This window comes from Hamadaea sp. NPDC050747, assembly GCF_040654195.1.
Taxonomy (GTDB): domain Bacteria; phylum Actinomycetota; class Actinomycetes; order Mycobacteriales; family Micromonosporaceae; genus Hamadaea.
In genome coordinates this window covers 367,120-579,757 of record NZ_JBFAHM010000005.1, presented here as the reverse complement: position 1 = coordinate 579,757, position 212,638 = coordinate 367,120, and the positions used below count along the sequence as shown (strand labels likewise).

Sequence of the window (212,638 nt, the reverse complement as noted above, 5' to 3'; positions counted from 1 at the left end):
GCCGGCCCCCCCCGCCCCCCCGCGGCCTCGCCGCCGCGCCCGCTGCGCTGCTTTTGTTTTTGGGCCGGCCCGCCCCCCGCCCGCCCCCCCCCACAAACCTGATCCGCAGGTAAAAGCTAGAGTCGGCGGCGTGGACGACCTCCTGACCCGCGCCCGCGCCCTCGACGCCGCCGACCCGCTGGCCGAGTACCGCGGACGCTTCTTCCTGCCCGACGCCGAGCCCGACCTGATCTACCTCGACGGCAACTCCCTCGGCCGCCCGCCGCTGGCCACCCGGGAGCGGCTGCGCAAGCTGCTCGACGAGGAGTGGGGCACCGATCTGGTCCGTGGCTGGGACCGCTGGATCACCTTGGCCCGCGACGCCGGTGACGTGCTGGCGACAGGCGTACTCGGGGTGGACCCGGGCGAGGTGCTGCTGTGCGACACGGCCAGCGTCAACCTCTACAAGCTGGCCGTCGCCGCCTGCGACGCCCGGCCCGGCCGATCGGTGATCATCACCGACGACGACAACTTCCCCTCCGACCAGTACGTCCTGCAAGGCGTGGCGGCGGCCCGCGGCATGCGGCTGGAGGTCATCAAGACCGATCTCGACCTCGGCGTCACCGCCGACCAGGTACGCGCGGCGATCGCCGCCTGCGCCGCCGACGACGTCGCGGTGATCAGTCTGCAGCATGTGGCGTACCGCTCGGGAGCGATCGCGGACATGGTGGCGATCACACGGGCCGCGCACGACGCGGGCGCGATCATGCTCTGGGACCTGTGCCACGCGGCCGGCGCGGTGCCGACGCCGCTGCGCGAGTCGGGCGCGGACCTGGCGATCGGCTGCACCTACAAGCATCTGAACGGCGGACCGGGCGCGCCCGGCTTCCTCTACGTGCGGCGCGACCTGCAGGAGTCGCTGCGCCAGCCGATTTGGGGCTGGTTCGGGCAGGCCAACCAGTTCGACATGGGCTTCGACTACGATCCGGTGCCCACTGTGGAGCGTTTCCTGATCAGCTCCACCCCGGTGATGGGCGGGTACGCCGCCTGGGAAGGCGCGAAGCTCACCGCCGAGGCGGGCGTCGACCGGATCGCGGCCAAGGGCGCCCAGCTCGGCCAGTACGCGATCGAGCTGTTCGACGCCTGGCTGGCGCCGTTGGGCCTGCGGTTGGCGAGTCCCCGCGATCCGGCTCGGCGAGGGGCGCACGTCACTCTGCACCACGAGGCGGCGTGGCAGATCTGCCAGGCCTGGAAGGACGCGGGCGTCATCCCCGACTTCCGTACGCCCGACCGGCTCCGGATCGGTTTCGCTCCGCTCTACACGACCTTCGCCGAGGTGCACGAGGCCTTCGCCCGGCTGCGGACGATCGTCTCCGCCTCCGCCCACCTCTCCTTCCCGCTCACCCGCTCCCGCATCACCTGACGCCTCATTCCATGATCATCGCGTCAGCCATGCTGAATAAACGGGCGAATTGCCCGGCGAAGCAGCGTGGCTGGCGCAATGATCACGCCCCGGCGGGAGAGCTGGCGCAATGATCACGCCCCGAGGGCTAGAGGGGCGTGACGGGACGCCACGTGATCGGGCTGGAGAGGATCATCGCAGTGGAGGGCCGCCCGTAGCCGGCGAGCCGGTCGATGAAGCGTTCGAGGTCAGCCATCGACGCCACGGAGACCTTGAGCGCGCAGCAGGCGTCGCCGCTGACCCGGTGCATTTGGAGGACTTCGGGCCAGTCGGCGACGGCCGGTTCCCGGAGCAGGCAGGTCGGCCCGTAGCAGTGCATCCGGATGAGCGCGGTGGCCTGTCTTCCGGCCTTGGCGAGGTCGACGTGCGCGTGGTAGCCGGTGATCACTCCGGTCTCCTGCAGGCGGCGTACGCGTTCGGCGACGGCGGGCGCGGAGAGGTTCACGCGCCGGGACAGTTCGTTGAACGAGAGCCGGGCGTCTCGTTGCAGTTCGTCCAGAATATGCCAGTCCACCGGGTCCACTTAACGATCGTAAACCGCCATCGGCCGAATCCCTGCCGACAACAAGATCAAAAGGCCGTAACGAGCGGCGACGGCCCTTCAAAGACCGCACCGAGGAGCGGTTTGATGGGGTCATGGTCTACGGCAGACGAGGTAGCGGCCCGAAGGTGCAGTTCGAGGGGACGACCCCCTACGCGGACTACACCCACATCGAGACGCTGCTGTCGCTGCAGACCCCGCGGACGCAGAGCCCCGCCGAGTACTCGTTCATCGTCGCCACCCAGGTGATGGAGCTGCTGTTCACGCTGCTCCGCCACGAGTGGGAGACCGCGCGGACGCAGCTCGACGCCGACGACGTCCGCGCGGCGACCAGGACGTTGCGCCGCTCGACCAGCGCGCAGGACGTGCTCGTCAGCTCGTGGCAGCTTCTCGCCACGCTGACGCCGAACGAGTTCGGGGCGTTCCGGGACGCGTTCGGCGAGGCGTCCGGTTTCCAGTCCTACGGCTACCGGCACCTGGAGTTCCTGCTGGGCAATAAGCGACCCGGGATGATCTGCCCGCACGCGGAGATGCCGTCGGTCGTCGCCGACCTGGAGAAGCAGCTGGCCGAGCCGAGCCTCGACGACGCCGCGAAGGCCGTCCTCGCCCGGCGCGGCACGACCTGGCTGGACGTCTACAGTGGATCGGAACAGCCGGACCTCTACGAGCTCGGCGAGGTGCTGATGGAGATCGCCGAGCGCTTCATCCGCTGGCGGCAGTTGCATCTCACCGCGGTCTGGCGCGTCATGGGCGACAAGCCCGGCAGCGGCGGCTCGGCCGGCGCGAGCTGGCTCGCCAAGACCGTCCACGACCGGCCGTTTCCCGAGCTCTGGGCCGTTCGCAACGAGCTGTGACCCAGACGTGGAACGCTCGTCCGGGCGATCACGGGGGAAACCGTCCGGACGAGCGTTGTCGGAGACTTTAACGCGTTTGTTGCAGCGGCGCCAGACCCTGTTTCAGACGCTCCACTTCCCCGACTTCGAGGTGAGCACGGTGAGGGCGTCGTCGGCCAGCCCGCCGTGATCGGCGGCGGTCAGGTTGTAGACCCCGCAAACCCCTACGCAGCAAGCGTTCTCCAGCTGCTCGCGGGCCATCTTGCGGTCGCGATGCCCGAGGAACGCCTGGTGCGTCAGCGCCACGGCGTCCGCGCCGAATCCGGCCGCCGGGTTCGCGGGCCCGTTCGGCGCGAACGCCTCGGCGAACCGCCGGACCGTGGCCAGGTTCGGCACGCTGTCCGGTGCCGAGTCCGCGACCGGCAGCCATGGACTCACCGCTTGTACGCCGTCAGCAGCGTCCCCCGCCGTCGAGTGGAACGAGGGGTGCACGCCTTCCGGTGTGAGCACGATCGGGCCGGTCCAGCCGCCGGCGCGCGCGTCCCGGACGGCCGCCCCGCTCTGGGGCGGCAGTGCGCTGATCACCAGCACGTCCGGCTTGGCCGCGACGAGCTTGCCGACGGCGTCCTTCAGGTCCGTCGCGTCGACGGGGACGGGCTCGAATCCGGCGATGCTCAGGCCCTGGTTGGCCGCCTCGGTCTGGACGAGGTCGACGATCGGCGGGGACGCGAGCTTGTCCGTGGCGAGGTGCCCGAGCTTGCTCGCCCCGGCCTTCTTCGCCGCCCCCAACGCCGTACGCAGAACCTGCGCCGCGGACGGTGCGGACTGGAAGGCGTACGGGCCGGTCGGGACAATGCCCGTCACCGGGGCGATCACCGGTACGCAGCCGAGCGTGCACTGCCCGGCGGCGGCCTCGGTCAGCCAAGGCGCGGTCGCGGCGATGACGGCGTGCACCCCTTCGTCCAGCAACGCTGAAGCCGCCGTGGCGGCCGACTTCTCGTCCGCGCCCGCCTCGCGGACGAGAAGTTCGATCTCGGGGGCCGAACCGTGCCCGCCGGCGGCGTTGACCTGGTCGGCCCGCGTACGCACGCCGAGCAGCTGCCGTTGGGCGTACGCGGCCAGCGGCCCGGTCTGATGCGTGAGGACGCCCAGCCGCACCGGTCCCTGCATGCCCGACTCCGTACGCGGACGGGCGGCCGCGGCCGGATGCCCGGCCCACAGGAACGGCGCGGCCACGAGCGCGAGCCCACCCCCGAGAGCGGCTCGCCGGGACACCTTCGTCATGCCCGATCACCTCGAATGAATTGTCCGGATTGATCCGTTGTGCCGATGGTTGGTGATCGGCCCACTCCAGGTCAACCCCACATCACCCGCCGGTGATCAGACTTGCGGCGGCGGCGGTGGGCGTACGCCGGTCAACCGGGCGAAGACGACGATGTTGTCGGAGTACGAGTGGGTCTTCGCGTTGTAGCGTCCGCCGCAGGTGATCAGCCGGAGTTCGGGCGTCGAGCCACCGGCGTACACGCGGTCGGCGGGGAAGGCCGCCTTCGGGAAGGACTCCATCATCTCGATGGTGAACACGGCGGTCGTCCGGTCCTCGCGTTCGACTTCGACCTCGTCGCCCGGACGCAGGCGGGTCAGGTAGTAGAAGACGCCGACGCTCTTCTTGGTGTCCACGTGGCCGATGATCACCGCCGCGCCGGCCTCGCCCGGCGTCGGACCGAGCTTGTACCAGGAGGCGTGGTTGGCCCGCTCGTAGGACGGGGTGGCGATGGCCCCGTCCGGACGGAGTCCGATCTGCTCGATCCAGGCTCGCAGCCCGATCTTCGGAATGATGATCTTCCGGGGAACGGACCGCGTCAGCGCGCCCGGCCCGGTCGGCGGCTGGGCCAGCCCACCGGACGGGAGTGCGAGGACCTGAGCGGGCAGCGGCGGGGGCGTACCCGGCTTGTGGGCGGCGGTGGCGAGCTGGCCGATCCCCCAGCCGCCGGCCGCCATCAGCGCCAGGCAGGCCAGCCACCAGCCGACTCGGAACATCGTGCCGCGGCGGTCGGCTCGATGACGCGTACGCGTCGGCGGCACGGCGGGTCGGGGGCCGGGCCGAGGCCCGGTCCCCCGATCACGAGAACCGCTAGGCCAGATCACGGCGCTGGCGGGCCAGCAGGAGGAACCCGATGCCGGCGACCGCGCCGAGCAGCGCACCCCCGCCGAGGAAGACGCTGCTCATGCTGACCGCGCTGCCACCGCCGCCGGTGTTGACCGAGCCGCTCGGCACCGGCGTGCCGCCGGACGACGTGGACTGACCGGGCGTCGGCGACTCGCTCCCGGTCGGCGGAGTCGACTCCGAAGGCGTCGCCGACATGCTGCCGCCGATGGGCGAGATGCTGACCGACGGGCTCGGGCTGGCGCTGGTCGGACTCGGGCTCGGGCTCGACCCGACGCTCGCGGGGCAGGTGTGGGTCAGGTTGAAGTGCGCGTTATTCGGGTCGGTCCCGGTGATGTCGGCGCTGCCGTTGACGAGCGTCCACCCGGCCGGCGTGGCGATCCAGGCCTTGCTCGTGCCGTTGTCGTCGACGATCGCCCCGCCGTCGTCCGGGATCGTCAGCGTGTGCTGCACGTTGGCGGCGTCCGTGAAGGTCAGCGTCACGGAGGTGAACTCGCCCTGGATGTTGGGCTCGGGCAGGACGAAGACCCAGATGTCCTGGCCCGGCAGCGGACCGCCGCCGAAGTCGCCGCACTGATGGGTGCCGAAGCCCGTGGCGGTCGTGGGGACGTTGCCCGGGTTGATCTCGATCGTCGCGGCCGCCGACGCCGCCTGGGCGCTGCCCAGGAGGAATATGAGGCCCGCCGCCAGGGTCGCCGCACCGCGACCCATCCATGAAATACGCACACTTACCACCCTGATTGATATGGCTTCTAAGCTTTGGAGGTTAAGGTCCGTATACGGTGGTTTCGTGTAACTGCCGCACGCCACGCCGTCGTCACTCGAACGGAGGAGTACTGTCCGTGCCGTGGTCGCCGCGTTGGAGCTGTACCTGGACCCGGTCGCGACGCAACGCGTACGAAATGTGTGGGATGCCCTGGAAACCGCCGGCGTCCCCACCCTGCGGGACCTGACCCACCGCAAGCATCGCCCGCACATCTCGCTGACCGGCGCGGAGCGGCTGGACGCGGACGCCGTCGTGGCCGCGCTGAGCGGGCTGGACGCCGCGCCGCCGCTACGGGTGAGCCTGGACTACATCGGACAGTTTCTGGGCCGGGTGCTGTGGCTCGGCCCGGTGCCCACCCCGGAGCTGCTGGGGCATCACGCCGCGGTGCACGACCGGCTGGCGGCGGCCGGGATCGAGACGTCCGAGCTGTACCGGCCGGGGCGCTGGGTTCCACACTGCACACTGTCCATGCGGGTGCCGCTGGTGAAGCTGACCGAGGCGCTGCGGTTGTGCCTGGACGTGCTGCCGATCGAGGCGACCGTCACCGGGGCGGCCGTCGCCGACCACGCGCGAGGCCTCTACACCCCGTTGTGACCCATAATGAAGGCGTGTTCACGCTGGAGGAGGCCCGTCGCCGGTACGCCGAGGTGCGGCCGCGCATCGACGAGTTGATCGCGGCCCGAGCGGATCTGGCCGAGCTGACGGCCGACCTCGCCACCGAGGGTGCGAGCCCGCTCGGCGGGCTGCCGGAGGCGAAGGCGCTGGAAGCGCGGCTGCACGCCCTGCTGGAGGAGATCGCCGAGCAGGACATCCAGGTCAAGGGCTACGCCCCGGTCCTCCTGGACTTCCCCGGCGTACGCGACGGCCGCGAAGTTCTGTGGTGCTGGCTCGAAGGCGACGACGACATCGAGTGGTATCACCGGGTGGAGTGCGGATTCCCGGGCAGACGTCCCGTCTGAGGGCCAGGATGAGGTCATGGAGACGATGACCGCCTGGGAGGTGACCCGGCCGGGGCCGATGCGTACCGGGCCGGTGCGGCTGACCGAGCGGCCCGTTCCCGAACCCGGCCCCGGTGAGCTGCTCCTGCGGGTCAGCGTCTGCGCGGTGTGCCGTACCGATCTGCACGTCGCCGAGGGGGATCTGCCGCCACACCGGTCGCCGGTGGTCCCGGGGCACGAGATCGTCGGCCAGGTCGTCGGCCTGGGACCCGACGCCCAGGGGTTCGCACTCGGGGATCGGGCCGGGGTCGCCTGGCTGCGGCATACCTGTGGCGAATGCGCGTACTGCAAGCGGGGCGCGGAGAACCTGTGCCCCGACTCCCGCTACACCGGCTGGGACGCCGACGGTGGTTACGCGCAGTACGCCGTCGTCCCCGCCGACTACGCGTACCACCTGCCGGAGAATTACCCGGACGAGGAGGTCGCGCCGTTGTTGTGCGCCGGGATCATCGGCTACCGGGCGCTGCGATTGAGCGAGGTGCCGCCGGGCGGCGTACTGGGGGTGTACGGGTTCGGCGGGTCGGCCCACCTCACCGCTCAGCTCGCCATCGCGCTGGGTGCACGCGTACACGTCATGACCCGGTCGAAGGCCGCGCAAGAACTCGCGCTCTCGCTCGGCGCGGCGTCCGCGACGGGCGCGGGCGAGCGGCCGCCGGAACGGCTGGACTCCGCGATCCTCTTCGCCCCGGTCGGGGATCTGGTCCCCGTCGCCCTGGCGGCACTCGATCGCGGCGGCACGCTAGCCGTCGCCGGCATCCATCTGTCCGACATCCCGCCGTTGCGCTACGAGCAGCACCTCTTCTACGAGCGCACGCTACGCAGCGTCACGGCGAACACCCGCGACGACGGCCGCGAGTTCCTCTCCCTCGCGGCGCGGCACCGGCTCCGCGTGCACACCATCGGGTACGCGTTGAGCCAAGCGGATCGGGCGCTGACGGATCTGGCCGAGGACCGCGTCGACGGTGTCGCGGTCCTGCACGCCTGATCGTCACCGCCCCGATCGCGCCGCTCGGTCGTCATCGGCCGGGGGCCGTCACGCCTGCGTGATCAGGCGCACTCGGAGCAGATGAGGTCGTCGCCCTTCTGCTTGGCGAGCTGGCTGCGGTGGTGCACCAGGAAGCACCGCGAGCAGCGGAACTCGTCGGCCCGCATCGGGACGACCGTGACGGTCAGCTCCTCGTCCGAGAGGTCTGCCCCCGGAAGCTCGAAGCCCTCCGCCGCCTCGGTCTCGTCGACATCCACGGACGGCGACTGGGCCGACGTGCGACGCGACTTGAGCTCCTCCAGGCTGTCCTCCTCGAGGTCGCCGAGGGGACGCCGCGGGGCGTCGTAGTCAGTCATGGTGGCCATTGCTTGTCCTCCTCCCCACATGGTCTGGGTGGCTTAACGAACAAAGTCGCCGACGGGTATGTTCCCCGATCTTGGCGTACGCGTGCTCGGTTTTCTGTGATCCCCGTCGCGCCACGCCGCACCCCGCTATTCGAACAGCGAGTGCTGCGTACCGGGCGGCTCCTCGCGATGCCGACGACGCCGACGTGCCTGGATCACTATCAGGTCGACGAAGGCGACGAGCGCCAGCGCGCCTAGCAGGATAGCCGGTACTGGGTATCCCGCCACCGCCGTCCACACCGCCAGCGGCAGCGTGAAGATCAGTCCGAAACTGGCCAGCACCAGCCGCAGGTTCAACGCGCTTCTCGCGTCGCGCGGCTCGGACATGCGCGGCCCCGTACCCCCGGCGTCGTTGCCGGAAACGAGGTCAGCCGATCTTTCCGAAGAGCCAGTCGCCGGCGGCCCCGCCCTGACCGGTGTAGTAACGACGGGCGGCGGTAATCAATTCCTCGACCGTGAGGACGCCGTCGCCGTCGGCGTCGAGGTGGTCGAAGGCCTCCCGCGCATCCGCCGGTCGAGTGCCGAACGCCTTCTGCATTGTCTGAAATTCGTCAAAGCCGAGACGGCCGTCGTCGTCCGCGTCGGCCAGCCGCAGCACGGCCTCGACGGCGGGCCGGAACCGGCGGTCGAACCCGCTGTCGGCGTCGACGAAGGCCCGGACCATCCCGACGTTCCACTCCTCTGGCGTCAGCCGCCGGTCGCCGTCGGCGTCCACCGCGACGAGTAGCGACTGCCAGAACTCCTCGAAGCCGTCGGCCAGCGCCTTCGCCTTCGGGCTCGCCGGCGTCTCCCGGAATCCGGCCACGAGCCGGGCCACGAGCGCCACGACGTCATCGTGCTCGATGTGGCCGTTGGCGTTGACGTCCAGATGCCCGAACGCGCGGTCGAGCTTGAGATCCAGCAGCGTCGTGGTCATGCTGCGAATGTACGTGTTTGGCGGCGTACCGGGGCGGGAACGCGCATCTCGTGCGGCTGGACCACAGCGCGGCGGAGTTCCTGCCCGACGACACCGGATCGCTGAGCGCCCTCCGGGCGGCGGCCGACGGCTGCCAGGGCTGCGACCTCTATCGGGCCGCCACTCAGACGGTCTTCGGCGATGGGCCGCCGGACGCCCGTGTGGTGATGATCGGCGAGCAGCCGGGCGACGTGGAAGACCGCGCCGGCGAGCCGTTCGTCGGCCCGGCGGGGCGGTTGCTCGACCGGGCCATCACCGAGGCAGGGCTGCGGCGGGACGAGATCTACGTGACGAACGCGGTCAAGCACTTCAAGTTCACGCCGCCGGAACGAGGCAAGCGGCGTATCCACAAGACGCCCAACCGGGGCGAGATCGTCGCCTGCCGGCCGTGGCTGGTCCAGGAACTGGCCCTGCTGCGGCCGAGCGTCCTGGTCGTGCTCGGCGCGTCGGCGGCCAAGGCGTTGCTGGGCGCGAAGTTCAAGGTGACCGAGTCGCGAGGTCAGCTGCTGCCCTGGCCGGACGCGGCGGACCGGCCGGAGGACTTCCCGGCCGAGCCCGCGCGCCTGGTCGCCACGATCCATCCGTCCGCCGTCCTGCGGTCCGACGATCGCGAGGCGATGTTCCGCGGCTTCGTCGAAGACCTGCGCGTCGCCGCCGAAGCTCGCTAAGGCGACTGCGTACGCTTCTTCGCGGCGTTCTTCTTGGCCGGCACCTTGGCGACGCCCGTCACGGGTCCGTCCACGGTGGCCCCGTTGACCGGCCCTGAGCCGACCGGCCCCGGACTGACCGGCCCAGAGCTGACCGGCCCAGAGCTGACCGGCCCAGAGCTGACCGGTCCCGGGCTGACCGGCCCGGCGTTGGGCGAACCGGTCTTGGGCGAGCCGCCGGTCTTGGCGCCCCCGTTGAGCGAGCCCTTCGCCGCGCCGTTGTGCCCGTTGGTGGTGACGATCGCGCTGACGGCGAGATTGCCGCCGCGGACGTTGGCGTCGGACAGGATCCGGGCCGCCTCGGCCCGTGCGCCGGCGATGATGTCCTCGCGGGCGCGCTGGTTCTCCCGCCGGCGGGCCGCCGCCACGTGCTCGCTGTCCACTTCGGCCTCGCGCCGGATCACGTCGGCGTCCTGGCGCGCCTGGGCCAGGAGCTCGTCGGCCTCGCGCCGCACAGCGGCCGCCTCTTCCTCCGCGATCCGCAGCATGTGGGTGATCCGGGCGCTGGCCGCCGCGCTGGGCGTGGCCGCCGAGACCTGGCCCTGGAGCCGCCGGATCTCGGTATGCGCCGCGGCCAGCTCCTCCTCCACCGGCGAGAGCCGTTTCACCGCGATCGACAGCACGTGGAGCTCGTCGCAGATGGCGTTCACGTAATCGTCCACTTGGGCGCGGTCGTAGCCGAACATCACCGTCCGGAACAGTCCGTCGTCCTCGTACCCGTCGCCGGGTTCGGTCTGCCGCGTCATGTTTGGAGCGTAGCCAGACGCACCGCCGCTGAACTGCGGTTTTGACGGAGACCGATGCCGAAGGTCAGCTTCACCGGCCCAGGTGGATGAGCGTCCCGCCCGATTTTCCCGTGACGCGACATGAGAACGATTCGCAATCACGTACTGTCACCATTAGCGAGCGCCGAGTGAGCGGCGACGCCATTGGAGGAGGCAGGCACGATGGGCATTCTCGACAAGGCCAAGGAAATGCTCGGCATGGACGGCGACGACGCGCAGAACGCGGCCGACGGCGCCAAGGACAAGGCGAGCGACGCCGGCAACAGCCTGACGGACAAGGCGAAGGACGCCGCCGGCGGCATGGCCGACAAGGCCAAGGCGGGAGTCGACAAGGCGGCGGACGCGGCCGACAGCGCCACCGGCGGCAAGTTCTCCGACAAGATCGACGGCGGCTCGGACGCGGTGAAGTCCGGCATCGACAAGATGGGCGGCGCCGCGTAGTCCGTCGGCGCTTCGCCCGGACGACCCGGACAACGACCTGCGCCGGATCTCGACAGTGAGATCCGGCGCAGCTGCGTTGTTCCGTTCCCGACCCGGGTTCAGGCCGTCGCGACCGTGGCCTTCGCCCGGCGACCGCGTACGGGCGACGCGGCCGGCTCGGCGTCCGGTGCATCCGGTTCCGTCTCGACCACCGGATCGGCGGTCACCTCAGCCGATTGCCCAGGCCCGGCCGGCTCAGCCGCGACCACCGGGCCGCGGAGCCGGAGCACCTCGGCCTCCAGCCGTAGTCGTTCCTCCTCCGAGACCGCCAGCGCCGTCTCGTATCCGGAGATAGCCTGGGCCACGTCGGCATGAATCTCGCGGATGAACCGGCCGACCTGGGCGGGATCGAGTCCGCGCCAGACCGTCTCGAAATCGGGTACGTTCCAGCGGCTGGCCCGCAGGTCGCCGATCGTGACTTCGTGGGACATCCCCCGCTCCCTTCCCTCAGCCCCATTGAACCAATCTGACGGGCGTTTATCCCGCAAAATGGCTGGATCAGCGGCAAAAGGGACGGGTGCGTCGCGGGATTCAGTCCTGCGGAATCTCGGCGACGATCGACCGCTCCGGCGGCGCGGCGAAATGGCAGGCCGCGGCCAGACCAGACGACTTCTCCTCCAGCGGCGGCTCGACGGTCGCGCAGACCTCCTCGGCCTTCCAGCACCTCGTCCGGAACCGGCAGCCCGACGGCGGGTTGACCGGGCTCGGCACGTCGCCGGTGAGCCGGATGCGCGCCTTCGGCGGCGTGCCGCGTACGACGCCGAGGTCCGGCACGGCGGACAGCAGCGCCTGCGTGTACGGGTGGTGCGGCGTGCCGTAGACCTCGTCGCGCCCGCCCTGCTCCGCGATGCGGCCCAGGTACATCACCGCGACCCGGTCGCAGAAGTGGCGTACCACGCCGAGGTCGTGCGCGATGAAGACGAACGCGATGCCGAACTCCTTGCGCAGATCCTCGAGCAGGTTCATCACCTGCGCCTGGATCGACACGTCGAGCGCCGACACCGGCTCGTCGGCCACGATGACCTTCGGCTGCATCGCCAGGGCCCGGGCGATGCCGATGCGCTGGCGCTGACCGCCGGAGAACTCGTGCGGATACCGGTTGTAGTGCTCCGGGTTGAGGCCGACAACCTCCAGCAACTCCTGGACCCGGCTCAGTTCCTTGCCCTTGGGCACGATGTTGTGGACGCGCAACGGCGCACCGACGATCGCGCCGACCGTGTGCCGCGGGTTCAGCGACGAGTACGGGTCCTGGAAGATGAGCTGCAGCTCCCGGCGGTACGGACGCAGCTCCTTCTCCTTGAGCCGGGCGATGTCGTGTCCCTTGTAGAGGATCTGGCCCGCGGTCGGCGTCAGCAGTCGCGTGATGAGCCGGCCGGTCGTGGACTTGCCACAGCCGGATTCACCGACCAGGCCCAGCGTCTCGCCCTCGTGCAGGGTCAGCGACACGCCGTCGACGGCGCGTACCTTCTCCTTCGCCCCGAGCAGGCCGTCGCCGCGCACGTCGAAGTGCATGACGACGTCCTTCAGCTCCAGCAGCGGCGCGCCCTTGACCGGGGCGACCGCGGCCGGCTCCGTCTGGGGTTCGACAGTCGTGGTCATCGGGTTCCCTTCACGGCAGCCGGGGCAGGATCTCGTCGGCGAAGATCAGATCCGGGTGGGCCAGGTGACAGCGCGACGCCCGGCCCGCCTGATCCGTCCGGGCCACCAGCTCGGGCAGTTCCTTCGCGCACAGGTCGTCGGGCACCCGCTCGCGGAACTCGCACCGGGGGTGGAACGAGCAGCCGGTCGGCAGGTTCAGCAGGCTGGGCGGCGAACCCGGGATGGGGTGCAGCCGCGACGACTCGCCCGACACCGCCGGAATGCTCTCCAACAGGCCCCAGGTGTAGGGGTGCAGCGGCGAGCCGAGGATGTCCTTGACCGTGCCGTGCTCCACCGCTCGGCCGCCGTACATGACCAGCACGTCGTCGGCGATCTCGGCGACCACGCCCAGGTCGTGCGTGATGAACAGGACCGCCGAGCCGAAGTCCTGCTGCAGGTCGGCGATCAGGTCCAGGATCTGCGCCTGCACCGTCACGTCCAGGGCCGTCGTCGGCTCGTCCGCGATCAGCAGCTTGGGGTCGTTGACCAGGGCCATCGCGATCATCACGCGCTGGCGCATGCCACCGGAGAACTGGTGCGGGTAGTCGTCCAGCCGCCGCGCCGGGTTGGGGATGCCCACCCGGCCCAGCATGTCCGCGGCCCGCTTCCGGGCGACGCGCTTGGAGACGTTGTTGTGCGCCTGGTACGCCTCGACGATCTGATCGCCGATCTTGAAGAACGGGTGCAGCGACGACTGCGGATCCTGGAAGATCATCGCGGACGCCTTGCCCCGGACGTGCTTGAGTTCCTCCGGCGGCAGGCCGACGATCTCCCGGCCACCGAGCCGGATCGAGCCGGTCATCCGGGTGCTCTTCGGGTCGTGCAGGCCCATGATCGCCATGCTCGACACGCTCTTGCCCGACCCGGATTCGCCCACGACGGCCAGCGTCTTGCCCAGTTCCAGCGAGTAGGTCAGGCCTTGGACCGCCCGGACGACGCCGTCGGCCGTGGGGAACGCGACGGTGAGGTCGCGGATCTCCAGATAGGGCTCGTTCTCACCGGGGCCGGGCGTGCGCTGGGCCCGCGGACCGCGGACGACCGTCTGCGGGCCACGCGGCTGCGGCGTGATGGCGGGGCCGGCGTCGGAGCCGGCCGAGATTGCGGACGCGTCGACCGCGTCGCCCCACATTTCGCTCATGCGAGCCTCACCCGGGGATCGAGGACCGTGTAAAGAAGGTCGACCAGCAAGTTCATCACGACCAGCACCACCACGCCGACGAGTACGCCGCCCATGAGCACGGGCAGGTCGTACTTCTGGAAGGCGCGCAGTGTCACCAGGCCGAGGCCGGGCAGGCCGAAGATGCTCTCGGTGAACAGCGCGCCGGTCAGCGCGAAGGCGACATCGAGCCCGAAGATCGTGGCGATCGGCGTCATCGCCGCCCGCAGACCGTGCCGGTAGATCACCCGTCGTTCGCTGATCCCCTTGGACCGCGCGGTACGCACATAGTCCTCGCTCAACGACTCGATCATCGAGGCACGCGAATATCGGGTGTACGAGGCGGAGTTCACGATGCCGAGGATGATCCAGGGCAGCAGCAGCCCGCTGAACCACTTCAACGGGTTGTCGGTCAGCGGCGTCCAGCCGGTGTCCGGGATGAAGCCCAGGTACAGCGGGATGTAGAGGGACGCGACGAGAGCCACGACGAAGTAGGGGATGGAGCCGATCGTCAGCGTGCCGCCGACCATGACGCGGTCGAGCGCGGTGCCGCGACGGCGGGCCGCGAACGTGCCCGCGGCCACCCCGATCAGCAGGTACGCGATGGCGGAGCCGAAGACGATCGAGATGGTGACCGGCAGGGCGTTGGCGAGCAGCGTCGTCACCGGCTGGCCTTGCCCGTACGAATACCCCAGGCAGGGCGCCGAGCAGTTGATGGTGATCCCGCCCGACGTGTACGTCCGGCCGACCACGAGCCCTTGGAAGTAGTCCAGCATCTGCTGCCAGACCGGCTGGTCCAGGTGGAGGCTCTTGTAGATCTCCTCGTAGCGGGCGGGTGTGCAGCGCGTGCCGCAGATGACGCCGGCGGGATCGGTGGGCGCCAGATAGAACAGCCCGAAGCTCGCCACCAGGGTCACGATGATGACCGAGATCGCGCTGGCGAGCCGCCGCAGGATGTAGAGGAGCACCGGAGCCTCCATGTGCCGTTGAGTTGGCGATTGAGCAGAGTTTCGGGCCACCCGGCCGGCGCCTCACGACACCGGCCGGGTGGATGGAGCACTTACTTGACGTACATGTTCAGGAAGAACGGCATGCCCATGGTGCCGTCGCCCTCAGCGCCGCCGATGCCGGTGCCCATGACGAAGGCGAGCTTGTCGTAGTACCGCGGGATCGCGATGTACTGGCCCATGATCTTCTGGTCCAGGTCGGCCCACTTGGCGGTCGCCTCGGCGGCCGGCAGCTTCGCGACGGCGTCGATCTCCGCGTCCAGCGCCGGGTCCTGCAGCATGCCCCAGCTCGAGCCGTCGGCGATGCTGTGCGTCTGGAACAGCACCGGGAACCAGCTGGAACCGGTCGGCCAGTCCGAGCACCAGCCGGCGGGCGACTGACCCATGTTGACCGGAGCGTCGTAGTCCGACGTCTTGCTGCGCAGCTCGGCGGTGGTGACACCGATCGGCTTGACGGTGAAGCCGGCCTTCTCCAGCGCCTCCTTGCGGATGGCGGTGGTCTGCTGCGAGATCGGCTTGGTGTTGTCGTAGTACCAGCTCAGCTCGAAGCCGACCTTGCCCGCGGCCTCCAGGAGCTTCTTCGCGCCCTCGGGGTCGCCCTTGCCCTCACCGGTCAGGTCGGCGACCGGCGGGTACTTCTTGTACCCGGCCACCGACGGAGGCATGATCGTCGTCGCCGGCTCGGCCACGTAGTCGTTGAGGCCGGCGGCCTGCCAGATCTGGTCCGACGGGTACGCCTTGGCGATCGCCTTGCGGACCTCGAGCGGGATCTTGCGGGTGTCGAGCTGCAGCACGATGGTGCAGGGGCTGTCGCCCTGGACGAGCTGGCTCTTCTTGCCGCCCTCGATGTCGGGGATCAGCGAGGCGTCGATGTTGGAGTAGTTCAGCGCGGTCGCGTCGGCACCGGCGCTCGCCAGAATCTGCTTCTGGTTCGCGACGTCCTCAGCGCCCCACTTGAAGTCCCAGCTGTCGACGTACTGGTGACGCACGGCGTCGCTGTTCGCGTCCCAGTTGGGGTTCTTCTTCAGCTTCAGCTGCGTCCCCGGCGTGTACGCGTCGAGCATGTACGGGCCGGTCGAGATCCACTTGTTCTTGTAGTTGTCCTTGGTGTCCTTGGCCTTCGGGATGGGGGTGAACATCGGGAAGGTCATGTACCAGGCGAGGTCCGCGAACGGCTTGGCCAGGTGGATGATCAGGGTGTCGGTGCCCTGGGTCTCCACGCCGGCGTAGGTGTCGCCGCTGGCCCAGGGGCCCTTGTACTTGTCGCCGTCCTTGAAGTAGGTCAGCTGGTACGTCGGGCCGTTGGCGAACAGGTCGTGCGCGAAGGACCGCTTGATCGAGTACGCCAGGTCCTCGACCTTGACCTCGCTGCCGTCCTCGTACTTGAACGAGCCCTTCATCTTGAAGGTCCAGGTCAGGCCGTCGGCCGACGGCGTACCCAGGTCGGTCAGGTCCGGAACGAGGACCGCCTTGCCGTTGCGCAGCGCGATCTGGGTCGGCGTACGCCACATGAGCTTGCCGATCTCGTTCGCGTCGACGTAGTACACGTCGGTCGGGTCGAACGTGTTCGGCGTCGACTGGGAGTAGACCGTGATGGTCCCACCCTTCTTCGCGCCCGAGACCTCGGGCGCCGGGCCCTTGGCGTCCGGGTCGACCGCGGTCTGCGCCTGGCCGATACCGCTCGTCGGGTTGGTGCCGCCCGGCCCGCTCTTCGACGGGCTACATCCCACCGCGGCGAGCGCGATGACCGCGCCGACGACGACGGTTGTTCTCAGTCGCCTCACGAGTTGTCACCTCTTATCTTCTTGTTGGCCAGACCCGGACTAGCGGCGGGTCTTGGGGTCGAACGCATCACGGACGGCGTCGCCGAGCAGGCTCAGCGCGAGGACCAGAATCGTGATGCCGAGCACGGGCACCCACAGGTAGAGCGGGTACGTGTCGTAGTAGTTCTGCGCGGAGGCGATGGTCACGCCCCAGGACGGCGTGGGGTCCATCAACCCGACGCCGAGGAAGGTGAGACCCGCTTCGGCCACGATGTAACCGGGCAGCGCGAGCGACGCGGAGACGACGATCGGCGCGATCAGGTTCGGCAGTAGCTCCCGGAACAGCACCCGGCGGGTGGGGATGCCCAGTACGCGGGCGGCGGCGATGAACTCGCGCTCGCGCAGCGACAGGACCTGGCCCCGGATGAGCCGGGCCAGGCCCGCCCAGCCGAAGAACGACAGCACCACGATGAGCGAGATGAATCTGACGCGGGCGACCTGTTCGGGAGTGGTGCCCTCGGAGCCGCCGTAGACGACCGAGATGATGACGGCCGGGAACGCGATCGCGAAGATCAGGTAGGGCAGGCTGAGGATGAAGTCGATGATCCACGAGAACACCCGGTCGACCCAGCCGCCGAAGAAGCCCGAGAGCAGGCCGATCACGACGCCGACGACGGTGGTGACGACGGTGACCAGCCCGGCTACCAGCAGCGACGGGCGGGCGCCGTAGACCCAGCGCGCGAACAGGTCGCGGCCGATCCGCGGCTCGACGCCGAACCAGTGGTCACTGCTGGCGCCCGAGTACGGGAACGTCGTGCGCTTGTCGATCAGGTCGAAGTGGTACGTGGTCGGGTCCTGGCCCTCCAGCTTCGCCAGCAGCGGCGCGAAGATGGCCAGCAGCACGAAGAACACGAAGATGCCGAAGCAGGTCATGGCGACCTTGTCCCGGCGCAGCCGCTCCAGCGCGATCCGGGTGGGCGACCTGCTCACACCCGAACCCGACTTCACCGGGGACGTGTCCCCGGTCGCGGGCTCGACGAGCGTTTCGGTCCCAGTGATCACTGGTTCCACGGAGTACCTCCAGCCGATGTGCAGCCAGCGACCACGGAATATCCCGTTGACAGCCGCGCCCCCCGCGTTCTTGCGCAAAGCTAACGCTCAGCTTCGGAGTTTTGAGTAACGGAACAATCACGAATCAGCCGAAGAATGATCTCGTGATCATCACTGAACGTTCAGCGGGCGCGACTGATCGATGACTAGGTTCACGCACCGTCTGCGCAGGACAGATGGATGCCTACAGTGGAAAGTGGCTGAATCCCGGGTCAGTTGTCACCCCCGGGACATCGTCACAAGACCGTTACACATGCCGTCCTCCCCGGTCAGCGGGCGTCAGACCGGCCGCCCACTGTCGCCACCTCCGCCGGGTGCGGTAGGTTCCCCGCAGGAACCCACTCATCGCGCCCGGAGGTGACATGCCGCGCAACACTTGGTCGCCCGATCCGTCATGCGGGGTCGCCCAAACGGTCAATGTCCTCGGCGATGGGTGGAGTGTGCTCATCCTGCGGGACATCGCGCGCGGCCACCAGCGGTTCGACGACCTCGTCGCCGAACTCGGCATCTCCCGGAAGGTCCTCACCGAACGCCTCACCGGGCTCATCGCCGACGGGGTCCTGCGGCGGGAGCCCTACCAGACCGGGCCCGTGCGGTACGCGTACGAGCTGACCGAGGCGGGTCGTGAGCTGATCGGGGTGGTCGTCGCGCTGCAGGACTGGGGCGACCGCTGGCTGCTCGGCGACGGCTCGCTGACCGCCGTCGACTCCGACGAGTCCGCCACCGCTCACCGCGTACGCGAGCTGACCGGGCAGACGACGCCGGTGGTCCAGCTGCCGAGCGCCGACGGCGGCACGGTCGACGCCCTGGCCGGACCGGCCGTGCTGTTCACCTATCCGGCGACGGGCGCCCCCACTCCCCTGCCGTCCGGATGGTCCGCGATACCCGGTGCGGTGGGCTGCACTCTCGAGAACCGGCTGTTCCTCAAGGCGTATCCCCGCTTGGCGACAGCGGGGATCGCGGTGCGGGGGGTGAGCACGCAGCGGCCGGACGAGCAGCAGGCCTTCGCCACGGCCGAGGGCATCCCCTTCAGCCTGCTGAGCGACGTGGATCTCGGGCTGGCCGCGGCCTTGCGCCTGCCCGTGTTCCGCGCGGGCGAGCGGCACCGGCTGAAGCGGCTGATCCTGGTGATCGACGAGGACCGGACGATCCGGGCGGTCCGCTACCCCGTGGTCGATATCGCCGCGGCGGTCGACTGGGCGGTGGAGACCGCGCTTACGTTGTGACCGGCCGAGTGGCGCGGACGTCGGCGGGCCGGGCAGACTGTCCGGCATGTCCGCGTTCAGCCCAGGCCAACGGATTCACGACCGGTTCACCCTGCGGGAGCTGATCGGCCGGGGCGGCATGTCGGAGGTGTGGCGGGCGACCGACGGCGTGCTCGGCCGCCCGGTCGCGGTCAAGGCGCTCGACTCGTCGCTGGCCGCCGATCCGACGTTATGGCAGGCGACGCTGCGGGAGGCCCGCGCGATCGCCCGGATCGCCCACCCGAACGTCGCCCAGGTGCACGACTACGGCGAGGTGCCCACGTCCACCGGGCACGTCCCCTACCTGGTCATGGAGTTCGTCGAGGGCGTGACACTGGCCGACCGGCTGCGGTCGGGGCCGCTGCCGCCGCCGGAGGCCGCGGCGATCGCCGCCCAGGTCGCGTCGGGGCTGGCCGAGGCGCACCGGCTCGGCGTGGTGCACCGCGACGTCAAGCCGGGCAACATCATGCTGACGGCGGCCGGGGTGAAGATCCTCGACTTCGGGATCGCCACGTTGGCCAACGGCCGGGACTCCGACGGCGGACGACTCATCGGCACGCCCACCTACACCGCGCCGGAACGACTGCGACCAGGCGCCGCGACGCCGGCCGCCGACGTCTACTCGCTCGGTGTCGTGCTCTACGAGATGCTGACCGGCCGGCCGCCGCGGGCGTACGCCGACTGGCAGGAGACGTTCGCGGCGGCTCCGGCGGAGATCCCGCCGATCGACCGGGTGCCCCCTCGGCTGGCCGCGCTCACGACGGCTTGCCTGTCCGCCGACCCGAACCGGCGGCCGACCGCGTCCGCGCTGGCTGCCGCGCTGCCCACCGCGCTCGGCAGCGGTCCCGCGCCGACGGCGTACGCCGCTGGGGTCGCCCGGCCCACCGCAGCGCCCCCGCCGACCATGGTGGCCGCGCTGCCGTCGAAGCCGCCCCAGCGGCGCTCGCGGCTGCTCCCGGCGTTCCTCCTCACCGGCGGCGCGCTGGCGGTGCTGTTGGTGATCATGCTGATCTACAGCCTCTCCGACCGGTCTGCGACGCTTCCGCCGCAGGGCACCGCCACGTCGGCGGCCCCGGCGTCCACGCCGTCGGACGAGCCGAGCCCGTCGCCGTCCAGCGCCGAGGCCAGGTCGCCCGAGGACATCCTCGACGAGATCGCCGCCGTGGTGGACTCCGCCGGACTGCCGAACAGCCGGGCGCGGGATCTGAGCCGCCGCATCGACGACATCCGCAAGAAGCTGGACGACGATCCGGACGAGGCGGCGGACAAGGTCGGCGACCTCCGGAAGAAGGTCACCGACTTCGCCGAGGACGGTCAGCTCGACGCGGCCACGGCCGAACGGCTCACCGCTCTCATCGACCAGCTGGAGAACGCCCTGTAGTCCGTGTGTCCGGAAACACCCGGCGCCTCTTGCCCCCGACCACCGCCTCCGGGTGAAGATCAAGGTCGTGTCCGCACACGCCGACCCCCTCGATCATCGTTACTCCGGCGAACACCCCGTACGCACCGTCGCGTACCTGCTGAGACAGGACCGCCGCCGACTGGCGCTCGGCATCCTCGCCTTCGCCCTCAAACACAGCCCCACCTGGCTGTTGCCGCTGGTCACCGCCAACCTCATCGACGTCGTCGTCCAGCACCGGCCGGTCGCCGAGCTGTGGCTGTCGGCCGGTCTGCTCATCGCGTCATTGAGCCTGAACTACCCGTTCCACGTCCTCTACGTCCGCTGCTGGGCGGGGACGGTACGCCGCATGGGCACCCGGTTGCGCTCCGGGTTGTGCCACCGCATGCAGCAGCTGTCCATCGGCTACTACTCCCGGATGAGCGCCGGGGCGTTGCAGAACAAGGTGATCCGCGACGTCGAGAACGTCGAGCAGATGGTGCAGCAGACCGGCGACATCGGGCTGAGCGCGGTGATGATGCTGCTCGGCGGGCTGATCGTGATCGCCTTCCGGGCGCCCGCGTTCCTGCCCGTCTTCGTGGTCATCGTCCCGTGCGCCGCGGTCCTGGCCATGAAGCTGCGCGGGCGGATGCGTACCGACAACGAACGGTTCCGCCGCGAGGTCGAGCAGTTGTCGACCCGCGTCTCCGAGATGACGACCCTCATCCCGATCACCCGCGCGCACGGCCTCGAACGGACCGCCCTCCGCCGGGTCGACGGCACGCTGTGGCGGGTCTTCGAAGCCGGCCTACGGGTCGACGTGCTCAACGGCCGCTTCGGCGCGCTCGCCTGGACGACGCTCAACGTGCTCGGCGCGGGCTGCCTCACCAGCGCGGCGCTCGCGGCGTACTCGGGCTGGATCACCCCCGGCGACGTCGTGATGCTCAGCGCGTTCTTCGGCACGCTCACCTCCGCCACCACCGGGCTCATGAGCCTCGGCCCGATCTTCGTGCGCGGCCTCGAATCGGTCCGCTCCGTCGGCGAGGTCCTCCAGGAACCCGACCTGGAGACCAACGAGGCCAAGGCGAAGGTCACCGAGGTGCGGGGCGAGGTCGCCTTCGATTCCGTCGGGTACGCGTACGCGGGCGGATCAGGCGCGGCCGTCGAGGACTTCAACCTGACGGTGGCGGCCGGGGAACGGATCGCCTTCGTCGGGGCGTCCGGCGCGGGGAAGTCGACCGTGCTCAACCTGGTCATCGGATTCCTGCGGCCGACGTCCGGCCGGATCCTGCTGGACGGCCGGGACATGCAGGAGTTGGACCTCCGGTCTTACCGGACCTTCGTCTCGGTGGTGCCCCAGGAGCCCATCCTGTTCGAGGGCACGATCCGCGACAACGTCGCCTACGGGCTGCCCGACGTCTCGCTGGAGCGCGTACGCGAAGCGCTGGCCGACGCCAACGCGCTCGACTTCATCGACGCCCTGCCCGACGGGGTCGACACCGTCGTGGGCGAACGCGGGGCGCGGCTGTCCGGCGGCCAGCGGCAGCGGCTGGCCATCGCCCGGGCACTGATCCGCGACCCCCGCATCCTGGTGCTCGACGAGGCGACCTCGGCTCTGGACACCCACTCCGAACGCCTCATCCAGCAGGCCCTGGAACGGCTGGTCCACGGGCGTACGGTATTCGTCGTCGCACACCGGCTGTCGACGATCCGCACCGCCGACCGCATCGTCGTCATGCGCGACGGCCGGATCGTCGAGACCGGTACGCACGACTCCCTCGTCGCTTCCGCCGGGGCATACGCCTCACTCCTCTGACCGGCTGCCCATGTGGGCGCTGGATCAGGGTTCCCGGTCGAATCTTGCGCCAAGATTCGACCTAGAACCCTGATCCAGCGCCCGCCGGGGGAACTCAGCTCAGAGCGAGCCGGTGGACACCGCCGTTTCGCGTACCGGCGAACAACCACTTCCCGTCGCCGCTGACCGCCAGCGACAGCACGTCGAGGTTCTGGAGCGCGTTCGACACGTTGTGCCACGTACGCCCACCGTCGGTGCTGCGCAGCACGCCACGCCCGCCCTTGAGCACCCCGTACGCCGAGTAGCTGGTCGTCGCCGCGTAATACACGCCGTTGACCTGGACGATGTCGGAGACCCACAAATCGAGCGGCCCGGCGTCGCCGGCACGGAAAGTGGCTCCGCCATCGGTGCTCGACCACAGCTGCGAACCGCCGACGACCATCCGGCGACCGTCGAACGAGATCGCGTTGACCTGTCCGTCGAGGACCTTCGTCGAGGTCACACCCCCGTCGTCGGACCGGTAGAGCCCTTCCGGCGTGCCGTACCACATGCGGTTCGGTTTGGCCGGGTCACCGGCGAGCGCCGTGGCGTACCGGTCCTGGTAGAGGTTCTTCCAGGTCTGGCCCCCGTCGGCGGTGCTCAACGTGGCGACCGCGTCGATGCGGCCCCAGCTGACCGAGACGCGGTCCGGGTCGGCCGGGTGCACGAGCAGCGCGAGCGGGATGCCGTTCTGGTGGGCCTTGGTCTCCCAGGTGACCCCGCTGTCGCCGCTGCGATCCACGTCGAAGCCGCCGAAGGCGTTGGTCCGGACCTTCCACACGACCGTCGGGTTCTGCGGCGAGACCGCCACCAACGGGACTTCCGCCCCGACGTATCCCTCGCCGTCGGCCGCACCCCACTCGGGCGTGGTCGAAGACGTGCTCGTCCGGTAGATCCCGTTGCCGGTCCCGGCGATCAGCTCCGCCCCAGCCACGGTGAGGCTGGTGACGCTGGCCGACTGGACGCCCAGCCGCCGGTATCCGTCGGGAAGGAGGGAGTACACCCCGGAGGTGTTGGTGACGACGGTCGACTGTCCCCAGTGGTCGAAGTCCCGATCGATGTCCGCGCCCGAGGGCGGTTCGATCCTCTCCCAGGTACGCCCGTGGTCGTGCCCGATCAGGCCGTCCCCGATGTACGTGATGACGTAGAGGTCGCCGCCGGACTGGCGCAGCTCGTACGGGCCGAACGACTTGGCGTACAAGGTGTTCCAGGTCTGGCCGCCGTCGTGCGAGCCCACCACGCCGGTCTGCCCGACCAGGACCGCCACCACGCCGTCGTCGGCGACCAATTGCGAGACGTACCGGGTGTTCGAGTAGACGTTGACCGCGGCGTCGACGATGCCCGGCCGTTTCCACACACCGCTCGCGGTGCCGAGGTAGAGGTCTCCGTTGCCCAGACCGATCTTCGTGACCGGCTCGGCCACCCCGGTGTCGTACGCCGTCCAGCTGTCGCCGCCGTTCCAGCTGACCTGGAGCCGGCTGTCCCCGACGAGGGCGACCAGCACCTTGGTCTGCGTGTCCGAGACCAGCTGTCCGATCCAGCCGTTGGCGGGCAGCGGCAGCGTCTCCCAGGTCTTCCCACGATCGTCCGTACGCAGAATCCGCCCGCCCGTCATGGGATCGTTGACGGGGTACCACATCCGGTCGGGGTTGGCCGCGTCGGCGACGGGTTCGAGCAAGCCGGCCGCGCCGCTGATGGGCAGCCGCGCGGACTGCTTCCAGGTGGCGCCCTGGTCCCCGGTGACCCATGGGGACGCCGTGTCCTCCGTCGCGAGGATGCCGGTGCCGGACGGGCCGGTGGCGAGGAAGCCGCCGCCGCTGTTGGGGCCGATCGGCTGCCACGCCGATCCCCGCGTGGACTCCGGCGTCACCTCGAACCCGCCCCAGCCGATCAGGCGCTGACCGGAGACCGCCGTGGCTTGCGCCGTCACGGCGTACGCCCCGTCCGCCGACTCGTCGAGGGTGGCGACGTAGCCACCGGACGCGTTCGGCTGGGTGGTCACGGTGTACGACCGGCCGCGCGGACGGTCCACCGTGATCACCGGCGGGGCGGTCAGCCCGGTCCAGGACTGCACCCACACCGTCGAGTGCCCGTCGCTGGGGTCCGGTGACGCCTGCACGACGAGCGGGTGCACCACCAGTAGGTACGGAATGGTGACTTGGCCTGCCGACGAGGTAGCCGTGACGTACCCGGCGATCTCCGTGTCGGCCGTCGGGCGCTTGGCCTTCAGCGTCACGGTCACGGTGGCGGTGCCGTTCGCCGGAACGGTGACCCGGTCCGGCTTGACGGAGACGTCGCGGCTGCTCGCGGCGAGCCGCATGGCCACCGGCTTCGGGGATTCGTTGCGGACAGTCACAGTGCGGGTTCCACCGACGGTGCCGGACGACAGGTCCGCCAGCCCGTACGAGATGGTCGACGGGGTTGCCGACAGCACGGTCCGAGCCGCCGCCGCGACGTCCAACCGGCCCGCGCCCGACGTGGTGGGTCCGGTCGACAACGGCTTCGCCGATCCGATCAGCGAGGCCGAGATCTGCGACGCGGACTCGTCCGGGTGCAGCTGACGCAGCAGCGCCGCCGCGCCCGCCACGTGCGGCGCGGCCATCGAGGTGCCGGACAGGCGGTACTGGCCCGGCCCGAACAGGCTGGTCGGGACGGTCGAGCGGATCTCATAGCCGGGCGCGACGATGTCCGGCTTCAGCCCCCATCGCAGCGACGGGCCGCGCGAGGAGAACGACGCGATCTGGTCGGTCGCGTCCTCGCTTCGGATCTGCAACGTCAGCGGTCCCTGGGCCAGCAACGCTGCCAGCTCGGGATACTGCGTCTCGTCCATGCCCAGCACGACCAGCGAATCCATCCGGTAGAGATCACCGGACTCGGTCACGCCGGGCCGCGCGGTGATCTTCCCCGTCGAGGCGGTCGCGGGTACCCCGGAGGCGGCGGCGAGCACCGGTCCCCCAGTCGCGTCCTGACCACCGAGCAGCGCCAAGGCGCCGCGCTTCTCCAGGTCCTTGGCGAGGTCGATCTGCTCCTGCCACAGGTCGTAGAAGGTATGCGCGACATAGCCGTTGAGCAGGGCGATCTTGCCGTGCAAGTCACCGGCCGCGTCGATCTCCTCCGGCGTTCCGTAACCGATGCTGACGACCGGCGCGGTCACCGGGCTCGTGGCCGGGTTCGCCGAGATCTGCCCGCGGTAGGTCTGCACCTTCGCGCCGTCGCGGTAGACCACCGGCTGGCGCAGATTGCTCACCGACGCGCCGACCGCGATCACACCGTCCGCCGCGGCGGGGCTGCCGACCGACATCGCGCCCGGTCCGTCGTTGCCGGCCGCGGCCACCACGACGATCCCGGCCGCGCTCGCGGCCGAGGCCGCCAGGCCCAGCGGGTCCAAGCCGTCCGCGTACCCGCCCAGGCTCATGTTGATCACGTCCGCGCGGTTCGGGTTCGCGGGATCGCTCGCGGCCTCGATCGCCGCGACGATGTCCTCGGTCTCGCCGAAGCCCTGGTCGTTCATCACCTTGTACGCCAAGAGCCGAGCACCGGGTGCGACACCCGTGATCCCACCGGGCTGCGCGGCCTTGCCCGCGATGATGCCCGCGACGTGCGTGCCGTGGCCGTTGTCGTCCATGGGATCGGCGTCGTCGTTCACGTAGTCGTAGCCGCCGACGACCTTGTGCCCGGGGCCGAAGCCGCCGCCGAGGTCCGGATGCGAGTAGTCCACGCCGCTGTCGATGACGGCGACGGTCACTCCGGTGCCGGTGGCCGGCGTACCGCTCGGGTCCTGCTCCTGCCACACGTCGGTGGCGCCGATGAGCGGCACGCTCACGTCGGTGTACGCGCGTACACGCAGGTTGTCGTAGACGCCGGTGACGCCGGGGACCTTGGCGAGCGTGGCCACCTCGGACGCGGGCACGGTCATCGCGACCGCGTTGACGAGGAGCGTGAACTGGTGTTCCGCCTTGGGATGCACGCCCTTGCCGCGAGCTGTGGCGAGGAAGGCGTGCTGCCGGTCGGACAGTGCCCGGCGAGCCTGGCCGACCTGGTCGGCACCGGCGCCACGGGCGTTGCGGAGCGAGCCGGCCGGGGCCGCGGTCGCGGCGGCCGCTCCGTCCAGCGTGACGATGACGCGTCGCAGCGGGTCGGGCGCGGCGGCGGAACCCGCCGGCGCGTACGCCGACAGCCCGCCGAACGCCAGGACCGCGCTCACGGCGACGGCGAGGGATCGGGGTGGGGTGGACCTCATGGGTGTTGTGCCTACCGACGAGCGGGGTGGCCGGGCAAGATCTCGCTCTGGCCCATTGCTGCCGGTGGCACACGTGGGCCAAGATCGTGCCCATGTCTGGAGAGCTGACAGCGGCCGGTGTCGACCCCTTCGACGAGGAGGTCTACCGGGCGATCCTGACCCGGCATCAGGCGTCCCCCGCCGATCTCGCGGCGGATCTGGGGCACTCGGCCGACCGGATCGCGCGCGCCCTCGACCGGTTGCGGGAGCAGGGACTCGTCGGACGGCTCGCCGGCTCCCGCCGCCGGTACGCCGCGATCGAACCGCAGGCGGCGGTGACGGCGTTGGTGCGTACGCGGGCGGCGGAGCTGGATCAGGTGCAGGCGGCGGCGACCCGGCTCTCGGCGCTGTTCGCGTCGGCCCACAGCGGACGCGGCGAGGAGATCGAGATCGCCGACGGCAGTGAGGCGCTGGGTCGCTGGTTCGTGCAGCTCCAGCAGGAGGCCCGGGAGGAGATCATCACCCTCGATCGCCCCCCGTACGCGCTGACCACCTCCAATCCGGTGGAGAAGACGGCGATGGCCCGGGGAGTGCAGTACCGGGCGATCTACGCGCCCGAGGCGTTGGAGTGGCCCGGTGTCCTGGGCGACATCCGGGAACTCGTCCGGCACGGGGAGCAGGCTCGGGTGCTGCCGGGGCTGCGGGTGAAGGTCGCCATCGCCGATCGGCGGCTCGCCCTGATGCCGTTGTCGCTCGACCTCACCCGCGTACGCGCGGCGGTGATCCGGCCGTCGACGCTGCTCGACGCCTTGGTGGACTACTGGGAGCTGGCCTGGCGGCAGGCGGTCCCGTTGGACGCCCCGGCCGACGACATCCTGGCCGAGGACGATCGCGCACTGCTGACGCTGCTGGTCAGCGGGTTGAAGGACGAGGCGATCGCCCGCCAGCTCGGCTGGTCCGTACGCACGATGCGCCGCCGGATCAGCCGCCTGCACGACCTCCTCGGTGCGGCCAACCGCTTCCAGGCCGGCGTCATCGCCGCCCGCCGCGGCTGGCTCTGATCAGTGGGCAGCGCAACGGATCCAGGTGAAAATCTGCGCTCGTAAGACTAGATTTTCTTGTTCGGATGAACTAGATTATCGGGTGTCATCGGAAGATGACATGTCGCTACAGCTGCATGGGGCTCATTTTCATGGAGGTGTCAACGATGGCCTCGATGCGACTCGATCCCTTCCGCGAACTCGACCGCTGGGCGAACGAGCTCATGGGCACGACTCGCGCTCCCCGGCTGATGCCGATGGACGCCTACCGGCTCGACGACAAGTACGTCCTGCGGTTCGATCTTCCCGGCGTCGACACGGACGCGATCGAGGTGACCGCCGAACGGAACACACTCACGGTCAAGGCCCGGCGCGGGGTGGAAAGCCCCGAGGGCGCCGAGTTCGTCGTCGACGAGCGGCCCTCCGGCACTTATGCCCGGCAGGTCGTCCTCGGTGACGGCCTGGACGTGGAGTCGGTGCAGGCGGACTGCCACAACGGCGTGCTCACCGTGACCATCCCGGTCGCCGAGAAGGCCAAGCCGCGCCGGATCGCCGTCGGCCGCGGCGGATTCGGCGACCAGAAGGTGATCGAGGGCAGCACCAGCGAGCGGACTGCCTCGACCTGATCCTGTTTCCGCTGTCGCGGCCGGTCCCGGGTTCGCCGTGCGTCCCGGACCGGCCGCCTTGCTTCCCCGGAGGAATCCCGTGATCCCAGCCGAGCCGCCGGTACCGACCGCCGCCCAGCTCGCCGGCAACCTCGACGACGGCGACTTCCCGGCGTACTCGATGAGCGCCGCCGCCGCGATGCTGGGCGTCCAGCCCGCCTTCCTGCGCGGATTGGGCGACAACGGGCTGCTCGATCCGGCTCGCTCCGACGGCGGGCATCGGCGCTACTCCCGGGCTGACCTGCAGATCGCCGCGCGCGCCCGAGAAGTCGTCGACGCCGGGATGAACCTGGCGGCCGCCTGCCGCATCGTGGAACTTGAGGCCGAACTGGCTCGTACGCGGGCCGAACTGGCCGAAGCGCGGCGCACCCTCCGCCGGCTCCGCGGCAAGACCGAGGGCTGATCGAGATCTGCCGAGACGGCGAGTGGAACAGGGCGGGCATCGCGGTGGCGGGCCCGCCCTGTCCGGCGGGGAGGAAAGGTCCCGTCTTGGGGGCACAGACGCAGCACGCCCGGAGACGGTTCCCTTCCTCCGGCGAAATCTTTAGAGGGTCAGCGTCCAGCTGTTGATGTAGCCGGTGTCGGCGCTGGCGGCGTCTTGTACGCGCAGGTTCCAGGTGCCGTTGCGTACCTCGGTGGACAGGTTGACGGTGAAGGTCTGGTCGATGTTGTCGGCCGACCCGCCGGTGCGGTTGCGCAGGGCGTACACCGAGCCGTCCGGGGCGACCAGCGAGACGACGAGGTCACCGACGTAGGTGTGCACGATGTGCACCTCGACGGTGGAGGTCGAGCTGGCGTTGCCGGTGCAGCCGGCGATGGTGATCGCGCTGTTCACCGTGGTGTTGTCGGGGATGGTGACGTCGGTGCCGTTGGTGCCGGTGCAGGCCGGCGGCGCCGATCCGCCGAGGTTGAGCGTCCAGCTATTGATGTAGCCCGTGTCGTTGCTGGCGGCGTCCTGTACGCGTAGCCGCCAGGTGCCGTTGGCGACCTCGCTGGACAGGTTGACGGTGTAGGTGGTGTCGATGTTGTCGGTCGAGCCGCCGGCCCGGTTGGACAGCGTGTAGACGGTGCCGTCCGGGGCGACGAGGGAGACGACGAGGTCACCGATGTAGGTGTGGACGATGTGCACCTCGACGGTGGAGCCCGCGCCGGCGTTGCCGGTGCAGCCGGAGATCGTGATCAGGGACTCGACCGTGGTGTTGTCCGGGATCGTCACGTCGGTCGCGTTGGTCTGCGAGCATCCGGCCGCGCCGTTGACCGTCAAGGTGAACGTCGCGCTGTGCGTCGCCGACGTCCCGGTGCCGGTCAGGGTGATCGTGTAGGTGCCGGGGGCGGCCGAGGCCGACGCCGTGATCGTGGCGGTCGAGGAGCCGCCGGTGGTCACCGTCGACGGGCTGAAGGACACGGTCACGCCGCTGGGCGTACCACTTGAGGTGAGCGAGATGGATTGCGCGGACCCGTTGGTGAGCGCGGTGCTGACGGTCGTGGTGAGCGAGCTGCCCGGGTTGACCGCGCCCGAGGCGGGCGAGGCCGCGATCGAGAAGTCGTTGCCCGCGGGCGTGCCCACCGCGTAGTTCCACAGCGCGTAGGCCGCGGCGTCGCCCGCACGGTCGAGGACCGTGTCGCTGATGTTGCTCGGGTAGGTGTCGCAGGCCCGGTGGTAGCACGGGTCGTAGGACGCCCCGGCGGTGCCGCCCCACTTGGTGGCCTGGGCCGAGGTCTTGATCGCGCTCGCGCCGGCCGCGACCCCGCTGGTCTGGATGCCCGCGCTGTTGAACGACGCGTCGTCGGACCGCCCGGCGCCCTCGGTGTTCTCCTCGGTCTGTACGCCGATCGAGTCGTAGTACGCCTTGACGGTCTGACCGATCGCGCTGGTGATGCGGTTGATGAAGTATCCGCCGTTGGTCGACGCGACCATGTCGAAGTTGAAGTAGCCCTTGATCTTGGCGCGTTCGGTGGAGTTCAGGGTGGAGACGTAGTACTCCGAGCCGTTGAGGCCCTGCTCCTCGTCGGTCCACCAGCCGAACCGGGCGTGGTTGAGCATCGCCGGGTTCTGCGCCGCGAGCGTCAGCGCGATCTCCAGGATCGTCGCCGAGCCGGAGCCGTTGTCGTTGATGCCAGGCCCGGCGCTGACGCTGTCCAGGTGGGCGCCGAGCATGTAGACGGTGTTGGCGTCACCGCCGCCGCCCGGCCAGTCGGCGATGATGTTCGGCCCGGCGCCGCTGGTGCAGCCGGACGCGCAGGTCTGCTTCACGACCGAGAACCCGGCCGCGACGAGCTTGTCGTAGACGTAGTTCACCGACGCGGTGTATCCGGCCGTGGTGGACCGCCGGGTGCCGCCGTTGTTGGTGGCGATCGTCTGGAACTGCTGGAGGTGGGCCTTGGTGTTGGCCAGGGAGATGTCGGGCGCGGCTGCTGCTACCGCGCTCGTCTGCGGGGCGGACGCCGGGGCGGTCGCCAGCGCGGGGACGGCCGGGGCGGCGAGGGTGAGCGCCGCGGCCAGGGTGAGGCAGGCGCGCATGATCTGTTTGTGAGTCAACGCCGTACTCCTCGTGACAGGTAGGTGAACCGGGGATCACCGGCTGCTGCGAGGATACGGACGACTACGATGTATGTGAATACCTCAGCTCGGAGTTGGCTCAGGGGCGACTGGGATCGCGCTTCCTTGCACGTACTCGTCCCAAGTCTTGTCGAAATCCGTCCAGCCGTTGCCGTACTGGAGTTGCCGGGAGGTGCCCTTGACGACGACGGGGTCGCCGATCCTGGTCTGCTGGAACAGCCACTTCGCGTTCGCCGCCGACATGTTGATGCACCCGTGCGACACGTTGCGCTTGCCCTGATCGGACACCGACCACGGAGCCGAGTGGATGAACTCGCCGCCCCAGGTCAGTCGCTGCGCCCAGTCGATGTCGACGCGATAGCGGTTGGCCGGATTGGGATCGGTACGCGTGTCGAACACGGTCTTCGCGAACTTCTCGATGACCACCATCGTCCCGCTGGACGACGGCATACTCGGGCGGCCGAGGCTGACGGGGATCTTCTTCAGCACCGCGCCGTTCCTCGTCACCGTCATCACCTTCGGCGACGCCTTGTCGTCCACCGTCATCACCAGCGCCGGACCGATCGAACAGTCCAGCGTCAGATCCGTACGCCCGAAGTAGCCGTCGCCGCAAGGCAGCCCGCCGACTCGCAGGTCGACGCGTACCTTGGTGCCGGACTGCCAGAACTCCTTCGGCCGCCAGTGCAGCTCGGTGTCGGTGTACCAGGTCCAGATGCCTTCCTGCGCGGGCTCCGAGGACACGATCAGCCGCCGTTGGACGGCTGCCCGCTGGTCCTTCGGAATCGCCCGGCTGAGCTGGATGATCAGCGGCATTCCGACGCCGACCACCGCGCCGTCGGCCAGGAAGCTGACGAACCGCACCTGCTTCGACGGCTTCGCCATCACGGTGAACGTGCTGCTCGCGGTGGTGGGCTTGCCGTCGTCGTCGGTGGCCGTCACCGTGGCCGTGTAGGTCTCGCCGTACTCCAGCGTCTTGGCCGGCAGCCAGCCCTTGCCGTCCGGATGCGGTGCGCCGTCGACCGCGGTCCCGTCCTTGCTCTTCAGCTCGACGGTCGTCGCCTTCGCGTCCGTGGCGGAGAACACGATCTCGGCCGAGGCCGGCACGTCCTTCGCGTCCGCGACCGGAGCGGTGATCGTCACCCGCGCCTTGCCCTCGGCCTTCCCGCCACTGCTGCCTTCACTCCCCGGCGTCTTCTTCTCATCGGTGCAGGCGGCGAGACCAGGGAGGCTCGCGCCCGCGCCTACGAGGCCCAATGCGGTCAGCGTGCGGCGGCGTGTCCAGCTCATGACTCATCTATACCCCGAAATGCGCGAGCTTGCCCTTTCGCCGTTTCCGCTGCTCCAGCCCTCGCTCCCCGCGTTCGGCGCTGGATCAGGGTTCTCGGTCGGCGCTGGATCAGGGTTCTCGGTCGGCGCTGGATCAGGGTTCTCGGTCGAATCTTGGCGCAAGATTCGACGGGGAACCCTGATCCAGCGGGCAGCGCGGTCGGTCAGCGGACGCGTACGCCGCCGCGCCACACCCCGACGACGTCGTGGATCGCTTCGGGGTCGGTCAGCGGATTCCCCGCGACGGCCAGCAGGTCCGCCTCGTAACCAGGCCGGATACGCCCGACGCGGTCGCCGATCCGGCAGAGGTCCGCCGCTTGGGAGGTCATCGAGCGCAGGGCTTCGGCCGGGGTGTAGCCGAGCAGGGTCACCATCTCGCCGACGCCGTACGGGAGGCAGTCGTGCGGCTTGGCCGGGCCGATCCCCCCGTCGCTGCTGCACACCACCGGTACGCCCGCCTCCCGGATCTGGTGGAACACACCCGACAGTTGCGGGATCAATGCCGCGATCCGGGGCGGTAGGGGGAATCCGGGCAGATGACCGAGCGTGGCCGAGACGGTGACACCGTTCGTGAGCAGCGCCTGGATGATCCCGGCGTCGGGGGACGCCCCGGTCTCCGTGGTGAACGAGCAGTGCTCCACGGAGTCGAACCCGGCCGAGGCGGCGTTGAAGATGCCGGGCGCACCGTGGGCGTGGGCCGTGATGGGCAACCCGGCTCGATGCGCCTCCTCGACGGCCGCCCGCATGGCGGCCAACCCGAACTGGGCCAGGTGCGGCTGCGTACCGGCGGTCAGTTCACCACCGGTCGCCATCACCTTGACGACGTCGACTCCTCGTTCCGCCCGCTCGCGAACAGCCCGGCGTACGCCGTCGACGCCCAGCGCCTCGCCGCCCAGGAACCAGCAGTGCCCCTTCATCGAGGTGATCGGCGGACCCGCGCTGAGAATGCGGGGCAGCCCGGGATCGCCGCGAAGGGCCAGCGTCACATAGTTGCGATCGCCGAGATCACGGACGGTCGTCACGCCGGCCTGCAGTGCCCGCTCGGCGGCCACCCGCGCTCCAGCCAGCAGTTCCGCGTCGTCCACCCGATCGAACCGCCCGACCGGATCGGTGCTCGCGTCGAAGGTCAGATGGATGTGCGCGTCCACCAGGCCGGGCACCAGGGTCGCGTCACCGAGGTCGACGACCTCCGCGTCGGCGGGCGGCTCCAGGCCGGCGGCCGCCGCCACGATCTGTCCCTGATCGACCAGTACGACCGGCTGTTCCACGAGAGCGGAGCTCTCTCCGTCGAACAGGCGGGCGGCTCGCAGCGCCAACATGGACACACGGTACCGGCCGGCCACCACCCGCCGGCCAGAGCGCCGACCGACATCGCACGCGCGTCTTATTGCAAACTGGTGGCAACAACAGGCACAGTAGCTTGATGATCCCGGGCACCGGCATCCCGACCACCGTAGAAGTCGTCCTGCTCTCCCAGCGGGACGGGCGGCTGCGCTATCGCACCGTGCACGCGGGACTACGGAGCGGCGCGTTTCCCGACGACGTCGCGCTCGGCCTGTCCGGGCTGAAACTCTGCACCCCCGGCGGCCTGCTGCACTCGACGTCCTGGCGGCATACGCCGGACGGGCTGGTCCTCACCTATGCCGCGCTGCCCGATCGGCGACCGGAGCTGGCCACGGCCGACGTGGCCGTCGACGGCATGCGCGCGGGCATCGGCCCGCTCGTGCCCAGCCCGCCGAGCATCGACGCCGACGCCGTGGCCGCCCATGCCTGCCGTCACCTGGCACTGCTGCGCACGACCGACGACTTGGCCGCCGACGCCGCCCGGTCGCAGCCCGAGATCTGGACGCTCATCGCCAAGCTGACCCCGGGCCTGGCAGGCAGCCCGCACCCCCCGAACCTGCTCTGCTGACGACTCAGCCCACCCCGTCCCGTCCCGTCTTCCGCGCTGGATCAGGGATCTGGGTCGAATCTTGGGTCAAGATTCGACCGGGATCCCTGATCCAGCGCCAGCGAGGAGGGGCCGGTTAGAGTCACCGCATGCTGCTGCCCCGACTGCGTGTGACCGAAGCGGACGGCGACTCCTGGGACGACCCGTCGGAGGAGCAGTTGGGCTTGCTGGTCGACGGCTTGAGCGCCGATCGCCGGTTCCTCGTCGTCGAGCGCCACGATCGGCCGTCCGCGTGGCAGCACTTCATCCAGGCGTACCGGGACGACGACGGGAGTTTCCGCGTCGAGTTCCGCGAAGGCGGGCCGGAGGCGCATTTCGAGGCGCGTACGCCGGATGCGGAGCAGGTCCGTCAGGTGGTCACGGCGTGGGCGTTCGACCAGCCGGGCTGGCGGGAGCGGCTGCCTTGGCAGCCGTGGCGGGAGGACTGAAGACCCCGGCCCGCAACGCGGCCACCCCGGCGGCCGCCGTACGCCGCGCGAATGCCTCGTCGATCGGTTGCCGGGTGACGAGGAGGCGGAGGAAGAAGGGCGCGCCGATGGTCTCGATGGCCGCTCGGGCGTCGGTCCCTACCGGCAGTTCGTCGCGTGCGATGGCTTTGTCCACGATCGACTGTGCCAGCCCGAAGCGCTCGAGGAAGAAGCCCCGGACCACCTGAGCCGCCCGTTCGTTCCGCGGGGCGGCGGCGGCCAGCCCGGCGATGAGGTCGCCCGGTTCACCGCTCATCCCGCGTCGGATCAGCAGGGCCAGCTCGACCAGGTCCCGGTCGAGGTCACCGGTGTCCGGGATCGGCACCGCCTCGGTGGCGTACTCGGCGAGCAGGTCGCCGAGCACCCCTTCGAGATCGGTCCAGCGCCGGTAGATCGAGGTCTTGTTCACGCCGGCGACGGCGGCGATCCGATCGACGGTCAGCTCGGCGTACCCCTCGGTCAGCAGCTCTCTGGTCGCGGCCAGGACCGCGCCACGGACCCGCGCGCTCCGCCCGCCCGGCCGCCGCACTGTCTCCGTCATGACCCAAGCTTATCGCACCGACTGTTGCTTTAATGTCCGAGCGGTGGCAGACTCAAATGCAACGGGAGTTGCTATTAGGGGAGGAACTCATGGAGACCACGGTCTGCGTCGTCGGCGGCGGCCCCGCCGGACTGGTGCTCGGCCTGCTGCTCGCCCGCCAGGGCGTCGACGTCACCGTCCTGGAGAAGCACGCGGACTTCCTGCGGGACTTCCGCGGCGACACCGTCCACTCGTCGACCCTGACCCTGCTCGACGAGGTCGGCCTCGGCCAGCAGATCGACGAGCTGCCCGGCCGTAAGGTGCGCGGCCTGCGGGTCACCTTCGACGACGGCACCTACCAGGTCGCCGACTTCGGACGCCTCCCCGGGGCGCACCCCTACCTCATGTTCCTGCCGCAATGGGACTTCCTCGAGCTGCTCGCCCGCGAGGGCGCTCAGCTGCCGACCTTCCGGTTGCTGCGGTCGACCAAGGTCACCGGCCTGCGGCGTAGTCCCGACGGCGCGGTCACGGGGGTGGTCGCGGACGGCCCGGACGGGGAGGTCGAGATCCGCGCCCGGCTCACGGTCGCGTGTGACGGCCGGGATTCACTGGTACGCGATGAGCTGGGCCTGCGTCCGCGGACCTATGCCGCCCCGATGGACGTCCTGTGGTTCCGGATCTCGCGGCGGCCGTCCGACCCCGAGGGGCTGGACATGCGCGTCGGCGCCGGCGGCTTGATGCTGTGCATCGATCGCGGCGAGTACTTCCAGTGCGCGTTCGTGATCGCCAAGGGCGGGTACGCCGCCATCCGGGCCGAGGGGCTGGACTCGTTGCGGGCGCACGTCGCCCGCCTCGCCCCGCCGCTGGCCGACCGGGTCGGCGAGCTGTCCACATGGGACGACGTGAAGCTGCTGACCGTCACGGTCAACCGGCTCGACGAGTGGCACGCGCCCGGCGCGTTGCTGATCGGGGATGCGGCCCATGCGATGTCGCCGATCGGTGGCGTCGGGGTGAACCTCGCGGTGCAGGACGCGGTAGCCGCCGCTCGCCTGCTCGGCCCGATCCTGCAGGCGGGGCGTACGCCGACCGCCGCCGAACTGGCTGAGGTGGAGCGCCGCCGCCGCCGGCCGACCGTGCTGACCCAGAACGTCCAGCGGCTGGCCCAACGCCGGATCGTCGATCCGCTGTTGCACGCGACGGGCCGGATCACCGCGCCCTGGCCGATCCGCCTGCTGCGCCGCCTGCCGGGGCTCCAAGCGCTGCCGGCCCGGATGATCGGCTTCGGCGTACGCCCGGAGCACTTGAGCTAGCCATATCCAGCGGACGCAGGGCAAAGGGAGGGCCGGCCGGGGCCCTCCCTTTGCCGTATGCGGTGCTACAGGTCGAACTCGCCGTCCTTGGTTCCCGCGACGAAGGCCGCCCATTCCTGTTCGGTGAACAGGAGAGCTCCCCCGCCGGGGTTCTTCGAGTCCCGGACGGCCACACCGGCCGGGACGAAGGCGACTTCGACGCAGTTGTCGCCACTGGGGCTGCTGCGGGCGCTCTTCCGCCACACCGCGTCCGCCAGCATCGGATCGGTACTGATCTGGTCGTTCATCGATTACCCCCGAACGCACCTCGAGGTTGATGGTCACCTTTTCGTACCATGCCGTGGCCGTTTCGCGGGCAGAAAACGACGATCACTAACCATCCGGGCGACCGTGGCATGGCAAACCTGAGAATAGCCTGAGCGTTCAGTCAGCCGAGCACCGACCGATAGACCTCTTCATATCCGGCGGCCATCGTGGCCACATCGAACCGCTGCTCGACATGGACGCGGCAGTCGCGGGCGGTCAGCTCCGGCAGCCGGTCGAGGGCGGCGGCCAGCTCCGCCGGCTCGGCGCACACGAAACCCGTACGCCCGTGGTCGACGACTTCGGGGACCGATCCCTCGGCCAACGCCACCACCGGAGTCCCGCAGGCCATCGCCTCGATCATCACCATGCCGAACGGCTCCGGCCAGCGGATCGGGAAGAGCAGGCAGGACGCCTTGGCGTACAGCTCTCGTTTGAGCGCGGCGTCGGCCTCGCCGACGTAGGTCACGCCGCTGCCGAGCAGCGGGCGTACCACCTCGTCGAAGTACGCCTCCTCGGCGGGCTCGTTCATCTTCCCGGCCAGCACCAGCGGGCGCCCGGCTTCGCGCGCAGCCTTGATCGCCAGGTCGGCCCCCTTGTCCTCAGCGAAGCGGCCGAGGAACAGGACCCAGTCCTCTTTCGTCTCGCGGAACGGGTAGTCGGCGACCTGGAGTCCGTTGTAGACGGTAGCGACCCAGTTCAGATCGGCGGCGTGCGAGCGCTGCGACTCCGAGATCGCCACCAGGGACAGGTCCTTGCCGAACTGGCGGTAGTACTCGCCGGGCTCACCGTCCAGCGGGCCGTGCATCGTGGCGACCGTCGGCACCCGCCGCCCGGCCGCCGTCAACGGCCCGGCCAGCGTGTGGTCGTGGACGATGTCCACGTCGAGGTCGTCCAGCAGCCGGGCGGCCATCGCCGCGTGCATGACCTCGGGCATCGGCTCACCCAGGCGGTCCGACTGCGGTTCGGCGAAGGTACGCCGGAACTCCCCGGCGGTCCCGTCGGATCCCGCGCCGATCAGGGTCACCTCGTGGCCGCGGGCGACCAGCGCGTCGGTGAGGTCCGCGACGACGATCTCGATGCCGCCGTAGCCGCTGGGCGGGATGTCGTAGTAAGGCGGGGCGAGCATGGCGATCCGTAGGGGTGACGGCATGCCTCGCTCATCCCCACCCGGCCGGATCGCCAAACTCGACGGACGTCTTGATGAGGGAGCGCTCCCTCGCGTCTCCATGGGCTGTCCACGAATCCGCAGGTCGACGGTCATCAGATTGACATAGGTAGACGCCTGGACGATGCTCTGAGAGAGCGCTCCCTCGCCTCTCCCGTCCCGGAGAGGCACCCCTCTTCCGCCCACAGAGGAGACGTCATGAAGTTACGCACGACGGCGCTCTGCGCCCTCGCCGCGCTCGCCGCCGGCTTCGCAGTCGCGCTGACCGGCGCGGCCAACGCCGCCGATCCACTGCTCTCGCAGGGGAAACCGGTCACCGCGTCGTCCAGCGAGAACGCCGGCACCCCCGCCACCGCCGCGGTCGACGGCGACCTCGGCACTCGCTGGTCCAGCGCGTTCAGCGATCCGCAATGGCTGCGGGTCGACCTCGGCTCCACCGCCACCGTCAGCCAGGTCGTGCTGCGCTGGGAGGCGGCGTACGCGACGGCGTACCAGATCCAGGTGTCGGCCGACGGAAACACGTGGACCACTGTCTACAGCACGTCGACCTCGACCGGCGGTACGCAGACACTCGCCGTCTCCGGCTCCGGCCGCTACGTGCGGGTCTACGGCACCGCCCGCGCGACGGCATACGGCTATTCGCTCTGGGAGTTCCAGGTCTACGGCACGACCGGGTCGACCGGCTGCGACACGACGACGAACGCGGCGTTGAACAAGCCCGCGACCGCCTCGTCCACCGAGAACGCCGGGACCCCGGCGAGCGCCGCGGTCGACGGCAACGGCGGAACCCGCTGGTCCAGCGCCGCCACAGATCCACAGTGGATTCGAGTCGACCTGGGTTCGGCGCAGTCGATCTGCCAGGTGACGCTCACCTGGGAGACGGCGTACGCGACCGCGTACCAGGTGCAGGTGTCGGCGGATGCGAACACGTGGACCACCGTCTACAGCACGACGACGTCGACCGGCGGAACGCAGACGCTGACCGTCGCCGGATCGGGCCGCTACCTACGGGTCTACGGCACCGCCCGGGCGACGCAGTGGGGCTATTCCCTCTGGGAGATCGCCGTACGCACCGGTGGCGGCACGCCGCCGACCAGCAGCCCGCCCCCGACCGGCGGCGACGTCCTGCTCTCCTACAACAAGCCGGGCGTGGCGTCGACCTCCCAGAGCGACGCGAACTGCTACGAGTGCACCCCCGCCCGGGCGTTCGACCTCGATCCCGCGTCCCGGTGGGCGACCAGCTCCACGACCGGCTGGGTGGACCCCGGCTGGATCTACGTCGACCTCGGTGCGACGGCCACCATCCACCAGGTGATCCTGCAATGGGATCCGGCGTACGCGACGGCGTACCAGATCCAGGTGTCGCCGGACGCCGCGAACTGGACCACGATCTACAGCACCGCGACGGGGCACGGGTTCAAGGAGACCTTGGCGGTCAACGGCACCGGCCGCTACGTGCGGATGTACGGCACCGCCCGGAGCAGCGCGTATGGCTATTCGATCTGGGAATTCCAGGTCTACGGCACCGGCGGCAACCCGACGACCCCGCCCGCTCGACCGGCCGACCCGACCTTCCCGGCGACCCGCCTGGTCTTCAGCGACGAGTTCAACGGCGCGGCCGGCACCAAGCCGGACACGGCGAAGTGGACGATCGACACCGGCACCGGCCAGAACAACGAGTTGCAGTACTACACCGACAACGCCAACGCCTCGATGAACGGCACCGGCTCGCTGGTGATGGAGGCGCGCCGGGAGACCGTCGGCGGACGCAGCTACACCTCACACCGGATGAACACCGGCGGAAAGTTCACCTTCCAGTACGGCCGGGTCGAGGCGCGGGTCAAGGTGCCCAAGGGCAACGGTTTCTGGCCCGCGTTCTGGATGATGGGCGCCGACTTCCTCACCGGGCGGCCGTGGCCGTACAACGGCGAGGTCGACATCATGGAGATCCTCGGCAAGGACACCACCCGGAGCTACACCACGCTGCACGCGCCCGCGTACAACGGGGGTGGCGGTTATGGGTTCGAGAAGATCTGGTCGACGGACCTGTCCGCGGACTATCACGTGTACGCGGCGGAGTGGGACAGCAAGGGCATCCGCTTCTTCGTGGACAGCACCGAGGTGTTCTACGCGAGCAAGGCCACCGTGGAGGCGACCCGCGGACCGTGGGTCTACGACCACCCCTTCTATGTGATCCTCAACCTCGCGGTCGGCGGTGACTGGCCCGGCCCGCCGGACGCCACCACTCCGTTCCCCGCGCAGATGCTGGTCGACTACGTCCGCGTCTACCAGTAAGCGCACTGCCTAGGCCGAGCCGCGCTCGACGATCTCCGGATGGAAGATCACCGAGCGCGGCCGGCCCTCGGGCTCGCGGATGCGGGCCAGCAGGAGCCGGGCCATCTCGGCGGCCATCTCCTCCAGCGGTTGCCGGATCGTGGTCAGCTGCGGACGGCAGGCCAGGGCGGAGACGCTGTCGTCGAAGCCGATGACGGCGACGTCCTCCGGCACCCGCCGACCGAGGTCTCGTAAGGCCTGCAAGGCCCCTTCGGCCATCAGATCGTTGGCGACGAACAGCGCGTCGGTCTCCGGGTACGCCGTCAGCAGCGTCCGGGCCGCGCGCTCGCCACCGGCCCGGGTGAAGTCGCCGGGCTCGGCCGGCACCCAGGCGTGCCCGTGCACGGCCAGGGCGGAGCGGAACCCGGCCAGCCGATCCTGCCCGGCGGTCGTGTCGAGCGGTCCGCAGACCGTCGCGGGATGCTTGCGGCCCAGCGCGATGAACCGTTCCGCCGCCAGCCGGGCCCCGGTCTGCTGCTCCACGTCGACGTAGCTCATCGGCAGCGGCCGCCCCGGCCGGGCCGACAGCACCGCCGGCACATGCAGGTCGCACAGCTGCTGCGGCAGCGGGTCGGCCACGTGGCTGGAGATGATCAGCACTCCGTCGACGTGTCCCTGCCGCAGATAACGCAGAACCTGCTGATGAGCCGGGGCGTCGGCGGGCATGATCACCAGGTGGATGCCCTCGGGACGCAGCACCTCCAGCGCCCCGGCGGTGATCCGGCCGAGGTACGGATCGGTGAAGATCCGGCTCAGGAAGGGCTCGGCGAACTCCCGGTCGGCCGGTTCGGAGACGACCAGCGCCACCGAGTCGGTCCGGCGGGTCACCAGCGACCGGGCCGCGTGGTTCGGGACGTAGCCGGTCGCCTCGATCGCGCGTTCCACGATCTCGCGGAGTTCCGGGTCGACAGTGGACACCTGGTTGATCACCCGGGACACCGTCGACCGGCTCACCCCGGCGTACTCGGCGACCTGCTCGAGCGTGGGCGAACGGGGACCGGGCGGGCGAGGGGCGACCATGGCGCCAATCTATAGCAACCTAGCCAGAGAGCGCTCCCCCGCCCGGGTTCCTCAGCTGCCGCTGGTCGCCCCGCTGGCTTGCCAGTTCAGGCGTACCAGGAGCTGCCGAGCCTGCTCGGCGTGGTCGGCGGAGACCGCGATGGCGTACTCCCCGGCGGTCAGCGCACTGCGGGAGGTGAAGTCCCGCTGTCCCCGGGTCGCGGCATGCGCGATGGCACCGAAGATCGCGCCCCACACGGCGCCGATGAGCAGACCGGCGATCACGACGCCGAACCAGTTGCCGACGGCGAAGATGCCGAAGAGCAGGCCGATGAACAGACCGAACCAGGCGCCGCTGGCCGCGCCGGCCAAGGCCGCCCGGCCGACCGTCATCCGGCCCAGGACGTTCTCCACGAGGCGCAGGTTCGTACCGACGATCGAGGTGTGCTCGACCGGGAACTTGTTGTCGGAGAGATAGTCGACGGCGCGCTGGGCGGAGGCGTAGTCGCCGTAGGTCGCCACGGTGACGGTCGCCTGCCCCGCCCCGGGGCCGGCTGCGGTGACGGCGTCGGCGGCCGGTCCGACCGCCGGACTGCCCGCGGGACCGGTCGGGATGGAACTCATGGTCATCTGTCCTCCTTCATCCCCTCGATCATCACCTGTCCCCCGATGCGCCCGCAGGGTAAACGCAGATCTCGGTGGCCTGGTCGGCTCAGCGCGGATGCCGGGCCCGCGCCCGCTCGGCGAGCTGCCGGGACAGCACCGACGCCGTGGTCGCCAGCACCGCCACGTTGAAGAACATCTGTACGCACAGCAGCGCGCGCGCGAACTGCCCGTGCGCGGAGACGTCGCCGAACCCGACCGTCAGGAGCGTCGCCGTCGCGAAGTAGAGCGCGTCGATGCGGGTGTTCAGGTCGACGAACTCGCCCGGGGCGTACACGGCGACGGCGTAGTCGATCAGCGCGAAGAGCAGCAGTCCGCCCAGGATGCCGACGGTGAGCCCGCCGAGCGGGGCGTCCGGCTGGTCGAGCTGGCGCAACAGCTGGTTCTTGAGCCCGAACAGCAGCGCGGCCAGGGCGACGAGGGTGAGCACGACCTGCACGAGGATCAGCCAGTCCCCGGTACGCGGCCGGATCGGCACGGCGAAGTAGAACAGCAGCAGGCCCAGGCAGGTCAGGCCACTGCGTTCGAGAATGCCCCGGGCCGTCGCCTGCCGGAGGCGACCCGACGATCTCTGCGCCTTTTCTGACGACATGACCAAATTGTGCCCTGCATCCCACACCGCTGGATCAGGGTTCTCGGTCGAATCTTGGGTCAAGATTCGACCGAGAACCCTGATCCAGTCCCGAACGGACAGTGGCGAACGGAGAGCCCCCGGCCGGGCGGCGCTCAGGCGGCAGAATGGAGGCGTGATCGACCTTCACACGCACTCGACCGCCAGCGACGGCACCGACACTCCGGCCGAACTGATGCAGCGGGCCGCGGCCGCCGGGCTCGACGTCGTCGGGCTGACCGACCACGACACGACGTCGGGCTGGGCGCCCGCGGTGGAGGCGCTGCCGCCCGGACTCACCCTCATCCGGGGCGCCGAGGTGTCGTGTCGCTGGTTCGGCCCGGATCGCACGGTCGGGCTGCACATGCTGGCGTACCTGTTCGATCCCGCGGAACCGGCGTTCGCCGCCGAACTGGCCCGGGTCAAGCAGGCCCGCGAGTCCCGCGCCGAGCGCATGGTCGCCTTGCTCCGCGAAGACGGCGTCGACATCGACTGGGACGAGATCCACGCCTTCGCCGCCGGGGGCACCGTCGGCCGCCCGCACATCGCCCAGGCGCTCGTCCGAGCCGGGCTCGTGGGGACGGTCTCCGAGGCGTTCGCCTCACACTGGCTGGGCGCGCGGTATCGCGTACCCAAGGAGGACGTCGAGGTCTTCACGGCGCTGAAGCTCATCCGCGGAGCCGGCGGGGTGCCTGTCTTCGCCCATCCCTTGGCCGCGCGGCGCGGCCCGATCGTGCCGGAGGAACTCATCGCGGAGCTGGCGGCGGCCGGGCTGTTCGGCATCGAGGCCGACCACGAAGATCACACTCCGGCCGAGCGTGCCCACGTGCGCGAGCTGGCGGCCGGCCTCGGCCTGGTCGTGACGGGCTCCAGCGACTACCACGGTGCGAACAAGGTGGTCCGGCTCGGTGCCAACACCACCACGCCCGAAGTGCTCGGCCGTATCGTCGACGCCGCGTCGGGCGTCGAGCCGGTCAAGGCGTGACGTAGGCGGCGCGCTCGCTGGTGAAGGCCACGACCGTCGCCGCCGGCACGTCGAAGCTCACCGTCAGGAACCGGCCCGGCTCCAGCTCCACACTGGATGGATTCGCCTGATCCGGGTGGCCGGAGTCGTACAGGTGCAGGTCCGGGCCGGTCCACTCGCCCGCCGGGTCGGTCACGATCCGCGCGACGGTGCTGCGCCGCGGGGAGAATCGCTTCGAGATGTCGCCGTACGCGACGAGCAGCGACCCGTCCGCGAGAAGCAGCACGTGGTGAGACGACGCGGGCAGGTCGGTCTCCACGGGTGGGGTCCAGGTGTGCCCGCCGTCCGTGGAGCGGGCCAGATAGGCGTGCTCCACCGACGTACGCAGCAAGGCGACGACCTCACCGCTCGGCAGCACAGTCAGCGTCGGCTCCCGGAAGTGGAAGTCGGCGCTGATTCCGAGCGGCACCGCCGTCTCCGCCGCCCACGTACGCCCACCGTCGGTGCTGCGTACGGCGTGCGCGCTGTCGAGCCCGGTGCCCTGCCGTGGATCGACTCCGTAGAGCGGGAGCAGGAGGTCGCCGTCGGGCAGCTCGGCCGCCGCTCCGTGCGAGACCGCCCACAGCAGGTCGTCCCCACCGGCGACGACGGGGTCCGACCAGGTCCGGCCGCCGTCCTCGCTGCGGAGCACCGACGTGCCGAGGCAGGTGAATTTCCCGTCCGGGTGCCAGTCGAGCACGAAGTAGCTCAGCAGCACGGTGCCGTCGCGGAGCTGGACGAGTTTCGGATCCCGATCGTCGTAGGGGCCGTCGGCGACGGCGCGGGGCTCGGACCAGGTCTGTCCCCGATCGGCCGACTCCACGAGCATGATTCGCCCGTCCGCGCGCACATGCCCGGTGCTTTCCCGGTACGCGCACAGCAGCCGCCCGTCGGCGAGGGCTACGAGGTCGGGGAAGTGCGGAAGCGCGCCTGACGCGGCTCGGGCGACGATCACCCGGCCAACCTACCCCTGTCCTCAGCGATTCCGGTGGATTCCCTCACCGATCTCCTCGACCAGCTTGGCGGAGAACGCCGGCAGGTCGTCGGGCTTACGGCTGGAGACGAGGCCCTTGTCGGTGACGACCTGCTCGTCGACCCAGTTCGCGCCGGCGTTCCGCAGATCGGTCTGCAGGCTGGGCCAGGACGTCATCTTGCGGCCCTTGACCACGTCGGCGTCGGCGAGCACCCAGCCGCCGTGGCAGATGACCCCGATCGGCTTGCCGTCGGTGAAGAACTGCTTGACGAACTCCACCGCCTTGGGATCGGTGCGGACCGTGTCGCCGTTGATGACGCCGCCGGGCAGCACGAGCGCGTCGTACTGGCCGGGGTCGGCCTGGTCGAGCGTACGGTCCACGCGGCGGGTGGCGCCCTTGTCGTGGTGCTGGAACGCCTGGATCTCGCCGTCGTGGAGGGAGACGAGTTCCGGTGTCGCGCCGGCCGCCTGGATCGCCTCCCACGGCTGATCGAGTTCGACCTGCTCCACGCCGTCGGTGGCGACGAAGGCTACGCGCTTTCCGGTCAGTGTCGCGGGCATGCTGCCACTCCTTCACGTTCGTCGGATGCGATCGGCGTACCCGGGCTGGGACGCGCGAAACGGGTCACTTGACAGCCTTAGCTATGCACCGTAGCTTTACAGCTATGAGAGATAGCCAAGCGCTCGACGCCGGCCGGGACGGTGGTCCCGATGCCTAGGGTGGGGCTCACCCCGGACCGGGTCGTCGACACCGCGATCGCCCTGGTCGACGAGCGTGGACTGGACGGGCTGACCCTGGCCGCCGTCGCCGAACGGTGCGGGGTGGCGGCTCCGTCGCTCTACAAGCACGTGAGCAACCTCGCCGACCTGCGCACGCTCGTCGGCGTACGCCTCCTGCGGGAGATGTCCGACCAGTTCGCGACCGCTCTCATCGGGCGCAGCGGAGCCGACGCGGTCGCGACGCTGATGCGGGTCTACCGGTCCTACGTGGTCGCCCATCCCGCCCGCTACGCGGCGATGCCGGTCGACCCGCTGCATCAGCCGGAGTTCGCCGACGCCGGTCGGCGACTCCTCGAAGTGATGGGGGCAGCATTGCGGCCGTGGCAACTCTCCGACGCCGACCTCGTCCACGCGATGCGCGCCGCACGCGTGATCACCCACGGGTTCGCCTCCCTGGAGTCGGCGGGCGGCTTCGGCCTGCCCCAGGACCTCGACGAAACCTACGAACGTCTCATCCGAATGTTCCTGACCAGCCTTCCTTCCGCGAAAACCCCTCAGGAGTCCTGATGTCCCGCAACCGTCTCGCCGCTGTCGCGCTCGCCGTGTCCGGCGTCCTCTTCTTCCTCTATCCCGCACTGCGTCCCTGGGCCGACGAGTCGACCGCGGCGGGCGCTCTCCACGCGATGGGTTCGCCCTGGTGGGTGGCGACCCATCTGTTCGCGATGATCGGCTTCATCCTGGTGCCGCTGGCGCTCTTCCGGGTCGACAAGACCGCCGCGGTCCTCATGTGGATCGGCGCGGGCCTGACCCTGCCCTACTACGGCGCGGAGGACTTCGCGCTCAACACCCTCGCGGGCAAGGTGAAGGACGGCCAGTCGCTGGACCTGCTCGACCTCTCCGACAGCATTCGCTTCCACCCGGCCGCCGTCGCCACCTTCTTCGTCGGCCTGCTGCTGCTCGGGGTCGGCGCGGTCTGGGCTGCCGTCGCGGTCTGGCGGCGCCGCGCACTTCCGAATCCGAGCCTGCCCAAGCTGTCGGGTCTGCTGTTCGGGGCCGGGTTCGCGCTGTTCATCCCGCAGTTCTTCACTGGCGAGGCGGTCCGCATCGGTCACGGCGTCCTGATGCTCGCCGGATGCGTCTGGCTCGCGGTCGCGCTGTGGCGTACGCCCGACCCGGCGTGACGTCCGCTCCCGGAAAGGCCGCGTGGTTCGCCGCGCGGCCTTTCCGTTATGGACCGTCCACGTACGCCCGACCGGCGGCAGAACCGTAACCGCTGGTCAGGATGGGTCGAGGTTTGACGATCGCGCGATTCGGCAATGGCAGTCGGCAGACTGAAGCGAATGGAGCGATCGACATGCGGATTGACGACGTTCTCAGCGCCATCCTGATCGGCCTCGTGGTCGGAACGCTGGCTCGCCTGGTGCTGCCGGGCAAGCAGAGCATCGGCATCTTGGCGACCTGGCTGATCGGCTTCGGCGGCGCCCTCGCCGGCTCGTGGGCGGCCAAGCGGCTCGGCGTCTCCGACGACGCCCGGGCGGCCCTCGACTGGAACTCGGTGAACTGGCACTTCTCGTGGAGCTGGGCGGAACTGGCGATTCAGGTCGCCGTCGCCGTGATCGGCGTCGCCATCGTCGCCGCCGTGGCCCGGCCGTTCTACGCGTACCGGGAGACGCACCCGCGGCGGGCTCGCCGGTCCAGCCACGCCTGACCTCCCCCAGGCGTGATCATTGCGCCGGCCACGCTGTTTGAGCGGACATTTCGCTCCGTGAAACAGCATGGCTGGCGCAATGATCATGTAAGCGCGACACGATAGATTCGCCGCGTGGCACAACAGGGACAGCAGAAGGGCTCGCCCGCGTTCACCGCGGTGTTGGGCGCGATCGCGGGGGCTTCGCTGACGGCGGGCGCGGGCGGCGTCGCAGTCGCGATCGGCGCGGTCGCCGGGGCGGTCGTCCTGGCCGTCTGCGAGGCGGTCGCCCGGTCCCGTCAGCAGCCGGGTGAGATTCCGGCGCTGTGGTCGCGCATCGTGATGAGCGGCGCGCTCGCCGCCCCGTTGGGCTGGCTGCTCGGCGTCGTCACCGGCTGGGGGCCGATCGTCATCGGGCTGCTCGCCGGTCTGCTGGCCGGCGCGATGGGTCTGCGCCCGCAGAAGGTGCTGCTCGGGCCGGTCGTCGGCGTCGGCCTCGGCTGGGGTCTCGGCGGGCTGTGGCCGGAGGTGACGCCCGCCGTCGTGGCCACCGTCGTCGTGGTCGCCTTCCGTTGCCTGTCCGCCCTCATCTTCCGGGATCCCCAGGTCAGCCTCCTCGCCGAACGCGTACGCCCGGAAGACCTGCCGTTCGTGGTTCCGCTCGCCGCGCGTACCAAATATGTCGGCACGGGCTATGTGCGCGACCTGGCCGAGGTGGTCGGCGGGGCCTACACCCCGGCCGCCGCCGACGTGGGCATCGTGGCGTCGCTGGACGACCTGGCCGGGCCGGAGTTCGACCCGGCGGGCCTGGACCCGCTGGTGCGCGAGTTCTACGAGCACACCACCCGGTTCACCTTGGACATCGTGCCGCGCTGGCGGCTGTGGGTGCGGCCCGGCTATCTGTTGTACCGCTACTTGGTGGCACGCCCGCTCGGCCAGGCCAACGTGCCGATGAACCAGCGCGAGACGCAGCGCGGCGTGGTCAGCCGGATCGACACCGTCACCCGCCCGGACCAGCCGGTCGTCCGCGGCTGGATCCGCTCCTACGCCGACACCGACGAACCCATCTACGTCGGCATCTACACGACGTACCGTCGCGACGGCCGGGGCTACGTCAGCGTCGGCTTCCCGTTGCCGCAGGCCAGTTTCACCGCCACCCTCGCCCCACGCACCCGGCCGGGCGGCGGCCTGGTCCTGAGCAGCCGCAGCGATCTCGACCAGCCGGGCCACTACCTGACCTTCATCGATCCGGACTCCGGCGAGCTGACCGCGGCCGAGGTCGCGGGATTCGCCGAACAGCTCGATGTCTACTCGGACAACGGTCAGTTACGGGCCGAGCACGCGTTCTGGGTGTTCGGGCTGCCGTTCCTGGTCCTGCACTACCGCATCGATCGCAAGCGTCCCACTTCCTGAGCTCTCCTTCCCAGAAAGCGGTCTGATCAGGCAGGGTATCGAGGAGCGCAGCGCCGGGCTCCGATGGCCGACCGTCCCACGAAGATGGAGCCCGCCTTGCTCGCGACCACCCGCGCCCTCCGGCCCCTGCTGCTCGACGTCCCCCTCGACCTTCCGCTGCTGCGCGGTCCGCACGTCAGCGCGGCGCCGTCGTGGCGTCTGCCCGCGCTCCCGCCCGGTTGGCGGCCCGTCGCCGGCAGCCGGATCCGCACGCCTTCTCAGCGGTACGCCGCCTACGCGACCGACGACGGAAAGCTGGTCAGCCTGCACTCCACGGTCGGGCTCGACGAAGGCGACCTCGCGCGGCGGCTGGCCTCGATCAGCCTCGGCGGCCATCGAATCGGGGTCCATCCGGACGATTCCGGGTTCACCGCGGTCTGGGAAGCCGACGGCGCCCGCCACCGCCTGACCGCCCGCCCGTGCTCGCTCGCGGCCTTCATGGACCTGCTGATGTCCCTGACCTGGCCCGATCCGCAATGACGATCTGGCCGGGGCCAGCGTGCGGCCCCGGCCGTTTCGATTCACGTCAGGCGACGGCTTGCTGGAGGAGGGCGGCGAGCTTCTTCTCGTCCGCGTCGGTGATTCCCGTGATCGCGTAGTACGCGGGCCACATGGCGCCGTCGTCGAGGTTGGCCTGGTCGCTGAAGCCGAGCATGGCGTAACGGGTGTTGAACTTCGCAGCCGGCTGGAAATGGCACACGACCTTGCCGTCCCGGGCGTACGCCGGCATGCCGTACCAGGTCTTCGCGGTCAGCACGGGCGCGTTCGCCTTGACGAGGGCGTGAATCTTCTCAGCGATCGCCCGGTCGGATTCGTTCATCTCGGCGATCTTCGCGAGCACGTCGAGCTCGGGATCCACCTTCGGACCCTTAGCGCCCCGCACCTTCAGCTCCTTGGCCCGCTCCTTCATCGCGCTGCGCTCGGCCTCGGTGAACCCGTCGTAAGACGCGGTCTTCGAGATCTCGGCGGTCTTCGAGGCGGTCTTCGTGGTGGCCATGGTGGTCGCTCCTTCAGCTGTCATCTCGTTCGGTGAGATCAGCTTCCCGCCCAGAGCGCCCCGCCCACATCCGTGACGACCACGGAACCCACCACGGAGCGGCCCGCCGACCGGCTACGAGGTGATCCGTAGCCGGTCGGCGGGCCGCTGGGTCAGGTGGCGGGCACTACGTCCGTGGGGCGCTGGACCTGCACCGAGACGCCGTAGTCCGACAGCTGGAGGGTCGAGACGACCGTGCCGCTCTGGAACTTGCCCTTGACGGTGGTCTGCCACTGGAAGGTCATCACGACCTTCGCCACCCGGCCGTCGGCGTCGAAGGTGACGTCGCCGGAGGTGTTGGTGCTGGTCAGCCCCTTGTCCGACGACTCGGCGTACGCGAAGTGCACCGAGCCGTCCGGCTGCCGGGTCACCGTCGCGTCATGGGCCTTCAGCGCCTTGAACAGTGCGGCCGGGTCGGGTGCGACCGCGCCCACGACGGTGTCCGAGTCACCGTAGATGGACAGGTGGTCGAACTTGCCCGGGTACTGGCCGTAGCGACCGTACGTCTCACCGGCTCCCTTGTCGGCCGGCAGCGGGCTCTCCGGCCGCTCCCCGCCGATGTACCGGGTGCCGTTGATCAGGAGTTCGACCATGACCGAGTCGTCCTGCGGCGCCCGGACGTAGCCGGTGTCGGTCGTCGGATCGAACGCGCCCTCGTAGGTCATGAGGGACTGACCCGACGCAGTGGCGGTGGTCAGCCGCATCCGATAGCTGATGTTCTCGCTCTTCGTCACGGCCGCCACCAGCTCCAGCCGTGGATCGGCCGCGCTCGCCGTCGCGGCCGGACGGTCGGGCGTACCGGCGGTGGCCGCGACCACCCCGACGACGCCGAGGGCGACGACCGCCGCCAGCGACGCGCTGGTCACCGCGGCTCGCCGGTGCCGGGCGCGGCGGCCCCGCTCCAGCAGCCGCCCGGTCGGCGCGGCCGACGACGGAACCTCGGCCAGCTCGTGCAGCCGGTCCGTGAGCTGCTCTTCGTGCATATGAGTCACCTACTTCTCACCGGTTCGGACAGGACGTGACGGAGCTTGGCCAGCGCCTTGGAGTGCTGGCTCTTGACGGTGCCCGGCGAACAGCCGAGCACCCGGGCGATCTCCCGTTCGGGCAGGTCCTCGTAGTGCCGCAGGACCACTACCGCTCGCTGCTTCGGCGGCAGCGACCGCAGCGCGTCGCGTACCGCCAGGGCTTCGGCGGAGATGTCGTCCGACGGCCCGGGCCGGTCGGGGACTTCCTGGACGAGGTTCTCCCGGCGGCGTCGGCGCCAGATCGAGGTGTGGTTGTTGACCAGCACCTTGCGGAGGTACGCGTGGAGGTCGTCGGTTCGCGACAGCCGCCGCCACCGCTCGTAGATCCGCACCAGACTGTCCTGGAGCAGTTCCTCCGCCTGCCATCGATCGCCGGTCAGCAGCAGCGCCAGCCGCAGATGCCGTTGCCAGGCTGCCTCGACGAAGTCGACGTACGCCTGGTCGGCTCGGCTGGTCGCGGTTCGATCCGTCACGGTCCTTCCACGGTTCGGCCGCCCGGGTGGTTGCCCGGGCGGCCGAATGTTCTCACGCGACGTCTGGTTCACGGCGCGACCGGAACGTGAGCGACCAAGGTACGGTGGTGGCCACTACGCGTGAAGGAGTGAGCTCAGACCGTGGGCGGATACGGCACCCAAGTGGTGCTTGTCCTGATTCTCGTACTGGTCAACGGCGCGCTCTCGGGCAGTGAGATGGCCCTCATCTCCCTGCGGGAGAGCCAGATTCAGCGGCTGGAGCGCTCCTCGCGGGGCGGGCGCGTACTGGCCCGCCTGTCGCGTGACCCGAACCGCTTCCTCGCCACCATCCAGATCGGCATCACGCTGGCCGGCTTCCTCGCGTCGGCCGCAGCCGCCGTGTCGCTGGCCAAGCCGTTGGTGGAACCCTTGTCGTTCCTCGGCACCGCCGCGGAGCCCGCCGCGATCGTGCTCGTCACGATCGTGCTGACCTTCGTCACGCTCGTCCTGGGCGAGCTGGCTCCCAAGCGCATCGCCATGCAGCGCGCCGAGAGCTGGGCGCTGATCGCCGCCCGTCCGCTGGACTGGATGGCGGTCGCGTCCCGCCCGGTGGTGTGGCTGCTGGGCAAGGCGACCGACCTCATCGTGGCGCTGACCGGCGGCGACCCTCGTGCGGCCCGCGAGGAGATCAGCGCCGAGGAGATCCGTGAACTCGTGGTGGCGCAGCGCGGTTTCACGCCGCAGCAACGCGAGATCATCTCCGGCGCGTTCGAGATCACCGAACGGATGGTCCGCGAGATCCTCGTACCCCGGCGGGACGTCACGACGCTGCCGGTCGCGATGACGGTGGACGAGGCGCTGGTCCGGCTCGCCGAGTCCGGGCACACGCGGGCGCCGGTCGTCGGCCCGGAAGGCCTCGACGACGTCTACGGCGTCGTCCACCTGCGGGATCTGCTCGGCGGCGACCGGAGCCAGACCGCGGCGGATCGCGTACGGGCGGCTGTGCTGATGCCGGAGACCCTGTCGGTCTCCGACGCGATGCGGCAGTTGCGCCAGCAGCATGAGCAGTTCGCGCTCATCGTCGACGAGCGCGGCGCCATCGACGGCATCATCACGATGGAGGACCTCGTCGAGGAGGTCGTCGGCGAGATCTACGACGAGACCGACCGCGACATCCAAGAGGTCGTGACCGAGGCGGACGGCGTACTGCTCGTCCCGGGCGCGTTCCCCATCCACGACCTGCCCGACCTCGGCATCGACGTGGAGCGCCTCGGCGACATGGACTACACGACCGTGGCCGGGCTGATCCTCGACCGGCTCGGCCGGATTCCGGACCAGCCCGGCGACGTCGTGAAGGCGCCCGGCTTCACCGCCGAGGTGGTCGAGGTCACCGGCCGGGCCATCACCAAGGCCCGGTTGCGGCTCGCGCCCCGGCGGTCCTCAAGCGATTAAGCACTGGTACGCCGTGGGCGCAGCCGCCGGAGCAGGAGCGCGTTGACCGTCACGATGATGGTCGACGCGCTCATGAGCAGGGCCGCCCACTCTGGACGCAGCAGGATGCCGAGGCTCGGGTAGAGCACCCCGGCCGCGATCGGGATGGCGAGCACGTTGTAGATCGCCGCCCAGAACAGGTTCTGCTTGATCTTCGTACGCACGGCGCGCGCCACGCGGAGGGCGTACGCGACGTCGGCGGGGTCGTCGCGGACGAGGACCACGTCGGCGGTCTCGACGGCGACGTCGGTGCCCGCCCCGATCGCGATGCCGACGTCGGCCTGGGCCAGCGCCGGAGCGTCGTTGACGCCGTCGCCCACCATGGCCACCTTCGTGCCGTCGCCCTGCAGCCGGGTGATGTTGGCCGCCTTGTCCTCCGGCAGCACATCCGCGAGGACGCGGTCCACTCCGACCTGGCGGGCCACCGCTTCCGCCGTACGCGCCTGGTCGCCGGTGAGCATGACGGTCTTGACCCCGTCCGAGTGCAGGGCGGCGATCGCGTCCTTCGCGGAGTCGCGCACCTTGTCGGCGACCGCGATCAGCCCCCAGGGAGTGCCGTCGACCGCGACGTACATGGCGGTCTTGCCGTCGGCGGCCAGCGCGGCCGCCCGGTCCGGCAGCCCGTCGAGGGAGATGCGCTCGCGTTCCAGGAGACGGACGTTGCCGATCAACACCCGGCGACCCTCCACAGTGGCCACCACGCCGTGCCCGGGTACGGAGTCGAAGTCCTGCGGCGGGTTCACCGCCGAGCCCTGATCGCGGGCGGCGGTCACGATCGCCTCCGCGAGCGGATGCTGGGACGGCTGATCCGCCGACGCCGCCAGGCGCAGCATGTCGTCTTCCGCGACGCCGTCCAACGCCACGACGTCCGTCACCGACGGCGTTCCGGCGGTGAGCGTACCCGTCTTGTCGAAGACCGCGGCCGTGACACCAGCCGTGGCCTCGAGCGCGGCGGCGTTCTTGAAGAGCACGCCGCCCCGCGCCCCTTGGCCGACCCCGACGGTGATCGCGGTCGGCGTGGCGAGGGCGAGGGCGTCGGGGCAGGCGATGACGATGGCCGAGACGGCGGCCGTCACCGCGAAGCCGATGCCGTGCGAGCCGAAGATCGCCCAGGCGAGGAAGGTGAACGCGCCCGCACCGAGCGCGACGTAGACCAGGTACTTCCCGGCGGTGTCGGCGAGCCGCTGAGCGGGCGCCTTGGACGCCTGCGCGTTGCGGACCATCTGGACGATGCGCGCCAGCGCGGTGTCCGCACCGACAGCGGTCGCGCGGAAGCTGAACGCGCCGGTCGTGTTGATGGTGCCGCCGACCACCTTCGCTCCGGCCTGCTTCGCGACCGGCACCGGCTCGCCCGTGATCATGGACTCGTCGACGTAGCTGGAACCGTCGAGCACCTCCCCGTCGACCGGGACCTTCTCGCCGGGACGGACGACGATCTCGTCACCGGTCACCACCTGGTCGAGCGGCACCTCCTGCTCCTGGCCGTGCCGGCGGACGCGAGCCGTGGGCGGCGCGAGACTCAGCAACGCCTCGACCGCTCGACCGGTCGCGTACCGCGACCGCATCTCCAGCCAGTGGCCGATGAGACTGAGCGTCGTCAGCATCGCGGCGGCCTCGAAGAAGACGTCCTCCTCGCCGAGGAACGTCGCCCCGATCGAATACAGGTACGCCACCAGAATGCCGGTCGCGATGAGGGTCATCATGGTGACCTCGCCGCGGCGCAGCGACCGGGCCGCCGCGGAGATGAAAGGCCAGCCGCCCCACCACACCACCGGGGTCGCCAGGATCAGCCCGAACCAGGCCATCGACAGACCGAACGGCGGGTGGGCGGTGAAGCCGAACGTCTCCCCGATCGGCGAGTAGAGCACGATCGGGATCGTCAGGACGGCGCTGACCAGGAAGCGGCGGAACATGTCCGCCACCATGTCCGCGCCGTGGCCGGCGTGCTCGTCGTGGCCGTTCCCGTGCCCCTCGTGAGCCTTGTGCTCCTCGGCCTTGCGCCCGTCGTGGGCTGCGTGCTCGTCGCGGGCTGCGTGCTCGTCGGGGGCTGCGTGCGTGTCGTGGCCTGCGTGCTCGTCGGGGGCTCCCTGCGCGTCGTGGGCTGCATGCGTGTGGGCTGCGTGCGCGTCGTGAGCTGCGTGCTCGTGGGCTGCGTGCTCGTGGGCTGCGTGCGCGTGGTGGGCTGCGTGCGTGTCCTCGTGGCCGGCTGCTGGGTGGCCGTGCTGGCAGGCGGAGTCGGCGCAGTCGCGGCACGTGCAGTCGTAGCCCGCCTGGCGCAGGAACGCCTCCACCTCGGCGCGATCCGTCCGCGCCGGATCGAGGCCGACGTGCGCCACCGACCGCGTCCGATCGATGTGGACGGACGTGACGCCGGGCCGGCTGCGCAGGTCGTGTTCGAGGTGCGCCAGTTCGGTGCCGCAGAAGCAGGCGGTCAGCGCGATCTCGGCGATGTGGGGCTGATCGTGGTGGTGCTGGGTGGTCATGTCAGGTTCCCTTACGCGGATGCCGCCCGGGCAGGCGTACTCGTCCTCCTGCCCGGGCGGTCAGGATCAGAGCCGGCCGACGATCTTCTGCAGCTGGGCGACCTCGGTGGTCTGGGCCGAGACGATCGCCTGGGCGAGCGCCTTCACCTGCGGATCGGCTCCATTGGCCAGGACGCCGTTCGCCATCTCGATCGCCCCTTGATGATGGGCGATCATCAGCTGCGCGAACTTCTTGTCGAACGCGGTGCCCCGCGCGGCGGCGAGTTGCTTCATCTCGTCGTCGCTCATGAGGCCGGGCATGCTCTGCATGTCGTGGCCCATCGGCGCGGCGGTCGGACGGCCCCAGGCGGTGAGCCAGCCGGTCATCTTGTCGATCTCCGGCTGCTGTGCTCCCTTGATCTGGGCGGCCAGCGTCTTCACCTCGGCGTCGTTCGCCCGGGTCTCGGCGAGCGTGGCCATCTCGACGGCCTGCCGGTGGTGGACGATCATCATCTGCGCGAACTCGACGTCGGCGGCGTTCGCCGTACCCGACGCCGGGGCCGAGGCGGAGGACGTCGTGCCGTGGTTCATCCCGGGCATGCCGGTGTCGCCGGTGTCGCTGCACGCGCCGAGCGCGACGGCGGCCAGGGGAACGATGCCGAGCAGGAAGACCCGGCTGACGATGCGGTTCATGAAGTTTTCTCCTCTATGGACGGACATTCCGGACGCTGGACGAGCCAGGCGTCCTAGTTCCGCAACACCGAGAGGTCGGCGAGGAGAAGACCGACCGGCGTACGCGGTGGGCCGCGACCGAGGTTGTTTCCGCGCGCGGGCGACTGCGCCGGGCGTACGCGGGTGGCGGCCGCCTTCCGGAACAGCAGGATCAGCGCGAAGGCGATCAGGGCGACCCCGCCGAGGACCGCCAGGCACATCACGGTCGGATCGGTCATCGGCCCGTGGTGCCCGGATCCGCTTTCCCACCGGATCACGGTTCCCGGTCGAATCTCACCCCAAGATTCGGCCGACATCCCTGATCTAGCGCTGACGGCGGCGCTCACGTGGGCGCTCATGCCGGAGCCGTGGGGGGTGCCGTGGGGGGTGGCGTGGGAGGCGTGGCCGAGCGTGTGCATCCCGGCGACGCCGGCCGCGAGGAGCAGCAGCAGAAGCAGCAGCGGTCCCGACCGCTGTGCTCGCATCTGGTTGACGCTGCCGCTCATGACGACACAGCATACCCCAGGGAGGTATCAGTACACGGACAGGTGCACGTGGTTCGTGTGTTCGGCCGACGCTCCGCAGCATCCGCTGTAGCTGCGCCAGCCCAGTCCGGGGAACCAGATCTTGCGGTACCAGATTACGTACAGTACGCCGAGCGCCCGGGAGTTCTTGATGAAGAACGAGGCGAGTCGATCGCCGTACCGCTTGTCGTCACCTGAGGCGTCCGACGAGGAGAAGGTCGCCCGAGCCGAGGAGAAGTCGCAGGCGCGTCCCTTCGGATGCTCGCCCCAGGACTGCGTACGCCAGCACTTGGTGTACCGGGTGTAGTCGTTGGCCCGCGCCTGCTCGTACGCGTGCAGCAGCCGAGGCGTGATGCATCCGCCCGTCTTCGTGGGGTCCTTGACCGAGCAGTTCTCCTTGGGCCAGCTGCCGTCCGGATTGCGGGGCGCGGGAATCGCCGCGGGCGAGTTCGGGTCGAGCCAGCCGTGGATGGACTTGCCGCCGACCTTGATGAGGGTCTGCTCGGCCGCCTTCATCCGCTTCTTCATCTCGGCGACCTGGGCGGTCTGGATCGCCGCCTCGGCGTCGATCGCCTCCTTGTCGGTCCGGGCCTTCTCCTCCAGCCGCAGCAGCCGGCTGAGCGCCTGATCCTGCCGGAGGGTGATCTCCTCCAGCATCGTCGCGCGGGTGAAGAACTCCTCTGAGGTGCCCGCGCCGAGCATCGCCGCGAAGCCGCTGAGCCGCCCCGTCGTGTACGCCGCCGCCGCGATCGCGCCGACCTGCTTCCGCAGTGGCGCGAGTTGTGCGGTGGCCTTCTCCAGCTCGCGGCGTAGGACGACCTGGCGAGCCTTGGAGTGCTCGAGTGCCTCCTGCGCCTCGAGGTAGCCGCGGGCGGCCGCCTCCAGGTTCTGGATGAGCTGCTGATTGTGCGCCTCGTCTGGCTCGGCCGCGGCCGGGGTGGCGGGCGCGAGAGCGAGGACGATCGCGGCGACGGGAGACAGCACCGCCGCCAGAGTCCGCTTGACCGTCGGGGGCACGGCCGATCCTTCCGCGAGGGGTCAGCCGACACTCTAACCAACGCCGAAGGCGCCGGATCACGGATAGGCATGCTTCCCCACGCGGGGATCCCTGCATATCCGTGATCCGGCGCCAAGCCCAGCGCGCCAAGCCCAGCGCGCCAAGCGCAGCGCGCCAAGCGCAGCGCGCCAAAGCCCAGCGCGCCAAAGGGTGCCAGGAGTCGGGCGCGAAGTCCGGGTCAGGCGGTCAAGAGTCCGATGCCGAGGGTCAGCGTCCCGGCGGCGAGGCAGGCCGCGCCCAGCCACAGGATGACGACGGCCTTGGTCGGCTGGGTGACGTTACGCCCGGCCGAGGCGGCGAAGAAGCCACCGGACATGAGGATGGCGGCGGCCGGGATGAGCAGCCGGACGAGCCAGCCGACCCCACCGTCGAAGGTGGTCGCGTCCGCCAGCACCTGGGCGATCAGTCCCAGTGTCACCAGCACGCCCGCGTGCGCGTGCCCGGCTCGGGCGAACGCCTTCTGGAAGTCGGTCATCGGGACCTGACCACGCACGATCTTGGTCATGAACCAGCCGCCGAACTCGATGGTCACGATCGAGAGGAGCAGGATGCCGGCGACGATCCGGCTGGCGTCGCTGAGCACGAGGTGGTTCATTGCGCCTCCATGGAGCCCGAAATCTTGTCACTGTCTAGATACTCCGACACTGTAGATCTCCTTAGACTGGGAGGCAAGTGATGTCGATCATGCTGCCGGGGAAATGACCAGGATGCTGCGGACGCGACACGCCGGTCGAGCACGAACACAAGTTCATGATCGGCGGGACAAGGGCAGAGCGGGACAAGGCAGGGTATAGAGGAGACCATGAGGCTGGCCGAGGCGCTGGGTACGCTGCGCGACGTGCTCGCGGCGACGCGATATCCGCTGAGCCTGCCCGATGCGGGCGAGGCGGCGAGAACGGCCGCCGCCACGCGGGCGCAGCTCGAGGACTATCTGCTGCCCCGGCTCGCCCGGCTCGACGCGCCGTTGCTGGTCGTCGTCGGTGGTTCGACGGGCGCGGGTAAGTCCACTCTGGTCAACAGCATCGTGCGGGAGCCGGTCAGCGCCGCCGGGGCCCGGCGGCCGACGACTCGCGATCCGGTGCTGGTCTGCCACCCCGACGACGCCGCCTGGTTTTCGGAGGCGCACCTGCTGCCCGGCCTGGGGCGTACCACCTCGGGCGAGGGCGGGCTGCGGATCGTGCCGAGCGAGCGGCTGACCGCGGGCCTGGCGTTGCTGGACGCCCCGGACATCGACTCGGTCGTGGAGAGTAACCGCGCGCTCGCCGAGCGGCTGCTCGCCGCCGCGGATCTGTGGCTGTTCGTGACCACCGCGACCCGCTACGCCGACGCCGTGCCGTGGGAGCTGTTGCGGGACGCGCGGGCGCGGGGCACCGCGATCGCGTTGGTGCTCGACCGGCTGCCTGCGGACGCGGACGCCGAGGTGACCCCCCATCTGACCGAGATGTTGGCCGAGAACGGCTTCGGCGAGGCGCCGATGTTCATCGTTCCGGAAACCACCTTGGATGGTCAGCGACTGCTGCCGGAACCGGTCGTCGCGGAGTTGCGCGGCTGGCTCGACTCCCTGGCCCGGTCGGCGGCGGATCGCGCGGCGGTGGTTCGCCAGACGGTGGACGGCGCGGTCGCCGCGCTCGATCCGACCGTCGGTACCCTCGCGGCGGCCGCCGACGCCCAGGTCGAGGCGGCCGAGACGCTGGAGACGTCGGCGCGGTCGGCGTACGAGGAGGCGGGAAAGTCGGTCGAGCGCGGCATCCGCGACGGCGCGCTGCTGCGGGGCGAGGTGCTGGCGCGCTGGCAGGAGCTGGTCGGTGCGGGCGAGTTCATGCGCGGGCTCCAGGCTCGCGTCGCGCGCTGGCGGGACCGGGTCGTCGACGCCGTCACCGGCCGCCCTCGGCCTGCCGACCAGTTTCAGACCGCGCTGGAATCCGGTGTGGTCACGTTCGTGCGCGGCGCGGCGGCCGACGCCGCCGAGCAGACGGCGGCCGCGTGGCGCGCGCATCCGGCCGGGTCCGCGCTGCTCAAGGCGCATGGCGAGCTGGCGGCTCCGGCGGAGGATCTCAGCCTCCGGCTGGATCGACTGGTACGCGATTGGCAGCGCTCGGTTCTGGAACTCGTGCGGGCGGAATCGGGCAATCGCATCGCCTACGCCCGGGCCGGGGCGTACGCGGTGAACGGGCTGGGTCTGGTCGTGATGATCAGCGTCTTCGCGGCGACGGCGTTCATCCCGACCGGCGCGGAGATCGCCGTCGGCGCCGGTACGACGATCGCCGCGCAGAAAGTGCTGGAGGCGATCTTCGGCGACCAGGCAGTGCGGCAGCTCGCCGCGAAGGCCCGCAAGGATCTGCTGGACCGCGTCGACGCCCTCCTCGACGAGGAGGCCGACCGGTTCCGGGCGGTGCTCGACGACTCCGGGATCGACCGCTCGGCCGGGTCGACCCTGCGAGCGGCGGCTGCGGCCGTCGCGCAGGCCCGGCTGGGGGAGGCGCGGTGAAGCTGGATTCCGTGGTGGATCGGATCGGCGCGCTCCGGCAGTTCGTCGAGACGACGTCGCCGTACCTGCCCGCCGAGGAGCTCACATCGGCCCAGTCGATCGTGGACCGGGCCGGCGAGCGGCTGGCGCTGTCCAGGGCGCATACCGTCGTGGCGTTGGCGGGTGCGACCGGCAGCGGCAAGTCCACCCTGTTCAACCGGCTCGCCGGCGTCGACCTCTCCCCCGCCGGGCGACGCCGCCCGACCACCGGTGAGACGTACGCCTGTGTCTGGGGTTCCGGCGCGGATCAACTGCTGGACTGGCTGGACGTCGGCAAGCGGTACGCCGTGCCCGCGGGCGACCTGGACGGGCTGGTCCTGCTCGACCTGCCGGACTACGACTCCGTGGAGGCGTCCCACCGGGTGGAGGTCGACCGGCTGCTGGCGGTCGTGGACCTGATCGTCTGGGTGCTGCACCCCCAGAAGTACGCCGACAAGGTGGTCCACCGGCAGTATCTGGAACAGTTCGCCGCACACAAGAACGTGACTGTCGTCGCGTTGCATCAGGCCGACTTGTTGTCGCCGGACGACCTCCGGGAATGTTTGTCTGACTTGGACGATCTGTTGTCCGCCGACGGGCTGGCGGGTGTACCGATGGTCGCCACGTCGGCCGTCGGGCCGCCAGGTGTGGATCCCCTGGTGTCTCGGTTGAGTGCCGCGGTCCGTCGGCGAGAGGCAGCGCTCCGCCGGCTCGACGCCGATGTCACCACGGTCTCGGCGCAGGTGCAGCCGCTCGTCGCCGCGCCCGGGCCGTCCCTCGACCGAGGCTCGGCGAAGGCCTTGGTCGATGCGCTCGCCCACGCCGCCGGGGTGCCGCTGGTCGCGTCGGCCACCGAGCAGGCGTACGTGCATCGGGCGCGGAAGGCGACGGGCTGGCCGTTCGCTCGGTGGGTCCGGCGATTCCGCGCTGATCCGTTGCAGCGGCTGAGGCTCGGCTCGTCGTCGGCCGGTTCCGTCGTGGGGGCCACCTCCCTCGGTCCGGCCGCCCCGGCCGCTCAGGCCGAAGCCGACCTCGCCGTACGCCGGATCGCCGACGACGCCGGAACATCGTTGGCTTCGCCGTGGCAGGACGCTCTGCGTACGGCGGCCCGATCGCGCCGGGCGGACCTGGCGGACGCCTTGGACCTCGCCGTCGCGCGTACCGATCTGAAGGTGGGGCGCAATCCGGCCTGGTGGCGCGTCTTCGGCGTCCTGCAGTGGATCGCCGCCTTGGCCGTCGTCGCCGGACTGCTCTGGCTGCTCGTCCGGTACGTCATGTTCGCGCTGGCCCTGCCGGAGATCCCGATGCCGGAGGTCGGGCGGGTTCCGCTGCCCACCTTCCTGCTCGGCGCCGGTCTGCTCACCGGCCTCCTCGTGGCCTTGGTGGTCCGGCCGATCGTCCGGCTCGCCGCCCGGCGCAAGGGACGCCGGGCGCACGCCCGGCTCAGGGCCGCCGTCGCCGAGGTGGCCGACTCCCACGTGCTGACGCCCGTCCGCGGCGTGCTGGACGCGTACGCCCGCGCCCGCTCCCTCCTCCCGTCGGAGAGGGAGCGGGCCGGCGCTGTGCGCTAGGGGACCCAGTAGTTGCCGGAGACCACGATCATCACCTGCAGCTGGACGGACATGTTGTAGTACTCGGTGCTGCCGAACGACCTCGTCACCATGTGGTTCCACAGGGCGTCCAGCCAGGCCTGGCTACCGGAGTCGGTCATGGCCGCGACCGCGAACGGCGCGTAGAAGCAGGCGTCGTTGCCGGAGTCGAGGTTGGCCCCGCTCAGGGAGTAGCCGTCCACGATGCTCGCGGGGTTGCCGCCGGTCTTCGACTTGATCCAGGTGTTGAGCTTGCGGGCCGAGGTCAGCGAGGCGGAGTTGCCGCTGGTGACGGCATCCGCACCGAGGCGCCACGGCGTACGGCAGGAGTTCCAGTAGTACTTGCCGTCGTTCGGGCCTTCCAGGACCTCCCCCGTCGGCGGCTTCGGCGTCGTGTTCGTGGTGATGACGAAGTCCGGCAGGAGCCCGGTGCTGGGCGCGTACTGGGCCTGGAGGTTGGTGATGAGCGTCTGGTGGGCGCTGCGGATGGTGTCCCAGGCCGAGTCGCCGGTCGCCACTCGGAACGCCCGCATGTGGTCGATCATGTGGTCGGACGGTCGGGTCGTGTAGTACAGCGCGTCGCAGCAGCTGCTCCAGTCGCCCAGCTTCAGCAGGTTCGTCGTCGGGTTGATCTCGCTGGCCTTGATGGCGTTGATGCGTTTGATCGCGAGCTGCTTGTAGTTGTAGGTTCCCGCGCTCCCCCATTGCTTGTCGGCCAGCAGGAGTGCGTACGCCACGTCCATGTCGCCGTCGGTGGCCGAGTCCGACCCGTTGACGCTCGTGCAACTGGTGTCCTGCTCGGCTGCGAGCAGGTCGCCGTTGTTGACCGACGGATGGGCCAGCACGTACTTGACCATGCCGTCGAAGATCGTCTTGGCGTTGGCGTCCGCGCCTGCCATCGTCGCCGTGATGACCATGCCGTAGCCCTGGCCCTCGGCGACGTACGGGTGGTCGGCGTCCGGCGAGATGGTCTCGTACCAGCCGTTGCCGCAGTTCTGCTTGACGAAGTTCGCCTTCCACTTGGTGTAGAGGGTCACCACCGCCTGGTCCAGAGTGGACTGCGATCCGCTCGGCTTGAGCATGCCGGCGGCGTACGCGAACAGGTGGCTGCCGAACGGCACGGCGGGACCGCCCGTGCTGCCACTGGTGGTGGCGGTGACCGAGTTCGAGGCGGCCGAGCTGTTGCCCGCCGCGTCGTGTGCCTTCACGGTGAACGTGTACGCCGTCGCCGCGGCCAGCCCGCCCACGGTGGCCGTCGTGCCCGTGACGGTGGTGGCGAGAGCGCCGCCCCGGTAGACGTCGTAGCCGGTGACTCCCACGTTGTCGGTCGACGCGTCCCAGGCCAGGCTCACGCTGGAGGAGGTGACGCCGGTCGACCGCAGGTTGCCCGGGACGGTCGGCGCCTGAGTGTCTCCCCCGCCACCACCGCCGGTCACGCTGAGCAGGTCGACGTTGGGTCCGCCGTTCGCCGTGGTCGCCGTAGCCCGGATGGTGTTGGTTCCGGCGACCAGCGAAGCGGTGACCGCCTTGGTGGTCCAGGTGTCCCAGTTCGCGGTGGCCGGGAAGGAGGCGCCGGCCGCGACCACCGTGCCGTTGACGGCGATGTCCATCGGCCGGTCGACGGTGGTGCCGTTGGCGTACCGGAAGGTGAGGGTCTGGCTCCCCGCGGCGGCGGCGTTCACCGTCCACTCCACGTACGAGCCGGACACGTTGGTGTAGTCGACGAAACCGGTGCCGGTGTAGCCGGTGTGGTTGGTCGCGACGGCGGCTTGCGAGAGCACGGCGTTCTCCGCCTGGTAGTCGGTCGCCGTGGCGGTGCTGTCGACGTCTAGGTAGTCCAGGTTGGCCGGTCCGTTGGCGGTCGTCGCCGTCACGCGTACTTTGTTGGTCCCGGCGGTGAGGGTCGCGGTGACCGTCTTGTTCGCCCACGTGTCCCAGTTGGTGGTGCTCCCGAACGCCGAGGCCGCCGCGATCACTGTCCCGTTGACCGCGATGTCAGCCGGGCGCCCGGTCGTGGTGCCGTTGGAGTAACGGATCGTCAGGGTGGCCGGGCCGGCGTTCGCGGCGTTCACCGTCCACTCGGTGTAGCTGCCCGCGACGTTGTCCCCGTTGACGAAGCCGGTGCCGGAGTAGTTGAGGTGGTTGGCCTCGACCACGCCCTGAGACACGGTCGCGCTCTCGGCCTCGTATCTGGTGGCGGCGGCAGCGCCGGGCGATGCCGGCGACAGGGCCGCCACGAGTGCCAGGCCCGCCGTGAGGGCGAGACCTCTTGCGTATCGCTTCATCTGACCTCCAGAGCTCGAATGGTTAGACAGTTTGCCTAACCATTATCGAAGTGTCAATGGATGTCGATCTCATAAACAGTTTTGGCGCGCCAATCCCGCCACTGCTGTTTAGTGCCCTGTCGCCGCGCGTTCACCGAGTCCTACGTTTCCGCTCAGCCCCTCGCGGTCGGCGCCAGGAAGACCCGGCCGCGAGGCTGGTCCCCCACTCGAATCGGCCAGTGCGGACGGTGGACCAGCCCAGCAACTGCAGGGGGCGAATTGGGAGGAGGAACCCTTGGCACATCGCACCCCCACCGTGGCCGCGACGCTGTTACTCGCGCTCGCGACCACACTCACCCCCGTGGCGGCGATGGCGTCCCCGTCGGCCGAGCCGACCGGTGTCATCCGCGCCGCCGGCAGCCCGGACGCTGTTCCGGGCCGCTACATCGTGGCGCTGAAGGACAGCGCGCTCACCGCGATCAGCCCGTCCGCGATCGCGGCGACCGCCCGCGATCTCAGTGCTCGCTTCGGCGGGCAGACTCGGCACGTCTACTCGGCCGGACTGCACGGCTTCTCGGTGGTTCTGCCCGAGGCACAGGCTCGCAGGCTGGCGGCCGATCCCGCCGTCGCCTACGTCGAGCAGGTGCAGCGGATCGGCGTCCTGGACACCCAGAACAACCCGCCGAACTGGGGCGACGACCGGATCGACCAGCGCAGTCTGCCGTTGAACCAGACGTTCACCTATCCGGCCAACCCGGGCCAGGGCGTCACGGTGTACATCCTGGACACCGGGCTCAACGCCGGCCACGTCGACTTCACCGGCCGGGTGAAGCAGGGCGTGGACATGGTCGACAACGACAGCACGCCGCAGGACTGCCATGGCCACGGCACACACGTCGCCGGAACGGCGGTGGGCACCACCTACGGCATCGCGAAGAAGGCGTCGCTCGTCTCCGTCCGCGTCCTGAACTGCCAAGGCAGCGGCACCAACGACGACCTCATCGCGGGCATCGACTGGGTCCGCACCAACGCTCAGAAGCCCGCCGTGGCCAACTACAGCATCGGCTGCCAGAGCCGGTGTAGCAGCGCCGCCATGGACAGCGCGGTCAACAACCTCATCTCCTCGGGCGTGCAGTTCGTCGAGGCGGCCGGCAACTCCGGCGACGACGCCTGCTACTACAGCCCGCAGGGCGTCTCCGCCGCGATCACCGTCGGCAACAGCACCAACGCCGACGCCCGCAACAGCACCAGCAACTACGGCTCGTGCCTGGACCTGTTCGCGCCGGGCACCAGCATCGTGTCGGCGTCCTACTCCAGCAACACCGGCAGCGCGACCATGACCGGCACCTCCATGGCCTCGCCGCACGTGACCGGTTCCGCGGCCCTCTACCTCGGCGCGAATCCCTCGGCCACGCCCGCACAGGTACGCAACGCGCTGGTGAACAACGGCACCACCGGGAAGATCACCAGTCCCGGCAGTGGTTCGCCGAATGTGTTGCTGTACACCGGATTCATCGGCGGCGGCGACCCCGGCAGCCCCTCGGTGACCAACCCGGGCAACCAGAGCACCGCGGTCGGGCAGGCCGTGGACCTGCAACTGTCGGCCAGTGGCGGGACGAGCCCCTACACCTGGAGCGCGAGCGGGCTGCCGGCCGGGTTGTCCATCGGCTCCTCGACCGGCCGGATCACCGGTACGCCGACCACCGCCGGGACGTCGAACGTGACCGTCACGGTGACGGACTCGGCGAGCAAGACCGGGTCGGCCCAGTTCACCTGGACGGTCGGCACCGGCGGTGGCTGCACTCCGGCACAGCTGCTCGGCAACGGCGGATTCGAGAGCGGGACCAGCCCGTGGACGGCGTCGCAGTATGTCGTCGGCACCTGGGCGGAGTACCCGGCCCGGACCGGCACCCGTAACGCGTGGCTGGGCGGCCGCGGTTCGGCGCACACCGACACGCTCTCGCAGTCGGTGGCCATCCCGGCCGGCTGCTCGGCCACGCTGAAGTTCTGGCTGCGTATCACCACAGCGGAGACGGAGAGCGTCGTCTACGACACGCTCGCCGTGACTGTGGGCAGCACGACGGTCGCCGGCTACTCCAACCTCGACGCCAATTCGGCGTACGCCGAGAAGACCGTGAACCTGGCGCAGTTCGCCGGGCAGACGGTCACCCTCAAGTTCACCGGGATCGAGGACTGGTCGTTGCAGACCAGCTTCGTCGTCGACGACGTCACGCTGACGGTCGCCTGACCGGCGCGGTGGGCGGCTTCCTTACGAGGGAAGCCGCCCACCCGTCGCCTGTGCCGGGCCTACTCCCATTCCCAGCGCATGCCGACGATGCCCGGCGGGACGTCGGAAGCGACCAGATGCGCCCCGTGCGTCGACCCGATCCAGATCTCGCGTACGCCTTGATCCGGGGCGTGGATGGCCCGGCGCCGCTCGCTGATCGAACTGCACCTCCAGGACGTACTCGCTGACGGGCACGTTGAAGCCGCGGTAGTACGTCTCGGTCGGCGTCGCGGAGTCGCTGAGGAAGGCGTACTCGATGACCACGGTGTCGCCCCGGGCGAGCATGCGGTCGAAGATGATCTCGGCGGCCAGGAGTCCCGACGCCACGTCCGTACGCACCCGGCCGAGCCGGCAGTTGCGCAGCGCCCGGATGTCGGTGAACGCCTTCAGGTCGTCGGTGCGGAAGATGCCGACCGTGCGGCTGAGCCGGTCCACGTTGGACCGCAGCACCTGACGGCAGGTGAGGCTGATCTCCTGCCGGTCCCCGCCCACCAGGTACAGGTCGTGCAGGCTCAACCGGGTCAGTTCGTGGTTGAGCCACCGGTCCAGTTCGCCGATCATCCGCGAGACGCTGGTGGCGTCCTCGAACAGCCGGTCGATGTCCAAGGTGCCCGGCGGCTGGGTGAGCCAGCGCCCGCGCGGCCGGCGCGGCCCGAGCTGGGCGATCAGCGACTCGGGCGGCAGCGCGAGGATCTCCTCCAGCAGGCGTACCGCCTTCATCGAGTCCGGCCGCTCCGGACGGCTACGCCCCCGCCGCCAGTAACTCAACGTGGTGAGGCTGACGGTGATCCCGGCGGCGGCGAGCTTCTCCTGAATCTCCTCCAGGCGTAGCCCGCGATCCTCGATCGCCAGATGGAGGGCGGCCGAGAACGGTCCGGTCCGCAGCGCGTGCGCGAGATCCCGGCCGAGTTCCGGACGTTCGGACTCCATATCCGCTGAGTATGCACGTCCGCCCGGACGCGGCAAGACCTCAGCGCCGGGCGCGGAACCGCAACCGGTCGCCGACCTCGACTTCCACCTCGCCGAATCCGGCCGCGGTCAGGCGTACGGGGAGGGTGTCGGGGTCGAGCGGCTCGTAGACGTCGCCCTCGTGGAACTCCCGTAGCCGGTCCGACCCGAGGCTGTCGGTCCCGGCGAACCAGCCGCCCGGCCGCAACAGGCGGGCCGCCTCGAAGAACAGCTCGTCCTGCGCGGCGGCCGGGGTGACGTGGTGCAGCATCGTGAAGCAGACGACCGCGTCGGCGACACCGTCCGGCAGCGGTACGCGACGCGCGTCGGCGTGGCGTACATCGGCGGTGGGGAACCTGGCGGTCAGGCCGTCGGCGAGGGTGGCGTCCGCCTCGATCACGGTCAGCCGATCGGTCCAGTCCAGCAGGTACGCCGTGCTGGCGCCGAAGCCGCCGCCCAGTTCGACGGCGTACGCCGGGCGCGGCAGCCCGGCCAGCCCCCAGGGCAGCACCTCGCCCACCAGGATCTCGGCCCATTCGGGGCTGGAGCAGTACGCGTCGTGCAGCGAGTTCATCGGACGGTCCCTTCGATCAGCATCGGCAGCAGGTGTGTACGCGCCTTCGCCGGGGTCCAGGCGTGCCGGGCGCGCAGGTGCAGGTAGGTCCAGGCGACGGCGTTGAACAGGATGTCGGCCCGATCGAGGTCGGTGCCCTTGCCGAGGAGGCGGCCCGCCGCCCGGGCGTCGCGCAGCACCGCGACGAACGGGTCGAGGAAGCGCATCGGGAGGTCCGCGGCCGCGGCCGCCCGGTGGAACATCTCGTCGGACAGGGTCAGCACATCCGCGTGCGCGTCGACCACGTCGCAGAGCGCGTCCATCGTCTTCCGCAGCCGCTCGGCCGGCTCACCGCCGGCGGTGAGCACTGGCAGCATCGCGTCGCGATAGTCCTCGGCCAGTCGTTTGAGCAACCCGTCCAGCAGGCTCTCCCGGGTCACGCCGTTGCGCCACAGGGTGACCCGGGACTTGCCGGCCTTGTCGGCGACCCGTTCCAGGGTCAGCCCGTCCCACCCGACCTCGGCCAGCACCGCGACGGTCGCCTCGTGGAGATCACCCTTCACGGATGAAACATAGCCGTTGCATTTTCTGAACGCAAGCATTGCATCGATCCGCGTAATCGGCGCATGATGGCGCCATGATGAGACTTCCCTTCGCCGAGCCGCTCACCCCGCTCGCGCCCGGCCCGCGTACCATTCCCGAACCGCCACGCCGGGGCGAGCCCGGCGGCGAACCATGCCGCATCTGCGAGCAGGACGAGGGCATCTGGTCCGACGCGAACTGGGTGCTGCACGAGCCGGTCGGCGGCAGCCTGCCCGGCACCCTCTGGCTGGCGTCCCGAGTGCACGTGGACTCGTTCGCCGATCTGCCGGCGGACCTGGCCGCCGACTTCGGCCGGGTGACGGCCCGCATCGAGCGCGCGATCCTGAGCCTGGCCGACGTCGGCCGCGTGCACCTCTACCGCTGGGGTGACGGCGCCGCACACTTCCACGTCTGGTTCATGCCCCGGCCGCTGGGCATGCTGGAGGCGGCCCGCTACGCGCTCCCGGTCTGGGAGGACGTCCTGCCCGCCGCGACGGAAGCCGAGCTACAGGCGGCACGGGAGGTCGTCACGTCGGCGATGGCATGACATCGGGCCGATCTGGGTACGCTCAACGCCATGTCCCGGGAAGCCTGGATCGTCGTCGGAGTCGTCGCCGGCGTCGTCGCACTGATCACTTTGTACGGTGCGATCCGCTTGGCGCGGAAGCTTTTCGTGACCAAGCGGATGCTGGGCGACCTCGGCACGGGCGGAAAGGTCGCCTTCTGGGGCGCGCTGATCTACACGATCCTGCCCGTGGACCTGCTACCCGATCCGATCTACCTCGACGACATGGGCGTACTCACCGCCGCCCTGCTGTACCTGACCCACCTGCTGCGCAAGCGGCGGGCGGCCGGCACGCCGATCAGGCTGCCCGGCGCGCGAGGATCAGACCGGTCGTCAGCTGCTGATGCAGCACCCCGCCGCGGCCGTCGATGAGCTCGGCGATCGCCTGGTGCAGCCGGGTCCGCCGCTGGTCGGGCAGCATCCGGTGGTTGGAGAAGGTCGACAGCAGCCGCAGGTAACGGGGCGTCGGGAAGGGCACCACGCGGATCACCTCCTGCTGCTCGAAGTCGGTGAACAGCGGGGAGGTCCGCAGCTCGTCCGGATGGAAGACGTCCGGATGCAGGTTCGAGGGCACCCCGTGGGCGATCTCCGGGGCGTACTTGAGGTAGACGTTCTGCATCGCGGTGGCGGTGTCGCCGTCGGCGAACCCGAAGTCGTGCGCGAACAAGGCGAGGACTCCGCCGGGCGCCAGCGCGTCGGCGGCGAGCTGCGTCCGCGTCCGGTGGCCGACCCAGTGCCACGCCTGGGCGCTGGCCAGCAGGTCGACACCGGTCTCCGGCGGGGTCCAGTCCTCGAATCGGCTGACCGCGATGTCGACGAGCTGATCCTCGGCGAACCGCCGCCGCAGGACGCCCGCCATCGCCGCGTCCGGCTCCACGCAGATGATCGGGGCGTCGAGCGTACGCAGGACCTCGGTGCCCTTGCCGGTGCCGGCGCCCACGTCGACGATCGACCGCGGCCGGCTTCCCGCGTACGCCAGGACCCGATCGGCGATCTCGACCGGGTAGCCCGGCCGGACGTCGTCGTACTCGGTCGCGACCTCACCGAAGACCTGGCTCTGCACCCGCTCGGAGACCATGCCGGGCACTCTAGTACTCGCCGGTATCGTCCGTATGCGATGACTGTCACCTTCACCCGAGCCGTGGACCGATTGCGGTCGGCCGGCTGCGTCTTCGCCGAGGACGAGGCCGGGCTGATTCTCGCCGAATCCGCCCCGGAGGACGTGGACCGGCTCCTCCGCCGCCGCGAAGAAGGCGAGCCGCTGGAGCAGATCCTCGGCTGGGCGGAGTTCTGCGGTCTGCGGATCGTCGTCGAGCCCGGCGTCTTCGTGCCCCGGCGGCGCACCGAGTTCCTCGCCCGGCGGGCCGCCGCGTACGCCCGGAGCGGCTCGATCGTCGTGGACCTCTGCTGCGGCACCGGCGCGGTCGGGCGGGCGATCGCCGACCAGGTCCCCGGCGTCGAGGTGTACGCCGCCGACGTCGATCCCGTCGCGGTGCGCTGCGCCCGGGCCAACCTGACCGGTGCGCTGCTTCAGGCGTATCAGGGAGACCTGTTCGAAGCCCTGCCCCGCGAGCTGCTGGGCCGGGTCGACGTCCTGGCGGTCAACGCGCCTTACGTCCCGAGCGGGCAGATCGCGCTGATGCCGCCCGAGGCGCGCGACCACGAGCCGCGCGTCGCACTCGACGGCGGTCCGGACGGTGTGGACATTCACCGGCGGGTAGCCGCCGGAGCGGGAGCCTGGCTCGCGCCCGGCGGCCGGATCCTGATCGAGACGAGCGACGAGCAGGCCGCCGTGACCTCGGCGGCACTCGCCGACAACGGGTTCCGCGCCGAGATCGCCGTCGACGACGAGCTCGGCGCGACCGTCGCGATCGGTCAGGCTTGAGCCTGCAGCTTGCGGACCAGTTCGACGTAGCGGGTCTGGGCCGTCTCCTGATCGGTGCCGGCCAGCTCGCTCCAGGCGTCGAACTTCGCCCGGCCGACCAGGTCGAACATGCCCGGCCGCTTCCCGGTCGCGTCGCCCTGGCTGCCCTGCTTGTACAGGGCGTAGAGCTGGAGCAGGACCTCGTTGCCGGGGCGCGTCGGCAGCTGCTTCACGTCGGCCTGGGCCTGGGCGAAGTCGTCGGAGACAGACATGCGCACCAGCCTATCGCTCCCCACTTCTAGAACATTTGTTCTATGATCTGGGGATGGAGGGCGCCTCGATCCTGCACGCCGACCTCGACGCCTTCTACGCGTCGGTCGAGCAGCGCGATCGGCCCGCGCTGCGCGGCAAACCGGTGATCGTGGGGCACGGTGTCGTGCTCGCCTGCAGCTACGAGGCCAAAGCCCGAGGGGTACGCACAGCGATGGGCGGTCGTCAGGCCCGGGCGTTGTGCCCCGACGCCATCGTGCTCGAACCCCGGATGTCGGCGTACTCGCAGGCCAGCAAGGCCGTCTTCGAGGTGTTCCGGGACACCACCCCGTTGGTGGAGCCGATCTCGATCGACGAGGCGTTCCTCGACGTCGGCGGTCTCCGGCGCATCAGCGGGACGCCGACGGAGATCGCCGTCCGCCTGCGGGCCGACGTCCTGTCGCGCGTGGGGCTACCCATCACCGTCGGGGTCGCCCGGACGAAGTTCCTGGCCAAGGTGGCCAGCCGGGTCGCCAAGCCGGACGGGCTGCTGACCGTCGCCCCGGATCGCGAGCTGGAGTTCCTGCACCCGCTGCCGGTTCAGATGCTGTGGGGCGTCGGCCCGGTGACCGCGGCCAAGCTGGCCGAACGCGGCATCCGGACGGTCGCGCACGTCGCCCGGATCGGCGAGGCGGCGCTCATCTCGATCCTCGGCGGGCATGCGGGACGGCATCTGTGGGCGCTGGCGCACAACAAGGACGCGCGCCGGGTCGAGACCGGCCGGCGGCGCGGTTCGATGGGCGCGCAGCGGGCGCTGGGCCGGGGTAATCAGTCCTATGAGGAGCTGGACGCGACGCTGGCCGGGCTGGTCGACCGGGTCACGCGCCGGATGCGCAAGGCGGACCGGCCCGGCCGGACCGTCGTGCTGCGGATGCGGTTTCGCGACTTCACGCGGGCCACCCGGTCACGGACGCTCAGCCGTCCGACCGTGCAGACCGAGGAGATCCTCGCCGCCGCCCGGACCCTGCTGTCCGCGGTGCGGCCGATGATCGCCGTACGCGGCCTGACCCTCATCGGGATCAGCGTCGGCAATCTGGAGAACCAGGACTTCGTGCAGCTCGAACTGCCCTTCGGCACGCCCGACCGGGTGGCCCTCGACGGGGCGCTGGACGCCGTCCGGGATCGCTTCGGCAGCGGTTCGGTCACCCGTGGCGTGCTCGTCGGCAAGAGCCCCGGCCTGGAAATGCCGATGCTCCCGGACTGACCCGCCTCGCCGAAGACGCCGCCCTCCGGTCGCGGCCGTGACACGGCACCCTCCTCTCAGCTGTCTCCACCTCGGGAAATTACGACGCGTAATGGGCTCATATACGCGCCGTTATTCACTGGGGGCCATCAACGGGGATGGCCCCACCCGTTCGAGGAGCCATTCATGATCAGACTCGGGCCGCAGGGCGGCCGATTGCGTACGCGGCTGATAGTCGCCTCCGCGACCGCGGCGTTGGCCGCCCTCAGCCTCACCACCGGCGCGTTCGCCTCCCACCCGGAGGTCAGCCTGCCGGGCAGCAACTTCGAGATCGACACCGACGCCAACCTCAAGGCCGACGACCCGGCGCCGTCGATCGACTGGGCCACCGTGACCGAGGTACGCAAGGCCGACACCGCCAGCGGCCCGGCCGACGAGTCGTTCGGGCAGGGCGCCAAGGAGGACACCGCGGTACCGACCGTGGTGGACGGCGGCATCCCGCCGAACAAGAGCGACCTGAAGTTCTTCGGCGTCTACCAGGAGGGCGGCACCGCCACCGGCTTCCTGAACCTGTACTGGTCCCGGGTGCAGGACCCGACCGGAACCACCAATATGGACTTCGAGTTCAACCAGAGCAAGGTGGCCTCCAGCAACGGCGTGACCCCCGTACGCACGACGGGTGACCTGCTCATCACCTACGACCTGGCCCAAGGCGGCACCCACCCGACCCTCTCGCTGCGGACCTGGACCGGATCGGCGTGGGGTCCGGCCGCCAACCTCACCGGCTCGGGCAAGGCGACCGGTTCCATCAACACCTCGGCGATTCCGGCCGCCGAAGCCGACGGACTGGGCGCACTCGACCCGCGCACGTTCGGCGAGGCGCAGATCGCTCTGTCGGCGATCTTCGACCCGACCTCGTGTGAGTCGTTCGGCACGGCGTACCTGAAGAGCCGGTCCTCGGACCAGTTCAACGCGGCGCTGAAGGACTTCGTCCCGCCGCAGACCGTCAACATCACCAACTGCGGCACGGTGAAGATCCACAAGGTGGACGACACCGGTGCTCCCTTGGCCGGAGCCGAGTTCACGCTCTACAAGGACAACGCGCCGGTCGGCGGATCGCACGGCGCCGAGGACACCGCCACGACGTTCAAGTGCACCACCGACGCCAACGGTGACTGCACGATCAGCAACGTTCCGGCCGGGGACTACTGGGTGGTCGAGACGGTCGTGCCGCCGGGCCACGAGGGCGCGGCCGACCAGCACATCACCATCACCGCCGGGGGCACCGTGACCCTCGACCCGGTGACCGACCCGCGCAAGCGTGGCGCCATCCGCGTCTCCAAGACGGAGAAGCATGTCGCCGCGCCGACCGGCTCGCAGCCGCAGGCCGGGGTCTCCTTCACGGTCGACGGCGTCACCAAGCAGACCGACGCCAACGGCCAGGCCTGCTTCGACAACCTGCTCTTCGGCTCCTACACCGTGCACGAGACGGTGCCGGCGAACTACGTCGGCGAAGGCGACAAGACGGTGACCGTGGACAACGGGGCGACCTGCGCCGACAGCCCGTACGCCGGGGAGACGGTCTCGTTCGTGAACGTGCCGCTCACCACCATCACGGTGAGTTCCACCTCGCAGGTGCCGGGTGGCACCGGTTCGCGCATCAGCTGCACCGGGCTGACGCCCGACCCGGCCGACGGCACGCCGAACGCCTTCGACGACACGTCCGAGGCGTACAAGAATCTCGCACCGGGGACCTACACCTGCACCGTCGTGATCGACCCGTAGGTCGTGCGGCTCCGCGCAATGTGATCGTTGCGTCAGCCATGCTGTATAAACGGGCGAATTGCCTCGCGAAGCAGCATGGCTGACGCAACGATCATGCCCGGTCACGGGGCGGCAAGGGCCTCCGTCGGCGAGAGCCGGGCGGCCCGGATCGCGGGGTAGAGCCCGGCGATCGCCCCGATCACCACGGTCGCCCCCATGCCGCCCAGCGTGGCCCACGCCGGAACCACCGCCGGCCAGGTCTGCGTACGCGCGTACAGGCTGGTGACGAGGATGCCGACAAGGACTCCCCCGAGCCCGCCGAGCACGGCGAGCAGCAGTGATTCGGCCAGGAACTGCACCAGGATCTGCCCTCGCGTGGCACCGAGCGACCGGCGGAGGCCGATCTCGGCCCGGCGTTCGAGGACCGAGATCACCATCGTGTTGGCCACGCCGACCCCGCCGACCAGCAGCGCCACCGCGCCGAGCCCGAGCAGCAGCCCGGTGAACGCCTGATCGGTGGCCTGCCGGGCGGCCAACGCGTCGGACGGCCGGGACACGCGTACCTCGTTGGGAGCGGCCGGGTTAGCCGTCGCGGCCAGCACCGCCCGGACCGACGTGACCGCGTCGTCCCGCGTACGCGTGTAGACGGTCGTCGGCAGTCCGTCGAAGGCCAGATAGGACTCCGCGGCCGGGAATCCGATCAGCGCGGCGGAATCCAGCTCGGGTGCCAAGGCGACCGGTCGCAGGATGCCCACGACGGTGAAGTACCGGCCGCCGACCAGCACCTGGACGCCGTCGCGAACGGAGAAGACGCCGAGGCGCTGGGCGGCCGACGCGCCGAGCACCACCGCCGGATAGCGACTGGTCGCGTCGTTGAGCCAGACCCCGTCGGCAAGCTCTGCGGCGACCGTCGCCGGCAGGTCGAGGTGCGCCGCGAGCACCGACATCCCGCCGGTTTGGATGACCGGAATCCGGTCGCTGCGGAAGACCGAGAGATCCGGTACGCGCCCGACCGCGGCGACGCCGGTGACCGGGCCGATCCGCCCGATCATCGCCACCGACGACGCCGGCAGCACCGCCCGGCCGCCCAGCATGGTCTCGCCGGGCGACACCGTGAGCAGGTTGGTGCCGAGCGCCGCGAGCTGCTTGTCCAACTGCGCCCGGCTGGACGAGGAGATCCCGACGACGGCGATCATCGCGGCGATGCCGATGGCGATCCCGAGCGCCGAGAGGAACACGCGCAGCGGCCGCGTACGCAGCCCGGCCGAACCGACGCGGACCACGTCGGCGGGCCGCAACCTCGACGGACGCAAACTCATGCAATCACCGTCCTGCGGCCGGCGCTCGCATGAGGGAAACTGTGCTGGCCGATGACCGACCGAAGGCCGCTCATGCAATCACCTGCCCGTCTCGCATGTGGATCTGGCGCGGCAGGCTGTCGGCGATCTCCCGGTCGTGCGTGATGATCACGACCGTCGTGCCGCTCTCGTGCAGCGCCCGGAGCAGCCCCATGACGCCCGCGCCGGACGCCGAGTCGAGGTTGCCGGTGGGTTCGTCGGCGAGCAGCAGGGCCGGTTCGCCGACGATGGCCCGCGCGATGGCGACGCGCTGCCGCTCACCGCCCGACAACTGATGCGGCCGATGATCCAGCCGCTGGCCGAGACCGACGCTGTCGAGGGCGTACTCTGCTCGCTTGCGGCGTTGCCGGGCCGGGATCCCGCAATAGAGCAGCCCGTCGGCCACATTGTCCACAGCGGACTGTCCCGGCGCGAGGTGGAACTGCTGGAACACGAAGCCGATCCGGCTCGCCCGCACCGCCGACAGCTGCCGGTCGGACAACCGCGCCACGTCCAGGCCGTCGATGCGTACCGTTCCGCGCGACGGCCGGTCCAGCGTGCCGATCAGGTGCAGCATCGTGGACTTGCCGGAACCCGACGGGCCGGCGATCGCCACCAGCTCGCCGCGCCCGACCGTCAGGCTCACGTCGCGCACCGCCAGCACACCTGGGTACGCCTTACTGACGCGGTCGAGTTCCACCACCGAGTCAAGGCCGGTCATGAGGGCATCCCGACGGTGGTTCCCTCGGCCAGGCCGTCCCCGGTGATCTCGACTCGCCCGTCGGCGAACAGCCCGGTCTTGACGGCGACGATCCGGGTGGTCGTTCCGTCGACGACCTGGATGCCGTAGCCGCCCTCGCTCAGCGCCAGCAACGCCGCGACCGGCACGGTCAGGACGTTCTCCCGTTTCCCGGCGGTGAAGCCGACGTCGATCGTCGCCTGGTCGAACGCGGCCAGCACCTGTTGGTCGTCGGGAGCGATCGACACCCTGATCACGGTCTTGGCGGGGTTGTTGCCCTCCGCCGGCTTGATCACCGTACGCCCGCGCACGATCTTGCCGGGTGCGGTCTTGCCGTCCGGCAGCTTCAGCGTGACCGCGCTGCCGACCTTGGCCAGCCGTTGTTCGGCCACGCTGACTTCGACGCCGACCAGCTTCTGCGAACCGGTCGTGGTGAGCACCGCCAGGCCGGGTCCGGTCGAGTCGCCGATCGCCGCCTGCTGGGTGTTCACGCGTACGGGACCGGCGGCGTAGTAGATCCGGCCGAGGTCGACCGTGCCCGTCTGCGGCAGTCCGAGCGCCTTCTGCCACTTCTTCACCGCCGTCGTCGTGGACGCCGAGAACGTCCCGTCGACGGTGAACCCCCGATAGCCCAAGGCGTACAGGTTCTGCTCGAACTGCTGGACGTCCGGCCCCTTCACTCCGGCCGCCAAGGCCCGATAGGCGGGCAACGCACCATAGAGGAGGACGACCGGCAGATTGTCCACGCGATAGATCGGCTGCCCTCGGCGTACCGTCGCGCCTTGTGCGGGCAGCGCGGTGATCGTGCCCGGCAGCTTGCCGTTGACCTGGACCGGGTCGCCGTAGCCCAGCTCGCCGGTCATGGTCTGGCTGTCGACGAGCGTCTGGCGGGTGACCGTCGCGGTGGCCGGGGGCAGGTTCGCCGCCGATGGCGTCGACGGACCGGAACCGATGCCCTTGGCCGCGACCACCGCGACGCCGACGGCGAGGAGCACCGCCACCGTCGCGACGCCCGTGAGAATCCGCCGTCTCATCGGCCGTTGCCCGTGTTCGTGCCCGGCGACTCCCCGGCCGGCGGCGGCGCGAACTTCTGGCACTCGGAGTCGGCCGCCTGGTACGCCGGACTCGCCGGGTCGATCCCGGAGGTGTTGCCGTCGAGCTGGAAGCCGTAGTCGGTCGGGTCGGGGAAGTTCTTCAGACCGTGCTCACGCATGCACTGGGCATATTTGCGCAGCTGGTCGAGGCGGGCGGGGTCGAGCTTCTGCGGTTCGCCGCCGTTGGGCAGGTACGCCTTGCACGCCTGCATCCCCGCGTCGACCTTCGCCGGGTCCGCCCCGTCGGGCGCGTCGAGCGAAACCCCGCCGCCGTCGCTGAACTTCGGGTCCGGCCAGTTCGGTACGCCGTTCTCGCGCATGCACTTGGCGAACTGGAGCGCTCGCGCCTTCTCGTCGACTGCGCCGGTGGCGCTCGCGGTGGCACCGGGGCTGGACGTGCCGTTCGCGCTGGCGACGCCGTCACCATCGCTCTTCGAGCACCCGGCCAGTGCCGCCGTCGCGAGCAGGCCGATCGCGATCGCTGCCCTTATCCGCATGGTTTGTCTCCTTCAGTGGGCTCCTGTCGGCGGTCAGTAGATCGGCCACGGGTTTTCGCGGGCGTCACCGAATTCGTTGACACCGAGGTGACATCACCGTGTGTCACCATGGGATTCATGCGGATCTTGGTCGTCGAGGACGAACCCCTGGTCGCCGACGCCGTCGCGCACTGGCTGCGGGGCGACGCGCACGCCGTCGACGTCGTCCACGACGGCGGGGCGGCACTTGAGCGCATCGACGTGAACGACTACGACGTGGTGGTCCTGGACCGGGATCTGCCCGTGGTGCACGGCGACGACGTCTGCCGCGCGCTGGCCGCCGACGGCGGCGAGACCCGGGTCCTCATGCTGACGGCCTCGGCCGACGTGGCCGACCGCGTCTCCGGGCTGTCCCTCGGCGCCGACGACTACCTGCCGAAGCCGTTCGCGTTCGCCGAGCTGTCGGCCCGGGTCACCGCGCTGGGCCGGCGCGCCCGCCCGGCCGCGCCGCCGATCCTGCAGCGGGGCGGCCTCCGGCTCGATCCGCACCGGCGGGAGGTCTACCGCGACGGCCGCTACGTTCCCTTGTCGCGCAAGGAGTTCGCCGTGCTCGCCGAGTTGCTGCGGGCCGACGGCGCGCCGGTCTCCGCCGAGCAGCTCCTCGAGAAGGCCTGGGACGAGAACGCCGACCCGTTCACGAACTCGATCCGCATGATCATCCTCAAGTTGCGCCGCAAGCTCGGTGAGCCGCCGATCGTGCTCACCGACCCGGGTGTCGGGTACCGGGTCCCGTGAAGCGGCTGACCTTCCGGGCGCGGCTGACCCTCGTCTACGGCTGCCTGTTCCTGGTCGCCGGTCTCGTGATGCTCGGCATCACGTACTTCCTGGTGGCCGACCGGCAGGTGCCCACCTTCAACGTCGGCTACGCGACGGCCGGGCCGAACGACACCGGCGCGCTCGTGAACCAGGTGTCGGAGTCCGCCTGGGACGAGGCGCTGAACGCGCTGCTGACCCGAGGCGGGATCGCCTTGGCGGTGGTGGTCGTGGCGGCGACCGCGTTCGGCTGGCTGCTCGCCGGACGGCTGCTGCGCCCGCTCGACCAGATCACCGACACCGCCGTACGCATCGCCAACGCGCCCGCCGCGGACCGGGGCCTGCACGAGCGCATCGGTCTCACCGGCCCGCCCGACGAGGTGAAACGGCTCGCCGACGCCTTCGACACGATGGTGGAACGACTCGACCACGCCTTCGACGGGCAGCGGCGCTTCGTCGCCAACGCCTCCCACGAACTGCGTACGCCGTTGACCGTGAACCGGTCGCTGCTGGAGGTGGCCCTCTATCGCGGTGAGCCGACGCCCGAGCTGGTTCAGCTGGGCCGGACTCTGCTGGAGGTGAACACGCGCCACGAACAGCTCCTCGACGGGCTCCTGGTGCTCGCCCGCGCGGAGCGCTCCGAAGGCGGCGTCGCCGATCGGTCCTACGTAGATCTGGCCGACATCGTGGACCACGTCGTCTCGGTCACCTCGTTCGACCCGCTCGACCTGCGGCTCGCCGCCGACGAGGCCGCCGTCTCGGGGAACCCGCCGCTGCTGGAGCGGCTGGTGCAGAACCTGGTCGACAACGCGCTCCGCTATAACGTGCCGGACGGTTTCGTCGCCGTCTCCTGCTTCACCCGGGGCGGCTCCTCCAGGGGCGGTTCCTCCCGGGACGGCGCCTCGCGGGACGGCTTCGCTCAGCACGAGGCCGTCCTGGTCGTGGAGAACAGCGGGCCGGTCATCCCGAAGTACGACGTCCCAGCCCTGTTCGAGCCGTTCCACCGCGGCAGCCGGACGGCTCACCAGGCGCCCGGGGCCGGACTGGGGCTGTCCATCGTCCAGGCCATCGCCCGGGCCCACGGTGGGGAGGTCCGGGCCGAGGCGCGTACCGGGGGCGGGCTGGTGGTGACGGTGACCCTGCCCGCCGCCTGAGGGTGCAACCTCCGGCCGGCCGCACTCGGTCGAGCAGATCGCGGCCCTGGTCAGCGACCGGATCGCCGCCTGATCACCAGCGGGTTGGTTGATCGTTTCTTAAGGACATGAGATCACTACAGCGTGTCCTGGCCGCGGTCGCCGTCACGGTGGCCGCGGTCGTCGCCACCGCCCATCCGGCGGCCGCGGCCCCGGCGAAGACGACGATCTTCCTCAAGATCGCGGGCATTCCCGGGGACTCGACCGACCCGAAGCACTCCGGCGAGATCGAACTCGAATCGTTCTCGTTCGGCGTCACGAACAACGGTTCCGGCGGCGGTGGCGCCGGCGGCGGCAGCGGTAAGGCGGTGTTCGGCGACCTGATGGTCACGAAGCGAGCGGATTCGGCGAGCCCGAAGCTGTTCCTCGCGGCGGCCAACGGGACGCACCTCGCCACCGCCGTGCTCACCGTCGAGAAGTCGCGGCGGGCGCCCATGCCGTACCTGACGATCACCCTGGAGGACGTGCTCGTCTCGTCGTTCCAGACCGGTGACGACAACGGCGGGGACACGCCGTACGAGTCGATCGCCTTCAACTACGGCAAGCTCACCTACGTCAAGAACTGACCGCTCTCCTGCGGCGCTGGATCAGGGTTCCGGGTCGAATCTTGCCTCAAGATTCGACCGCGAACCCTGATCCAGCGCCGTGAGCGGAAGCCGTTCAGGAGGGCCGGTTCTGGCGGGCGATGAGCCGCCCCACCTCCTCGGCCGGGCCGGGCTGGCCGAACAACCAGCCTTGGGCCGCGTCGCAGCCGAGCGTCCGCAGCCGGTCCGCCTGGCCCTGGTGCTCGACGCCTTCGGCGGTCACGCTCAGCCCCAGGTCGTGCGCCAGGGCGATGACGGCGGTGAGTAGCCGGTCATGCTTCGGGTCGACGCTGGTCCCGGTACGCAGCGGTTTGAGGAACTCCCCGGCCAGCTTGACCTGCCGGACCGGCAGCCTCGTCAGGTACGCGAGGTTGGCGTACCCGGTGCCGAAGTCGTCGATGGCGAGCCGGACTCCCGCGTCGGCGAGCCGTCGCAGTTCGCCGACCGGGCCGCGGTCGTCGCCGAGGACGGCCGACTCGGTGAGTTCGAGCTGGAGACGTTCGGGCGGGAGGCCGCCGTCGGTGAGCACCTGCATGACGTCGTCGACCAGGCCGGGCCGGCGTAGCTGGCCGACCGCCACGTTGATGCTGATGTAGCAGGTCAGCGTCGGATTGGCGGCGGCCCATTCACCGGCTTGGCGGCAGGCGGCGGCGAGCACCCAGCGGCCGACCGCCGCGATGTGACCCGTCTCCTCCGCGACCGGGATGAACTGGTTCGGCCCGACGATGCCCAGTTGCGGATGCCGCCAGCGGATCAGCGCCTCCACCCCGCGCAGCCGACCGTCTTCGAGCCCGACGATCGGCTGGTAGTCGCAGAAGAACTCTTGCCGGGTCAACGCGGCCGGCAGTGCGGTCGCCAGGGTGTGCTGGGTGATCTGGCGCGCGCTGTCGCGCGGGTCGTACCGGGCCAGCCGGCTCTTCCCCTCGGCCTTCGCCCGGTACAAGGTGATGTCGGCGGCGCGCATCAGCGCCTGCGGATCGGCGCCGACCGCCCGGGAGTCCACGACTCCGATGCTCGCCGAGATGGTGAGTTCGCGGCCGCCGACGTGGAACGGCTCACGCAACGCCGCCAAGATCGCCTCGGCCGGCCCGACCACGGCGGCCTCGCCGACGCAGTCGTCGTCGAGCACCACGAACTCGTCGCCGCCCAGCCGGGCGACCAGCCGGTCGCCGTGGGCGACGGCCTCCTCCAGCCGCCGGGCGACCGCCACCAGCAGGTGATCGCCGACCGCGTGCCCGAGGCTGTCGTTGACGTCCTTGAAGCCGTCCAGGTCCAGGAACGACAGGCCCAGCCGGCCGCAGGCCGGTTCGGCGAGCCGTTCGGCCAGCCGCTCGGCGAACAGCGTCCGGTTGGGCAGCCCGGTCAGCGCGTCGTGCCGGGACTCGTGCCAGAGCTGGTCCTGCAGCCGTCGCCGCTCGGTGATGTCGACGGTGACCCCGATGAGGAAGCCGGGCGCGCCGTCGTCGTCGCGCACCATCGACATCGACAGGTCCAGCACGAGCCGGCTGCCGTCGGGGCGTACCCGGGTCGTCTCGGTGCGGAAGTGATCCCGGCCGCCGGACAGCAGGTCGAGGTAGCGGCTGGAGGTCGGGCCGTGCCCGCTGTCGCCGATGATCTCCCCGACCGTCCGGCCCCGGATCTCCTCGGGCACGAAGCCGAGCATCCGGGCGAACGCGGTGTTCACCTCGATCAGGCGGCCGGTCAGGTCGACCATGGCGATGCCGACGGCGGCGTCGGCGAAGACGGCTCGAAACCGGGCCTCCACGACGCGGCGGTCGCGGTCGGCCAGGCGTACGGCCCGGAGGGCGGCGCGCTGGACGGCTTCCTGCTCGGTCCGGGTGCGTACGCGCAAGGCGTGGGCGAATCCGGCGGACAAGCCGCCGAGGAGCTGCCCGAGCCGGGCGCGCAGTTTGATCTCGTCCTCGGCCCCGGGTTCGCCCCGGAGTTCGTCGAGGAAGCCGTCGGAGAACACCTCGATGGTCCGGCGTACCGCGGCGGGGCTGTGGAAGTCGGCGCCGACCAGGGCGGCGGCCGCTTCGTCGGCGCGGGCCTCCACGGTGTCGTCGCGCAGGGCGGCCGCGAGATCGCGGGTCAGCCGTTCGAGGAACTCCGGCAGGTCCGGCACGGGGATCTCACTGGTGGGGCCGATCGCCTCCGCCCAGCGCCGGGCGAATCGTCCGAGGCCGTCGGGCTCCGGCGGCCCGGCCGGCGGCGGCGCGTACGCGGTCATCGGCGGGTGGGGGCCGGTGGCCCGGTCCCGCCCGACCGGTTGGATCGGAACGCCATTCCCCCTCGCCCTTCGACGGCGGCCGTCCCGTCACGCCACTGTGGACGACACTGTGGACGGCATTCGGTGATGCGGAAGTGCGGTGACAGGCGAAGCATACGTCCCGAGCGCCCGGCCGCGACACCCGAAGAGCGCAGCTTCCCGCTGCCGGAGGAGGGGCGGGTTCGAGTGCGGTTGCGGCGGATAACCGGCGGAGAAGTGGGTACGGACGCGGCATGGCGGACCGCATTTCGGACATTTGGGGATCTCGTACGCCCTACGCCCAGCACGGGGACTGGCCGGACCGGGTCGACCTCCACCTCCTCGACGGAGTCGGCGAGGACGAGGTGAACTGGGTGCAGTCGGCCTGCGTCCTCTGCTCGAACGGCTGCGGGATGGACGTCGGCGTACGCGACGGGCAGATCGTCGGCGTACGCGGACGGGTGGCCGACCGGGTCAACCGGGGACGCCTCGGTCCCAAGGGGCTGTACGGCTGGCAGGCGAACTCGTCGGCGGACCGGCTGACCACGCCGCAGATCCGCCGCGACGGCCGGTTGACCGAGGCGACCTGGGACGAGGCCATGACGGTGATCGCCGAGCGGTCGCGGCAGATCCTGGCCGAGTCGGGTCCGCTGGCGCTCGGCTTCTACACCAGCGGCCAGCTCTTCCTCGAGGACTACTACGCCCTCGCGGTCCTCGCCCGCGGCGGCCTCGGCACCCCGCATCTCGACGGCAACACCCGGTTGTGCACCGCGACCTCGGACGCGGCGCTGAAGGAGTCCTTCGGCTGCGACGGCGACCCGGGCTCGCTGACCGACTTCGACGCCTGCGACACGCTGCTCGCCGTCGGGCACAACATCGCCGAGACGCAGACCGTGCTGTGGATGCGGGTGCTGGATCGGCTGCACGGCCCGGATCGGCCGCGGCTGGTCGTCGTCGATCCCCGCCGCACGAAGGTCGCCGAGGCGGCCGAGGTGCACCTGGCGATCCGCAGCGGCACGAACGTCGCCTTGCTCAACGCGATCCAGCACGAGCTGATCGAGCACGACTGGATCGATCACGAGTTCATCGACGAGCACACCGTCGAGTTCGACCGGCTGGCCAAGAAGGTCGCGGAGTACCCGCCGGAGAAGGCGGCGGCCGTCTGCGGCGTCGAAGCGGCCGAAATCCGCCGGGCGGCTGAGGTGATCGGTTCGGCCGAGCGCCTGGTGAGCACCTGCCTCCAAGGCGTCTACCAGTCGCATCAGGCGACCGCGGCGGCCTGCCAGGTCAACAACATCACGCTGCTGCGCGGCATGATCGGCAAGCCGGGCTGCACGGTGTTCCAGATGAACGGCCAGCCGACCGCCGAGAACACCCGCGAGACGGGGTCGAACGGGGACCTGACCGCCATGCGGAACTGGCAGAACCCGGCCCACGTGCGGCAGCTCGCCGAGTTGTGGGGGGTGCCGCCGGAGCAGATTCCCAGTTGGGGACCGCCGACGCACATCATGCAGATCCTCCGGTACGCCGAGGAGGGCTCGCTGAAGTTCCTCTGGGTGACCGGCACCAACCCGATGGTGTCGTTGCCGGATCTGGAGCGCATCCGGGGCGTACTGAGTCAGGAGCGGCTGTTCCTCGTCGTCACCGACGCCTTCCCCACCGAGACCACCGACCTGGCCGACGTCGTGCTTCCGGCTGCCTTGTGGGGCGAGAAGACGGGCACGTTCACCAACCATGACCGCACGGTGCACCTGTCCGAGCAGGCGGTCGAGCCGCCCGGCCAAGCGCGGTCGGACCTGGCGATCTTCCTCGACTACGCCGAACGCCTGGATCTGCGACGCTCGGACGGCAGTCCACTGCTGCCGTGGCGTACGCCGGAGGAGGTGTTCGACGCGTTCAAGGCGGCCACCCACGACCGGCCGTGCGACTACACCGGGTTGAGTTACGACAAGCTGCGCGGCGGCAGTGGCATTCAGTGGCCCTGCAACGACGAGAACCCGGACGGCACCGAACGGCTCTACACCAACCAGGTCTTCCCGTCCGCGATCGACTACTGCGAGGACTACGGGCACGATCTGCTCACCGGGGCCGCCCAGGAACGCAAGGACTTCGCCGCGCTGCGTGCCGAAGGCCGGGCGATCTTCAAAGCCGCCGACTACGTCGAGCCGGCCGAACCGGTGGACGAGGACTATCCGCTGCTGTTCACGACCGGCCGGACGGCGTACCACTTCCACACGCGGACCAAGACCGCCCGCGCACCGGAACTGCAGGACGCGGCCCCGGAGGCCTGGGTGGAGGTCTCGCCCGCGGACGCCGCGCGGTACGGCGTGGCCGAGGGGGACCTGGTCCGCGTCGAGTCGCGCCGCGGCCGGATGGAAGCGCGGGCGCGCGTCAGCGGCGTGCGCGAGGGGGTGGTCTTCGCGCCGTTCCACTACGGCTCGCGGGCCGGCGCCGGGCACGCGGCCAACGCGGTCACCCAGCCGACCTGGGATCCGGTCTCGAAACAGCCCTTGTTCAAAACCGCGGCGGTACGCCTGACGAAGCTCGCGGATTCCGGTGGTGTGCCGGCGCCCGCCCCGACGACCACGGCGTCAGCGCCGGTGGAGGTGACCGCATGAAGCTGGCCCAAGCCATCGAAGACGTGCACGAGGCCGAGGCGGAGTTGGCGCGACAGCTGTTCAAGACCGCCGACAAGCATGCCGCCGACCCCGACGTGTACGCGATGAGCCGCACCCTGGCCAAGAAGTGCGCCGAGCACTTCGACAAGCTGGCCCCGTACGCGGAGCGCTATGGAGCGTCGGCCGCGCCGAAGGATCTTTCCCCGAACTTGACGCCTCGCGCACTGGACGAGGCTGTCGAGATCGTGCCCGCGGCCGGTCAGCACCTGCTGCACGATCTGCGGCGGCTCTATCCGATCGCGCACGAGGCCGAGCTGGCCTGGGTGATCCTGTTGCAGGGCGCGCTCGCCGTCCGGGACACCGCCCTGATCGCGACGATCCGCCCGATCCAGGAGGAGGCGCAGCACCGCTGGCAGTGGCTGCGTACGCGGATCAAGGAGAGCAGTCCGCAGGTGCTCGCGACATGAGCCTCGGACTGTCCTATCTGACCTTGACCCGGTTGCGGGAGCGGGCCGGGTCCGACGCCGTACGCCTGCCGGTGCCCACCTTCTACGCCGCCCGGAAATGGATATATCGGTCATGAGATAGCCGCCGGATATCCTGGCGGGCATGCGGAACCCGAGGTCCCTGGCGTTCGACGTGCTCGTCGCGGCGGGCATCGCCGGCCTGGCCACCTTGCCGATCTTCCTCCGGCAGACGCCGCGGGCGCTGATGTGGCTCGGCCTGATCATGGCGGCCGCCCTGCTGGTCCGGCGGAACCGCCCGCTCTGGAGCATGGGCGTCATCTCCGCCGTCGCCCTGACGCAGGTGCTGTTCTGGGGGCCGAGGTTCGACCCGGTCCCCTACGACCTCGCCGTGCTGATCGGCATGTACAGCGCGGTCAAGTACAGCAAGACGCTGCGCGGCGGGCTGATCGCCGGACTCGTCGTGGTCATCGGGATCGTCATCGAGGTCGCCCGCCATTTCGACGCCGAGCACTGGTGGCAGATGCCGCTGTTCTACGTGGGCGTCTGCGGTGGGGTGTGGCTCATGGCGTACACGGTGCGGCAGCGGGTCATCTACGTCGCCGGTCTGGAGGAACGCGCGGCGAGCCTGGAGCGCGAACGGGAGCATCTCGCCCGCATCGCGGTGGCCGACGAGCGCGCGGCGATCGCCCGTGAGCTGCACGACGTGGTCGCGCACAGCCTCGCGGTCATGGTCGTGCAGGCCGACGGCGGCCGGTACGCGATGGACGGCGATCCCGAGAAGTCCCGGCAGGCGATGGCGACCGTGGCGGAGACCGGACGCGCCGCGCTGGAGGACATGCGACGGCTGGTCGGCGTCCTGCGGGGCAGCGGCGACTCACCGGCGGGCCGCCGCCGGATCACCCTCGCCGAGCTGGATCCGCTGGTCGCGGGGGCACGCTCGGCCGGGCTGACCGTACGCGTGGCGAACACGGTCGGCGTCGTCGACGCGCCCGCGCTGGAACTGGCGGTCTACCGGATCGTGCAGGAGGGCCTGACCAACGTCCTGCGGCACGCCGGGCCGGACGCCCAGGTGGACCTGGACCTGCGACGGGACGGTGACGAGATCGTCGTCGACCTCACCGACACCGGCCAGGGCGGCGCGGTCGCCACCGAAGGGCATGGCCTGACCGGGATGCGCGAGCGGGTCTCCGTCCACGGCGGCACGCTGCTGGCCGGACCCCGGCCCACCGGCGGCTGGCAGGTCCGGGCATGCCTGCCGCTGCTGGAAGGGGTACGCGCATGAGGGTGCTCATCGTCGACGACCAGCCGCTGGTGCGTACCGGGTTGGAGATGATCCTGTCGTCGCAGCCGGACATCGAGGTGGCCGGAGCCGCCGGGGACGGCGCCGCCGCCGTGGCCCAGGTACGCGAATTCGCCCGCCGGGGCGAACCGGTGGACGTCGTCGTCATGGACATCCGGATGCCGGTGCTCGACGGGGTGACCGCCACCCAGCAGCTCACTGATCAGCCCCACGGGCCGAAGGTGCTGGTCCTGACGACGTTCGACACCGACGAGGACGCCTTCGCCGCACTTCAGGCCGGTGCGAGTGGTTTCCTGCTCAAGAACGCCCCACCGGAGGAACTGCTCGGCGCGATCCGCGCCGTCGCAGCCGGCGACGCGGTCGTCGCCCCGCGCGTCACCCGCAAACTGCTCGACCACTTCGCCGGCCGGTTCGTCGTGTCGACCGCCGACCCGCGCGTGGAGACGCTGACCGATCGCGAACGCGAGGTCGTGCTGGCGGTCGCGCAGGGCCTGTCGAACGCGGAGATCGCGGGAAAGCTGGTGGTCGCGGAGGCCACCGTGAAGACGCATGTCGGGCGGGTGCTCACCAAGCTCGGGCTGCGCGACCGGGTGCAGATCGTCGTGTTCGCGTACGAGTCGGGCCTGGTCCGGCCGCCGAGTTGAGGTCGCGGCGCCATGTGGCGCTGGATCAGGGATCCGGGTCGAATCTTGGGACAAGATTCGACCGAGAGCCCTGATCCAGCGCGAAGCGGCCGGGAACTCAGTCGGCCATCGCGGCCACGATCGAGCCACGCCCGGCCCGGCGCGCGGGCAGGACCGCGGCGAGGCAGCTCGCCACCGCGGCCAGCAGCACCAGGCCGACGAGCCAGCCGACCGGCACCACGATGACCGGCTCGATGTCGCGGAAGGCCGCCTCGAGGACCAGCGGGGCGTACACCAGGCCGAAGACGATCCCGACGAGCGCGCCGACCACCCCCATCAACAGCGCTTCGGCGAGCAGCATGCCGCGCAGTTGACTGCGGGTCAGACCCAACGCGCGTAACGTGGCCGATTCCCGGGTCCGCTCGATCACCGACAGCGACAGCGTGTTCGCGATGCCGAACAGCGCGATCAGGACCGCGGTGCCCAACAGGCCCGCGAACAGCCCGATCAGGCCGTTCACCGCGCTCTCCAGGCCGCTGGACAGGTCCGCGACACTGCTGACCTCGACCAAGGGGTACGCCGAACTGACGCGGTCGATGATCTCCCGGGAGTCGACGGGGCCGACCCCGGGCGCCGCCTTCACCAGGACGAGGCTGCCGTCGCTCGGACCGGCCAATCTCTCCAGTTGACTCCAGGTCACGAGGCCGTCGAAGCGGCCCGCGCCCGGAATCGTGGTGTCGCCGGAGGCCGCCGTCCGCAAGGTCGTCAGCTTTGGATCGGGCTGCTTGTCGTCGACGATGATCGTCCCGTCGGCGAGTCCGGCCGGCAGCTGCGGCAGCAGTTCGGGATGGTCGATGGCGCCCAGGTGCAAGGTCTTGCCGTCGACGCGTACCTTGGCGCCCCGGACGACCGCCACCTTGGCCAGCTCGCTGTGCTGCCGCAGGGAATCGCTGTACGCCGTCGGAATCGGGCCCGGTTCACCGGTCTTCCCGTCGCGTACCGCCGTGATCACGTAATCGGCCGGATAGTGACTCGCGAGCTGGTCCCGTGCGGTCTCCTTGATGCTGCCGAGCAGCATGCTGAACATCGCCATGAGCCCGACGCCGATCATCAGCGAGGCGGTCGTGACCGCCGTCCGGCCCGGATTGCGACGGGCGTTGGCGACCGCGACGCGGCCGGGCGGCCCGGCGAGCCGGCTGGCGGGCAGTCCAACCAGCGCGGTGAGCCGGCCGATGAACAGCGGCGACGCCACCAGTACGCCGAGGAACACCACGACACCGCCGCCCACCACGACGAACGTGGCCGTCTCGGAGTCCTCCGTCTGACCGCCCTGCCACGTGATGAAGGCACCGATCCCGGCGATGACGAGGGCGACGATCGCCCGGAAGATCTTCGAGCGGAGACTGATGGTGGCGGCGCTCGGCATGTCTCGCAAGGCGGCCAGCGGTCGCGTACGAGTGGCTCGCATCGCCGGAATCACGGCGGCGGCCATCGTCGCCACGACGCCGAGGGTCAGTCCGATGAGGACCGGCATCGGCCGCAGCACCACGGCGTGGTCGGGCACCCCGGCGTGGAGCGCGTTGTTGAGCAGCAACGGCAGCAAGTAACTGATCCCGATCCCGGCCAGGACGCCGAACGCCCCGCCGACCAACCCGATCGCAGCCGATTCGAGCAGGGTCGCCCCGAAGATCTGCCGTCGCGTCGCACCGACGCATCGCAGGAGCGCCGTCTCGCGTACGCGTTGGGCGAGCAGGATGGCGAACGTGTTGTAGATGACGAACACCGCGACGACGAGGGAGATCGCGCCGAAGACGAGCAGGATGAAGGTGAACTGCGTCGCCACCGACGTCGCCGCGTTGGCCAGGTCGGTTCGCCGCTCGTCGCCGGTCTTCACCGTCGCCGACGTCACCGCCCGGACACGCTGGGCGAGGTCGGCGGGGTCGACGCCGGGCCGCGCCCGGATGACGATCTCGTCGAACCCGGTCTCGCCGGTGAGCCGGGTGATCTCCGACGCCGGCAGCCCGACGACGCTGAGCCCGGAATAGGCCTTCGAGACGCCGAAGTCGACCAGCCCCGAGATCGTGTACGCCTGCTTCGCGCCCGCCTTGTCGAGCACCTGCAGCGTCTGGCCGATCGACAGGTGTTCGTGCGCGGCGGTCTCGGTGTCCAGCAAAGCCTCCCCGGCGGCGGGCACCCGCCCGTCGAGATCGAATCCGCGCAGGCGCTCGTCGCCGGCCACGGAGACGGCGTACCCGGCCCTGCCGTTGTTGACCAGCGGCTTGCCGGTCGTGCCGAGCATCGGCAGCGAGGTCGCCATCCGGCCCTCGGCGTGCTCGACGCCTGTCACACCGGAGACGGCCGGCAGTTGGTCAGCACTGAGCGGCTTGTCTCCGGCCAGCACGACGACGTCGACGTTCTTCGCCGTCCGGGCGAACGTCTCGTCGAAGCCGGCCTGAGCGGTGTCGCCGAAGATCAGCGTCCCGGCGGTGAAGCCGACGCCGAGGACGACCGCCAGCGTCGTGGCCGCCAGCCGCCGGGCGTGCTTGGTCAGGGAGGCGAAGGTGACCCGCCACATCGTCAGGCTCCCAACGTCCGCAGCCGGCCCAGCACCGCGTCGGCGGTCGGGTCCTCGATGTCGTCGACGATCCGCCCGTCGGCCAGCAGCACGACGCGATCGGCGTAGGAGGCCGCGTTGGGGTCGTGCGTCACCATCACGATCGTCTGCCCCAGCTCGCGTACGCTGCGCCGCAGGAACTCCAGCACTTCCTGCCCGGTCTTCGAGTCGAGGTTGCCGGTCGGCTCGTCGGCGAAGATGACGGCCGGACGTGGCAGCAAGGCCCGCGCGCACGCGACCCGTTGCTGCTGCCCGCCCGAAAGCTGACTCGGCAGGTGCCCGAGCCGGTCGCCCAACCCCAACGTCTCGATCACCGTCGTCATCCAGGCCGGATCGGGCTTGGCCCCGGCCAACTCCAGGGGCAGCAGGATGTTCTGCTTCGCGGTCAACGTCGGCAGCAGGTTGAAGGACTGGAAGACGAAGCCGATGCGGGTACGCCGCAGCCGGGTGAGCGCGGCGTCGCCGAGCTTGGTCAGCTCCTCATCGTGCAGCCGCACCGAACCGCTGGTCACCGTGTCCAGCCCGGCCGCGCAGTGCATCAGCGTCGACTTCCCCGACCCGGAAGGTCCCATGATCGCGGTGAACCGGCCCTCGGCGAAGGTGACGCTGACGCCGTCGAGCGCGCGGACGGCGGTGTCTCCTGCTCCGTAGACCTTCGTCAGTTCGGTAACAGACAATGTCATGGTCGTCGACGCTAATGCGAGGTCAGGCCGGGTCGCGTCGGCTGGAAGACTGCATCCGGCGTACGCCTCAAGTCGTACGCTGGCCAGTCATGAGCGCACGACTGCAGGAGATCGCCCGCCGCACGGTGGCGATCGCGGAAGCCGGTTCCTACCGCACCGAAGCCGGCGCCGAGGTGGACATCGCCGACGCCGTTCGCGCCGCCATCGCCGGTACGCGCCTCTACCTGCCCGACGAGCCGCTGACGCCGATCGGACTGGAGGCGAAGCCGACCATCGAGGTGACGCATGAGTCGACCTTGGTCGCGGCACGCCGTGTCGGCCCGCATGCCGCCGCGCTCAACTTCGCCTCGGCGAAGAACCCCGGCGGCGGTTTCCTCGGCGGCGCGAAGGCGCAGGAAGAGAGCATCGCCCGCTCGTCCGCGCTGTATCCGTGCCTGCTGACGGCCGCTGAGTTCTACGAATTCCACCGAACTCAGCGCGACCTGCGCTACAGCGACCGGGTGATCTTCAGCCCCGGTGTCCCGGTCTTCCGGGACGACAAGGGCAGGTTGCTCGACTCGGCGTACCAGACTTCGTTTCTGACCGCGGCCGCGCCCAACCTCGGCGCCATCCGGCGCAACCAGCCTGACGATGTCGCAGACGTGCCTGCGGTGGTGCTCCGCCGCGCCCGTCGTGTGCTGGAGGTCGCGGCGGCGCACGGGCAGCGCGTGCTGGTGCTCGGCGCCTGGGGGTGTGGCGTGTTCCGCAACGAACCGGCCGTCGTCGCCGACGCCTTCGCCGACGCGCTCGCGGCGGTGCCCTATTTCGACCACGTGGTGTTCGCCGTACTGGATCCGCTCCCCCACACGCCTGTGTACGCCGCCTTCGCCCAACGGTTCGCCGCCTAGGCTGAGCCCATGCGCGACGAGGAGGTCCTGCGACGCCGGTACGCCGCTCAGGGGCTGGCGGAACGGGCTGACAGCACCGTCGCCGACGTGGCCGGGCGGCTGGCCGGGCTGCAGGCGCAGGACACTGCCGCGATGCGGCTGGCGGTGCGGGCTCGGACGCGCGGGCTCACCGCCGACGGCGTACGCGAAGAGTGCGCGAAGCCGGGGAAGCTGGCGAGGACTTGGCTGATGCGGGGAACGCTGCACCTCGTTCCCGCCGTGGACGTGCGCTGGATGGTGAGCGTTTTCGGGCCCAGGAACGTCGCGGCCGGCCGGGGGCGGCGGGCGCAGCTCGGTCTCGACGATCGCATCTGCGAGACGGCGACGGCGAAGCTGCCCGGCATCCTGCGCGGCCGGGCGCTCAGCCGGGCGGAGATCGTGGCGGAGCTCGAGCTGGATCTGCGGGGTCAGGCGGTTCCGCACCTGATGGCGTACGCGGCCGGAAGGGGGCTGATCTGCCGAGGGCCGGACCTCGCCAAGGATGAGCCGGGGTACGTCCTGCTCGACGAGTGGGCGCCGAAGGCGACGCCGCCGAACGATCCGCTGGCGGAACTGGCCCGGCGGTATCAGCAGGCGTTCGGCCCGGCGACGGCGGAGGACTTCGCGACGTGGTCGGGTCTGCCGATCACCACCGTCCGCGAGCCGTTCCAGACCGCACAGTCGGAAGAGTCAGCACAGCTGGACGAGCCCGGCGGAAGCGGGCTGCGACTCCTGGGGGCGTACGACACGTATCTGCTGGGCTATCGCGACCGGTCGCTGATGCTGGATCCCGCGTACGCCCACCGCATCCAGGCGGGTGGTGGAGTGCTGCATCCGACGGTGGTGGTGGACGGGCGGGTCGCCGGCCGGTGGAAGCTCACCGCGGGACGGGTGGTGGTCGAGGCGTTCGACGACATCATCCACAGCAGACGGGACGAGCTGGCCGCCGAGGAAGCCGACCTCGCCCGCTTCCTCATCTCGTGACCGCCGCCGGCCACCCATGCGGATCAGGGTTCCGGGTCGAATCTTGGGCCAAGATTCGACCCGGAACCCTGATCCAGCGCAAAGGAACGGGCCGTGAAGAAGTAACGGTATCTGGTTAAACAAAGTGAAGCCTTGACAGAGCGGTTTGACGAGGCTGAGTATTTCGATGCCCGAGGTATCCCTCAGCCGAAAGGTCCTCCATGAGCAGTCACCCCATCCGGCGACGCGCGCTCCTCGCTGCGGCCGCCGGCGCCGCCCTCACCCCGTGGGTGGGAGTGCCGGCGTTCGCCGCCAACAAGAAGGTCTACATCGACCCCGGCCACGGCGGCACCGATTCCGGGGCGGTCGGCAACGGCCTGCAGGAGAAGGCGCTGACTCTCAACATCGCGCTGCAGGTCCGCGACATCCTGCTGGCGACCTACTCCGGGGTCGACGTACGCATGTCCCGCACGACCGACGCGACGGTGAGCCTCCAGCAGCGTACGGACAACGCCAACGCGTGGGGTGCGGACATCTTCATCAGTGTCCACATCAACTCCGGCGGCGGCACCGGCTTCGAGAGCTACCGCTACCTCACCACCGACGCCGCGACGCAGTCTCTGCACAACGCGATGCACTCGAACGCGTTGGCCGGGATGCGGTCGGTCGCCGCCGTCACCGACCGCGGCCAGAAGACCGCCAACTTCCACGTGCTGCGTGAGACGACGATGCCGGCGATCCTCACGGAGAACCTGTTCATCGACACGGTGGCCGACGCGAACCTGTTGAAGAACGCGGCCTTCCTGACCGCCGACGCGCGTGGGCACGCCAAGGGCATCGCCACCTTCCTCGGGCTGCCGACGAAGACGACCAGCTACAGCACCATCGTGGACAACGCGACCGCGGGCCGGTTCACCGCGAGCGCGAACTGGGGCACCTCGACCTACTCCACGCAGCGCTACGGAGCCGACTACCGCTACGCCGACCCGGTGCTCGCCAGCGACGCCGCCTGGTTCAAGGTGAACATCCCGGAGGCGGGCACCTACAAGGTGGAGGTCTGGCACCCGGGTGTCGCGGGCTACAACACGGCCACGCCGCACGTCGTCGTGACCTCGTCGGGCAATCAGACGATCACCGTCGACCAGTCCACGGGCGGCGGCACGTGGCGTTCGCTCGGGACGTTCGCCATGGCCGCGGGCGACTACAACGCTGTCGGCGTCAGCCGGTGGACCAGCGCCGCGGGCTATGTGATCGCCGACGCCGTCCGGGTCACCCGGGTCTAACGCCCCCGCACGACTTCCGGGATGACGCCCCCCTTCCGCCGCACCGGATCGCGCGTCATCCCGGATCCCTCCCCCGACGACGTCGGGATGTATTGACATCAATAACTGCCGTGGGGACAATCGCGCGTACCGCCCGGTAACAACCGTCCCCCGGAGGAGTCCATGAGTCTCCCGCGCACATCCCTCCTGGCCGCCGCGGCCGCAGTAGCCGCCCTGGTCACCCTTCCCATTGCCACCCCGGCGAGCGCCGCCGCCCCGACCGGCAAGTACGTCGCGCTCGGCGACTCGTTCACGTCCGGTCCCCTCATCCCGACGCAGGTCGACTTGAACTGCGTACGGTCGGATCGGAACTATCCGCATCTGGTCCGGAGCGCGATCGGCTCGTCCGCGTTCACCGACGTCAGCTGCGGCGGTGCGACCACCGGCGACATCCTGAACCCGAGCGACGGCCAGCTCGGCATCACCGTCCCGGCCCAGCTCGCCGCCGTCACCGCCGACACCGCGCTGGTGACCGTGGGCATCGGCGGCAACGACATCGGCTTCTCGGGCATCATCGAAGACTGCGTGAGTGCCAGCTACGCCAAGCCGTTCGGCAGCCCGTGCAAGGACAAGTACACCGCGGGCGGGACCGATCAGCTGCTGACCCGGATCACCGCGACCGCGAGCAAGGTTGCGGCCGTCCTGCAAGCCGTGCACCAGGCCGCACCCAACGCCCGCGTCGTGGTCGTCGGCTACCCGGTCATCGTCCCGGACAGCGGATACGGCTGCTTCCCGGCGGTCCCGCTCGCCTTCGGCGACGTGCCTTACCTGCGCAGCACCGAGAAGTCGCTGAACTCGATGTTGCGTACCACCGCGGCCGCCAACGGGGCGTCTTACGTGGACACCTACACCCCGACCATCGGCCATGACGTCTGCAAGTCCAGCGGGACGCGCTGGGTCGAAGGTCTCATTCCGACGGTGGCCGCCGCGCCGTTCCACCCGAACGCCGGTGGCGAGCAGGCGATGGCGACCGCGGTCAGGGCCGCGCTCTAGGTCCCGGCAGCCGCGGCGCGACGACGGTAACGCGTCATCTTGTCGCGGCTGCCGCAGAGCTCCATCGAGCACCAGCGCCGGCTGCCCGCCCGGGACGTGTCCAGATAGAGCAGCGTGCAGACCTCGCTGGAGCACTCACGCAACCGCTCGCCCTGCGGCCCGCCGAGGAGATCGACGCCGTCGCGGGCCAGCAACGCGAATAGCTGCTCGGCGGTCGGCTCGACCAGCCGCGCGCTCAGGTCCGCGCGCAGGGCGAGAGCCGGCGGGGTCCGCGCGGCCCAGTGGTTCACCAGCTCCAGGTCGGCCCGGGTGGGTCGCTCGCCGAACACCGGCGCGCGCATCAGGCGATACAGCGCTTCGCGCAAGGGGTACGCCTGACGCAAAGCCGTTGTCGTCACCGCCACGGGTGCGTCCGTCAGACCCGATTCGGCGAACCATCGCCCGAGCGTGGCCGCGTCGGGGATCCGCTCGACGGGCGGATCCCGCCAGCGCTTGCCGAGCGTGCCGGTGAAGTCCACCGACGGCCGTCCGGCGACGAATCGGAACGCCGCCTCCTCCGCGATCATGTCACACAGCATAGCCCGGTTACCGGTTCAACTGGTAACGTCCGCGCCATGCGGATTCTTGTCGTGGGAGCCGGTGCGACCGGCGGATACTTCGGGGCGCGGCTGCACGAGGCCGGGCGCGACGTCACCTTCCTGGTCCGGCCGCGACGAGCCGAGCTGCTGCGCGACCGCGGTCTGCGGATCGTCGGGCTCGGCCGGGAGACGGTCGTGACCCCCAACCTCGTCACCGCGCCGGAGCTGGCCGGCCACTACGACATCGTGCTGATGTCGGTGAAGGCCACGACGTTGCCGCAGGCCGTCGAGGACACCGCGGCGGCGGTCGGGCCGCGTACGGCGGTTGTGCCGTTCCTCAACGGACTGGCCCACCTGGACACGCTGACCAAGGCGTACGGGTCGGACGTGGTGCTCGGCGGGGTCGTCCGGGTCATCACGACCATCGGCGCGGAGGGCGAGATCATGCAGCTCGCGCCGTTGGCCGACATGACCGTCGGCGAACCGGCGGGCGGCGTCTCCGATCGGGTGCGGCGGATCGAGGAAGTCCTGTCCGAGGCGGGCTTCGACTTCGCCGTCTCCCCCGACATCATGACGGCGATGTGGCACAAGTGGGTGTTCATCAGCACGCTCGGCGCCCTCAACACCCTGGTACGCGGCACCGTCGGCGAGGCGGTCGACGCCGGCGCGGCGCAGCTCGGCGCACAGCTCGCCGTCGAGGCCGCACAGGTCGCCGAGGCTGCCGGGCACCCGATGCCACGCCCCGCACTGGAGAACGTGATGGCGTTCGTGTCCCGGCCGGGCTCGGCCGACACGGCTTCCCTCTATCGCGACCTCATCGCCGGTCAGCCGACCGAAGCCGAGCAGATCCTCGGCGACCTCACGGCTCGGGCCAGGGCTTTCGGCGTATCGACGCCGCTTCTGGATGTGGCGACCGCGAGCCTGCGCGTGCACGAGAACCGGCTGGCCCACTCCGCCTGATCGTCGCGTCAGCCATGCTGCTTCCGGCAGCGATATGTCCGCTGAAACATCGTGGCCGGCGCGATGATCACCGAGCGTGCGGCGGAGCCTAGCCGCGGGCGAAGGCGGCGGCGACGCTGTCGAAGGCCGCGACCGCGTCGTCGATACGCTGGTCGGTGACCGGCGCCTCGACCTGGGGGTCGAAGCCGGTCATCCCCGTCTCCTCCGTGACCACCGCGGCGACCCGGTAGAGCAGCGTGACCATCCGGCGGGCGGCCTCGCCGGTGTACCAGTACGGCACGTGGAGCTGCGCGGTGTCGGCCTGGCAGACGAGCTGGATCGCGGTCTCCTCATGATCGAGCTCGTCGCCGGACTCGGTCGCGCCGGGCAGGATCTCGCGGACGCGGCCGACGATCCGCCGCCATGTCGCCGGGTCGGCCGGGGCGTCGTCGCCGACGGGCTCGGCGTCCAGGAAGTCCGCCCAGCTCTGGCCCGCTGCCAGCCGAGCGAAGATCACGTCGTAGCTCATGCTAGGAAGATTAGGTGATCACAGGGGAGTTGATCCGGCTACGCGCCTTCGAGCCGGAAGATGCCGACGCGTTGTGGCGCTGGAACCACGATCCGGCGGTCATGCGGTGGATGGATCAGTACTACGTGAACTCGCTCGACCGGGCGCGCCGCGGCCTGGCCGACGCCCAGGCGAACAGCTTCGCCCACGTCCTCTACGCGGTCGAGGTGCTCGCCGACGGCAAGCTCATCGGGCTGGTGCAGTTGCGGGACACCGACGCGGCGGTGGGCTCGGCCGAGCTGGACATCTACCTCGGCGAGAAGGACTACTGGGGCCGGGGATTCGCCACCGACGCGATGCGGACGATCTGCCGCTACGGATTCGACACGATGCGGCTGCACCGGATCGGGCTGACCGTCGTCGAGGCGAACGAGGCCGCCCGGCGGGTGTACGCGAAGGTCGGGTTCGTCGAGGAGGGACGACTCCGGGACGCGTTCCGCCGGGACGGCCGGTGGTACGACAAGATCGCGATGGGGCTGCTGGAGGGCGAGCTCAGCTAGCCTTTCCTGTGGTCTCGGGCGCGGCCTTGCGGTAGAACGTCCGTAGGCCGAGGTAGATCACGACGGCGAACGGCGAGAGCAGGATCGTCAGGATCAGCAGCGGCGACATGATCAGTGCCGGGATGTTCCGCTCGCGGCCGTCCAGATACATCCAGCGTCCGATGAACAGGTCCCAGGCGAGCACCTGCGCCCACACCGCCGAGGTGCCCGCGTCGCTGCTGAGCAGGGTGCGTACGCCGTCGAGGTCGGGGTTCAGCATCTCGGCGGCGAAGTCGGGCAGGATCGGGGCGACGGCGCCGAAGTAGGCGACCAGGACCGGCAGCACGATCAGCGGTGAGGCGATGATCCGGCTGGTCCGGCCCCACTTCGGCAGCAGGATCATCAGCGCCCAGAACGGGACGGTGAGCGGGAAGGCGATCGCGAACCAGGTCACCGGACGGCCGCCACGTTCATCGGAAGGGCGCGTTCGGCCGGGCGTCGCAGGGCCCAGCCGATCCCGGCGAGGACGACGACGCCCAGGACCCCGGCGGCCGCCCAGGTCAGGGCGTCCGGGTGGACGACCGACTGTCCGCGCACGGCCTGCCAGGTGACCAGTGCGGTCAGCCCGGCGTACGCCGTCGCGGCGGTCAGCACGAGCCGCGCCCGGGTCCGGTCGTCGGCCAGCCGGCCGAAGCGCCGGGCGAGCAGGGTCAGGGCCAACGCGAACAGCGGCAGCGCTTGCAGGGCGTGCATGCCGATGAAGTGGCCGACGCGGAGGTCGCCGCCGACCGTGCTCCAGTTGACGAAGGGCAGCCCGTCCCCGCCGTCGGCGACTCCGATCGAGTGCGCGCCGAAGATGCGTTCGCCGCCGTTGGCCGCCGCCTCGACCTGGCCCGGCTTCGGGCGGGTCATGAAGAAGCCTTCGGCCAGCCCGGCGATCGCCACTCCGATGCCCGCGCGGATCGCGTACGCCGCCGGCCGGTCGCCGATCCGTTGCCGGATGAGCTGGATGGCGACGACCGCGGTGGCGAGCCAGAGCACGACGATGCTGACCGCCATCAGCATGAACAGCGCGCCGTCCAGAGTGGTCGCGAAGTTGAAGTGGCTGCGGTGGCCGCGTGCGGCCTGGCCGACGATCGCGGCCATCTCGACGAGCGCGGTGACCGCGATGACGGTGCCCATCGCCGAGGCGAGCCGGCGCTTGGCCAGCAGCGAGATCAGCCAGGCGAGGGTGACCGAATAGATCATGACGCTGACGGCGAACTTCAGTGGCTTCAGCCAGATCGGTACGCCCAGCAGCATGCGGTCGTCGACGCCGAGTCCGACGAGGCACCAGACGGTGAGGGCGGCCATCAGCAAGGCGGTGATCATCAGTGGCGGGTGGAGGCGGATCAGGCGGGACATGACGACTCCCGGTCATAGGTGCCGGATAGTGGCACTTTCCATTATCGGATAGCTTCACTATCCGCCACACGAGTGCGCGCGTCAACCCCGATCTGCCGTAGCGTTCGACTCCCGACCGATGCCTCGTCCACTAGGGGGAAACGTGGCGCACTACAGCCGCATCTCGCAGATCGTCATCGACGCCCCGCCGGAGTCCCACGACGCCGAGACCGCCTTCTGGTCCGGCGCGATCGGCCGCGACCTGCCGGTGTTCCAACGGTTTCCCGACTTCAGCGGCACGAAGCTGACCCCCGACGGGCTCGGCCTGCTCGTGCAGCGACTCGGCGACGGGGCGGCTCGCGTACACCTCGACATTCACGCGACCGATGTGGAGGCGGAGGTGGCCCGGCTTGAGGCGCTGGGTGCCCGTCGCGTACGCCCGTCCGGTCCATGGTGGATCATGCAGGACCCCGCCGGCCTGCTCTTCTGCGTTGTACCGGACGACGATCTGGACGACACGAACGCCCAGCGGTGGGAGTGAGTCAACTTCTTGCACTGACTTACGCCGGAAGTTTCATCAACTGATCGGCTATTGTCTCGTCGCGTACGCGAGTCTTACCGTAGGCCAGTCTCTATCCCCAGCCCCGGAAGAGAGCGGTCTATGCACAGGAAGAAAGCCCTCGCCCTCCTCGCGACCGGCGCACTGGTCGCGAGCGGGGTCGTCGGCGCGTCCCCCGCCGCCGCGGCGAACGGTCCCGTGGTCACGCGGGCCGCGCTCGACCCGGCCCTGGTCGCCGGACGCGGTGCGGCGGTCCCGTTCGCCGAGCAGGAAGCGGAGAACGCCGCCACCACCGGCACCGTCATCGGCCCGAGCCGGCAGGCGTACACGCTGCCAGCGGAGGCCTCCGGGCGGACAGCGGTCCAGCTGACTCCCGGGCAGTACGTCGAGTTCACGCTGCCGGCGACGGCCAACGCCCTCACCGTCCGCTACAGCATCCCGGACGCGCCGACCGGCGGCGGGATCACCGCTCCGCTGGACGTCACGGTGAACGGCAAGAACAAGCGCACCATGACGCTGACCTCGCAGTACTCGTGGCTCTACAACCAGTACCCGTTCAGCAACGACCCCACCGCGGGACTGCTGCACGAGGACTGGTGGATCACCGAGTGCGGCTGCGTACCGGCGTACACCGAACCGAAGCCGGTCATCACCACTCCGTTCCGTCCCATGCACTTCTACGACGAGCAGCGCCTGCTGCTCGGCAAGGCGTACCCGGCCGGAAGCAAGATCCGGCTCACCGCCCCGGCCGGCACGAACGCCGCGTGGACCGTCATCGACCTGCTGGACTCGGAGCTGGTCGGGCTGCCGCACATCGTTCTCAAGGCGGCCAACGTTCTGCTGTTCGGGGCCGACCCGACCGGACGCCGGGAGTCCGCCGACGCGTTCGACCGCGCCATCGCGTACGCGAAGCGCAAAGGCCTGAAGGTCTACATCCCGCCGGGCACGTACCAGGTCAACCGGCATATCGTCGTCGACGACGTGACCATCGAGGGCGCCGGCAGCTGGTACACCATCGTCAAGGGTCACGAGGTGGCGCTGTCCGAGCCCGCGCCGGACGGCTCCGTCCACACGGGAGTCGGCTTCTACGGCACGGACGCGTCTGCCGGGGGCAGCCGCAACGTGCACTTGTCCGGCTTCACCATCGAGGGCGACGTTCGCGAGCGCATCGACACCGACCAGGTCAACGGCGTGGGCGGCGCGATGAGCGACTCGACGATCAGCGGCCTCTACATCCACCACACCAAGGTCGGCCTCTGGTTCGACGGGCCGATGAGCAACGTGACGGTCCGCGACAACGTCATCGCCGACCAGATCGCCGACGGCCTCAACTTCCACGTCGGCGTCACCGACTCGGTCGCGACGAACAACTTCGTCCGCAACACGGGCGACGACGGCCTGGCGATGTGGTCCGAGACGACGGCCAACGCGCGCAACACCTTCAGCCGCAACACCGTCCAGACGCCGACGCTCGCCAACGGCATCGCGATCTACGGCGGCACGGACAACGCCGTCGTGGGCAACCTCGTGGCCGACCCGCTGCGCGAGGGCAGCGGTCTGCACGTGGGCTCGCGGTTCAACGCCACCGCGTTCGCTGGCCGCCTGTCGATCACCGACAACACAGTGGTACGCGCGGGGACGTACGAACTGAACTGGAACATCGGGTTGAGCGCGATCTGGATCTACGCGCTCGACAAGAGCATCGACGCCGACATCCGGGTCACCGGCGACCACTACCTGGACAGCACCTACAACGCGATCATGCTGGTCAGCGACTGGCCGGTGAAGGACCTGTACGGCGTTTCGAACGTCCACTTCGCCGACATCCGCGTGGACGGCACGGGAACCTCGGTGCTCAGCGCCCGGGTCGCCGGGTCGGCCACCTTCTCCAACGTGGACGCCCGCAACGTCGGTGCGGTCGGCATCAACAACTGCGGCACGTTCCACTTCACCCCGGCGGGGTCGGAGTTCTCGGTGACCGATCTCGGCGGCAACGACGGCGGCGGCACCACCGGGCCCTGGATGGCCTCGTGGGAGCTGCCGAACACCATCACCTGTGACGACCGGCCGCCGGTCGTGACGCCGCCACCGCCCTCGCAGTGGTGACAGCACCTCGATGACCGCCGCCTCATCGTCAGCATATGTTGACGATGAGGCGGCGTCAGCATATGCTGACGACATGTCCGAGCTGGCGGAATTGGACGGGGCCGTCCGTGGAGCCGATCCCGACGCGGGGCTGCGAGCCGTCGCGCGGCTGCGACGCCTGGTCGAGCAGCTCGAAGCCGAGCACGTCGCGGCCGCCCGCCGGGCCGGCTGGTCCTGGCGCGACATCGCGCTCCGGCTGGGCGTCACGAAGCAGACCGTGCACCGCAAATACCACGGGGAGGACTGAATGTTCCGCGGCGATCATGCTGACCTGAGCCGAGCCGTCGGCCGGGCGTTCCGGCTCGCCCGCGAGACCGGGTCCGGCCGAGTCGGCAGCGAACACCTGCTGCTCAGCCTCGTCTCCACCGGCGGGCATCTGTCCACGGTGCTCACATCGGCCGGGTTGGCCCCGGCCACCGTCGGCGACGTCGTCGCGCGCTGCGGCCCAGGTGGCGCGGGAGCGGCCGCTGACCGGGCGGCGCTCGCCGTCCTCGGTGTCGACCTGGACTCCCTCCTCGGCCTGTCCGGTCCTGCCCTCCTCGACCAGCCGCCTCGACGGGAACCGTTGTTGCCATTGGGCGCGCGTCAGGCCCGTCGGCGGTCCGCCGCAATGGATCCACCGCTCGGATTGGACGCGCAGGCGGCATACGAGGCGTCGCTGCGGCTGGCGCTGGCCCGGCGCGAACGCGACCACCGGCCGGAACACCTCGCCCTGACCCTGGTCGCCGTCGACCCCGGGATCGCCTGGCTGCTCGCCGACCTCGGCGTCGCTCGGGCGGCCCTGCTCAGCGCTCTCACGGCCGCGTACCCGCCGCCGCACCGGAACCTGATCCTCCGCGCCGACCGACGCTGGGGACGCCGCGCCCGCAGCCGTGACCTGGTACGCCGCTACGAGCGCACCACCGGCCGCACCGCCACCGCCGGTGCCCTCCCGGCAGCGGTGGCCGCCAGTTGATCAGGGATACGCGGGAACGATCAGGCTTCTGTGGACGTGACACCGGTCGATCACGACCGTTAGTCCATGATCGCGCGGAAAGGGGGGTGGGCGGGGCGGGCGGAGGCGAGCGTTAGCGGGTTGGCGCTGAGAGGCGGAGGACGGCGACGCCGCGTGGCTCCAGTTCGACCGCTCCCCCGGCGACCTTGCCCGCCAACGGTTGCCCGGCCAGTCCCGCGACGGTCACCGGCCGGGCGGTCCGGTTGATCAGGAAGGCGTACCGGGTGTCCTGCTGCCGGCGTACCACCAGCTCCACCTGGCCGCGGACGGAAGCGGGCAGGTCGCTGGCGAGACCCGCCGCGAACACCAGGTCGCCCAGCACCCGCGTGAGACCCGCGGGCCCCAGCCGCGTCGAGACGTATGCCGCGGAGCCGGACCCGGTGACGCGACGCGTGATCGCCGGATATCCGGCCAGCTCGCCGTCGGTGTAGCGAGCCAGCGCCGAGACGTCCTTCGCCGTGTCGACGCGCTCGGACCAGGTGGTGCCGGTCAGCCCGTTGTCGAGCCGGGCGATCTCCGGGTCGAGCAGCGGGGCGAACTCCTCGACCCGGATGCCGAGCAGGTCACGCAACGCCCCCGGGTAGCCGCCGAGCCAGATGTGGTCGTGCTCGTCGACGACGCCGGAGAAGTAGGTGGTGATCAGGTGACCGCCGGATTCGGCATAGGCGGTCAGCTCTTTGGCGGCCGGCTCGCTGAGCATGTGCAGCATCGGTGCGACGACCAGCCGGTACGCCCCCAGCGGCGTGCCGTGCGGCACGACGTCGGCCCGGATGCCGAGGTTGAGGAACGCGGTGTACCAGTCGAGCGCCTCCTGCCGGTACTTCAGCCGATTGGTGGGGTGCGAGTCGGCCTCGACCGCCCACCACGACTCCCAGTCGAAGACGATGGCGGCGGGAGCCTGCTCCCGGACCGCCCCGGCGACCGGCGCGAGATCGCGCAGCGTCGCGCCGAGCCGAGTCACCGAACGGAAGACGGCGCTGTCCTCTCCAGCGTGCGGAACCATGGCCGAGTGGTACTTCTCGGCTCCGGCCGCGGACTGCCGCCACTGGAAGAAGCAGACGGCGTCCGCCCCGTGCGCGACATGCGTCAGCGAGTCGCGGATCAGCTCGCCCGACTTCTTCGGCAGGTTGACGGGCTGCCAGTTCACGGCGCTGGTCGAGTGCTCCATGAGGAACCAGGGCCGGCCGCCGGCGATGTTGCCGGTGAGGTTGGCCGAGAAGGACAGCTCGTCCTGGGCCTGCGGCCCCGGCACGACGTAGTGGTCGTTGGAGACGAAGTCGACGTCGCCGGCCCAGGCCGCGTAGTTCATGGTCTTCATCTCGCCCATCACCATGAAGTTCGTGGTGATCGGCACGTCTGGGGTGTACTGGCGCAGCAGATCCCGTTCCGCCCACAGGTAAGCCCGCAGCGCGTGGTCGGAGAAGCGCTTGAAGTCCAGCTGCTGCGTCGGGTTCGGGTGGGTGGCGGCCAACCGCGGCGGCAGGATCTCGTCCCAGGTCGCGTACTGCTGGGACCAGAAGGCGGTGCCCCAGGCGTGGTTCAGCGCCTCGATCGTGGCGTACCGGTCGCGCAGCCAGACACGGAAGGCCCGCGCGGCGTCGTCGGAGTAGTCGTAGACGTTGTGGCAGCCCAGCTCGTTCGACACGTGCCAGGCGACCAGCGCCGGGTGGTTGCGGTAGCGCTCGGCCAGCTTCTCGACCAGTGCCAGGGCGTACTGCCGGAAGACCGGTGACGTGGGCCGCCAGTGCTGCCGCCCGCCCGGCCAGACCGTCTCGCCTTGTGCGTTCACCGGCAGGATCTCCGGATGCTTGGCGGTCAGCCACGGCGGCGGCGAGGCGGTCGCGGTGGCCAGGTCGACGCCGATCCCGTTGGCGTGCAACAGCTCCATGACCTCGTCCAGCCAGCCGAAGTCCCACCGGTCCTCGGCGGGCTGGATCTTGGCCCAGGAGAAGATGCCGAGCGAGACGACGTCCACGCCGGCTTCACGCATGAGGCGTACGTCCTCCTGCCACACCTCACGAGGCCACTGCTCCGGGTTGTAATCGGCGCCGTACGAGATGCGCGGCGCGGCGCCGGAGGGGCGGCGCAGCCACTGTGGGGCGGTCACGGTGGTGCTCTCCTTGCAGATTGGTCAAGAGTGCCGCGGGCGGGTGGCAGCCCGCCCGCGGCCAGGGGTGGATCTGATCAGCGACGGCTTCAGTTGACGGTGAAGCCCTGCTCCTTGCCGTACTTGACGGAGGCGTCCTGCCACGCCTTGAGACCGTCGGCCAGCGTCGTGCTGGACACGTACGCCTTGCCCACGGTGTCGTTGAAGATGCTGTTGGCGTAGACCTGGAACGGCAGGTAGGACCAGCCGGTCACGACGCCCGAGGCGGCCGCCGCCAGGACCTCGTTGACCTTCTGGCCGCCGAAGTACGGGAACTCCTTGTTCTTGAACGCGTCGGCGTTGACCTGCTCGACGGTCGCCGGGAAGGCGCCGTTGTCGACGCGGATCTGCGCGCCCTCGCCGGTGGTGGCGTACTTCATGAAGCCGTAGGCCAGCGCGTTGTTCTTGCCGAGCTTCGGGATGGCCAGGCCGCTGCCGCCGTTCTCGGCGGTCGCGGTGCCGCCCGCGGTCCACTGCGGCATCGGCGCGACGCGCCACTTGCCCTTGGCCGCCGCGACGCCCGACTCCAGGTTGGCCGGCATCCACGCGCCGATGATGAGGGTGGCGATGGTGCCGTCGCCCAGGCCCTTGTACCAGGCGTCGCTCCAGCCGCTGATCGGCGCGACCAGCTTGTCGGTGACGAGCTGCTGCCAGAGGGTGGCGAACTTGGTGGAGCCGTCGTCGGCCAGGTTGATCTTAACGTTCGAGCCGTCGACCTGGAACGGCTTGCCGCCGGCCTGCCAGATCATGCTGGTGGTGAAGCCGGCGTCACCGGTGTCGCTGGTGATGTACGCCTTCGGGTCGGCCGCGTGCAGCTTCTTGGCGGCGGCGACGTACTCGTCCCAGGTCGCCGGGACGGCGATGCCGTGCTTGTCGAAGACTTCCTTGTTGTAGAACAGCGCCATCGGGCCGGAGTCCATCGGCAGGCCGTAGGTGACGCCGCCAGACTTCACCGACGCCCACGGGCCGGGGGTGAAGGTGCCGTCGAGGGAGTTCGCGCCGAACCCGGAGAGGTCGACCAGGGACTTGCCCAGCGCGAACTGCGGCAGCGCGTAGTACTCGATCTGGGCCAGGTCCGGTACGCCGGAGCCGGCGGAGATCGCGTTCTGGAGCGCGGTGTACTGCTTGTCACCAGTGCCTGCGTTCACCAGGTTGACCGTGACCTTCGGATACTTCGCCTGGAACGCGGTGACGACCTGCTTCAGGGTGGTCTCCCAGGCCCAGACCGTCAGCGTGCCGCCGGCGGCGAGCGCGGCGTCGACGTCGTTCGCCGAGACCGTGGGGCTGTCGCCCTTGTCGTCGTCGGAGCCGCAGGCCGCGAGAGCGGCGGTGGCGGCGGCCGCGGTGCCGAACGCGGCGGCGCCCCGGAGGAATGCGCGTCGGTTGATCGTCATGATGGTCCTCTCAAGGGATGGTGCGATAAATCAGGGAACGGTGAACGGAGTCAGTCCTTGACGCCACCGGCGGCCAGACCGGACTGCCAGTAGCGCTGGAGGAGCAGGAACGCGGCGAGCAGGGGCAGGATCGTGAGCAGCGATCCGGTGATGACGAGGTTGAAGACGGCCTGCCCGCCGGAGGTCGCGGCCTGGTCGTTCCAGGAGTTCAGGCCGAGCGTCAGGGGATACCAGTCCGGATCCTTGAGCATGATCAGCGGCAGGAAGTAGTTGTTCCAGGTCGCGACCATGGTGAACAGCGACACGGTGACGATGCCCGGCGCGAGCAGCGGTACGCACACCTTCCAGAAGGTCCGCAGTTCGCCGGCGCCGTCGACGCGGGCCGCCTCGATCAGCTCGCCCGGGATGGCCTCGGCCGCGAAAGTCCACATGAGATAGAGGCCGAACGGCGAGATCAGCGACGGGATGATCACCGCCCATGGCGTATTGGTCAGGCCGAGCTTGGAGAACATCAGGAAGGTCGGCACCGCCAGCGCGGTCGTCGGCACCGCGACCGCCCCGATCACGACGGCGAACACCGCCCGCTTGCCGAAGAAGTCGTACTTCGCCAGGGCGTACCCGCCGAGGGTGGCGAGCGCGGTCGCCCCGCCCGCGCCCAGCGCCACGTAGAGCACCGTGTTGAGCAGCCAGCGGACGAACACGCCGTCGTCATAGGTGAGCGTGTCGCGGATGTTGGTGAAGAACGCGAAGTCGCCGGAGAACCACAGCCCGAACGAGTCGAACAGGCTCGCCTGGGACTTGGTCGAGTTGATGAACAGCCACACCAAGGGGACGAGGCTGTACAGCAACATGACGGCGGTCAGGGCGGTCAGCAGGGGGCTGCGCTTGCGCGCGCGGGCCGTCGTCACGACTGACGCTCCTTCCGCAGGCCACGCAGTTGGACGGCGTACGCGACGATGGCGGTCAGCAGCGCCATGACGATCGCGACCGCGGCGGAGTAGTTGAACTGCTGGCCGGCGAAGGACAGCGAGTACGCGTACATGTTGGGGGTGTAGTAGGTGGTGATCACGTTCGGCGCGAGGCTCTTGAGGATCGCGGGCTCGTTGAAGAGCTGGAAGGTGCCGATGATCGAGAAGATCGTGGCGATCAGCAGCGCGCCCCGGATGCCGGGCAGCTTGATCGAGCGGATGACCCGGAGCTGACTCGCCCCGTCCAGCTCGGCCGCCTCGTAGAGGGTTCGCGGGATGACCTGCAGGGCGCTGTAGAAGATCAGCATGTTGTAGCCGACGAACTCCCAGGTCACGATGTTGCCGATGGAGGCCAGCAGCCAGTCGGGGCCGAGCGGGTTGGGCAGCGACCAGCCGAACGCGTCGTTGATGTTGCCGATGAGGCCGAACTGCGGCCCGTACATGAAGCCCCACATCAGCGTCGCGACGACGGCGGGGACCGCGTACGGCATGAAGATCGTCACGCGGAAGAACGACTTGCCGTAGAGCCGGCCGCTGTCGATCGCCAGCGCCACCAGCAGCGCCAGGAACAGCATGATCGGCACCTGGACGCAGAGGAACAGCGCGACCCGGCCGAACGAGGACCAGAACTGCGGGTCGGTGAAGACGTTCTGATAGTTCTCCAGCCCGACGAAGCTCGTGCCGCCGATGAGCTTCGTGCGGAAGAAGCTCAGGTAGATCGCGTACGCGATCGGGGCGAGGAAGACGAAGGCGAAGACGGCCATGAACGGGCCGACGAACGCCCATCCCGTCCAGCTCCGGCGTCGCCTCGCCGCCCCGGACCGGCCGGGTGGACCGGAGCGTTGGATCGCGGGAGGCGCGAGGACCGCCATGTCCTCCTCCTTCTCAGACTTCGCCGGTAGGATCGCTGATGTTTACGTAAACATAGCGCGCCACCTGGCGCTTCATCCTGTGACCTTGCTGGATGTTTACGTAAACATCGGCGCGGTGATACTGTCACCGGGCCACCGGGCACGTCAAGCGCGGGTTTCGGATTCGTTACGGGAGGGCGGGACGATGGCAAACGCTCGGCGGGTGTCGATGGCTGATGTCGCGCGCGTCGCCGGTGTGTCGTCGCAGACGGTCTCCCGGGTCTCCAACGGCAGCCCCGGCGTCGTCGACACCACGCGAGAGCAGGTCCTGGCGGCCATGCGGGAACTGGGCTACCGCCCCAACAGCGCGGCCCGCGCGCTCAAGCGCGGCGCGTTCCGGACCATCGGCGTGATCCTCTTCTCGCTGGCCAGCACCGGCAACAGCCGCACGCTCGAGGCCATCGCCACGCACGCCGCCCACGAGGGGTACGCGATCACGCTGATCCCGGTCGCGGTGCCCACGCAGGACAGCGTGCTCGGGGCGTTCACCCGGCTCGGCGAGCTGGCAGTGGACGGGATCATCGTGATCATGGAGGTTCACCTGCTCGACGCGGCCACCGTGACGCTCCCACCCAACGTGCAGGTCGTCGTGGCCGACTCGGACGCGGGCGAGCTTTACAGCGTCGTCGACACCGATCAGGCCGACGGCACCCGCCAAGCCGTCGCGCACCTGCTGGACCTCGGCCACGAAACCGTGTGGCACGTCACCGGCCCCGGGGAGTCCTTCGCCAGCAACCGCCGGGCGCTCGCCTGGCGCCAGACGCTCGAAGCGGCCGGCCGTCCCGTTCCGCCGCCGCTGTCCGGCGACTGGTCGGCCGAGTCCGGCTACCAGGCCGGACTCCGCCTCGCCGACGAACCCGGCTGCACCGCGATCTTCGCCGCCAACGACCAGATGGCCCTCGGCATCCTGCGTGCGCTCCACGAACGGGGCAAGTCGGTCCCAGAGGACGTCAGCGTCGTCGGCTTCGACGACATCCCCGAGGCGAACTCCTTCATCCCGCCGCTCACCACGGTCCACCAGGACTTCGCCGAGGTCGGCCGACGGTGTGTGCAAGGCGTGCTGCGGCAGATCGAGCGCGCCGAACACGAGACGGGCACCACCCTCGTCCCGACGCGGCTGGTCGTCAGGTCCAGCACCGCCCCGCCTCGCGCCTGACGCCGTCGCCTCGGCGCTCCCCCGTTTGCGCTCCCCAGTTTGCGCTCCCCCGTTTGCGCTGGATCAGGGTTCCGGGTCGAATCTTGGGCCAAGATTCGACCGAGAACCCTGATCCAGCGCCGAGGGGCGCGGGCGCAGACGGCGCCGAGGGCGCGGCTGGGTCAGCGGGTGGTGCAGAGAGCGCCGTTCAGCGTGAACAACGCCGGGAGGACGTTCGGTCCTTGGTACGCCCCGACGAGGCCGACGTTGACCGTCGCGCCGGGCGCGATCGTGCGGTTGAAGTCGGCGTTCGAGACGCTTACGGCGGATCCGGTCGACGTCCAGGTGCCGTTCCAGCCGCTGCTGAGCTGCTGCCACGCGGTCGGCCAGGTGAAGGCGAGGTTCCAGGTGTCGATCGGGTTCGTCCCGGTGTTGGTGATGTCCACGCTGCCGACGTAGCCGTTGCCCCAGTCGTTGACGTCCGCGAACGTCACCGCACAGGGCGCTGCGCCGGGCGTACCAGTCTGGAACGTCACGGGCGCCGAGGCCCACGAGACCTTGCCGGATCCGTCGCGCGCGATCACGTTGGCCGTGTAGCGCGTGCCGGGCGTGAGGTTGTGGACGGTGAAGCTCGTGCCGGTGGTCTCACCCCATTGTTCGGTGATCGCGCCGTTCTGGCGGTGGACCTCGTACTTGAGGCCGGCGGCCCCGGCGGGCCAGGTCAGCGTCGCGTCGGTGGCGGTCACGCCGGAGGCCGAGGGGCGGCCGGGTCGCGCTGGGGCGGTGACCGCCGCGGTCGGGTGCAGGGTGAGCACGGTGACCGAGTACGGCGCGAGGGTGACCGAGGTGGCCGTGCCGGTGGTGGTGGCGATCGCGGTGTCGCCGTTGCCGTGGCTGGCGACCTGGGCGGTCGTGGCGGGCGAGTAGCCGGTGTAGCTGAGGGTGACTGCCTTGGTGTTGGCCTCGTCCTCGTTGATCAGCAGGACGGACAGGTCGCCGTTGGGCTTACGCGCGGCGTGCGTCTTGACCAGTGGATCGCTCGCGACCGCCCGGACGAGCTGGGCGCCGGCCGGGGCGAACCGTGACGCGAGCGAAAGCCCGAAGTAGGGGCCGAACGGCGTGTTGAAGGCCGGCTGGCAGACGGTGCCGTCGGCGGTGCAGTTGGCACTGGAGAGCAGGCCGAAGTCGCCGTAGTCGGTGTGCCCCGCGACCGTCGACACCGTGCCGATTCCGTTGTGGACGTTCCACCAGTCGACGTTGAAGACTCCGGCCGCGGTGAGACTCGCGTACGCGTCCGCCGCGAACAACGCGCCCGGTTGGGTGTTCTGACCGTACCCGGTGTTGATCTCGGTGAGCGCGATGCCCAGGTCCTTCCCGGCGTACTTGGTGATCTGCTGGCGGGCCAGCCACACCGCGTCGGTCACCTGGGCCGTCTTCGACAACGCGTCGGGCCCGTTCGAGCCGCCCGGGTACCAGTGCAGGATGGCGAAGTCGACGCTCGGCCCGGCGATCTGCAGCACCACCTGGTTCCACGTCCCCGCGTCGCCGGCGCCCACGATGCCGTCCGGCCAGTTGCCGGGCGTGGTCAGCACGATGCCGATCTTGACCGTCGGGTCCACGGCCTTCATCGCCTGGGCGTACTGCTTGGCGACGGTGGCGTAGCCGGCCGGGCTCTTGTCGGCGTGATCGTCGGCCTCCCAGTTCGCGCCGTAGTGGCCGTTGCCGTACAGCTCGTTGCCGATCTCCCAGTACTTCACGCCGTAGTTCTTCTCGACGTTGGCGTAGTGCACCCACTCGGCGGCTTCCTCCGGAGTGCCGGTGCCGTAGTTGGCGATCACCATCGCCTGCGCGTTCGCCCGCTGGACCCCGGCCATGAAGTGGTCGAAATCGGTGTCGGGGGCGACGTAGCCGCCGGGTGCGGTGTTGGTCTTCCAGTGGTAGATGTCCGAATAGGACCCGCCGGGGTAGCGCATGATCTGCGTACCGGCGTCCTTGAGCAGGTCGGCGACGGCGTTCGTGCCGAGGGTGGTGTCCCAGACCGCGTGGTTGACGCCGTACGCGGCGTCGCTCACGCTCTCCAGGCCCGCTCTCGTGTTGACCCGGACGGTCACGGTGTCGGCTGCCTCAGCCTGGCTGGGGACGGCGAGGTTTGCCGCTGCCAGCGTCAAGGCCAGCAGGGCGATGCGGCTCTTTCTCATCGTCGGGCGTCCTTTGGTTGTGGGCGTACGCGTCCGTGGAGTGGAAGCGCTCCCACAGCGTCGTATGCCGCTCCTTCGATGTCAACGCCGCTGTGTGGTTCGGCGCTGGATCAGGGTTCTCGGTCGAATCTTGGGTCATGATTCGACCGAGAACCCTGATCCAGCCGGTGAGGAGGGGTTCAGGCGGGCAGGGTCAGGCGGCGCAGGTGAACGAGGTGCTCGACCGGCCGCCGCCGTCGAAGGTCACGCGGACGCTGTGCTTGGTGCCGACGACGCAGGAGCCGCCGATGGAGCTGTAGTTGTCCGCCCCGGCGACGTGTACGCCGTCGTAGTACCAGACCTGGCCGTAGTAACCGCTGGGCAGGTAGCAGTCGTAGTAGCCGCCTTCGGTCTCGCAGGTCACCAGGCTCGCCGCGTGGGCGGGCGCGGCGGTGAGCGTCGCCGCCCCGAGGGCGAGTGCGGCGCCCGCGAGGGCGAGCCGGATCCGTTGTGCCATAACGGTTTCCCTTCTCTCGGAAGCTGTCACCGTAATTGATTCACGAACTGGATGGCATTGACCGTTAAGACTTTTCACATGATCCGCCCCGGTCGCCACAATGAGCTGGTGAGATAGTTCCGATCATGTCCAACCCCGCTGCCGCCGAGGATCGTCACGCCTCATGGCTCGAGCTGTTCTTCGATCTCGTCATCGTGGCGGCCGTCGCCCAGCTGGCCCATCTGCTGCACGACGACCTCAGCCTCAAGCAGGTCGCCGTCTTCGCGATCCTCTACTACGCGATGTGGAGCGTCTGGACCTCGTTCAGCCTGTACGCGAACGTGCGAGGCGACCGCGTCAACCAGGTGCCGTTGCTGATCGCGATGTTCGGCATCGCCGTCATGGCGGCGGCCATCCCGCACGCCGTCCACGGGCACGGCGACGACTACCGGGTCTTCGTGCTGGCGTACGTGGCGTGCCGGATCCTGGCCGCGCTGACCTGGAAGCGATCGAACCTGGTGCCGACCGACTGGCCCGCCGCCCGGCAGGGCAACGGGGTCATTCCGTGGATCGTGTCGCTGTGGCTGGCCGACTCGCGGTACTACCTGTGGCTCGCCGGCATCGTGCTGGACATCGTCACCTCGTTCGTCCTCTCCCTCGACCCGGACAAGCAGATCGCCGCCGAGCAGCGCGAACAACTGAAGCAGCGCGACATCTGGCTCCGCCGGATGGCGCGCAACGTCCGGATGCGGCCGATGCGCGTACCGGAGCTGCCCGACATCAAGGCGGCCCAGCCGCACGCCCGGCATCTCGGCGAGCGCCTGGGACTGTTCGTCATCATCGTGCTCGGCGAGGCGGTGGCCCAACTGGTCGCGGCGGCGGCGGGCGTACCGGTGTGGGACCAGGCGCTGTGGCTGTCGGTGATCACCGGATTCGGCCTGCTCGTGGCGATCTGGTACCTGACCCTGCAGTACGGGTCCAGCTCGCTGGCGAACTACGGCGACCGCACGGTCGCCCTGCGCCTCACCCTCCCCGCCCACTTCGTCATGACCGGGGCGATCGTCGCGGTCTCCGCCGGGCTCGGCCTGATCGCAGCGCACCCCGGCGAGCATCTGCCGACGGCCGACCGGTGGGTGCTCTGCGGCGGCATGGCGGTCTATTTCCTCACTGCCACGATCACCGGCGCGCGCGGCGGCGTACCGGCACGATGGGTCTTCGGCTGGGGCGTACCGGCGATCGCGCTCACCCTGGTGCTCGGCGCGCTCGGTGAAGGGCTGCCGGGATGGCTCGTCGCGGCCACCCTCGTGCTGATCGCGCTGTGGCATATCTCCTACCGCGTCGTAGACCCTGAGCAGCGTGAACGCCGAATCACTCAGGTCCGCCGAGCGGCCGGAAGCGTTGACGCGGGGTCACCGTCGTGAAAGGATATTAGTACGCGCGTTCGATCGACGTGAGCGCGCGATCCTGGGGAGGAACGGTGACGCACACGTTTGCGAGGAAGATCGGTCTTGCGCTGCTGGCGGCGGTCGTGGTGACGATCGCCGTCACCGCGCGGGCCACCGCCGAGCAGGCCGGAAATCGGGCGGCGACCGCCGCGGACGCGGATCGAACGGCGCGAGCCGCCGGTCGGTCCACCGCTGTCGCCCTGACCGCCGTCGAGCCGCTGAACCGTTCGATCGACACCGGAACCACCACCGATGTGCGGGCGCTGCCCGTCGCGTACGCCGCCGACGCGGTCGCTTTCGTGACCGCCACGGGCCAGGCCTGCGCGCTGCTCAGCACGTCGGGACCGGCGACCGTCGCCGTCGAGGGCGCCGGATACGACCCGATCGAGGCGGCCTGGCCGGGCGACGGCGGGTGGCACGTCTGGTGCTGGACCGGATTGCACGCCGGTACCACATACCGGCTCCGGGTGGCCGCCGATTCGGGCGTAAACGCCGAAGGAATCGTCACGGACCATTAAGTCACCACCACTGTGGACGTTGCTGTGTCGGAGTACCGACAGAGCAACGTGAATCGCGTGTGATTCTCACGTGACGACTCGAAATCCGCCGAAGACCACTCCCGTCGGATCGGCCGTTCGGCCACCCTTTCACCCACCAATCCGCTCCACTGGGGACGGTCCGTGAGCGTACGGAGATCATCCGGCACAGCCAGGGGGGATAGTCAAGAGTTGATGGCACCTAATTCATTTACTTGACTGTGGTCATCCAACCCCACTGGCCGTCGCATCGGGATCGTCTCGACGACTCGGAAAGCGATGCCGATGACGGCTGCCCGCGAAAGGAGCGACCATGTTCCTGACCGACCGACGGCGGTCCGGAAGCCTGCGTACGGGTATCGCACTCGTGGCGCTGGCGACCTTCGCCTCCGGCCTCAGCTTCACGGCCACCCCGGCCGCGGCGAGCGATCCGGGAGTCGAACCGGCCAATGTCACGCTGACCCTGCCGCCCGGCGGGACGGCGGACATCGCCAAGACCGTCCACACGCCGACGGTGCCGCCGAAGCCCGACATCGTGTTCCTGGCCGACACCACCGGCAGCATGGGCGCCGCCATCGGCGACGTGCGCACCAACGCCGCCGGCGTGCTCTCGACCATCAGTTCGGCCCAGCCGACCGCACAGTTCGGCGTCGCGGAGTACAAGGACTTCAACTGCGACGCCGTGCCGTTCAAGGTGGATCAGGCGATCACCTCGGACGCCGCGGCCGTCCAGGCCGGCATCGACATGTGGAGCGCCGGCGGCGGCTGCGACTTCCCGGAGGCGGACCTCAACGCCCTGTACGAACTGTCGACCGGAGCGGTCACCTACCGGCCGGACGGCACGCGCATCATCGTCATCTTCGGTGACGCGCCGTCGCAGGACCCGAGCAACGGTCACACCCTCGCCCAGACGATCTCGGCGCTGCAGGCGGCCAACATCCGGGTCGTCGCGGTGAACGTCGGCAACCTCGACGCGACCGGGCAGTTCACCGACATCGTGAACGCGACCGGCGGCGTACTGCTCAACAACGTGCCGTCGGACCAGGTGTCGGAGGCCATCCTCGCCGGCATCCAGGCGATCAAGGTCACCGTGACGCCGACGCCGTTCGGCTGCGGTCCGCCCGTGGCCCTGTCGTTCGCACCGGGCAGCGAGGTCGTGACCAGCGGCGACGACGCGCACTTCACCGAGACGGTGAACATCGCGGCCAACGCCGTGGCCGGCACGCACCACTGCGCGGTGGACTTCCTCATCGACGGCACGAGCCGCGGCTACGTGCAGAACCTGACGGTCGTGGTGCCCGGCTTGAGCATCAACGACGTGTCCGTCAACGAGAACGCCGGGAACGCCACCTTCACGGTGTCCCTGCCGGCGCCGGCTCCGTTCCCCGTGAGCGCGAGCTTCGCCACCAGCAACGGCACCGCGACCGCTCCGGCCGACTACGCCGCCACCAGCGGTGTCGTCTCCTTCACCGCCGGCCAGACCAGCAAGCAGATCACGGTCCCGATCGTCAACGACACCGTCGACGAGAACAATGAGACCTTCACGGTGACGCTGTCCGCGCCGACCGGGGCGGCGCTGATCGACCCGACCGGCGTCGGCACGATCGTCGACCAGGACCGCAACGGCGTCTTCTCCTGCTCGGCGACAGCGCTGAACCTGGCGGGTCTCAAGGCGGGCAAGGCCAACCCGGCCGACCTCCCGTGCGTCGACGACAGCGACACGGTGGCGAGCCTCAACCTGACCTCCGGTCTCGTGAACGTCGACGCCAAGGTGATCACCGCCTCGACGGACCTGTCGCCGGACAACCAGAACATCGTTCCGGTGCTCGGTGACAAGGCCGCGTCCACCGCGAAGATCGAGTCCACGAAGATCACCGTGGGTGGCCTGGTCACCATCGAGCTGGGCGTCATCCAGTCGTCCGCCTCGGTGACCTGCACCGCGGGCCCGAGCGGCCTCGTGCCGACCTACTCGGGTTCGTCGTCGATCTCCTCGCTGAAGATCAACGGTGTCACGGTGACGGTGGGCAGCGCTCCGCTGACGATTCCGCTCGTCGTCGGGTCGCTGAAGCTGAACGGCACGACCACCACCGGCACCAGCGTCACGCAGCAGGCGGTCGTCCTCGACACGCTCCTGACCGACGTGGTGCTCGCCGAGTCGACGGCCGACGTCCACGGCACGGCGCTGCACCCCAGCGGCAACCCGTGTGTCGCGTGATCAGTCGCGTAACCGATAGATGAACGAGGGCGGGGCGGCCGGACGGCTGCCCCGCCCTCCGGCGGTTGGCGACCTGTGGATCACCTGTGTGACACTCGGCGGGTGACCACACCCCCTCCGCCGAATCAGCCTGGCTATCCGGAGTGGAACCAGCCTCCGGAGTGGAATCAGCCCGGCTATCCGCAGCCTCCGTCGTCGGCGTATCCAGGTTCGCCGGTGAACCGTCCGGCCACGGAACCGACTGCCGCATATCCCACGCTCAGCACGGGTTCCCCCGTTCCGCCGCTCGGCCCGCCGGTGCCGCCGGGGGCTCCGGTCGGCCCGCCACCGCCCCCCAAGAAGAAGACCGGCCTGGTCCTGGGCATCATCGGTGGCGTACTCGCGCTCTGCCTGATCGGCGGCTGCGTCGGCGTCGGCGGCTGGTTCCTCCTGCGCGACAAGAGCGAGCCGGTGGCCCACACGTCGACCTCGCCGTATGAGACCAGCTACCCGTACCCGTCCGACTCCTACTCGCCGCCCACGGTGGTCGAGACGACCGAGGCCGCCCCGCCGCCGTCGCCGGTCGAGGTCGGCGACTGCATCTCCGTCGACGAGCAGGGCACCTTCCTCGGAATCGGCAACTGCAACGGCAGCCGGGGCACCTACAAGGTGCTGTCGACCGACTACTCGCAAGGCACCTGCACCGATCCGCAGTCGCCCTACATCACGGTCGAGGGGTACCGGCTCTGCCTGGCGCTCTACCTGGTCGAGACCTATTGCTACAAGTTCCCCAAGGGGTCTGGCTGGGTGGTCGCGGCGTCGAAGTGCAAAGCGAAAGGCACTGTTCACGTGATCGACATCGTGCCGGGTGCGTCCAACGGCGACCGCTGTACGAAAAACTACAAGTGGAACCGGTGGTACCGGTTCACCCATCCGACCGTCGTGTACTGCGTGATGCAGTACTAGCGAAGTGGCAGGTGACACGATGAGGCTTGGTCTGCACTACTGGAACTACTCGACGCCGGCCGAACCGGCGGCGATCGCGCCCACCCTGGCGCAGACCGCCAGGCTCGCCGAGGAGACCGGGTTCTCGTCGTTCACGGTGATGGATCACTACCTCCAGATGCAGACGCCGACCAGCACGGCCGAGGAGCCGATGCTCGAGGGATACACGACGCTCGGCTACCTCGCCGCGATCACCGAGCGCATGACCCTCGGCCTGCTGGTCACCGGCGTCATGTACCGCAATCCCGGGGTGCTCGCGAAGATCGTGACCACCCTCGACGTGCTCTCCGGCGGTCGCGCCCGGCTGGGGCTGGGCGCCTCGTGGTACGAGCGGGAACAGGCGGCGCTGGGCGTACCGGTGGTGCCGGTCGCCGAGCGGTTCGAGCGGCTGGAGGAGACCCTGCGGATCTGCCTCCAGTTCTGGAGCGACGAGAACGGCCCCTTCGAGGGCAAGCACTACCAGCTCGCCGAGACGCTGTGCGTACCGGCGCCGCTGCGGCAACCGCATCCGCCGATCCTCATCGGCGGCGGTGGCGAGCAGAAGACGCTGCGCCTGGCCGCCCGGTACGCCGACGCCTGCAACATCTTCGGGGTGGGCGTCGACACGGTCGCGCACAAGTTCGACGTGCTCAAGCGGCATTGCGACGCCGAGGGCCGTGACTACGACACGATCGCCAAGACCGTGCTGATGACTCGGCCGGCACTGTCCGACGTGGACGCGTTCGTCGCCGAAGCGGCGGAGTACGGCCGGCTCGGCGCGACCGAGATCCAGGTGATGCCTGACCGGCACCCGGTCGAGTTCACCGAGGAGCTCGCCGAGCGCGTCATTCCGCGCCTCGACCTCAGCTGATTTTTCGCGGCTGGATCAGGGTTCCAGGTCGAATCTTGACGCAAGATTCGACCGAGAACCCTGATCCAGCGCCCAAAGCACGGTAGGCAGCGCCCAAAGCACGGTAGGCAGCGCCCAAGCACGGCCCCTGAAACGAGCGCTTGACACGCGCGTCATCGTAGGAATAATGGGAGCGCTCCCACATACGTCCTTCGATATGGGGTGACTCCATGAAACGGTGGTCCACCATCGTCGCCGCTGCCGCGGCGGCGGTGACCAGCCTCGCGGCCGGCGTGATGCTGCCCAGCGTCGCGCAGGCGGCGGCGGGTTGCACGGTCGCGTACACCAACACGAACGCCTGGCAGTCGTCGTCGACCTCGGGCGGGTTCACCACCACCCTGTCCATCACCAATCTCGGCGATCCGATCTCGCATTGGACGCTGACCTTCACCCTGCCGAGCGGGCATACGCGGACGAGTGGCTGGAACGCCTCCTTCACCGGCACCACTGCGATCACCGCGACCGACATCGGGTGGAACGGGGCGATCGGCACCAATCAGACCAACGCCAGCGTCGGCCTGCAAGGGAACTGGACCCGCACGACCGCCGGCACGACGCCGCCGAGTCCGTTCCCGCAGCCGACCGACTTCGCCCTCAACGGTGTCGCCTGCACCGGTGCCACGACGTCACCCAGTCCGTCGTCCTCGTCCCCGAGCACAAACCAGGGACCGAGTGCGACCTTGACCAGCCCGACTGCGGGTCAGACGTTCGCCGCCCCGGCGACGGTGAACTTCGCCGCGACGGCGAGCGACACGGACGGCTCGGTCGTCCGGGTCGACTTCCTCAACGGCTCCACGGTGATCGGCTCGGACACCACGTCCCCGTACGCGTACTCGTGGACGAACGTGGCGGCCGGGACCTATTCGGTCAGCGCCCGGGCGGTGGACAACCTCGGGGCGACCACCACCACGACGCCGATCTCGATCACGGTGACCGGCACGACGGACACGGCCGCCCCGGCGCTGCACGTCTCCGGGAACAAGATCGTGACCGCGAGCGGCGCGACCTACCGGCTGCTCGGGGTGAACCGGGCCAGCGCCGAGTTCGCCTGCGTGCAGGGCAAGGGCATGTGGGACAGCGCCACTCCGGACCAGGCGAGCGTGGACGCGATGAAGGCGTGGAACATCCATGCCGTTCGCATTCCGCTGAACGAGGACTGCTGGCTGGGCACCTTCGGCACGCCGAGCGGCTCGACCTATCAGGCCGCGGTGAAGGCGTACGCCGATCTCCTGGTGGCCAACGGCATCACCCCGATCGTCGAGATGCACTGGAACCACGGCGCCTACACAGGCACCTCGTCGGCCTGCTCGGACGTCAACGCCACCTGCCAGAAGCCGATGCCGGACGCCCAGTACGCGCCGACCTTCTGGACCCAGCTGGCGACGATGTTCAAGGGCAACAACGCGGTCGTCTTCGACCTGTTCAACGAGCCCTACCCGGACGCCGCGAACAATTGGAGCAACGCCACCGCCGCCTGGACCTGCCTGCGCGACGGCGGCACCTGCACCGGCATCTCCTACCAGGTCGCGGGCATGCAGAGCCTGGTCAACGCGGTCCGCGCCACCGGCGCCGCCAACGTCATCATGGTGGCCGGGCTGACCTGGACCAACGACCTGACCCAGTGGCTGGCGTACAAGCCGACCGACCCGGCCGGCAACATCGTCGCCTCCTGGCACTCGTACAACTTCAACGCCTGTGTCACGACGTCCTGCTGGGACAGCCAGATCGGCGCGGTCGCGGCGCAGGTGCCGGTGGTCGCGGGTGAGATCGGCCAGAACACGTGCGCCCACGACTACATCGACCAGGTGATGGCGTGGGCGGACGCGCACGGCGTCAGCTACCTCGCCTGGACGTGGAACCCGTGGGGCTGCAGCTCGGGCAACGTGCTCATCACCGACTACAGCGGCACCGCGACCGCGACGTTCGGCGAGGGCTTCAAGGCTCACCTGCTCACCCAGAACCCGTAGGTCCGTGGGGCCGAGGGTCCGCGCGACCCTCGGCCTCCTCAAATGGTACGCACAGCGCAGCGCCCGCCTAGAGCGACATTTCGGGCAGACGTTTCCGCCGGTCGCAGCCGCGCCAGGGTTAAGTGGTGGGCAATTTGGGCATACCATGTCGCTGATGTCCACGGAGTTCACGCTCGGCGTGCTCTCGCCGTTTCTCGGCGGGTGGTACTTCGGCGGCATCATGACGGGGATCGCCCGGGCGGGCCGGGAACTCGGGGCCAACGTCCTCGCGATGCAGACGACGGACGCGGGCACCGAGCAGACCGAGATCGAGCGGCCGCCCGACCTTAGGCACCTCGTCGGCGCCGAACAACTCTCCGGCGTGGTGGTGATCCTCCGGGCGGCGGGGTCGGCGTACCTCAAGAGCGTGCAGCAGTCCGGGCGGCCGGTCGTCGTCATCGGCCACGAGGTCAGCGACGTGGACTGCCCGGTCATCGTGCCGGACAACCGGGCCGGCGTACGCGACGCCGTGGCGCACCTCGTCGGGCACGGGCATCGCCGGATCGCCTTCGCCGGTTACCTGGGGGCGACCGACGTCCAGGAGCGGCTGGACGCGTACCGGGAGGCGCTGGTCGCGCACGGCATCGCGGCCGATCCCGACCTGGTCTTCGCCGCCGACGACAACCACGAAGGCGGTGGCGAGGCGGCCGGCCGGCGGCTGGTGGCGGCGGGGATCCCGTCGACGGCGCTCGTCGCGGGCACGGACGCGAACGCCGTCGGAATCATGACCGTGCTGCAGGGTCAGGGCCTGGTCCTGCCACGTGACCAGGCGATCGTCGGCTTCGACGACCAGCGTGCGGCGGCGTACGCCGATCCCCCGCTGACCACCGTGCGGCAACCGGTGCAGTTGCTCGGCCGGACGGCCGTCGCCGAACTGGCCCGGCTCCTGCACGGTGTGGGCGAGCCGATGGCCCATCACTACGTGCCGACGGCCCTGGTGGTACGCGAGTCCTGCGGCTGCGTACCGGGGCCGGCCTCGGCGACGCCGGCCGAGCAGTTGCGGGCGGCGGTGGCGCCGGTCGCTCCCGAACTCCCGGCCCCGGCCGTCGACCACGACGTGACCACGGTCGCCGACGCGATCGGGCACGAACCGGTGCCGGGTCTGTCGGCGGCGGTGCAGCGCCTGGCGCAGGCCAGCGGCCGCTCCGAGATCCTCATGGACATGGTCACCACGGTGTCCGAACAGGACACTCCGGCCGGGCCGCTGATGCGGGCGATGATGCAGGCGCACGGCCGGGCGCTGTTCCACGACAACGTCTACCTGCAGAAGACGCTGAGCCAGCAGTACGAGGTGAGCACCGAACTCCTGCGCGGCCACCGGGACGATCCCCGTGGGCTCGGCTGGCTGGCGCGTACGCCCGCGGTGGCGGGCTGCCTCGGGCTGTGGACCGGGGACGGCACGACGTTGGAGGTCGCCGGGGCGTACCGGCACGGCGGGACGCCGCCGGAGCTGCCGGCTCGGCTGCCCGTCACGGCGTTTCCTCCGGCGTACCTGATGGAGGTGGCGGCCGAGGTCGCCGAAGGCATCGTCTGCGTGGTCCCGGTGAAGGTCGACGCCAGCGACTGGGGCCTGCTGGCCGTCGTCGACACGGCGGTACGCGCGGTCGAGACCGGACGGGAGCCGGTCAACCACTGGGCGGCGCTGCTCGCCCACACCTTGGATTACGACCGGATGGTTCGCGACCTGCGCCTGGGCAAGGAACAGCTGCGGGCGGCGGCGCTCTACGACGGGCTGACCGGGCTGCCGAACCGGACGCTGTTCCTCGACCGGCTCCGGCAGGCCGTCCGGCAGCGTCGCCGGATTCCCGGCCGCCGCTTCGCGGTGCTGTTCCTCGACGTGGACGGGTTCAAGGTCGTCAACGACAGCCTCGGGCACGCGGCCGGGGACGGGCTGCTGATCGAGGTGGCCGCCCGGATCAACGAGAACCTGCGCGCGACCGACACTGCGGCCCGGTTCGGCGGCGACGAGTTCTTGATCCTGCTCGACGACATCGCGCAGAACTCGGACGCCAACGACGTCGCCCAGCGGCTCCAGGCGAGCCTGGCCGAGCCGTTTCACGTCCAGGGCCACGACGTCGTGGTGACCGCGAGCATCGGAGTCACCTTCGGCGACTCGTCCGCGGCGACGGCCGAGGACCTGGTCCGCGACGCCGACATCGCCATGTATACGGCCAAGTCCCGGATGAAGGGCTCGCAGGCGGTCTTCGACGACTCGATGCGTACGCGGGCGGTGCGCCGGTTGCAGGTCGAGTCGGAGCTGCGCCGGGCCTTGGACCGGCAGGAGATCCGGACCTTCGTGCAGCCGATCGTGCATCTGCCGACCGGCCGGATCGACGGGTTCGAGGCGCTGGCCCGGTGGGAGCATCCGACGCGGGGTCTGCTCGACCCGATCGACTTCCTGCCGATCGCCGAGGAGACCGGCCTGGTCATCGGCATCGGGCAGCAGATCCTCGCCGACTCGTGCCGGCGACTGGCCGCGTGGCGGGCGGTGGCGGGCCGGGATCTGCGGGTCAGCGTGAACGTGTCGCACCGGCAGCTGTGGACCCGGACGCTCATCGGCACGCTGACCGAGTGCCTGAGCGCGGCCGGCATCGACGGGAGCTGGCTGGCGCTGGAGTTGACCGAGAGCGTCGTGATGCGGGATCCCGCCCAGGCCCGGACCTTCCTGGAGGAGATCCACGCGCTGGGCTGCGAGCTGTACATCGACGACTTCGGCACGGGCTACTCGTCGCTGGAGGCGCTGCACCGGTTGCCCATCGACGCGCTGAAGATCGACAAGTCGTTCGTGTCCCGGCTCGGTCACGACACGAAGAGCGGCGACCTGGTCGATTCGATCATCCTCATGGGACACAAGCTCGGTCTGCGGCTCATCGCCGAGGGCGTGGAGACCGCCGAGCAGCGTGACCACCTGGTTCGGCTGGGCTGTGGCTACGGGCAGGGGCACTTGTTCGCCGAACCGGTCCCCGCCGACGAGGCCGAGGACCGGTTCCTGCGCTGAACCGGCAGACGCCTACTTGATCAGTTTCCAGGGGCCGTTGGCGGCTCCGGGCGCCTGGTTGCGGTTCCACCATTGGGCCTCGTAGACGTGGCCTTCATAGGTGACCCGGTCCCCGGCGGTGTAGACGGTGGTCGGCGTCCAGGCGGCCGGGCTGTTGTCCGGCGGGGTCGGGGCCACCTCGGCCCACGCCCCGTTCGGACTGCCCGGCTGCTGGTTGCGCGTCCACCACAGCGCCTTGTAGGTCTTGCCGTCGAAGACCGCGACGTCACCGGCGGTGAAGATGCGTGACGGCGTCCAGACCTTCACGCCGTCCTCGGTCATCGCCAGTTCCTGCCATGCGCCGTTCGGGTCGCCCGGCTTGGCGTTCTTCGAGTTCCACGCGGCCAGGTACGCCTTACCGTCGTAAGAGACCTTGGCGTTCGCCTTGTACAGCGTGGTCGCGTTCCACGCCGGCGGCAGGTTCACCGTCACCGTGACCGGGGTCTGCACCGACTCGAGCTGGTCGTTGCCCGAGTAGGACACCGTCAGCTCGTGCGTACCGGCGGACAGGCCGACCGGCAGCGGGAACGTCAGGGTGTCGCCGGTCAGCGCCGCCGAACCGCGTACCTTGTCGCCTTCCCGCAGCTCGACCGTGCCCGTCACCGGTACGCCGTCGGCGGCCAGCTTGACCGTCACCTTCGCCGCGGTCCCCCAGTCCACCGCAGTGGTGGTGGCGGTCAGCGTCGGCCGGCCCTTCGGCGTACGGAACACGGCCGGCTGAGCGACCGCGACACCGCCGTCGGCGCTCTCGGCGGTGACGATCCAGCCGTACGAGGTGGCCGGGGCCAGCCCGGTCCACGTCACCGACGCGGTGGCGTTCGCGGTGACCTGGTCGGTCCCGATCGTCCCGGACGGCACGTACGCCGCCAGGGAGTCGGTCGAGAACGACGTCTTGCGGGTGGTGAGGTCGACCGGCAGGGTCAGGTTGTCCTCCGAGCCGTTGTAGCGCGGCTTGGTCTGGCTGCCGTCCTGGCGGATGTCGTACTCGGTCGCCCCGAAGTTGTTCAGGAACGGCGAGTAGGTGTCGATGTGCAGCTCGGCCCGCGCGACGTCGAACTGGAGCAGGCGCAGGAAGCTCGCGCCGAACTGCAAGCGGTCAGTCGCCTTGTGGTCGATGGCACCGTCGCCGTTGACGTCGATGTTCCCGGCGGCGTCGACCTTGTCCGGCCACAGCTCACCGGCGGAAACGGTGTAGAACTGGTAGTCCGCCAGCAGTTCGACGACGTCGTGGGTGACGGTGACGCCGACCTTCGTCTTGAGGTTCGTGCCCACGCCGTGCTCGTGCCCGGCGAGGACCAGGAAGACGTTGGGGTTGGCCTCGACGACCGTCTTGTAGAGCGGTGAGCCGTCTGGTGCGGAGAAGTCCGCGCCTCGGCCGTCGGGGTTGGTCGACGGCCGCAGGTAGTCGTGGGACAGCAGGATCCCGTTGCGGTCGGAGTACCGCTTGAAGATCGAGTCGGCCCACTTGGCCTCCTGCGGCGTCACGCCGTAGGAGAGCCCGACCGCGACGAAGTCGAGGCCGCCGGCCGAGAAGAGGATGTAGTTGTTCTGGTTGTCCCGGCCGGGGGTGACCGTCCCGTCCGGGTTGGCCACCTCGTCCCAGGCGTGGTACTCGGAGCCGGTCGGCCAGCCCTGGGCGACCTGGTAGTACCGGTTGGCGCCGAAGGTCTTGCTGAACCGCGAGTCTGGCCCGGTCTCGGCGCCCAGCTGGTTGTCGTGGTTTCCGGCGATGACCTGGTTCACCAGGCCGTTACTGTCCAGGATGCCCTGGAAGCCAGAGGCGACCTGGAGTTCCCGGTTGACCTGCTCGTCGAGGCCGGGTCGCAGGAGCGTGCCGTCCGGCTTCCTGGCCAGCGGATCGTAGTAGTCGTTCTCGATCACGTCACCGGTGTGCGCGACGTACGCGATCTTGCGGCCGGCCGCGTTGTCGGCGATCCACTGCGTCTCCGACCGGTACGCCGCCTGCCAGATCGCCTGTTCCTCGGCCGTCTCCAGATCGGTCGGCTCGGTCGTGCCGTCGAAGTCGTCGTAGGTGGCGCCCGCTGCGCCCTCGGTCAGGTACTGCGTGTCGGTGTAGTGCGCGATCGCGAAGTCGTACGTGCTCGGGTCTTCGAACTTGTCTTTGTCGTTCTGCGCCGTCGAGTCGTGCGGCGACAGGTCGTCGGCGAACGGGTCCTCACCGGTGACCAGGACGTGCACGGCCGAGCCGTCGCGGAACTCCGCTCCGAGCTGGGCGGCGAGCACGGTCGGCCGGCCGGCCTGGCCCCGGGCGCTGGTGAGCACCACCCACTTCTGGGCCGACGGCTGCCATACGCGCAGCGCCACCACCCGGGCCGGGTCGATGGTCCCCTCCCAGCGCAGGACCGGGGCCGCGGCGCTGCCGACGGCCAGGTCGTACCGCTGGAAGACGACGTCCCGGCCGGACGGCGTGTCGATGCTCTGCCCGTCGAGCGGCTTGAGCGACTGCACGTGGACGGTGGCGTCGTGTGCGACGTCGAGAGTGGTCGGCACTGCCGAGGCGGTGCCCTGGTATCCCGCGGTGGGCAGGACGACGTCGGCCTTGGTGAAGGTGGCCGTCAGGGCGGTGCCGTCGGCTCCCGGCGTCTTCGCCGTCAGCGTCGCCACCGGGGTGTTCCCGCCGGTGACGGTCGCGGTCAGATTCGTGGGCACGTCGGGGATGGCGGCGCTGCTGAAGTGGATCTCGCGGGTGGCCCGGTTGCCGAGCGTGTCCGTCGCGGTGACGGCGATCGTGTGCGCTCCCGCCGGCAGGCCGTGGCCGATCTGGGTGCCCTCGGCCACCACCGCGCCGTCGAGCTTGATCACTGGTGCGCCGACGATGCCGGAGGCATCCTTGACCTTGACGGTCAGCGCCACGGTCGCGGTCAGCCGCTGTCCCTCGGCCGGAGTGCTGCTCTCGATCTCCGGCGCGCTGTTGTCCACAGTGAACTGCCGGGTCGCGGTCTTGCTGGCGGCCACTGCCTTGATCTGGTGGGCGCCGTCGGCGAGTGACGCGGTGTTGACGTCCGCCCGTCGGCCCAGCGCGGTGGGCGTACCGCCGGTGGCGGTGGTGACCTCGAACAGGATCGTCTTGTCGAGGACGTAGTTGTTGTTGCTGCGGCAGGAGCCGTCGCCGACCCAGACGGTCACCGGGCTGCCGGTGGGATAGGTGGACGAGCCGATGGTCACGGTCGTTCCGGCGACCTGCCGGGTCAGCGGGGACGCCTTCGCACCGGCCGGAGCCAGCTCGAAGTCACGCAAGGTGTAGTCGTCGAAGTTGTCGCAACCGCCGTTGGCGCTGCCGTGGTCGCTGCCCGCGACGAACTCGACGACGTTGACGCCGGGCGTCAGCCACTCGTTCGGGAAGGCCAGGTCGGCGGTCTCCTTCTCCCAGACGCCCATCGCCAGCGGGATGCCGTTGATCAGGACCTGGTTGTCGAAGCCGCTGTCGGCGCCGTTGCCGCCGATGAACATCCGCAGATGGGCACTGCCCGCGCCCAGCGTCTCGACGACGGTGGTGGTCGGTGCGCCGGTGATGCCGAAGTGGAACTCGGCCTCCTTGTTCGCGCCGCAGGTGCCGTCGCCGAGGGCCAGCGAGTCCGTCGTCGCCTCGGCCTTGGTCACCGTGCCGTTCGTCGCGGTCGTCACGATGTACGCCGTCCCAGCGGTGACCGTGCCCGCGCCGGTCAGCGCGAGCGCGGCAGAGCCGCGGGTCAGCTTGAAGTCGTCGTGGTTGGCGCAGGTCGCGCCGTTCAGGGTGCCGTTGTAGTCGCCGGTCTTCACCTGGATGACGTTGTCGCCCAGGTGCAGGAACCGGTGCGGGAACTTCAGCGTGACGAACTCATCGCCGGTCACGCCGTAGTCACCGCCGAGGTCGACCCGGTTGCCGTTGACCAGCAGGTAGTTGTGGTACTTCGCCTCGACCGAGTTGCCCGCCTCGACGGTCAGGCCGAGGACGGCCGTCCCGGTCGCGAGGGACTCGGCGTTCTCGGCCGCGGAACCGTCGATCTCCAGTGACGAGACCGTTCCGTCGGTTCCGGTCGGCAGGGCGGCGATGACCGGCTGCGTCCCGCGTACGCGGGAGCCGTCGGCCGGGGTCACCTCGGCCGCACCGGCCGGAGCGTTGTTGACCGCCACCTTCACCGACGTGCTGGCGCCGGAGACCGTCGTGGCGGTGACAGTGTGCTCTCCGTTGGCCAGGGTGGTGGTGTCGAGGTCCGCGCTCAGCCCGGCCGTGCTGCCGATCTCGCCGGAGACGACGAAGGTGAGGTCCTGGGTGAGCAGATGCGGAGAGCTGCCGCAGGTGCCGTCGCCGAAGGTGTAGCTGAAGGCGTTCTGCTCCCCGTCGGCGACCACGCCGATCAGGCTCAGCCCGATACTGGTCAGCGGGAAGTCGTCGTAATTCGGGCAGCGGCCGCCTTCGCCGTACGGGAGGACTTCGTAACCGACCGCGGCGGCGTTGGTGGAGTCGACCCAGTTCGCTCCGGCGTGGACGGTGATCGTGTTGACCCCCGTACGCAGCCAGTCGCCGGGAAAGTCGAGCGCGGCGCTCCGCCCGCCGGGGATGTCCGGGAAGTAGACCCGGTCGTCCTCCGCGGTACGGCCGTTGACGGTGATGTAGTTGTGGTACCGCGCCTCGGTTCCGTTGCCGCCCATGGCGAAGGCGAGGTGCGCGGTGCCGGCCGTCTTCGCGGTGTCCACGGTGACACCGTCGACCTTCAGCGCGGCGACCGAGTCGTTCTCGGTCGTCGGCCCGGCGTTCAGCTTGACGGTGCCTTCCAGGGTCTGCCCGTCGCGCAGGTTGAGGGTCGGCGGGGTGCCGGCCGCGACGTCCTGCGCGCCGGCGGAGACGGGGACGGTGGCCCCGAATCCGGCGACGAGCACGGCCGCCAGCACGACCCGGAGGACACGAGGTCCCCGCCGGGCCGTACGCAGTCGGTGCGACATGAAGCGTCTCCTTAGGTGACGGTGGTGAGATTGATCGCCGCGAGGACGGTGATGCCGACGCCGAGCACCGTGATGCCGGCGGCGGCCACAATGGGGGCCACCCGGGTGGCCAGGCGGAGCAGGGACTGCGTACGCGCGCCGCGGCGCACGATCGAGCTGCCCGCGACGGCGAGCGCGCCGACGCCGAACAGGACGACGGCCATGCCGAGCCCGAAGGCCATGATCAGGAGCAGGGCGAACCCGGCCCGGCCGAGGAACAGTCCGGTCACGAGCACCAGGAAGGCGGCCGGTGACGGGGTGAGTCCGCCGGACACGCCCAACAGGACCAAGCCCGGCCGGCTGTGCTCGTGTGGATGCGGATGATCGTGCGGGTGCGGGTGCCGGTGGTCGTGGTGGTGCCGGTGCAGCCGCCGCCGGATCAGCCAGATGCCGGTGCCGACGACCAGCACTCCGGCGAGCAGCTGCAGCCAGGTCGTCAGCTGCCGCATCGGCAGGACGTCCGACAGCGACAGGAACGTCCAGGCCAGTCCGATGACCAGCACCGATACCGTGTGCATCACGGCCACTGAGCCACCGAGCCAGGCGGCGTCCCGCAGGCGCGCCCGCGATCCGACGAGGTACGCCGCCGCCAGGCTCTTGCCGTGCCCGGGAGTGACCGCATGCCCGGCCCCGGCGGCGAATGCGAGCGCGAAGGCCACCGGCGGCACTCCCGGCGACCGCAGGAACTCCTGCAACTGGTCGGCGGCGGTCACCGGGCGACCCGTTTCGTGCGCTGCTTTCGGCGTACCAGGAGGAAAAGCAGGACCACGACGAGCAGCGAGCCGCCGACGACCAGGCCGATCTGCGCGGCGGCCGAGCGCCGGGTGTCGTGCGCGGACGCCGAGCCGAGGACCCAGTCGTGGGTGTCCTTGCCCGCGGCATAGACGGCGCGCTCGCCGTTCGGCCCGGTCGCGAGCGTCTGGTACGCGGAGTTGAGGTCGGTCAGGGTGCGCACCACGACGGTGGCCGTGCCGATGGCAGCCGGACAGTCGAAGTCGAGGGTGACCCCGGACTTGGCCAGGTCGGTCGGCGGTCGCACGGTCCCGGCGCAGGTTTCGCCGTCGCCGGCCACGCTGATCTGCCGGAGCAGGTACTCGGCGAATCGCGGCGACGGACCGATCGCTGTCGCGTCCGACGCCTGGTAGAAGACCGCGCCGTCGAGCATGACCCGGTCACGCGGCAGCAGCCCGAGCGAGACGCCGAGCAGTGTGAGGTCGTCGAGGCCGCCGGCCTTCCAGCGAATGTGGACTGTGTCCGGCCGGGTGGCGTCGAGACTGATCGCGACGGTCTGCGGATCACCGAACGGATGCGCGGCGGCTCGGCTCGGCGTCGCGAAAACGGTTACAGCGAGGGCCGCGAGCAGGGCGGCGATCGCTCGCCTGGGTTGGTGCAAGGGTCGCGCTCCGGGCTGGCAGGGGTGTGATCGCGCTGCACTCTGCCGACGGTTCGCGAACTCCGGCGCTTGGCTTGATGATCAGCACCGAACGCGCGGGTGAACGTTTGCCGATCAGCGCCGCTCGGCAGGAGGCCTCGACGCAGATCGCGCTGGGAGTTTGCTCCCAGGCGAAATCACGTGGTCGCACCCTCGGTCGGTCCAGCAGGATCGCGTCCGTTCCTCTTCGAGAACGGGATGTGCATGAACCGATCCGAAAGCTCAGCACGGTCGCGTGCGGCCGCCCTGGTGACCCGGCTGGCCCTCGTGCTCGCCACGGTCCTGACCGGCACGCTGGTCGTGCCGCGGCCGGCCGCCGCGGCCACCGGCTACTTCGGCGCGCTGACCCTGTGTACGCAGTCGTCGTGCGTCAACAAGGGCAACGTCGTGCTGTTCTGGCAACGGCGTCTGTGGGCCGACGAAGGCTACGACGACCCGGACGGCGTGTTCGGCCCCAACACCGAGGCCGCCACGATCCACTGGCAGCAGCTCTACAACGCCGCGAACTCGCCCGACATCGACGTCGACGGCTGGGTCGGCAGCGAGACCTGGGAGGCGTCGAATCTGAACACCGTCTGGGGCTACCACTGGACGTCGACGGACTCGACCTACTTCTACTACACCTACCAGGGCCGCATCAGCGGCCGGACGTTCTACATCCGCGAGCGCCGGTCGGACCGGGTCACCTGGTTCCGGATGCCCGGCGTCTCGACCTGGACCGACACGAGCTACGTGTACTGACGAGCCGGCCGGGCCGGACCGCCGGTTCCCCGGTGGCCCGGCCCGTGTCATCCTGCACATCCGCTCGACGCCCGTGAGGATGCCCGGATGCTTCGAATCCATTTCACCGCCATGGATCTCGCGTCGATGCGGCTCGCGACCCAACCGGACCCGTTCTGGGAGCTGGCGCTGAGCATGCATCAGGTCCAGTCGCGCAGCACGCCGCCGATGCTGGCGTCGTGGCGTACGGGGGTCATCCAGACCCTGCAGAACAATCCGGCGTTCCGCGAGGACCTCAGTACGCTGTTCGCCCTGAACCCGCCGGTCGGCTACTTCCCCGACTTCCTGACCCCGGCGCAGTCCAGCGGCGGGTTCGAAGCCGGGCTTGAGGCGATCCTGTCCACTCCCCATACGCAACTACGCAGTGAAGTCGCCCAGGTCAGCGTGGCCGGACGGCACCAGTGCGCGGTGGACGGCCTGCTCCGGGGCGAGGCCGGTTCGCTGCGCCGGTTGGCGAACGGGCTACGGCTCTACCGGCGGATCGCGCTGGAGTCCCGGTGGAGTGAGATCACCGCCGCGTTCGACACGGACCGGGCGATCCGGGCCCGGCAACTGGCGGACGAGGGCATCGGGGCCTTCCTCGGCGGGCTGCACCCCAGTGCGTACTTCCGGGACGGGGTCCTCCACATCGGATCCTGGGGTATGGACGGCAACCGGGACATCCATCTCGACGGTCGCGGGCTCACCATCATCCCGTGCTATTTCAAGCGCGCCACCCAGCTCATGGTGCTGGCCGACAGCGACCTGCCGCCGGTGCTGGTCTACCCGCTGAATCACGCGGCTCGCGTCCTGGCCGCGGCGCAGCACGCGCCGCTGGCCGCGTTGCTCGGCTCCACCCGGGCCTGGGTCCTGGCGTCGGCGGCCAACCTGACGACCTCCGAGATCGCCGGACGACTCGGGATCTCGGTGCCCGCCGCGAGCCGGCATCTGACGATTCTGCGGGGTGCGGGCCTGGTCGCCAGCGTCCGGCACCGCAACAGCGTGATTCACACGCAGACTCCGGCCGGGCTGGCGCTGCTGGAGGGGCCGACCCCGGCGCCGAGGCCGGCCCCGGGGTATCAGTAGCCGCCCGGCCCGTTGTACTTGCGGCAGATCGCCTGGTAGTCGTACGGCTCGTGGCTGATCTTGTCACGGGTGTAGACGCCGTACCAGCCGTCGTCGTCGAGGCCGTACAGGCGCTGGACCTCCATGAGTGCCGACTCCGTCTTCGGGCCGAAGTCGCCGTCGACGGTGAGGTTCATGCCGTAGCAGTAGTTGAGGGTGCCCTGCAGGACGGAGACGGCCTGGTTGTCGAGGATGCCCTCGTGCAGCGTGCAGCTGACGTCTCCGCCCCAGGTGGCGGGCACCCACACCTTCTTGCCGGAACCGTCGGTCGAGGTGACGTCCTTGAAGGTGTTGCAGATGGGGAGCGCCGCCGCCGGCGAGGCGTTCACCAGGGTGGTCCCGAGAACCGCGATCGCGACGGCGAGCGCCATCCGTTGAAGAGTACGCATGACGCGTAGCCTCCGTTGCCGGGCTCACCTGCGGCAACGTCCTTAACCTGCACCGAAAACAGCCACGTGGGCGCGGCTCGGTGGCCGCGCCCACGTGGGCCGGTCGGGCTCAGACCCGGGTCACCCGGATCGCGTCGGCGATGACGTAGCCGGTTCCGGTGGTCCATCGGCTCACCCCGACCTTGTCCGCGTCGCCGGCGGCGAGGGTGAAGACGCCCAGCGACACCCACTGGCCGCCGCTGCTCTGCTGGTTCACCACGACGGACTGGTTGCCGGTGGTGGTGACCACGACGTACGGCGTCGCGTTGTTGTAGCCGGAGTTGGCCGGGTACCAGACCGACACTTCATAGGTGGCGGTCTCCGGGATGTTCACCTTGTACCAGGCCGGGTCGCTGGCGGCGACCGGGTCGGCGAACCGGTAGTCCGTGCCGTAGCGCTGCGTCGAGTAGCTCGACGTGCCCCAGTTCGAGCTCGCGGTGAACCGGCCGGAGTCGGTGTTGTCGACGATCGTGCTCCACTGGGTCGGGGGCTGGGTTACGACGGTGGAGACGTCGAGGTAGTTGCGGTCGATCTTGATCGTGACGCCGCCCCAGGTCTCGGTGACGTCGCCGGAGTACTGGTGCAGGCGCTGGTGGTTCGGGTACGCGGTGTCGGGGCAGTACTGGCCGCCGGCGGTGTTGGCGACGCCGTTCCACCAGGCGATCCAGAGGTGGTCCAGCCGGGTGTACTGCGGGTCGTCGTAGGCGTTGCAGACGTCGAGGACGCCGGACGAGCCGCTGGAGTACATGCCGGACAGGTAGCCCAAGGCGTGCAGCTGCAGAGTCCAGCCGGACAGGTACGACAGCACCGCCGCCCGGCAGGAGGCGTTGGTCGGGTACTGCTCGATGTCGTTGTAGATGGCGCTGCCGGCCGGGATGCCCAGGGCCTTGGCGGCATTGACCGCGCTGGTCGCCCGGCTCGCGCCCTGCGAACGGGCGGTCGCCGGGTCGCTGGACATCTTCGGCGTACGCGTCCCGCAGGGCGCCTGGTAGTCGAGTTCGATGGGGATGAGCCGCCAGCCCTTGGCGACCTGATTGGACACCCACGTCGCGGTGAGGTTGGGCTGCGAACAGGAGCGGCTGGAACCGCTGATGTAGATGCCGACCGCCCCGTACGGCGAGCTGGTCTTCCACGCGTTCATCGCCGACTGCGAGGGCGCGGTGCAGGTGTCGAAACCCTTGCCCACGTAGGTGCCCGGCTGTGGCGCGACGGCCGCCACGGTCACCGCCGCGGTCGCGGGGGCGGCCGCCGACGGTGCGATCAAAGCTGCCAGGACGGCCCCGGCGGCGATCACCTTTCTCATACACGTCTCCCTATGAAGGAAATTCTCAGACTTGGCCGGAAGATTGAAGGATTCCTACCACACATCGACGATTGGGGCTAGTGGCCTGTGTCGATGGGACACGCTGCGGTTCCCGCTGGATCAGGGTTCCGGGTCGAATCTCGCTTCAAGATTCGACCCGGAACCCTGATCCAGCGCTGGGAAGGCCAGCGTCCGCGGGGAAGGCCAGCGCCAGAAGGAAAGCTAAGCGGGAGCGGTGAGGCCGAGGTCGGCCAGAGCGGCCGCGCCCTGCTCGGCGTACGTGCCGCCGGCGAGGACGAGGGTTCGCGCCCACTGGTAACGGCTGCCCGCGGTCTCGAAGGCGGCCGCGGCGGCGAGCGTACGGGTGGAATCGTTGTCCAGCAACGCTTCCGCGCGGTCGAGCTGAGCGGCGGCGATCGGGTTGCCGGCCACGAGAGGTCGAGCGGCGGCGATCCGGTCGCGGGCGTCGGGCTGACCGGACAGGGCGGCGGCCTCGGCGCGTACGGCGAGATACCAGTGCCGCCACACCCAGATGGCCCACTCGCCCATCTCCTCGGGCTCGCTCGCCAGCAGCGCGAATGCTTCGCCGGCGCGGCCTTCGTGGAGCAGCACGATCGCGTCGAAGACGGCGCTGTAGCCGGCTTTCAGCTCCGGGGCGACGTCGAGTTCGGTCACAATGCCGAGCCACTCGGCCCGGGCGGTGTCGTCGCCGCGCAGGCCGTGGATCATCGCGACAGCGGCGGCTGCGGTGGCGAGGGTCGGCGTGTGCAGGCCGCCCGACCGTCCCCAGGCGTCGAGGAATCGGCCGCAGGCGGCGAGTACGCCTTCCGCGTTCCCGGCGAGGGCGTCGGCGACGAGCAGTCGCGAGGTCGCGAAGTCGCCGCGTTCGGCAAGCAGCGGCAGATCTCGGAGTTGCTCACCCCACCTGCGGGCGGCGGCCAGGTCGCCGACGCCGACGGAGGATTCGGCCGCCTCGGACAAGGCGTTCGTGCGTTCGAGGGCGACGGCCGGGGACGCCGGAAGCTTCGCGAGCAGACCGACGCGGTGACGGGCGGAGTCGGCGGCGGCGAAGGTGTCGCCCGCCCAGCACTGGACGGCGGCCAGCGCGTCGAGAGCCGCGCTGTGGGCGAGGGGATCTCCGCCGGCTCGGGCCAGGTCGACGGCGCGTTCGGCGCGTTTGAGCGCCTCCGGCAGATCGGGGTCGCCGGTGTCGCTGAGGACGCCGCATTCGGCGAGGGCTACGGCGGCCAGCGCCGCCGGATCGTCGCCGGCCAGGTCACGGGCCTCGGCGAGCAACGCGGCCGCCGCACCCGGTGGCGGCGGCTCGGCGAACGTGCCGGAGAACCGGTAGACCGTGGCGGCCGCGGTCGCCAGGTCCCGTGCGGTTCCAGCGGTGTCCCCGGCGGTTCGGGCGGTGTCGGCGGCCGCTTGGTGGAGCCGATACATGTCGTCGCCGCGCATCCGGCAGCCCGCGACGGCCGCAGCTTGGCGGAGGGCGGCCTCGGCGGCGTACGGGTCGTCGGCGAGCGCGGCGGCTTGCTCGTAGCGCTGCTGCGCCTCACCGATCAGGGTCCGCGTGAACGCCAGCTGCGCCAAGGCGAGGGCGAGGGCGTACGCCTCTGCCCGGTGGTCCGCCGACGTCGCCGCCCAGCCGAGCGCGGCCCGCAGATCGTCGGCGGCGTAGTCGAACCGTGCCCGCCACGGTCCGGCCCCCGGCTGGGGATCCTGGGCCAGCTCGGTCGCGGTCGCCAGGCACCAGCGCAGGTGCTCGGCGCGTACGCCGTCGAGTTCACCGGTCGCGGCCAGCTGTTCCGTGCCGTACTGGCGGATGGTCTCGAGCGTTCGGTAGCGCATGCCGCCGGGGGCGGGGGTCGCCGACAGCAGACTCTGCTCGGTCAGCCGGGCCAGTCCGTCCATCGTCGCTCCGGCGACCCGAGCGGCTGCGTCCACAGTGAACGGTGCGACGAAGACGGCGATCCGGTGCAGCAGCGTCCGGTCGGCCGGGTCGAGCAGGGCGACGCTCCAGTCCAGCATCGCGCGTACCGAGCGGTGCCGGTCGTCGGCGCGGGCGCCGCCGGTGAGCAGGCGCAGCTGGTCGGAGAGCACGTCGGTGAGCCCGTCGAGGCCGAGCATCGGCAGCCGCGCGGCGGCGAGCTCGATCGCCAGGGCCACCCCGTCCAGCCCTTGGCAGATCTCGGCGACCTGTTCGTGCTGCTCCGGGGCGACCGGCCAGCCGACGGCGGCGGCGCGATCGAGGAACAGAGCGACCGCGTCGGAGTCGCCGTCGCCGGTCAGCGACATCGGCGGAACGGGGTGGACCCGTTCGAAGGGCACCATCAGCCGGGCGCGACTGGTCGCCAGGACGGTCACTTTCGGGCAGGCGGCGAGCAACCGTTCGAGGAAGGGCGCCACTCCGTCGCGTACCTGCTCGCAATTGTCGAGAACGAGCAGCGCGCGGCGGTCGGCGAGCGCGGAGATCACGGAGTCGTCGATGCTGCGGCCCTGCTGCTCGCCCACGCCGACCGCCGCGGCGACGGTCGCGCCGACCATCGTGGCGTCCGTGATGGGGACGAGGTCGACGAACCAGACGCCGTCGGGGAAGTCCGGGGCGGCGTCGGCCGCGACCGCCAGGGCGAGGCGGGTCTTGCCGACCCCACCTGGACCGACCGCGCTGACCTGCCGGTGGGCCGTTACCGCCGCGGCCAGGGCGGCGCGCTCCTGCGCCCGGCCGACGAAGGAGGTCACCGGGGCGGGCAGGCCGAGGGTGGCGTCGCCGCCGCGGGCCGCGCGGCTCCACTCGGCCGCGAGCTGGGCGAGCGCCCGCCGGTCCGGCGCGTCGAGCTTGCGCAACATGGACGAGACGTGGGTCTCGACGGTGCGGACCGAGATGAACAACCGCGCGGCGATCTCCGCGTTGCTGAGGTGCTCCCCCAGCAGGGCCAGCACCTCGGCCTCGCGCGTGGAAATGCCCGCCTGGACCGCCGTCACGCGGCCATTGTGCCCCATCGGCGGCCGAGTACGTGGTGCTCCCCGTGGTGACCACGGATGTGGTCGGCGCCCGCGTGGCCGAGGCTTCTTGCAGGGCAACGACTACCGTTCAGGAGTGATCATGACCACCAAGGGGATCAAGACCGTGCTTCACCCGGTCTCCGACCTCGGCAAGGCGAAGGAGATGTACGCCGCCCTGCTCGGCATCCAGCCGCAGACCGATTCCTCCTACTACGTCGGATTCGACATCGGTGGGCAGCACGTCGGGCTGGTCCTCGGCGGCGGTCCGCAGGGTATGACGTCACCGGTGACCTACTGGGAGGTGGCCGACATCGAGGCGAAGGTCGCCGAGGTGGTGGCGGCCGGCGGCGCCGTCAACGACCCCGTACGCGAGGTCGGCGGCGGCCGGGTCGTCGCGACCGTCACCGACCCCGACGGCAACGTCCTCGGCCTGTTGCAGGACCGCTGACATGGCCGGGTCGTACGGCCGGGTACTCCGGCAGCCGGCGTTGCGCCGGATTCTTCCGGGCATGCTGGTCTCGGCGCTCGGCGACGGGATGAGCATGGTCGCGGTGGCGTGGCTCGCGGTGCAGATCGCTCCGGCCGACCAGGCCGGCGTCTGGACCGGGCTCGCCGTCGCGGCGTACGCCCTGCCGGCGACCCTGGGCGCCGCCCTGCTCGCCCGGTTCGTGCGCCGGTTCAGCGGCGTACGCCTGGTCGCGGTCGACGCGTCGTTACGCGCCGTCGTCCTCGGCGGCATCGCGGCGCTGGCCGTCGCCGGTGCGCTGGGACCGGCGCTCTACGTCGGGCTGCTCGCGTTGTCGTCGCTGCTGCACGCCTGGGGGAACGCGGGGGCGTACACGGTGGTGGCCGAGGTGCTGCCGGAGGAGGACCGGGTCACCGGCAACGCCCTCGTCTCGACGTTCACACAGGCGGCGGTGCTGGTCGGCCCGGCGCTCGGCGGGCTGCTGCTGGCGGCGGTCAGCCCTGGTTGGGTGATCGCCGCCGATGCCGCCAGCTTCGCCGTGCTGGCCGCGATCTGCTGGGCGACCGCGCCCGGCTACACGGCCACCGCCTCGCCGGACGACGCCACCGCCTCGCCGGACGACGTCACCGAGGAGCCGGCCGGCGGGTGGCGTACGCTGCGCAGCCAGCCGAAGCTGCTCGGCCTGCTCGCGGTGACCTGCGTGTTCTTCTTCCTCTACGGGCCGGTCGAGGTGGCGCTGCCGATCCACGTCGCGACCGAGGCCCACGCGTCGGCGAGCCTGCTGGGCCTGTACTGGACGGTGTTCGGCGTCGGCTGCACGGTCGGCGGGCTGGCCGCCGGATTCCTGCGCCACCAACCCCTGTGGCTCGTCGTGATCAGCATCATCGTCGGCTGGGGTGCGGCCCTGCTGCCGTTGGGCCTGACCGACAGCGTCGCGCCCGGCCTGGTCGGCATGGCGATCGGCGGGCTGATCTACGGCCCGTTCACGGCGATCTGCACCGCGTTGTTCCAGCGCCTGAGCCCGCCGTCGGCGTTGAGTCGCGTACTGGCCGCGCGCAGCGCGTTGACCATTCCGGCCACGGCGCTCGGCGTCATGCTGGGCGGGCCGCTGGTGAGCGCGGTCGGCGGCCGCCAGACGCTGCTGATCTCGGCGGTGCTGACCATCGCGTTCGGGGTGGCGGTCGCGGTGGTGCTCGCCGTCGCGCACAACGTCGGCCAACGGCGGGAGCTGGCGGAGGCTGCGTGATCCGAGCCTCCCGCACAGTCGCCGGGACGCCCGCAGACCCCTGTAGGCGTCCCGGCATTTTCTGACAAATACCGACAAGTAACGAAAAGGTCACGGTTACGGCAAGCCTTGGCCGTCATTCCGGACGAATCGGTTGACCTGCCCAAACGCTGAGACGATCGTCCAGCTTATGGGCGGTCCCACGGACATGACGCAGGCCGCCGCCGAGGCGCGGACGGCCGAACCTCTTACCGGCGAGGAACTCACCACCGGTGCGGGCGAGGAGATTCAAGGCCGCTCACTGCGCCAGATCGCCTGGCGGCGGTTGAAGAAGGACAAGGGCGCGATGGCCGGCGCCGTCGTCATCATCCTGCTCGTCCTGATGGCGTTGTTCGCGCCGCTGATCATCAAACTCTGGGGCTATCCCCCGAACTCGGTGCACCCGGAGACGATCGATCCGGTGACGCAGGCCCCGATCTACCAGTTCCCGTTCGGCAAGTTCAGCTCGCAGTACCTGTTCGGCACCGACGCCCCGCTGGGGCACGACCTGTTCAGCGAGGTCGTCTACGGCGCGCGGATCTCACTGCTCGTGGCGTTCTTCGCGACCTTGCTGTCGGTGGTCATCGGCTCGACGCTCGGGCTGATCGCCGGGTACTTCGGCGGCTGGGTCGACACCGTGGTGAGCCGCACGATGGACGTCTTCCTCGCCTTCCCCATCCTGGTCTTCGCGATCGCGCTGGCCGGGGTCGTGCCGGACAGCGCGTTCGGGCTCAGCGGCGGCACCCTGCGCGTCGTGATGCTGATCTTCATCATCGGCTTCTTCAACTGGGGCTACATCGCCCGGGTCATCCGCGGGCAGACCCTGTCCCTGCGCGAACGGGAGTTCGTGGACGCCGCCCGCAGCCTCGGCGCGCGCGGCCCCTACATCCTGTTCCGGGAGATGCTGCCGAACCTGGTCGCCCCGATCCTCATCTACGCCACCCTGCTCATCCCCACGAACATCCTGTTCGAGGCCGCGTTGTCGTTCCTCGGCGTCGGCGTACAGCGGCAGCCGAGCGGCGAGCCGATGGTCACCTGGGGCGGCATGCTCTCCGAGGCCGTGCACTACTACACGCTCCCCCACTTCATGTTCTGGCCCGGCATGGCGATCTTCATCACCGTGCTGGCGTTCAACCTCTTCGGCGACGGGCTGCGCGACGCGCTCGATCCGCGTACTCGATGAATAGGGGGAACCGATGAGGAAGAGAGTGGTCCAGGTCGTCGCGAGCGGCAGCGCCCTCGCCCTCGTCCTCTCCGCGTGCGGCGGCGGGGGCGGCAGCACGACCAACAACGGCGCGACAGCCCAGTTCAACGCCGCCGTCGGCCAGGTGTTCAACCAATCCGACAAGAAGGGCGGGACGCTCAAGTACGCGATCTCGTCCAACTGGGACTCCACCGACCCCGGCGACACCTACTACGGCCTGTCGTGGAACCTGATCCGGACCTACACGCGTGCCTTGACGATGTTCAAGATCGAGCCCGGCTCGGGCAGCCAGACGCTGGTCGGCGACCTGGCTCAGGACGTGGGCCAGACCAACGACGGCGGCAAGACGTGGACCTACAAGCTGCGGCCCGGACTGAAGTTCGAGGACGGCACGCCGATCACGTCCAAGGACGTCGAGTACGCGGTGTCGCGGTCGCTGGAGAAGGGCACGCTGGTCAACGGCCCGACCTACTTCAACGACTTCCTGGACCTGAAGGGCTACCAGGGTCCCTACACGAGCAAGGGCGAGGACAACCCGGCGATCGACACGCCGGACGACCAGACGATCGTCTTCCACCTCAAGCAGGCATTCGGCGGGTTCGACTACTTCGCGATGCTGCCGTCGACCGCTCCGGTGCCGCAGGCGAAGGACACCGGCGTGAAGTACAAGGAGCACCCGGTCTCGTCCGGCCCCTACAAGTTCGAGTCCTACCAGCAGGACAAGAGCTTCACGCTGGTGCGTAACGATCAGTGGGACCCCAGCACCGATCCCAACCGCAAGGCGCTGCCGGACCGGTACGAGATCACCATCGGGGCCAACGCCGACGACATCGACAACCGGATCATCTCCGGCGACCTGCACGTCGACATCGCAGGCACCGGCGTGCAGCCGGCCGCGCTGAGCCGCGTCCTGGGCGATCCGACGCTCAAGGCACGGGCGGACAACCCGAGTTCGGCCCGGCTCAACTACACGTCGATCAACCCGAAGGTGGCGCCGCTGGACAACATCGAGTGCCGCAAGGCCGTCCTGTACGCCGCCGACCGCACCCTGTACCAGCAGGCCTACGGCGGGCCGCTGGCCGGTGGGGACATCGCCACCGGGCTGCTGCCACCGGTGATCCCGGGCTTCCAGAAGCTCGACATCTACCCGGCCGGCGCCGACAACAAGGGCGACCTGGACAAGGCGAAGGCCTCCCTGGCCGCATGCGGGCACCCGGACGGGTTCGCCACCAACATGGCGTACCGGGCGGAACGGCCCAAGGAGAAGGCGGTCGCCGAAGGACTCCAGCAGTCGCTGGCGCGGGTCGGCATCAAGCTGACGCTGAAGGCGTACCCGACGGGTGACTACTTCGCCCTCTACGCGGGCAAGCCGAGCTTCCGCAACAGCAACAACCTCGGCCTGATGACCAACAGCTGGGGCGCGGACTGGAACGACGGCTTCGGCTTCCTGCAGCAGATCACCGACAGCCGGGTCATCCGCGACACCGGCGGCTCGTCCAACCTCAGCGTCATGATCCCCGAGGTGGACAAGCTGATCGACCAGGCCATCGCCGAGACCGACAAGGCCAAGCGCGAAGCCATCTGGGCCCAGGTCGACAAGCGGGTCATGGAGGAGGCGGTCATCCTGCCCGGCGTCTGGGCCAAGCAGGTCACCCTGCGCGGCGTCGGCGTCAGCAACGTGTTCGTCAACGAGGCGTTCGGCATGTACGACTTCACGACGATGGGTCTGCAGTGATCGCATACATCCTCCGCCGGGTGCTGGGCGCGATCATCACGCTCTTCGTGGTCAGCGTCATCACCTTCGGGATCTTCTTCCTGATCCCGAGGTGGGCGGGTGGTTCCGCGGAGAGCCTGGCCTCGCGCTACGTCGGGCGCACCGCCAATGAGGAGCAGGTACGCGTGGCGGCCGAGAAGCTCGGCTTCAACGACCCGCTCTGGGAGCAGTACGGGCGCTGGATCAAGGGCATCTTCGTCGGAGCGGACTACAACTATGGGCCGGGCGTGGAACACTGCCCGGCCCCGTGCTTCGGCTACTCCTTCATCAGCCGTACGCCGGTCTGGCCGGATCTGGTCGACCGGATGCCGGTGACGCTGTCGCTGGCGATCGGGGCGTCCATCCTGTGGCTCGTCGTCGGGGTGTCGGTCGGCGTCCTGTCGGCGTTGAAGCGCGGCACGATCTTCGACCGGGCCTCGATGGGCATCGCCCTGGCCGGCGTATCGCTGCCGATCTTCTTCACCGGTCTCATGGCGCTGGCCATCTTCAGCTACAAGCTGGGCTGGACCGCGCCGGGCGGCCACTTCACGCCGATCACCCAGAATCCGGCCGATTGGGCGTACAACTTGATCCTGCCCTGGATCACGCTGGCCTTCCTGTTCTCCGCGGCCTATGCCCGGCTGACCCGCGCGGGCATGTTGGAGACGATGAGCGAGGACTATGTGCGGACCGCGCGGGCCAAGGGTGTCCCCGAGCGGAGGGTGGTGACGCGGCACGGACTGCGCGCGGCCCTGACCCCGATCGTGACGATCTTCGGCCTGGACCTGGGCCTGCTGCTGGGCGGCGCGGTCCTGACCGAGAGCACGTTCTCGCTGCCCGGTCTGGGCAAGTACGCGATCGACGGCATCTTCGCCGGCGACTTCCCCAAGGTGATGGGGGTGACCTTGGTGGCGGCGCTGTTCGTGGTGATCTTCAACCTGGTCGTGGACATCCTGTACGCCGTCGTCGACCCGCGGGTGAGGTTGTCATGAGCCTGCCGGGCATCACCTTCCTCGACGTGCGGGATCTGAAGATCTTCTTCCCGACCGACGACGGGGTGGTCAAGTCGGTCGACGGGCTGTCGTTCAGCGTGGACCGGGGCCGGACGCTCGGCATCGTCGGCGAGTCCGGCTCCGGCAAGTCCGTGACCAGCCTGGGCATTCTCGGGCTGCACAACCGCCGCAACGCCGACGTCTCCGGCGAGATCTGGCTCGACGGCGAGGAGCTGGTCGGCTCGGCCCCCGAAGACGTACGCCGCCTGCGCGGCAAGAAGATGGCGATGATCTTCCAGGATCCGCTGTCGGCGATGCACCCCTACTACACCGTGGGCACGCAGATCATCGAGGCCTACCGCATCCACAACGACGTGACCAAGGCGGTCGCCCGCAAGCATGCCGTCGACCTGCTGGGCCGGGTCGGCATCCCGCAGCCGGACCGCCGGGTCGACGACTATCCGCATCAGTTCTCCGGCGGGATGCGGCAGCGGGCGATGATCGCCATGGCCCTGTCGAACGATCCGGAGCTGCTGATCGCCGACGAGCCGACGACCGCGCTGGACGTCACCGTGCAGGCGCAGATCCTGGACCTGATGCGGGATCTGCAGGCCGAGTTCAACTCGGCGCTGATCATCATCACGCACGATCTCGGAGTCGTCGCCGAACTGGCCGACGACATCCTCGTCATGTACGCGGGCCGCTGCGTCGAGTTCGGCAGCGCGATCGAGGTCTTCGAACAACCGCAGCACCCCTACACGTGGGGCCTGCTGGGTTCCATGCCGCGGCTGGACCGGATGACCGCCCGCCGTCTCATCCCGATCAAGGGCACGCCGCCGTCGCTGATCACCCTGCCGACCGGCTGCTCGTTCCACCCCAGGTGCCCCTTCGAACCGCTCACCGACGGACTGGGCCGGACAGTGATGCCAGACCTGGTCCCGGCCGGGTCCGCCGGTGAGGGGCACCTGGTCCGCTGCCACCTGACCGTCGCCGAACGCCGGCGCCTCTGGGAGACCGAGATCAAGCCCCGGCTGGAGGAGTCATGACCGGCCTTCAGCCGGTCATCAGCCGGCACAGTGTCGCTCATGCGAGCGCCGACCGCAGGTCGGTGATCGCATGACCAGCACGGACGCGATGCTGTCGGTGACCGGGCTGGAGAAGTACTTCCCGATCACCAAAGGACTGCTGCGCCGGAAGATCGCCGACGTCCGGGCGGTCGACGGGATCAGTTTCGACGTCGCGCCCGGCGAGACGCTGGGGCTGGTGGGCGAGTCGGGCTGCGGCAAGACCACCACCGGCCGGCTCGTCACCCGCCTGATCGAGCCGACCGGTGGTCAAATCGTCTTCGAAGGCCAGGACCTCAGCCACCTGTCGCAGGGCGACCTGCGCCCGCTACGCCGCCACATTCAGATGATCTTCCAGGACCCGTACTCGTCGCTGAACCCACGGCACACGGTGGGGGCCATCGTCGGCGCGCCGTTCCACATCCAGGACGTCAAACCGCCGCAGGGCGTCAAACGGGCCGTCCAGGACCTGCTGAAGCTGGTCGGGCTCAACCCCGAGCACTACAACCGCTATCCGCACGAGTTCTCCGGCGGCCAGCGGCAGCGGATCGGCATCGCGCGTACGCTCGCGCTGAAGCCCCGCCTGATCATCGCGGATGAGCCGGTGTCCGCATTGGACGTCTCGATTCAGGCGCAGGTCGTGAATCTGCTCGACGACCTGCAGGACGAACTCGGCCTGACCTACGTCGTGATCGCCCACGACCTGTCGGTGATCCGGCACATCTCCGACCGGGTCGCCGTCATGTACCTCGGCAAGATCGTCGAAATCGGCGACCGCGACCAGCTCTACGAACACCCGCGCCACCCGTACACGACGGCGCTCATCTCCGCCGTGCCGGTGCCCGACCCCGCCCGCCGCTCCGCCGCCCAACGCGAGCGCATCCTGCTCACCGGCGACGTGCCGAGCCCGATCGACCCGCCGTCCGGCTGCCGATTCCGTACGCGCTGCTGGAAAGCCCAGGAGATCTGCGCGATCGAGGAACCGCCGCTCATCCCCCGGCTCGGCGACCCGGACGGGCACGCCGCGGCCTGTCACTTCCCGGTCGCCGACGACGAGGAGATCGTGGGACGGCGTACGCGCTCGGCTTGAGCCCTTTACGGCGGTGATCATTCGTTCGCCGCCGTTCTGGGTGCGGTGGGCGGAGCGGCCGACCGCCCACCGCCCGGGCGTCACTCGATGATCAGGCGCACCATGCCCTCGCTGTCGCCGCCGAGCGGCGTGGAGGCGGCGGCGATCGCCTTGACGGGCGCCGCGAGCTCCCGCGTACGCACGTCGACGTCGGTCTGCGAAAGGTACTTGGGCACGTCGACGTAGATCAGGGTGTCCGGGTGACTCGGCAGTCCTTCGATCGCTCGCTGGAACAGGGGCGATCCGGAGAGCTTCCCCGTCGCCGAGTAGCCGTCGGAGACGGCCTGGACCGTGTTGCCAGTGACGGTCACCTTCAGCGGTAGCTGCATAGCTTTGAGCGCCGCCGCCACATCCGCCGCGCCGGTCGCGTCCTTGGTCTTCAGGGTGGCCGACAGGAGGGGCACGTCACCCCGCAGGCCGGTCAGGGCGAAGGTCAGGAACGAGGAGCCGAGGGCCTTGATGGCCTTGCCGAAATCCGGCCCCTTCGCCAACTCGGCTTGGATCGCCGCGATGTCTTCGGGGTCCAGCCCTTCCAGGTCCTCCGGGTCGAGCGTCGGGGGGCCGAAGATGCCGTCGAGCCCCTCCGGCGCCTTGCCGATGGCGGCCGAACCCGCGATCACGGCGTCGGCGGAGAGGTCACCGACCGCGGTGATCAGATCCTCGGCCGGGGCGGCGCTCGTCCCGGCCGCGCCGAAAGTGCGGTACCGGACCTCGACGCCGTCGTCGGTCGCGGTCGCGCCGACGACGAGGGTCCCCTGTTGCTTACCGGCCAACCCTGGTACGCCGAAGAACATGTCCGACGACGTGAACCCCTCCGAAAGGAGGTCCTCGGGGATCTCCTCGTCCGGAACGCCGAGGTCGGCCATCTCCGACATCATCATGGTGGTCATCGCCTTGCCCACTCCGCTGAGATCGGCGTACGCGTGGGCGAAGTGCTCTTCGGGCAACCATTTCACCGCGTCGGCGTACGCCGTGACACCGGCGAGCGGAGTGGCTCGGGCGGCTGCGTTCGCGGCTTCCGCCGCGGCTTGGGCGTTGTGCGTACCCCTTGCCGCCACGACGTAGCCGTCGCCGACAACGAACCCGAACTTGCTCGCGCCTTCGCGGCCCCGCATGCGCTCCAGGCCTTCGCGGGCCTTGCGATCGTCGCGGCTGGCCGCCATGAGCAGCGTGTACGCCTCTTTGTCGTGCATCCACAGCGCCACGCCGAACCGGCCGCCGAGCCACGGAGTGATGTCGGCGGTGAGGTCTTTGTCGTCCACGCGGACGTCGCCGTCGGGGCTGAACGCCTTGGGAAACTTCGCCAGCAGAGCGGAAAGCCTCCGTTGCTGACCGAGACCGGGAGCAAGGTCGACCGCGGCGAACGCGACCGCGTCGCCCGGCGTGATCTCCGCGGCCTGTGGACCGGCCGCGGCCAGCAGCGAGAATCCGGCCCAGCCGCCGATGCCGAGCAGGAGGGCGAGCACGAGGCTGCCGACGAGCAGCATGGGACCGCGGCTGCGCCGCACGGAGACGGGGGCGACGCGAGGTGGTTCTGGTTCCGGCATGACCGGTGCGAGGTCTGTCACCACTGTCCTTTCTCCTCAGAGAATCCCGATGGTAGAGGCACGGTCACAGTGCGCGTCGCCCCGAAAGCCGCTGCTCAAGGCAGATTCCCGACACCACGGGCACTGCGCGGCCCAGCCGCCGAAGTTCAGGCACCGATGACCAACGTGGGCTGCGGGGCCGTCAATCGGATACCGGCGACACCGTCAGGGCCTCTCCCAGCGAGAGTGCGCCGGAGTCTCGGCGAAGCCGAAGGACGCCCGCGAACGAGGTGACGTCAATGCGGAACCGTTCGGGTTCCGCGAACTCCCCTCCGACGAGCCGCCAAGGAGCCGCCGGGTCTCGATCCGGTACCGCCAGGAGCAGAACGGATGCCACGGGACGATCTTGGAAGTACTCCTCATGCGGCTCGTGATATTGCGCGTACCGCATCATGGCGGGGCCGGACGGAATCGAGGGCGCGACGAGGTCCGACGGGGCTTGCCCCCAGCGTCGGCCGAGCTCTTGGATCGCCTTCTCGCGCGCGGAGCCACGCTTCGCGCCGGCGGCGAGGATCGCGGTGCCGGCTCCTTCAGCGATCCGGCACAAGTCGTGAACCGGAATGGTCGCGGCCAATTTCGGGTAGTAGTGCACGAGCCGTATTCGCACCATCAGGCGGTGGAGCGCGGAGATGGCGCCCTCCGGTCGCCACTTCAGTATCTGGGGCGGTTCCTTCCGGCGCTTCGGTCCGCCCGAAGGCGCCCCAAGCAGGGTCCCTGAATCGGCAGCACGTCCGGCCCGGGACTCGTGCCACGCCGGGTCATCCGGCCAGAGCGAGGCCGCGCCGGCTCGCAGTGCCCCGGTACGCCCCACAATCACTGCGAGTCCCGGGTTCGCGGGGGTGATGGCCAGGCCGATCCGGTCCTCCGCGTCGAACCTCACCTCGCTGACGCCGGTGAACGTGAAGCGCAGGCGGGCGGCGGACGTGGGGCGGAGTGAACCGTCCGGCGCCACCTCCCCGCGGCTGGGCGTGAACCGTCGGGTGGCTGTCACCGTCACGAAAGCGCGGAGCTCCGTTCCGTCCGGTCGCACCGTGAACGCGCGGACCGCCGCTCCGGCGAGGTCGTAGTCAGCATCGAGCCCGGCGATCGTGTCGGCCGTGAGCGGGATGTTCAACGGAACGACGCGTCCCAGATAGTCACGGAAGACGAACAGTTCCGGAGCCGGTGTCGGAAGCCATTCGTCCAGCGACGAGTCGAGGTCGACCAGCAGCCGCCGGCGAGCTGGACCCAGGTCAGCCATCCACAGCAGACCAGCACGGGCCCACCTCTGACGCAGCGGCCAGGGAGCGGATGCCGCACTTGCGAGCGGATATGTGTTGTTGTCCCAGATGTCGGCGATCTCGCCGATGCGCGCGTCGTCGAAGGAGCGCGCGTCCCGAGTAAGCGCGGCGATCTCCTCAATGGAGCGGTCGAGCAAGCCGCCAAATGTCTCGGTCGGCGACCTCACGAGCCGAGTATGCCATTCATGCGGATCAGGGCTGTGCCTGCTTCCGAAGGCTTCGGATGCCGCCACAACCCTGATCTGGCGCTAAAGGCTAGGCGCGCATGACGGTCGCGATGGGGATGCGAGCGGCCCGGATCGCGGGTATCAGCCCGCCGAGCAGCCCTGCCACCAGCCCGGCGACGATGCCGGCCAGCCCCGCCTGCCATGGGAACTCCATGTTGGCCAGGATGGGTTCCCGGCCGCCGAGGATGCGGCCGACGATTTTCAGGCATACCGAGGCGACGCCGATCGCTGCGGTCGCCGTGAACAGGCCGGTCAACAGCGTCTCGGCGAGCACGATGCCGGCCAGCAGGGATCTGGGCGTACCCACCGCGCGGCGGAGCGCGAACTCCTCGACGCGTTCGCCGACGGTGGCCAGCCCGACGTTGAGGATGCCCGCGACGCCGATGAGCAGGACCAGCCCGGCGATGCCCAGGAAGATCAGCCGGAACATCTTCAGCTGACCCTCGATCTCCTTCTTGGACTGGATCAGCATCGAGCTGAACTGGTCGCTGGTCAGCCCGTCGGCCAGCAGCCGCCGCTTGAGGACCTGCTCGACGTCGTACGCGTCCTGCGTACGCAGGACCTCCATGCCGCCGTACAGACCCGGGGTGGACGTCGGGACCCAGTTGGTCAGTTCGTCCGCCCGCACGTACGCCAGCGGCCGGTCCTGGCCGTCGTCGACGACCCCGACGATCCGTGGGGTGGGGTTCGCGATGGCGCCCCGGAGACGCATCTCGGCCGGGATCTGATACTTGGCGAAGCCGGCCGCGGCGGCCCGGTTGACGACGATGCGCGGGGCCAGCGACGGCGGACCGGTGAAGTCGAGCCACTGGCCCGAGACGAGCTGGTACGGGCGGAACGGCCGAACGTCGCCGGTGAGCCCGGTGAGCCCCAGTTCGATCGCCGCGCCCGTGGGCGGCTGCTCCGCCTGCTGCTGCGGTGGGAGTTCCTTGCAGTAGCCACGCGCGTCGCAATAGACCTGGCCGCCGCCGCCCATCGGGCCGTAGTCCATGGGCTGGTTGAGCGGGCCGCCGCCGGGGTTGATCGGGTTGACCCCGGGTTCGCCGATGATGGCGCTGGTGCCCAGAGTGCCGACGGCGTCCGTACGCCCCTTCAAGGTGTCGAGGGTCAGGGCGATGGAGTGCTTGTCGTCCGGCACCCACATCTGGACCGTGCCGTCCTTGCCCATCATCAGTTCGATGTTGGCCAGCGCCGCCTTGTTTGCCGTCTCGGCTCCCGCTTGCACCACCACGACGGCGAGCACACCGAGGAACAGGCTGACGATCGACAGCAGCGTACGCGTCTTGCGGGCGCGAATGCCCTGGACGCCGATGATGAGGGCGGACCGCAGCCGCCCGGAGAACCGCCTCACGCCAGGACCCCCACATCCTCCGTATGCAGCACGCCGTCCGTGAGGCGTACGACGCGGCCCATCCGGCGGGCGTGATCCCAGTCGTGCGTCACGAGCACCAGGCCGCAGCCCAACTCCGTGGTCGCGTGCAGGACGTCGATCACGAGGTTGCCGGTCTCGGTGTCGAGGGCGCCCGTCGGCTCGTCGGCGAGCAGGACCTTCGGCTGCCGGACCAATGCGCGGGCGACCGCGACCCGCTGCTGCTCGCCGCCGGACAGCCGGGCCGGCCGATGTTTGGCCAGGTGGGCGATGCCGACCTGTTCCAGCGCCGCCATCACCTTCGCCTTGCGGTGCCGCCGTGGCAGCCAGCCCTGCCCGTTCACGAGGGCCATCGCCACGTTCTGCGCCGCGGTCAGGTGCTTGAGCAGGAAGAACCGCTGGAACACGAAGCCGAACTCGGCGCTGCGCAGTGCGGCCGCCTTACGTTCCCGCAGCCGTGTGATGTCCCTGCCGTTGAGCAGGTACTGTCCGCCGTCCGGCCGGTCGAACAGGCCGATGAGGCTGAGCAGGGTGCTCTTGCCGGAACCGGAACGGCCCAGGATCGCCACGCTCTCGCCGGCGTGGACGCTCAGATCCACACCGGACAGGATCGTGCGCGGTTCCTGCTGCCCCTTGAGCGTCTTGGTGATGCCGGTGAGCTCGATCAGCGCGGTCACTTGGTCACCACGGCACCGGGTCCGCCCTGATCACCGGTGGCCTGCCCGGGCGGGAGGTCCGGTCCGGGGACCATCACGGTGTCGGCCTCGGTCAGCCCCGACTTGATCTGGATGACCTTCCCGTCCGTGAGACCCAGCACCACTTCCCGGGTCTCGTGGGTGCCGTCTGGGCGTACCACTTCGACTTGACCTTTGCCCTGACCACCCGCGACCGCCTCCACCGGCAGGACCAGCGCGTTGGTCGCGCTCTCGGTGACCACCTCGATGGTGGCGGTGGCGCCGTTGATGAGCTTGACCGAGGTCGGCGCGATGCAGACCACGCGCATGCCGGTCGGTTCGGACGGCGTGGTGTTCTGTTGCGGCTCCTTGACCACCGGGGGTGCCGACGGCGACGCCGACGGGTCGGGCTGCTGGGCCGGCGGGTCGGGGATGACCCCGGCGGGCAGCGCGGCGATCGTGCCGAGCACCGTGCAGGTGAACGGGCCGGGACCGTTGGTGATCTGGGCGCGGACCGTCGACAGCGCGCCGGAGATCTTGTAGGCCTGTGCGCCGTCGATGTCGGCGACGATGCCGTAGCCGACGTGCTTGGCAGACGCGATCGGCATCCCGGCCTGCACCGTGGAGCGATCGTCCGCGAGCCGCCCGGTGAAGATCGCGCCGGCCGGCACGTTCACGACGTGCGACTTGCCTTTCGCCACCACTGTGGCCACCTTGGTCGGCTTTCTCGGGGTGCTCGACGGCGTCGAGACCGTCACGTACCGGACCTGCCCGGTCACCGGCGCGACCAGCCCGAACACCGGGTTCACCGTGACCTTGCCGGTGAGGCTGACCTTGTTCGTCAGGTCCTGCCGCGTCGGTTTCGCGGTCGTCACGACGGTCCCGCGCGGAGTGAGGCCAGGCGTCTCCGTCTGCTCACCACTGTTGGAACACGCGGCCGTGACCGCGAGCACGGCCAGCGCCGTGAAGATTCGCTTCAGCACAATCGATGGACGCGTACTCCGCCCGCCGCGTTGCCCTTGAGAATACCTGACTTTAGTCAGATACTTTTCGCATGGAGCAGGTCACCGGTCGCATCCGGGAGTTCAATCGGTACTACACGCAGCGGATAGGCGTGCTGACCGACCACTACCTGGGCCAGCGATCGCTCGGCGAGGCCCGCCTGCTCTACGAGCTGTCCCGCGACCCGGATGTCCGTTCCGTCCGGGTTCGGCTCGGCCTCGACTCCGGCTACCTGAGCCGCCTCCTGCGCGCTCTGGAACGCCAGGACCTGGTAAAACTCGACCGCCATCCGGACGACGGCCGCGCCCGCGTCGCCGTCCTGACCGACGCCGGCCGCGCGGCAGTGTCGGATCTCGACACCCGCTCCGACGAATCGGTGACCACGCTCATCGACCCGCTCACCCCCGACCAGCGCCAACGCCTCGCCGACGCGATGGACGAGGTCCAGCGCCTCCTGCGGATCGCGGCCGTCCAGGTCCAGCCGATCCCCGCCGGGTCCGCCGTCGCCCGCTCCTGCCTCCACGAGTACGCCGAAGAGCTGTCCCGTCGATTCCCAGAGGGATACGGGCCGGACGACCTGCTGCCCGCGTCCGCCTTCGCACTCTTCCTCGTGGCGTCGGACGGGGTCTCGCCGGTCGGCTGCGTGGGAATCCGCGCTCTATCCCCCGGCGACGCGCCGGACTCCGTCGTCGGCGAGATCAAGCACATGTGGGTCAGCCCCTCCGCCCGGCGACTCGGCGTCGGCCGGCGCCTGCTGGCCGCCCTCGAATCGCACGCCGTGACACTCGGATTCACCGAACTCCGGCTGAGCACCCACGAAGCCCTGCCCGAAGCGATCGCGCTCTACCAGGCCCTCGGATACGCCGAGATCCCGGCGTACGGAGACGACGTGCACGGGCAACGCTTCTTCGCGCTCCCCCTCCCCCGCTAGCGCACGTCCTCCCTCCCCTCGGCCGCTCGGCCGCTCCGCGTCCCCCCGCTCTCTCCGCGTCCCCCCCGCCCTCTCCGCGTTGATCATGGAGTTAACTGTGGTGTCGACGGCGTGTCGAGGGTGAGAACTCCATGATCAACGGGTCCCCCGGGCCGACATAGATTCTGCGAGAATCCACGATCATGGAATTCGCAGACGTGGTCCGGCGGCGGCGCATGGTCCGCCAGTTCGAAGATCGCCCACTCGCGCCCGAGGTCATCGAACGCATCCTCGCCACCGCGCTACGCGCCCCGTCGGCCGGCTTCGCCCAGGGCTGGGAATTCCTCGTGCTGACCTCGGCCGAGGACCGCACCCGCTTCTGGCCGTTCGTCCAGAACCAGGTCCGCTACACCCCGGCCACCATGAACGCCCCACTCGTCGTCGTGCCCCTCGCCCACAAAGCGCGCTACCTCGAGCGGTACGCCGAACCGGACAAGGGCTGGAGCCTGGAGAACGCCGAGCAGAAGTGGCCGGCGCCGTACTGGTACATCGACGCCGGAATGGCGACCATGCTCATGCTGCTGAGCGCGGTCGACGAGGGCCTGGGCGGCTTCCTGTTCTGGCTCATGCCCCCGTCGGAGATCCTGGACGACGAGGGAGCCGTCGCCGCTCACCTCGACGCGTTCCGGACGGAGTTCGGCGTACCCGCCGAATACGACCCGATCGGCGCGGTAGCGATCGGGTACCGAGCCCCCGATCTTCCGCCCCAGAACCCGCAACTCGCCGTACGCCGCCGCGCTGCCACGGACGTCCTGCATCGAGGGCAGTTCGGAGAACACTGAGCAAGGTGTTTTGGGGGACTTTGTCCGTCTGGACGATAGCGTGGCTCACATTTGCGCGCCGCCGCGATACCGATTGGAGATCCCACCGAACTGCATGCTAAGGTTTCCCCCGTTGCCAACGAGCGCCGCTAGCTCAACTGGCAGAGCAGCGGACTCTTAATCCGCGGGTTCGGGGTTCGAGTCCCTGGCGGCGCACAAGATCAAATCCCATCTGACCTGGTCAGATGGGATTTTTTGCGATCAACAAAATCGACGATTGGCGATTGATGTGCTCCGCGTGTGCTCGGATGCCGATGTGGTTCACCGACAAACGCAACCACCAGGCATTTTCCCAGGGCCGATGCCGAAAGTGTGACCGGCGACACATCGAGTTCTTTCCTGCGGGGCCCGGAACGACATGACGCGTAAGGCGCGAGGTGACGAGCACTATATCCCTGGCCTCACCCGAGACGTCGGAGAGCGAAAGCCCTCACGATCAGGCATCGTCGACAGAGCTCAGGAGCTCAGGGATACCCGGCCGCCCCGCTCGGGCGGATGCAGAGGTTACGGTAGTCCCCGGCCTTCATCCATCTGGGCCGGAAGTTGCGTCATCGCGATCAGTGGTAGAGCGCGAAGTGATTTGACCGACGCCAGAGGCCTAGAAGATTGTGAATCCCGCGTCAAGAATACGAAGCGCGTGTGGAGCGTGCCACTGGTCTTGCACATTCGAGCCGATCGGCAGGCAACAACTGCTCAACAAGAAATCTGCTTCCGTAAGATGACCGTCGACATCGCGCCGAACGAGATCGCGGCAGCTCGACCGTCGTCAGCCGGCAGCCGGGCGAAGCGGTCAGATCCAGGAGTAGCAATGGCGAACCGTCGCACGAGCCTCTGCAAGCTGTTCCAGGCCGGCGACTCCGCCTTCGGCAACGGCTTGACGGCTGGACGGTACCTCGCCGCCGCCTTCCGCGACCAGGGGGCACTTCCTCGGCCGCTGCGCAATGAGGACCACGTCATCCGGCAGGGATACGGCGTCGGCTTCGGACCCGGCGGACAGTGGTACTTTTTCGAAGACATCGCACCTGCACTGGCGTTCGGCCGCGCCGCGAGAATGTCGCTCGACTGTTCTGGTTACGGCGTCTACAAGGCGGCACACGAAATGATGTTCTGTGACGACCACAGCACCGACGAGCGCGTCCTGCACCTGATAGGCGGAAATGTCGACCGCGAAGAAGACGAACTTGAACACCTTAAACGCTTCGTCCAAGGCGTCAAGGAACACGCATGGTCCTCCAACTGGCATCGACCAACCGGGTTCATCAGCAGGTTAAACGATGGCCGTCCCACCCAGACGAAGCAACGGTCGCTGCCCCTTTGACCAGGACCTCTAGCGCGTCACTGTTGTCCGAGTCCAGCCACCATCGCTGCTGCTGCCGACACTGCCAGCGTTCTCAAGCCGATGTCGCACTGGCCTGGCTGAGCATGCGACGCGGCTGGCGCTGACCGTCATCTTTTACGCGATCTGGTCGCTATGGGTGACGGTCGCCGAAAGCTGGCCCTCTAGGCGACTCACTTCGGCGACGATATCCGCGAACGTCTCGATGAATCCTGCAACCCGATAACCTGCGAACTGGTCGCGGCTACGCAGCTCGGACTCAAGGCACGCCACGAAGGGAATCCCGGCACCATTGGCAGCGGCCGCATCACCCGGTGTGTCACCCACATACACACACTCGGCGGGACGAAGGCCGCTCTCAGCCAACAGCTCATCGAACACCCGAGGATCAGGTTTGGCGTACCGAGTCCGGTCCAGATGGTAGGTAGCGCTGACCCGCGAGGCGAGCGGCGCCGTCTCAACCATCAGGTGTTCCACCTCGATCGCGCTGCGTGAGGTCAGGATCATCACCTGACGGCCTTCGCCGCGCATTGTGTCGATCGCTGCCAGATTTGGCTGCGACAGCATGTCGACGAGCCCGGCGGCGTGGTAGCGAAAGAACACTTCTCGGAACACCGCACCGAACTGCTCAAGATCAATCCCCGGCGACCTGTGCTCCATTGCGTCCACAAGCGGCATGCCCCACGTCATCATGTGCGCGTTCCGGCTCATCGGAGGTCGACCCATCAGCTGCAGTGCGTCGTTCTCGATCTTGAAGCTCACACCCTCGTTCAAGACGATTGTGTCGTCGACATCCAGAACAACCACCCGGATCGACATGCCGCCCCCGTCCGCCACACAGTTTCGTACCACACATCACCGCCGCTCTCGCCCCGAAACGATCATCGGGATGCCAGGGTTGAATGCCGCGACGAGCCACAACTCCGGGGCAGGCCATCGGACCGATCACCGGCGTCGAACATAGAAGCCCAGCTCGGTGTCCGTCGCCGTATCAAGAACAGCACGGAAGGCATCCCGATAGGCCCGCCGAGGCCAGCGGTGGACACCCCGCTCCAACTTGCCAACGTAGCCGCCGTCGAGCGGAGCGTGCCGGACGTCCTGCTTTGAAAGGTACTCGTTGACAAGCTCAGCGAGGTCTTGCCGGCTCATGGGTCTGCCTGAACCTGATGGAGAAAGACGCCGCAAACGGGCGCCTCGGAGGAGGTCGTTGCGAGGAAGGTTCGGACCGGCTGCTCGCGCCCCGGTGGGCGTCGACACCGCGCCAACCTCCCCGCTGCTAGATGCCTCCAGAATGTAGTCGATGTGATCAAGCAAGTCACTAACGCAGACGCCGAGCGTCCGGGGACGTCGGGCACTACCGGAGTTGGGGCGCTCGGCCCGCTGCGCATCCACTTTGCTGAGCGACATTGCGACGGCTATACCGCTTGCGTGATCGCTCATCGTTGATCCCCTCCCCCGTTGCACCTACGCTGGCAATCGGCAGCGAGTAGGAGGGGGTCCACCCACCTCCTACCCGCGCCTATGCATCAAGCGTGTCGTCTCAGCTACATCCTCTGTAGGTGTTGACTGTTGACCCACAGGAAAGGGTCAACAGTTATTGTTGATCGATTGGGCCGCGATGATCAGAGAGCCATTCGGGCAAGCGCTCCGCCGCATCCGTGGCGCGAAGGGGCGCTCGTTGCGGCAGCTCGCGAAGGCCGCTCCGGTCGATGTAGCCCTCTTGAGTCGAATTGAGAATGGCCGGCAGTCCGCATCGGAATCAGTGGCGAGGGCCGTTGACAGGGCGCTTGGCGCCGATGGCGAGCTGATCAACATTCAGCGGCTCGAGGCGGCGCAGCGCCCACGTAAAGCGGTAGCGTCAGACCCTATGAGGCGTCGGACGCTGATGACCGGGGCTGTGGCGACGGCCTTTGCTGGTCTTGTCCCGCCGCCGATGGCTGGCGCATCGCCAGGGCGCGTCGGTAGTTCGGACGCCGGGCGCCTTCAAACCAGTGCAGTCCGTTTGTATGCCCTCGACTATCAGCACGGGGGCGAGACCCTTTGGCAGGCTGCCCTCAGCCACGTCGCCGAGGGTTACTCGATGCTGGAGCATGGGCTCTACGGTCCGACTGTTGAGGCTCGCCTGCTCAAAGCAACCGCTCAAGTGCAGATGTGCGCAGGTTGGCTCGCCTTCGATTCAGGTCGGCACGACGTTGCTCGATCTTGCTACACGGAGGCGCTAGCGCTTGCGAAGCAGGCCGGCGACAGCGAGGTCGAGACTCACGCGCTAGCAAATCTGGCCTTCCAGGCGAACGTCCTGGGGAACCCTCGCCAGGGGTCACGGCTGGCAGAAGCAGCAGATCGTGCGGCCGCGCTCAGCGAGGGTTTTCCACGCCTGCCGATCATCCCGCAGCTGCGCCTCGCCCTCGCCGCCGCGCTGACGGGAGACGCCTCAGCGTCTGGTCGCGCTCTCACCCGTGCTCGCCGTGTCCTGGACCGCGACGGCGATAAGCCCACGCAAGAGTGGTGCACCTTTCTCACGCCCGCGGAGCTGGATGGTCTAGACGGGACCTGCGCGCTCGAATTACGCCAGTCCGACCGCGCCATTCGCCTTCTCAGCGATGCCGTAGCTGCCCATGGCGATCCCTACGCACGCAATCGCGCCCTGTACCGAGTTCGCCTGGCCCGTGCTCTCCTCGACGCATCGGAGCCGGGTGAGGCTGCCGCGTCTGCCCTCGCAGCCCTAGATGACCTGCAGGGCAGCGTAGTGAGTTGGCGTGTCAGCAGCGAACTGGACGACGTCGCGAGACGGCTTACCCCCCATGTCCGAGATCAGGCAGTCGCGAATTTTGTCTCCCGATACACGGGAGGGCACACGGATCCCGCCAGCACGGAAGGCAACGTATGACCGCATCCCCCTCGGCGCTGCAGACCACCAGTCACAGTGTTGGAGAATTCCACGATCACCTGTCGACGCTGCTCGACGTCTACGCCGAGATCTACGCCGACAAACTTGCCGACCCATTCTTCGGCGTTCCGCGTTACCAGGAACGGCTTGAGGCATACGCGGCGCGGTCTGGTTTCGGGCTGGCCATCGGCAATCTCGACGGCGAGGTCATCGGCTACGCGCTTGGCTTCACGCTCCCCCAGGGATCGGGCTGGTGGCGTGGGCTTTTGGAGGACGTCGACCCGACGCTAGTCGCGGAAGACGGCAGCCGTACCTTCGCGATCACGGAGATCATGGTTCGGGAGCCTTGGCGTCGTCGGGGATATGCGAAGGCACTTCACGACGCAATCCTTGAAGGGCGTTCAGAGCGACGTGCAACCCTACTCGTCCTGCCGGATAACTTGCCAGCCCAGGCGGCCTATCGGTCTTGGGGTTGGCATCGCGTCGGGGGCATCAAACCGTTCGACGACGCTCCGGTTTACGACGCCATGATCCTCACCTTGCGCCCCGAGGACCAAGGCTAGCCGGCAGGGAGTGGATGACTCTGAGGCGCGATGATAACACCGACCACAGGGCTATCAGGCCTGCGCGATGTCCTGGTCTCAGTCGTGCAAACCGTGATGGCCGAGGTGCGGCCCAAGCTGATCGCCGCCGCATTCTCAGGCGAGCACGGCGAAGGCGAGAACAAGCGTCACGCCGACAACTTCCTTTCCAAACACGACCTGTGGATACACAGCAGATACCGCGCACTGCTGGCAGACCAGCTTCACTCCTTCATATACGCGTCCGAAGAAGCCGAACCTGAACTGATCGGCAAAGAGACCGACCCTGACCTGTGCATACTCGTGGACCCACTCGATACGAGCGAGCTCGCCGTCCGGGGCCTCAACGGCTACACCCACGTGCTGGCCTACTCCCGATCCCGGGCACGGCCGATAGCGGCGGTCGTGGGTGACATTTTCCACCACGTGCAGCTGTACGTCGCGGCGCTCGAGCCTGACGGCCAGGACCGGGCATACGCGGTCACCGCCGATGGCACCCGGCGACAGCTGGTAACGCCTGGACCGAAGCGGCTCTCGGAGTCGATCATTACGAACTACTTCATGCGGCCTGGCGAGCGTTTCGTTCCGTTGAGCCAGCAAACCGACCTCATCGGCGCACTTGACGCTGCGTCGCCCGACGGAAAGCGGCGCGGCCGGATTGGTGTGGACTTCGGCTCGGTTGGACTTTGTCACGTCGCCAGCGGTTTCACCGACGCGGTCGTCGAGTTCGCAAAGGGCTTCGCCATCTGGGACCTCGCACCAGGCCACTACATTCTCGCTGCCGCCGGTGGGGCGGTGGTCGACCTCGATGGGGTACCGATACCCCTCGATTACGACCTGAGTTCGGATGCGCGGATCGCGGAAGCCATGGAACCTCGGCAGAAGTTCGTGGCAGCAGGCTCCGTAGAGCTCGCAGACGAGATCGTCCGGGTATTGACGGTTTGAGTCTCCCATGGACGTGCTGCAGTGTTGTTGCCAGCAAAGGGTGTCTCACCTGGCCTAGCAGCGTCGTTTCGCTCAGTACGAGCCGGTCGCCCTCAAAGACCTGCACGGTAACCTCGCGTACGTCCTCCGGAGGGGTTTGCCGCGGGTGTAAGCGATCTCGCCGTCGTCTGCACCGATGCGGGAGCACACCCGCCAGGGCAGGCTTCGCCGGCCGCCAGGAGGGTCTCAATATGGCCATTGGAGATGCCGTCTGGCTCTGCTGGCATGGCGACGAACGTGTAGAACCATGACCCCACCTGATGGCAGGTCATCACTGCGTAGCGGGCAGCAGGCCAGTGATCTCGCAGATCTTGGCCCCATCGCGCGGTTCGCCGTGGGTGCCCAGGGCGTCGATCCACCCGGCAGCCACCTCGATCGCGGCCCGGACCGGCTGCGTGGTGGCCACCCGACCGAGAAGCGGGCGCTGACATCCTGTTCCCACAGGCTGCGGATGTGGGCCAGCAACCCGTGGGTGCAGTCGGCCGAGTCGCTGCGGATAAGGATGTCGGTGCGGTACCGATGGACGTCGCGGATCTGCGCCAGAGCGTGGTCGAAGAAGGTGATGTGGTCGGCGGTGGCGTTCGATCCGGCGCTGCCGATGCGCAGCAGCCCGGCCAGGGCTCGGCCGTGTCGTCGCAGAACGCGAACAGCGGATGAAACCCGAAGCTGCGTTTCCAGGTCGCCGACGCGTTCTGCTTCTCCGAGTGGCATTCCGCGATGGACGCGTCGAGGTCAATGACGATGCCGGGCACGACCACCCCGGCGGCCCTGGCGGTCGGCAGGCCATCACATGTCTCGGCGGGCTGCGCCACGCGGTCGGGTCCGACGCGACCGGTCCGAACAACTGCGCCTGATTCCGCAGCGCGGCCGGATCGGCGATCGCTTCACCATCGTCGGCCAACATCACTGCCAGATCCACCGCCACCCGGCCTGGATCATGACCGCGCTGGCGCGGCCGAAGCCCCGCGAGCGCATCACTGAACCCGCAGGTCGACCCAGGGCGGCCCGCGCCTTCCGCGTGCGGGCCACGTGGTAGTCCTGCGGAGTCAGGCGTTTGCGCCGACTAGGTCGGCGACTCGACCAGCGAGCTGCGCTGGTTTCAGGTCGACGATTGGCAGCCAGGCGGAGTCGTTGACCTCTTCGGCCTGAAGCTGTACGTCCGTGTCGGCGGCGACGGTGAACACGAAACGCATGTCGTAGTGGAGGTGGTCGCCTTCGTCCTTGGCGGGGTTTTCGGGGATCGGGTGTACGTCGATGTCGGCGGGGACGTCGTCAACGAGCGTCAGCGCCTGGGCGGGGATTCCAGTCTCCTCCGCGACCTCGCGGCTGGCGGCGCCGGCGAGGCTGAGATCCTGAGACTCTAGGTGGCCGCCCGGCCTGAGCCACTTGTTCAGGGCGTTGTGGCGGATGTGCAGCACATGCCCGGCTGGGTTGACCACGATCGCCGAGCAGGTGACGTGGCCGGGCAGCGTCTTGCGTGAGGTGAGGTCGCCGGGCGGCGCTGCCAGGGCGGCGGTGATCGGCGCGAGGCGGCGGGTCTCGTCGGGGTGACGTTCGAGGTACGCGGTGACGGTCTTGCCGATCTGGTCTGCGTCGATCACAGGTAGGCCCCTGTCGCGGTGTGGTTGAAGTGGGAGAGCCACGTCTCGGCAATCAGCCGCCGGTCGCCGTCGGGCACCTCATGGTAGCCGGGCTCGACGTCACCGGCGGCCAGCCGCGCGGCGGCGGCGAGGATCTCGGCCTGCACGAGGAAGATGAACGCGCCCACGCTGGCGCCGTGTAGGAAGTTGACCGCGTTACCCTGCGCAAGGATGTAGAAGTAGTGGCCGGTGATCTCGTAGCGGGTGACGTTGTCGGCCACGATCGCTTGCTGGTACACGCCGTCGAGCGCGTCGAGTTCGAGTTCGTCTTCGCTGGAGGTCACGGACGCGACGTATGCGCCGTTGGGTAGCCGTGCGAAGTCGTCGCGGCGCAGCGCCAGGTGGCCGGTGGCGCACATGACCATCCCAGCGCGGGCGATCGCGGCGTACCGGTTCGGCGCGACTCCGAAGCCCTGGGACAGCGCTTGGGCGGCACGGATCGGGTCGTCGTCGTAGACGGTGACACGTACTCCTTTGGCGTGCAGACTGCGGGCGATCGACGAGCCGATCTTCCCGAACCCGATCACGGTCGCAGCTCGGCCGGGCAGGATGTCGCCCCTGGTGCGCATCAGCGCCTCCGTGGAGAACACAATGGACTGCCCGACCAGGTGGTCTTCGGGCTGCTTGAGTGGGCTGCGGGCGACCGAGTACACCGGGCATGGCGCCTTGCCCAGGTCAAGGTAGCGGCGGTGACCGTTCTCGGTGTCCTCGACGACGCCGAGGATCCGGCCGGAGAATCGCTCGCACAGCTCGGACAGGACCGGAGCGAAGTAGCCGCCGATATCGAGCAGAATGACGGGCTGCCCGGCCGCCCGCTCCTCCAGGTACGCCAAGGCCCGCTCGTCATCGGTGAACAACTCTCGCGTGAGCTCGTCGACGTGGTACGCCGTGGTGATCTGTGCCAGGGCCGCCCGGTCGATGCTCTTGGGCTTGGGCAGCACTGCCGCGAGCCCGGCCACACGGTCGACGGCGGCTACGAACGAGGGCCGCTCCGCGAGCAGGTGGGTCACCAGCAGCGATCGGGCGACGGCCGGGCCCGGCGGGCCGAACGCGTCTGTGATGTGTCGGAAGTATCGGTCCAGCCTGGCCAGTTCGAAGGACTCCATTTACTACACCTTCCTAAACAGGACGGTCAACCCCTGCCAGCGGCCGCTCTCCGACTGCGTTGGCGAAGTCGCAACTAGCAGCCGATGTCGTCGGTCTGGCCGACGAGCCGCCTGGGGTGCGGGGTAGCCGATGCTAAGAGCCCGGCTCCGCCAGTGAGAGCCGGGCCTCTTGCGGTTCAGACCGGTACTGTCCGAACCGGCATTGCTACCGTGGAGAAGATCTCGGCGTCGTCTACCTCGATGCGGATGGTGAGTGCATCCGGCGATTCCGGCGGGTCCTCGAACTGGCCCACATAGATGCTGTCGGATTTTCCGCCGGACCGGGAGCCGCTATGGAACACCAGTGGCTGTCCCGTGGCGGGGGTGACGGTCATCGACCACGGTCCAGATGAGGCTTCGGCCAGGCCGCCAGGGCCCGCAATGAGGACGTAGAGCCTGGCTGCGCGCGGAACGCACACAAGCAGCTTGTACCGGTCGGACGTATCCGCCTCGGCAATCCACATCATGGGTCAAACCATATCGGAACAGGCGAGCGTCTTGACTGGTCCGTACGCGGGGTAGGGAGGCAGCTCGCCGCCCAGTTGGACCGCCGTCGCCCAGACCTTCACGTACCACCGGCCGGTGGTCCTTACCAGGCACTTTCCGCTCCCAGAGGCGACGAGGTTCGTGGCCACACCGGAGTTGTACGCCTGGCCCTGGTATTCCTCGGTCTGGTGGTCGCCTACGCCGACGATGGTCCAGATCTCAATCCTGATCGACAGTGTGTCGACATGGTTGCAGATCGTCTTGGCACCATACTGGACCGTGTTGTTGCTCGCCGAGTACAGCGGGTCCGGAGCTGCCTCGCCCTCGCACCAGAGGCTTTCGGTAGACGCGCCGCTGTTGGCGGAGGTCGTCCCGTACTGCAACGGTGCCGCTGGGTCGGCCGGGGCCGAGGCCGCGCTGGCGGGGGTGCTAATTGCGACCAGAGCCAGAGCTACCGCGATGATCGCGCTGCGTTTCATGGCATTGCTCATTGCTTTCCTCCCCTGTTGGTTGAACTGGCGTGCTGGGCACTTCAACTACGGTTTGCCCGGCATGTCGAACTCGCCGGCCTTGATGCCGGCGACGAACGCGTTCCAGACGTCGGCCGGGAACTCGAGCACCGCAGCGTCTGGATTCTTGGAGTCGCGGATGCCGACGGTGGCGCCTTGGTGTGCGAACTCGACACAGTTGGCGCTACCGCCAGAACGAGTCGACTTACGCCAGTGGTCGAACGAAGTGCGTGGTTGATCCATGGCGTCACCTTCCGTTACGCATTTCCTCCGCCACCGTGGCGAGGAAGTCGAGGCTGTCTGAAGCTGGCATCGCAGCCTCTGCAAGTCGCCGATGAAGCTCGATGTAGACGGCCGTCGCGGGAGTGTCCGCCAGCACCTGGTCGCTGGTCTCGGCTTCGATGGCAACGACGACTGGGTCGTCGGGATCCGGATATCGATAGATCGAGAATGATGACATCGGAATGGTGTCGCCCTCAATGCCGGCGGCCAGCCGCAGGACGCGGATCCGTGTCGCCCGACTGCTGTGCCCTACGTCGACGAGGTGGTCGAGTTGAGACACCACGACGTCGCTCGGAGCAGCGGGTCGGCGGATGGCAAATTCGTCCAGGACCACCTCGTAGGTCGGGCCTGCGTCGCGGTGCACCGCCCGTTGGCGAAGGAGCCGGGCCTCGACCGCGGAAAGACAGTCAAAGGGCAGACGGTGCGCCAGGCGTTCTGCTCGGCAGCGCGCCTCCGTGAACGACGGAATCTGCAGCAGACCCGGGATCAGCGTCATCTGATACTCGTCGATTCGCCGTGCGCCCGCTTCCAGGCCTGCGTACATCGCCTGCCGGGGTCCCATCGTCTCGGCGAGCGGCTCCCACCAGCCGATGGTGGCAGCCTGCCGGGCGATCGTCAGCAGATCTTCCAGTTGATCGGCTGGCACGTCGAAGTGTCTCAGCAGCGCGGCGATCTCGTCGGGATCAGGCGCTAGATGACCGTTGAGCAGCCGAGAAACGTGCTGGCGGGTGGACCCGATGACGGAGGCCATGCGCGCCGTCGAATATCCGCGGGCGCGCCGCAGGCTGTTGAGTTCGTGGGCAAGGCGCTGCCGACGGACATGCGGGCTGATCATCGCTAGCTACCTCTGGCAGTTCGCTGCGGACTGTCACCGGCATCCGCCGGTGATTGGAGAAGGTAGCGTTGCTTTCGACGCTTGGCGATGCCTGCCGACCGTCATCCGATCACATGACAGCACGTCAGAGGCTTCTCGACCGGTAAGCCTCCCAGCAAGGCTCCCACCAAGGCTGCGTTTCGACGGGTTGGACTGTCCGTGCTGGCATTGGTGGAGCGAAGATCCACCGGTTCACGACAGGATCAACTCTCAATGCCTGGCGTTTGTCCATATTTCGGTTGGCTCGGCGAGGCTCGGTGGCCTCCTTGTGCCACCGATCGGCGGCACGGCCGTTATCCTTCGATGACCATCAATCGTGTGGTCTGCGCGCAGCCCCATGACAGAGACAGTCCTGCTCCCCCATGACCGTAGTTGTGCACGACGAGACCTTGATGGCTGCGGTCGATTTCGACGCGGATCTCCGGACGGGTCGGCCGGAGTCCCACCCGATGCTCGATGACGGTCGCGCTGGCCAGACGTGGTTCGATTGCGGCGCAGCGCCCCATGATAGCCGCCGATACGTCGAGATCGATCTCGCTGTCCGCGTTTATCGTGGACGCGGTTCCGCCGAGGACGACATGGTCACGGTGGGGAAGAAAATGGGTCAGGTCCGCCGAGTCGCCGGTGTCTTCGGAGAAGAACTCGGTTATGCCTGGATTGGTGACGACGACGAGTTGACCTCGTACTGGGTAGAGGGTGGCGTCGTCGGCCAATACCGCAGCTCCCAATCCTGAGGCGTTGACGACGGCGTCGAATTGTCTACCCAGTTCGTCGAGATGATCCAAGCGTCGTTGGACGAAGCTGCCGCCCGCCGCGAGAAGGCGGGCTATGAGCGCATTCAGGTAGACCGGCATGTCGACCACCGGAATCTTGTATCGCCAGCCGCAGGTGAAACCCGCAGACAACTCCCCAGGCTCGCATGACCGTACCCCTGGCAGCGCGGCCGCCCACGCGGGAAGCACCGTCGCATTGCGGGAAGCCTCGATCCCGGACAGCATCGACACCCCATACTGGGGCTGGTCCGCATGTTCGGTGAGTACCGCCAGCGTGTGCGCGGCCCAGGTCTGTACTCGGTCGTATGGCTGTACGAGATACGGTCCCCACGACGCACCTGCGGCTAGCGAGGTCGCGCCAGGGATCTGCTCGGCGTAGACCGTGACGTCGAACCCGTCCTCGGCGAGGACGATGGCGGAGGTCAGACCGATGACGCCCGCACCGACGACCGCTACCCGCTTGGTGCTCATGTTGTGACGCTAGCGGGTTACGCGCGCTCAGACGGTCCGGTCATGCCTCGGGTGTCGGCGGTCCGAGGCGAAGCTGGGGAGCGTCGTACAGCGCAGGGTTGGGCAGCCGGTGCATGGATGGCTCGGCGACCTCGGTGATGATCATCTCGACGAGGAACTGCACCCGCGCGTCGAGCAGGTGGCTGGTGTAGCCCTGCGCGGATAGTTCTTTGAGCCCGACGGCTACGTGGATGTGTGGGCTGATGGAATCTGTGGCCGGGTTCCATGCGATGGTGCCGGCGCCGACGGCTTCGACGTTGGTCAGGTGGACTTTCGTCCACACTGGCGCTTGGGGGTTGTCGAGCTTGTCGCAGGTTCCGACGATGTCCACCGTGGCGAATCCGGCGATGAACATGGGGATGTAGCCCTGCCGGATGTTGTGCGTGGCGCAGAAGTCGGTCAGCGTGGGGAAGAAGTCTTCGCCGTGGTCGAAGACCAGGGCGAAGCTGCGGCCGAGGGTGAGCTGCTGGCTGCTAGGCATGGTTGTGCTCCGTGAAGGCTGCGCGGATGCCGGCTGGGCTGGTGGAGTCCGCTAGGAGTGCCCAGAGCAGAACTCGGGCCTTGTACGGGCCGAGGTCGCCGGACGGGATCAGACCGCGGCTAATGAGGTCGGATTCGGAGCCGGTGAACCCGTAGGTGTTGGTCAATGACGGTCCGGTGGTGATGCGGCTGGCGAGCACGACGGGTTGCTGCGCGCAGGCCTTCTCGAGATGGTCGGCCCAGGTCATGGGGACGTGGCCGGCGCCGAAGCCGGCGACGACCAGGCCGTCGAAGCGCTGTGCGAAGTCGCTGATCCACGATCCGTCGTCGCCCAGGGTGGCGGTGATCATTCCGACGGTCGCCGGCGATGTTGGTCGCAACGGTCGCCGGGGCTTGGTTGCGCGCGGGACTGGAGGATGCCCGTAGCGGACCTCACCTTCCACGACCCAGCCGAGAGGTCCGCTCGCGCCGGAGGCGAACGCGTTGGTGGCGATCGTGTGGGTTTTGGCGACATGACGTGCTGCGTGGACTTGATCGTTGAGGACGACCAGACAACCTCGGCCACGGCTGCGCTCGTCGGCGGCGACGCGGATCGCCGCGAGGAGGTTCGCGGGGCCGTCGGGGCTCGGTTGGGTCGGGTTGCGCATGGCTCCGGTAACCACGATCGGTCCTGCCGCGTCGTGGAGCAACTGAAGCAGGTAGGCGCTTTCCTCGATGGTGTCGGTGCCTTGGACGACGACTGTGCCGGTGCTGCCCTGTTCGAGTTCCTCGCGGATCGCGTCATGGACTGTGAGAATGTCGGTGAAGGTCAGCGAGCCGCCGGGTATGCGCATCAAGTCACGGACGTGTACGTCGATGTCGGTGCCGTCGAGTCCCGGGATGGCGGCGACGAGGTCGGCCGCCGACAGTGTGGGTGCGACGAGGCCGGTGCTGCCGCTCATCGAGATGGTTCCCCCGAGCGTGATGACGGTGACGCGGGGGTTCGTGCCGGCCATGGACGTCTCCGAGAATCATGCAGGCGCAGTGCGCGTCGGCGTGTTAGTCGCGGTCTTGCGTGAGGGTAGCAATGAAGTTGATCGCCGTTTGGGTGCCGTGCAGCGACAGGTGGCGGCTGTGCGGGCGGATGAGCCCGTGCAGTCCGGCGGCGGCGAGTTCTCGGCAGCGATGCTGCAGCCACCGCCAGTCCAGATCGAGGTAATCGGCCAGTGCGCGCAGTCGTTGGGCTGGTGCCGGGTGTCCGACAAAGGTGTCGTGGTCCGCTGCGGCGATGACCTGAGCGTAGGGAGCGGTGGATCGGGCGCCGGTGTGGTCGGCGACTTGCCACAGCGCGTCGGTACGGATCCAGTTCGCCTTGATCGCCCGGTTGCCGGCCAGAACGAACCCGTCGACGTCGCTGTAGGTGGCGTCGGCCAGGATGCGGCATCGCACGCCTGATGCCTCCATATAGGCGATGGTCAGCAATAGCAGGATGCGATCGGTCAGGGGTGACTCGGAGATCTGCTGTGCGGGCAGGCAGAAGGTCCTGGTTACGCCCGTGCGAGCTGTACGGTGCAGGTATTGCTGCTTGTGGGTGAAGCTGAGCCACGTCGCGGCTTCCTCGCCGCGCTGTTCACGGGTCCAGAACATCGGCCTGTCTGTGATTCCGCGGCGCAGGCTGGTTTCGATGAAGGCCGCGCAGACGCGGGACCCGAGCCACATTTTGCTCACCGAGGACAGGCTCGGCATGGCGGCGGCCGCGACGGCGTGTGCGCCTTGATCGAGGGAGGCGTCGATGGCGTTCCATGACTCGTCCAGGGCGCGGTCGTCCGGCAGGAGGTCCTGATCTAGCCGTGCGTATAGCCAGATTAGCGCTGTCGTCAGGTCATCGATTGCGTAAGCATCCGGGATCTGTATTGCTCCAGGTAGGTGTTGGTCGTCGCGCCGCTCGGCGATCAGGGTCTTGCCCGTTAGGGGCGACGTGGCAGTGCTGAACACATGCATTGCCAGTCGCGACGGTCGCTGCTGCGGTTGCAGGTCGATGCGTATCTCGGCCGAACCGAGGGTGGACCCGGCTGTGATCATGATGTCGAGATGGCTGCCGTCGGGCACGGCGGCAGCTGTGGCCGACGGGAATGCTGACAGCATGGTCAGGGGCGTGTCTGCTGGGTTGCCGCGGCCGCGGACGATGAAGAAGCCAAGGTCGGCGTCGTTGTCGACGCCGAACACGCAGCGCAGTGCTTCGCGGTAGACCTGCTGAGGCCAGCGGTAGACGCCGCGCTCGAACTTGCCGATGTGCCCGGCGTCGATCGCGGCGTGGCGAACGCCGCGTCGCACCAGTTCGGCGTTGACCGCGTCGGCCAGTTCCTGGCGCGACAGTGTTCGACCCGATCCTGTCGGGGACAGCCGGCTCAGCCGAGCCGCTTTCAGCCTGTCGTTAGGTGCGTTCATATCAAGTGCGCTTTCGACCTGCGCTGCCCACGGATCCGACTCCTCCGGGGTCTGCCCCGACTGCAGCCGGTCCTCGTCCGGCGCTGACGGACGCGCCGGTCTCCGGGTGGCGAACGCGGGCGTCGACCCTCTCGACGGCGGCCAGAAGCAGCTGCCGCCCTTCGGCGATAGCCTGATGGACCGGGCTGTCGGGCGCGTACCGGGTGAGGATCTCGGCGATGCGTTCCTGCGCGCTGACGGGTTGCCCAGACGGCCCGATGGTGAGGTCGGCGGTGGTCAGCGCGTCCGCCAGGGGGCCGTCTTCTCGCTCGTACGCGTCAAGCTCGGCCGCCAGACCCCGGCGAGCTGCTTCGAAGCGTGCGCCGGTGTGGTGGGCGACCAGGGCAGTGACGCGGCGCGGCAGCCCCACACGGTCCAGATAGCGGGCACCGTCGAGGGAATGCAGACCGGTGTGGGCGATTGTGGGCGCGTAGCCCACGTCGTGCAGCCACGCCGCTGCGATCAGCACGTCCTGTTCGTCGTCGGCGACGGCGAAGCACAGCTGGTGGGCGCGGGCGCCGACGGCTTGGACATGCCGCCAGCGCCGTTCAAGCCCGGCACCGCCGAGGCATTGGGTGGCGATATGAATCGACCACTCGACGAGGTCCTGCATACGGCGAACGATAGGTTCCGGTCCGGCCTATAGCTACGGTTTCAGACTGGACGTCTGGGGACGTCCTGTTCCATTGTTTCGCTCTCGGGGGTGCGCGATGAGAGTCGCGGGGTCACCCGATGTACGGCTGAGGCCTGGCTGCCAGCGCGTGATCAATGCGCAGCCGCATCGAGGGATGGATTTCCAAGTCGTCCAGTCGGCTTGGGTCGACCCATTCGACCTGGCGTGATTCGTCCGAGGTCTGCAGCCGGCCGCCGGTCGGCCGGGCGGTGAAGGCGATACTGAACTGCTGGCGGACCTCGCCATCGTCATAGGCCATGACGTGCCGTGGGTTGGTGTAGATCCCGACCAGGCCGGTGACTTCGACGTCGATGCCTGTCTCCTCGCGGACCTCCCGCACGACAGTTTCGGTGACCGATTCGCCGATGTCGTGGCCGCCGCCGGGCAAGGCCCACAGGTTGTTGTCGGTCTTCTGAATCATCAGCAGTTGCCCATGTTCGTTGCGGACGGCGGCCACCACCGACGGCACGACGCTGTTGGCAGGTGGGGCTGCAGGGTCGTTGAAGAAGTCTCGCCGTGGCACTTCAGCCTCCTTTTACAACCTGCGCGATAGCCTCGTCGAGGTCCGCGGTCGACGCCGGCCCGGGCGCAACGGACCAAACTTTGTCGAAGCTGCCGAGATACTGCTCGAATACCCGCCCATCCGGGACGCGCTGCAGGTGCAGCACTGGATTCTGTCCCGCGGTGTAGCCGTACATGTGGATGTTGGCCAGCAGCGTGTCGTCGCCCCGCACGATCGACGCGTACAACGTCGTGTTGTGCAGTCTGATCTCAATGTTTGACGTCGCGACGATCGGCTGGAAGTAGCGCAGGCTGAGGGCAACTCGGTGAGCCAGTCCTATTCCGAACCCTTCCTCCTCGCCTCGCCGGCGCACCGCCGTGCCGGACGGGTCGCCCAGCAGAATCCTGACCCGGCAACCAGCACGCGCCCGCCGGCCAATACGGGCAACGTCATGCACCTCTGGAAGGAACAGCCCGGCATACACCAGGATGTCAAGACTGTCCTTGGCTTCGTCGATCACGGACCGCCACAGGTCCGGCGGCACCGCCGCGCGCGTTGGATAGAAATCGGCGAGCTCAGCTCTCCCCGCGGAAACCGTCCGTGGATCCAGCCCAATGGCCGGCCACAAGTCTGTCTCATCAACGCGCAGGAGTTCGGCGGTGGCGGCCCGGTGTGTCCGATGCGGCAGCCGATCAAGGCTGATCCATCGTTCGACGGTCTTGGGATCCACCCCGATCAGCTCAGCACATCGGGTGGGGGTCAGCCCGGCCTGGCGTAGGGCATTTCGGAGCCGCTCGTTAGCCACGTCTCCACCTGCCACCATCCATAGGGACTTTTCTACCACGCGGAAACGTCCCATCAAGTCCCCCACGAGTGGGGCGCACAACGAGGTTCACGATCAGTCCGCGGCCAGTCAGTCCACGCACGACACGACCGTTCGTCGCGAACGATCACGAACGACTTTCAAAACAGGACACGAATCTGCTCGCCCGCTGGTCAACGCCTTATCGACCTGCTAATCGCTCGCCAATCCTCCCAGCATGTCGGCGTTCCGCCGAAATAGGACTGTCCGCGACGCTGGACACCGACAACGCGGCGGTCAACCAGTGCGCAGATGGCAGCCGCGAACGCACATCGTGTCATGCCTAGTCGTTGTGGATCGACGAGGTGCAAGGCGAGGGGGCCGCGGATGCGCCAGTTAACGGCCGGCCGGTACGTCGCGCCGCCAACGCCGGAGCCAACAAGACCCACTCACCGTCAGGTTAGCCCCAAGGCTGTCAGTGCGACATCCAGCCGCCGGGCTGCCGGGCAGAAAACTACGGCGCGAGTGGCAAACCAGCCGATCTGCGGCCGGACAGGCTCGCCGCCACGACATTGGGCGGCAGGGCCATCCCGCAAACCTCAGCGTGCCGCCGTGCCGGTGCGCGACGAAGACCGACCTGCCAGCCGAGCAATGCCGCCTGCAGTCCGGCGGTATCACGCGCACCCGGCGACGCAACTGCCCGGATAGCGAACCGTCACCGACCAAGAGAGAACCCTTGTCGATGTCCAACACGTCAGTTCACTTCGCGGCTGCCTCACCGGAGCGCGCGAAGCTCGTCGTCGCCGGCGGCTTCGGCGCGGGCAAGACGACATTTGTCCGCGCGGTTTCTGAGATCCAAGTCGTCGGCACCGACGCCAGAATGACCGCTCCGTCGCAGTACACCGACGACACGTCACTCGTCCCGGACAAGACCCTCACCACGGTGGCGATGGACTTCGGCAGGTTGACGCTGCAACCGGACCTGACGCTGTACCTGTTCGGCACCCCCGGCCAGGAGCGGTTCTGGTTCATGTGGGACGACCTGGTCCGTGGCGCGTTCGGCGCGATCATCCTCGCCGACGCCCGTCGCCTAGCCGATGCTTTCGGCGCGATCGACTTCTTCGAAGCCCGTGACACCCCCTACGCGGTCGTGATCAACAAGTTCGACGGGGAGCTGTCGTTCGCCGTTGACGAGATCGTCGACGCGTTGAGCGTGGCTTCCGATGTGCCGGTGCTGACCTGCGACGCGAGGGAACGAGATCAGGTCATACAAGTGCTGGTGTCAGTGGTTGAGCACAGCCTGACCCGCCGCCGTACTGCCGTCGCTTCGGTAACCGTGGCCGCTCTGGCCGGGCGGGGGCTATGACTGTGGAGCGACGTATGTCCGGGTGGAGCCTGCGAATGCGAGACCTGCCGATTCGCGTCAAGACCGCGTTCATTCTGCTGCCGATGGCGGCCGCGGCGATGACCACCGGTGGCTGGTCGCTGAACACGGCGGTGCAATCAGCGCAGGCCGCCCAACGCACCCAAGCCCTCGTCCGGCTGGCGGGCGCGTCGGCGGACCTGGCACACGAGCTGCAGACCGAGCGGGCGGCGCTGGCGGCATTGCTGCTACCTGACGCCGGGCAGCAGGTCGCCGCGGCCTATGGCCAGCAGGTGGAACGCACTCGGCAGCGCACCGAGGCATGGCGGTCGCAGGCCGTAAGGGTAAGCGATCCCCCAGTGGCGATCACAGCGATCGTCGGCCGGGTCGGCGACGGCCTGGCGGACCTTGACGCGCAACGGTCACGGCTGGCCGACGGCAAACCGGCCGCCCTTTCAGGCGCGATGTTCGCCTACCGGATCATTGTCGCGGACCTGCTGGCCTACCAGGACGCGGCCGCTCAAGCTGGCGTCGACCCGGTCCTGGCCGATCAGATCCGTGCCGCCGCAGCGTTGGCCCGCGCGACTGAGGCCGTCGGTCAGCAGCAGGTTTCGGTGCTGCAAGCGCTCGCCCTGGGGCAGTTGACCCCGTCGCTGTCGCAGGACATCGCCGCCGCCCGCTCGGCCTACGACGAAGGCATCAAGACGTTCACCACCCTCGGCGTGGTCGGGTGGCGGGTAGAACTCGGCCGCCAGATGACCGGCGCCGCCGTCCTGGACGCGGTGCGGCTGGAGGGTGTGGTCAGCCGGACCCCGGTCTACCAGCGCGTCGAGACGACGGCGAAGGCGTGGACGGCGGCGATGGGTGCGCGCGCGGCCCGCCTGCGCCAGGTCGAGATCGCTGTTCACCGAGACATCACGACAGCGGTCGCCGTGGCGCGTGACGCACAGATCCGCATCGCCGTCCTGCAGGCATCGCTGACCGTCGCCGCCGTGCTAGCCGCACTGTTGATCGGCATCGTGGTGGCCCGGCACACGACCCGCCGGCTGCGGCGCCTGGAGACCGAGGCCGGGCTGATCGGCACGGCGAGGCTGCCAGAACTCAAAGACGCCCTGGGCACAGTCACAACCCGCGAAGACGCCCGCAAGACAATGCAACGCTTCGCCGGGAGCCGCGCAATCACCGTGACCGGCCGGGACGAGATCGGCCGGCTCGCGGCGGCCCTAGGTGGGCTGCTCGGCGCCGCCGAGACAGCGCTGGCCGGTGAAGCCGGCAACCGGGCGACCGCGGGTGAGGCGACGGCCACCATCGCCCGTCGGGGTGCCGGGCTGGTCGAAGACATCATTCACCGTCTCGACGAGGTCGAACGCGATGCCGACAGCGAGCTGCTGGCCAAACTGTTCGACGTCGATCAGGGCATCACCCAGATGCGCCGGTTCCAGGACAACCTGCAGGTCCTCGCCGAACACGGCCTGAGCAAGATCCATTCCGAGGACGAGGACACCCACGATGTTCTGACGGCGGCCGGTCAGGAAGTGGAAGAGTACGAACGGATCCGATTCGGCGCGATCGCACAGAGCCAGATCCGGGCGGCGGCGGTCCCGGCCACCGTTGTCGTGTTGCGGGAACTGCTGGACAACGCGATCCGCTACAGCCCTGGTGACAGCCCGATCGAGGTGTCCGCCCGATGGGCCGACGGCGGACTGCATGTCACGGTCCGCGACACCGGCATGGGCATCGCGTCGGAGACGCTGGCCCATTTCAACCTGCTGCTCGCCGGCCGGGTTGCCTACCCGGAGCAGCCAGGCCATCTCGGGCTGACCGTGTCCGGGATCGTCGCTGCCCAATACGGGCTGCCGGTCTGGCTGGAAGCCGCGCAGCCCGGCATCTCTGCCAGCGTGCTGGTGCCCAACAGCTACGTCCTGCGGATGGCCGCCGATCGACGGCCCGCGCTTTCCGGTGGGCCACGCGCAGCACTCGCACGTGCTGCCGACCATACGGCGACGCTGCCGACGGTCGGGCCACCGGCCTGGCCCACGCCCGCGCCGCACCAAGTGCCGTCGAGCTGGATGAATCCCGACCTGGCCGAGCCGGTCATCGAACCGGAGGAACCGTGGCGGGCGGCCGCGCAGGCACCTGTCGTGGCGGGGACCACCAGGTCAGGTCTGCCACGTCGCAATCCGGCTGAGGTTTCAGGGCGTGTACCGCCACCGGCGGCGCCGACCAATCCGCGGGCGCTGCGCATCGACCCGCAACGCCAAAGCCAGCAAGTCGCCGCTGTCGCCCGCGCGCTGGCTGCGGTCAACCACCACCGCCCGACACGAGGAGATATCCGGTGAGCCCGCTCGATCCCGGCCGACAGGCCATGTTCAGCGACATCCTGACTCAGCTGGCCAGCCAAGTGCCGACCATTTCTCACGCGGTCGCCATGTCCGCCGACGGTCTGCTACTGGCCAGCACTCCCCGGCTGAGCCGGGATCAAGCCGAAAAGCTGTGCGCCTCCGTCGCCGGAGAAGTTGCACTCGCCAGGTCCACCGCCGACTTTCTGCAAGCCGGCGACCACCAGTACTCAATGGTCGTCATGCGTGACGGGGTCCTGGTCGTCCAGCCGACCCCGGACGGCAGTACCCTGGCCGCCCTCGCTCCACAAGCCGCCGACGCCGGGCAGCTCGCCTTCCACCTGGCGGATCTCGCACAACGCATCGGCCAGCAACTGTCGCCCGGCCTGCGCACAGCCATTCGATAGCCGACCTTGCCTGACCGTGCCCGTCACGTCCGGTACACCCCTCACCCATTCGAAAGGAATCCGATGTTTCGCAGACGCGTCCCATGGGCGCTCACGGCCGCGGTCGCCGTGGCCATCTCCGGATGCACCGGCTCCGCGCTCAACCCGGGCAAAGATCAGACCACCAGTGACACCGTGCGCATCGGGCTGATCCTGCCCAAGTCCGGCCCATACAAGACCGCCGGGGATGACATCCACGACGGTTGGCAGCTGTATCTCGACCAGCACGGCGGAAAACTCGGCGGCCACAAGGTCGAAGTCGTCGAGGCCGATGAAGGCGACGGTAAGGACGCCGTCCGGGTCGCTGGCAAGAAGCTGCTCGAGCAGGACAAGGTGGACGTCCTGGTCGGCAACGCCTCCGCCGAAACCGTGCTGTCACTCGATCCGATGCTGCGCCAGCACGGCGTGCCGATGATCGGCACCGGTGGGCGGCCGTCCACGATCACCGACCCGACCTACATCTGGCACACGTCCTGGCTGAGCCAGGAAACTGGTGCCGCGATCGCCGACTACCTGCGCACGACCGTTGACGGGCCGGTGTTCGCGATCGGCCCCGACTATGTCGGCGGGCACGACCAGATCACCGGGTTCACCAAGGCGTTCACGGCCAAGGGCGGCAAGCTCGCCAACCCCGGTGGCGAACCGGAGTGGACCCCCTGGGCGCCCACACCGACGACCAACTTCCAGCCCTACCTGGCCAAGATCAAGTCCTCCGGCGCGAAGGCCGTCTACACGTTCTACGCCGGCAGCTCCGCGGTGGAGTTCGTCAAGCAGTACAAGCAGTTCGGCGTCGACCTGCCCCTGTATGCGGCTGGCTTTCTCACCGACGGTGCTGTCCTCGCCGCTGAAGGCCCGGCCGCCGAGGGAATCTCCACGGTCCTGAACTATGCCGCCAACATCGACACCGACGCCAACCGACGGTTCGTCGCGGCGTTCACCGCCCAGCACTCTGGTGCGACTCCGAACATCTACCACGTGTGCGGCTGGGACGCCGCAATGGTCCTCGACATGGCCCTCACCCAGGCCGGGGCAGCCACCACGGCCACCTCAGCGCCGACGTCCGGCAGCCCCACCGCGACCGGTACGACCACCAAGGCGGCGCCCACCCCGCCGCCGAGCCAAAGCCCCACCACCGCGGCGATCATGGCCGCACTACCGCACCTGGGCGAAGTGAACTCCCCGCGTGGCGGCTGGCAGTTCGGTCCGGTCAACCACACCCCCGTGCAGAAGTGGTACCTGCGCCGCGTCACCGCCGACGGCGGCGTCCTGGCCAACGTCAAGATCGCCGAACTGGCGACCCTCGGCTCATAAGGGAGCGACACACCAATGACCACACAAAAGGTCGAGCAACGGTACGGGTTCGACAACACCAGCGCCGAGGGCAGCCACCAGTTGCAGCACCTCGCGGAGGTCCTCGACCCGCACAGCATCGACGTGCTTTCCACCACCGGGGTCGAGCCCGGCATGCATTGCCTGGACATCGGACCCGGCGCGGGCACGATCACCCACTGGCTCGCCGACCAGGTCGGCACGGATGGGCACGTCACCGCCGTCGACATCAACCCGGTCCTGGCCGGGGGTCCCAACATCGAGGTGCTGAAGCAAGACATTCGCCAGGCGACGTTCGAACCCGAGTCGCTCGACCTGATCCACGCCCGGCTGGTTCTCATGCATCTACCGGAACGCCAGCAGGTGCTGGCCAAGCTCACGTCGTGGCTGCGTCCCGGCGGGGCCATCGTGTTGTCCGAGTGGGACTGCACCTACATGGATCTGGTGCGACACAGCCCCACCTACACCGTCCAGCAATTGCACGAGACGTTCCAGACCACGATGGTCGACATCCTGACCAAGCGCGGGATGAGCGCCACCTGGGCCGTCGAAGCGCACACGGCGATGCTGCACTGCGCGCTGGCCGACGTCACCACCGTTTCGGACTCCCGGTTCTACCACGGAGGCACTGGTATCTGCCTGCTGCACCACAGCAACAGCCACCAGCTCGAACCCGAGCTTCTCGCCGCAGGCATGACCCACGGGCAACTCACGCAGTGGCGGGAAGCCCTGCAGGACCCCCGATTGATCCTGTCGAGCTACCTCATGCATACCACCATCGGCCGCCGCGCGGCCGCCAACTAGTCGGAGCCGTGCCGTGGACTGGAATCTGGCGGCCTACGCCATCACCGGCCTCGACGGGCTGGCGTACGGGCTGCTGCTGTTCACCGTGGCGTCCGGCCTCACCCTCATCTGGGGTGTGGCCAATGTGCTTCAGCTGGGCCACGGCACGCTCTACCTCGCCGGCGCCTACCTGGGCTGGTGGCTGGCCGACGGCGGCTGGGGCGGCCTGTTCGCCGCGACCGCCGTCGGCGCCCTCGCCGGTGCCGCCGGCGGCGGCCTTCTGGCGATCACGCTGCGGCCCCTGTCGGGCCGGCCTCTCGACCAAGGCCTGGCGACCCTCGGCGGCGCGTTTGTCGCCGCCGACCTGCTCACCACCGTCACCGGTGGACAGCCGCTACGCGCCGAAGCACCACTGCCCGGATCGGTTACGGTACTCGGCCAGCTGTATCCGACGTGGCGGCTGGTGTTCATCGCCGTCGCGGCCCTGATCGCCGCGGCCATGATCCTGATCATTGAACGGTCGGTCGCCGGCGCCGTCATCCGGGCGGTGGTCGACGACCAGTCTATGGCTGCCGCGACCGGTATCCGTACCCGCTGGATCCAGGCCATGGTGTTGGCTGCCGGGTGCGCCCTGGCCGTCGCTGTCGGTGTGCTCGGCGCACCCGTGCTCGGGCCCGCGCCCGGCGTCGACACCACCGTGCTCACCCTGTCGCTGATCATCGTCGTCGTCGGCGGTCTCGGCTCGATCCGCGGCACCCTCGTCGCCGCGGTCGGCGTCGGACAGCTGCAAACCGTAGGCGTCCTGGTCGCCCCGGCCGCGCTGGTGCCGTTCCTGCTCACCGCCGCCATGCTCGCCGTGCTCATCGCCCGCCCGGCCTTGCAGGGCAGGCCGGCATGACACGCCGCCTGCGCACCAGCATCCCGGCGTTCGGGCTGCTCGCCGCAGTGCCGCTGCCGTGGATCGCCAACGCCTACCTCGTGTCCATCGCCACCATCGGCCTCGTCACGGCGCTGCTGGCGATCAGCGCCCAGCTCGTGCACACCACCGGCCAGGCCCCGCTGGGCCAAGCCGGCTACCTCGGCGTCGGCGCCTACACCGCCGCGCTTCTCGCCAGCACCACGGCCGGATACGGTCTCGTGCAGGTCGCCGCCGCGGCGATCGCCGGAGCCGCGGCCGCCGGAGTGACCGGGCTGGTCGCTGTCCGGGCACGCGGCGTCACCTTCCTGATGATCACGTTCGCGTGCGGAGACCTCCTCCACGTCACCGCCCTGGCCGCGACATCGATCACTGGCGGCAGCGAAGGCATCCTCGTCCCCACCCGTCCCCCACTACCCGGGACCAGCGACCTGGCGGCCGACGGGTGGATCTACCTGTACGTCCTGACCACCACCACCGTCGTGTGTTCCGCCGTCTGGGCGTTGCGGCGCAGCCGGTGGGACCTGCGCCTGCGGGCCATGGCCGACCACGAGCCGCGCATGCGCGCAAGCGGCCACCCGACCGGCCGCTACCTGTGGACCGCCTACACCCTGGCCGGGGCGATCGCCGGCATCGCCGGGGCGCTGCTGGTCACCGCCACCCACCACATCAGCCCCGCCGACCTCGGGTTCGCCGTGTCCGTCGTCGCCCTGTCCGCGGCCGTTCTCGGCATCGGCACCATGCCCGGCGCGTTCCTCGCCGCCTTGATTCTCGTCGCCGCCCGGGACTGGGTCGGTGGCTACACCGGCCACGGCATCGCGATCCTCGGCGGCCTGCTCATCATCGCCGCAGCCCTGCCCCGGCAGCGAATCCTGCAGTGGAGGACCCGATGACCTTGCGAATCGACGGACTCGCACGCCACTACGGCGGCCTGCAAGCCTTGGCACCGTTGACGTTGACCATCGGCGACGGCGTCCGGCACGCGATCATCGGCCCCAACGGTGCCGGCAAGACCACCCTGCTGCATCTGATCGCCGGCAGCCTGCGCCCCAGCCGCGGACGGCTGCTTCTCGACGGCATCGACATCACCCCTCTGACCGTTCCCCGACGCGTCCGGGCCGGGATCAGCCGCACCCACCAGCATCCCGCCGTCTATGCGAACCGGACCGTCAAAGAGCACATGGCACTCGCCACGCCGAGGCGGACCCAGCCCGATGACAACCACACACATGTGGTGCTGGAGATGGTCGGCCTCGACCGGCACACCAGCATCCCCGCCGGCAAGCTGTCCTACGGGCAGCAACGGCTCCTCGAGCTCGCGGTCGCAGTCGCCGCCCGGCCCCGGCTGCTGCTGCTCGACGAACCGTCCTCGGGGCTATCCGACCACGACCTGCACCGTCTGACGAAGGTGCTGTTCGCGCTACCCGCCGACGCGACCCTTCTCCTCGTCGACCACAACCTCGACCTCGTCGCCAAGGTCGCCGACCAGATCACCGTCCTGCACCATGGCCGCCACATCCGCACCGGAACCATCGCCGAAATCCGCGCCGATCCGCAGGTGCGCCAGGCATACCTGGGCACGCCACCGGCCGCCACCAGAAACACGAACTCTGCCGCCGACACGCCTGTCCTGCTGTCGGCCCGCCTGCCGCGCCTGGCCTACGGCACCGCGGCACCGATCCTGACCAACGTCGACCTGACAGTCCGCGTTGGCACCGGCCAAGTGATCCTCGGCCCGAACGGATCAGGCAAGACCACGCTTCTGCACGCGCTCGCCGGACTGCATCCGGCGCCCAACGCTCAGCGGCAGATCGACGGCAGACCACACACCGTCCGCCATCCGGCGCATGCCCTACGCGCTGGCATCGCACTGGTCCCACAAGGGCGCCGGCTTTGGAGCCGGCTGACGGTCGCCGAACATCTTGCGGTCGCCCGCGCCTACAGCCCCACCCGCGGCAGCCCCACCACCATCCTCGACGTCATGCCGGAACTATCCGCCCGGATGCGCCACCGCGCCGACCGGCTCTCCGGCGGCGAGCAGCAAATGCTCGCCCTCGCCCGCGCGCTGCTGGCCAACCCCCGCCTGCTGCTGCTCGACGAACCCGGTGAAGGCCTCGCCCCGATCATCGTCGGCCGGCTCGGGCACCTGCTCGCCGACCGCGTCGACAACGGACTCGCCACCCTCATCGCCGAACCACACCTGCTGCTCGGACCGCTGGCCGCCAACACCATCCGCACGATCACTGGCCGGACGCTGTCCCCCGCCACACCCATCACCCAAGCCCACGCCCATGCCATGGGGCTGTTTGCCGAACCCAGGACGAACACATGACCACCCGCCACCAGCTAACCGGGCATCGCCCCGCCCGCGCCCAAACCCAGGTAATGCACCCGCGCGTACAGGCACACCAGAAGGATCCACACACGCCGGGAACCCTCACATGCTGACCGTCGATCACCTAACCTGCGGCCGAGCCAGCATCCGGCTGGAAAGCGTCTGCTTCACCATCGCCGAGCACTCCATCGCGCTGCTGCACGAACCCGCCGGGACCGGACGGTCCCTGCTCCTCGCCGCGATCGCCGGCCACGCCCGCACCGAGCAAGGCAGGATCACGGTCGCCGGACACGACATCACCGACTGGCCCGTGGTGCGCCGTAGCCGGTATCTCGCGTACGCACCAGCGCGGCCGCGGGTGTGGCCGACCATGACGGTCGCCGACCAGCTGCAGCTGGCATGGCCCATGCGCCGCGCCCGCCGCACCACCCGCGACCAGGTCCTCGACCTGTTCCCCACATTGTCAGATCAGCTGCGGCAACCGGCCGAGGTCCTCGACGAACGCGATGCGCGCATGCTGGGTCTGGCCGTCACCCTGCTACGCAATAAACCGCTGCTGTTGCTCGACGAACCCTGCCACGGGCTGCCACCGGCGACCGGACGAGCTCTGGCCGACTACCTTCACGAGCTCAAACAACGCGGCACGACCATCGTGGCGGTCGACTCCACCGGCACGCTTGGCCGGCCAGACTTCCTCCTCACGGCGGAAGACACGGCCGTCACCGTCCACAGACCGGCAGCGGTGCGGGCCTGCCGATGACCACAGTCCCGGGGTCCGCGGCGGCCGACGGGCAGACGATCCGCGACGCCGTCGCCCTGATCCGTCAATGGCGCATCGGCGAGGCCCATGTGCTGCTCGCCGCGATCATCGCCGAACGCGGCCCCCAGCTGCGGCCGCTGCACCGCACGACGATCGTGCGGCTGCTGGCCGACACCAGCCGCGAACTCGGCGACCTCAAACTCGCCATCCTGCTCGCCGGACCCCTGCTGCAGGAATGCCAACGCCGATACGGCACCAGCCACCCGGCCACCGTCCGGGCCGCGGTCAGTGTGGCCGCGTTGCAATACCAGCTCGGCGAAGACGAACAAGCCGACCGGGCCCTCCAACGGGTGCTGTCCGAACCGACCGTGCGCATGATCGGACCGCTCGCACGCGAGGCGATCATCGCCGTCGCCTATCGAACACTGATCGCCATCCGCCGCGGCGCCGCCGAGCCCAGCCAGCTGCAGCAGCACGTCAACGAATGCCGCATCGTGCTCGGCCCACGCGACCCGCACACCATCCGCCTGACCATTGAACTGGCACAGCTTCACCTCACCACCGGGCGGCTGACCGACGCCCTGCACCTGCTCGGTGACGTCCATGCCGAGGTTCTGACCCAGCACGGCCACGATCACCCACTCGCCCTACACCTGGCGCAAGCCACCCGCGCCTGGTCGCCGCCGTCTGCATCACAGCCGCCCCCACCGGCGCCAGCCGTGGAGAAGCGGCGCTGCGGGCCCCGCAGAGCCATCGCGGTAATCGGTGTCCTGTCGGCCATCACCGTCCTCGGCACTATCACGGCGGTCGCCCTGCCACCACAGCCCGCCACCTGGACCCACAGCCCGACACCGGCACAAGCCGCCGCTGTGCACGTGACCGTCGACGACCGCACCGCGACCATCAGCCTCTCCCCGCCGGCCTCACCCGCGGCCGTGACCGTGGTCGTCACCGTCGGCGGCACCATCCGCCGCACCATCACCCTGCCCACAGCCGCAGACCGGCAGCTCGTCATCGGCATCGGGTCCGGGCGAGTCTGCGCCGTCGCGACCTGGAACCAAGGAACCCGCATGATCGCAACCGCTTCAGACTGCGCCGGAGAACCCACATGACCCGCCCAGCCACCAACTTCGCCACGGTCCTGGCCAGCCGTTTGGCGCGGCTTGCCGCCGAACGTGATATCGCGCTGGCACGCCTGATCGCAGCCGCATGCGACCACGGCATCGCCACGCTGGTCCAGGTCGGCTCGCTCGGCCGCGGCCAGGGCGACAGCTGGTCCGACCTCGACCTGATCGCCGTGCCCATCGACTCCTACACCGTGGATGACATCTGCGCGGCAGCGTTCGGCGACCAGATCGTCGCCACCATCACCGTGCCCCGCAACGCGCCGACCGGCGGCGACTACCAGGCCGTCTGCCTCAAAACCACCGATGGCATCGTGTGGATTGACCTGTACATATGGCCACGGCACACCGCGTGCGTCCCCGAAGACGGCAAGGTCGTGTTCGACCACATCGGACTCGCCTCGAGTCCGCAGCCATTCGCGGACCTTCTCACCACTCACACCGACCCCACCAGACCGAAACATCCCGACAGCGGCGCCACCACGCTGCTGCGAGTCTGCGTGGCCGCCAAATACCTCGCACGCGGCGATCACGCCCGCGCCAGAGCCAAGCTGCCCCAAGCCGCCGGTCTGCCCATCAGGCTGATACCCGCCCGTCTCCACGCACTCCTCGGTGCGGTCACCGAACCTGACCTCGCCCCTGCCGTAATGGCAGCCGGCAAACTCGTCGACCTCGCCGCATCGTGCGGATCCACGCCAGCTGCCGACGCCAGGTGCCACGCATGACACTCACACCCGCCCGGAAACGCACCCCACGGGCAACAACCGCCGCACCCCCACCGGCCAGCGACCACACCGGCCATACGTGGGTACGTCGCGGCATTGCCACCACATCCGTGCTGGTGTTGCTGGCAAGCCTGGCTGGCAGCACGGCCGCCACGACCGAAAGGCAACCGCAAGTCTTCATCCCCGCCGCCGCGCAGATCCGGTTCCCCCGGCCAACCGTGACCCATCTGCACTATCGGCACTGGAAGCTCGACCCCGGCCAGCCACGCCACGGTCTGGTCATGTCCGACGTCCAGCTGTGGTGGGCGGCCGACGGCACCGCACTAATCCAGCGCTGCGACGTCGTCGAAGACCCCAAGAGCACGCGCATCAGCAACCCGCGAAACATCCAAGGTCCCTGCCCGGACACCTCGCACCTGACCTGGGGCCACTACCGGCCACGGATGCCGCATCCGCTGCCCACCAACGTGGCCACGCTGCGCACCTGGCTGACCGTGTTCGCCGACAGCAGCAGTGACCACGCGCTGATCGCCGCCGCCGTGGACATGCTGCGCGAACACCACCTCAACCCGCGGCAACGCGCCGCGCTGCTCGCCATCCTCGCCGACATGCCCGCCATCAAATACCGCGGCACCACAACCGACCGCGCAGGCCGGGCCGGCGAAGCGTTCAGCCTCGACAGCGTCCTGTCCGACGGGTCAACCATCACTGACCTGCTAATCATCGACCCCGGCGATGGCACGCTGCTCGGCTACGACAAGGTGCTGCTCACCCCCGCACCCGGCAGCGAGCTGGACCCGATGACCGTCGTGGAAACCACGATCTTCCTCGAGTCGGACATGACCTCTGTCATTCCCGGCACCGCCGCGATGACCTGCGACCAACACGCCTGCATCGCTGAGCACCCGTGACGACAACCTCAAAGCCCCACCTGTACGCCCGCCGCCGTCGCCGCCGCGAGGACCATCCATCTGTATGCGGCACCGTCATGCCGGCCGCCTCCGTTTCCTGCGATCGGCCGTACACTCCCGGCGGCAGGCAACGGCAGCTGCGGACCACGCAGCGCGCCGGGCCTCCCGGCTTCGCTCGGCGCGGTACTGACCGGCAACCTGGCGGCGCGGCGGCCGCGTCATGCTTCCGCATAGCCGCTCAAACATCCGCGGGGTAGGTGGCCGTGCCCGAACATTAAGGTGAATCTGCGAGTGGACGGCCAGCCCATTGTTGAAGCTGACTTCCGTAATCTCGTTGTCACGCCATCGCCGGTGACCTTCCAGGCGCATGGGTTTGCGGTGCTCAGCGTCTGGCCGGTCAGCCATCAACGAAGCGACAGGCGATCCGCCGACAGCGGCGCCGCCGTGGCGACGTTCGCCGACAGGTCCGGCAGTCAGCTGACGGCATAGATCGCATCGAGTGCCTTCTGCACGACCCGGCCAACCTCACGAGGATGAGTTGGCATCGGATCCGTCTGGCTCAACGCGGAGTTGATCCGAGCCCAGAAGGCATCAGCGTCGAGGCCGGGTGGAAGCTTCAGGAACCAGCGATACCCGCGTGGCCTGGGGTCGGCCCCGGCATCGCGAAGGTAGGTGTCGATGTCGTCGTCGAGGGCGTCTTGCTCCGCTACGCTTCGCGGCTCATGGTGGTGCGTTTCATGGGCCTGGGCGACGATGCGTACCTCGGTGTAGTGCTGCTGTTCGTCGGGAAGGCACGAGATCCAGGCCGGTGGCGACAGCCATGCGACCAATGCTCCCCAGCCGGACTCTGGAAGTTCGACGATGTTCGGCTGGCCGGTTGGGTCAGCGCCACATCGGCCGATCTGTTCCCAATGTGGCGAGGGTGTAGATGTCGGCATCATGCTGCTCCCACGAGACCGGAGTGGCGGGCGTATCCGCCGCTCCGGTGCCCGATCTGTCCGATTGTAGCGGCCGGCCCACTACGGGAATACGCAGTTGCTGGTTCCGTAGCAGTTGAATTGCGAGGTCGACAGTGTGCCGGCCGAATGGGCGGTATACGGCCCGTCCGGGTCGAAGATCAGGTTGAGATTGGCGTAATACTCGTTGGAGTTGGCCAGCCGGTTGCCATACAGCGTTCCGGAGTCCCAGCGCCACAGGAAGCTGCCGATCCGGGGTGCACCGGCGTAGTGGTCGCCGCAGTTCGAGTCCGGGAAGTTGCTGATCTCTTCCTTGCAGTGAATGTAGACGTCATAGAAGTTCAGCGCGGGGCCGCCGTCCCAGATCAGGGTGACCTTCCACTGCCCTTGGCGGCCGTTGAGATTGGTCCTGATGATCGCGTCATAGGTTCCGATGAGGCCGCTGGAATCTCCGTAGGCGGCGTTTCCCTTCGTCTCCTCCGCGTAGCTGTTGATCTTCCGATGGCAGATCGAACCCGTCTCGCACCACGTGTCGTAGTCGTCGGACAGGATGGACGCGCCCCGCAGATCCTCAGTCGTCTCGGGAACCGCCGGGCTGATAGAGGTGAAGGTGGCCGTACCGCCCTCGTCGACGATCGTGAGACCGTAGCCGGTGCATACCCACGCGTTCGGCCGCATCGCGATGGCCGTTTCGATGCACGGCCGCAGCGCGGCAGAGCCTCCATCCCGGACGGATGCGTTCGTGAACGGATCGTGGTCGTCGCCGGCGTACGCCGGGGAGGCGACTACCAGCAGCCCGGCGGCAAGCTTTGCCCACAACCATCGCATTTTCATGATCGCTCCAATCTGCCCAGCAGTAGACGATGAAGCGAGACAATTGCATTAATCGAACTGCTGTGGCAACGGCGATCGGTAAGTCTCCCAACAAGTCACCCTGCAAGTCGCCGTTCCGGTGCCTCTCAACGATCCGGCACTGTGGGACGTCTTCACCTGGGGCGATCGGCGGCGCACATTGGCCGCCGCATGACCGACGAGTGTGACGTTTCCGCGAAACAGTTTCCGGACTATCGAGGTGACATGGTGACCGCACAAGGTCGCACGCCCTTCTTGGTCGCGACCGCAGCTTGCGGCTGCGCCACCGTGCTGGCCGCCGCGGTCGCCCCCGTCGCGGGGCTGCTGACCGCACCCAAGCGGCGGCCGGCGATCACCGGCGCGATCCGGCCGACGATGCCCGTACGTGACGTCAACGACGCTCGTCTCGCCATCGCCAGCCAGCTCAGCACCCTCGTCGCGGTGCTGGTCGCGGCGGCCGACGACCACCCGCACGACCGGCATCGTGCGTGGGTCGGATCGGTACCGTGCGGCGACGGCCCCGCGTACCGCATGTCGGCCATCGACGGCATCCGTCTGGAACCGGGCCGGCAGCTGGCCGTCGCCGCGCAGATCCGTCAGCAGCTACCCCGCTACGGCCTTATCGTTGACACTCTCACGCCCCGGTCAGAAGGCGGCGTGTGGATCGTGATCCACACCGGCGGTTACACGGCCGCCTACCGCAGCGCCGATCCCGACACGATCAGCGTCATTGTGGCGTCCGAGTGCGCGACCAGCCCCGACGGCATATTCCCTGTCATCGGATGATCCGCCGAAACGTTGGCGACGAAGGCACTCATGAATCGCGCACCCAGATGGTCCCGTAACGCCAATGTCGCGTTGGCCGCCCCCGCCCGCGGTCCGATCCGCCGCCTGCGCCTGCGGCTGGCCCACGTCGAACGGGTCCAGCGGCACTACCTGATCTGGGACGACGCTTTGTCCCAGCGGTGGCACGCCGCCTACCGCAAAGCGTGCAAGATCACGTCGATACCGCCGTCCTCGCGATGCCCGACCTGCGGTGTCGCAGGCCAGCTGCGGGTCGCCTACAGCGGTGGAATCAACCTGATCGGGCATGCCGAGATGTGGTGTGGCCGCTGCCTGACCGGCGTGGTCACCTGCCGCGCACGCATCCCTGAAGCCGCACTGCGGGACGATGATGTGCGGGACGCCGGCCCGGACTTCGTCCTGGTCTACGCACGCCATGATCTGCCGCGAGCCCTGCGGTGGGCCCGGGCCACCACCGCCCTCCTCGGACTTCTGCTCGCTGTCACCGCCGTTACCGGCGTGGTCTTGTGGCTGCTTGACCATCGCGTTGGACGTGTCGTTCTCGTTGGCTGGTTCCCGTGGGTGTTCCGCGGCTTCGGCGTCAGCGGCGCGGCGGCGTTGTTCCTGCGGCTGCGGCTGCGGTGGACTCGTCCCGAGTACACCTTCCCCTCGGCCGCAACGTTCTCCTCGGCGCCGGACGGTCACACCCCGTCGCCACCGGGCCAGGGCCCGGGCGATGTCTCGCCGCGCGATCAATGTTGAACGAGGACTCCGGCGCTGCCGTTGGGCTCATGCGGCATGCCGACCACGGCGGCCCAGGCGAAGGCCCGCGCGTGGTGTACCTCCACGGCTTGGGTGGTAGTCGCCTCGACTGGACGGATCTCGCGACGATCATGCGGCCACACGTGCGTGGGCTCGCCGTCGACCTGCCCGGCTTCGGCGCGACGCCCACCGGAGGTCGATCCACCAGTGTGACTTCCAACGCCGACGCCACGGCTCGCTGGCTGCACGCTGTCGTACGCGAACCCGTTGTGCTTGTCGGCACGTCGATGGGAGCCCTGATCGCCGCCTCGGTCGCGGCACGAGCGCCTGAGTTGATCCTCGGGATCGCGCTGGTGAGTACACCGATGCCCGGATCCGCGCTGGGCAGTCACGGCGATGTGCGCAGGGCGGCGTTGGCCGGGGCCATCCCGGGCATCGGCGAATACCTGCTGCGGCGGCGCCAGGCGACGGTCTCCGCACGCGAGCGGGTCACACAGATGCTGCGGCGCAGCTGCCACGATCCCGCCCGGATCAGCCCGGCGACACTCGCCGCGCTCATCCGCACCGAGGAACAGGCGAGCGTGCGGCCGGCGTCGCAGTACCTCCGGGCCGCACGATCGATCGCCATGACCGTGGCCTGCTGGCGCGCCTACTGGGCACGGCTGTCCACGATCACCGTGCCGGTGCTGCTCGTCCACGCCATCCACGATCAGCTCGTGCCGATCGCAGCCGCCCGCGCTGCCGCCCGCCGTTTCCCGCTGTGGAGCTACGCGGAACTGGACTGCGGGCATGTCGCTCATCTGGAGTCGCCGGGCGATCTCGCGGGGATCCTGCTGGCGTGGATCGCCGCCGCGGTGAGCCCGACGCTGCGCTGACGACGGCATAGCCGCACCGGCGTCGTGCTTGATCGCAACCTGCTCGGCCGATAGTGGTGCCGGCGCTGACCGGGACCGCTAAGTCTCCCGTCAAATCGGCGTTCCAGCGCGCCCGGACTGTCCGTCATCGTGAGATGTCGCCGCATTCGGCTCGATGGGTCGCCGCACGCGACCCGGCGAGCCACCATCAACATATCGACGATTCTCGTCGCGACACGATTCTGGGTTCCGCCCGACGGCGAGCGGAACGCGGAGAACGCCGGGAGGGAGCTGCCGTGCCCGTCATTGCGTGGCCACGAGCCGTTGCCCAGTCCGGTTCACACGCCGCGGCACCTGCGCCTGCGGGTGCTGCCGGTCAGCCAGCCGTCGGCAACGCCGCACTCGCCGGCCGCTGCCTGTTCGGAGTCTGGCCGTGACGGGGCCCTGGGATGTCGATCAGCTGCTGTCGGCGCACGGCTGGACCTTGGTTCGGGTGCTCCGCGACACAACCAGCGGCCGGACCCTCGCGGTGCAAGACCGCGACGGCACCATGAGTGTCCTCAAGGTTCGTTCGGGCAGCGACGAGCACGCGCGTAGGCGGCACGAAACCGAGGTCTGTGTCTATCGTGCGTTACGTACCGTGCTGCCCGTCGGATGGAACACGCCCACGCTGCTCGACGCCGGCGAGTCGACCTTGCGGGTGCAGTACCTTCCGGGCGCGCCGATCGGCGACGGCCGCTACCCGCGGACGATCAGCGAGCATCGCATCGGGCAGGTGCTGCGCGCGTTGACCGCCTTGCACCAATGGCAGCCTCCGACCAACGCGGTGCCGTCGTGGCCCTACGGTCGCGTCCACGGCCTGCACGCCGCGCCGAACGCGGGCACCATCCTGACGGCGGCCGATCGCGACCTGCTGGGTTGTCTGCACCGGCGGGTGTGGACGCGGATCGAGCACGGCGACCCGTTGGCCAGCAACATGTTGTGCGGCGAGCACACGTTGGCGCTGATCGACTTCGAGCACACCGGCTGGCAGCCGGCCGGCACCGACTGGGCGCTGCTGGACCTGCTGTGGTCACCGGGCAACCCGGGGCTGCGCGAACGTCTCGCCGCCAACGCGACCTCAGAAGGCTGCGGGCCAGGCTACGCCTCCGCGTTGCTGCTCTACTCCGCCCACGAGATCTACCTTCACCGGACCGTCTTCGCGCCCGCTGATGACCAGGACCGCGCAGGTGTGCTGGCCGGAAATCTTGCGTACGCCCGGGCCACAGCCGCGGCCATCGCCAGGAGCAACCCCCGCGAAGGACACCTCGAGTCATGAGTATGAACGCCACCGCGCCGTCAGGCCCGATGATCGGCGACGCGTTCGGACAGCTTCTTCTGTCCGCGAGCGCCCATGACGGGCTGCCCGACATTGCCTACGAGACCACCGAACGCGACGACGGCCTGCTGACCGTGCGGGACGCCTGCTACTACTTCACGCCGGTGCTGCCCGACGACCCCCACGGCCGGCTGCTCGCGGACGTGAGCGGCAGAGTGCTCGACATCGGGTGCGGCGCCGGACGGCATCTGCTGCACCTCAAACACCGCGGCGTCGCCGCGCTCGGCATCGATACTTCGCCGGGCGCGGTGCAGGTCTGCGGCCATCGTGGAGCCGACGCCATCTGCGGCGACATCCGCCGGCCACCCGCGCTTGGCACGTTCGACACCCTGCTGCTGCTCGGCGGCAACCTGGGACTGCTCGGCACACCAGGCGACGCACGCGCCCTGCTCATCGGCCTCGCACAACTGGCCAACCCCAGCGCGCGGCTGATCGCCGAAGGCTTCGACGCCACCGCTACCAGCGACCCCGCCCATATCACGTACCAGACCGGGAACCTCGAATCAGGGCGCCATCGCGGTCAGGTCACGGTGCGCGTCCGCTACCGCGGTCTGGCCACAGCCTGGCTGGACCTGTGGTTCCCCCCAGCCGAGGATCTGCCCGCGGTGGTCTCGGGAACCGGGTGGACGCTCACCACTGTCGAGCCGGCCGGCGAAGGATCCGGATACCACGTCGTGCTCAGCCGGAGCACACCGTGACAGCGACAGCGTCAAGAATGACGCGGCGGCCGCCGTCGGAACGCAGCGACCAGCCTGCGGCACGGCCCGCCACGGCACCCGTTCTGGCCAGGACATCGCGCGCGGCGTCACGCGTCACGTGGTCGTCGCTTCCGGCGTCCGTTCGCTCGATGATCACAACCAGGTCGCATCAGCCGCTTGCCGCGGTGATCGGCGCACCGGGTGGGCTGTCGTCGGTGTTCGCCGGCACCCTCCTGCACGCTGACGGCACCCGATTGTTCGTCAAAGCCGCGCCGGCCACGACCGCCGCCGCTCGCGGATACCGGCGGGAGGCCCTGATCGCCTCTCGGCTTCCGCTGACGGTGCCGTCGGCCCGGCTGCGCTGGCACACCGAAGCTGACGGCTGGATCATCTTGGCGTTCGACGCGGCGGACGGTGACCTACCCGATTCGGGCTGGTCCACCAGCTACCGGGACACCCTCGTTTCCGCGTGGCGAGCGACCACGGCCGCGTTGACGGCCGCGAGCCCGGCGCTGCGGTCGGCGGCGCGACGGCCCCAGCCGCTGCCGGCCGGATGGGCCGATGTCGCCGCCGGGCGGCGAAGCCTACCGGCCGAAGCCGGCCACCTCACCGAACTCGCACCGCAGATGAGCGCACTCGAGGCAGGGTTCCTCACCGGATGCGATCGGGCCGACCGGCTGGCGCATTTCGACCTGCGACCCGACAACATCATTCTCGGCGACGACCGGGTGTGGATCGTCGACTGGGCGACCCTGCAGCCGGCGCCGACCTGGATCGACGTCCTCATCCTCGCGGTCGCCGCGAGCAGCGACGGAGCCGACCCGGATGCCTTCTTCGACGCGTTCGGCACCGGCGCGGACACCACTGAGGTCGATCAAGCGCTGGCGTGGATGGCCGGGGCGTGGCTGACCTATGCCGCCGGCCCGCCGCGACCCGACGCGCCGCAGCTTCGCGCCTTCCAGCTGCATCACGGAACGCTGACCTGGCGATGGCTGGCCGCCCGCAGGAACCTCCCCACCACAACCACCACAAGATTCGCCTCGGATCACTCCGCCGACCTGGGACAGGGCGCATGAACCAGCGACGACACCGGTGGCGCCCACGTCGCACGGTCCGGCCGTCACCTGGCACGCCAGGACGGTCATTGGCACCACGTCACACCACAACGGCAGGCGGTGCTTTGCCCGCCCAGGACCCAACGCAGAGGACCACGACCGTGACCGCAACCTTCCCTACCGGCCATGGCCTAGACAGCACCACCGGGCGACGCGAACGTCTCGGCTCGTTCACGCAGGTCGCGGTCGGCGTTCTGTACGTCGACGACCGGCTCGTCCTCGTCCGAGAGCACCGCGACTGTCCCGGAGCCTGGACACTGCCCGGCGGCGGCGTGCTGACCGGCGAAATGGTCATCGACGCGCTGGCCCGGGAGATCCGCGAGGAGACCGGGCTGCGACTGTCCGGGCCGCCGCAGCTCGCGTGCACCGTGAACACGATCACGACCGTCGGCGGCCACGGGTCAAGTTTGGCGTTGTTCTTCGACTGCCACGCCCGCCCCGGGCCGCTGAACTGCCGGCATGATCCAGACGGTGACATCGCCGAAGCCCGCCTGGCCACCCACGCCGAAGCGATCGCGTTGCTGTCGTCATCGAGCGCCGGCCGCGCGGAAACCGAACCCGTCCTGGCCCATCTGTCCGGGCGAACCAGGCAGCTGTGGTGCTATCGCAACGGCGAACCAGCCGCGGCCTACGGACACGATCTCGTCGCCGCCGGCACCGAGGTGGCCGGATGACACGGCATCGAAGCATCGTCGACGTGCACATGATCCTGCGCCACGACGACGGCAAGATCCTTCTGTCACGCAGGTATCAGACCGGCTACGGCGACGGGATGCTCGCCTTGCCCAGTGGACACCTCGAACCAGGTGAGACCGCCGCCCAAGCCGTGCTGCGGGAAACCCGTGAGGAGGTCGCGGTCGCCGTCGACCCCGCCGAATTGCGGCTGCTGCACGTGCTGCACCGCGCCGGTGACGGCGGCAGCGACCGCGTCGGCCTGTTCTACCTCGCGAACCGGTGGACCGGAGCCGTCGTCAACGCCGAACCCGACCGGTGCAGCGAGCTGATCTGGGCCGACCCAGCCGACCTGCCACCGGATGTGATCGCCTACCCAGCGCAGGGCATCCGCGCCGGCCTGGCCGGTCTGCCGTACGGCGAGTTCGGGTGGCCGGACGGTGAGGCGCCGGCGGGTTTGGCTTGCGGCACCGTCGAGATCGTCGCCCATGACCCGCGATGGTTCACCGTCGCCGCCACGCATGTCGCCACCGTCCGCGCCACGCTGGGCGCGCACGCGGCCGCGGTCGAGCACATCGGATCCACCGCCGTGCAGGACCTGCCCGCCAAACCGATCGTCGATGTCGCGGTACGCCTGCGGCCGGACGCCGACATCGCCACGGTGATCACCACGATGTGCGCCGAAGGCTACCTGTACCGCGGTGACAAGCAGGATCAGGGCGGTCTGCTGTTCGTCGCCGAATCCAGCCCCAACGTCCGGATCGCGCACGCCCACGTCCTGCTGTACGAAGACCCGCAATGGGACCGCTACCTGCGCGTACGTGACCGGCTGCGCACCGATCCCGCCGAGGCGTCCTACTACGCCCAGCTCAAACAACGCCTCGCGGCGGCCCACCCGGGTGACCGGGAAACCTACACGGTGTCCAAGGCCGCCGTGTTGAGCCTCATGGCCGACGGCATACCTGTGCCGGGGATTCGGCCGCCCGCGCAACGCGTCCGCGCCGCGCTCATCACCCCGAACGGCACGCTGCTGACGGTGCGCCGGACCAAACCTGGCCAGGAGCCGTTCTGGATGCTGCCCGGGGGCGGCATCGAACCCGCCGACGGCAGCCTGGAAGACGCCCTGTTGCGGGAGATCCGGGAGGAGACCGGCGGCGACGCCGACCTGCACCGGCTCATCGACGTGTGTACCGTCGCCGGGCGAACCCACGCGATCTTCCTCAGCCGCATCACGAACTGGAACCCGCAGCTGCGCAGCGGACCAGAACTCGCCTCTGATGGTTTCGACCTCGAGGAACTTCCGCTGGATCCCGACCGGCTCGGCGACGGCACGGTGTGGCCGGTGCCCGCGCTGCGGCGCATCGCCGAACACCTGCGCTCCGGAGGTGACCTGTTCACCCTTGCCGACCTGCGCGACGCCGACGAGATCCGCTGGTGCTCGACCCGCACCCCGGCCCCATGGGACGGGCCGATCTCGATGGTCACCAGCAGCCCGGCCAAATACGCGATCGCCGCCGAGCACGTCCGCCCGCACGGCATCGACCTCGTCCACGTCGACCTGTGCCTACCCGAACCGCAGACCACCAGCGTCGAACAGATCGCCGCGGCGAAAGCCAAACATGCCTTCGCGCACCTCGGCCGGCCGGTGGTCGTCGAAGACTCCGGGTTCGGCCTCGACGACCTCGGCGGCTATCCCGGCGCCCTGGTCAAGCACCTCATCACCGCCGCAGGCGCGGCAGCGGTCGCGCATCTGGCCGACCTCACCACCACGCGGGCGTGCACCTCCACCGCCGCCCTGGCCTACGCCGACCTGCATGGCGTGGTCACGTTCAGCCACCGCCGCACCGGGCACGTCGCCGCGGCGCCGGTCGGCGAGTCTGACCGGCTGCCGTTGTGGACGGTCTACATCCCGCCCGGCGCCGATCAGCCCCTCGCTGTCCTGCCCGAACAGCAACAGCAGGCGTTCCACCAGACCTGGTCGCAGCGCAGCGTCTTCGCCCAGTTCGCCCGCTGGTACGGCCAGCGCCGCACGGTGGGGAGCCGGCGAGGATGAGATCGATCCTGCCCGACATCCGTCACAGCCTCGAGGCCCGCTACCAGTTCGACGTGCTGACCGTCGAACGGGTCTGGTCAGGCACCACCGGCGTGCACGCCCGCGCCGACACAACCACCGGGCCGCTGTTCGTCAAAACGTACCCGCTGCGCGGAGACGACCAGTACGCGCTGCTCAACATCAGCGTCCAGCGCCAGTGGCGTGCGGCGGGCATCCCCACCATCGCACCGATCGCGTCCCCGGACGGCACACTGCTGTACCGGCGGCCGGGCCTGGTCATGTCGGTCTGGGAATGGAGCGACGCCGAACCGGTCCGCCCACTCAGCCACGCCCACGCCCCCGCCGTCGGGCAGACGCTGGCCCGCCTGCACCGCTGCCTGGACCGGATGCCGATCGCCGGGCTGCCGTTCAACCCGGAACCCGCACGCAACGCCGCCCGGCCCAGCCTCGTCAGCCGCTTCGAAACCCTCGACCAGTTTCTGGCCAGCCAGGTCCGCCCGGACGGCACCGCCCTGCGTGCGCAGCTGCGCCACCGGATCCGCCTGCTCGAACAGGTGCCACACCTGCGTGCCGGGCTGTCCCGGCTACGACTCGATCGCGTCCACGGCGACCTGACCGCACCCAACCTGCTGTGGACGGGCACCAAACTCACCGCGGTCATCGACCCGCAGATCCAGGTCGCCGACCGGGCCCGCGAACTCGGCCGGATCGCGTTCGATCCCGGCTCTGTCGCCGAAAGCGCCCAGTGGCAACACATCGGCCTGGCAACTGTGGCGGCCTACATCGAGGCCGGCGGGCCGCTCGCACCCGCTGAAATCCTGTCCTGCGCGAGGCTTGCGCTGCTGCATTCGCTGGCCAGCACCTACCCGCTCGGCGACATGATCTATCACGAGCTGCCCGCGCGGGTCCACGAGCAGCATCGCCGCTACTGGCAGCAGCGCTGCACCAGCGTCGAACGGATGCTCGACGCCCTGCCCGACCTGGAAAACCAGCTGCGGGATCTCACCAGCGCGACCCTTCCGGCGGGCGCACGATGAGCCCGCTCGACGCCGCCAAGCCACCGGCCGGTCCGCGCTCACACCGCAAGACCAGCAGGTTCCCGCCGGCAGACCGGCCATGCCAGCGACCGGGCGGCGACCCGGCTCCTGCCAGCCGGTGTCGGAGCAGTCCGCGAAACCCTGGCAGCGCAACACCCGCACGCGGGTCCGCGCGCCGACGACGACACCGTTCCTCAACATCATGGGAGCTCTCGTGAATCATCGCTGGCGGCAGGTCGCCGACCCCGTGCTTCTGATACTCGCGATCGTCATCGCGGTCCTGCGCGGTATCCAGCACGTTTGGGACCGGGCCGTCATCGCAGCCGCAGCCGCGGCAGTCCTGTTGTGGTACGAGCAGGCCTGGCTGCGGCCCGGCCTGTGGTCCTGGCTCAACGGGCGGGGCTGGCACTGGATCGACGAAACCACGCCACAGCCGTGACGGGAGTTTCCTGCGGCCGAACAGCGGCGATTGGCTGGCCGCGGAAAGGAATCGCATGGTCTTCATCAATCGTCGCGAGCAGTTGCCGGCGCGTACCCGCGACCGGCGACGCGCCTGGGGCAGACAGCGCGCCACCGCTGGCTGGTGGATGCTCCCGGCCATGCCCGACGTGGCCGGTCCGCCACGTCCGCCGATCCAATGCGATTGGTTGCGACACCGGTGTCGTCATGACGGCACATGCGTGGCGGGTGAGCCGATGAGCCAGCCCATCTTGATCACGGGAGTGTCGGGTAGCGGCAAGTCCGCGTTGACTCGAGCGTTGTCCGGCCGTGGCGGGCGTGCGGTCAGTCTCGACGCCTACCCCGGCCTCGCCTATTGGACAGACGCCAACGGCGTGCCTGCTTTCCGGCCGCCATCCCCGGACATCACCTGGCTGCGGACCCATCGGTGGATCTTCGATCCGCTGGTATTGGACCAGCTGATCGCCATCGAACGCGCCCGGCCCACCCGGCATACGCTGATCTTGTGTGGGGTCGCGGCGAACCTCGCCGAGCTACGCGACCGGTTCGGTCGGATAGTGCTGCTCGACATCGACCCGGCCACGCAGGCACGGCGGCTGACCGACAGCAGCCGCGGCAACGACTTCGGCCGCATCGGTGACAGTGCTACCTGGCTCGCCGACACGTTCGACACCGAACGCGCCCGCCTCCACGCGCTTGCCGACATCGTCATCGATGCCACGCCCAGCCTGGCGCAGGTCGCCGACACCGTCATCACCGTGATCGGCGGCAGCGATGAACAGCGCTAGCCACGGCCGCGATCTTCCGGGCGACGGCCTCGCCGCCCAGCGGCCGCAACATCAGACCTGCGTGTTCTGCGAGATCATTGCCGGGCAGGCCGACCTCGGAGTGTGTCTTCCGGTCAGCGACGGTTTCGTCGCCTTCCCCGCCAAGCATCAACGACCCGGCAACCGTGGGCACATGCTGCTGGTCCCCACCGGCCACTACACGACGCTCGAACAACTCCCGGCTGCCCACGTCACCTCATGGCTTACTGCGGTGACCATTCTCAGCGCCGCTGTCCGCGACACGTTCCACGCCACCGGCACCACTGTCCGGATGAACCTGGGCCCACCTGGCCAAGACGTCGCCCACCTGCACACCCACCTGATTCCACGGCACCCCGACGACGGTTTCGCCACCGCCCGTTCCCATGCCCTGTCGCTGCCAGACCGGCTCGCCATCACCCGCCAGTTGGCCCCACACCTCGACGCCCACCAGGCCGTCGATGACGGCGGCCCGCCATCGCACCGCGCACCGTGACAGACCCGCCCGCACCGCCGCCGCCAGGCCCGGCCCGTGAACCGGCCAGCGACACGACGACCACTGCCCGCCACCTCGACTTTGTCGCCAGCACCCATCGTCTGGATCGGAGACCAGGATGTACGACACCGACCTCGCCGCCATCTACGACGACCTCTACCAGGACCGCATGGGCAAGGACTACATCGCTGAAGCCGGCGAACTCGCCGCGCTCGTGAATGCCCATCACCCGCATGCGAGCAGCGTGCTCGACGTCGGCTGTGGCACCGGCGGCCACCTCGAAGGACTCCGGCACCACTTTGCGCACGTCGAAGGTGTCGAACCGGCGCCGGCCATGCGTGCCATCGCGACCCGCCGGCTGCCCGGCGTGGCCATCCACGACCGGACCATGGAGGCATTCGACCTCGGCAGGACTTTCTCCGCCGTGCTGTTCCTGTTCTCCACGATCGGCTACGCCACGACCGAGGACCGCATGTGCGCTACCGTCGCCTGCCTGGCCGCGCACACCGAACCCGGCGGGGTGGTGATCGTCGAACCCTGGTTCAGCCCTGGGCAGTGGATTGACGGCCACGTCACGCACACCGTCGCCGCGACCGGTAGCCGCACGGTGATCCGGATGACCCGCTCCACCCGCGACGGCGCTGCCGTCTCCCGAATGGACATGCACTACCTGGTCGCAGACCAGCACACCCCGATCCGCCACTTCCATGACACCCACGTGATGGGCCTATACACCGGCGAGCAGTACCAGCAGGCGTTGACCGCGGCCGGCCTGACCCGTGTCACGACCTTCGCCGGCTGGAAAGCCGGCCGGCCGCGCTTTCTGGCCATCAAAGCCGCCGCAGGCAACGCATGAAGGCCCGGACCGTCTCCCGCGAGCAGTACCTGGCGACGCTTCCCGCCAAGCCGATGGCCGCCGCCGTGCTGTTCACCGACGACAACGACCGGCACCTGCTCGTCGAAACCACCTACAAGTCCCCACAAGCGTGGGAACTGCCCGGCGGCGCGGTCGAAAAGGGCGAGTCGCCTTACGACGCCGCCGTCCGCGAGGTAGCCGAAGAACTCGGGCTGACCGTCGCACCCGGGCGGATCCTGGTCATCGATTGGGTCCCACCGGACACTCGGAGCGACCGGCTCATGATCGTCTTCGACGGAGGGCGGCTGACCGGCGACCAGATCGGCGCCATCACACTGCCACCGGACGAACTGCGTTCCTGGGCGTGGAGCACACCCGCCGAGGAAGCCGTCCGCTTGTCACCGTTGCTCGTCCGCCGGGCGGCGGCAGCCCGCCGTGCCCGCCGGGACGGCGTCACCGCCTACCTGCACGCGGGCAACCCGATGGTCTGACCGCACACGCAGACCGTCCGCCGCCCACACTCGTGACCGCATCAACGTCGACTTGCTGAAAGCAATGGGGAGGCTGGATTGAACAAGCAGAAGCGAGGCCGGGACGCGAGGCTTCGCGCTCGGCGGCCCGCCCGACCGATGGCGTCATCCACGCCGCGGTACAACGGCACCGGCGGCGATCACTGCGCACCGGAACGAGGAATGCCGCAGCCAGGGACTCGGCGGGTGGACCGGTGACGACCGCTCCCACCCGGCCTGGGGCCGGCTCCACGTCCGAGAGCAAAGCCGCAGAGATCCCCGCGCAGGCTCGCAAACCCGCGCCAGAACTCGCCCCGAGCCCATGGCACCAGCACCTCGAAGATCTGGCCAAGACCGGGTTCTGGACCATAGCGCGCCGCATCCCAGCCCTGGTCGGCTATGCGCTGCGGCTGGGTTGGAAGGCGTCACCTCGTGGCACTGCTACCGCGGTGGCGTTGACCCTGGCCGCGGGGTTGATGACCACCCTCGGTCTGCTCGCCGGGACCGCCGCCCTGCGAACCTTGTTCAGCGCCGGGTTCAGCACCGAGGCCGTACGGGCGGCCGGCCCGTCGCTGATCCTGGGTGCGGCAGCGGTCATGGTTCGCGGTGGCCTGACCGTCGCGGCCGGGTACGCCCAGGCCCGCCTCACCCCGCTGATCAACTACCGGGTGGAGCTTGACCTGTTCCAGGCCACCACCGCCGTGCCGCTGTCGGCGTTCGACCAGGCCGGGTTCGCCGAGGACATGCACCGGGCTCGTGACCGCGGCACCTTCGAAGCAGCCGGCCTCGTCGACTCCACCGTCAACCTGGTCACCGGTGTCGTCGGCGTGGTCGCGACCGCGGCCGCGGTGGCGATCATCGAACCGCTGCTGCTGCCCTGCCTTCTGCTGTCCTCGCTGCCCACCGCGATCACGGCGATGCGCATGGCCCGCCGCGAGTACGCCGCGATGCTGGCCCGCATCACCCGACGGCGACGCATGTGGACCCTGGGATTCCTGATGGCCTCCAAACACACCGCGGCCGAACTTCGCACCTACCAGATGCGCGAACCGCTGCTGGAACAGTACGAGCAGTCCATGACCGACGAGACCACCGCACACATGCGGCTGGCCCGCCAGCAAACCCTGTCACGGCTGACGGGCATGATCACCGGCGGCGGCGCGATGTTCGGCCTCTACGTGGTCCTGGCCTGGATGCTGACCAGCGGCGACATCCCCCTGGCCGCGGCGGCCGCGACCTACCTCGCGGTCGTGCAGGCCCGGACCAGCCTCAACACAGCCGTGTTCGCCCTCAACCAGGTCTACGAACGCACCCTCTACGTCGGCGACATGCGTGACTTCGTCTCACGCTGCCACGACATCACCCCCACCTCAGCGAAGGACACGATCGTGGCTGGGCCGCCGGAGCGGATCCTCTTCGACACGGTGTCGCTGTCCTACCCCGACACCGACCGGCCAGCGGTCGAAACGGTCAGCTTCACCATCGAAAGCGGTCAGGTGATCGCACTGGTCGGCGAAAACGGCTCCGGCAAGAGCACCGTCTCCAAACTCCTCGCCGGGCTCTACCAGCCGACCAGCGGCCGGATCCTGTGGAACGGCGTCGACACCACCCTGCTCGATCCAGCCGCAAGGTCGGGGCACATCGCGGTAATGAGCCAGGACTGGTGGCGCTTCCCGTTCACCGCCGGCGCCAACATCACCATCGGCCGCCGGCAAGACAGCCACGACCAACGGCAGGTCGAAGCCGCCGCGGTGGCAGCCGTCGCACACGACATGATCACCGAACTGCCGGATGGCTACGACACCCTGCTCGACCGCGAATACCAAGGCGGCCAGGAACTGTCCTCCGGACAATGGCAACGGCTGATCGCCGCCCGCCTGTTCTACCGCGACGCGCCCTTGCTCATCTGCGACGAACCGTCCGCGTCCATGGACCCCCGCGCCGAACACGCCCTGTTCCAGCAACTCACCGCACGACCCGGGCGCATCGTCGTGCTCGTGACCCACCGGCTGGCCAACGTCAAGACCGCCGACCTCATCCTGGTGATGGTCAAAGGCCACCTCGTCGCGGCCGGCACCCACGACCAGCTCATGCGGCACCCCGACGACACCTACCGAACCTTGTGGATCATGCAGGCTAGCGGCTACCTGGGCACGGAGCCAGCCGATCCGGCCCAGCAGTGAACGTGCCGGTGTCGGTCAATGTCGTCGCGCTTCAATGTCGAAGACTCTGGTCCGGGTCGCCCGGTCGACGAGGTGCAGGCCGAACTCTCGCGGCGTACGTGCACGGCGGGCGACCATGATCAGCAGCAGCCCGACAGAGTGCTCCCCCGGGCCGCCCAGCCGTGCCGGATATACCACCTCCGGCGGCGGCTGCTGCTCGTCATCGTCGAAGAACAAGGTGTAGGTCAATCCCTCACCAGGGTCACCGATACGGCGAGCGTCGGCGGACTCAGGCATGGGCGTCTCGCAGAAGATGTAGAACAGGTCGCGGCCCTCCGCGGCGCCCAGCAGCCGAATGCCGCCCGCCGGGGTGGCAATACGGGGCCGCCACACGTCACTGCCGGGCAGCGGCCCGTCGTGACGTCCGAACTCGGTCGCGAACACCAGTCTCTCGTCGCCGTCGGCGCCCGAGCCAAGGTCGACAGCGTCGGGATCGGTGACGGTGATCGACAACTTTCCGACGTCTTCTGGTGGCAGAGGCAGGACACCGCTGATCAGAGTCGGGTCGGAGCTTCGCCCCGCGAGACTGCCGTAGCCGAGGCTGAACCGGCTCTGCGGCGACCAGTTTGCACCGCGGACGCCTACCTCGGGAAGGCGCGATCTGTCGGATGCGGCGACCCTACCGGCCGTCAGCGACGGCCCTTCAAGCGCGACATGCAAGTAGGTGCTGCCCTGCGCGCACAGCAGCATGCGGTATTGGCCGCCCAGGTGACTGACGGACGCGACCCAGGTCGAACCCATTCCTTCGTTCCTCCCCAAGGACACCGTCGATGTTCCTCTCCATCCGGTCGCTGACAAAGGGACCGTTCGGTGAACGAAGCAACGATCGCCGGCGGCACCGGCACGACGAAAACCTGGTAAACACCGCCTATCCGGAGTAGCTGACTATGTCCCATTCGGGCGACGCAAGGATCCCGAAAGGCTCGACCCCGCCGACCTGCCGTGTCGTTCTTCGGGCTCGTCTCAACACCGATGGAGGCTGTAGTGGTTGTGTGCTGCGTGAACGACGCAGGCACAGGGGCCACGGCCACCTGCTGGAACTCGACGAGTTCCACGCTGGATTCCGGGCTGATCGTCGCCAGGTAAAGTCGCCGTGTGGAACTCCGGGGAGACAAGGTCGTCTTGCGACAGTCCTCCGCGCAGGATGCGGCCGAGCTTGTACGCATCCGTGACACGCCCGAGGTTCTCGAACAGTGGGGTCCGACGAACTTCGCCGAGGACCTCGCCGACACTGACGTCGAATGGTGGACCGTCCGGTTCGGGGAGCGGATCGTCGGCGCCGTGCAGTGGTACGAGCACGACGACCCCGACTTCCACCACGCAGGCATGGACATCTTCCTCGACCCGGCCGTCCACGGGCAGGGCCTGGGCACCGATACTGTCCGTACCATGGCCCGTCACCTCGTGACGACGCTCGGCTTCCACCGGCTCGTCATCGACCCGGCGGCGGCCAACGCCGCAGCGATCGCCTGCTACACGAAGGCCGGGTTCAAGCCCGTGGGAGTGATGCGGGAATACTGGCGCGATCCGCAGGGCGTGTGGCAGGACGGACTGCTGATGGACCTGCTGGCGGCAGAACTACGCTGAGTCCCCATCTGATGCGTTCCTATGTGATCGTCGGGCTGCGGCGTTCGACGAGGACGGTGTCGCGCCACACCCCACGGTGGCGGCCGATGCGCTCGCGGTGGCCGATCACCCGGAGGCCAGCGCGCTCGTGCAAGCGCAGGCTGGCCTCGTTCTTCGGGAACACTCCCGATTGGGATGGTCCAGGTCCCGGTCCGCCTCGGCCACCTTGATGAGCGCGGTCATCAGCGCCGTGACGCCGCCCTTGCCCTGAGCGGCCAGGTCGATGTAGATCGAGTGCTCGACGACGCCCGCGAGACGGTGGTGACACCGTAAGGCCAACCGCAGAGGCACGGTCAGCCCTCACACCAAGACCAACGGGATCGTTGTCCTTCGCTGGAAACGACCGGGACCCCAACGAGCGATCGGATCTCCTCACGACCCCGCGCGAGACGGTGAGCAGCGGGCCGGCGTCCCACGTGGTCGTCGTGCAGCCGACGGCCGGCGCCGCAGGCGCGGTGTTCAGCCTGGCGCCGCTGCCCGCCGGCGGGCTCGGCCTGACCGAGGTCCTCATGTGTTCCGACGGCCCACAGGGGCTCCCTAGCTGACGGCCGCACGCGCGGTGAGTTGCTGCCGAGGATCGGGATCCTACGAGCTACAGCTTTCGGATGACGGTGACGACCTTGCCGAGGATCCGGGCGTCGTCACCATTGATGACGCCGAAGCGCGGATTGCGCGGCTCAAGGTCGACGTGACCGTCGCGGACCCGGTAGACCTTGACCGTCGCCTCATCGTCGATCAGCGCGGCCACGATATCTCCGTCGTCGGCGGCCTGCTCTCGCCGCACGATCACGAAGTCGCCATCGCAGATCGCCGCGTCGATCATCGACTCGCCGCGCACCCGCAGCGCGAACAGAGTGCCATTGCCGACCAGATCGGCCGAGACCACGAGGTGTTCCCCGTAACTCTCCTCGGCAAGGATCGGCGGCCCCGCGGCGATCGTGCCCAGCACCGGCACCCGCCGTGTCGAAGCCTGCGGGCTGCCGCGCAGGCCGACCGTGCGAGGCCCTCGCCGCTCCCGCTTGATCAGCCCGAGTCGCTCGAGTGTGGTCAGGTGATGGGCGACCGACGACGGCGACACCAGGCCCACCTCAGCGGCTATCTCGCGAACGGTCGGCGCGTAGCCGCGACGTCCGGCCCAATCCCGGATCGCCGACAGGATGTCGGCCTGCCGTGGAGTGAGCCGCGGATCGGGAGAATTCATCCCAGCAGACTACAGCAAATTTGCGAACATGTGTGCTAAACATGGACGTCGTCGGCTCCGGTGATCTCAAGCCCGGTGTCCGCCGCTTTGGATGGCTGATCGACCTTAAGGAGTGCGCATGGCGGTGACGGGCACGCTAGTTGCTGAGAGCCTGGCTCCGGGAATGCTGATCGAGTGCGGGCTGACGCTGCGCAAGCTGCAACGGATCACTGTGACCAGCCCCGCGCCCGGTCAGCCATCCGAATGGACCCTGATCGACTTCTCATGTCCCGATGATGCTGTGGGACTGTTTGCGCAGCAGTTGGCCGACGCGATGCGCGCCGGCAGCTGGTATTGCGATTTCGGATCCGTCCGCACGAAGTATGTGGTGTTCAGCGGCCGTGTGTTCGCCTACCCCCGAGGCGACCAGGCTGGCTTCGACGAGGCCGTCGCGTACGCCCGAAGCGTTGGTGTCCCGGAACCGCAGCTGGACTGGCCGCAGTGACCCGCGAGCAGGAATCGGGCTGCACCCGCGAAGCATGGAAGGTTTCCTGAGGCCGCGAACGAGCAGACGTCGAGTTCGCCGAAGGATCTCAACGGCCCAGTACAGCCACCTTCTCGCCGTGCAGCAGCGGCGCTCCGTCGGGGCCCTTGATGTGAGCGTGAATCCAGATCCGGTACGGCACGCCGTCGCGGTTGACGAGGCGACGCCAGTGTCCTCGGACGATGAACCGGACGCGGTAGTGCCACTTGGCATCGGTGTCGCGGTCACCGATCGGGCTGACGCGGCGCAGCATGACGATCCGCGTTTCGTGGACGATGCCAGCGCGGTTGGCCCGTCGGGCGGCAGGTTGGTCGATCGGAGTGGCGGCGACGGTGGCGATCGGCTGGGCCTGGATGACCCAGAAGGCGTACAGGATCGCTGTGCATACGGACGTACGGCACGTCGCGGCATCGATGACGAACAGGCCATCCGGTGCGGGCTGCCAGTCCATGTCGTCGGTGTCGCCCACCGCAGACTCGTGAGGGGGCACGCGTTCGGTGATCGGCACATGGTCGAAGTCGGACAGCATATAGGGGCCGACATACCGCCGATAAGTGTTGGCGCGACGCTCTTTGCGAGACAGGTTGGATGCCAGGGGGCTGTGCGGGTCTTCCGGGTCCGACCAGCTTCCGAACAGCCATGCCGCACTGGAGCCGCTCGCGAACCGCCCCCAAGTAATCGCGGACACGGGGCGCAGCCGTCCGCGCCGATCACGGTAGTAGATCGGCTCGGGCAGGAACAGCACTCCGCAGTCGGTCGGCGCAACCTCGTCCGACAGCATCTCGCCGGTGAGGTCAAGCGCGTTCGCGGCGGCAGCGACGACGGCGGTCATCGCCGGAGCCAGAACGAACGCTTCTCCTTGACGCCAGCAGGTCGTCGCCATGAGATGGACGAAATCGCTGACACGTTCTTCGATGTCGTGCTCGCCGTGCGGGCCGTCGAATCGGCTCTGAACGATTGTCCGAATGTACTGGCTCCCTCCGCTGGAACGGCAATAGGCGTGCATACGGCTCTTAAGGTCGACCGCGGCACGGGCGTAGCCCGCCAAGGTCGATTGGGCGTGAAGCTTCATCGGTGATGATCTCCAGGTACTCGAGTGCCTGCCAGGGCCCGTCGGGAGGGTGGAGGTGTCGGCACACAGCATTCGAATTGGGGCAGATTTTGGATGACACAGTGCGGACCCTTCGTCGAGCGGTGCACCGTTGGCTCCGCCAATCCGACGGTGCACCGCCCCGACATCAACGCTCCGCGTCACATCGCGATCAAGTGGAGACCGAGACGGCAAACGTTGTCGACAACCGGGTTCGCTCTCGCAAGGCGCACATCGTTGCCATGGTCACTAATCGCCGGGTGTCCGACACGGCCAGCGCCTTTGCCAAGCAGCAGAGCATTGACATTATCGATCGGCTGCAGCTGGAGAAATGGGCAACCTACGGCGTGAGCTGGCTACCCACCCGCAGCCACGTCCTCACCCCTACCCTCTGACCCCCACCCCGGGATCGGGTGACGTAGGTCCGCCCGTCGCGACGTCCGTCGAGACTTGTCGACTCGCCTCCGTGGGCGGCGATTCCCAGCGCTATTGAACGCCGATGGTGGGCCGGACGTGGCGCGCTGCACGGGGGACAGCAGGAGGCTTGCCACGTCCGGCCCGGTCTTCATCCACACCGTCAGCGTGGCGAGAATTCGCGCAGGGCCTAGTGACCCGTGTCAGGTGTCCGAAACGCCGGATTGGCAAGCGGCACAAGGGTCGAGGCTGGGACGCGTCCCAGGATGCCGGCGGCGTTAGGGCTTGGAGCCGGGCATCAAGCCGGTGAGGACGTCCCAGAGCGTGAAGGCGCTGCTCAGGGTGCTCAGGGTGAACAGGATCAAGATCACGGCTATGCCCAGTCGCCGCCTGGCCGGAGTAAGCCTCGGCTCATTGCTGACCTCCAGACGGTGCGACAGCGACGGCCGGCGACGATGATGATGCCGTTGGGACGGCCGAAGGTGCGGTCAGCAATTTCCGGAACCGTGCCCTTGCGTCTATGTCGACGCGGGCTAGCAGCTGATCGAACTGTAACTGCGCTTCCAGACTGGGCAACGGCCCCCGTGGGCTTTCCCACCCATACACGGCCTCCAGATCCGTCTGCATGACCGATGCCCACTGCGGGAACCCGAACCGCAACGCCACGCGCAGCGCGCGGATCTCCCTCTGCGTCCAGTGCGCCACCGCCACCCGGCACAGGCAATCTGCCGGACTCAGACAGCGGCCGGCAGCCTCGTTAAGGGCGACTTTGTCGGCGTACTGGGCTTCGGCGGCTTGCTTATGCTTGGCGACGCGCACCCACTCGGCGGCCAGTACTCCGCCGGTGTTCAACGTCTCGTCAGCCGCCCGCCAGAAGTCAGCATTGAAGTGGCTGGCGCCGGTTTCGGCGCGGCGGACAGTGGACAGACTCCGTCCCAACGCGGACGCAAGCTGCTTGCGGGTCAACCCGGCATCCTTGCGGCAGGCGGCCAGCCGTGCGCCGAGCGTTTGGCATGCCTGCGTATAGGTGGTCCACCGGTCCGGGGTCTGCGCGATCACGGCGGCGGTCTGTTCGGAGATCACAGTGATGTCACTCCACGATGCGAGAGATGTTGTCCGGACCGGTCACGATCCGATGTGCGGGAATCTTCGGCGGCGTCGGTCCAGATGCGGCCGGGGGAAGCGCAGTCGCGGTCAGCGCGGTCGAGAACGAACGTGGTCTGGCCGGTAGCCAGTGTCCGGGCGGTCGGGAAGTCCATGCCCAGGATGGTGAGCAGCTGGCCGGTAGCCGCATCGCGCATGGCAGGCACTCCGACAGGCCGCTCGGCTGCGAACGTGCCGACGACCAGGATTCCCCCACGGCTGACTACGTCGAACACACGGTCGACCTGGAATTCGCCAGGGTTCATAGGACGCCCCTCAGCGATCCGAATTCCGATGATCGCCACTACGTACGTCACTTCATTTCGGTCAGCGGCGTGGTGCGCTCTCCGGAGCCTGACATCACCTGCAAGTCTCGACAGCCAGCCGGCTGGGCGGCGGGTGATCGTCCTATAGCAGCGGCTGGTCGAGGGTCAGTTGTCCATGCTTGGACACGATCGCCATGAGTTCGGGATCTTCCGTGAACCCATCCCAGGTGTCGAACGTGATTCCAGCTTGCGGTGTGGCTCGCATGAGTACCCGCTCGAAGTCGAGCACGAGTGCCGCGTTTCCTGGGTGGCGGCTGGGAAGCTCGACGGCAAGGTTGAGGATCTGGGCCCATGCCGCGTCTGATTCCTCGGCTGTCGCGGTACCGCGGAGCCGGAAAGCGACCAGGCTTCGCCGCCGGAATCCCATGTGGGCGGCATGACGTTGTTCCATCGCTTCTTGTTCGGGGTCATCGTCGTGCTCGGGCAGGGCGAGGCATGTGATGTCGACGCCGGGAGCACGTAAGAACATCTGGCTGCCGTCTGCTGGCTCAACAATCACCGCATCCAGCAAGGCGACGATGGTGGTGCGGAGATCGTCCGGTGAAAGGACTTGGTCTGTCTCGTACTCGATGTCCACCGACATGACGCTGCCTCACATGAACGGGAAGAACGGCATCGAGGCGCCGCCTCGGACAATGATAATTTCTTTCAGCCCTTCGATGGGCTTGCGGATCAGGATGTCGCGGATCTGGTCGGCCGTGAACGGTGAGTCGTCGAGGTTGAGCACGATGCGGTCGGCCTGGAGCTTGCCGAGTTTGTCTCGCAGCTTCTTGCTGATGCCGTCACGAAGATTGTCCAGGTCATTGGTGGTGGGGCTGTAGCAGTCGAAGTATTCGCCTTCGATCTTGTAATCGGGCTCTTTGCCATTTTCCCTCGGCGGCGGGTTCTGTTCCACGTCGTATCCATCCCTGGCGAGGACGTCGGCGGCCTCGTTCTCCCGGCGTTTCGCGAGGTCTCGATTCTTGGTGGGATGGGCCTTCGCGGGCGTGCCGCGGGGGCGAGCGGTGGCGTTCGGCGCGTGCGAGGGCTTGGTGTGCGACGGCCCCTGCGGCAGATGGCCTTGGCCGCGCAGACGTCGGAGGATCTTCTGCAATTCGAAGGTGAGGTCACCCAGCCGGGTCACGATCGGGCCCAGCCGCCGGAGACTGGCGATCAGTGCCCGTAGCCAGCGGGCGATCTTCGCTCCCCACGAGGCGACCAGCGTGGTGACCTGCTCCACGACCAGCGGTGTGGCGGTGCCCCAGGAGGCAACAAGCTCTGCGGCGTACACGATCAGGCGGGACACGGCGGTGGCGATCGCGTCGCGGACCAGGATGCGTACGGCGGCGATGAGCGCTCCGGCGCCTTCGGTGATCGAGGCCATCGCGCCGGCGGCCTTGGCGATGCCGAGGATCGCGTCGTGCTGCTGCTGTGCCCAGCTGCGGTAGGTGTCGCCTGCGGTGCCGGTCCAGGTTGCGGCGGTCGTGGCGGCCTCGGCCCGCAGCTGTTCGGCGTCGCCGTGCAGGCTTTTGGCAATGTTGCGCCAGGTTTGCGCGTGGCCTGCGATCTGGCCAGGGTCTCCGGCGAGCCAGTCGAGGGCTTCGGTCAGCGGACGCACGTGTTCGATGAGCCAGGAGATGCCGTATTGCAGCAGCGCGCCGATCGGGTCGGACACGAGTGCCAGTCCGTCGAGGCCGACGCCGACGACGCCGAGGGTGCCGTCGATCCAGGAGCCAGCTTTGATGCCTTGGGCGATGAGTTCGATGTCTTCGGCGATCCAGATCCCGGACCAGGCGCTGGCTGGCTGATCGAGGGAGCCGGCGACGAGCGGGTTGATCGTCATCCGGTGGTGCCGATCCGGCGGATGTCTCGTTCGCTGGAGTCATCGGCGGCCAGGTACGCGCCGGCGGCGGTGCGCAGCCGGGCCGCGGTGTCTGTCAAGGACGTGTCGGCCTCGGTGATCGCGTCGAGAACCATGTTCTGCAAAAAGTTGATCAGCGGTGGCAGGAGTGTGCACAACCGACCGTAGGCGGCATTGTCCACCCGCACCGTCTCGCCCGCCTGCTTGGCTGTGGCCACCCTCGCGGCAATGCCGTCAACGACGCCGGCGTGCTGGACGATGGCCGACGGTGTGGCGTTCAGTTCACCTGGCTGCATCGCCGGGATCCATCGTCAGGCGGCGGGTATAGGACGAGACGATCGCGTTGGCCGTCGGATGGTTCATGCCGATCGTGTCCGCGACCACGAGCGCGGCCTTGCGGGCGAGGTCGGCCTGGGCCGCTTGCGCGGCTTGCAGGATCTGTTGCCGGGTCAGGTCTACCGATTGGCGGCGGATCTGGTCCGGCAGCTTGATATCCGCCAGGACACCCGAAGGCGCGACGGTGACCTGAACGATCCGGTCCGGGTCGGAGCCGATGCCGGTCACCGCATCGAGACGTTCACGTACTCGCCTGGCCGCGTCGGCACGCTCCTGCAGGGATGCCTCCCAGCGGTCCACGGCCTCCTCGGCTGCACCCAGATCATCACCGAACACCAGTCCACCAACCTCCCCCATGGCTAAGGCGCCATCACCCTAAGCCACCGCTCTGTCATTGAGAAAGGGAGAAGCGTTAACCGATTGGCCGAACTTGGCGTGGAGGATCGGTGGAGGAGTCGCAGCGTGGAACCTCGGGCTCGAGGACGGTTCTTCGGACTCTTCCTTCGGCGTCCGAGCGGCGCCGGATGCTCAGGTGCCGCCGCGTTAACCGCCTCCCGCGATTTGACTACGTGGCCGGTGGCAGGGTCGGGCATCTCATCAGGGGTCGGCGCCGAAGCTCTAGACCAGGCTCAGTGCCACGTCGGCGGCCAAAGCGACAACGACGCTGCCGAGCAGCGCCAAACGCGTGTCGCGGCGGCACAATCCGGCGAGCGCGACGGCCCCAGCGCAGGGCAACGACGGTGACAGCAGCCTCGCGCCGATTGCCGTCGCTGTGAACGTCTCGCCGTGGACCCCGATCAGAAGGATCGGTGTGCCAGCAGCGACAAGCGCCGCCAGCAGGACCAACGGCGGTTGCCGCCGGCTCGCTCGCACCTCAGGCCAGGTGACCACCATGACGACGGCGACAGCCACCGTGGCAGCGACGCAGGACGCGGCAGCGAGCGTGACGACATCGGCCAGGCTCGATAGGTTGATACCAGCGGCTCCGGCGACGTTGAACCAGTCCCTCAGCCCGACGAACGACTCGCCGGCGATGAACGCGGCGAGCAGACCACCGGCCGCGGCCGTCGCGAAGGGCACCCATCGAGGTGCGATGACCATCGCCAGTCCGGCGACGATCAACGCCAGGGCCCACACGGTGAACATGGCGGGAAACCGCCACCGCTCCAGGACGCCGGCCGGGGAATCTAGCGTGCCGGGAGTCCGCGCCGCCGCCAGTGCCAATGTTCCGCACAGCAGCATTGCGACACCACACACCCGTCGGCGAGCGTCGAGCGGCAGCGGTGAGCGGGACATCAACGGGCCCGTAGGCAGCTCGATCACAGGATGTGCCACACCCAGTGCAACCGCTGGCCACCGCAGCGGTTACGGCACACGCATGTGCGCGCCTGGGATCGCCTCGCGGCCCAATGTGACCTGCGATCACCACTGCGCCGGCTGAAGATCGCCGGACATGGATCGGGTTTCGGGAAGCATCGATGGGCTGATGCGCGGCGGACGCAGGACCGCAACTCCACCCCTCCACCGCCTGCCCGGGCAGACGATCTCCCTGCGTGGCACCCTGCGCCGCTCGCGCGAGGTTCGGCTGCTACAGCAGGCGCGGATGTTACGCACTCAATCCCCTACTCAGCCTCAGCCAGCCACGTAACGACATACATCGAAGTCTCGTATGGTGACTGTGTGGTTACCCAGGGAGGGGTTGATGGGTCAGCCAGCACAGGTCTCCGTCGTCCCCGCTGAACTCGTCCGGCACGCGGGCCGCCTGGACACTGCCTCGGACGACATCGCGACCGGAAAGGCAGCCGGTGACACGGTCCGCTTGGGAACCGATGCCTACGGTCGACTGTGCGTGATGGTGCCCCTCCTCGTCGACGGGTTGCAGCGGATGCTCGTCGACGCGCTGACCGCCGGGTCGGACTCGCTGCGTGACACCGCCGAGCGCTTGCGGGCAGCGGCCGCCGGCTACCAGCAGACCGATGAACGGCGTGGCCAGGCGGTCGCGGCCACTGGCGGCCCGCCATGACGATCAACCCCCTGATCGCCGCCCGCGTCGAGGCACCGGCGAATGCCTGGTCGGGCGTGTGGCTGGCCGAGGACATCCAGCTGATCAAACAGGGCGTCGACGACAAGTCCTGGATAGACGGCACGCTCGGTGTGGTGGGCGCCGGTCTCGACGCGCTGGCGCTGGTCTCCGATCCGGCTGGGGTGCTGCTGCAGTACGGAATCGCATGGCTCATCGAGCACGTCCAGCCCCTAACCGAAGCTCTCGATTGGCTCGCCGGCGATCCGGCGCAGATCGCCGCGCATGCTCAGACCTGGCGTAACGTCGCCAAGAACGTTACGGGTACCGCCACGGCCCTGCGTGACGCCACTGCGATGGATGTCGCGTCCTGGCACGGCCCGGCGGCTGACGCCTACCGCGCGTGGTCGCGTGAGCAGCACGGGGCGTTGGCGGCACTGGCCGACGCGTCCGAAACGATGGCGTCGATCACCGAAGGCGCCAGCATGCTCGTCGCCGCCGTCCGGCTGCTGGTGCGTGACGCGATCGCTGCCTGCGTGTCGCGGATCGTCGTCTACGCCGCCGAGGAGCTGTTCAGCCTCGGCACCGCGACGGGCCTGGTGGTGGAGCAGGTCACCACACTGGTCGCGTCCTGGGCGGGCAAGATCGCCCGCTGGGTGCGGGCACTGCTGGCGAGTCTGCGCCGCCTGGAACCGGTCATCCGCCGGTTGGGGTCGATCATCGAGGAACTCCGCCGGATCTTGCAGCGGCTGCGCGGGCGCGGTCCAGTCCTCGCCCGCAGCGGTGACCGGGTGGCGCGCAACGGCACGCGGCTGCTGATGACGATGGACAACGTGCGCGCCATCGCCGCCAAGTACGGCATCGATCTGCGTGGTGTCGGTTTCATCATCGACAAGGTCCGCCGCGGTCCTCCCGGCAAGCCGTTATACGCCATCACCAGGGAAGACGGTAAGATCATCTTGACGCGTGATGCGTTCATCGACGAAGAGCAGCTGGCCAAGACCCTCGCGCACGAGAAGTTCCACCTCGACGAACTCCGGCAGGGCCTGCCCTATCCGCAGAGCAAAGCCGAGGTGCGCCTGTGGGAAGACCGGGCGGAGGCGTTCGAGGCCGCCTGGTGGGAAACACATAAGCATCTGTTGGGCGGGCTGGGGTGATGGCAATGGAGATGACACAGTCGCAGGCGCGGTGGGAGGCATGGATGGCCGCCCTCACCGACGTCCTGAACGCGTTTCCCGCCGACGTCGCCATCACGTGCCCCAGCCACGCCGACGGCACGGTGAAGGTCGCGTTCACCGGCGACCCGGACTCCCGGATCGGCTACTACACCGCCTGGTGCGACACCTGTCACGAGGGCATCAGCAGCGGGCGCGCAGGCGCACCGCCCGGCATGCCCGTCATCGCCATGAGCGATACCGTCGAGGGCGACCCGGACATCATTCCCGACGATGTGCGGCTGCTGCCCCCGGATCCGTACCTGGGTGACGACGCCGAGGAACACACCTTCTAACCTGCGAACCGTTACCCATCAAACTGCGCCGCGAGGCCGCGACCAGGATGTTTCGGTCCTGGCAGAAAGTCATGCCGGATGTCTGGCCGCCACCCCTAGGCGACATCTACGATGTCCCGAAATGGTATTGCAATCTGGTGAGTAGCGGATTGAGTAACACCGAGGCAAGGTCGGGGATTCGCAGTGGCAGACACATCCCAGCGGCGTACGAACTACCGGAAAGTCAAGCTCACCGCGGTGAAACCTGGTGATGCGTCCGGGGTGGAGATCCCGCCGCTGCCCGGCGGGCCGCTCCCGGGCGAGTCAGGCCCGCTGGTGCATGCCGACCGCGAGCCGGGCCCGGTAACCGACGCGGAGGCGCTAGGCGCTTTGCGGCGCCGGGAGGCGATCGCACTCGCGAGCATGTATGCCGAGTCTTCCCCGCAGGCGCTGGCCGACGCGGGATTCCCGCCGACGCTGGACGAGGCGTTGCGGACGATGCTGTCCACCGCGATGCCGAAGTGGGACTCCAAGGCCAAGCCCGTAAGCAATCGGCTCGCGGCACCACTGCTGGCGTTGATGGCCGCGCGCGCGGAGCTCGAGGGTGTGAAGGTCAACGCATGGCTGGAGCTGACGGTGTGGGAGAAGCTGGCTGAGCCGGTGCGTGATCCAGCCGAGGTGGCCAAGGCGTACGAGGAAATGAAACGGCGCACTGTCGTCGCCGAACGGGTCGGCCTGCACCCATAGCGGCGACCGCGTCGACCGAGATAAGACAAATCCTATGCACGGATGTCAATCTCAGCGACAAGCGCCACGCCTTCGGTGAGCAGCGTCAAGAACCGGTCTTCTGCAGGCGCCGCATGCCAGGCACGGGCTGTCCTGTGGATGGCGCCGTCGCGGAGGGAGTCGTGCCAGACCCGCGCGGCTGGATCGGGTGGTGGGCTGGGCAGGATGGCGAGGATCGCGTTGTCGCCGGCCCGCCAGGATGCCGGCACGCTGGCCGTGGCGAGGATCCGGTCGTGCAGGAACAGGCTGCCGGCACCGTCATGAATGCTCAGGTGGGCATGTGGGTGGTGCGGGATCACGAGCACGTCTGCTGTCAGATCACGGGCGAAGCCGGGACGAAGCCGCGGTAGCACAGATCGGCTGACGTCGAGTAGTAGCAGCGGTTCCTGGCTGCCGGGCCAGACGGTGGCGGTCAACTGCGCGAGGTCGGGTGGGTCGCGGCGGTGAGTGGCGGACGCTGGCCGGGCGGCGACTGCCGGGCCCCGGCGGGTGGCGGCCGTGGCCGTGCGTCTGGGTTGTGTTGTGTCTGCTGGCACCCCCGGTGGCCTCCTGTGGCGATGTGCTGCGACTTCGGCGACCCGGTCAAGCCTGCACTGTGGGAGCGCTGTTCGCCATGAACTGGCAGTTCATGGCGAAGCGCTGAGCTGCTGTGCGACCCTCGTGCGCATCCATGAACGTCGGTGACGGGGAGGTTGCTGGTGGACAACGGCGAGAACGTCGCGTTCATCACGGTGGCGGTGGTGTCGTTGCTGGTGGTCGCGCGGATCCTGATCGCGCAGATCAAGGACCCGACGCCGCAGAGGGCGTGCATCATCGTCGCCGGTGGCCTGCCAGCATGTTCGTTCGCGGCGGCGGCGCCAGCGGTCTACCACCGGCTCAACGATTTCGTCGGGGTCCCGAACGTCGCGGTGCTGATCGTCTACGGCGGGGTTTTGGCGTACCCGACGGCGATGGCGGCGTTCCTGATGATCGTCGTACGCGGGCCGGGGTTCTTCTTCGGCCGGCGGGCGTGGATGTGGGCGGTCGGGTACGCGTCGACGATCGTGACCATGGCTGTGCTGTTCACGCTGGCCGATGTGGACGTTGACGCGGCCGACCCGACCGCGTTCGACCAGATGTACGCCACCGAACCGTTCGCGAGCTGGATGCTGATCGTCTACCAGCTGTATTTCGCGCTGGGTCTGGCGTTGACCGCGCCGTACTGGTGGCGGCTGAGCCGGCAGACGGCCGAGCCATGGTTCCGCCGCGGCATGCCGTCCATCGCGATCGGCTCGTGGCTGCTGCTCGGCTACTGTATCCCGAAGATCGCCTATCTCGGGTTGCGGCAGGCCGGCATCGACGTCGGCACACTCAACACGTGGGCACCGGTGGCCGCGGTCGCGGCGGCGGCATTCAACATCGTCGGATACTCGCTGTGCGCGCTGGCGCCCGTGTCGAACTATCGGGCCCGCTGGCAGGCGTACCAGCTCATCGCACCGCTGTGGCGCAGCATCGTCGCCCCGTTTCCCGACGTGGTGCTGCACGGCTGGGAAGGCCCGGCCAATCCGCGCCTGGCGATCTGGCCGGGCCGGTTGCCGACCTTGCTGTACCGGCGCGTCGTGGAGATCAGCGACGCCCGGCTGCAGCTCAAACCGTACTGTGACGGGCGGGTCGCCGCCGCCGCCCGGTCGGCGGCCCACGACGCCGGTCTGGCCGGGATCGACGCCGACGCGGCGGTCGAGGCGGCGATGCTGCGGGCGGCGCTGGCCGCGCACACGGCGGGCACTCTGCCGGAGCAGCCGGCGACCCGTGACGACCTTCGCCTGGCCGACGCGTGGGACGACCCGGACGGCAGCCAGGCCGCCGAGGTCCGCTGGTGGGCCACCGTCGCCCGCCACTACCTGCAACCAGCTGACGGTGAGCCGGTGCCCGGCGACGCGGTCGCGGGCGTGCGATGAGCCCGCAGCAGGCGCAGGCGATCTACCGGCGGCTCGTGCTGTCGGATCTTTCGGCCGAGATGAAGATCGGCCTGTTCCTGGCGTTCTGCCGCACCTTCGGCGTGGCATCGATCGGCGGGCTGCTCGCCAGCACCGGCCAAACCTCGGCGGACGCCCGCAGCCGCGCGGTACGAACCCGCGACACGATGTACACCCTCTACCGGCACGGCTTCGACGACCCCGAAGGCGAAAGAGCTGTGCGGCGCCTGCGGAAGGTTCACGACCGGTTCCCCATCGCCAACGACGACTACCTCTACGTCCTGGGCTGCTTG

The 212,638-nt window shown here is 69.2% G+C and carries 205 protein-coding genes, 1 tRNA gene and 2 pseudogenes (1 of these 208 cut by a window edge); 111 read left to right on the top strand and 97 right to left on the bottom strand.

Going from position 1 to position 212,638, the window contains the following annotated elements; genetic code table 11:
- Positions 1–130: 130 nt before the first annotated feature.
- Complete coding sequence (gene kynU / locus AB0H43_RS14890) at positions 131–1,402, top strand: kynureninase (RefSeq protein WP_359999867.1); 1,272 nt, start codon at positions 131–133, stop codon at positions 1,400–1,402.
- Between the two features lie 127 nt (positions 1,403–1,529).
- On the opposite strand, the gene AB0H43_RS14885 is transcribed toward kynU, so the two are convergent.
- Positions 1,530–1,964: an Lrp/AsnC family transcriptional regulator gene (locus AB0H43_RS14885; RefSeq protein WP_359999866.1), complete on the bottom strand. Its 435-nt coding sequence runs from the start codon at positions 1,962–1,964 to the stop codon at positions 1,530–1,532.
- Between the two features lie 113 nt (positions 1,965–2,077).
- Here AB0H43_RS14885 and AB0H43_RS14880 point away from each other — a divergent pair, with 113 nt between their 5' ends.
- Positions 2,078–2,836: a tryptophan 2,3-dioxygenase family protein gene (locus AB0H43_RS14880; protein WP_359999865.1), complete on the top strand. Its 759-nt coding sequence runs from the start codon at positions 2,078–2,080 to the stop codon at positions 2,834–2,836.
- Positions 2,837–2,938: 102 nt separating this feature from the next.
- Here the strand turns inward: AB0H43_RS14880 and AB0H43_RS14875 are convergent, their stop codons facing one another.
- The 3 genes from AB0H43_RS14875 to AB0H43_RS14865 form a co-directional block, all read right to left on the bottom strand.
- Complete coding sequence (locus AB0H43_RS14875; RefSeq protein WP_359999864.1) at positions 2,939–4,099, bottom strand: ABC transporter substrate-binding protein; 1,161 nt, start codon at positions 4,097–4,099, stop codon at positions 2,939–2,941.
- Between the two features lie 96 nt (positions 4,100–4,195).
- Positions 4,196–4,897, bottom strand: a complete 702-nt coding sequence (locus AB0H43_RS14870; RefSeq protein ID WP_359999863.1) for a class F sortase — start codon at positions 4,895–4,897, stop codon at positions 4,196–4,198.
- Positions 4,898–4,946: 49 nt separating this feature from the next.
- A complete protein-coding gene (locus AB0H43_RS14865) occupies positions 4,947–5,705 on the bottom strand; it encodes a hypothetical protein (protein WP_359999862.1) in 759 nt (252 codons plus the stop codon).
- A 121-nt stretch (positions 5,706–5,826) separates the two neighbouring features.
- Here AB0H43_RS14865 and AB0H43_RS14860 point away from each other — a divergent pair, with 121 nt between their 5' ends.
- From AB0H43_RS14860 to AB0H43_RS14850, 3 genes are read left to right on the top strand one after another with little or no spacing between them, the layout of a single operon-like run.
- Entirely contained in the window at positions 5,827–6,339 is a 513-nt protein-coding gene (locus AB0H43_RS14860) for a 2'-5' RNA ligase family protein (protein WP_359999861.1), read from the top strand.
- A gap of 14 nt (positions 6,340–6,353) precedes the next feature.
- The gene (locus AB0H43_RS14855; RefSeq protein WP_359999860.1) at positions 6,354–6,704 is read left to right on the top strand and encodes a DUF2203 domain-containing protein; all 351 of its coding nucleotides are present in this window, start codon (positions 6,354–6,356) and stop codon (positions 6,702–6,704) included.
- A gap of 16 nt (positions 6,705–6,720) precedes the next feature.
- On the top strand, positions 6,721–7,728 hold the full coding sequence (locus AB0H43_RS14850) for a zinc-binding alcohol dehydrogenase family protein (RefSeq protein ID WP_359999859.1): 1,008 nt from the start codon (positions 6,721–6,723) through the stop codon (positions 7,726–7,728).
- 62 nt (positions 7,729–7,790) lie between these two features.
- Here AB0H43_RS14850 and AB0H43_RS14845 read toward each other — a convergent pair whose 3' ends face one another.
- The 3 genes from AB0H43_RS14845 to AB0H43_RS14835 all read right to left on the bottom strand — a co-directional run bounded on the left by AB0H43_RS14845 (position 7,791) and on the right by AB0H43_RS14835 (position 9,048).
- Positions 7,791–8,084 carry a DUF4193 domain-containing protein gene (locus tag AB0H43_RS14845; protein ID WP_359999882.1) on the bottom strand — a complete coding sequence of 98 codons (294 nt, stop codon included), beginning with the start codon at positions 8,082–8,084 and terminating at the stop codon, positions 7,791–7,793.
- A gap of 135 nt (positions 8,085–8,219) precedes the next feature.
- Positions 8,220–8,459, bottom strand: coding sequence for a DUF6343 family protein (locus AB0H43_RS14840; protein ID WP_359999858.1), 240 nt, complete (start codon positions 8,457–8,459; stop codon positions 8,220–8,222).
- 40 nt (positions 8,460–8,499) lie between these two features.
- Positions 8,500–9,048 carry an EF-hand domain-containing protein gene (locus tag AB0H43_RS14835; protein WP_359999857.1) on the bottom strand — a complete coding sequence of 183 codons (549 nt, stop codon included), beginning with the start codon at positions 9,046–9,048 and terminating at the stop codon, positions 8,500–8,502.
- Positions 9,049–9,065: 17 nt separating this feature from the next.
- Between AB0H43_RS14835 and AB0H43_RS14830 the strand changes: the two genes are divergently transcribed.
- Positions 9,066–9,755 carry a UdgX family uracil-DNA binding protein gene (locus tag AB0H43_RS14830; RefSeq protein ID WP_359999856.1) on the top strand — a complete coding sequence of 230 codons (690 nt, stop codon included), beginning with the start codon at positions 9,066–9,068 and terminating at the stop codon, positions 9,753–9,755.
- On the opposite strand, the gene AB0H43_RS14825 is transcribed toward AB0H43_RS14830, so the two are convergent.
- Complete coding sequence (locus AB0H43_RS14825) at positions 9,752–10,540, bottom strand: hypothetical protein (protein ID WP_359999855.1); 789 nt, start codon at positions 10,538–10,540, stop codon at positions 9,752–9,754. The two genes, AB0H43_RS14830 and AB0H43_RS14825, sit on opposite strands and share 4 nt — an antisense overlap.
- Positions 10,541–10,741: 201 nt before the next feature.
- Here AB0H43_RS14825 and AB0H43_RS14820 point away from each other — a divergent pair, with 201 nt between their 5' ends.
- The gene (locus tag AB0H43_RS14820; RefSeq protein ID WP_359999854.1) at positions 10,742–11,020 is read left to right on the top strand and encodes an Rv0909 family putative TA system antitoxin; all 279 of its coding nucleotides are present in this window, start codon (positions 10,742–10,744) and stop codon (positions 11,018–11,020) included.
- A 98-nt stretch (positions 11,021–11,118) separates the two neighbouring features.
- On the opposite strand, the gene AB0H43_RS14815 is transcribed toward AB0H43_RS14820, so the two are convergent.
- The 6 genes from AB0H43_RS14815 to AB0H43_RS14790 all read right to left on the bottom strand — a co-directional run bounded on the left by AB0H43_RS14815 (position 11,119) and on the right by AB0H43_RS14790 (position 17,613).
- Positions 11,119–11,490 carry a hypothetical protein gene (locus AB0H43_RS14815; RefSeq protein ID WP_359999853.1) on the bottom strand — a complete coding sequence of 124 codons (372 nt, stop codon included), beginning with the start codon at positions 11,488–11,490 and terminating at the stop codon, positions 11,119–11,121.
- Positions 11,491–11,590: 100 nt separating this feature from the next.
- Positions 11,591–12,658, bottom strand: coding sequence for a dipeptide ABC transporter ATP-binding protein (locus AB0H43_RS14810; RefSeq protein ID WP_359999852.1), 1,068 nt, complete (start codon positions 12,656–12,658; stop codon positions 11,591–11,593).
- Between the two features lie 10 nt (positions 12,659–12,668).
- Positions 12,669–13,826 (bottom strand): ABC transporter ATP-binding protein, encoded by a 1,158-nt coding sequence (locus AB0H43_RS14805; RefSeq protein ID WP_359999881.1) that lies wholly within the window; start codon positions 13,824–13,826, stop codon positions 12,669–12,671.
- Positions 13,827–13,831: 5 nt separating this feature from the next.
- Positions 13,832–14,821, bottom strand: coding sequence for an ABC transporter permease (locus AB0H43_RS14800; RefSeq protein ID WP_359999851.1), 990 nt, complete (start codon positions 14,819–14,821; stop codon positions 13,832–13,834).
- A gap of 92 nt (positions 14,822–14,913) precedes the next feature.
- Positions 14,914–16,644: an ABC transporter substrate-binding protein gene (locus AB0H43_RS14795; protein WP_359999850.1), complete on the bottom strand. Its 1,731-nt coding sequence runs from the start codon at positions 16,642–16,644 to the stop codon at positions 14,914–14,916.
- Positions 16,645–16,683: 39 nt separating this feature from the next.
- The gene (locus AB0H43_RS14790) at positions 16,684–17,613 is read right to left on the bottom strand and encodes an ABC transporter permease (protein WP_359999849.1); all 930 of its coding nucleotides are present in this window, start codon (positions 17,611–17,613) and stop codon (positions 16,684–16,686) included.
- Positions 17,614–18,095: 482 nt separating this feature from the next.
- Here AB0H43_RS14790 and AB0H43_RS14785 point away from each other — a divergent pair, with 482 nt between their 5' ends.
- From AB0H43_RS14785 to AB0H43_RS14775, 3 genes are all read left to right on the top strand, one after another.
- Entirely contained in the window at positions 18,096–18,959 is an 864-nt protein-coding gene (locus AB0H43_RS14785; protein ID WP_359999848.1) for a winged helix-turn-helix transcriptional regulator, read from the top strand.
- A gap of 46 nt (positions 18,960–19,005) precedes the next feature.
- Positions 19,006–20,358 carry a serine/threonine-protein kinase gene (locus AB0H43_RS14780; RefSeq protein WP_359999847.1) on the top strand — a complete coding sequence of 451 codons (1,353 nt, stop codon included), beginning with the start codon at positions 19,006–19,008 and terminating at the stop codon, positions 20,356–20,358.
- A gap of 67 nt (positions 20,359–20,425) precedes the next feature.
- Positions 20,426–22,171 carry an ABC transporter ATP-binding protein gene (locus tag AB0H43_RS14775; protein WP_359999846.1) on the top strand — a complete coding sequence of 582 codons (1,746 nt, stop codon included), beginning with the start codon at positions 20,426–20,428 and terminating at the stop codon, positions 22,169–22,171.
- 94 nt (positions 22,172–22,265) lie between these two features.
- On the opposite strand, the gene AB0H43_RS14770 is transcribed toward AB0H43_RS14775, so the two are convergent.
- Positions 22,266–26,429, bottom strand: a complete 4,164-nt coding sequence (locus AB0H43_RS14770; protein ID WP_359999845.1) for a S8 family serine peptidase — start codon at positions 26,427–26,429, stop codon at positions 22,266–22,268.
- Between the two features lie 92 nt (positions 26,430–26,521).
- On the opposite strand from AB0H43_RS14770, the gene AB0H43_RS14765 reads away from it, so the two are divergent.
- The 3 genes from AB0H43_RS14765 (at position 26,522) to AB0H43_RS14755 (ending at position 28,516) form a co-directional block, all read left to right on the top strand.
- Complete coding sequence (locus AB0H43_RS14765) at positions 26,522–27,469, top strand: helix-turn-helix domain-containing protein (protein ID WP_359999844.1); 948 nt, start codon at positions 26,522–26,524, stop codon at positions 27,467–27,469.
- Between the two features lie 155 nt (positions 27,470–27,624).
- Complete coding sequence (locus tag AB0H43_RS14760) at positions 27,625–28,074, top strand: Hsp20/alpha crystallin family protein (protein WP_359999843.1); 450 nt, start codon at positions 27,625–27,627, stop codon at positions 28,072–28,074.
- A 79-nt stretch (positions 28,075–28,153) separates the two neighbouring features.
- A complete protein-coding gene (locus AB0H43_RS14755) occupies positions 28,154–28,516 on the top strand; it encodes a MerR family transcriptional regulator (protein WP_359999842.1) in 363 nt (120 codons plus the stop codon).
- A 141-nt stretch (positions 28,517–28,657) separates the two neighbouring features.
- On the opposite strand, the gene AB0H43_RS14750 is transcribed toward AB0H43_RS14755, so the two are convergent.
- The 3 genes from AB0H43_RS14750 to AB0H43_RS14740 all read right to left on the bottom strand — a co-directional run bounded on the left by AB0H43_RS14750 (position 28,658) and on the right by AB0H43_RS14740 (position 33,318).
- Positions 28,658–30,634: a M28 family peptidase gene (locus tag AB0H43_RS14750; RefSeq protein ID WP_359999880.1), complete on the bottom strand. Its 1,977-nt coding sequence runs from the start codon at positions 30,632–30,634 to the stop codon at positions 28,658–28,660.
- 102 nt (positions 30,635–30,736) lie between these two features.
- Complete coding sequence (locus AB0H43_RS14745) at positions 30,737–31,960, bottom strand: Ig-like domain-containing protein (protein WP_359999841.1); 1,224 nt, start codon at positions 31,958–31,960, stop codon at positions 30,737–30,739.
- A 203-nt stretch (positions 31,961–32,163) separates the two neighbouring features.
- Positions 32,164–33,318: an amidohydrolase family protein gene (locus tag AB0H43_RS14740; protein WP_359999840.1), complete on the bottom strand. Its 1,155-nt coding sequence runs from the start codon at positions 33,316–33,318 to the stop codon at positions 32,164–32,166.
- A 104-nt stretch (positions 33,319–33,422) separates the two neighbouring features.
- Between AB0H43_RS14740 and AB0H43_RS14735 the strand changes: the two genes are divergently transcribed.
- Both AB0H43_RS14735 and AB0H43_RS14730 read left to right on the top strand, forming a co-directional pair.
- Positions 33,423–33,911, top strand: coding sequence for a hypothetical protein (locus tag AB0H43_RS14735; RefSeq protein ID WP_359999839.1), 489 nt, complete (start codon positions 33,423–33,425; stop codon positions 33,909–33,911).
- Between the two features lie 128 nt (positions 33,912–34,039).
- The gene (locus AB0H43_RS14730) at positions 34,040–34,378 is read left to right on the top strand and encodes a hypothetical protein (RefSeq protein ID WP_359999838.1); all 339 of its coding nucleotides are present in this window, start codon (positions 34,040–34,042) and stop codon (positions 34,376–34,378) included.
- Here the strand turns inward: AB0H43_RS14730 and AB0H43_RS14725 are convergent.
- Positions 34,308–34,958: a TetR/AcrR family transcriptional regulator gene (locus AB0H43_RS14725; protein ID WP_359999837.1), complete on the bottom strand. Its 651-nt coding sequence runs from the start codon at positions 34,956–34,958 to the stop codon at positions 34,308–34,310. The two genes, AB0H43_RS14730 and AB0H43_RS14725, sit on opposite strands and share 71 nt — an antisense overlap.
- Before the next feature lie 89 nt (positions 34,959–35,047).
- On the opposite strand from AB0H43_RS14725, the gene AB0H43_RS14720 reads away from it, so the two are divergent.
- Positions 35,048–36,247, top strand: coding sequence for an FAD-dependent oxidoreductase (locus AB0H43_RS14720; RefSeq protein WP_359999836.1), 1,200 nt, complete (start codon positions 35,048–35,050; stop codon positions 36,245–36,247).
- Positions 36,248–36,312: 65 nt separating this feature from the next.
- Here the strand turns inward: AB0H43_RS14720 and AB0H43_RS14715 are convergent, their stop codons facing one another.
- Both AB0H43_RS14715 and AB0H43_RS14710 read right to left on the bottom strand, forming a co-directional pair.
- The gene (locus tag AB0H43_RS14715) at positions 36,313–36,534 is read right to left on the bottom strand and encodes a DUF397 domain-containing protein (RefSeq protein WP_359999835.1); all 222 of its coding nucleotides are present in this window, start codon (positions 36,532–36,534) and stop codon (positions 36,313–36,315) included.
- A 140-nt stretch (positions 36,535–36,674) separates the two neighbouring features.
- Positions 36,675–37,703: a glycosyltransferase family 4 protein gene (locus AB0H43_RS14710; protein WP_359999834.1), complete on the bottom strand. Its 1,029-nt coding sequence runs from the start codon at positions 37,701–37,703 to the stop codon at positions 36,675–36,677.
- A 213-nt stretch (positions 37,704–37,916) separates the two neighbouring features.
- On the opposite strand from AB0H43_RS14710, the gene AB0H43_RS14705 reads away from it, so the two are divergent.
- Positions 37,917–40,013: a discoidin domain-containing protein gene (locus AB0H43_RS14705; protein ID WP_359999833.1), complete on the top strand. Its 2,097-nt coding sequence runs from the start codon at positions 37,917–37,919 to the stop codon at positions 40,011–40,013.
- Between the two features lie 9 nt (positions 40,014–40,022).
- On the opposite strand, the gene AB0H43_RS14700 is transcribed toward AB0H43_RS14705, so the two are convergent.
- From AB0H43_RS14700 to AB0H43_RS14690, 3 genes are all read right to left on the bottom strand, one after another.
- Positions 40,023–41,072, bottom strand: coding sequence for a LacI family DNA-binding transcriptional regulator (locus AB0H43_RS14700; protein WP_359999832.1), 1,050 nt, complete (start codon positions 41,070–41,072; stop codon positions 40,023–40,025).
- A 51-nt stretch (positions 41,073–41,123) separates the two neighbouring features.
- The gene (locus AB0H43_RS14695; protein WP_359999831.1) at positions 41,124–41,681 is read right to left on the bottom strand and encodes a general stress protein; all 558 of its coding nucleotides are present in this window, start codon (positions 41,679–41,681) and stop codon (positions 41,124–41,126) included.
- 82 nt (positions 41,682–41,763) lie between these two features.
- A complete protein-coding gene (locus tag AB0H43_RS14690; RefSeq protein ID WP_359999830.1) occupies positions 41,764–42,306 on the bottom strand; it encodes a potassium channel family protein in 543 nt (180 codons plus the stop codon).
- A 154-nt stretch (positions 42,307–42,460) separates the two neighbouring features.
- On the opposite strand from AB0H43_RS14690, the gene AB0H43_RS14685 reads away from it, so the two are divergent.
- Positions 42,461–43,309, top strand: a complete 849-nt coding sequence (locus tag AB0H43_RS14685; protein WP_359999829.1) for a PHP domain-containing protein — start codon at positions 42,461–42,463, stop codon at positions 43,307–43,309.
- Here the strand turns inward: AB0H43_RS14685 and AB0H43_RS14680 are convergent.
- Complete coding sequence (locus AB0H43_RS14680; protein WP_359999828.1) at positions 43,299–44,282, bottom strand: sialidase family protein; 984 nt, start codon at positions 44,280–44,282, stop codon at positions 43,299–43,301. The genes AB0H43_RS14685 and AB0H43_RS14680 overlap by 11 nt on opposite strands.
- Before the next feature lie 21 nt (positions 44,283–44,303).
- Entirely contained in the window at positions 44,304–44,861 is a 558-nt protein-coding gene (locus AB0H43_RS14675) for a type 1 glutamine amidotransferase domain-containing protein (protein ID WP_359999827.1), read from the bottom strand.
- A 150-nt stretch (positions 44,862–45,011) separates the two neighbouring features.
- Between AB0H43_RS14675 and AB0H43_RS14670 the strand changes: the two genes are divergently transcribed.
- The 5 genes from AB0H43_RS14670 (at position 45,012) to AB0H43_RS14650 (ending at position 48,639) form a co-directional block, all read left to right on the top strand.
- Positions 45,012–45,587, top strand: a complete 576-nt coding sequence (locus AB0H43_RS14670; protein ID WP_359999826.1) for a WHG domain-containing protein — start codon at positions 45,012–45,014, stop codon at positions 45,585–45,587.
- Complete coding sequence (locus tag AB0H43_RS14665; RefSeq protein WP_359999825.1) at positions 45,587–46,201, top strand: hypothetical protein; 615 nt, start codon at positions 45,587–45,589, stop codon at positions 46,199–46,201. The genes AB0H43_RS14670 and AB0H43_RS14665 overlap by 1 nt, the downstream gene beginning before the upstream one ends.
- A gap of 173 nt (positions 46,202–46,374) precedes the next feature.
- Positions 46,375–46,728 carry a GlsB/YeaQ/YmgE family stress response membrane protein gene (locus AB0H43_RS14660; RefSeq protein WP_359999824.1) on the top strand — a complete coding sequence of 118 codons (354 nt, stop codon included), beginning with the start codon at positions 46,375–46,377 and terminating at the stop codon, positions 46,726–46,728.
- Between the two features lie 114 nt (positions 46,729–46,842).
- Positions 46,843–48,120, top strand: coding sequence for a hypothetical protein (locus AB0H43_RS14655; protein WP_359999823.1), 1,278 nt, complete (start codon positions 46,843–46,845; stop codon positions 48,118–48,120).
- Between the two features lie 63 nt (positions 48,121–48,183).
- Positions 48,184–48,639 carry a hypothetical protein gene (locus AB0H43_RS14650; protein WP_359999822.1) on the top strand — a complete coding sequence of 152 codons (456 nt, stop codon included), beginning with the start codon at positions 48,184–48,186 and terminating at the stop codon, positions 48,637–48,639.
- A 46-nt stretch (positions 48,640–48,685) separates the two neighbouring features.
- Here AB0H43_RS14650 and AB0H43_RS14645 read toward each other — a convergent pair whose 3' ends face one another.
- The 3 genes from AB0H43_RS14645 to AB0H43_RS14635 all read right to left on the bottom strand — a co-directional run bounded on the left by AB0H43_RS14645 (position 48,686) and on the right by AB0H43_RS14635 (position 50,693).
- Complete coding sequence (locus tag AB0H43_RS14645; protein WP_359999821.1) at positions 48,686–49,156, bottom strand: DUF1801 domain-containing protein; 471 nt, start codon at positions 49,154–49,156, stop codon at positions 48,686–48,688.
- Between the two features lie 152 nt (positions 49,157–49,308).
- The gene (locus AB0H43_RS14640; protein ID WP_359999820.1) at positions 49,309–50,178 is read right to left on the bottom strand and encodes a hypothetical protein; all 870 of its coding nucleotides are present in this window, start codon (positions 50,176–50,178) and stop codon (positions 49,309–49,311) included.
- A gap of 5 nt (positions 50,179–50,183) precedes the next feature.
- Positions 50,184–50,693: a SigE family RNA polymerase sigma factor gene (locus AB0H43_RS14635; protein ID WP_359999819.1), complete on the bottom strand. Its 510-nt coding sequence runs from the start codon at positions 50,691–50,693 to the stop codon at positions 50,184–50,186.
- A 141-nt stretch (positions 50,694–50,834) separates the two neighbouring features.
- Here AB0H43_RS14635 and AB0H43_RS14630 point away from each other — a divergent pair, with 141 nt between their 5' ends.
- Positions 50,835–52,124 carry a hemolysin family protein gene (locus AB0H43_RS14630; protein ID WP_359999818.1) on the top strand — a complete coding sequence of 430 codons (1,290 nt, stop codon included), beginning with the start codon at positions 50,835–50,837 and terminating at the stop codon, positions 52,122–52,124.
- Here AB0H43_RS14630 and AB0H43_RS14625 read toward each other — a convergent pair.
- From AB0H43_RS14625 to AB0H43_RS14605, 5 genes are all read right to left on the bottom strand, one after another.
- On the bottom strand, positions 52,121–54,646 hold the full coding sequence (locus AB0H43_RS14625; protein WP_359999817.1) for a copper-translocating P-type ATPase: 2,526 nt from the start codon (positions 54,644–54,646) through the stop codon (positions 52,121–52,123). The two genes, AB0H43_RS14630 and AB0H43_RS14625, sit on opposite strands and share 4 nt — an antisense overlap.
- Positions 54,647–54,712: 66 nt before the next feature.
- Positions 54,713–55,318 carry a DUF305 domain-containing protein gene (locus tag AB0H43_RS14620; protein WP_359999816.1) on the bottom strand — a complete coding sequence of 202 codons (606 nt, stop codon included), beginning with the start codon at positions 55,316–55,318 and terminating at the stop codon, positions 54,713–54,715.
- Positions 55,319–55,371: 53 nt separating this feature from the next.
- Complete coding sequence (locus AB0H43_RS14615) at positions 55,372–55,842, bottom strand: DUF6153 family protein (RefSeq protein WP_359999815.1); 471 nt, start codon at positions 55,840–55,842, stop codon at positions 55,372–55,374.
- 27 nt (positions 55,843–55,869) lie between these two features.
- Positions 55,870–56,877: a hypothetical protein gene (locus AB0H43_RS14610; protein ID WP_359999814.1), complete on the bottom strand. Its 1,008-nt coding sequence runs from the start codon at positions 56,875–56,877 to the stop codon at positions 55,870–55,872.
- Positions 56,878–57,095: 218 nt separating this feature from the next.
- On the bottom strand, positions 57,096–57,512 hold the full coding sequence (locus AB0H43_RS14605) for a hypothetical protein (protein ID WP_359999813.1): 417 nt from the start codon (positions 57,510–57,512) through the stop codon (positions 57,096–57,098).
- A gap of 207 nt (positions 57,513–57,719) precedes the next feature.
- On the opposite strand from AB0H43_RS14605, the gene AB0H43_RS14600 reads away from it, so the two are divergent.
- Complete coding sequence (locus AB0H43_RS14600; RefSeq protein ID WP_359999812.1) at positions 57,720–59,405, top strand: GTPase; 1,686 nt, start codon at positions 57,720–57,722, stop codon at positions 59,403–59,405.
- Positions 59,402–60,994 (top strand): GTPase, encoded by a 1,593-nt coding sequence (locus AB0H43_RS14595; protein ID WP_359999811.1) that lies wholly within the window; start codon positions 59,402–59,404, stop codon positions 60,992–60,994. The genes AB0H43_RS14600 and AB0H43_RS14595 overlap by 4 nt, the downstream gene beginning before the upstream one ends.
- On the opposite strand, the gene AB0H43_RS14590 is transcribed toward AB0H43_RS14595, so the two are convergent.
- Positions 60,991–63,297 carry a glycosyl hydrolase family 8 gene (locus tag AB0H43_RS14590; RefSeq protein ID WP_359999810.1) on the bottom strand — a complete coding sequence of 769 codons (2,307 nt, stop codon included), beginning with the start codon at positions 63,295–63,297 and terminating at the stop codon, positions 60,991–60,993. The two genes, AB0H43_RS14595 and AB0H43_RS14590, sit on opposite strands and share 4 nt — an antisense overlap.
- A gap of 274 nt (positions 63,298–63,571) precedes the next feature.
- Between AB0H43_RS14590 and AB0H43_RS14585 the strand changes: the two genes are divergently transcribed.
- Entirely contained in the window at positions 63,572–65,524 is a 1,953-nt protein-coding gene (locus AB0H43_RS14585; protein ID WP_359999809.1) for a S8 family serine peptidase, read from the top strand.
- Between the two features lie 21 nt (positions 65,525–65,545).
- On the opposite strand, the gene AB0H43_RS14580 is transcribed toward AB0H43_RS14585, so the two are convergent.
- The 3 genes from AB0H43_RS14580 to AB0H43_RS14570 are packed head-to-tail and all read right to left on the bottom strand — an operon-like array spanning position 65,546 to position 67,627.
- The gene (locus tag AB0H43_RS14580) at positions 65,546–66,493 is read right to left on the bottom strand and encodes a hypothetical protein (RefSeq protein WP_359999808.1); all 948 of its coding nucleotides are present in this window, start codon (positions 66,491–66,493) and stop codon (positions 65,546–65,548) included.
- 40 nt (positions 66,494–66,533) lie between these two features.
- A complete protein-coding gene (locus tag AB0H43_RS14575; RefSeq protein ID WP_359999807.1) occupies positions 66,534–67,085 on the bottom strand; it encodes a class I SAM-dependent methyltransferase in 552 nt (183 codons plus the stop codon).
- The gene (locus AB0H43_RS14570; RefSeq protein ID WP_359999806.1) at positions 67,082–67,627 is read right to left on the bottom strand and encodes a hypothetical protein; all 546 of its coding nucleotides are present in this window, start codon (positions 67,625–67,627) and stop codon (positions 67,082–67,084) included. The genes AB0H43_RS14575 and AB0H43_RS14570 overlap by 4 nt, the downstream gene beginning before the upstream one ends.
- A 74-nt stretch (positions 67,628–67,701) precedes the next feature.
- Here AB0H43_RS14570 and AB0H43_RS14565 point away from each other — a divergent pair, with 74 nt between their 5' ends.
- A complete protein-coding gene (locus AB0H43_RS14565; RefSeq protein ID WP_359999805.1) occupies positions 67,702–68,193 on the top strand; it encodes a hypothetical protein in 492 nt (163 codons plus the stop codon).
- Between the two features lie 30 nt (positions 68,194–68,223).
- On the top strand, positions 68,224–68,583 hold the full coding sequence (locus AB0H43_RS14560) for a YkvA family protein (protein ID WP_359999804.1): 360 nt from the start codon (positions 68,224–68,226) through the stop codon (positions 68,581–68,583).
- Here the strand turns inward: AB0H43_RS14560 and AB0H43_RS14555 are convergent.
- On the bottom strand, positions 68,510–69,289 hold the full coding sequence (locus tag AB0H43_RS14555; RefSeq protein ID WP_359999803.1) for a class I SAM-dependent methyltransferase: 780 nt from the start codon (positions 69,287–69,289) through the stop codon (positions 68,510–68,512). The two genes, AB0H43_RS14560 and AB0H43_RS14555, sit on opposite strands and share 74 nt — an antisense overlap.
- 39 nt (positions 69,290–69,328) lie before the next feature.
- Here AB0H43_RS14555 and AB0H43_RS14550 point away from each other — a divergent pair, with 39 nt between their 5' ends.
- Positions 69,329–70,096, top strand: a complete 768-nt coding sequence (locus tag AB0H43_RS14550; protein WP_359999802.1) for a putative protein N(5)-glutamine methyltransferase — start codon at positions 69,329–69,331, stop codon at positions 70,094–70,096.
- Here AB0H43_RS14550 and AB0H43_RS14545 read toward each other — a convergent pair.
- The gene (locus AB0H43_RS14545; protein WP_359999801.1) at positions 70,087–70,347 is read right to left on the bottom strand and encodes an acyl-CoA-binding protein; all 261 of its coding nucleotides are present in this window, start codon (positions 70,345–70,347) and stop codon (positions 70,087–70,089) included. The two genes, AB0H43_RS14550 and AB0H43_RS14545, sit on opposite strands and share 10 nt — an antisense overlap.
- A gap of 53 nt (positions 70,348–70,400) precedes the next feature.
- Here AB0H43_RS14545 and dinB point away from each other — a divergent pair, with 53 nt between their 5' ends.
- The gene (dinB, locus tag AB0H43_RS14540; RefSeq protein ID WP_359999800.1) at positions 70,401–71,588 is read left to right on the top strand and encodes a DNA polymerase IV; all 1,188 of its coding nucleotides are present in this window, start codon (positions 70,401–70,403) and stop codon (positions 71,586–71,588) included.
- Positions 71,589–71,753: 165 nt separating this feature from the next.
- Positions 71,754–73,352 (top strand): prealbumin-like fold domain-containing protein, encoded by a 1,599-nt coding sequence (locus AB0H43_RS14535; RefSeq protein WP_359999799.1) that lies wholly within the window; start codon positions 71,754–71,756, stop codon positions 73,350–73,352.
- A 101-nt stretch (positions 73,353–73,453) separates the two neighbouring features.
- On the opposite strand, the gene AB0H43_RS14530 is transcribed toward AB0H43_RS14535, so the two are convergent.
- From AB0H43_RS14530 to AB0H43_RS14515, 4 genes are all read right to left on the bottom strand, one after another.
- Positions 73,454–74,650 (bottom strand): ABC transporter permease, encoded by a 1,197-nt coding sequence (locus AB0H43_RS14530; RefSeq protein ID WP_359999798.1) that lies wholly within the window; start codon positions 74,648–74,650, stop codon positions 73,454–73,456.
- A gap of 70 nt (positions 74,651–74,720) precedes the next feature.
- The gene (locus AB0H43_RS14525; RefSeq protein WP_359999797.1) at positions 74,721–75,389 is read right to left on the bottom strand and encodes an ABC transporter ATP-binding protein; all 669 of its coding nucleotides are present in this window, start codon (positions 75,387–75,389) and stop codon (positions 74,721–74,723) included.
- Positions 75,386–76,441 carry a peptidoglycan-binding domain-containing protein gene (locus tag AB0H43_RS14520; RefSeq protein ID WP_359999796.1) on the bottom strand — a complete coding sequence of 352 codons (1,056 nt, stop codon included), beginning with the start codon at positions 76,439–76,441 and terminating at the stop codon, positions 75,386–75,388. The genes AB0H43_RS14525 and AB0H43_RS14520 overlap by 4 nt, the downstream gene beginning before the upstream one ends.
- A complete protein-coding gene (locus tag AB0H43_RS14515) occupies positions 76,438–76,998 on the bottom strand; it encodes a hypothetical protein (RefSeq protein WP_359999795.1) in 561 nt (186 codons plus the stop codon). The genes AB0H43_RS14520 and AB0H43_RS14515 overlap by 4 nt, the downstream gene beginning before the upstream one ends.
- A 117-nt stretch (positions 76,999–77,115) precedes the next feature.
- Between AB0H43_RS14515 and AB0H43_RS14510 the strand changes: the two genes are divergently transcribed.
- The 3 genes from AB0H43_RS14510 (at position 77,116) to AB0H43_RS14500 (ending at position 79,549) form a co-directional block, all read left to right on the top strand.
- A complete protein-coding gene (locus AB0H43_RS14510; protein ID WP_359999794.1) occupies positions 77,116–77,772 on the top strand; it encodes a response regulator transcription factor in 657 nt (218 codons plus the stop codon).
- Positions 77,769–78,944 (top strand): HAMP domain-containing sensor histidine kinase, encoded by a 1,176-nt coding sequence (locus tag AB0H43_RS14505; RefSeq protein WP_359999793.1) that lies wholly within the window; start codon positions 77,769–77,771, stop codon positions 78,942–78,944. Before AB0H43_RS14510 ends, AB0H43_RS14505 begins: the two co-directional genes overlap by 4 nt.
- Positions 78,945–79,051: 107 nt before the next feature.
- Positions 79,052–79,549, top strand: a complete 498-nt coding sequence (locus tag AB0H43_RS14500) for a type VI secretion system tube protein Hcp (RefSeq protein WP_359999792.1) — start codon at positions 79,052–79,054, stop codon at positions 79,547–79,549.
- Positions 79,550–79,643: 94 nt separating this feature from the next.
- Here AB0H43_RS14500 and AB0H43_RS14495 read toward each other — a convergent pair whose 3' ends face one another.
- Positions 79,644–81,797 (bottom strand): EAL domain-containing protein, encoded by a 2,154-nt coding sequence (locus AB0H43_RS14495; protein WP_359999791.1) that lies wholly within the window; start codon positions 81,795–81,797, stop codon positions 79,644–79,646.
- A 272-nt stretch (positions 81,798–82,069) separates the two neighbouring features.
- Here AB0H43_RS14495 and AB0H43_RS14490 point away from each other — a divergent pair, with 272 nt between their 5' ends.
- The 4 genes from AB0H43_RS14490 to AB0H43_RS14475 all read left to right on the top strand — a co-directional run bounded on the left by AB0H43_RS14490 (position 82,070) and on the right by AB0H43_RS14475 (position 86,844).
- Positions 82,070–84,433, top strand: coding sequence for a nitrate reductase (locus AB0H43_RS14490; protein WP_359999790.1), 2,364 nt, complete (start codon positions 82,070–82,072; stop codon positions 84,431–84,433).
- Positions 84,430–84,900, top strand: coding sequence for a hypothetical protein (locus AB0H43_RS14485; RefSeq protein ID WP_359999789.1), 471 nt, complete (start codon positions 84,430–84,432; stop codon positions 84,898–84,900). Before AB0H43_RS14490 ends, AB0H43_RS14485 begins: the two co-directional genes overlap by 4 nt.
- A gap of 142 nt (positions 84,901–85,042) precedes the next feature.
- Positions 85,043–86,182 carry a histidine kinase gene (locus AB0H43_RS14480; protein ID WP_359999788.1) on the top strand — a complete coding sequence of 380 codons (1,140 nt, stop codon included), beginning with the start codon at positions 85,043–85,045 and terminating at the stop codon, positions 86,180–86,182.
- A complete protein-coding gene (locus AB0H43_RS14475) occupies positions 86,179–86,844 on the top strand; it encodes a response regulator transcription factor (protein ID WP_359999787.1) in 666 nt (221 codons plus the stop codon). Before AB0H43_RS14480 ends, AB0H43_RS14475 begins: the two co-directional genes overlap by 4 nt.
- A 97-nt stretch (positions 86,845–86,941) precedes the next feature.
- Here the strand turns inward: AB0H43_RS14475 and AB0H43_RS14470 are convergent, their stop codons facing one another.
- Positions 86,942–89,398: an FtsX-like permease family protein gene (locus AB0H43_RS14470; protein ID WP_359999786.1), complete on the bottom strand. Its 2,457-nt coding sequence runs from the start codon at positions 89,396–89,398 to the stop codon at positions 86,942–86,944.
- A 2-nt stretch (positions 89,399–89,400) separates the two neighbouring features.
- Entirely contained in the window at positions 89,401–90,120 is a 720-nt protein-coding gene (locus AB0H43_RS14465; protein ID WP_359999785.1) for an ABC transporter ATP-binding protein, read from the bottom strand.
- Positions 90,121–90,209: 89 nt separating this feature from the next.
- Here AB0H43_RS14465 and AB0H43_RS14460 point away from each other — a divergent pair, with 89 nt between their 5' ends.
- The 4 genes from AB0H43_RS14460 (at position 90,210) to AB0H43_RS14445 (ending at position 94,303) form a co-directional block, all read left to right on the top strand.
- Entirely contained in the window at positions 90,210–91,007 is a 798-nt protein-coding gene (locus AB0H43_RS14460; protein WP_359999784.1) for a TIGR02452 family protein, read from the top strand.
- A gap of 9 nt (positions 91,008–91,016) precedes the next feature.
- Positions 91,017–92,009, top strand: a complete 993-nt coding sequence (locus tag AB0H43_RS14455; protein ID WP_359999783.1) for a winged helix DNA-binding domain-containing protein — start codon at positions 91,017–91,019, stop codon at positions 92,007–92,009.
- A 200-nt stretch (positions 92,010–92,209) separates the two neighbouring features.
- Positions 92,210–93,271 carry an N-acetylmuramoyl-L-alanine amidase gene (locus tag AB0H43_RS14450; RefSeq protein ID WP_359999782.1) on the top strand — a complete coding sequence of 354 codons (1,062 nt, stop codon included), beginning with the start codon at positions 92,210–92,212 and terminating at the stop codon, positions 93,269–93,271.
- 162 nt (positions 93,272–93,433) lie between these two features.
- Complete coding sequence (locus tag AB0H43_RS14445) at positions 93,434–94,303, top strand: SGNH/GDSL hydrolase family protein (RefSeq protein WP_359999781.1); 870 nt, start codon at positions 93,434–93,436, stop codon at positions 94,301–94,303.
- Here the strand turns inward: AB0H43_RS14445 and AB0H43_RS14440 are convergent.
- Positions 94,300–94,869, bottom strand: coding sequence for an ABATE domain-containing protein (locus tag AB0H43_RS14440; RefSeq protein WP_359999780.1), 570 nt, complete (start codon positions 94,867–94,869; stop codon positions 94,300–94,302). The two genes, AB0H43_RS14445 and AB0H43_RS14440, sit on opposite strands and share 4 nt — an antisense overlap.
- A 48-nt stretch (positions 94,870–94,917) precedes the next feature.
- Between AB0H43_RS14440 and AB0H43_RS14435 the strand changes: the two genes are divergently transcribed.
- On the top strand, positions 94,918–95,841 hold the full coding sequence (locus tag AB0H43_RS14435) for a ketopantoate reductase family protein (RefSeq protein ID WP_359999779.1): 924 nt from the start codon (positions 94,918–94,920) through the stop codon (positions 95,839–95,841).
- An 88-nt stretch (positions 95,842–95,929) separates the two neighbouring features.
- Here the strand turns inward: AB0H43_RS14435 and AB0H43_RS14430 are convergent, their stop codons facing one another.
- On the bottom strand, positions 95,930–96,349 hold the full coding sequence (locus AB0H43_RS14430) for a hypothetical protein (RefSeq protein ID WP_359999778.1): 420 nt from the start codon (positions 96,347–96,349) through the stop codon (positions 95,930–95,932).
- Positions 96,350–96,363: 14 nt separating this feature from the next.
- On the opposite strand from AB0H43_RS14430, the gene AB0H43_RS14425 reads away from it, so the two are divergent.
- Positions 96,364–96,888, top strand: coding sequence for a GNAT family protein (locus AB0H43_RS14425; RefSeq protein WP_359999777.1), 525 nt, complete (start codon positions 96,364–96,366; stop codon positions 96,886–96,888).
- On the opposite strand, the gene AB0H43_RS14420 is transcribed toward AB0H43_RS14425, so the two are convergent.
- Together AB0H43_RS14420 and AB0H43_RS14415 are read right to left on the bottom strand one after the other, a co-directional pair.
- A complete protein-coding gene (locus tag AB0H43_RS14420; RefSeq protein ID WP_359999776.1) occupies positions 96,881–97,321 on the bottom strand; it encodes an ABA4-like family protein in 441 nt (146 codons plus the stop codon). The two genes, AB0H43_RS14425 and AB0H43_RS14420, sit on opposite strands and share 8 nt — an antisense overlap.
- On the bottom strand, positions 97,318–98,271 hold the full coding sequence (locus tag AB0H43_RS14415) for a hypothetical protein (RefSeq protein WP_359999775.1): 954 nt from the start codon (positions 98,269–98,271) through the stop codon (positions 97,318–97,320). The genes AB0H43_RS14420 and AB0H43_RS14415 overlap by 4 nt, the downstream gene beginning before the upstream one ends.
- A 142-nt stretch (positions 98,272–98,413) precedes the next feature.
- Between AB0H43_RS14415 and AB0H43_RS14410 the strand changes: the two genes are divergently transcribed.
- The 4 genes from AB0H43_RS14410 to AB0H43_RS14395 all read left to right on the top strand — a co-directional run bounded on the left by AB0H43_RS14410 (position 98,414) and on the right by AB0H43_RS14395 (position 101,909).
- Entirely contained in the window at positions 98,414–98,791 is a 378-nt protein-coding gene (locus tag AB0H43_RS14410; RefSeq protein ID WP_359999774.1) for a VOC family protein, read from the top strand.
- A 120-nt stretch (positions 98,792–98,911) separates the two neighbouring features.
- Positions 98,912–100,915, top strand: a complete 2,004-nt coding sequence (locus AB0H43_RS14405) for a glycosyl hydrolase family 28-related protein (protein ID WP_359999773.1) — start codon at positions 98,912–98,914, stop codon at positions 100,913–100,915.
- Positions 100,916–100,988: 73 nt separating this feature from the next.
- Positions 100,989–101,201 (top strand): hypothetical protein, encoded by a 213-nt coding sequence (locus tag AB0H43_RS14400; RefSeq protein ID WP_359999772.1) that lies wholly within the window; start codon positions 100,989–100,991, stop codon positions 101,199–101,201.
- Positions 101,202–101,909, top strand: coding sequence for a Clp protease N-terminal domain-containing protein (locus tag AB0H43_RS14395; protein WP_359999771.1), 708 nt, complete (start codon positions 101,202–101,204; stop codon positions 101,907–101,909).
- A gap of 112 nt (positions 101,910–102,021) precedes the next feature.
- Here the strand turns inward: AB0H43_RS14395 and AB0H43_RS14390 are convergent, their stop codons facing one another.
- The 4 genes from AB0H43_RS14390 to AB0H43_RS14375 form a co-directional block, all read right to left on the bottom strand.
- A complete protein-coding gene (locus AB0H43_RS14390) occupies positions 102,022–104,055 on the bottom strand; it encodes a beta-galactosidase (protein WP_359999770.1) in 2,034 nt (677 codons plus the stop codon).
- Positions 104,056–104,144: 89 nt separating this feature from the next.
- On the bottom strand, positions 104,145–105,488 hold the full coding sequence (locus tag AB0H43_RS14385; RefSeq protein ID WP_359999769.1) for a sugar ABC transporter substrate-binding protein: 1,344 nt from the start codon (positions 105,486–105,488) through the stop codon (positions 104,145–104,147).
- Between the two features lie 50 nt (positions 105,489–105,538).
- Positions 105,539–106,339: a carbohydrate ABC transporter permease gene (locus AB0H43_RS14380; protein WP_359999879.1), complete on the bottom strand. Its 801-nt coding sequence runs from the start codon at positions 106,337–106,339 to the stop codon at positions 105,539–105,541.
- Positions 106,340–106,392: 53 nt separating this feature from the next.
- Entirely contained in the window at positions 106,393–107,328 is a 936-nt protein-coding gene (locus AB0H43_RS14375) for a sugar ABC transporter permease (RefSeq protein WP_359999768.1), read from the bottom strand.
- 208 nt (positions 107,329–107,536) lie between these two features.
- Between AB0H43_RS14375 and AB0H43_RS14370 the strand changes: the two genes are divergently transcribed.
- The gene (locus AB0H43_RS14370) at positions 107,537–108,523 is read left to right on the top strand and encodes a LacI family DNA-binding transcriptional regulator (RefSeq protein ID WP_359999878.1); all 987 of its coding nucleotides are present in this window, start codon (positions 107,537–107,539) and stop codon (positions 108,521–108,523) included.
- Between the two features lie 161 nt (positions 108,524–108,684).
- Here the strand turns inward: AB0H43_RS14370 and AB0H43_RS14365 are convergent, their stop codons facing one another.
- The gene (locus AB0H43_RS14365) at positions 108,685–110,700 is read right to left on the bottom strand and encodes a cellulose binding domain-containing protein (RefSeq protein WP_359999767.1); all 2,016 of its coding nucleotides are present in this window, start codon (positions 110,698–110,700) and stop codon (positions 108,685–108,687) included.
- Positions 110,701–110,893: 193 nt separating this feature from the next.
- Positions 110,894–111,196 carry a hypothetical protein gene (locus AB0H43_RS14360; RefSeq protein WP_359999766.1) on the bottom strand — a complete coding sequence of 101 codons (303 nt, stop codon included), beginning with the start codon at positions 111,194–111,196 and terminating at the stop codon, positions 110,894–110,896.
- A 125-nt stretch (positions 111,197–111,321) separates the two neighbouring features.
- Here AB0H43_RS14360 and AB0H43_RS14355 point away from each other — a divergent pair, with 125 nt between their 5' ends.
- The 7 genes from AB0H43_RS14355 (at position 111,322) to AB0H43_RS14325 (ending at position 122,248) form a co-directional block, all read left to right on the top strand.
- Positions 111,322–112,596 carry a low temperature requirement protein A gene (locus AB0H43_RS14355; RefSeq protein ID WP_359999765.1) on the top strand — a complete coding sequence of 425 codons (1,275 nt, stop codon included), beginning with the start codon at positions 111,322–111,324 and terminating at the stop codon, positions 112,594–112,596.
- 56 nt (positions 112,597–112,652) lie between these two features.
- A complete protein-coding gene (locus AB0H43_RS14350; protein WP_359999764.1) occupies positions 112,653–113,138 on the top strand; it encodes a hypothetical protein in 486 nt (161 codons plus the stop codon).
- A gap of 331 nt (positions 113,139–113,469) precedes the next feature.
- On the top strand, positions 113,470–115,371 hold the full coding sequence (locus tag AB0H43_RS14345; protein ID WP_359999763.1) for a Calx-beta domain-containing protein: 1,902 nt from the start codon (positions 113,470–113,472) through the stop codon (positions 115,369–115,371).
- A gap of 102 nt (positions 115,372–115,473) precedes the next feature.
- Positions 115,474–116,316, top strand: a complete 843-nt coding sequence (locus AB0H43_RS14340) for a hypothetical protein (RefSeq protein WP_359999762.1) — start codon at positions 115,474–115,476, stop codon at positions 116,314–116,316.
- Between the two features lie 19 nt (positions 116,317–116,335).
- Positions 116,336–117,205 (top strand): LLM class F420-dependent oxidoreductase, encoded by an 870-nt coding sequence (locus AB0H43_RS14335; RefSeq protein WP_359999761.1) that lies wholly within the window; start codon positions 116,336–116,338, stop codon positions 117,203–117,205.
- Positions 117,206–117,414: 209 nt separating this feature from the next.
- Positions 117,415–119,211: a cellulase family glycosylhydrolase gene (locus AB0H43_RS14330; RefSeq protein ID WP_359999760.1), complete on the top strand. Its 1,797-nt coding sequence runs from the start codon at positions 117,415–117,417 to the stop codon at positions 119,209–119,211.
- Between the two features lie 154 nt (positions 119,212–119,365).
- Complete coding sequence (locus AB0H43_RS14325) at positions 119,366–122,248, top strand: EAL domain-containing protein (RefSeq protein ID WP_359999759.1); 2,883 nt, start codon at positions 119,366–119,368, stop codon at positions 122,246–122,248.
- Positions 122,249–122,260: 12 nt separating this feature from the next.
- On the opposite strand, the gene AB0H43_RS14320 is transcribed toward AB0H43_RS14325, so the two are convergent.
- From AB0H43_RS14320 to AB0H43_RS14310, 3 genes are read right to left on the bottom strand one after another with little or no spacing between them, the layout of a single operon-like run.
- Positions 122,261–127,231: a carbohydrate-binding protein gene (locus tag AB0H43_RS14320; protein ID WP_359999758.1), complete on the bottom strand. Its 4,971-nt coding sequence runs from the start codon at positions 127,229–127,231 to the stop codon at positions 122,261–122,263.
- Between the two features lie 11 nt (positions 127,232–127,242).
- Complete coding sequence (locus tag AB0H43_RS14315) at positions 127,243–127,983, bottom strand: sulfite exporter TauE/SafE family protein (protein ID WP_359999757.1); 741 nt, start codon at positions 127,981–127,983, stop codon at positions 127,243–127,245.
- Positions 127,980–128,663, bottom strand: coding sequence for a hypothetical protein (locus AB0H43_RS14310; RefSeq protein ID WP_359999756.1), 684 nt, complete (start codon positions 128,661–128,663; stop codon positions 127,980–127,982). Before AB0H43_RS14310 ends, AB0H43_RS14315 begins: the two co-directional genes overlap by 4 nt.
- 243 nt (positions 128,664–128,906) lie before the next feature.
- On the opposite strand from AB0H43_RS14310, the gene AB0H43_RS14305 reads away from it, so the two are divergent.
- Both AB0H43_RS14305 and AB0H43_RS14300 read left to right on the top strand, forming a co-directional pair.
- Positions 128,907–129,443, top strand: coding sequence for a peptidoglycan-binding domain-containing protein (locus AB0H43_RS14305; protein WP_359999755.1), 537 nt, complete (start codon positions 128,907–128,909; stop codon positions 129,441–129,443).
- A gap of 87 nt (positions 129,444–129,530) precedes the next feature.
- Complete coding sequence (locus AB0H43_RS14300) at positions 129,531–130,547, top strand: winged helix-turn-helix domain-containing protein (RefSeq protein WP_359999754.1); 1,017 nt, start codon at positions 129,531–129,533, stop codon at positions 130,545–130,547.
- Here AB0H43_RS14300 and AB0H43_RS14295 read toward each other — a convergent pair.
- The 3 genes from AB0H43_RS14295 to AB0H43_RS14285 all read right to left on the bottom strand — a co-directional run bounded on the left by AB0H43_RS14295 (position 130,541) and on the right by AB0H43_RS14285 (position 135,305).
- On the bottom strand, positions 130,541–130,975 hold the full coding sequence (locus tag AB0H43_RS14295; protein WP_359999753.1) for a peptidoglycan-binding domain-containing protein: 435 nt from the start codon (positions 130,973–130,975) through the stop codon (positions 130,541–130,543). The two genes, AB0H43_RS14300 and AB0H43_RS14295, sit on opposite strands and share 7 nt — an antisense overlap.
- Positions 130,976–131,084: 109 nt before the next feature.
- Positions 131,085–132,317, bottom strand: a complete 1,233-nt coding sequence (locus AB0H43_RS14290; RefSeq protein ID WP_359999752.1) for a glycoside hydrolase domain-containing protein — start codon at positions 132,315–132,317, stop codon at positions 131,085–131,087.
- 222 nt (positions 132,318–132,539) lie between these two features.
- Entirely contained in the window at positions 132,540–135,305 is a 2,766-nt protein-coding gene (locus tag AB0H43_RS14285) for a LuxR C-terminal-related transcriptional regulator (RefSeq protein WP_359999751.1), read from the bottom strand.
- A 121-nt stretch (positions 135,306–135,426) separates the two neighbouring features.
- Here AB0H43_RS14285 and AB0H43_RS14280 point away from each other — a divergent pair, with 121 nt between their 5' ends.
- The 7 genes from AB0H43_RS14280 to AB0H43_RS14250 all read left to right on the top strand — a co-directional run bounded on the left by AB0H43_RS14280 (position 135,427) and on the right by AB0H43_RS14250 (position 143,159).
- Positions 135,427–135,774 (top strand): VOC family protein, encoded by a 348-nt coding sequence (locus tag AB0H43_RS14280; RefSeq protein WP_359999750.1) that lies wholly within the window; start codon positions 135,427–135,429, stop codon positions 135,772–135,774.
- A gap of 1 nt (position 135,775) precedes the next feature.
- Entirely contained in the window at positions 135,776–137,038 is a 1,263-nt protein-coding gene (locus AB0H43_RS14275; protein ID WP_359999749.1) for an MFS transporter, read from the top strand.
- Positions 137,039–137,207: 169 nt separating this feature from the next.
- Positions 137,208–138,239, top strand: coding sequence for an ABC transporter permease (locus tag AB0H43_RS14270; RefSeq protein WP_359999748.1), 1,032 nt, complete (start codon positions 137,208–137,210; stop codon positions 138,237–138,239).
- A gap of 13 nt (positions 138,240–138,252) precedes the next feature.
- The gene (locus tag AB0H43_RS14265) at positions 138,253–139,995 is read left to right on the top strand and encodes an ABC transporter substrate-binding protein (protein WP_359999747.1); all 1,743 of its coding nucleotides are present in this window, start codon (positions 138,253–138,255) and stop codon (positions 139,993–139,995) included.
- Positions 139,992–141,005 carry an ABC transporter permease gene (locus AB0H43_RS14260; protein ID WP_359999746.1) on the top strand — a complete coding sequence of 338 codons (1,014 nt, stop codon included), beginning with the start codon at positions 139,992–139,994 and terminating at the stop codon, positions 141,003–141,005. Before AB0H43_RS14265 ends, AB0H43_RS14260 begins: the two co-directional genes overlap by 4 nt.
- The gene (locus tag AB0H43_RS14255; protein WP_359999745.1) at positions 141,002–142,051 is read left to right on the top strand and encodes an ABC transporter ATP-binding protein; all 1,050 of its coding nucleotides are present in this window, start codon (positions 141,002–141,004) and stop codon (positions 142,049–142,051) included. Before AB0H43_RS14260 ends, AB0H43_RS14255 begins: the two co-directional genes overlap by 4 nt.
- 70 nt (positions 142,052–142,121) lie before the next feature.
- Positions 142,122–143,159, top strand: a complete 1,038-nt coding sequence (locus AB0H43_RS14250) for a dipeptide ABC transporter ATP-binding protein (protein ID WP_359999744.1) — start codon at positions 142,122–142,124, stop codon at positions 143,157–143,159.
- An 80-nt stretch (positions 143,160–143,239) separates the two neighbouring features.
- Here AB0H43_RS14250 and AB0H43_RS14245 read toward each other — a convergent pair whose 3' ends face one another.
- The 5 genes from AB0H43_RS14245 to AB0H43_RS14225 form a co-directional block, all read right to left on the bottom strand.
- Positions 143,240–144,766, bottom strand: coding sequence for a hypothetical protein (locus AB0H43_RS14245; RefSeq protein ID WP_359999743.1), 1,527 nt, complete (start codon positions 144,764–144,766; stop codon positions 143,240–143,242).
- Between the two features lie 160 nt (positions 144,767–144,926).
- Complete coding sequence (locus AB0H43_RS14240) at positions 144,927–146,231, bottom strand: hypothetical protein (protein ID WP_359999742.1); 1,305 nt, start codon at positions 146,229–146,231, stop codon at positions 144,927–144,929.
- A gap of 88 nt (positions 146,232–146,319) precedes the next feature.
- The gene (locus AB0H43_RS14235; protein WP_359999741.1) at positions 146,320–147,642 is read right to left on the bottom strand and encodes an ABC transporter permease; all 1,323 of its coding nucleotides are present in this window, start codon (positions 147,640–147,642) and stop codon (positions 146,320–146,322) included.
- Entirely contained in the window at positions 147,639–148,337 is a 699-nt protein-coding gene (locus tag AB0H43_RS14230; protein ID WP_359999740.1) for an ABC transporter ATP-binding protein, read from the bottom strand. The genes AB0H43_RS14235 and AB0H43_RS14230 overlap by 4 nt, the downstream gene beginning before the upstream one ends.
- Positions 148,334–149,317, bottom strand: a complete 984-nt coding sequence (locus AB0H43_RS14225) for an efflux RND transporter periplasmic adaptor subunit (RefSeq protein ID WP_359999739.1) — start codon at positions 149,315–149,317, stop codon at positions 148,334–148,336. Before AB0H43_RS14225 ends, AB0H43_RS14230 begins: the two co-directional genes overlap by 4 nt.
- Positions 149,318–149,388: 71 nt before the next feature.
- Here AB0H43_RS14225 and AB0H43_RS14220 point away from each other — a divergent pair, with 71 nt between their 5' ends.
- The 4 genes from AB0H43_RS14220 to AB0H43_RS14205 all read left to right on the top strand — a co-directional run bounded on the left by AB0H43_RS14220 (position 149,389) and on the right by AB0H43_RS14205 (position 152,445).
- The gene (locus tag AB0H43_RS14220; protein ID WP_359999738.1) at positions 149,389–150,267 is read left to right on the top strand and encodes a helix-turn-helix domain-containing GNAT family N-acetyltransferase; all 879 of its coding nucleotides are present in this window, start codon (positions 149,389–149,391) and stop codon (positions 150,265–150,267) included.
- Between the two features lie 182 nt (positions 150,268–150,449).
- Positions 150,450–151,088: a nitroreductase family protein gene (locus tag AB0H43_RS14215; RefSeq protein ID WP_359999737.1), complete on the top strand. Its 639-nt coding sequence runs from the start codon at positions 150,450–150,452 to the stop codon at positions 151,086–151,088.
- Between the two features lie 122 nt (positions 151,089–151,210).
- A tRNA-Lys gene (locus AB0H43_RS14210) sits at positions 151,211–151,283 on the top strand.
- 562 nt (positions 151,284–151,845) lie between these two features.
- Complete coding sequence (locus AB0H43_RS14205) at positions 151,846–152,445, top strand: hypothetical protein (RefSeq protein WP_359999736.1); 600 nt, start codon at positions 151,846–151,848, stop codon at positions 152,443–152,445.
- A gap of 135 nt (positions 152,446–152,580) precedes the next feature.
- Here the strand turns inward: AB0H43_RS14205 and AB0H43_RS14200 are convergent, their stop codons facing one another.
- On the bottom strand, positions 152,581–153,282 hold the full coding sequence (locus AB0H43_RS14200; RefSeq protein ID WP_359999735.1) for an HAD hydrolase-like protein: 702 nt from the start codon (positions 153,280–153,282) through the stop codon (positions 152,581–152,583).
- Between the two features lie 799 nt (positions 153,283–154,081).
- On the opposite strand from AB0H43_RS14200, the gene AB0H43_RS14195 reads away from it, so the two are divergent.
- From AB0H43_RS14195 to AB0H43_RS14185, 3 genes are all read left to right on the top strand, one after another.
- The gene (locus tag AB0H43_RS14195) at positions 154,082–155,350 is read left to right on the top strand and encodes a helix-turn-helix transcriptional regulator (protein WP_359999877.1); all 1,269 of its coding nucleotides are present in this window, start codon (positions 154,082–154,084) and stop codon (positions 155,348–155,350) included.
- Complete coding sequence (locus tag AB0H43_RS14190) at positions 155,347–155,913, top strand: GNAT family N-acetyltransferase (protein WP_359999734.1); 567 nt, start codon at positions 155,347–155,349, stop codon at positions 155,911–155,913. The genes AB0H43_RS14195 and AB0H43_RS14190 overlap by 4 nt, the downstream gene beginning before the upstream one ends.
- An 84-nt stretch (positions 155,914–155,997) precedes the next feature.
- On the top strand, positions 155,998–156,876 hold the full coding sequence (locus AB0H43_RS14185) for an inositol monophosphatase family protein (RefSeq protein ID WP_359999733.1): 879 nt from the start codon (positions 155,998–156,000) through the stop codon (positions 156,874–156,876).
- 328 nt (positions 156,877–157,204) lie between these two features.
- On the opposite strand, the pseudogene AB0H43_RS14180 reads toward AB0H43_RS14185, so the two are convergent.
- The 14 genes and pseudogenes from AB0H43_RS14180 to AB0H43_RS14115 all read right to left on the bottom strand — a co-directional run.
- Positions 157,205–157,897 (bottom strand): annotated as a pseudogene (locus AB0H43_RS14180) (transposase); the annotation flags it as partial.
- Between the two features lie 64 nt (positions 157,898–157,961).
- Complete coding sequence (locus tag AB0H43_RS14175; RefSeq protein ID WP_359999732.1) at positions 157,962–158,516, bottom strand: NUDIX hydrolase; 555 nt, start codon at positions 158,514–158,516, stop codon at positions 157,962–157,964.
- Positions 158,513–159,661, bottom strand: a complete 1,149-nt coding sequence (locus AB0H43_RS14170) for an NAD(P)-binding domain-containing protein (RefSeq protein WP_359999731.1) — start codon at positions 159,659–159,661, stop codon at positions 158,513–158,515. Before AB0H43_RS14170 ends, AB0H43_RS14175 begins: the two co-directional genes overlap by 4 nt.
- A gap of 176 nt (positions 159,662–159,837) precedes the next feature.
- On the bottom strand, positions 159,838–160,167 hold the full coding sequence (locus tag AB0H43_RS14165; protein WP_359999730.1) for a hypothetical protein: 330 nt from the start codon (positions 160,165–160,167) through the stop codon (positions 159,838–159,840).
- A gap of 3 nt (positions 160,168–160,170) precedes the next feature.
- Positions 160,171–160,677 carry a hypothetical protein gene (locus AB0H43_RS14160; RefSeq protein ID WP_359999729.1) on the bottom strand — a complete coding sequence of 169 codons (507 nt, stop codon included), beginning with the start codon at positions 160,675–160,677 and terminating at the stop codon, positions 160,171–160,173.
- Between the two features lie 45 nt (positions 160,678–160,722).
- Positions 160,723–160,938 carry a DUF397 domain-containing protein gene (locus AB0H43_RS14155; RefSeq protein ID WP_359999728.1) on the bottom strand — a complete coding sequence of 72 codons (216 nt, stop codon included), beginning with the start codon at positions 160,936–160,938 and terminating at the stop codon, positions 160,723–160,725.
- A 4-nt stretch (positions 160,939–160,942) separates the two neighbouring features.
- On the bottom strand, positions 160,943–161,812 hold the full coding sequence (locus AB0H43_RS14150) for a helix-turn-helix transcriptional regulator (protein ID WP_359999727.1): 870 nt from the start codon (positions 161,810–161,812) through the stop codon (positions 160,943–160,945).
- Positions 161,813–162,144: 332 nt separating this feature from the next.
- A complete protein-coding gene (locus AB0H43_RS14145) occupies positions 162,145–163,095 on the bottom strand; it encodes an FAD-dependent oxidoreductase (RefSeq protein WP_359999726.1) in 951 nt (316 codons plus the stop codon).
- 40 nt (positions 163,096–163,135) lie between these two features.
- Positions 163,136–163,615: a PPC domain-containing DNA-binding protein gene (locus AB0H43_RS14140; protein ID WP_359999725.1), complete on the bottom strand. Its 480-nt coding sequence runs from the start codon at positions 163,613–163,615 to the stop codon at positions 163,136–163,138.
- Positions 163,608–164,609 carry an asparaginase gene (locus AB0H43_RS14135; RefSeq protein WP_359999724.1) on the bottom strand — a complete coding sequence of 334 codons (1,002 nt, stop codon included), beginning with the start codon at positions 164,607–164,609 and terminating at the stop codon, positions 163,608–163,610. The genes AB0H43_RS14140 and AB0H43_RS14135 overlap by 8 nt, the downstream gene beginning before the upstream one ends.
- A 43-nt stretch (positions 164,610–164,652) precedes the next feature.
- Positions 164,653–166,041: a hypothetical protein gene (locus AB0H43_RS14130; protein WP_359999723.1), complete on the bottom strand. Its 1,389-nt coding sequence runs from the start codon at positions 166,039–166,041 to the stop codon at positions 164,653–164,655.
- 1 nt (position 166,042) lies between these two features.
- A complete protein-coding gene (locus AB0H43_RS14125; RefSeq protein ID WP_359999722.1) occupies positions 166,043–166,693 on the bottom strand; it encodes an HD domain-containing protein in 651 nt (216 codons plus the stop codon).
- Positions 166,694–166,805: 112 nt separating this feature from the next.
- Positions 166,806–167,276 (bottom strand): NUDIX domain-containing protein, encoded by a 471-nt coding sequence (locus AB0H43_RS14120; RefSeq protein WP_359999721.1) that lies wholly within the window; start codon positions 167,274–167,276, stop codon positions 166,806–166,808.
- Position 167,277: 1 nt separating this feature from the next.
- Positions 167,278–167,985 (bottom strand): DUF5919 domain-containing protein, encoded by a 708-nt coding sequence (locus AB0H43_RS14115; RefSeq protein WP_359999720.1) that lies wholly within the window; start codon positions 167,983–167,985, stop codon positions 167,278–167,280.
- An 814-nt stretch (positions 167,986–168,799) separates the two neighbouring features.
- Between AB0H43_RS14115 and AB0H43_RS14110 the strand changes: the two genes are divergently transcribed.
- The 13 genes from AB0H43_RS14110 (at position 168,800) to AB0H43_RS14050 (ending at position 181,577) form a co-directional block, all read left to right on the top strand.
- Entirely contained in the window at positions 168,800–169,423 is a 624-nt protein-coding gene (locus AB0H43_RS14110; protein WP_359999876.1) for an ATP/GTP-binding protein, read from the top strand.
- 14 nt (positions 169,424–169,437) lie between these two features.
- The gene (locus tag AB0H43_RS14105) at positions 169,438–171,759 is read left to right on the top strand and encodes a nitrate- and nitrite sensing domain-containing protein (protein ID WP_359999719.1); all 2,322 of its coding nucleotides are present in this window, start codon (positions 169,438–169,440) and stop codon (positions 171,757–171,759) included.
- On the top strand, positions 171,756–172,166 hold the full coding sequence (locus tag AB0H43_RS14100) for a roadblock/LC7 domain-containing protein (protein ID WP_359999718.1): 411 nt from the start codon (positions 171,756–171,758) through the stop codon (positions 172,164–172,166). Before AB0H43_RS14105 ends, AB0H43_RS14100 begins: the two co-directional genes overlap by 4 nt.
- Before the next feature lie 63 nt (positions 172,167–172,229).
- Positions 172,230–173,516: an ABC transporter substrate-binding protein gene (locus AB0H43_RS14095; protein ID WP_359999717.1), complete on the top strand. Its 1,287-nt coding sequence runs from the start codon at positions 172,230–172,232 to the stop codon at positions 173,514–173,516.
- A gap of 15 nt (positions 173,517–173,531) precedes the next feature.
- Positions 173,532–174,338, top strand: coding sequence for a class I SAM-dependent methyltransferase (locus tag AB0H43_RS14090; protein ID WP_359999716.1), 807 nt, complete (start codon positions 173,532–173,534; stop codon positions 174,336–174,338).
- Positions 174,339–174,351: 13 nt separating this feature from the next.
- On the top strand, positions 174,352–175,215 hold the full coding sequence (locus AB0H43_RS14085; RefSeq protein ID WP_359999715.1) for a branched-chain amino acid ABC transporter permease: 864 nt from the start codon (positions 174,352–174,354) through the stop codon (positions 175,213–175,215).
- Entirely contained in the window at positions 175,212–176,126 is a 915-nt protein-coding gene (locus AB0H43_RS14080; protein WP_359999714.1) for a branched-chain amino acid ABC transporter permease, read from the top strand. The genes AB0H43_RS14085 and AB0H43_RS14080 overlap by 4 nt, the downstream gene beginning before the upstream one ends.
- Positions 176,123–177,565: an ATP-binding cassette domain-containing protein gene (locus AB0H43_RS14075; protein ID WP_359999713.1), complete on the top strand. Its 1,443-nt coding sequence runs from the start codon at positions 176,123–176,125 to the stop codon at positions 177,563–177,565. Before AB0H43_RS14080 ends, AB0H43_RS14075 begins: the two co-directional genes overlap by 4 nt.
- Positions 177,566–177,674: 109 nt before the next feature.
- Positions 177,675–178,328, top strand: coding sequence for an ATP-binding cassette domain-containing protein (locus AB0H43_RS14070; RefSeq protein ID WP_359999712.1), 654 nt, complete (start codon positions 177,675–177,677; stop codon positions 178,326–178,328).
- On the top strand, positions 178,325–179,440 hold the full coding sequence (locus AB0H43_RS14065; protein WP_359999711.1) for a tetratricopeptide repeat protein: 1,116 nt from the start codon (positions 178,325–178,327) through the stop codon (positions 179,438–179,440). Before AB0H43_RS14070 ends, AB0H43_RS14065 begins: the two co-directional genes overlap by 4 nt.
- The gene (locus tag AB0H43_RS14060) at positions 179,437–180,177 is read left to right on the top strand and encodes a hypothetical protein (RefSeq protein ID WP_359999710.1); all 741 of its coding nucleotides are present in this window, start codon (positions 179,437–179,439) and stop codon (positions 180,175–180,177) included. Before AB0H43_RS14065 ends, AB0H43_RS14060 begins: the two co-directional genes overlap by 4 nt.
- Positions 180,174–181,088 carry a hypothetical protein gene (locus tag AB0H43_RS14055; RefSeq protein WP_359999709.1) on the top strand — a complete coding sequence of 305 codons (915 nt, stop codon included), beginning with the start codon at positions 180,174–180,176 and terminating at the stop codon, positions 181,086–181,088. The genes AB0H43_RS14060 and AB0H43_RS14055 overlap by 4 nt, the downstream gene beginning before the upstream one ends.
- A 291-nt stretch (positions 181,089–181,379) precedes the next feature.
- Positions 181,380–181,577 (top strand): hypothetical protein, encoded by a 198-nt coding sequence (locus AB0H43_RS14050; RefSeq protein WP_359999708.1) that lies wholly within the window; start codon positions 181,380–181,382, stop codon positions 181,575–181,577.
- Here AB0H43_RS14050 and AB0H43_RS14045 read toward each other — a convergent pair.
- Positions 181,562–182,026, bottom strand: coding sequence for a DUF5956 family protein (locus AB0H43_RS14045; RefSeq protein ID WP_359999875.1), 465 nt, complete (start codon positions 182,024–182,026; stop codon positions 181,562–181,564). The two genes, AB0H43_RS14050 and AB0H43_RS14045, sit on opposite strands and share 16 nt — an antisense overlap.
- An 81-nt stretch (positions 182,027–182,107) precedes the next feature.
- The gene (locus tag AB0H43_RS14040; RefSeq protein WP_359999707.1) at positions 182,108–182,878 is read right to left on the bottom strand and encodes a hypothetical protein; all 771 of its coding nucleotides are present in this window, start codon (positions 182,876–182,878) and stop codon (positions 182,108–182,110) included.
- Positions 182,879–183,184: 306 nt separating this feature from the next.
- On the opposite strand from AB0H43_RS14040, the gene AB0H43_RS14035 reads away from it, so the two are divergent.
- The 15 genes from AB0H43_RS14035 (at position 183,185) to AB0H43_RS13965 (ending at position 197,557) form a co-directional block, all read left to right on the top strand.
- A complete protein-coding gene (locus tag AB0H43_RS14035) occupies positions 183,185–183,682 on the top strand; it encodes a hypothetical protein (RefSeq protein ID WP_359999706.1) in 498 nt (165 codons plus the stop codon).
- Positions 183,683–183,712: 30 nt separating this feature from the next.
- Entirely contained in the window at positions 183,713–184,441 is a 729-nt protein-coding gene (locus tag AB0H43_RS14030) for a hypothetical protein (RefSeq protein WP_359999705.1), read from the top strand.
- A gap of 29 nt (positions 184,442–184,470) precedes the next feature.
- Positions 184,471–185,316 carry an alpha/beta hydrolase gene (locus tag AB0H43_RS14025; RefSeq protein ID WP_359999704.1) on the top strand — a complete coding sequence of 282 codons (846 nt, stop codon included), beginning with the start codon at positions 184,471–184,473 and terminating at the stop codon, positions 185,314–185,316.
- Between the two features lie 412 nt (positions 185,317–185,728).
- Complete coding sequence (locus AB0H43_RS14020; protein WP_359999703.1) at positions 185,729–186,613, top strand: phosphotransferase; 885 nt, start codon at positions 185,729–185,731, stop codon at positions 186,611–186,613.
- The gene (locus AB0H43_RS14015; protein WP_359999702.1) at positions 186,610–187,371 is read left to right on the top strand and encodes a class I SAM-dependent methyltransferase; all 762 of its coding nucleotides are present in this window, start codon (positions 186,610–186,612) and stop codon (positions 187,369–187,371) included. The genes AB0H43_RS14020 and AB0H43_RS14015 overlap by 4 nt, the downstream gene beginning before the upstream one ends.
- Before the next feature lie 149 nt (positions 187,372–187,520).
- Entirely contained in the window at positions 187,521–188,447 is a 927-nt protein-coding gene (locus tag AB0H43_RS14010; RefSeq protein WP_359999701.1) for a hypothetical protein, read from the top strand.
- A 140-nt stretch (positions 188,448–188,587) separates the two neighbouring features.
- The gene (locus tag AB0H43_RS14005) at positions 188,588–189,160 is read left to right on the top strand and encodes an NUDIX hydrolase (protein WP_359999700.1); all 573 of its coding nucleotides are present in this window, start codon (positions 188,588–188,590) and stop codon (positions 189,158–189,160) included.
- Complete coding sequence (locus AB0H43_RS14000) at positions 189,157–191,211, top strand: non-canonical purine NTP pyrophosphatase (protein ID WP_359999699.1); 2,055 nt, start codon at positions 189,157–189,159, stop codon at positions 191,209–191,211. The genes AB0H43_RS14005 and AB0H43_RS14000 overlap by 4 nt, the downstream gene beginning before the upstream one ends.
- Entirely contained in the window at positions 191,208–192,248 is a 1,041-nt protein-coding gene (locus AB0H43_RS13995) for a phosphotransferase (RefSeq protein ID WP_359999698.1), read from the top strand. Before AB0H43_RS14000 ends, AB0H43_RS13995 begins: the two co-directional genes overlap by 4 nt.
- Before the next feature lie 79 nt (positions 192,249–192,327).
- A complete protein-coding gene (locus tag AB0H43_RS13990) occupies positions 192,328–192,687 on the top strand; it encodes a hypothetical protein (protein ID WP_359999697.1) in 360 nt (119 codons plus the stop codon).
- 256 nt (positions 192,688–192,943) lie between these two features.
- Positions 192,944–193,495 (top strand): AAA family ATPase, encoded by a 552-nt coding sequence (locus tag AB0H43_RS13985; RefSeq protein ID WP_359999696.1) that lies wholly within the window; start codon positions 192,944–192,946, stop codon positions 193,493–193,495.
- Positions 193,482–194,009 carry an HIT family protein gene (locus AB0H43_RS13980; RefSeq protein WP_359999695.1) on the top strand — a complete coding sequence of 176 codons (528 nt, stop codon included), beginning with the start codon at positions 193,482–193,484 and terminating at the stop codon, positions 194,007–194,009. The genes AB0H43_RS13985 and AB0H43_RS13980 overlap by 14 nt, the downstream gene beginning before the upstream one ends.
- A gap of 118 nt (positions 194,010–194,127) precedes the next feature.
- Positions 194,128–194,865, top strand: a complete 738-nt coding sequence (locus AB0H43_RS13975; RefSeq protein WP_359999694.1) for a class I SAM-dependent methyltransferase — start codon at positions 194,128–194,130, stop codon at positions 194,863–194,865.
- The gene (locus tag AB0H43_RS13970; protein WP_359999693.1) at positions 194,862–195,356 is read left to right on the top strand and encodes an NUDIX hydrolase; all 495 of its coding nucleotides are present in this window, start codon (positions 194,862–194,864) and stop codon (positions 195,354–195,356) included. Before AB0H43_RS13975 ends, AB0H43_RS13970 begins: the two co-directional genes overlap by 4 nt.
- A gap of 233 nt (positions 195,357–195,589) precedes the next feature.
- The gene (locus tag AB0H43_RS13965; RefSeq protein WP_359999692.1) at positions 195,590–197,557 is read left to right on the top strand and encodes an ABC transporter ATP-binding protein; all 1,968 of its coding nucleotides are present in this window, start codon (positions 195,590–195,592) and stop codon (positions 197,555–197,557) included.
- Positions 197,558–197,572: 15 nt separating this feature from the next.
- Here AB0H43_RS13965 and AB0H43_RS13960 read toward each other — a convergent pair whose 3' ends face one another.
- Positions 197,573–198,337: a hypothetical protein gene (locus AB0H43_RS13960; RefSeq protein WP_359999691.1), complete on the bottom strand. Its 765-nt coding sequence runs from the start codon at positions 198,335–198,337 to the stop codon at positions 197,573–197,575.
- A gap of 354 nt (positions 198,338–198,691) precedes the next feature.
- Between AB0H43_RS13960 and AB0H43_RS13955 the strand changes: the two genes are divergently transcribed.
- On the top strand, positions 198,692–199,183 hold the full coding sequence (locus AB0H43_RS13955; protein WP_359999690.1) for a GNAT family protein: 492 nt from the start codon (positions 198,692–198,694) through the stop codon (positions 199,181–199,183).
- 19 nt (positions 199,184–199,202) lie between these two features.
- Here AB0H43_RS13955 and AB0H43_RS13950 read toward each other — a convergent pair.
- Positions 199,203–199,474 (bottom strand): annotated as a pseudogene (locus AB0H43_RS13950) (GNAT family N-acetyltransferase); the annotation flags it as partial.
- A 71-nt stretch (positions 199,475–199,545) separates the two neighbouring features.
- Between AB0H43_RS13950 and AB0H43_RS13945 the strand changes: the two are divergent.
- Entirely contained in the window at positions 199,546–199,767 is a 222-nt protein-coding gene (locus AB0H43_RS13945) for a hypothetical protein (protein ID WP_359999689.1), read from the top strand.
- 47 nt (positions 199,768–199,814) lie between these two features.
- Here AB0H43_RS13945 and lexA read toward each other — a convergent pair whose 3' ends face one another.
- On the bottom strand, positions 199,815–200,423 hold the full coding sequence (gene lexA, locus AB0H43_RS13940; RefSeq protein WP_359999688.1) for a transcriptional repressor LexA: 609 nt from the start codon (positions 200,421–200,423) through the stop codon (positions 199,815–199,817).
- Positions 200,424–200,541: 118 nt separating this feature from the next.
- Here lexA and AB0H43_RS13935 point away from each other — a divergent pair, with 118 nt between their 5' ends.
- Entirely contained in the window at positions 200,542–200,907 is a 366-nt protein-coding gene (locus AB0H43_RS13935; RefSeq protein WP_359999687.1) for a hypothetical protein, read from the top strand.
- 88 nt (positions 200,908–200,995) lie between these two features.
- Here the strand turns inward: AB0H43_RS13935 and AB0H43_RS13930 are convergent, their stop codons facing one another.
- The gene (locus tag AB0H43_RS13930; RefSeq protein ID WP_359999686.1) at positions 200,996–202,018 is read right to left on the bottom strand and encodes a hypothetical protein; all 1,023 of its coding nucleotides are present in this window, start codon (positions 202,016–202,018) and stop codon (positions 200,996–200,998) included.
- 194 nt (positions 202,019–202,212) lie between these two features.
- On the opposite strand from AB0H43_RS13930, the gene AB0H43_RS13925 reads away from it, so the two are divergent.
- Positions 202,213–202,431, top strand: coding sequence for a hypothetical protein (locus AB0H43_RS13925; RefSeq protein WP_359999685.1), 219 nt, complete (start codon positions 202,213–202,215; stop codon positions 202,429–202,431).
- Between the two features lie 430 nt (positions 202,432–202,861).
- Here the strand turns inward: AB0H43_RS13925 and AB0H43_RS13920 are convergent, their stop codons facing one another.
- The 7 genes from AB0H43_RS13920 to AB0H43_RS13890 all read right to left on the bottom strand — a co-directional run bounded on the left by AB0H43_RS13920 (position 202,862) and on the right by AB0H43_RS13890 (position 207,391).
- Entirely contained in the window at positions 202,862–203,533 is a 672-nt protein-coding gene (locus AB0H43_RS13920; protein ID WP_359999684.1) for a helix-turn-helix transcriptional regulator, read from the bottom strand.
- Positions 203,530–203,859 (bottom strand): hypothetical protein, encoded by a 330-nt coding sequence (locus AB0H43_RS13915; RefSeq protein WP_359999683.1) that lies wholly within the window; start codon positions 203,857–203,859, stop codon positions 203,530–203,532. The genes AB0H43_RS13920 and AB0H43_RS13915 overlap by 4 nt, the downstream gene beginning before the upstream one ends.
- 142 nt (positions 203,860–204,001) lie before the next feature.
- Positions 204,002–204,496, bottom strand: coding sequence for a hypothetical protein (locus AB0H43_RS13910; protein ID WP_359999682.1), 495 nt, complete (start codon positions 204,494–204,496; stop codon positions 204,002–204,004).
- 15 nt (positions 204,497–204,511) lie between these two features.
- A complete protein-coding gene (locus AB0H43_RS13905) occupies positions 204,512–205,741 on the bottom strand; it encodes a hypothetical protein (protein ID WP_359999681.1) in 1,230 nt (409 codons plus the stop codon).
- Positions 205,738–206,055 (bottom strand): type VII secretion target, encoded by a 318-nt coding sequence (locus AB0H43_RS13900; protein ID WP_359999680.1) that lies wholly within the window; start codon positions 206,053–206,055, stop codon positions 205,738–205,740. The genes AB0H43_RS13905 and AB0H43_RS13900 overlap by 4 nt, the downstream gene beginning before the upstream one ends.
- Positions 206,042–206,431 (bottom strand): YbaB/EbfC family nucleoid-associated protein, encoded by a 390-nt coding sequence (locus AB0H43_RS13895; RefSeq protein ID WP_359999679.1) that lies wholly within the window; start codon positions 206,429–206,431, stop codon positions 206,042–206,044. Before AB0H43_RS13895 ends, AB0H43_RS13900 begins: the two co-directional genes overlap by 14 nt.
- 282 nt (positions 206,432–206,713) lie before the next feature.
- Complete coding sequence (locus tag AB0H43_RS13890) at positions 206,714–207,391, bottom strand: hypothetical protein (protein ID WP_359999678.1); 678 nt, start codon at positions 207,389–207,391, stop codon at positions 206,714–206,716.
- A 406-nt stretch (positions 207,392–207,797) separates the two neighbouring features.
- On the opposite strand from AB0H43_RS13890, the gene AB0H43_RS13885 reads away from it, so the two are divergent.
- From AB0H43_RS13885 to AB0H43_RS13870, 4 genes are all read left to right on the top strand, one after another.
- The gene (locus AB0H43_RS13885) at positions 207,798–208,118 is read left to right on the top strand and encodes a type VII secretion target (protein WP_359999677.1); all 321 of its coding nucleotides are present in this window, start codon (positions 207,798–207,800) and stop codon (positions 208,116–208,118) included.
- Positions 208,115–209,272, top strand: a complete 1,158-nt coding sequence (locus AB0H43_RS13880) for a WXG100 family type VII secretion target (RefSeq protein WP_359999676.1) — start codon at positions 208,115–208,117, stop codon at positions 209,270–209,272. The genes AB0H43_RS13885 and AB0H43_RS13880 overlap by 4 nt, the downstream gene beginning before the upstream one ends.
- Before the next feature lie 5 nt (positions 209,273–209,277).
- Positions 209,278–209,625 (top strand): hypothetical protein, encoded by a 348-nt coding sequence (locus AB0H43_RS13875; RefSeq protein WP_359999675.1) that lies wholly within the window; start codon positions 209,278–209,280, stop codon positions 209,623–209,625.
- Positions 209,626–209,808: 183 nt separating this feature from the next.
- Positions 209,809–210,351 (top strand): hypothetical protein, encoded by a 543-nt coding sequence (locus tag AB0H43_RS13870; protein ID WP_359999674.1) that lies wholly within the window; start codon positions 209,809–209,811, stop codon positions 210,349–210,351.
- Positions 210,352–210,383: 32 nt separating this feature from the next.
- Here AB0H43_RS13870 and AB0H43_RS13865 read toward each other — a convergent pair whose 3' ends face one another.
- The gene (locus tag AB0H43_RS13865; RefSeq protein WP_359999673.1) at positions 210,384–210,806 is read right to left on the bottom strand and encodes a hypothetical protein; all 423 of its coding nucleotides are present in this window, start codon (positions 210,804–210,806) and stop codon (positions 210,384–210,386) included.
- A gap of 282 nt (positions 210,807–211,088) precedes the next feature.
- On the opposite strand from AB0H43_RS13865, the gene AB0H43_RS13860 reads away from it, so the two are divergent.
- Together AB0H43_RS13860 and AB0H43_RS13855 are read left to right on the top strand one after the other, a co-directional pair.
- Complete coding sequence (locus AB0H43_RS13860; protein WP_359999672.1) at positions 211,089–212,327, top strand: MAB_1171c family putative transporter; 1,239 nt, start codon at positions 211,089–211,091, stop codon at positions 212,325–212,327.
- Positions 212,324–212,638: the start of an oxygenase MpaB family protein gene (locus tag AB0H43_RS13855; RefSeq protein WP_359999671.1), read on the top strand. 456 nt of this gene lie beyond the right edge of the window; the window shows 315 of its 771 coding nt (coding positions 1–315); the start codon lies at positions 212,324–212,326; the stop codon falls past the right edge of the window. The genes AB0H43_RS13860 and AB0H43_RS13855 overlap by 4 nt, the downstream gene beginning before the upstream one ends.

Excerpts from the sequence above, each read along its gene's own strand:
- AB0H43_RS14880 (WP_359999865.1), top strand. The coding sequence starts at position 2,078 with ATGGTCTACGGCAGACGAGGTAGCGGCCCGAAGGTGCAGTTCGAGGGG.
- AB0H43_RS14875 (WP_359999864.1), bottom strand. The coding sequence starts at position 4,099 with ATGACGAAGGTGTCCCGGCGAGCCGCTCTCGGGGGTGGGCTCGCGCTC.
- AB0H43_RS14850 (WP_359999859.1), top strand. The coding sequence starts at position 6,721 with ATGGAGACGATGACCGCCTGGGAGGTGACCCGGCCGGGGCCGATGCGT.
- AB0H43_RS14845 (WP_359999882.1), bottom strand. The coding sequence starts at position 8,084 with ATGACTGACTACGACGCCCCGCGGCGTCCCCTCGGCGACCTCGAGGAG.
- AB0H43_RS14840 (WP_359999858.1), bottom strand. The coding sequence starts at position 8,459 with ATGTCCGAGCCGCGCGACGCGAGAAGCGCGTTGAACCTGCGGCTGGTG.
- AB0H43_RS14835 (WP_359999857.1), bottom strand. The coding sequence starts at position 9,048 with ATGACCACGACGCTGCTGGATCTCAAGCTCGACCGCGCGTTCGGGCAT.
- AB0H43_RS14825 (WP_359999855.1), bottom strand. The coding sequence starts at position 10,540 with ATGACGCGGCAGACCGAACCCGGCGACGGGTACGAGGACGACGGACTG.
- AB0H43_RS14820 (WP_359999854.1), top strand. The coding sequence starts at position 10,742 with ATGGGCATTCTCGACAAGGCCAAGGAAATGCTCGGCATGGACGGCGAC.
- AB0H43_RS14815 (WP_359999853.1), bottom strand. The coding sequence starts at position 11,490 with ATGTCCCACGAAGTCACGATCGGCGACCTGCGGGCCAGCCGCTGGAAC.
- AB0H43_RS14810 (WP_359999852.1), bottom strand. The coding sequence starts at position 12,658 with ATGACCACGACTGTCGAACCCCAGACGGAGCCGGCCGCGGTCGCCCCG.
- AB0H43_RS14805 (WP_359999881.1), bottom strand. The coding sequence starts at position 13,826 with ATGTGGGGCGACGCGGTCGACGCGTCCGCAATCTCGGCCGGCTCCGAC.
- AB0H43_RS14785 (WP_359999848.1), top strand. The coding sequence starts at position 18,096 with ATGCCGCGCAACACTTGGTCGCCCGATCCGTCATGCGGGGTCGCCCAA.
- AB0H43_RS14780 (WP_359999847.1), top strand. The coding sequence starts at position 19,006 with ATGTCCGCGTTCAGCCCAGGCCAACGGATTCACGACCGGTTCACCCTG.
- AB0H43_RS14770 (WP_359999845.1), bottom strand. The coding sequence starts at position 26,429 with ATGAGGTCCACCCCACCCCGATCCCTCGCCGTCGCCGTGAGCGCGGTC.
- AB0H43_RS14765 (WP_359999844.1), top strand. The coding sequence starts at position 26,522 with ATGTCTGGAGAGCTGACAGCGGCCGGTGTCGACCCCTTCGACGAGGAG.
- AB0H43_RS14760 (WP_359999843.1), top strand. The coding sequence starts at position 27,625 with ATGCGACTCGATCCCTTCCGCGAACTCGACCGCTGGGCGAACGAGCTC.
- AB0H43_RS14750 (WP_359999880.1), bottom strand. The coding sequence starts at position 30,634 with ATGCGCGCCTGCCTCACCCTGGCCGCGGCGCTCACCCTCGCCGCCCCG.
- AB0H43_RS14745 (WP_359999841.1), bottom strand. The coding sequence starts at position 31,960 with ATGAGCTGGACACGCCGCCGCACGCTGACCGCATTGGGCCTCGTAGGC.
- AB0H43_RS14740 (WP_359999840.1), bottom strand. The coding sequence starts at position 33,318 with ATGTTGGCGCTGCGAGCCGCCCGCCTGTTCGACGGAGAGAGCTCCGCT.
- AB0H43_RS14735 (WP_359999839.1), top strand. The coding sequence starts at position 33,423 with ATGATCCCGGGCACCGGCATCCCGACCACCGTAGAAGTCGTCCTGCTC.
- AB0H43_RS14730 (WP_359999838.1), top strand. The coding sequence starts at position 34,040 with ATGCTGCTGCCCCGACTGCGTGTGACCGAAGCGGACGGCGACTCCTGG.
- AB0H43_RS14725 (WP_359999837.1), bottom strand. The coding sequence starts at position 34,958 with ATGACGGAGACAGTGCGGCGGCCGGGCGGGCGGAGCGCGCGGGTCCGT.
- AB0H43_RS14720 (WP_359999836.1), top strand. The coding sequence starts at position 35,048 with ATGGAGACCACGGTCTGCGTCGTCGGCGGCGGCCCCGCCGGACTGGTG.
- AB0H43_RS14715 (WP_359999835.1), bottom strand. The coding sequence starts at position 36,534 with ATGAACGACCAGATCAGTACCGATCCGATGCTGGCGGACGCGGTGTGG.
- AB0H43_RS14710 (WP_359999834.1), bottom strand. The coding sequence starts at position 37,703 with ATGCCGTCACCCCTACGGATCGCCATGCTCGCCCCGCCTTACTACGAC.
- AB0H43_RS14705 (WP_359999833.1), top strand. The coding sequence starts at position 37,917 with ATGAAGTTACGCACGACGGCGCTCTGCGCCCTCGCCGCGCTCGCCGCC.
- AB0H43_RS14700 (WP_359999832.1), bottom strand. The coding sequence starts at position 41,072 with ATGGTCGCCCCTCGCCCGCCCGGTCCCCGTTCGCCCACGCTCGAGCAG.
- AB0H43_RS14695 (WP_359999831.1), bottom strand. The coding sequence starts at position 41,681 with ATGACCATGAGTTCCATCCCGACCGGTCCCGCGGGCAGTCCGGCGGTC.
- AB0H43_RS14690 (WP_359999830.1), bottom strand. The coding sequence starts at position 42,306 with ATGTCGTCAGAAAAGGCGCAGAGATCGTCGGGTCGCCTCCGGCAGGCG.
- AB0H43_RS14675 (WP_359999827.1), bottom strand. The coding sequence starts at position 44,861 with ATGCCCGCGACACTGACCGGAAAGCGCGTAGCCTTCGTCGCCACCGAC.
- AB0H43_RS14670 (WP_359999826.1), top strand. The coding sequence starts at position 45,012 with ATGCCTAGGGTGGGGCTCACCCCGGACCGGGTCGTCGACACCGCGATC.
- AB0H43_RS14665 (WP_359999825.1), top strand. The coding sequence starts at position 45,587 with ATGTCCCGCAACCGTCTCGCCGCTGTCGCGCTCGCCGTGTCCGGCGTC.
- AB0H43_RS14660 (WP_359999824.1), top strand. The coding sequence starts at position 46,375 with ATGCGGATTGACGACGTTCTCAGCGCCATCCTGATCGGCCTCGTGGTC.
- AB0H43_RS14650 (WP_359999822.1), top strand. The coding sequence starts at position 48,184 with ATGGCCGACCGTCCCACGAAGATGGAGCCCGCCTTGCTCGCGACCACC.
- AB0H43_RS14645 (WP_359999821.1), bottom strand. The coding sequence starts at position 49,156 with ATGGCCACCACGAAGACCGCCTCGAAGACCGCCGAGATCTCGAAGACC.
- AB0H43_RS14640 (WP_359999820.1), bottom strand. The coding sequence starts at position 50,178 with ATGCACGAAGAGCAGCTCACGGACCGGCTGCACGAGCTGGCCGAGGTT.
- AB0H43_RS14625 (WP_359999817.1), bottom strand. The coding sequence starts at position 54,646 with ATGACCACCCAGCACCACCACGATCAGCCCCACATCGCCGAGATCGCG.
- AB0H43_RS14620 (WP_359999816.1), bottom strand. The coding sequence starts at position 55,318 with ATGAACCGCATCGTCAGCCGGGTCTTCCTGCTCGGCATCGTTCCCCTG.
- AB0H43_RS14615 (WP_359999815.1), bottom strand. The coding sequence starts at position 55,842 with ATGAGCGGCAGCGTCAACCAGATGCGAGCACAGCGGTCGGGACCGCTG.
- AB0H43_RS14605 (WP_359999813.1), bottom strand. The coding sequence starts at position 57,512 with ATGAACCACCTCGTGCTCAGCGACGCCAGCCGGATCGTCGCCGGCATC.
- AB0H43_RS14600 (WP_359999812.1), top strand. The coding sequence starts at position 57,720 with ATGAGGCTGGCCGAGGCGCTGGGTACGCTGCGCGACGTGCTCGCGGCG.
- AB0H43_RS14590 (WP_359999810.1), bottom strand. The coding sequence starts at position 63,297 with ATGAAGCGATACGCAAGAGGTCTCGCCCTCACGGCGGGCCTGGCACTC.
- AB0H43_RS14580 (WP_359999808.1), bottom strand. The coding sequence starts at position 66,493 with ATGGAGTCCGAACGTCCGGAACTCGGCCGGGATCTCGCGCACGCGCTG.
- AB0H43_RS14575 (WP_359999807.1), bottom strand. The coding sequence starts at position 67,085 with ATGAACTCGCTGCACGACGCGTACTGCTCCAGCCCCGAATGGGCCGAG.
- AB0H43_RS14565 (WP_359999805.1), top strand. The coding sequence starts at position 67,702 with ATGATGAGACTTCCCTTCGCCGAGCCGCTCACCCCGCTCGCGCCCGGC.
- AB0H43_RS14560 (WP_359999804.1), top strand. The coding sequence starts at position 68,224 with ATGTCCCGGGAAGCCTGGATCGTCGTCGGAGTCGTCGCCGGCGTCGTC.
- AB0H43_RS14555 (WP_359999803.1), bottom strand. The coding sequence starts at position 69,289 with ATGGTCTCCGAGCGGGTGCAGAGCCAGGTCTTCGGTGAGGTCGCGACC.
- AB0H43_RS14550 (WP_359999802.1), top strand. The coding sequence starts at position 69,329 with ATGACTGTCACCTTCACCCGAGCCGTGGACCGATTGCGGTCGGCCGGC.
- AB0H43_RS14545 (WP_359999801.1), bottom strand. The coding sequence starts at position 70,347 with ATGTCTGTCTCCGACGACTTCGCCCAGGCCCAGGCCGACGTGAAGCAG.
- dinB (WP_359999800.1), top strand. The coding sequence starts at position 70,401 with ATGGAGGGCGCCTCGATCCTGCACGCCGACCTCGACGCCTTCTACGCG.
- AB0H43_RS14535 (WP_359999799.1), top strand. The coding sequence starts at position 71,754 with ATGATCAGACTCGGGCCGCAGGGCGGCCGATTGCGTACGCGGCTGATA.
- AB0H43_RS14530 (WP_359999798.1), bottom strand. The coding sequence starts at position 74,650 with ATGAGTTTGCGTCCGTCGAGGTTGCGGCCCGCCGACGTGGTCCGCGTC.
- AB0H43_RS14525 (WP_359999797.1), bottom strand. The coding sequence starts at position 75,389 with ATGACCGGCCTTGACTCGGTGGTGGAACTCGACCGCGTCAGTAAGGCG.
- AB0H43_RS14520 (WP_359999796.1), bottom strand. The coding sequence starts at position 76,441 with ATGAGACGGCGGATTCTCACGGGCGTCGCGACGGTGGCGGTGCTCCTC.
- AB0H43_RS14515 (WP_359999795.1), bottom strand. The coding sequence starts at position 76,998 with ATGCGGATAAGGGCAGCGATCGCGATCGGCCTGCTCGCGACGGCGGCA.
- AB0H43_RS14510 (WP_359999794.1), top strand. The coding sequence starts at position 77,116 with ATGCGGATCTTGGTCGTCGAGGACGAACCCCTGGTCGCCGACGCCGTC.
- AB0H43_RS14500 (WP_359999792.1), top strand. The coding sequence starts at position 79,052 with ATGAGATCACTACAGCGTGTCCTGGCCGCGGTCGCCGTCACGGTGGCC.
- AB0H43_RS14495 (WP_359999791.1), bottom strand. The coding sequence starts at position 81,797 with ATGACCGCGTACGCGCCGCCGCCGGCCGGGCCGCCGGAGCCCGACGGC.
- AB0H43_RS14490 (WP_359999790.1), top strand. The coding sequence starts at position 82,070 with ATGGCGGACCGCATTTCGGACATTTGGGGATCTCGTACGCCCTACGCC.
- AB0H43_RS14485 (WP_359999789.1), top strand. The coding sequence starts at position 84,430 with ATGAAGCTGGCCCAAGCCATCGAAGACGTGCACGAGGCCGAGGCGGAG.
- AB0H43_RS14480 (WP_359999788.1), top strand. The coding sequence starts at position 85,043 with ATGCGGAACCCGAGGTCCCTGGCGTTCGACGTGCTCGTCGCGGCGGGC.
- AB0H43_RS14475 (WP_359999787.1), top strand. The coding sequence starts at position 86,179 with ATGAGGGTGCTCATCGTCGACGACCAGCCGCTGGTGCGTACCGGGTTG.
- AB0H43_RS14470 (WP_359999786.1), bottom strand. The coding sequence starts at position 89,398 with ATGTGGCGGGTCACCTTCGCCTCCCTGACCAAGCACGCCCGGCGGCTG.
- AB0H43_RS14465 (WP_359999785.1), bottom strand. The coding sequence starts at position 90,120 with ATGACATTGTCTGTTACCGAACTGACGAAGGTCTACGGAGCAGGAGAC.
- AB0H43_RS14460 (WP_359999784.1), top strand. The coding sequence starts at position 90,210 with ATGAGCGCACGACTGCAGGAGATCGCCCGCCGCACGGTGGCGATCGCG.
- AB0H43_RS14455 (WP_359999783.1), top strand. The coding sequence starts at position 91,017 with ATGCGCGACGAGGAGGTCCTGCGACGCCGGTACGCCGCTCAGGGGCTG.
- AB0H43_RS14450 (WP_359999782.1), top strand. The coding sequence starts at position 92,210 with ATGAGCAGTCACCCCATCCGGCGACGCGCGCTCCTCGCTGCGGCCGCC.
- AB0H43_RS14445 (WP_359999781.1), top strand. The coding sequence starts at position 93,434 with ATGAGTCTCCCGCGCACATCCCTCCTGGCCGCCGCGGCCGCAGTAGCC.
- AB0H43_RS14440 (WP_359999780.1), bottom strand. The coding sequence starts at position 94,869 with ATGATCGCGGAGGAGGCGGCGTTCCGATTCGTCGCCGGACGGCCGTCG.
- AB0H43_RS14435 (WP_359999779.1), top strand. The coding sequence starts at position 94,918 with ATGCGGATTCTTGTCGTGGGAGCCGGTGCGACCGGCGGATACTTCGGG.
- AB0H43_RS14430 (WP_359999778.1), bottom strand. The coding sequence starts at position 96,349 with ATGAGCTACGACGTGATCTTCGCTCGGCTGGCAGCGGGCCAGAGCTGG.
- AB0H43_RS14415 (WP_359999775.1), bottom strand. The coding sequence starts at position 98,271 with ATGTCCCGCCTGATCCGCCTCCACCCGCCACTGATGATCACCGCCTTG.
- AB0H43_RS14405 (WP_359999773.1), top strand. The coding sequence starts at position 98,912 with ATGCACAGGAAGAAAGCCCTCGCCCTCCTCGCGACCGGCGCACTGGTC.
- AB0H43_RS14400 (WP_359999772.1), top strand. The coding sequence starts at position 100,989 with ATGTCCGAGCTGGCGGAATTGGACGGGGCCGTCCGTGGAGCCGATCCC.
- AB0H43_RS14395 (WP_359999771.1), top strand. The coding sequence starts at position 101,202 with ATGTTCCGCGGCGATCATGCTGACCTGAGCCGAGCCGTCGGCCGGGCG.
- AB0H43_RS14385 (WP_359999769.1), bottom strand. The coding sequence starts at position 105,488 with ATGACGATCAACCGACGCGCATTCCTCCGGGGCGCCGCCGCGTTCGGC.
- AB0H43_RS14380 (WP_359999879.1), bottom strand. The coding sequence starts at position 106,339 with ATGTTGCTGTACAGCCTCGTCCCCTTGGTGTGGCTGTTCATCAACTCG.
- AB0H43_RS14375 (WP_359999768.1), bottom strand. The coding sequence starts at position 107,328 with ATGGCGGTCCTCGCGCCTCCCGCGATCCAACGCTCCGGTCCACCCGGC.
- AB0H43_RS14370 (WP_359999878.1), top strand. The coding sequence starts at position 107,537 with ATGGCTGATGTCGCGCGCGTCGCCGGTGTGTCGTCGCAGACGGTCTCC.
- AB0H43_RS14365 (WP_359999767.1), bottom strand. The coding sequence starts at position 110,700 with ATGAGAAAGAGCCGCATCGCCCTGCTGGCCTTGACGCTGGCAGCGGCA.
- AB0H43_RS14360 (WP_359999766.1), bottom strand. The coding sequence starts at position 111,196 with ATGGCACAACGGATCCGGCTCGCCCTCGCGGGCGCCGCACTCGCCCTC.
- AB0H43_RS14355 (WP_359999765.1), top strand. The coding sequence starts at position 111,322 with ATGTCCAACCCCGCTGCCGCCGAGGATCGTCACGCCTCATGGCTCGAG.
- AB0H43_RS14345 (WP_359999763.1), top strand. The coding sequence starts at position 113,470 with ATGTTCCTGACCGACCGACGGCGGTCCGGAAGCCTGCGTACGGGTATC.
- AB0H43_RS14335 (WP_359999761.1), top strand. The coding sequence starts at position 116,336 with ATGAGGCTTGGTCTGCACTACTGGAACTACTCGACGCCGGCCGAACCG.
- AB0H43_RS14330 (WP_359999760.1), top strand. The coding sequence starts at position 117,415 with ATGAAACGGTGGTCCACCATCGTCGCCGCTGCCGCGGCGGCGGTGACC.
- AB0H43_RS14325 (WP_359999759.1), top strand. The coding sequence starts at position 119,366 with ATGTCCACGGAGTTCACGCTCGGCGTGCTCTCGCCGTTTCTCGGCGGG.
- AB0H43_RS14320 (WP_359999758.1), bottom strand. The coding sequence starts at position 127,231 with ATGTCGCACCGACTGCGTACGGCCCGGCGGGGACCTCGTGTCCTCCGG.
- AB0H43_RS14305 (WP_359999755.1), top strand. The coding sequence starts at position 128,907 with ATGAACCGATCCGAAAGCTCAGCACGGTCGCGTGCGGCCGCCCTGGTG.
- AB0H43_RS14300 (WP_359999754.1), top strand. The coding sequence starts at position 129,531 with ATGCTTCGAATCCATTTCACCGCCATGGATCTCGCGTCGATGCGGCTC.
- AB0H43_RS14295 (WP_359999753.1), bottom strand. The coding sequence starts at position 130,975 with ATGCGTACTCTTCAACGGATGGCGCTCGCCGTCGCGATCGCGGTTCTC.
- AB0H43_RS14290 (WP_359999752.1), bottom strand. The coding sequence starts at position 132,317 with ATGAGAAAGGTGATCGCCGCCGGGGCCGTCCTGGCAGCTTTGATCGCA.
- AB0H43_RS14280 (WP_359999750.1), top strand. The coding sequence starts at position 135,427 with ATGACCACCAAGGGGATCAAGACCGTGCTTCACCCGGTCTCCGACCTC.
- AB0H43_RS14275 (WP_359999749.1), top strand. The coding sequence starts at position 135,776 with ATGGCCGGGTCGTACGGCCGGGTACTCCGGCAGCCGGCGTTGCGCCGG.
- AB0H43_RS14270 (WP_359999748.1), top strand. The coding sequence starts at position 137,208 with ATGGGCGGTCCCACGGACATGACGCAGGCCGCCGCCGAGGCGCGGACG.
- AB0H43_RS14265 (WP_359999747.1), top strand. The coding sequence starts at position 138,253 with ATGAGGAAGAGAGTGGTCCAGGTCGTCGCGAGCGGCAGCGCCCTCGCC.
- AB0H43_RS14255 (WP_359999745.1), top strand. The coding sequence starts at position 141,002 with ATGAGCCTGCCGGGCATCACCTTCCTCGACGTGCGGGATCTGAAGATC.
- AB0H43_RS14250 (WP_359999744.1), top strand. The coding sequence starts at position 142,122 with ATGACCAGCACGGACGCGATGCTGTCGGTGACCGGGCTGGAGAAGTAC.
- AB0H43_RS14220 (WP_359999738.1), top strand. The coding sequence starts at position 149,389 with ATGGAGCAGGTCACCGGTCGCATCCGGGAGTTCAATCGGTACTACACG.
- AB0H43_RS14215 (WP_359999737.1), top strand. The coding sequence starts at position 150,450 with ATGGAATTCGCAGACGTGGTCCGGCGGCGGCGCATGGTCCGCCAGTTC.
- AB0H43_RS14205 (WP_359999736.1), top strand. The coding sequence starts at position 151,846 with ATGACCGTCGACATCGCGCCGAACGAGATCGCGGCAGCTCGACCGTCG.
- AB0H43_RS14200 (WP_359999735.1), bottom strand. The coding sequence starts at position 153,282 with ATGTCGATCCGGGTGGTTGTTCTGGATGTCGACGACACAATCGTCTTG.
- AB0H43_RS14195 (WP_359999877.1), top strand. The coding sequence starts at position 154,082 with ATGATCAGAGAGCCATTCGGGCAAGCGCTCCGCCGCATCCGTGGCGCG.
- AB0H43_RS14190 (WP_359999734.1), top strand. The coding sequence starts at position 155,347 with ATGACCGCATCCCCCTCGGCGCTGCAGACCACCAGTCACAGTGTTGGA.
- AB0H43_RS14170 (WP_359999731.1), bottom strand. The coding sequence starts at position 159,661 with ATGGAGTCCTTCGAACTGGCCAGGCTGGACCGATACTTCCGACACATC.
- AB0H43_RS14165 (WP_359999730.1), bottom strand. The coding sequence starts at position 160,167 with ATGATGTGGATTGCCGAGGCGGATACGTCCGACCGGTACAAGCTGCTT.
- AB0H43_RS14160 (WP_359999729.1), bottom strand. The coding sequence starts at position 160,677 with ATGAGCAATGCCATGAAACGCAGCGCGATCATCGCGGTAGCTCTGGCT.
- AB0H43_RS14155 (WP_359999728.1), bottom strand. The coding sequence starts at position 160,938 with ATGGATCAACCACGCACTTCGTTCGACCACTGGCGTAAGTCGACTCGT.
- AB0H43_RS14150 (WP_359999727.1), bottom strand. The coding sequence starts at position 161,812 with ATGATCAGCCCGCATGTCCGTCGGCAGCGCCTTGCCCACGAACTCAAC.
- AB0H43_RS14145 (WP_359999726.1), bottom strand. The coding sequence starts at position 163,095 with ATGAGCACCAAGCGGGTAGCGGTCGTCGGTGCGGGCGTCATCGGTCTG.
- AB0H43_RS14140 (WP_359999725.1), bottom strand. The coding sequence starts at position 163,615 with ATGCCTAGCAGCCAGCAGCTCACCCTCGGCCGCAGCTTCGCCCTGGTC.
- AB0H43_RS14135 (WP_359999724.1), bottom strand. The coding sequence starts at position 164,609 with ATGGCCGGCACGAACCCCCGCGTCACCGTCATCACGCTCGGGGGAACC.
- AB0H43_RS14130 (WP_359999723.1), bottom strand. The coding sequence starts at position 166,041 with ATGAACGCACCTAACGACAGGCTGAAAGCGGCTCGGCTGAGCCGGCTG.
- AB0H43_RS14125 (WP_359999722.1), bottom strand. The coding sequence starts at position 166,693 with ATGCAGGACCTCGTCGAGTGGTCGATTCATATCGCCACCCAATGCCTC.
- AB0H43_RS14110 (WP_359999876.1), top strand. The coding sequence starts at position 168,800 with ATGTCCAACACGTCAGTTCACTTCGCGGCTGCCTCACCGGAGCGCGCG.
- AB0H43_RS14105 (WP_359999719.1), top strand. The coding sequence starts at position 169,438 with ATGTCCGGGTGGAGCCTGCGAATGCGAGACCTGCCGATTCGCGTCAAG.
- AB0H43_RS14095 (WP_359999717.1), top strand. The coding sequence starts at position 172,230 with ATGTTTCGCAGACGCGTCCCATGGGCGCTCACGGCCGCGGTCGCCGTG.
- AB0H43_RS14090 (WP_359999716.1), top strand. The coding sequence starts at position 173,532 with ATGACCACACAAAAGGTCGAGCAACGGTACGGGTTCGACAACACCAGC.
- AB0H43_RS14080 (WP_359999714.1), top strand. The coding sequence starts at position 175,212 with ATGACACGCCGCCTGCGCACCAGCATCCCGGCGTTCGGGCTGCTCGCC.
- AB0H43_RS14075 (WP_359999713.1), top strand. The coding sequence starts at position 176,123 with ATGACCTTGCGAATCGACGGACTCGCACGCCACTACGGCGGCCTGCAA.
- AB0H43_RS14070 (WP_359999712.1), top strand. The coding sequence starts at position 177,675 with ATGCTGACCGTCGATCACCTAACCTGCGGCCGAGCCAGCATCCGGCTG.
- AB0H43_RS14065 (WP_359999711.1), top strand. The coding sequence starts at position 178,325 with ATGACCACAGTCCCGGGGTCCGCGGCGGCCGACGGGCAGACGATCCGC.
- AB0H43_RS14060 (WP_359999710.1), top strand. The coding sequence starts at position 179,437 with ATGACCCGCCCAGCCACCAACTTCGCCACGGTCCTGGCCAGCCGTTTG.
- AB0H43_RS14055 (WP_359999709.1), top strand. The coding sequence starts at position 180,174 with ATGACACTCACACCCGCCCGGAAACGCACCCCACGGGCAACAACCGCC.
- AB0H43_RS14045 (WP_359999875.1), bottom strand. The coding sequence starts at position 182,026 with ATGCCGACATCTACACCCTCGCCACATTGGGAACAGATCGGCCGATGT.
- AB0H43_RS14040 (WP_359999707.1), bottom strand. The coding sequence starts at position 182,878 with ATGAAAATGCGATGGTTGTGGGCAAAGCTTGCCGCCGGGCTGCTGGTA.
- AB0H43_RS14030 (WP_359999705.1), top strand. The coding sequence starts at position 183,713 with ATGAATCGCGCACCCAGATGGTCCCGTAACGCCAATGTCGCGTTGGCC.
- AB0H43_RS14025 (WP_359999704.1), top strand. The coding sequence starts at position 184,471 with ATGCGGCATGCCGACCACGGCGGCCCAGGCGAAGGCCCGCGCGTGGTG.
- AB0H43_RS14015 (WP_359999702.1), top strand. The coding sequence starts at position 186,610 with ATGAGTATGAACGCCACCGCGCCGTCAGGCCCGATGATCGGCGACGCG.
- AB0H43_RS14010 (WP_359999701.1), top strand. The coding sequence starts at position 187,521 with ATGATCACAACCAGGTCGCATCAGCCGCTTGCCGCGGTGATCGGCGCA.
- AB0H43_RS14000 (WP_359999699.1), top strand. The coding sequence starts at position 189,157 with ATGACACGGCATCGAAGCATCGTCGACGTGCACATGATCCTGCGCCAC.
- AB0H43_RS13995 (WP_359999698.1), top strand. The coding sequence starts at position 191,208 with ATGAGATCGATCCTGCCCGACATCCGTCACAGCCTCGAGGCCCGCTAC.
- AB0H43_RS13990 (WP_359999697.1), top strand. The coding sequence starts at position 192,328 with ATGCCAGCGACCGGGCGGCGACCCGGCTCCTGCCAGCCGGTGTCGGAG.
- AB0H43_RS13985 (WP_359999696.1), top strand. The coding sequence starts at position 192,944 with ATGAGCCAGCCCATCTTGATCACGGGAGTGTCGGGTAGCGGCAAGTCC.
- AB0H43_RS13980 (WP_359999695.1), top strand. The coding sequence starts at position 193,482 with ATGAACAGCGCTAGCCACGGCCGCGATCTTCCGGGCGACGGCCTCGCC.
- AB0H43_RS13975 (WP_359999694.1), top strand. The coding sequence starts at position 194,128 with ATGTACGACACCGACCTCGCCGCCATCTACGACGACCTCTACCAGGAC.
- AB0H43_RS13970 (WP_359999693.1), top strand. The coding sequence starts at position 194,862 with ATGAAGGCCCGGACCGTCTCCCGCGAGCAGTACCTGGCGACGCTTCCC.
- AB0H43_RS13960 (WP_359999691.1), bottom strand. The coding sequence starts at position 198,337 with ATGGGTTCGACCTGGGTCGCGTCCGTCAGTCACCTGGGCGGCCAATAC.
- lexA (WP_359999688.1), bottom strand. The coding sequence starts at position 200,423 with ATGAATTCTCCCGATCCGCGGCTCACTCCACGGCAGGCCGACATCCTG.
- AB0H43_RS13935 (WP_359999687.1), top strand. The coding sequence starts at position 200,542 with ATGGCGGTGACGGGCACGCTAGTTGCTGAGAGCCTGGCTCCGGGAATG.
- AB0H43_RS13930 (WP_359999686.1), bottom strand. The coding sequence starts at position 202,018 with ATGAAGCTTCACGCCCAATCGACCTTGGCGGGCTACGCCCGTGCCGCG.
- AB0H43_RS13915 (WP_359999683.1), bottom strand. The coding sequence starts at position 203,859 with ATGAACCCTGGCGAATTCCAGGTCGACCGTGTGTTCGACGTAGTCAGC.
- AB0H43_RS13905 (WP_359999681.1), bottom strand. The coding sequence starts at position 205,741 with ATGACGATCAACCCGCTCGTCGCCGGCTCCCTCGATCAGCCAGCCAGC.
- AB0H43_RS13900 (WP_359999680.1), bottom strand. The coding sequence starts at position 206,055 with ATGCAGCCAGGTGAACTGAACGCCACACCGTCGGCCATCGTCCAGCAC.
- AB0H43_RS13890 (WP_359999678.1), bottom strand. The coding sequence starts at position 207,391 with ATGTCCCGCTCACCGCTGCCGCTCGACGCTCGCCGACGGGTGTGTGGT.
- AB0H43_RS13885 (WP_359999677.1), top strand. The coding sequence starts at position 207,798 with ATGGGTCAGCCAGCACAGGTCTCCGTCGTCCCCGCTGAACTCGTCCGG.
- AB0H43_RS13880 (WP_359999676.1), top strand. The coding sequence starts at position 208,115 with ATGACGATCAACCCCCTGATCGCCGCCCGCGTCGAGGCACCGGCGAAT.
- AB0H43_RS13875 (WP_359999675.1), top strand. The coding sequence starts at position 209,278 with ATGGAGATGACACAGTCGCAGGCGCGGTGGGAGGCATGGATGGCCGCC.